This is a genomic window from Psychrobacter sp. ANT_H3, assembly GCF_027919975.1.
In the GTDB taxonomy this organism is placed as follows: Bacteria; Pseudomonadota; Gammaproteobacteria; order Pseudomonadales; family Moraxellaceae; genus Psychrobacter; species Psychrobacter maritimus.
This window is the reverse complement of sequence record NZ_JAQISM010000001.1, coordinates 346,029-576,714: the sequence shown is the minus strand read 5'-3', so window position 1 is coordinate 576,714 and position 230,686 is coordinate 346,029. Positions and strand designations below refer to the sequence as shown.

Sequence of the window (230,686 nt, the reverse complement as noted above, 5' to 3'; positions counted from 1 at the left end):
GTCTTTATAGTGAAGAGGACTTTACCGGTCGTCCAGAATTTACGGAACCTGAAATTTTACGTACCAATCTTGCATCCGTTATTTTACAGATGGCCAATCTGCGCTTAGGTAGTGTTGATGATTTTGCCTTTATCGAGCCACCCGATAGCCGCTTAGTTACTGATGGGCATAAGCTGCTCGATGAATTGGGCGCGATTACCTCTAAAAATGAAGCCTCTTCTGCTAAGCAAACCAACAAGCCCAAAAAAGGTCTCGATCATCTGGTTCTGACACCGACTGGGCAAAAAATGGCACGTATGCCAATCGACCCAAGGCTGGCACGTATGTTGGTTGCTGGTTCTGACTTTGATTGTATCCGTGAAATGCTCATTGTCGTTGCGGCGCTTGCCGTACAAGATCCGCGCGAGCGCCCAGTAAATAAGCGTCAGCAAGCCGATCAAAAGCACGCGGAATTTCGTCAAGATGACTCTGACTTTTTATTCTATTTAAGTCTCTGGAAAGCGCTTTTTGAAAAAGACGAAGACGGCAATAAGCTGTCTGGTAATCAGCGTAAGAATTTTACCAAGAAAAACTATCTGAGCTTCCCGCGTGTCCGTGAATGGAGCCAAACCCATCGCCAGCTGGTACAAATGGTCACTGAGCTAAAGCTGACTGATGTGAAAGATGCAGATAAAGGTAGTGCTAAAAATGCTTCGTTAGAGAGTGTTACGAGTGACCCTACTGCGATTGAAGATGAAGAACTCAAAGCCGTTAAATATGCCAATTTACATCGCGCATTGTTAACAGGTTTGTTATCTACGATTGCGCATAAAACTGAAAATCGCGGTGAGTATCTTGCTGCGCGCCAGCAAAAAGCCAAAATCTTCCCAGCCAGTACGGTGTTTAAACAAGTACCGCCTTGGGTCATGGCTTTTGAAGTGGTTGAAACCTCGCAAGTCTTTATGCGTACTGTTGCCAAAATTGAGCCGGAATGGATTATCTCGGCGGCAGGTGACTTATTAAAATATCACTACTTTGAGCCGCATTGGTCGAAGAAGACGGGGCGTGTCAAAGCCTATGCGCAAATTAGTTTATTTGGTCTGATTATTATCAGTAAGCAGCTGACCAACTATGAGCAAGTCAACTTAGCTGAGTCGCGGGAAATCTTTATCCGTGATGGTTTGGTGACTGGTAGTTTAGGTCGGCAAGCGCCGTTTTTACAGCATAATATGGATAAAATCGCTGATATTGAACGCATTGAAGACAAATTGCGTCGCCGTGATTTATTGGTTGATGAAGAAGCGCTGTATCAGTTTTATGATAAAAAAATCCCCGAACATATTGCCAGCCGCAAAGCGTTTGAGGATTGGCGTGCCGAGGTAGAGAAAAATGATGCGAAGCATTTATTTTTTACCGATGATGACGTGCTTAATAGCCAAGCGCCAACGACAGGCGATTTCCCAGAAGTGTGGAAATTGGGTGATTTAAAATTACCGCTACGCTATGTCTTTGATCCGTCAAGCGATGATGATGGCGTGACCATTCGTGTGCCACTGGTGGCGCTACCGCAGCTCGATGCGATTGAGCTATTGTGGGGCGTGCCCGGTTGGCGCTATGAGCTGGTATTACAATTGCTCAAGTCATTGCCCAAAGACATTCGCCGTCAAATTGTACCGATTCCTGACACGGCCGATAGCTTGTTCGATGAATTGCAGCCCGCTGGTGGTCAAGGACTGCTTAAGCAGCTTTGCCAAGCCCTAAATCGTCGCGGCATTATGTCGGTGACACCAGATAGCTTTAACCCTGCTAGTATTGATCGCTATTTGCAGCCGCAAATCTGCGTGGTTGATGACAAAAATCGCATTATTGAAAAAGGTCGCGACCTACAAACGCTACAAATTCGCCATGCTAGTGAAACCCGCCAAGCGGTGAATGAGCAGCAAGGCACGCACACCGAATTCCCTGAGCATTTTGCCTTTAGCAAAAACCATCATAGTGCAGGCGTGGTGATGAAGCAGTTTGCTGCCTTGGTCGCAGACGCGTCAGGTGAAGCGGTATCGATTCATCAATATACCGATGTCAATGCGGCGTTGCAGGCGCACCGTATCGGGGTTTTAACTTTAATTAAAGGTAAGCTTGGCGCGAAGAAAAAACAGCTGACCAGTCAAATCGATAAGATATTCAAATTGGCCTTTGCGCCACTTGGGGATATGGAGAAGCTAAAAACCATCGTTATCGATGCGGCATTGGATGCAGCGCTTGAAGAGCATTATGTGTTATTTGATCATAGTGCTGATTTACCTGAAAGTGCCGATGATACTGCCGTAGCCCTTGCTGAAGAATTACCTTTCACGCCAGAAGAGTATGAAAAAACCTTGGAAGTAGTGGCGGGCAACTTCCTATTAACCGGTCAAAATGTGATAAAAACGCTTAAAAATGTCTATATCCGTTGGCAGCGTATCCGTCAGAGTTTACTCATGCTTGATAGAGAGATATTTGGCGAGTCTATCGAAGATATCGAAGATCAGCTAGAAGATTTGCAATTGGCTGACTTTGTTTATCGCATGGATTATAGCCATTGGCAGCAGTATCCACGCTATCTGGAGGCGCTGGAGATTCGTATCGAACGCCTTGAGCATAATATTGAATCCGACCTTGAAGGTGTCTATGCTCTTGATGTGCACATGGAGCGGCTAGCAAATCGTGCCAACGATAAAGCCATCAGTGAGTATCGCTGGATGGTTGAGGAATATCGCATTCAGCTCTTCGCGCAACCGATGAAAACCCGCATGGCGGTATCACCGAAGCGTCTAAGCAAGATATGGGATAAGATGAGTTAAGGCTCGATTTGAGCTTTAAAAGTTGTTAATTGACAACCTATGACAATTATCTTGTATAGCTCTTCATTCTAATCGATAATATTTGATTAAAATGAAGAGCTATTATTGTTTTACACCAAATTTTTCTGGGCTTTACACAATAGATTGATGTAATTTTTTTAGCAGGATAAAAAATAATGATTAAATTTAGACTGATAATATTAGGATTTGCATCAACTATATTTATTATTACGGGCTGTGATGAAACACAAGCCAGTAATAATAAAAACGTGAAGGAATTGACGCCAACAAGCGTGCAAAAAGAAGTGCAGTTACGGGGCGACTTCAAAAGAAGCTTTGAGGTTTATGAGTTGGCCTCTAATGACATCACTTACTACGTGTCAGATCCAAAGAAATTATTAATGAAAGATTCGAAGAGTGTCAATCAAAAAGGCTATTACAAATATTTCGAAACTTGCGTCGTTGGCAAAATCAGTTCTATTGGTAAATATGGCCCTCTAGGCAAATATCAAAATCAAATAACTGTCCGTGAAATTTGCGTGTAGTTTTGATAGTGCAAGTTATTGAATGGATGCACCTTCCAATTCTAAGTAACTAACCCTCATTATCAATAAAAAAAGGCCAGATTAGCAATCGCTAACCCAGCCTGTTTATTTAACTAAAGACAGATTACAGTAAGGCTCTAACCTTTGGATATACCATATTGGCAGGAGACAAGATATCATCTAGCGTCTCTTTATCCATCAGTTTTTCTTCTAATACGATGTCATACACACTACCACCAGTCTCTTGGGCTCTTCTTGCGACAAAAGAAGACGCATCATAACCAAGATGCGGATTCAGCGCAGTGACCAGTCCGATATTATTGAATACCTCGACGCTACACGCCTCGTTATTCATCATCAAGCCATCGATACAGCGAGTAGCAAACATCTCACAGATATTGGCCAGCATGCTCATACCGGTAAACAAGTTAAAGGCAATCACTGGCTCAAAAACGTTTAGCTGTAGCTGACCATTTTCTGACGCCATAGCGATAGTATGATCGATACCCATCACATGGAAGCAAGCTTGATTGACCACTTCTGGGATAACCGGGTTTACTTTACCCGGCATGATTGAGCTACCCGGCTGCATTTCAGGCAAGCGATATTGCGCCAAACCTGCACGCGGACCCGAAGACTGCAAACGTAAGTCATGGGCAATCTTAGATAAACGCGCGGCAAACAGACGTAAATTGCCAGACAGTGCAACATAAGCACTGGTGTCTTGCGTGGCTTCAATCAAGTCTTCAGCGATATAATAAGGTCTGCCAGTCAGCTCTGATAAAGTTTTGGCAACTTCTTCAGAATAGCCCGCTGGCGCATTTAAGCCGGTACCAATCGCCGTGCCGCCCATATTAATTTCATGAAATAGGGCACGAGTAGATTCGATGCGCTCCATCTCTTTTTTGATCATGGTTGCAAAGGCATTAAACTCTTGACCTGCCGTCATAGGTACGGCGTCTTGCAAATGGGTACGACCCATTTTTAATTGATCAGCCAGCTCAACGCTTTTTTTCTTCAGGCTTGTGTGCAATATAGCCATCTTATCTAACAGGCGCACGCAATAATCGTCCAAAGCGACATTCATCGCCGTAGGGTAGGCGTCGTTGGTTGATTGTGACAGGTTGACATCGTTATTTGGATGCACATGTTGATAGTCGCCTTTTTCATAACCGAGGATTTCTAGTGCTCGGTTGGCAATCACCTCATTGGCGTTCATATTGGTTGACGTACCTGCGCCGCCTTGGAACATATCTACGATAAACTGGTCGTGATATTTATTATCGATTAAGTCATCGCACGCTGCTGCAATAGCGTCTTTAACCGTGTCATTTAGTACGCCTACTTTGTTATTGGCGATAGCCGCCGCTTTTTTAACGGTAGCGAAAGCACGAATAAAGGTAGAAAACTGATTTAAGCGCACACCACTGACGGTGAAGTTTTCAAAAGCACGTAAAGTTTGGATGCCATAGTAAGCATCAGCAGGGACGTCACGATAGCCGAGTAGATCATGTTCTTGGCGAGTAGCAGTAGTCATTCAATAAAATTCCTTTCAATAAAAAGCCCTGATTAAGACGCAGTGAGACCGTCATTTATTAAAATGACAGTGGTTGCATCACATTGGTAAATCAATTCAATCAACATTCAAGCATAAGCCTTTTACAAGGCGATTAATAATGAATATTTATTGTATTATGCATAATAAAACAAAAAAGTTTATATCATAAACGGTTGATGATAAATGCTTGTGATTAGGCAAATGGGTTGAGCCATATGCTTAACTGCCGTGCAATGCTAACCCAAGCCCTCACCCTTAATTCAGATTACACTCAATCAAGTAGGGCAAGTAGGCTATGTAAGTATGGTAGGGTAAGTGGTTAGCGATGATAATTACTGATATAAGCACGAGTAAAAATATAGGCAGGTATCTACTGTACTATGTTTAGACGATTAAAGCGATAAAGCGATAAAGCGATAAAGCGTTGCACCTTATGCCTTATAAATTCACAAGCAAAGATGAGGCGTTCTGTCTTTTCTCTAATGATTACGCTAAATATTCAGGTTTCAGGTTTATGAATGAGCTTTAGGGTTTTGCTCTTATATTTTCCGTAAGCACGCCCATACCATAAAACAAGAAGGCGATAAGCGTCAAGGCGACGATAAATGGCGTCAACAGCCAAATCACGATATTGATTAATAATGACGATAATAAGCCATTAAAGATAATCGTATGAGGGGCGATAAAGTCCGAAACGACATCGACGGCACGCTTAGCAATCGGAAAGAGTAAAGTGCTGATGGCCAAAATATAGATATATTTTGCAAAGTCAGGATTGCTTGATAAGACAATGAAGTGAAATCCCAAGTAATACATAATACCTAATGCCCAACATTTGAGGGTGTAGCTTAAACGAATCATGTGACTTCCTCCCCAATATACTTGCGATTTTCTACTGCATTAAAAGCACGTCAATAAATGCGGAATAATGAATATATTATATATGTTATATTATGAATACATAAGTAAAGTCAATGGTTTTCTATACTCACTGTTTATTTGACCGCTATTTATATACATATTTTATAAATAGCCTAAGCAATAACATACAAAAGGAATGAGATATGTGGAACGAGCGCTATAATGAAGCAGAGTATATCTTTGGTACCGAACCTAATGATTTTTTAAGAGATACATTTAAGGAAATAGCAGCAGGTGGTAAGGTTTTATGTTTGGCTGAAGGCGAAGGTAGAAATGCGGTATTTTTGGCGGAGAAAGGCTACGAAGTGACCGCTATGGATATGTCTGAAGTAGGTTTGAATAAGGCATTAAAGCTGGCGCAAGATAGAGGCGTGGAGATTAAGACGCAGGTTGCCGATTTAGCCAACTATGAATTTGGCGAAGCAAAGTGGGATGGTATCGTTGCTATCTGGGCACATTTGCCTACAGCCATACGCCAGCACGTTCATGCGCAGATTGTAGCAGCGTTAAAGCCGAATGGGATATTTCTCCTTGAGGCTTATACCAAACAGCAGCTAACCATGAATGCTGTCGGTGGCCCTCCTGCAACGCAAAAAGAGCGCTTTGGCTCATTAGCAGTCTTGCGTGCTGAGCTGGCAGAGCTAGAAGAAATAACGGGTATCGAAAAGCAGCGCATGATTTCAGAAGGTAAGCGCCATCAAGGTTTGAGCGCGGTGGTACAGTTTATTGCCAAAAAAACAGATAGTTAATTATTGAGTTAGTCAATTATCCAACTATCTAATTATTCAGTTATCCAACAACCTTTGGCGGCAGATAAATAGTAAATGTATTTAATGGCTCAATGAGCACGCTATAAGGGTGATTTTGCTCTGAAGTGGTGACAATCCCTAAGTCTGATAATAGCTTGAAATTGGCAGAAATAACAGATGCTGGCTGTACTTCAAGTCTCTTATGCCAAACCCGATAAGTACCAAGCTTGCCATCACGGCGATGATAAAATCCTGCCAGCGGGTGAGTCAAATAAACAAGCGCCGATTCAGTATCGGGGAAACCTGAAAATGAAAAAGACTCCTCTGTATTTTGTGCAAGCGATACCGACGCCGCTGCCCATTCTGATTCAGCGTTTACCGAATACTTTACATACTTGCCAGTTGCGTCATCAAATTGACAATCAAAAGTCATTTTCGCGCTATGCCAAGGCAGACTCCATAAGTATCTGGGCACTACTAAAGTCCAAGAATCTAAAGTCGTGCCCAAAAACCACACACAGCGCTCACCCGTTTCTGTATCGATGATATAGATACGATAGTTGGTCTGTCCCATGGTGAATGCTGGAAAAGGATAAACAGCAGAAGTAAAATCAACATCGATAAAGGGTACCACAGAGATTAAACCTTTTTCTTCACCGTCTACCATTACCGTATCGAGCTTAAACCTAGCAGGAAATATCCCCTCAAACCTATCTGCTGGCACTGCATACGTGATAATAGAAAAATGCTTTAAGCCGCAGACAACGTCGAGGCCTGTCGGCTTAGGTCTATCATGTAAATAATCCTTAAAACGTCGTAGTTCCTGCACGATATTTCCTTATAAATATTAATTTTAGGCGCTAATTTATAAACGTGATTGTCAGTTGTGATAATACAGATAATGACTATATATATGGATATAAATAGTGGGCTGCCGATTCATTCTAATTGTTTAATTACAAGTATTTAATCATAAGTACTTAATTCTAGGCATACAATTCACCGCTCGGACTGATGCCAAATAGCCGTTTATATTCTCGGCTAAACTGGCTCGGGCTTTCATAACCAACTTGCATGGCGATTTGCGATATCTGAGAGTCATTTGCCTGAATCAGACGCCGGGCTTCCATGAGTCGCAAACTCTTTTGATATTGTAACGGGCTTAACTGAGTAATTTCTTTGAAGTGATGATGAAACCCCGAAACACTCATACCGCAGCGACTGGCCAATTCCTCTACAACAACTGCCTCATTTAGATGCGTCTTTATCCAATCGGTAGCTTGGGTGATACGGTGCGTATGGCTGCCATTGACCACCAGTTGGCGTAGTTTATTGCCTTGCTCTGCTATGAGCAGGCGATAGTAAATCTCTTGCTGAATTAATGAGGCAAGAAAGTCGATATCGTCTGGATAATCAAGCAAGTGTATAAGGCGCTCAAATGCCCCCAGTATGGTGCTGTCCAATTGCCACTTTATTCCTAAGTGATTAGCAGGCTTAAATGCTTCGGGCTGTTTGGGCGGTATTTTTGCTAAAACCTCACCAATCATGGCAAGGTTTAATTTCATAGACAGCACAATGACCAGATGCTCTACCGATGCGTGCTTTATATGCATGCTTAAAGGAATATTGACCGGACAAAACATCAGATTGCTCTTATCAAACTTTTGGCAATCTGCACCTAAATAAATCTCACGTGCGCCTTGCAAGACGATACAAATACTCGGTTCTTGGATATAACTGACGGCTTTACTGGGTCTATCTGCACAGTAAAAAAATAAGCCTGAAATGGCAGATTCAATGGTTTGGTTTCTAGGCAAGAGGGAGAGTAGTTGCTCAATAGTTGATTGCTTCATTAGGTTTTCTTATTTTATTTAATTGCTCGATATTATAGATATTTGTAGAATTAGGCAAGACGTTTGGAGCTATGTTGTAACGTATTGTCCTACATACTCCTATAATAGCTTTATTGGAAATGACCAAGCGCTACTGCTGATGCTAGCGCTAAACACAATAAACTATCTAAAACATAGCTGAGGAATCAATCATGAAAATATTTTATAAAACTCGCGCCACTGCAACCGGTGGTCGTTCTGGACATACCGGTCTTGACGATGGCTCATTGGGTTTTGATTTGGTCTCGTTTCAAGAAAAGGACAAAGAGGGCGTCAATCCAGAACAGCTTTTTGCCATGGGTTACGCCGCTTGTTTCGATAGCGCCTTAAACCTGACAGCTCAACAAATGAAACTGCCAATCACTGCATCAAAAACCTCTACCCAAGTTGGTATTGGCATGAAAGCTGATGGCAGTTATAACTTAGATATCGATCTGTATATCGAAGTATCTGGTATCGATGAAGCCCAAGCGCAAACGCTTATCGAAGCCGCTCACCAAGTTTGCCCATACTCTAATGCCACACGTGGCAATGTAGACGCACGCTTGCATGTGACTGTGGTTTAATGGCTTTAATTTAATCATTGCTCTAATAACTATAAATAAATATAAAAATGACATGGCTTTCAATTGCTTGAGTATATAGCGTATTCAAGCAATTTTTTTATTTCACATAAAAGATGGTATGCATAAAAAAGAGCCAGTAGTTTGACTACTGGCTCTCTTGTTTTAAATAGATTGTTTTAAATAGATTTGAATAAGAATACGGATTTTATTCAAATAACTACTATGCCTTTAACTACGATGCATTATTTATAATTATAGTTTGCAGTTAACTTGGTACTCTTGACCGTTGTCTGATTTGATGGTCATGATGCCAAAATCAGCTTTGGTGTGCCAATCATAAGTAGTTTTAGGATTCACATCGTTTACATAACGAGCGCCAGAACCTGATACCGCTTGCTTCATGGTGATTTTTGCGTTGGTCAAACCAACTTTAGGCAAGGTAACGTTTAGGTTAGCAGCTTGACCGTTTGCAGTGTATCCAGCAGTTACTTGACCGTTGTCTTCACAAGTAAATGATTGAACTACTTGCTGAGAATTGGTCGTTGGTGTAGTAGTGGTCGGTGCGCTGGTTGCACAAGCAGCTAGTAATACAGCAAAAGGCGCTACGGCTAATAATTTTTTCATAATATCTCTCAATGTCTATCAAAATTGGTGTGAATTTTATTTGTTACGCTAGGCGGTATAATACAACAAAAAATGTAATTTCGTGTTGTGGTTCGAGCTTAGGAAAGTAACATCGACTAGCGGATTTATAACTGAAATCCATGACTGGTCAAGCTTTGCTTGATATCAGCCTGTTATATCTCTGCTATCAAACCTTTGTTTTTTCTTGCTTTTTATTTAAGACAAATACCAATACTGCACTCAAGATAACCGAGCTTGCGATAATAAACTCTAAGGTGAGCTGCTCGGACAAAAACACCACGCCCATAAGCGCTGCAAGTACAGGGACACAAAGCTGTACCACCGCAGATTGGGTGGTTTTTAGCAGCGGCATGGCCACATACCACATACTATAGCCGATGCCAGAGGCGATAGCACCTGACGCGACCGCCAGCATGACGCCCGTCATGCTTATGGTTGAAAGGTAACTCATACCGATCAGTGCCAATATCGGCACAGCAACTAGGCTTCTTAAAAAATTAAAGCCTGTCGTTCTCAAGGGCGATAAGCAGGTTTTGCCGCGTATGCTATAGATACCCCAAGCGGCACCACTGATTGCCATCATCAGCGCGCCAGATAAGGAAGGCGTCGCCGCGGACGGCAGCATCAAGTAGACAAAGCCTATCAATGCTATCAAAAGCGCTAGCCACTGTATGCGGTTGAGTGGCTCTTTATTATAAATTCCCCAACCAATCATCGTGAGCTGCACGACTGCAAACAAAATAAGCGCGCCCGTGCCTGTATCAAGCGCTTGGTAAGCCACTGAAAAACACAGCGCATAAACCACTAAGCTAATAGCACTGAGCCAATCGCCTTTGTCTGTTAAGACAGCAGGATCAAAGTTGCCCGTCTGTTGTAAAGCCGTCTGTTTTAGAGCAGTTCGCTTTAGGCTGTTTTGTTTTAAACTGGTTCGTTTTAAATAGTGAGCTTGTGCCGTCATGATTAGACCAAGGCAAGCGGCGCCGCTGAGCAAGCGGATAGCGGTAAAATTCCAAGCATCAATCGCACCGTCTGCCAATGCCATTCTACAAAGCAATGAGTTGGCGGCAAAGGCTATTAAGGCGGTTATCGTATATAAGGCAGCTTTCAAAAATAATTCCTACAATCATTAACAGAGTTTTTGCATAAAATAGAGCAGCGTTAAGCAAAGCAGTATGTGTTAAGCACAGAAGTACGTTGAGCAATATTGATGTGGTAATCCTGCCAAAAAATAATAACAAGGAAAAACACATGGATTGGGCAAGTATCTTTATTTATGACACCACATGGGCATTTGCCGCCGAAATACTCATACGCGTCATTGTGATGTTTACGCTTATTATTTTGTTTTTACGTTTTACCGGTAAGCGCGGCGTGCGGCAGCTGTCTATCTTTGAGCTGACAATTATCTTATCGCTTGGCTCTATCGCTGGTGACCCGATGTTCACCGAGGACTTGCCGATTATCCAAGCGGTACTGATTATGAGTACGGTGATTGTGCTTTATCGCTTGTGTACGTGGGCGATGATGAAATTCCAAGCTTTTGAAGACTTGCTAGAAGGGAGAGCGATTTATATTGTCGAGGACAGTATGTTGGTTCTTGATAAGATAAAAAAGGGCGAAATGTCGCACGATGAGTTTTTTGCTGAAATGCGCCAGCAAGGGGTTGAGCATCTAGGGCAAGTGCGTACCGGCTTACTTGAGACAGATGGTGAATTTAGCCTATTGTTATGTTCACCTGAGGATACTTGCTATGGCTTGCCGCTTTTCCCTAAGCAGTATCAGCCTGTCGAGCAGATAGAGCCAGATGTGCATTATGCTTGTATGTATTGCGGCTATGTGGACTTTATCTCAAACCCCAACCAAGTATGCCAACGCTGTGAGAATGACTGTAAAAACTGGGCGAAGGCGTTAAATAATGAAATTGTTAGATAGTTAGCGACACAGCATTTAACCATCTTTGTTAAACAACCTGACTGCGTTAAATAGCCTAAGCATTCTTATTTGCTAAAATCATACTAATGACGTTAATAGTTTTACCACTTGCTGAACCCGTTCTTCTCTATCACCACCGATACGTTGAAAAGCCTTGTTATGCAAGGTTAATTGACTGGCAAAATAAGCGCTGATATCTTCACGTTGATGGGGGCTATCACGCAAATCATCGGCAACCCATGGGATATCAACGTCGGTTAAGAGTATTAAATCATAATGGTGTGCCAATGCCGCTTGGGTAAGCGCCTCAGGGCAATCACCATAATACCAGTTGGAATATACCATCAGCTCAAACAAGCTGGTATCGCAGAATAAGTAGCTACTATCAGACGTTTGCGCGGCTTGCTGAGCAAATTTATTTTCTAATTCAATCTGACCTTGCGCGATAGGCAATAAATCATCCCAAGTACAGGTCAGCTGCTCATTATCCCATTTTGCTTGCAGATAAGTGCGCATATATTCTGGCACCCATGGACAGCCAAAATGCGCGGCCAAATCGCGGCATAACGTGGTTTTGCCGGTACTTTCTGCCCCCAGTATGGCGACATTAATAACGGATTTAGGCGTATGCTGCGTGAGATTGCAGGCGGTAGCGTCGTTGCCATTCATAATATGCCCAGATTGCAATAAGAGTGAACACTACATATTGTAGCGCCGTAAAAGTCAGACCTTTATAAAAGTACAGCGGTACGGAAATAGCATCGGCGATAATCCAAAGTAGCCAGTGCTCAATTTTGCGCCGTGCCATCAGCCACATTGCCATTAAAAACAGCGCCGTGGTCAGCATATCGGTGTAATCAACCCACGTAAATAAATGCAAGCCCAATACCGCGCCATCAAAGCTAAAGTTATTATTGATGACGGGTCTAAAATAATAGACCAAAGCGACAAAAGCAATAGTCGCCGCCGCCAGTGCGCTTAATATGGGCACATCTTTTTTGCTTAAATGTTCAACTTCAATAGCATATTGAGCATCCGTATTTTGCCCGCGCTCATCTTGCGGCTGGCTGGTTGGATTTATATGATCCTGATGCTTTTTAATTTCTATATTGTTTTTATTTTGCGTCCAGTTTATCCAACCATAGATACTCATGACGCTGTAATAGGCATTGATAAACATATCACCGAATAATTGCCATTTCCACAGCAGATAGACAAAGATGGCAGTGCTGACCAGCCCAATAGGAAAAGCCAAAATATTGGTTTTGCTGGCAAGTAAAACGCTGCTTACCCCAAAGATTACCGCAATCAATTCTAAGGCAATAAATAGGGTCGGGTAGTCAGCATATTGCCCGAATAGCCAGTTTAGGAGTTCCGCCATTGCTATTCCAAAGTCAAAAAGTAAAAAGAAAGAGTGGATAATATCAGTTAAGTTGATAAAAATTTAACAAGTCCATGCCAGTTATTGGTAATTAGCCGCAAACAAGCGAATCTATATTGAATAAAATAACGCGATCAAGCCATGCTAATCAACGCTGATTATAGCGCAGCTGTTGGGAAATGAAGCCAATCTTTACTTATTCTCGTCAAGAAGCTGATTATTTGTAACAAAGTATTAGAAAAATTATATTATTCAGGCATAATAAAGGCACTTATTTTAAGTTTACAGTTATTCACCGAAAATTAGACGACTGTTGTTTTCTCCACTTTTATGCTTATTGCAAGCACCATCGTAGTAGACAAGGAAGCGCATCATGACGACTTGTATCACGGGCACTGGCCTGTATATTCCCCCTTATAGCATCAGTAATGAAGAGCTGGTTGATTCATTTAACCAATATGTTGAAAATTATAATGCTAAGCATGCTGATGAGATTGAAGCAGGAACGGTTACTGCGCTTCAGCCTTCATCAGCGGCTTTTATCGAAAAAGTCTCAGGCATCAAATCACGTTATGTGATGGAAAAAGACGGTATCTTAGATCCTGAAATCATGGCACCGGTCATCCCTTACCGCAATTTGGGTGAAGAGCTGTCTATCATGGCAGAAATGGGCACGGCAGCGCTAAAAGATGCGCTAGCTGACGCAGGTTTAGAGGCCAATGATTTAGATGGTATTATTCTTGCCTGCTCAAATTTTCAGCGTACTTATCCTGCGGTTTCTATCGAGATTCAGGATGCCATCGGTATGGTTGGTGGCTTTGCTTATGATATGAACGTGGCTTGTAGTGCGGCGACTTTTGGTCTATCGCAAGCCCATGGCTCAATCGTGTCGGGTCTTGCTAAACGCGTTGCTGTAGTCAACGTTGAGATTACCTCAGCGCATCTAAACTGGCGCAACCGTGATAGCCACTTTATCTTTGGTGATGTGGCAACTGCTTCTATCGTTGAAGAGCTAGACACGCCAAAAGGCTATGAGATTTTAAACGCCAAGCTGTTCACGCAGTTTTCGACCAATATTAAAAACGAATATGGCTTTATGGACCGCTCTGAGTTCTTAGCGGCGCAGACTGAGATGTATCCGGATATCAAAGAGCCTGTCACCGATAAGCTGTTTTTGCAAAATGGTCGTAAAGTATTCCGCGAAGTCTGTCCAAAGGTTTCTGAGATTATCACTGAGCATTTACATGACAATGAGCTGCAAGCAAGCGACATCAAGATGATGTGGTTGCATCAAGCCAATGCCAATATGCTTGATTTAATTTTGCGCACAGTCGTTGGACGTGATGCCGATAAAGCCATTGTGCCAAGTGTTATTGATGAATTTGCCAATACCAGCTCAGCCAGTCCGATGATTGTTTTCCATCGCTATAAAGATGCGCTAGAATCTGGCGACTTGGGCGTGATTTGCTCATTTGGTGCGGGTTACTCAATCGGTTCAGTGTTGGTTCGTAAAGTTTAATATTTCGTTAAAGTTTTCTGATAACCATAATAGCCGCAAAAATAGCTAAGAGCACTCTTAGCTATTTTTTTATGTCCAATTTTTATAGCTTCTTCTGGACTGTTTTTGTGCGCTATATTTACTGATTTCTTATTGGCCGCGGAGCTATGGGCTAATATGAAGCTATGGGCTAATATTTAGGCATAATCTGCGATAAAACAGCCAGTTTGCGAATATTATGGCAAGATTGCTGAGAGGTTTTAAATTAAGCGCAAAAATTTGCTATAATCACTCTCTTATTTTACTCATTTTAAAAAAGTCCTTTTATGAAAGAATCCTTACGCCTGCGTTTAGACCAGATGGTAGACCGTTATGAAGAGGTCACCGCCTTATTATCAGACCCGAGTGTCATCAGCGATAATAATAAGTTCCGTGAATTGTCCGTTGAGCATAGTGACTTGATGGATATCACGACATTATGGCAGAACTATGTGCGTGCAGAAACGGATCAGGCGGATGCAGAGGCGATGTTAGCAGAAGCTTCAGACCCTGAAATGAAAGAGATGATGCAGGACGAGATTGACAGTGCCCGTGACACCATTGTCGAGATGGAAGAAGCGCTTAACGTCATGATGTTGCCAAAAGACCCTAATGATAAAGTGCCTGCTTTCTTGGAAATTCGTGCGGGAACGGGCGGTGATGAAGCGGCGATTTTCTCGGGTGACTTGTTCCGTATGTATCAAAAGTATGCCCAAACGCAAGGCTGGACGGTAGATATTCTGTCGGCTAATGAGGGTGAACATGGCGGCTACAAAGAGATTATTACCCGTGTGTCGGGCAATAGCGTTTATGGTCGTTTAAAGTTTGAGTCAGGCGCTCACCGCGTACAGCGTGTCCCTGAAACCGAAAGCCAAGGTCGTGTCCATACCTCGGCTTGTACGGTTGCGGTTATGCCAGAGGTTGAGATTGATGATACGGTTGATATCAATCCTGCAGACATTAAAATGGATACCTTCCGCTCAAGTGGCGCCGGTGGTCAGCACGTTAATACCACGGACTCTGCGGTACGTTTGACGCACATTCCGACCGGTACCGTGGTAGAGTGTCAACAAGAACGCAGTCAGCATAAAAACCGGGCGCATGCGATGAAAATGCTGGTGTCCAAAATCCAACAAGCAAAAGTACAAGCGCAGGTCGATGTGGCGGATTCAATACGTCGTGACTTGGTCGGTAGCGGCGATCGCTCAGAGCGCATTCGTACTTATAACTTCCCGCAAGGTCGTATGACTGACCATCGAATCAACCTGACCTTATACAAGCTTGATTCGATTATGGAAGGTGACTTGGATGAAATCCTCGATGCGCTGTTACGCGAACACCAAGCAGACTTGATGGCCAGTATTGGCGGCGGTGATTAAAACAGTTAACGGTTAAAAGCTGATTAAGTTAAAAGCCGTAAACCATGCCGATAAGCCAGTTATTTATAATAGTAAAACTAAGGTAACGATTATGATAAATGACTGGTTAGCTTCAAAACAATCTTTTAATGGCATGGTGTTAATTATATTGGCTATGCTTATGGCGTTTTGGTTATCTGCTTGTAGCGTAACGCCCGCAACTTCGACAGCGCCACCAACACCATCGTCTTCTTCTGAGAGCACCGCATCCGCTGAAACAGCTGATCCATTGACTTACCAAGCATGCGTATATCCGCCTAATGAGCTGGTACAAGCTTGTGAGGTAAAAGGTGGAACGTTTTTGCAGCAAGGTAGGCTTGGCTGTTATCAGTGTGTGCTGTCTTATAGCGATGCCGGCAAGGTTTGCCAAGATGGTGCTGACTGCCAAGGACAATGCAAAAACACGGGTGAATTTATAGATTCACATGCCAACAATCAAACAGGGCAATGCGCGAGTGATAGCAGCACGTTTGGCTGTTATCAAATGATTGAAAGGGGCGTGGCACAGCCTGCTATTTGTGTCGATTAGTTTTACCGCTTTTTAGTATGAAAAATCAATAAGTATTATTGAGCTTCCTTATTTATATGTTTTATTTGAACGTCTTATTTTAATTTACTTCGTTTATTCCTTTAATTATCTAATAATTTTGAGAGTATTATGTCAAAGCACAACAATCAAGACCAGAATCAAGAGCAAACTCCAGAAGACGCGAACGAGCTGATTGCTCAACTACAAGCTAAGCTAGATGAAATCACCGCGTCAGGTAAGCAGCCTTATCCTAATACCTTTAAGCGCACAGATTACGCTCAGGATTTGCAAACGGCTTTTGATGGTATCTCAAAGCAAGAAATCGAAGATAAAATTGCCAACGGTGAAAAAACTCAGGTAAACGTTGCCGGTCGCGTGATGCTAAACCGTGGGGCGTTTATTGTTATTCAAGATATGACCGGTCGTATTCAGCTATATGTGGCACGCAAACAGCTAGATCCAGAGACATTGGCGACGATTAAATCGCTAGATTTGGGTGATATCGTTGGCGTATCTGGTTATATCGGTCGTTCTGGAAAAGGCGACTTATATGTCCATATCGAAGAGTTTACTCTGTTGACCAAAGCACTACGCCCGATGCCAAATAAGTTCCATGGCTTAGCGGATGTCGAAGCACGCTACCGCAATCGCCATCTTGATTTGATGACCAATGAGACGACTCGCGACACCTTTGTGATACGTAGTCAGGTTATCAGCGGTATTCGCAAGTTTATGCTAAATGAGCGTTTTATGGAAGTTGAAACGCCTATGATGCATCCTATCCCAGGTGGCGCGGTTGCGCGTCCGTTTGTGACCCATCATAACGCTTTAGATATGCCGTTATACCTGCGTATTGCGCCTGAGCTTTATCTAAAACGCCTGGTGGTTGGTGGTTTTGAGAAAGTGTTTGAGATTAACCGCAGCTTCCGTAATGAAGGTGTGTCAACCCGTCATAATCCTGAATTTACTATGATTGAGTTTTATCAGGCGTATGCTGACTATCATGATTTGATGGATTTGACCGAGCGCTTGTTCAACGAGCTGGCGATGGACATTTTGGGCACCACTGAGCTGACTTATCAAGAGGAAGCGATTAGCCTAAAAGCACCTTTTGAGCGTTTATCAATGTCTGATGCGATTGCTAAGTATGCAGAAAACTTCGATATGGCACGCATTAATGACCGTGACTATCTTGCAGAATATGCTTCAACGACCCTTAAACAACAAGTAAAAGACGTCTTTGGTGTGGGCAAATTGCAGACTATTATCTTTGAAGAAACTGCTGAGCATCAGCTACGTCAGCCGACTTTTATCACAGAATACCCTGCTGAAACGTCGCCACTGGCACGCCGTAACGATGACAATCCTGAGATTACCGATCGCTTTGAGCTATTTATCGGTGGTCGTGAACTGGCCAATGGTTTTAGTGAGCTTAATGATCCGGCCGATCAAGCTGAGCGTTTCCATGGCCAAGTCGCTGAAAAAGATGCTGGCGATGATGAAGCGATGCATTTTGATGAAGAATATATTGAAGCCTTATCTTATGGCTTACCGCCAACAGCAGGCGAGGGTATTGGTATCGATCGCTTGGTGATGCTATTTACGGACTCGGCCAGTATTCGTGATGTGATTTTATTCCCGCATATGCGCCGCAAGCATGAAAGCTAGACTGCTTTACTTGCCATAAATCCACGCTGGGACTAAACTGAACATAAGAAGGCTCTTTCTGCTTTTAACGGAAAGGTCTCAAGTTCTTTATGAGACCTTATGTATAGGGATATTATGGACACTCAGCAAGTACCAGCGTCGATTTGGCAGCAGATGATTCAGCAGAATTTTTTATCTTTGTACGACTTAACCCCAGACAAAATCACTGACCCTGAGTATCTTCAGGGTTATGATTTTGTTTTTGAGTTTTCTAATGCCGTGGTCTACCTTATCGTCAATGATGTGACGATACAGGCTGATAGGCAGGATATCGATAGTACTCAGGTGCGTACGTGGAGAAAAGACGTTGTCAATCAGCTGATTAAGCAACATGCTCAGCTGTATCTTAAAAATGATAAGGCGCTTGCCTATAAAGATGAATCTAAAAACAAATCTAAAAACGAATCGGCATCTGACACAACGGCAGACAAGGCGATTTATTTTATTGGTTTGACCGCACTTTCGGTTCAGCATCAAGACATTGCTGAAAAAAACAGCGCTCAGAGTGCTTATCACAATAGCTATCAAAACAGTTATCGTAATAGTCACCAGAGTAAGCCTGCAGAGGCGGTCTCTTATGCGGTTGGCTATGAGTATGGCAGTCAGTTTTTTGCGGAAGACTGTGTGCTAGATTTGGACGATGAAGAAAGTGTCCTACAAGTATTCAGCTATCAGAACTTCACTGAGATACTCAAACAGTTGGTGACGCCCAGCGATTTGACGGCATTTCTAGACTTTCATCGCGGTAAGCTGACAGGGTTTGAAGCGTTTCAAGATGAGTCAACCTTGCTTGTACAGTTTTTGCAGTCGCCAGATTTTCATCAAAGGGCGATTAAAGTTCAAGAGCAATTAGTCAGCCATGACTTGATAGCGCAGATTGAACCACGATTGCTAAAAGCGGCAGAGCCTGAGCAAGCGGAATTTGCTAAAGCATTGATGGCAGAGATTCAAAAGAACACGCGCATGTGGTATCAGCTTTTTAATAGCTTAGTCAGAGAGCGTTATGACGCCGGTACGCCACTGCCAAAAGAGCAGGTTGATATTTTGGTCGACGAGTCGATGTATACCTATGCTTGTTTGGTAGAAAAAATCTTGGCTCACAGAACGATTGACCAAGATTCACGCTGGAATGGTTATGTGCGCCATGAGCACTCTTATAATGTTTTTGGGCGTCATTATCTGCTGGTGTTTTATGCGCAAGATGATAACAGCTCGTTAAGTGTCGATAAGGTACGTGCTGGCCATCAAGATTTATTATTTGAGCTTAATGCCCAAATGCAGCAACCTGTTATGCAAGATCTGTTTTTGATCGGTGTCGACGTTAGACCTTGTGAAGATAGCGTGAATACTGAGGTTCATCTTGACGCATTTCATCAGCACGGCTCGCTTATCGATGCCAATACTCAACGTTTGTATGAGCAATTGGCTAAGTTACGGGCGCAATCATAACCTATTCTAAAATCCAGTTTTGATGCTTAGCTTTAATATTTAGCTTTGCTATCTGGTTTTAAGGTAAATCGCTGATTTGAAGCTTTATTTATATTATTACTCACATTGGCATTCATTATGACGCAGCAATATCAAGTTTTAGCGCGCAAATATCGCCCCAAAAACTTTCACGAGTTGATTGGGCAATCACACGTCTCACAAGCACTGATAAATGCGATTGATTATAATCGTCTGCATCATGCTTATCTATTTACCGGTACGCGCGGTGTCGGTAAGACCACTATCGCGCGTATTTTGTCTAAATGCTTAAACTGCGATACCGGTATTACCAGCACCCCATGTGGCGTCTGTGATAATTGCGTGGCGATTGATCAAGGGCGTTTTATTGATTTGATCGAGATTGATGCCGCCTCTCGTACCAAAGTTGAAGACACGCGCGAGCTCCTTGATAATGTCCCTTATGCGCCAAGCCAAGGTCGTTATAAAGTGTACCTGATTGATGAGGTGCATATGCTGTCGACACACAGCTTTAATGCACTGCTCAAAACCTTGGAAGAGCCACCTGAGCATGTAAAGTTCCTGTTGGCCACTACTGATCCGCAAAAGCTGCCCATCACGATTATCTCGCGTTGTTTACAGTTTGTGCTGCGTCCTTTATCGCAAAGTTTACTCAGTGAACATCTAGCCAATATTTTAACCCAAGAGCAGGTAGGTTATACACAGCCTGCGCTTTGGCAATTGGCCAGTGCCGCAAAAGGTTCAGTTCGTGATGCGTTATCATTAACCGACCAAGCGATTGCTTTTGGGCAAGGTGCATTAGATGATGTGACGGTTAATGCCATGCTTGGCTTAATTGATGCGGCTGATTTGGTGCGTTTAATCACAGATATTTATAATCATGATAAATCAGCGGTTGCCACTCATATCGAGCAGATGCGTGCGCAAATGGTCGATGCGACCAGTATGTTTGATGGCTTGGCTGAGCTGTTACATCAATTGGCATTGACACAACTGTTACCTGAAGTTGCTCTTAACGTAAACGAGGCACAAGCACAGCAGATTAATCAGCTTGCGCAGCATATGAGTCCTGACGTCTTACAGCTATATTATGAAATCGTAGTGCAAGCACGAGAAGGCGTTAAACTTGCTAGCACACCGATGCAAGCGCTTGAGATGTGTATTTTACGTTTGTTGGCTTTTCGCCCTTTGCCCGTTGATGAGATTTTAGCGAACTTACCTGATAGCACCATACCACCTAGCTCTATACCATCTAATCCTGAATTACCTAGTCCTACCGCTTCGATAGAAACAGTGATTTCTACTACTTCGACAGCTGAATCCAATACAGCATCAATAAATGCCAATACTATTGAGGCATTAAATACTAATGCGCTTTTAAATACTAATGAGCATTTTGCATCAGCACCTTCATTAGTGTCAACATTAGCAGTAATGTCAGAGCCGCTATCAGAATCGCAGCCAGAACAGCAGTTAAAACCAGTAGCGGAATCAATACCGCCGCTACAAGATTATGATGCTGATTATCCGAGCCCAAATCAAAATGAGGTCGAGTCATATAACGCAAGCTATGATAATGCAGAATTTGACCAATATAGTAGTTATGGTCATGATGAAAGGTTAGGTTTATTAGATAGCAACGTTAGCTCTGAACCTGTTGTTGAGCCTGAACCTGTTGTTGAGCCTGAACCTGTTGTTGAGCCTGAACCTGTTGTTGAGCCTGAACCTGTTGTTGAGCCTGAACCTGTTGTTGAGCCTGAACCTGTTGTTGAGCCTGAACCTGTTGTTGAGCCTGAACCTGTTGTTGAGCCTGAACCTGTTGTTGAGCCTGACGCAAATGATTCTCAATTAACTGCGCAAGCTGATGATCCGCGTACCTTGTTACGTTGCGCCCCGCAACCGTTGACGGGCGAGTGGACGCCAGATAAATGGGATTATTGGTTACAATGTGCCCGCGAAGCCGGTAGTTTGGCGCCAGATGAATTGGCGCTGGCGCGTCAAGGTATGATGACTGGCTACTGTAATGATAAAGCTGTCTTTGTCACCGCAGTGGATAGCAAGCATTTACAAGCCACCTTTCAGCAGCTGGCGGCAAAACTGCAAGAACAATTTACGCAAGCAGACATCAGCTTGCAGATAGATGGCAGTATTATGCAAGCCGATGATAAGACGCCTGAGCGTCGTCAACAAAAACGCCTCATACAAGCCCGTGCAGTGGCAGAGTCTAGATTGCTTAATACGCCCGTTATGCAATATTTGACTGAGCGCGGCGAAGGAAAAATGGGCAAAGTTCAGTTATATTAAACAATCAGTGGTTTTATAATGGTTGTTATTTTAATAGTTAGATAATTACTAAACCTATTATAGTGAATAAAATATCAAGGCGAAATTATGTTATCGCCTTGATATTTTTGGTTTTATTAAGTAGTAAATCTGCTTTATTGACCGTCAGAGGTATATTAAAAAACTGTAAGATTTATGATAATCGGCTATAATGGTTAAGTTATATTAAAAACTAAAAAGCAGCTTAGGTGAGAATATGTTAGATAATTTACGTGGTATGGCTGTGTTTGCCAGTGTGGTCGGACACGGCTCTTTTAGTGGTTCAGCTCGTGAACTGGGTATTACAACCAGTGCGGTTAGTCAGCAGATACGTTCTTTAGAAAATGAGCTGGGCGTGGTGCTCCTGCATCGCTCAACTCGTAAGCTTAGCTTAACAGAAGCGGGTGCCAGCTTTTATGAAGCGGCAAAAGACGTGGTTAGCGCTGCTGAGCAAGGACGTATCAAGGTCAATCAATTACGTGATGAGCTGGCTGGTAGCTTGCGTATTGCAACGACGCCTGAGCTGGGTGTACATCATATTTTACCGGCATTATCGACTTGGATGTCTGCGCACGACGACCTTAGCATTACGTATTTCGCCGACAATCATTATATCGACATGATCGATGAGCGCATTGATATTGCGGTACGTATGAGCCCAAATATCAATGATTCAACGTTAAGCAATCATCCGTTATCTGATGTGCGTCAATTGTTGGTCGCCTCACCGCAGTATTTACGTCAACATAAAAAAATCGAAACCCCAAAAGATTTGGTAGATCATCAATTGATTTGTATCGATCTTATGAAAGATGCCAATCATTTAGAGCTGTCCCAAACGGAAACGGGTAAAAAAACCCGCATTAAGATGAATTCACGTATTCATACCAATAACGTCTTTATGGCGATGACCTTGGCAAAAGAAGGTCATGGCTTGATTCGAATCATGGAAATGGACGTCAAAAAAGAGCTTGAAAACGGCAATTTGGTCGAAGTTTTGACCGGCTATCAGCTGCCAAGTTTCGTGTTATATGCCGTCACCTTAAACCGTGATCAGCAGCCTGCAAAAATCACCCGCTGCTTAGAGGTATTAAAAAAGTACTTTCATGCCAATTAAGCTAGGCGTTTAATAACGTTTACTTTAAAGCACTGTTAAATTACTTTTAAAGTTTTAAAAAGCAAAAAGCCTATAGATAAGTTATCTATAGGCTTTTTTAGCTTTAAACTTTGATTAAATCAATCATTTAAAACGAGGGCTTTAATAAATTAACCAAGCGCTCAACCACTTGTGAGCTTTCATCACGGGTCATATTGAGCGGCGGCAATAGACGAATCACATGACCACCTGTGACATTGATGATTAATTTTTGTTCATCACGGGCACGGTCAACCAATTTGCTACAGTCCATCTCTTCTGGGAGCGCGATACCAATCATCATTCCAGCGCCGCGAGTGCTGACGCCATATTGTCCAAGCGCCTCAACCACACCATCACGGATAAACTGTCCTTCGGTGACGGCATTGTCCATGATATCGCCATTGGCAAGCACGTCATAAACGCTATGTACCACGCGACTGGCTAATGGCGTGCCACCATAGGTTGAGCCGTGACTACCGGCACCGAACAAGCCATTGGCGCGACCACGCACCATGCAAGCGCCTACTGGAAAGCCATTACCTAAACCTTTGGCAGTGGTTAATACATCAGGGCGAGCATTGCTATGCTGATAGGCAAAGTATTTACCCGTACGACCGTTACCGGTTTGTACTTCATCGAGCATAAATAACCAATTATGGCTATCGCATACGGCTTGTAATTGTTCAAGGTAAGTAAAGCCATTCGCTGCTGTATTCAAACCACCTTCGCCTTGGATAGGCTCGACAAATACCGCACAGATATCATTATGGTTTTGAGCTGCTTGTTCAATCGCGGCGATATCACCAAAGGGCACACGGATAAAGTCTTCATCCAAAGTATAAAAACCTTCACGTGCTTTAGGGTTGGCAGTTGCTGATAACGACAGCAAGGTACGCCCATGAAAAGAATGTTCCATGACGATGACTTTTGGGCGTTTAAAACCTTGCTGATGGGCATAGAGTCGTGCCAATTTTAATGCCGCTTCGTTGGCTTCAGCGCCACTATTGGCAAAGAATACGCTGTCCATTTGTGCGGCATTACATAGGGCTTCGCCAGCGCGCTCTTGCCAATCAATACCAAATAAATTGCTGGTATGCACCAAGGTTGCTGCTTGCTGCTGAATAGCCTCAGTCACCTTTGGATGACAGTGTCCTAAGCCGCATACTGCGATACCCGTCAAGGCATCTAAGTAAGGCGTCTCATCTTTGGTATAAAGCCAACTGCCTGAACCGCGGGTGAAGCTGATTGGTTGACGATTATAAGTGGGCATCAGGTAAGTAGCAGACATGTAAAATATCCTTGGGATAATAAAAGGTTAAAGGGATTGGTTAGAGCTCATCAGAAAATGGCGTCGATTCGGCAGGTAAGGTGTATTCTTCACTTGCCCAAGCGCCTAAGTCGACAAGCTTGCAGTGATGACTACAAAATGGCTTATATTTATTGTCTTGCCAAGCGGTTTGGTTGCCGCATTCTGGACAAGGATAGGTTTTGGGTAAGGGGTTGGTATTGTGGTCGCTGTTGCTAGAAGTAGATTCAGTCATAATAAAAGTGGGTATATCCTATGGGCTATCAATAAATGCTGTCATTGACAACAGCACTGCTCATCAATAGCGAGTATGAATAAAGGTTGTAAAACCAAAACGTCATCGAACGACACTCGTTAATTGCACTGAGCAATTAATGATTATCGTTAGATGAGCACAGTCGTTATATTACTATTGGGCTTGATTGACTATATAATAGCATGTGGTCGAATAATGACAAATGACAAATACCTTAAGGATAGTAGATGACTCATAATCTTGAGCTTTCACATCAGCAGCCGCGTGCCTTTCAACCACAAAAACTCTCAGCCCCACGTGATTTTATAGTGCCCGATATATTGATCAACGCTGAACTGCCTTTGGTGTTAGAGATTGGCGCAGGGAAGGGCAAGCATGCCCTTAGCTTCGCACTGCAACATCCTGACAAACACTTGATAGCCATCGAGCGTACGCGCAATAAATTCGATGCCTTTGCTAAATTAGCAGCGCAGCAGAAATCAAGCAATCTAAGCGCGATTCATGCTGATGCCATTGCTTGGATTGTCCATGCCATTGCGCCAAACAGTATCGAGCGTATCTTTATATTATATCCCAATCCTGAACAACATAACCCTAACCAGCAGTGGTTAAACATGCCTTTCTTTGAGTTCTTACTTTCTCGTTTGCAGGTAAATGGAGAAGTGATACTGGCGACCAATATAGAAGCATATATGGATAATGCAGAGCAGCAAGCCAATGAGGTCTGGTGCTTACCGAATACGCGTCATAAAGTAGCTAGCGATAGTCAGCGCACACACTTTGAAGTTAAATACTTGGCGCGCGGTGAAACTTGCTGGCAGCTAAACATGCGTAAGCCTGAAGGTTATAAAACCAGATTTGATACATGGCAAGCGAGTAGTGAAGCATAGTAAGATAAATAGCCTAAGCATTTATATGTACGCTACGAAAGAATGATAGGTTAAAAAATAGAAATGCATATCCTTATCAAGATATTTATAAAAAATAGCCTAAGCAAGTAAAAAGAAAATATAAAAAAGACCGCCACAAAAGGGCGGTCCAAAAAATATCACTTTCTCACCTTACAAAAAAGGCTTTACCAGTTTATTAGAATCCGTATGCGCATCTAGCACTGTCAAGAACGTATAAGCACCGATAAATTTTCTACTGATAAACATAAATTCTTTAGGCGGCAGATTAAACTCGAAAGACTGCATTGCTCGCGTCGCATCGTTTGAGAGGCGAGTATGCAATTTACTGTTTGCCCAAATATAACGCTGCTGCTCATCCAAACAATCAAGAGGAATATCCGGATTTAATGCCGGGTCACTAAAAGGTTCGGTGGCCAATAAAAACAATGAGGCAATATCAGAGCGGACTTTATCACTCATGCTATCAAAGAAGTCATAACCGGTCATAGCGCGTTTCATTGCTTGATGGTCATGACGATATCCGGCGCGCAATAACCCGTGCGCAATCGTCAGTAGGTTGTTATCGAATTGGCGAATGGCTCCGAAATCTAACAACACCAGTTTATCGATTTCGTGTTCGTCAGTAGCGACACGAACGAGGTAATTACCAAAGTTTGGATCCGTCTGCATCTCACCCCAAACAAAAATCTCTTGCATCATGATTTCGATGGCCGCTTGCCCGATGGCATTGCGGCGCTCATGCGGCAATAATTGCAGCGCCTCAGAGACAACGGTAATACCTGGCTCATAAGACATGCATAACAAGCGTTTGGTTGAATAAGTACGATTAATTTTGGGAACGATATAACGCGGGTCGTCAAATAAACGCTCATAAAAACGCTCTGTGGTCGCCGCTTCCGCTTCATAGTCAACTTCATGATGTAGCAGGTCGCGTATCTCTTCAAACCAAGCATCGAGTGCACGTGTCTGCGGCACGATATTACTGACTTTTAATAAACGCTTAAATAAAGCCAAGTCAGAATTGATGGCATCCGCCACACCGGGGTATTGGATTTTTAACACCACTTGTTCGCCCGTCGCCAATACGGTTGCACGATGAACTTGGGCGAGGGAAGCGGTACCGATAGGAACAGGGTCGACGTCAAGCTCATTTAATTTGGCGCCCAATAACTGCTGTAATGTCTGCTCGATTTTTGGCCACGCTAAAGTTGCCGTATCATCATTGAGCGTTTGCAAGGCGCGCGTGATTTCGGGTGGCAGTATATGCTCGCCATAAATCGCCAGCATTTGACCAATTTTTACTACCGAGCCTTTTAATTTACCCAGCTCTTCTGCCAGATAATTGGCCTGTTCTTCCATAAAAATTTGATTACGTGCCGTACGGGCTTCTTTGTCCAAAAACATACCAGACACACTATTACCAGCCCAACGACGACCGATATTTAAGGAAGTTTTAGCAATAGACATCCGACGCTCAAACCCTGACGTTTTTAGGCTGTCGATGGATTGTCTGTTATTAGACTGCTTGTTATTAGAAGGTCTAGAAGTATCATTTGCCATAAATATAATCATTCATCTGGTTGCTATTGATTTGCGGGTTCAAAACCGACAATACAAGGGAGATGCGACGTACTGGTACAAAATTGTATCATATAACGGGAGGTAGTTTGAGGCGCGTGAGCTTAGGCTGTCACTTACTTTGTAAGCTAAAACATGACTTTTAATGGGTACAGCGATTAGCGGCTCATCTTACTTATAGATTAAGTCACTAAAAATCTGGCGGCGCTTTACTCTGATGACCTTTATTCTAACACTAAGCGGTCAAAGATAGATTTTTAAAAGCAAGTGCTTCAAAAACAACCTATTGAAAAACGGTCGTTAAAAAATAGATTAAAAAAGTTAAGTAAAAGTGCGGTCAAAAAAATACGACCTAGCGCTACACTAGGTCGAATCATTATAAAAACGCTTTAGGTTTTAAAACGGATTTCTTAAAGCAGAAATTTTAAAACGCATCTTTTAAAGCAGAGCTTTTAAAATTTAACGTTTAAATCAGCTCAGCTGTATCAAACGTTTTCGCGAGCAATCGCATGGTGACCAATATCACGGCGATAATGCGCACCATCAAAACTAATCGCGCCCGTCACTGTCAATGCTGCTTGCTGTGCATCAGAGATAGTGTCAGCCAATGCCGTCACGCACAATACACGCCCGCCGTTGGTCACGACTTCTTTTTCATTGCTAAGCGCATCTTGATTAGAAAAAGCCGTGCCAGCATGGAAGACTTTTACCGATTTTTTATTATCACTATCTAATTCTGGTAAGCCTGTAATCACATCACCTTTTGATGAGGTTTCAGGATAGCCCTTTGAAGCAATGACAATACCTAGAGCAGGGCGCTCATCCCAATTGGCTTCGGTTGGTAATTTACCCTCTAACCCTTGTGCGACTAACTCAACCATCGATGATTGCAAGCGCATTAAAATAGGCTGTGTTTCTGGGTCGCCAAAACGGCAGTTAAACTCAATCACATACGGGTCGCCCGCATCATCAATCATCAGCCCAGCATATAAAAATCCGGTATAAGGATGACCGGCAGCTTTCATCGCATCAACAACAGGCTGGATGACTTGTGCCATCACCTTGTTATGAACGTCTTGAGTAACGACTGGCGCTGGAGAGTAAGCACCCATGCCACCGGTGTTTGGCCCAGTATCGCCTTCAAAAGCACGCTTATGATCTTGGCTGGTTGCCATCGGTAAGATGTTTTCACCATCTACCATGCAAATAAAGCTGGCTTCTTCACCTTGCAAGAATTGCTCAATGACCACGCGGCTACCAGCATCACCAAATTTATTGTCAGCAAGCATATCGTCAATCGCTTCATGCGCTTGCTCGATGGTTTCAGCGACGATAACGCCTTTGCCCGCAGCAAGACCGTCGGCTTTGATAACAATCGGCGCGCCTTGCTCATCGATATAGGCTTTAGCAGCAGTAGCGTCCGTAAACCCTTGATAGGCAGCCGTTGGAATATTATTTTGCGCCATAAACTCTTTAGCAAAAGTTTTTGAGCCTTCTAACTGCGCACAATAAGCGGTTGGACCCCATGCTTTGATACCAGCTGCACGGCAAGCATCGACGATACCCGTTACCAATGGCGCTTCTGGACCAACAATCACCATGTCAATAGCGTTATTTTGGCAAAATTCGATGACCGCACTGTGTTCGTCAGCATCGGCTGCATCTTCTAACAGGACGTTTTGGCATTTAGCTTCAAGGGCAGTGCCAGCATTACCGGGCGCAACATAAATGTTTTGTACGTTGTCGTCTTTTGCACACTGCCATGCTAGTGCATGTTCGCGACCACCTGAGCCAATCACCAAAATATTCATCATACGTCTTGCCCTTAGCATTAAAAGTCATAATATTGAGTGAGTATTGAGCCAGTAAAATACGGTTCAATATAGTGCGGTATTCTAACAAAAAAACGCCGTGATTGTCATGAGTATCCACCTGCCAGCAAGTATTAGACTACATTAGAATGGTATTGTCTCATTATTAAAGGTTATCGACATCTTCGTGATTCATGAAATGATGTTGTACGCTTTAGCTATGGGCTGAGGTGCGTTACACTTTGATAGATTGGCAGTAGTAAAGACTAGAGATAATAAAGACCAGTAAATGACTATTTATGCCATTTAAGTCATGGAATGCCAATAAATGTTAAATAAAATATTAAAAAAGGGGAGATTAACTGTATACCAGATAGCTAAGTGTCATGTTGAACCGGCTAGCTATGTTAAATAAGTCGTCAGTAGAAATAACTCATTCATAGAAGAAACGAGAACAACAAACTTATAACAAAGGACCATGGATATGCCTAACACCCTAAATATCGCAAAAGAGCGGATCAGCCAGATAAGCGATATTGCCACCAGTTATGTGCAACAGGACAAATCATTATTTGACCATTTTATTCATAGCTATTACCAGAGCCTGCACCAAGAAGCCGCCAAAGATATCAGTAATATTGATTTGGCAGGGATGGCGCTACATCACTTCACCCTTCTAAAAGCTTATGATGGCAGTCAGCCGCAGCTCGCTATTTTAAACCCAATAGCCGAAGAGCAACATTTTCATAGCTCTCATACCGTTATCCAAATAGTCGCTTACGATAGACCATTTTTAGTTGATACGCTTTTGATGAGTCTAGAAGCGGAAGGTATAGACGTTCATCGTACTTACAATATTATTGTGAGTGTTGAGCGCGATGAAAATGGCGATATTAGCCATATCGAAAGCGCGCATGAGAGCGACACCTCAAAAATGTCTTTGATTCATTGTGAAATTGCTTATCAAAACAATGATGAATTGGCGGCGCTACAACAAATGCTGCTCGCAAAAATAGATACTCTTGATGTCGTCGTTGATGATTGGCAAAAGATACGTGCCAAGCTGACGGATATAAAGGCGGAGCTGGCCGGTCAAAATTTACCAGAAGTGTTTTATTCGCAGCAAGAGATTCAAGCGTTTTTGGATTGGGTATTAGAAGATCGTTTTATCTTTTTAGGCTATCGCGAATACCGCTTAGAGGGCGGCAGCTTCATTAATATACATGACGCTGTGAATAATAAGAACGATACAAGCTACCATAAAATCAGCCACAAAAATAATGACAATGCCAATTTAGACTTATACGCCATTGGCGATAGTGGTCTTGGGCTGTTGCGCGGTGGTAGTGAAGATACCTTATCAAAGAGCTTTGATGAGCTGCCAAGTAACCTCAAAAAGCTACTAACCGAGCCACGTATATTGATGTTGTCTAAATCAAGCCGCGTGTCACCGGTGCATCGTCCGGTATATATGGATTTTTTAGGTATTCATAAGTTTGATGCTAATGGCACATTGATTGGTGAATATCGCTTTATTGGGCTATTTACCGCCCAAGCCTATCAGCTCAGTGTACAGCAGATTCCACTGCTGCGTGAAAAAGCCAATAAAATTATGGCGATGGCAGATTTACCGCGTGACGGTCACGCTTATCACAAAATGATGCACGTGATTAACTCTCTACCGCGCGATGATCTGTTTCAAGCCAGCGTCGAAGAGTTATATCCGATCGTATCTGGCATTAGCCAATTACAAGACAAGAAAAGCTTACGTTTATTTAGCCGCGTCGACCATTATCAGCGTTTTGTGTCCTGCTTGGTGTATATCCCGCGCGATAAGTTCAATACCGAACTGCGTATTAAAGTACAAAATGTCCTAAAAGACGCTTATGGTGGTATGTCATCTGGCTTTACGACGGAATTTAACGAGTCGGAACACGCCCGCGTTCATGTGCATGTGCGCACAGTCCCTGGTCAAGTAAATGAGGTCGATACGGCGGCGCTACAAGATAAGCTGTCGGCGCTGATGCAGTCATGGAGCGATCATTATCAAAAAATGCTGCTTGATAATGTGGGCGAGCAGCAAGCCAATGCCTTAATGCGCCGCTTTTTAAGCTATATTCCTGCGGCTTATCAAGAACGGTTTGATGCGCGTACAGCAGTTGAAGATACCAAGCGTTTGGCGGGCTTGAGTGATGAGCAGCCCATGATTTGGCATTTATATCAGTCAACGGGCGATGCCAGTAATCAGCTACATCTAAAGCTGTACGGTCGCCAAGACCCTGTCATTCTCTCAAAAGTCTTACCGGTGCTAGAAAACTTCGGCGTATCGGTCATCTCAGCGCAAACCTATGAATTTGATTTGCCGGAGCAGTCGATTTGGATGCAAGAGTATGAGCTGGTATTGGAACATGTCGATACCATCGATATGCAAGTAGTACGCGCGCAGTTTGAAGACAGCCTTAAGCAAATTTGGGCAGGGCGTATCGAGAGTGACTCGTTTAATGAGTTGGTATTGACCACCAGATTAGACACTTATGATGTGGTCGTACTGCGTGCCTTGTCGCGTTATATGATGCAAGCAAAAGCCCCGTTCTCAAGTGCTTATATTCAGCAAACCGTAGTAAAAAACAGCGCTATTAGCGTCGCATTAGGCGAGCTGTTTGATGCACGGATGAATCCTATATACAGCGCTGAGGAACGTGCCAGCAAGACCAGTCAAATTCAAGCGCAAATTACCAGCGCATTGGCCGGTGTCAGTAGCTTAGATGAAGACCGTATCTTCCGTTGGTATTTGGATTTGATTAATGCCATGGTACGTACCAACTTTTATCAAAGAGAAGCGGATGGGCAACGTAAAGACCGTTTGTCGTTTAAATTCTTAGCGGCAGACATTCCAAACTTACCAAAACCCAAGCCGATGTTTGAGATATTTGTCTACTCGCCACGTGTCGAAGCGGTGCATTTGCGCGGTGGCAAAGTCGCTCGTGGTGGCTTGCGTTGGTCAGACCGTATGGAAGATTTCCGTACCGAAGTACTCGGTCTGGTCAAAGCGCAAATGGTCAAAAACGCGGTGATTGTACCGGTTGGCTCGAAAGGTGGTTTTATCGTTAAGACCAAAACCATGGCTGATGGTCGTGAAGCTTTCCAAGCAGAAGGGATTGCCTGTTATCAAGCGTTCCTCCGCGGTATGCTTGACGTTACTGATAATATTGTCGATGGTCAAATTGTCCCGCCAGCCAACACCGTGCGTCATGATGAAGACGACCCATATTTAGTGGTCGCCGCCGATAAAGGTACCGCTACTTTCTCAGATATTGCCAATACTTTATCAAGCGAGTATAACTTCTGGCTTGACGATGCCTTTGCCTCAGGTGGCTCGGTTGGCTATGACCATAAAGCCATGGGTATCACCGCGCGCGGTGGCTGGGAGTCGGTCAAGCGCCACTTCCGTATGCGCGGTATGGATATCCAAAACCGTGATGATTTCACCGTCGTTGGTATCGGCGATATGAGCGGCGACGTATTTGGTAATGGGATGCTAAGATCTACTCATACCAAGCTGGTCGCAGCCTTTAACCACTTGCATATTTTTATCGACCCAAACCCAGATACTGCCGCATCTTATGCCGAACGTGAGCGTTTGTTTGAGATGCCGCGCTCGACATGGGACGACTATGAAAAATCGCTCATCAGTCAAGGTGGCGGCGTCTTTTCACGTCAAGATAAAACCATTGCGATTAGCCCTGAGATGAAAGCACTATTTGATATCAGTGAAGATAGCCTTGCGCCCAATGAGCTAATCAGTGCGCTATTAAAATCGCCTGTTGATTTGATTTGGAATGGTGGTATCGGAACTTATGTAAAAAGTGCTAATGAAAGTCACGCCGATGTTGGTGACCGCGCCAATGACGCCGTGCGTGTCAACGGTGGTGAGCTGCGTACGGCAGTCGTTGGCGAAGGTGGCAACTTAGGCTTTACTCAACAGGGGCGTATCGAATACGCACAAACGGGTGGTCGCATTTATACCGATGCCATCGATAACTCAGGCGGCGTCAATTGCTCGGATCATGAAGTAAATATCAAGATTTTACTGGGTAAAGTGGTCGAGCAAGGCGACATGACGCTCAAGCAGCGTAATGAGTTGTTAGAGTCTATGACCGACACGGTCGCTGAATTGGTGCTACGCCAAAACTACTTACAACCGCAAGCGCTTGAGCTTAGCCATCTGCGCGCCGCGGCAAACTTAAGTGATCATCAACGTTTCATTCAAATGTTAGAAGCCGAGGGTCGTCTTGACCGCGCGATTGAGTATCTACCATCCGATGAAGAGATTGCCAAACGCCAAAAAGCGGGCACAGGCCTCACCAATCCTGAGCTGGCAATCGTCATGGCTTACGGCAAAATGTGGGTATACGATCATTTATTATCATCAGATTTACCTGATGCGCCGTACTTCGTCAATGAGCTGCGTCAATATTTCCCTGATGAGCTGGCATCACGCTTCTTTGATGAGATGAAAGAACATCGTCTGCACCGTGAAATCATCAGTACTTATTTGACCAATAGCATCGTTAACCGTCTGGGTATCGAAGCGTTATTCCGCCTACATGAAGAAACAGGGCAAACGCTTGCCACCATTGCGCGCGGTTATGCGATTTCCCGTGATGTCTTCCATGTGTCAAAAGCATGGGATTTGCTTGAGTCGCTAGATAATCAAGTTGATGCCACCTTGCTGCTTGAGCTTGAGCTGCGTCTGCGTGATGCACTCGAAAATGGCGTGGTATGGTTTATCAATGCCTTTGGTCAAGATTTGCAAGTTGCCGATATGATCAATCGCTTTGAGGACAGTGTCGAGAAATTGACCAAAGCAGGTGGCTTTATCGAGCAGCAATTCTCAGAATACTTGCAAGAAGATACCACAAGCTTAATGGCAGATGATCTCTCTGCTAATGATGCGGCGATGTTTGCGATGTTGCCTTACCATGTCGATGCCCTAGATGCCGCGCTATTGGCTGAGCAATATGAGCGCCCAGTCGATGAGATTGCGACTTTATACTTTGAGGCCTATCACGTCTTGCAGTTAGATTGGATGATGGACAATATCGCCACCTTGCCGCAGCAAGACCACTGGGATCGCCGTGCGCGTCACGCCCTTGTCAACGAAGTCTCACGCAGCTTACGTATGCTGATGGATACCTTGTTGACGCAAGCTGATGCCAAGCAGGCCTTTAATGACTGGAAATCACGTCATGCCAGCCAGCTTGACGCCGTCACGGCAGAGATGCAAAAATTGGATAGCAATGATGAAAGTGCTATCAGCTTATCTACATTATCGGTGTTAATGAGTGAGCTTAGTGGCCTCGTAACTAAATAGTGAGCAAATAAGCACATCGTTTGATTAAAAAAAACCACCGTTATAAGTTAACGGTGGTTTTTTATTTTCTAATGCTCAAATGATAAATAGGCATACTAAAATAGCAGCAATAAAAATGATAAAAGTACTAATCTAACTTTATGAAAGTATTTAAACGCTGCATTTTGCCATTCTTTTCAACCCATACTTCATTCGCATCATCACGATAACTATCAAACTGGGGTTCTAGTATCACACTGCCTTTATCATTAACAATGCCAAATTTGCCCGCTTGTTTATAAGTATAGAGCTGATGATATAGCAGCTTTCTAATCGGCGCATCTGATGCGAGGATTAACTTACCATTGGCATCAATAATTTGGGCGCTAACAATATCCTCTTGAATATCTTCGCTCATGCCAATAGCGCTGCTACTAGCAATTAAGGTGCTACGCAAAAAAAGCAACGGCTTGGCAGAAGCATTAAATGCTTCGATATGTTGATTGGCAGCAAGTGGAATGATGACATCATTGTTTTGGTCAATCAGCGCCGTTTTATTTTTCAGGCTAGCTTGTAAATATAAAGGCTCGCCTGTACAAGCATTTAACGGATTAATCGCATCATATTGCGGTCTTATAGCCCAGTAACCTCTATCATCGAGCAATCCCGTCAGACCATTATTTTTAGCCACTATAAAGAAATTTTGGTCATAATCGGAATCATAGTGCGCGTGCTCGATATGAGCGTCACTCAGATTATAAATCCAGTCCCCATGACGATTGATAATACCTTGTTTGTTGGCGTTGCTGGCATCACCTGATGACTTAAGGCTGACAATAAAGCTGGTGGCGATATCAGGTTCGGTTTGAATCTCATCATACTCAAAAGGCACGATAATCTTGCCAGCGGCATTGATAACGCCGTATTTGCCATGCTGTTTGGCAAGTACATAAGTGTCCATCAATATATAAGCATCGGTAAGATTGTCTAGTAACACCTTGCCATTTAACTCTTGTAATTGCTGCGTGCCATCGGCTTGTTCGACCAACTTGCCAGCAAAAGGCTTATTGTTTTCGATACGCTCAAAATAGCTATTGGGTAAGTAACCGGCACAGCTGATGGTAGCGTGGGCAGGGGTGATAGCACTAACTGCACCAATAGATAAAATAGATACCCATGTTAAGAGCGCTAATTTGTTGGTCATCGCTATTTCCTTATTACCATAATTTTTATTAACTGACTTAACTGCTATCTTAATTTACGAGGCTTTTTCATTGGCAGCATTGGCAACTCGGCGACAGCCTTGACCACTGATTTGGCTAAAGCCGCCCGAGAGTTTTTCGACCTTAATTTGGGTTAGGATACGATCTTTTAACGCCTGTACGTGGGAGATAATGCCAATAAGTTTACCTTCTTGCTGCAAGCTGGTTAAGGTGTCGAGCGCAATATCAAGCGACTCTTCATCAAGCGTACCAAAGCCTTCGTCTAAAAATAGCGAGTCGACGCGGATGTTGTGACTGGCCATTTGTGATAGTCCGAGCGCCAGCGCCAAGCTGATAATAAATCCTTCACCGCCGGAGAGGTTTTTAGTACTGCGAATATCGCCGCCTTGATAGTTGTCGATGACATTAAGCTCAAGGGGATTACTGTCATCATGAATGAGCAAATAGCGGTCACTCATCTTCTGCAATTGCGTATTTGCATGACTAATCATGACCTCAAACGTTAAGCCTTGGGCAAAGGTACGGTATTTCTTGCCATCAGCGGAACCAATGAGCGTATGTAGCTGTTGCCAAACTTGTAGCTTTTGTTTTTGCTCATTGATAGCAATGAGCTGTGCCGCTTGTTGGCCTTTTTGGCTATCATTATCCTTAAGTTTTTGGTCAATCGCACCGATTTTTTGACTTAACTCGTCGATGTCTATTTGTATTTGATGGTGCTGGCCAGCAAGTATTTCTCGGTCTTCATCGGTCATAGGATTGGCAAGTTTTTGCTCTAACGCTTGCTGGGTGCTATCCAACTGTAACTTAGCCTGTTGCAGGGCATTATCAATCGCTAATTTACGTGTCTGTAGTGACTCACGCGCTTCTTTAGGCAGGCGGGCACTCACAAAAGCAGCTTCATCTACGAACTGTGACTCTGCGAGCAAATGAGTAAACATGCATTGCTGCGTATTCAGTGTAGACATCGCCGCCTGTAGCTCTGTGTCTAGCTGTTGTTCTCTAGCCGTTAATTGCTCTAGAGTCTGCTGTACAGTGTCTAGCTGCCTTTGTGCTACTACTTGCTTGGCTTTAGCCTCGTCAACCGCATGGCGTAATTTATTTTCTTCATTGTCTGTATTTTTATCTGCAAAAATCTCTTTTCTATTCTGCTTTAATTGTTCGATAGCCTTGGTTTTATGAGCAACTAAGTTCTCTAACTCTTTGAGCGCTGTTTCATCATTGCTAAGCTGTGCGTGCTTGGTTTCAATCTGCGCGGTCAAACTGCTTAAGCTATTGGTTAGCTGCTGTTGGCGGTTTTTCTGCTCATTAAATTGTCGTTTTAACTGGTTTAAAGCGCTGCGCTGTTGACGCAGTTTTTCAATATGACGGTCATAATCTGCGCTGTCTATTACCGTTTGCTCATCAAAACTATTACCCAATTGCTTAAGTGCATCGTGGATGTCTGCCGCATTGAGCGCTGTAGTTAAATAATCTTTATATTTATCTGCAGGGTATTTATACGTTAGAGATGAAACGGTGGTCATCAGGGGCGCCAACTCCGAGAGATTAGCGGCAATCTTATCTTTTATACCATCAAGCTTCTGCGAGTTAAGCTTGATGTCAGTGGTTAGGTTATTCATGTTATGACTAAGTGCTTGTTGCTGCTTTTCATCGGTTTCGATGGCAGTGCTAAGCTTTGTAGCACTTTCAGTTAGGTGTTCATACTCGACCACTATGGCTTTAAGAGACTGTTTATGTTCAGTGAGGTTGTGTTTGGCGGTGTCTAATAAGGATAAGCAGAGGTCTATATTCGTGATAATCGCATTAATATCATATTTTATCTGAGTAAGAGGATTGATAATTACTGCGATTGCTTCAGAATAATTGTTTTCAGCCTCAAATAATGAGGCTATGTACGACTGAATATCACCGTGTAAGATTTCGGATTGCTGCTGTAGGGGCGCTAGTTGTTGCTCTTGGTTGTTAAGCGTCTCTTTCTTGGTGGCATATTGGATATTGTATGCTGATAAAGCCTGCTCAAGGTTATCAATAACGGTCTCTAGTTCAGCTATTTGCTGCTGAGTTTGTTGCGTCTTAGTCTGTTTTATTTTGGACGACTGATTTTGCTCGGCATCTTTATCAGTATTATTACTGTCTAATAATGGATGATGTTTGCCATAAGGATGCTCATGCGCACCGCAAAGTGGGCAGGGCAAGCCATCTTCTAGCTCTGTTATGTAGTCCTCAAGCTTAGCGACTTTCTGTAGTAAACTCAGATGCTCTTGTTTTTCTTGCCTCTTAAGCTTAGCGTCTTGAATATTTGATTGATGACCAGCAATCAATCCTGCTAAGGTCGTTAGTTCCTCGGTTAGCGTGGGCAGCGAGAGATTGGTTTTTTCGATTTGGCTAGCAAGATCGGATAGCTGCTGTAGCTTAAAGCTGGCTTGTGCAATTTGAGTGTTGATCTGATCCACTTGCTCTTGCTCGCTGCGCATACTAGTTAGCGACTGTTTTTCAATAAGTGCTGCTTGCTGCTGTTGTAAGCTGACCAGTTGCTCGCGTTGCTCAGTTATTAACAACTTATCAGCATCTTGCTGCTTAGAGAGCTTATCGAAATGAACTTGTAGCTGGCTTGATTGGTTGTCATGTGCAAGTTTATCCGCCGCTAAGCTGACATTATCTTCTAGCAGCACCACTAATCGGCGACAGCTGCTATCAAAGGTCGCCATATCTGTATCGAGATCGTTTAGCTCTTCATAATCGCTAAAATATTTTTCTATACCGCTAAGCTGAGCTTTGGTCTCTTGTTCTGTTTGTTTGTGGCTGGCTATTTCTTGACGTAACCGTTGCGTATTATTGACTAAGACGTCTTTACGTTGATTTTCATCTGCCAAAGAATGGGATTGCTGTTTTATTTCAGCATCCAACTCGCGCGTTTTTGCAATGATTGGTAAGGTGGTCTGCAGATTGTCCGTAGCTTGCTTTTCAATGGTATTGATATTATCTAAATGGGTCGTGGCTTGTGCCAGCGCTGCTTGCTGTGTTGGAATCTTATTAAGCAAATCTTGCTGCTCGAAACCCAACCTCTTGACCGACTCTCGGCTATAGCTAAGCTCTCGAAATTGACTATCAATCTCCAAGGCTTTATTAGCAATATCTAGGCGCTGCGCTTCTGGAGTAAAGGCTTGCTGCGCCTGCTGTGCCGCTGCAAAATCATTTTGATAAGTTAATATATTTTGCTGTAGCTGCTGTACATTATCCAGCCACTGCAGCTGCTCGCTCAGGGTTTTGAAAGTTTGCCGCTGCTTGCTTTGCTGTTGATTAAGGGTCTGTAGCTCTGCTACCAGTAACTTTTCATCTTCAAGACTTAATAACGATAAGCTATTAACGCCCGCTTGTAGCTTACCCAGTATTTCTTCCTCAAAGCGTTTCTTTTCATGGACGTTTAACGATATCTTGGCATAGATAGCAGTACCCGTTATTTTCTCTAAAATCGCTGCTCTATCGCCAATATCTGACTTTAAAAACGCGGCAAAACTGCCCTGTGCGAGCATGATGGAGCGGGTAAATTGATTGAAATCCATGCCGATCAGGTCTTGAATATGTGCCTTAGTTTTCTTTATTCCACTTTCCAAAATTTTGTCAGTATCGGCATTAGCGATTTCATGAGTAGCATCTTGCAAGTTTCCATCAGCTTTATTACGTGCGCGGCGTTGTCCCCAACGACAGCGATAACGATTTTTATTAATCTCAATCACTACTTCTGCAAAACAATCAGCGGTTTGACGAGTCATAACCTCATTACTACTCTTACTTATCGACTCAATACGCGGTGTCTGAGCGTATAAAGCCAAGCAAATAGCATCCAAAATAGTAGTCTTGCCAGCGCCCGTCTGTCCAGTAATGGCAAAGATGCCTTCATTTAGAAAAGCGGGGTCATTAAAATCAATGTGCCACTCGTCTTTTAGGGAGTTCAAGTTTTTAAGTCGTAGTTCAATCAGTCGCATGGGCAGGTCTTATTTTTATATAGAGCAGTTATAAAGAGAACAGTGATGAAAAGTGAAGAAGTTGTTGGCTGGCATCCAAAATGCGCTGTTATTATTCGGCCTGAGTATCGGCATGGCGCAGGTTATAAACGATTTGATCATAGGCGTCACGTAAGGATGATTTTTGCTCATCAGGAATATTGTGAGCGGTTAGGCAGCGCTCAAACACTTCTTCCTCATTTAAATCTTGTAGCGTCTCAGAGATCTGCTGTTGGTTAAGTACTTTATTATAGGTGCGCGTGTTTTTAATTTTTAACACCTCACACGGCAAGCCATCTACCATCGCCTGAATATGCTCACGCAACTCGCTGACCACCTCATCACCCGTATAAATAATTTCAAGCCAAACAGATTCTGTTGCCTCAAGAGATTGAATGGTTTCATCGATAGTCTGTTGAATAAGCTCTAAATCACCTGAGATTTGCGCCAATTTTTGGAATTTTGGGATGGGTAGGGAAATAACCTGCATCTGCTGTGATTCGTTATGATGTAATAGGTTAGAGGATGCAATAGAGTTATTTGTGGAATCATTACTCTGTATAGCGTCTATCTGATTGGAAACGGATCCTTCAAAGGCTTTTTGCGTATTCTCTTCGCTTTCTGCTGTGTTATCAAAACCAAATAAATCGTCCATAAAATCCGTCGCCTGACTGGCTACTTTTTTAGCGGCTTTTTCTACCGATTGTTCAATCTTAGTCACTGTATTAGTAAGCTGAAGAATAGTACTCTCAGATAAAGACCTCTCTACTGTACCAAACTGCACCAATAATACTTGTTTTTGCTGGCGAGCCTCACCAAAGCCCATCGCAATAGGCGAGCCTGAATAGCGAATACTCTCACGACCACCGACGCGCTGCGGAACATGCAAATGCCCAAGTGCCACATAGTCAAAGCCTTCATCAAACATATCAGCAGAGATTTTACCGAGTGAGCCGACATAAAGCTCACGCACACCATCATCTTCAGTAGTCGTGCCACCTGCTGCGAATAGATGCCCTGTAGCGATGATAGGAATGTGACGCTGGTGCACTTCGGCTAATTTAGCTTGCTTCGTTTTAGCAATGCTGGCGACTTTATCATAATGGGCACGAATGCCTTTGATGACATTGGCATCTTTACTATCTGCGGACTCGCCAGCGCTACTGCTACGCACGTCACGGTCGCGCAGATAAGGGACTGCGGCGATAATACAATGCGGTGTACCGTCTGCAGCATCTAACACCAAGACTTCATCGTTTAAGTCTTCACAAGCGGTGCCAATGACGTGAACATTTAAGAATTTTAAGACATTGCTTGGGGCGTCCAAAAAAGTAGGGGAGTCATGGTTACCCGCGACGATGACGATATGCTGGCAGCATGATTTTGAAACTTTGCCCAAAAATTCATAATATAGCGCCTGCGCTCTGTTACTCGGCGTCATGGTATCAAAGATATCACCCGCGACGATAAGGACATCGACTTTTTGCGCGCTAATGGTATCTTGTAGCCAACTTAAAAACGCTTCAAATTCATCATAACGCATGCGCCCATAAAGCCTACGCCCCAAATGCCAATCTGAGGTGTGTAAAATGGTTAAGGGTTTGGAGATGGCAGACAATTCGGTAGACTTTGACATAGAGGATATTACAACGCGTAAATAATTAAGAGGATGGCTTAATCAATAAGTGATTTAGAGTTAAATAATCATACCATAAATGATAATTTACCAGTCTCGCTTTTGACTACTGACTCTTTATTAGAGCTTGCCCTACATTAACGACCTGTGAAGATTTTATAATTAACCATATACTCAGGTCGAATTTCCCAAGTAATGCCCTGTACGGCCCAATCCTCTGGTAGATTTTCTATCGAAAAAATCTTAAGCCAAGTGGCTTCCTTACTTTTTCTTAGTAAATTCTCATTATCTTCCTGATTTTCATACTGTTCATAATAATTATACTCTGCATCAGTTTCACAGAAGTGGTGATTGTTTAGTACAGCATGCCAGCCGTCAAAGTCACTGAGTAGTACTTTATGAGAGGGTATTTCTAACTCAATCCTAACCGCTTTGCATCCTCTCTCAACATGCCCGCCAGCTCTTAAGTCGGGCTTCGCTCTTTGTTTACCTTCCCAATATCGCCATAGCCAAATAGGATACTCAACACCTTGCGGGGGTGTCACCTTTTTACTTAACTGCTTTGAAATCCACTGATAAGCCTCTTTACGGTCCTTATCTACTTTATCAGGGTCGGTTCTTAATGGCTGACCACTTAGTAGAATCTCTAATTCTTCAAGGGTTCTAATAGACCAAAACTTCATTTTCAGCGCTCACAATAGTGATAACAGTAATTATTTTTAGGTATGTTAAGGTTTAGTAGGCATGAACTTAGTATCGATAGGTGTAGACATGGTTGAGCTTAATGATGAATAAAAGACAGCGATTATTCTAACAAGAATTGCGGTGGTTTGCTCTTCTACTCTGTTGCAAGCGCATAAAAAAGCCCTGCCAATATATTATCGGTAGGACTTAGCTTTTTAGAAAGTAATAATAAAACCTAACCAATCACCAACTGCTCCAAACCATCATCAGCCGGTGCCAAGTTAGCTACCATAGATAGCGCATGTGCTTGCTGGCTAGTAGGGTTTTTGGTCGCTGCCGCTTTGCCACCGCGTAACCAATTGTCATTGGTATGAGCAGCATTTTGGTTTCTTTGCTCATTGTCTACATGATACCAAGCCAAGTCATCATGCAAGCTTACGACATCACCCATGATGAGCAGAGCCGGTGTTGGCAGTTGTGCTTGTTCTTGCTGAGCGACAATGCTCTCAAGCGTACCTGTTAATACTTGCTGATTGGGCATACTGGCATTGGAGACGATAGCGATTGGGGTATCGCTACTACGCCCAGCATCAATTAAACCTGTCGTCAAACGTGCCAGCGAATGCAAACCCATATAAAACACCACGGTCTCATCAGTATTTAAAAAGCTCTTAAAGTTACTATTGGGCGCGCCAGCCTTTAAAAACCCTGTCACAAAACGCACTGATTGTGAGTGGTCACGGTGCGTGAGTGGAATACCTGCATAACTGGCGGCAGCGTTAGCAGCAGTAATACCAGGTACAACTTGATAAGGGAGGTCATGCGCACGTAAGCTTTCAATCTCTTCACCGCCGCGGCCAAAGATAAAGGGATCGCCACCTTTTAGCCGTACCACACGGCGACCTTCTTTTGCACTATTGACCAACAGCTCGTTGATACCAAGCTGAGCTACCGCATGTTTACCGACAAACACTTTGTCAGCATCGCGGCGGCATAGGTCTAATACTTGCGGAGAAACTAGCGCATCATAGTAGACAATATCGGCTTGCTGCATGAGACGTAGGGCTTTAAAGGTGAGTAGCTCTGGATCACCGGGGCCTGCACCAACGATATAAACTTCGCCCATTGTATTTTTTACGGTTTGGGATTCTGTAGATGTATTATCTGCTGTATTTTTTTCATTGATAGCGGATGCAGTGTTATCTAAATCGGCTTGCAATTGGGCAGCCGCTTCCTTTTCATTACCGGCAAACATCAGCTGACTGACTTTTCCTTCAAAGGCGCGTTCCCAAAACTGGCGACGTCCGGTAAGGGTTGGAATTTTTGTTTTTACCTCACTACGAAACTCACCAGCCAGCTTGGCCAGTTTGCCATAGCCTTGCGGAATTAAAGTTTCAAGACGAGCGCGCAATAGACGTGCCAGCACCGGCGCTTTACCGTTAGATGAAATGCCAATCACAATGGGATTACGGTCAACGATAGCAGGGAAAATAAAGTCGCATAAATGCGGGGTATCAACCACATTTACCGGAATATTAAGCTCGCTAGCATCAGCGTGAACTTGATGATTAAGGGTTTCATCATCCGTCGCAGCGATAATAACGCGCGCACCTGTCATATAAGCTTTATTGTAGTTTTCATAAATCAGTTCGTGCTTGGCTTTGTACTTAGTGTGGCTGAGCAAGGCTTGTATTTCAGTACTAATACTTGGCGCAAGAATCGTGATAGCAGCACCTGCGCGACTGAGCAAGTCAGCTTTACGTAGTGCGACATCACCGCCACCAACGATCAATACTTTGCGGTCTTCTAATTTAAAAAATAGCGGAAAGGTGTTCATAGCATCACCAATGATTCAATCAATATAAAATATGCCACCATTATGAGGTATCACGCGCTACGTCTCATGCAGTGAATTGGCATTAACATATTCGTTTTTGTCATGATAAAGGTGTGTTTTGATGAGATGTGGAATAGGTAGGGAATTAAAATGCAGAATAACGGAATAAAAAACCACAAGCTAACTTTTAAGCTTGTGGCTGTTATTTATATTAGATTTTTGCGTTAGGTATTAACAAGGACGAGATTCAACCTTGTAAAGCAACCTATTCAAACTCACTCAGCATCTTAGTAATGCGCGCATCTTTTTGTTGCCAAATATCCTCTAACCAATCAAACATCATCTTTTTAGTGGTCTCGTCACGGTCATAACCGCCATCCATGATTGCCGCAAATAACTCGTCTGGTATGGTTAAGCGAGTCACATCGACACCCAAGCGGCGAATATTGCCTTTCCATAAATCATCATAATCAGGCGCGCCGTCTGGGTAGACGATAGTGATATCTAAAATAGAATCCAATTCATCGCCTAACGCATTAAGCGCTAACGACAACCCGCCAGCGCGTGGTTTTAACAAATGCTGATAAGGTGAGCCTTGTTTGTCATGTTTTTCTTTAGTAAAGCGCGTTCCTTCCAAATAGTTTAATAGGGCAAAGGGTTTGTCTTTTAATTGACGACAGGCACGCTTAGCCTCAAGGAGATTTTGTTTTTTAAGTTCTGGATTCTTTGCCATCGCTTTGGCAGAAAAACGCTTCATCATCGGAAAGTCTAAGAAGTAAAATGCTTGACCGATAACGGGGATGTAAATCAGATTAAACTTAGTAAAAAATCGCGTTAAAGGCAGCGTATCTTGGCTGATATATTGCACGATACTGGTGTCGACCCACGATTGATGGTTGCTTACCAAAAGATACTGCTTGTCTTCGCTCAAATCGTCGGGCAGATTAATGCGCCAGTCTTTATGGGGTAGCGCGTGGTCAATCACGGCGTTATTACTGTTAATCCAGTATTTGGTAATCGCAATTAATGCATCATCAGCAGCTTTCGCGCCAGTCAATACTTTTGCCGCGCCTAAGCTCCAAATAGGCAGACCAACCATCGCACTATTGGCCGTGAGGACACCAGTACCAGTCAAAAAGGAGGCTGCTTTACCTACAGCTGGCAGCTTATCGTGCAGTTTTTCATAGAATGAATCAATTTTTTTTATAAAGGGCATAACAAATATCCATATTGATGAGCGCGAGTGCCTATAAGGATTGGGCAACTTCGTCCATGATTTGGCTTTAAAAAGTCAGCTTAATGACGTGCAGCCCACTAAGGCAAGCCATAGAATACCTCAATGTTAAACAATAAGACGTTAAAGAAACGTTAATGTTTTAATCAAAACGCTTGTAGAACGCCACTTTCGTATTGATTTTCATGTCAATCACCATAGTTAACACAAAAAAAGCGATGATTTTAATGTCATCGCTTTTTTTATTTAATATTATTGGCTTTGTACTGAATTGCTGATTAATTACTGGCTAAGTAATTATAGCTGCGTGTGCAAACCACACTCACGGCTCTCTTCAACCTTCGTCGGATCAAAGTAATCAAACTCGTTTGGCAGATTATGCTCTTCAAGATACACGTCTAAATCCGCGTCATTTTTCTCAAATAACGGCGCTACTTTTAACACACCATCTTTTGATAGGCTAAGCACATCAAGACCTTGGCGGAATTCCGTTTGATCTTTACGAATGGCATTAAACCAGACATCAGGTTTTAGCTCATCTAGCGCGCGGCGGAATGGCTCAAGTTTTACTTGGTCAGTGAATTCATCATGTTGCGGATTGTCAATGCCTGGGATGCCGTTCATGGTTGCGTCACGATAGGCAGCCGTTTGCTTAGGAATATAGGTGATAACGTTTAAATTTAAGTCACGGATAACTTTATTGGCAAATTGATACGTCGCATCGGTGTTATAACCTGAGTCTACCCATAGTACCGTGATATCAGGGCGCTGTTTAGCGACCAAGTGCAAAATCGCTGATTCATATGGGCGGAAGTTGGTGGTGATGATTGGGTTTTTCGCTTGTGTCAGTGCCCATGCAACGATTTGTTCTGGTGATTTACCTTTTAGTTCTTGGTTGGCTTGATCGATATCTAGATTTGGGTGTAACTGGCTCATGGTGGATTCCTCAATTGTTGTGAATATAAAAACGATTAATAATAAGTTTTATGGTTGATGCTACCTTAAGCACCTGCAAACATTGGTAGTGCGGCGGCATTGCGACCATCGTAGCTACTGGCAAGGGCGGTAAACGCTTGTGAGATATTAAAGTCCGATTGTAAGTCGTGTTCATTGAGCACAAAGCTGTCGACGCCCACGCGTAATAGGTAAGTAATTTGATCACGGCCAAACGCGCCAGCGACACGAATCTCACCTTGATAGCCAATTTGGCGCAAGGTTTGTGCAAAGCTAAAATTGCGTCCATCAGCGAATTTGGGCACATGAATGACGATGAGATCCTGCTTTAACAACAGCTCACTGAGCGCTGCCAAGGCATCTGTATCTGTATCAGCGGTCACCCATAATCCAACACGGCTACTATGCTGTTTGATCAGCTCATATACCTCTTTGACCAAACCCGTTGCTAGTGTCCCTGAACCATCTAATAGGTCAGCCAGTGGTACTAAGACATCAGGTTTTTCCTGTCTTTGCAGCAGCTCAAGTAGCGTGAGCTCTATCGAGGCAATACCATCGGGCAGGGTATCAGTGGTTAACGCATGCCAGCTATCGTTATGGCTAATATCGACGCCCTGACTATCCAAAATATGGTGATTAGCCATAGACCTTCTCCTTAAAGGGATCAATACCGACGCGCTCAACCAATTCGCCAAAGCTTTCAACGTCATTATCGGTGGTGGCACGCAAATCGACATAAACGTCAACGATCTTTTGAATGGTGTCAGCAACCGCTTCGGTAGGGACGGAGCGGCCTAGTATTTTGCCAAGTTTGGCATCGTTACTCGAGTTGCCGCCAAGACTGATTTGATACCAGTTTTCACCTTTTTTATCGACACCGAGAATTCCGATATCACCCGTATGATGGTGCGCACAAGCATTGATACAACCCGACATGTTTAAGCGGATATCGCCAAGATCATATAGGTAGTCCAAATCGCTAAACTGCTTTTCAATTTGCTCAGCGATATTATGGGTGGTGGCGTTGGCAAGCGAGCAATAATCCCAACCTGGGCAGACGATCATATCGGTCAAGGTATTGATATTAGGTCGTGCCAGATGTAGCTCAGAAAGCTGTTGCCATAACTCGTATAACTGATTGGTTTGCACGTCAGCGAAGACTAAATTCTGCTGATACGTACCGCGCAGCTCGCCAAAGCTATACTTGTCAGAAAGGTCAGCAAGCGCATCCATCTGCGATTCGGTAACATCACCGGATGGTACATACTTACCATCGACTAGGCCTGCTTTTAAGGAGATGACAACCGCGCGGTAACCAGCGACTTTATGCGCCACAGTATTTTGGTTATACCAATTGGCAAAGTCTTTATCAGCGCTTAGTTGCTGCTGCAAATCAGACTGTGTTTGTAGGGCATCAAAGGTCACATAATCAGGTTCACTAAAGAAGCTGCTGGCATGCTCAAAGTTGGTATCCGTCAGCGTCAGTGGCCCGTCCTTGGTATGCGCTTCCCATTCGGCATCGACCAATTTGGCAAACGCAGGGCCACCCAAGGTGTCAACCAAAATCTTGATGCGTGATCGGTATTTACTGCCTTTATCACGGCGGCCATGCAGGTTATAAACCCGCAATATGGCATCTAGATAGCTAAGCAGATGCTCGCGTGGCAAAAACTTGTTGATCACTTTACCAAGGACGGGGATACGACCAAGACCACCGCCAACTAGCACTTCAAAGCCAAGCTCGCCATCCTCATTTTTCTTTAAATGCAAACCAACATCGTGGACTTGCGTCGCTGCACGATCATTATCAGTGCCGATAACGGCAATCTTAAATTTACGCGGCAAAAAAGCAAACTCAGGATGAAAGGTCGACCACTGGCGAATGATTTCGCAATAGGAGCGCGGGTCAGCAACCTCATTTTGATGAATACCGGCATACGGGTCGGTGGTGGTATTACGAATACAGTTACCAGAAGTTTGAATAGAATGCATCTGTACCGAGGCCAGCTCCGCCAAGATATCTGGCACCTCTTCAAGTTTTGGCCAGTTCAGCTGCATATTGGTACGGGTGGTGAAATGCCCGTAGCCTTTGTCATATTTACGGGTAATCTCCGCCAACTTACGCAATTGGTAGCTGGCAAGCAGACCGTAAGGAATGGCGATACGCAACATCGGCGCATAACGCTGGATATAGAGGCCGTTTTGCAAACGCAGCGGCAAAAATTGCTCTTCTGGCAGCTCGCCTGCCAAAAACCGTTCGGTTTGGTCGCGAAACTGGGCGACTCGTTCTTCTACCAAGGTTTGGTCAGCGTAATTATATTGATACATGACGTAATCTCAATTTTGTTTGAAACATAAAAGCGGCGACGAAAATGATTGGCGTGTGTAATCGATCTTATTGCCAGTCGCAAGGTAAACAATTCAGAGTCACATCATATAAGCTTGCGTCTATAAACATAAATTCCTTTAAGACATATGTATATCCAAAGTCAGCATAAATTTTCATAACGAAAGTTAGGTAGCCTATGCTTATCAAATTTATCACGACTTATCTCATCACTACTTCATCATTACCTATAAAGGTTCTAAATCAATATGACATCATCTATCGCCAATCAAGAAGACTTTAATCAACAAGCTTCTAATCAACAAGCCTCTAAACTTGTTCCGCCGCACGGTAGCAAGGATCTTAAGCCGTTACTATTAAAAGGTGACGCGCGCAAGCAAGCATTGAAACTTGCCAGCAGCTTGCCGACGATTACCCTGAGCTCACGTGAGCGGGGCGATTTGATTATGCTTGGTATTGGTGGCTTTACGCCGCTAAATGGTTTTATGAATCAGGCAGATTGGCAAGGGGTGGTTGATGACATGCGCCTGCAAAGTGGTGACAATGCTGGCTTGTTTTGGCCAATTCCCATCACGTTATCAGCGCCTAAAGCGACTGCCGATAATCTAAACCAAGGTGATAAAGTCGCATTGGTTGCGAAAGATGGCGAGATTATGGGCATTTTAACGGTAGAAGAGACTTATACCATCGATAAAGCCCATGAGTGTCAGCAAGTCTTTACCACCACAGATTCTGAGCATCCGGGCGTACAGCAAGTATTAAGCCAAGGTGAGGTTAACATCGCAGGTAGTGTCGAAGTATTAAGCGAGGGCGAGTTCCCAACTTTATACCCAGAGATTTATAAAACCCCTGCTGAAACGCGTGAAATACTAGATGCCAAAGGCTGGAAAACGGTTGCCGCTTTCCAAACGCGTAATCCAATGCATCGCTCACACGAATACCTTGCCAAGATTGCCATTGAAATCTGTGATGGGGTATTGATTCATTCATTACTCGGGGCATTAAAGCCAGGTGATATCCCAGCTGAAGTGCGCCAAGAAGCGATTAAAACCTTGATTGATAATTATTTTAGACAAGACACCGTCATTCAAGCCGGTTATCCGCTCGATATGCGTTATGCCGGACCACGCGAGGCGCTACTACATGCGGTATTCCGTCAAAACTACGGCTGTAGCCATCTGATTGTCGGCCGTGACCATGCCGGTGTCGGTGATTATTATGGTGCCTTTGATGCGCAGACTATCTTTGAATATGTCGGTAAAGATGATTTGATTACGCAACCGCTAAAGATTGGCTGGACGTTTTGGTGTAATGCTTGTAATGCCATGGCTTCTGATAAGACCTGCCCGCATGAAGCGTCTGAACATGTCAAAGTATCAGGTACTAAGCTGCGTAAAGCGCTATCAGAAGATGAGGACGTACCAGAGAACTTTAGCCGTCCAGAAGTATTACAGATTTTACGTGATTACTATGCGGGTATCGCAAGAGAGGAGCGTGCTGAGGTGAAGTTAGTCGGTGCATCTGCGGTTTAAGTAATATTTTATCGTCATCAATAAAAGTATTAAAAAAGGTGTCAGATTAAACGTCTGACACCTTTTTTAATATCTAAAGCCAACCATTCAAGCGGTTAATGCAGCTCTAAATCTCCCTCAAGCTTCTGATACTCGCCAACGATTGAGCCACCACCCGAACAAAAATAATTCAGGGCGTATTTATCTTGGCTATCAATAGTCAGCTTATCGTCCTTAAATTGAAAGAACGCTGTACTGTCATTAACCTTGCTTTGGAAAATAACACCGTGCGCATCGTCTTGACCCATTAATGTCGCCTTACCATCAAAATGACAGCTTGGTTTTTTCACATCGCTACGCGCCCGTACCTGAATATTAATCTGGTCGCCGTTGTCTGCGCCATCTGCTCGTACCATCACCCCAACCCAATCAGAACCTTGTGCGCGCTTGTGATAGCCTTCAGAAGCATAGTCTCCAACGACTGCTTGCACCGCTGGCGTGACGGCAGCGTTCGGTTGCTTAGTGGTTTGGTTATTTACGCTGGGCGTCATGTTATTACAGCCGCTTAAGGTAAGTAAAGCTGCAGAGGTGGTTAAAATGATAGCAAAAAATCGTGAGTGGCGGGCATAACGAGGTGGAGACATAATCATTTAAGTACCTTTGATAAGGAAGTTAGTAAAAGGGGTAGAGCTGCCTATTATGAGTGCAACGCCTGATATACAAGAAGCTAAGAGATAATATCGCTTACATAAAGGCTCGTCTAGATAGTAAGCAATACCATAACTTACTCGAAAGTGTCTGCTTATCACTATATCGCAAAAATACTCAGGAAAAATAAACATTTTAGAATAACTAACAAAATTACTTATGCCAAGTTAATAACTCGATAAGCGCATTTGTCACTAAGCGATTGCCTCGCAGGCTGTTAGCATAACGCTCATCATCCATAGAATCGAATCAAAAGGATTATAAACCTTTATAAGGTGGCCAATACTTTAAGAAATGCTTCTATCAACATTATCGAGGGCCGCTATGCAAGCAACGAACCGACGCACTAAAAAAGTATCTAATAAGCTTGAATTGATTAATGCTCAAGCATTTATTGACAATAAAAGCAGGCAATCAAAAGTTGCCGCTGGCCGTTTTAATTTCAGCTTTAAGTTGGGCGGCGTTCTTGCCGTTGCCATGCTAATGACGGGCTGTAATCCTACCGAAGCTACCCAAAGCGGCGCGAGCGATGGCACAAATAGTGGGGCAAGTGATAAGCAAAATATCAGCCTACTTAACGTCTCTTACGATGTCTCACGTGATTTTTATAAAGACTATAACCCGCTATTTACCAGTATCTATCAGGGGCAATATCCTGATAGTAACGTTGATATCCAACAATCGCACGGCGGCGCAAGTAAACAAGCGCTGTCGGTCGCCAATGGTTTACAAGCGGACGTGGTGACTTTAAACCAAGAAAGCGATATGAATATGCTGGTTGAAAAAGGGTTGGTAAAAGCAGATTGGCGCGAAGCGTTTCCTGACAATGCCGTCCCTTATAGCACCACCATGATATTACTGGTACGCAGCGGCAACCCAAAAAATATTAAAGACTGGGCAGATTTGGCGCGTGCGGATATTGACGTGGTAATGCCCAATCCGAAAACCAGCGGCACGGCGCGCTATGCCTTTTTGGGCGCTTATGGTTCAGGATTGCACCAATTTAAAGAATCGGTCACTCAACCACAAAAAACCGATGCTTTCATGAAAAAAGTGCTCGCCAATGTCGTGACTTATGACAATGGTGCGCGCGCTGCGACCACCAGCTTTACACAACGCGGGCTAGGGGATGTGCTTATTACCACTGAAAACGAGGCACATTTGGTCGCCACTCAGCATGCTAAAGGTAAAGTGGATATTGTTTATCCTAGCTACTCCATCACCATTCATAACCCAGTGGCAATCGTCAGCTCGGTGACTGAGAAAAAAGGCTCAACTACTGCGGCAACTGCTTATCTAAAAACACTGTGGGATAAACCGGCGCAAGAGCTGATGGCAAAGATGTATTTGCGTCCGAGCAACAAAGAGGTGCTCGCAGCCCATACAGGCACTTTAAAGGATATTCAAACCTTTGAGCCGGTTGCCGTGTTTGGGGATTGGGACAGTATCATGGAGACGTTCTTTGTCGATGGTGGACGTTTTGATCAACTAGCGCGGGTAAAGTAACGGACAGCGCCTAAGCCATTTATTAGCCGCTTTAACCCTTTTAACGCTTTATAAGGCCGTTTATAAGTGGTTAAAGCGCTAAATGACCATAAATAATAATGAATAAATGTCTTGGCACCAAAGTGTTAATTTATAAAATTTTTAAGGTTATCTATTGCTTATCGTATTTAAGTTATTGATAACCTTGTCTTTATAAATACTATATTCCGTTTTGGCAATAACATACGCATATTCATCATTAAACATAATAAGCTGGCGCTGTTAGCATACTTGCATTCACTAACCAATCCCTTTTGAGGCAGCCATGACATCATATACCACAGGTTATAAATATAAAAACAAAACGCTTAGCGTACTAAGCATCGCCGGTGTGGCGCTTACGTTGGGTATCGCAGGCTGTAGCAATAGCGAAAAGACTGAGCCAGCAACCAATGCAGAAGGCACGCCAGCCACTACCGAAGGGCAAGATATTGAGCTATTAAACGTCTCTTACGATGTGGCGCGCGACTTTTATAAAGACTACAACCCATTATTCGTTGAGCACTATAAAGCGGAAAACCCAAACAGTAATATCTTAATCAAGCAATCACACGGCGGCTCAAGTAAGCAAGCATTATCGGTTGCTAACGGTTTGCAAGCCGATGTGGCGACCATGAACCAAGGCTCTGATATCGAGCTACTTGAGAAAAAAGGCTTGGTTGAGTCAGATTGGGAAAGTAAATTCCCAGACAACGCCGTACCTTTTACCAGCACTATCGTCTTCTTAGTACGTAAAGACAATCCAAAAGGTATCAACGACTGGCAAGACTTGACCAAAGAAGGCGTTGAGATTGTTATGGCCAACCCAAAAGTCACGGGTAATGGTCGCTATGCGTTCTTAGGCGCTTATGGTTATGGTTTACATGCCTTTAATAAAGATGAAACACAAGCCAAGAACTACGTCAAAGACATGCTGAAAAATGTCAAAGTCTATGAGAATGGCGGACGTGCAGCGACGACGACTTTCGTTCAGCGCGGTATCGGTGATGTCTTGGTAACTTTTGAAAACGAAGCCAATCTTGCCGCGACCGATTTTGGTTTGGGTAAGGTGGATATCGTTTATCCTAAATACTCTATCAAGTCTGAAAGCCCCGTCGCTGTCGTGAAGACCGTTACCGATAAAAAAGGCACCACCGATGCGGCAAAAGCCTATCTTGATTACTTATGGAGCGAGCCTGCTCAGCAATTGGCAGCCAATTTATATCTGCGCCCAAGCGTGAAGAGTGTGCTTGATAAGAACAGCGATAAATTGCCACCTATCGATACTTTCCGTCCAAATGATGCCTTTGGCACTTGGGATGAAATCATGAGCACTTACTTTAGCGATGGCGGCGTGTTCGATCAGTTAGCCATTAATGCACCAAAGTAAGCCGCTAGTACGCTGACTGCGTAGCCCATTTATAGAGTTTTTATGAGCTTTTTATTAGATAACGTTTAAGCAGTCAGCTTTAGAGTAACGTCCGAGCACATAAAGGACATGGCTACCCACGCTGTGTCCTTTATCGCTTAAGCAGACCAATAATAAATACATTTGATATCACGTGGTGCTTACGAGCAACAAATAAGCGCCATCAGTTAGGCAATAGGACATCACTATGAGTGCAACAATTTCTCCTGCCAGCAAACCTGTCAATAAAAAAGGTTGGCTGACACGCTTGCGCCAGCGCAATGTGCTACCAGGGTTTGGGCTAAGCATGGGCATCACTGTCTTTAGCTTGTCATTACTGGTGGTGCTGCCGTTTGCCATGATGGCCTATACCACGACACACATGGGTTGGACGGGTTTTTGGGAGACTATTACTCAGCCGCAAGTGACCGCTGCTATCAAACTCAGTTTATGGATGTCGTTTTTGGCGATGCTCACCAACATGGTGTTTGGCACGTTGGTTGCTTGGGTGCTGGTGCGCTACGAGTTTTGGGGTAAATCGTTGATTAATGCGTTGGTTGATTTGCCATTTGCACTACCGACAGCCGTTACGGGTATCTCGCTTGCCACCCTTTATGCGCCTAATGGCTTAATCGGGCAGTGGTTTGCTAAGTTTGATATTCAAGTGGCTTTTACGCCATTAGGTATTTGGCTCGCTTTAGTGGTCGTGAGCTTTCCCTTTATCGTCCGTGCTGTGCAACCTGTGTTGGCAGAATTGTCCGTTGAATTTGAAGAGGCAGCGGCGGTACTGGGTGCCAATCGCTTTACGACCTTTCGTAAGGTGATTTTACCAGAGCTGTTACCGGCTTTACTGATGGGCGCTGGCATGATGTTTGCCCGTGCCACTGGTGAGTATGGCTCGGTAATTTTTATCGCCGGTAATATTCCGATGCAGTCTGAGATTTTGCCACTAATCATTATCAGTAAGCTTGAGCAGTTTGATGTGCAAGGCGCATCAGCCGTCGCACTCTTTATGCTACTGATCTCATTTGTGATTTTATTGACCATTAATATCGTACAGTGGAAGCTGTCGCGCCGCGTAGGAGCCCGCTAATGCAAATCTCTAATAGCTACGACTACCAAAGCAACCCAGCGACCAAAGACACGCCATGGATACGCCGTACCTTTATCACCATCGCGGTTTTATTTATGGTCATCATGTTGGTCGTGCCACTGTTTGCGGTCTTTTATGAAGCTTTTAAAAATGGTTGGCAGTTGTATATTGCCTCACTGGTCGACCCTGAAGCCTTACAAGCGATTAAATTAACCTTGATTACCGCGGCGATTGTGTTGCCGATTAATATGGTGATGGGTATTGCAATTGCGTGGCTGGTGACCCGTTATCAATTTAAAGGTAAGCAGCTGGTGACGACATTGCTTGATTTACCGTTTTCGGTGTCGCCGGTGGTTGCAGGTTTGATGTTTGTGCTGTTGTTCGGGCTGAATTCTACGATTGGTGGCTGGCTTGAAAGCATGGGCTTTCAGGTAATTTATGCCGTACCAGGGATTATTTTAGCGACGTTATTTGTCACTTTTCCGTTTGTCGCCCGTGAGCTAATTCCTCTGATGCAGACGCAAGGTGATAGTGAAGAGCAAGCAGCATTGACGCTAGGTGCTACAGGTTGGCAGACGTTTTGGCATGTGACGCTACCGAATATCAAATGGGCGCTGCTGTATGGTTTGATTTTGACCAATGCACGGGCAATGGGCGAGTTTGGCGCGGTGAGCGTGGTCTCCGGTCATATTCGCGGTGAAACCAACACTATGCCGCTATTGGTTGAGATTGCTTATAACGATTATAACTTTACTGCCGCTTTTGCCTTATCGAGCTTACTTGCTGCCTTGGCGCTGGTGACGCTGCTAATACAACAAGTAATGACCAAGCTGCAAGAGCGCAAATTTGCCAAGTCTGAGCGTTTAGCAACTGTGCCTGAATTACCGGTTAGTGCCAATGCTAGCAATGCATCAAACCCTGAAGATGCAACCCTGGCAGAAAGTAGCGGTCGTCTATAAGCGCTATGCTATAAAGCAGTCGTTAACAAGCCATCTGTCACATGAAGACGTTAAGCCAAAAATATAATAAGAGAACCCATTATGAGCATCGAGATTCGCAACGTTAATAAAAAATTCGGTAATTTTACTGCCTTAGATGATATCAATATCACTGTACCAACAGGCAAGTTGACGACTTTGCTTGGTCCTTCAGGTTGCGGTAAAACCACCTTGCTACGTATCATTGCTGGTCTTGAGTACGCAGACTCAGGGCAAATATTATTTGATGAGCTAGATGTCACCAATACACCGGTGCAAAAGCGCCATATTGGCTTTATGTTTCAGCATTATGCGTTGTTTCGCCACAAAAATATCGCCGATAATGTCGGTTTTGGCTTAACCTTGCTACCAAAAAACGAGCGCCCAAGTAAGGCGGATATCAATAAACGCGTTGCAGAATTGCTAGACTTAGTACAGCTGCCGCAAGTTGCCAATGCTTATCCGCATCAGTTATCAGGCGGTCAGCGTCAGCGTATTGCGCTGGCACGTGCTTTGGCAGTAAAGCCAAAACTACTATTACTTGATGAGCCGTTCGGGGCACTCGATGCCAAGGTACGTAAAGAGCTGCGTACTTGGCTAAAGAATATCCACCACGAGCTGGGTATTACCAGCATCATGGTGACGCATGACCAAGAAGAAGCGCGGGCGGTGTCTGATGAGATTGTGGTGATGAACCATGGTCGCGTCGAGCAAGTAGGCACATCAGAGGAGCTGATTCACCAGCCAGCCAACGCCTTTGTGAGTGATTTCTTAGACTTAGTATAATCTAGATCTAAAGGCGTATTTATATTAGAGGCGTATTTTAAGACAAAGTTTGAAAACAAAAAAAAGACCTATCATTTATAGGTCTTTTTTTATGCGCTGAAGTATTGATTATAGTGGTTTCACTCTAAAACAGATACAGTGTGACGGGGATGAATTTTTCGTAGCCTCTGTGATAGCAGCAAGCAAGGAAAATTTAAATCAGTCGCACCCAACTATTAACATCGATTTTATTTTGAACTAACTATATCAATACCTCTTGCTCTTAGTATCAAGCTAAGCAGGCTTCGGCATATTGATGTCTTTGGTCGATATCTGCTTATAGGTGATTTCCAAAATCTCTTGGCACCATTCTGGTAGATTATCAGACACTTCATACCACATCCATGTCCCATCACGAACACAGCTCAAAATACCCAGCTTTTTCAAATGATTCAAGTGACGCGAGATGGTCGGCTGTGGTTGGTCAAGTATTTCTACCAATTCACCCACACAGCGCGATTCTTTGTTAAATAAGATTTGGAAGATTTTTAAGCGCGTTGGGTCAGACAATACTTTAAATAACTCAAGCGGTTGTATCGTAGAATTATTATTAGACATAGAACAATTCCAATATGGATTTAGTTAATAGGGGGTCAATATAACAGCAGTCATCTGTAAAATCGATTAAAAAATGAGCAAATTTACAGTTCGTCGCCATTTTACTACCTTTGGTACGTTATAGTTACACTCAAGGTTATATGCAGTTACATGGATTAAGTAAGGGTAAGATAACCCTGTAGTAATAACGATCTGACTGAACAATACCTTAAATACTATTGTAAATGGTAATAATTATCGTTATTATAACGAATAACAAGATTGACATTTATGTAGGAGCCAACACATGTACGTATGTATCTGTAACGACGTCAAAGAAAAACAAATTAAAGCCGCGATTGCCTCAGGCATTGATACGTTAGACGGTTTAAAAGATACCCTTGATGTAGCGACTTGCTGTGGCTGCTGCGAACCTATGGTCAATGACTACCTTGATGAACATCACGCCAAACTTGATGCGTTGGCTTATGCCGTTTAAGCACTCCTTGCAGACTTTGCTATTATTGATGATCTGCTATCAATAAAAAGCGTAGCAGGGCAGTACTCAATGACAGCTACTATCTGCACTTATTTATCTTAAACTCTCTAACATTCCTTGTTAATTTTATTAAATAAGTGCATGAAAAACCTCGTTAAAATTCTCAAACACTAAAATTCTCAAACACTAAGGCTCGTTATGCGAGTTAATTACGATTCTCAATTAGAATCTTATTCTTAGTTCATATCGTTACAAGCGCCGTTATTCCCGTATGCTACTATATCTGACTTACTTTGTAAGACATTTCGTTGGTTTTAATCTTTACTGATTAGTTTACTAATAGTACTTTCTATATATGTATTATTATGAATGTAGACGCAAATAAATAAAAATACAGGAGTATAGGTGATGATAGGCAGCCCAAAGGTCATTGATTATTTAAATTTTTTATTAGGTGGTGAGCTTGCAGCTCGTGACCAATATTTCATTCACTCTGAGATGTACGCAGAATGGCATTACGGCAAACTGTATGACCGTATCAGCCATGAGATGCACGATGAAACACTGCATGCCCGAGCGATTATCCGCCGTATTTTGATGTTGAGCGGTACGCCTAAGATGAGCGTCAACGAGATTAATATTGGGTCGACGGTTCCTGAGATGTTGCAGCTCGATCTCAATTTAGAGTATCAGGTACAGCAGCACCTTAAAGACGGCATTGCGCTTTGTGAAGCAGAGCATGACTATGTCACCCGTGAGATGCTCGTTGAGCAGCTCAAAGACACCGAAGAAGATCATGCTCATTGGTTAGAGCAGCAGTTACGCCTGATTGATATGATTGGTCTATCCAACTATTTGCAAAGCCAGATGGCAGAAGTGTCTCCTGATATTGTTTAGTATTTCATTTACTAAGCGCCTTTAACACTTGTTAAAACTATCGGTAATAAAATAATAATGAATATAGGGAGAGAAAAATGAAAGGGGATAAAGAGATCACCCGTGCGCTGAATAAAGTGCTCGGTCAGTCATTGATAGCCATCAATCAGTACTTTTTGCATGCGCGTATCGCACGCCATTGGGGCTTAGAGTCGTTAAATGACTCACTGTATAAGCAGTCGATTGCTGAGATGAAATGGTCAGATGAGCTGATTGCACGTATTTTGCTATTAGATGGTCTGCCAAATTTGCAGGAACTCGGTAAAGTGTTGGTTGGTGAGGATGTACCAGAGATTATCGATTGCAATCTGCGTTTAGAGAAGCAGAAATTCGATATTATCACCGATGCAATCACCTTATGTGAGAGCAAGCGTGACTATGTCTCGCGCCAGCTGCTCGTCAGCTTAAAAGACGGTAACGAAGAGTATCAAGACTGGTTAGAGACGCAACAGGACTTGATTAAAGATATGGGCGTTGAAAACTATATCCAATCGCAAATGGATGACGATAAAGCGCCTTAAAATTATAAAAAGTGCTGATACCTGCCAGCGCATACTAAAAAGTCAATTTAAGACCTCTGTTAGTATACGCTGGCATTTTTATGTCTAACGTTTCTGTATTCAAAGTAGATAAATACCATTCGTTTTTTGATGGTTTCAATACAAATACTTAATACAAGCCGCGACCATCTTGAGGTTTAAGGCGTAAAAAGTATAATCCCGAGAGAATGGTGATGATACCGAGTATCCAATAGGTGGTTTGAAATGCCACCAAAGTATCAAGCTCGAAGCGCTCACGCAGCAGATTTAATAACGCTGCACCAAAGGCAATGCCAAAACTAATCGCCAGTTGTTGATTGACAGCCATTAAACTATTACCACTACTGGTTTGCGTGCCTTCTAAATCACCGATGGTAATGGTATTCATCGCACTAAACTGCATTGAGTTACAAGCACCCATGACTGTCAAGATAGGAATAAACCAAATCCAATTTGCGGCATCGTTAAACTGCGCCAAGACAATGATGAGCACACCGATTAAAAAGGTATTAGCCACCAACACCTTACGGTAGGTAAAACGCTGAATGATTTTACTGACCCAAGGTTTGATACCGATTGCACCAACGGCAATGGGCGCAAGCAGCCAACCGGCTTGCGATGGCGAGTATTCAAACACCACTTGTAGCAATAGTGGCAATAAGAAAGGTACAGCGCTGATACCTAAGCGCGTGAATAAGTTACCAGTAATACCGATGCGAAAGGTACGAATATTAAACAAGCTTAGGGGAAATAGCGGTGCTGCGCGGCGTTTAGCATGCCACACATAAGCGCCTATCAATAGACTTGCGCCTAATCCAAGCATCAGACCGTAAAGCCCTCGACCTGTCTGTGGGCCAAATTCTACCGCAAGCGTAAAACCGCAAGCGGCTGCGGCAAACAAAGCAAAACCTGTCCAATCTAAACGTTTGGTATCTTCAAATAACGCCGGTACCAGTTTTTTACCCATGATAAAACCAAAAACGCCCATCGGGATATTGATTAAAAATATCCAATGCCAACTGGTATATTGCACGATATAACCGCCCAATACCGGTCCGACTAAGGGCGCAATCAACGCTGGTATCACTGCAAAGTTCATCACGGTTAAGAGCTTATTGCGTGGATAGGATTTGACCAGTATCAAACGTGCCACAGGGGTCATCATCGCGCCGCCAATACCTTGTACAATGCGCGAACCAATTAAGAAATCTAATGTCGGTGAAGCGGCGCACAATAGTGAGCCAATACAAAAGATGATAATGGCGTATAAAAATACCCGCCGTGTGCCATATTTATCGGCTAAAAATCCGCTAATAGGAATAAAAATCGCAAGGGTTAACGCGTAGCTGATGACCGCCCATTGCATTTTTAACGGTGATTCACCAAGCGCTTGCGCCATCTGCGGCAGGGAAGTATTTAAGATGGTGGCATCTAAAATTTGCATAAATAACGCCACCGCTAGCACATAGGGCAGGTATTTATCTTGGGTTGGGGTTAGGGTTACCATATTGACATCACCATATCTTACGACCATTGTTGCTAAGCGCAGTTTTTAAAAGAGGGATTTAAGAGTGTATTAAAAGTGCTGATTAGAGCGTCTTTTAACTATTTTTAATTATGTTTATAAAAAGCTATGTCTCTAGAAAACTATATTTCTGAAAAACCAAGGCTCTAAAAAGCCGCTAAGGTGTGGGTAGTATAAAAACAACTACCTTTGAGTTAAAGAGTAGCAAAGTAACGGTATACGCCCAGTCATTAGAAATTTACCCTTAAACGCTTTGGCACTCCTTTTAATGACTCTTAAAAATTAGGTTACAAGACAGGGCTTTAATCAAAGCATCAATCCTCGCTATAGTAGATAGCGGTAAAGAGCAATCAAACAACACATAATAAAGCAATAAAAAAGTAGGTAATCTTATGAGTAATGATAATAATCAAGCAAGTAATGATAAAAACAACAACATTCAAAACAACAATGCTAGCGGATATACTCCGCCTAAAGTTTGGAAAAATGACAGCGAAAATGGCGGTAAGTTCGCCAGTATCAATCGGCCAACGGCTGGCGCGCGCCATGAGCAAAAACTGCCCGTCGGCGATGCGCCTTTACAGCTATATTCATTGAATACACCCAATGGCGTGAAAGTAAATATCCTGTTAGAAGAGCTTGCTGAGCTGAATATTAAGGGTGCTGAGTACGACGCCTATCAAATCGACATCTCTGAAGGTGATCAGTTTAGCTCAGGATTTGTCGCTATCAATCCGAACTCAAAAATCCCTGCGCTGGTAGATTATTCTGCTACTGTAAATAACTCAGAGGCGGGCGAGCCTATTGCACTTTTTGAGTCGGGTGCTATCTTATTATATTTAGCGGAAAAGTTTGGTAAGTTTATCCCGATGCAGCAGGGTAAAGCACGGGCAGACTGTCTGTCTTGGCTGATGTGGCAGATGGGTAGCGCGCCGTTCTTAGGTGGCGGCTTCGGGCATTTTTATGCCTATGCTCCTGAACCGCTAGAGTATCCTATCAATCGCTATACGATGGAGACCAAACGCCAGCTTGATGTCTTGGATACGCATCTCAAAGACCACGAGTATATGTGTGGCAACGCTGAGTCTGACTATAATATTGCCGATATGATTATCTGGGCATGGTATGGTCAGCTGGTACTTGGCAAGCTTTATGATGCCGCTGAGTTCTTACAAGTAGAGGAGTATAAGCACCTAAAGCGTTGGGCGCAAAAAATTGCCGAACGTCCAGCGGTTAAACGCGCAGTAGATTTAGCGCTTAAGCCTATTGTTTAAGCGCATTACTGAGTCTGATTACTGAATCTCATTACCTAAGCATGTATTTTAAGCTGTCTATCTCAACGATTATTGACGATAGCCCGCTCATCATATAGCTCAATAAAAAAGGTTAATAGGCAATTTGCTTATTAACCTTTTGCTTGCTATATTCCGTATAATATATTCTTTACTCCAAATATACTTATCTATATATTGAATCAGCACTATGCTTCCGTCTTTACATAATGGTACATTAGTATAACAGATAGAAACATTGGTACGTTAAGATAGCAGCCAACGCCTTAATGGGCAGGTGTTGATATTTATTCTATTAATGAGTAATGATTATGAAGGATAATAATAAGACGACGCGTATATCATCACCCTTAACGAGTGAGATGACAGTTGATTCTGGTCATGCTAACTATGGTAGTGGTAGTAACAATAGTAGCAGCAATAGCAATGCCAATCAGCAGCGCCATAAAAAATCCAACCTCTTAACAGACAGCACTCATCGCACAATAAATCCTATAAAAACAAAAAAGATACCCTTATTGATGACAAAGAAAATTTTATTACCCTTATTTGCAGCCATTAGCACGGCTTTATTTAGCTCAGCGGCGCAGGCTGGTGCGGCTGTTGATTTTAGCAACCAAGACTGGCAAGTGGCTTGCGATAATACCCGTACTTGCCGGCTGGCAGGTTACCAAGCAGAGAACAATAGCGATTTACCGGTGTCATTATTATTGGTGCGCCGCGCAGGTGCCAATGCCACAGTCGATGGCAAGGTCAAACTTGGCGGCGCAAAAGAAAGCTCAGCAAAGGCATTGATGCAGCTTGGCAACCGCCATCGTATATCCTTGTTTATTAATGATAGAGATTACGGAGAAACCAAGCCATACTCGGTGGCGGCAGGTCATGCAGAGCTGACCTCAGCGCAAGTCAACGCGCTACTTGATGCCTTGACTAAATCAAGCAAGATTGAGCTGGTGATTCGCAATACGCGCTGGCAGCTATCGGATAAAGGTGCCAGTGCTGTCATGCTCAAAGCCGATGAAGCACAGGGCCGAGTAGGGACACCAAGTGCCTTTATCAGTACCGATAGCGTAAGCAAATCTAATAGCAGTGTCTTGGCGCCTAAAGCAGCACCCGCGCTACGCTTGGTCACGCCAAACCCTAAAGCCATCTCTAGCAGTAAGAGAAAGTTTGTCATGCGCTCATCGCAGTTAGCAGAGCTGATGAAAACCACCATGAAGGATGCAGATACGGATTGCCCAAACTTAGCAGATAAGTCACCTTGGCGGGTCAGCCGTCTAAATAGCAAGCAGCTGCTCGTACAGCATGATTGCTGGATGGGTGCTTATAACACTGGCATGGGCGCTTGGGTGCTCAATGACACTAAGCCTTATCAACCAACCTTGGTGACGACCAGTGCAACCGATTATAGCAATGGCAAATTAACTTCGGTGCAAAAAGGCCGCGGGATTGGTGACTGCTTATCTAAAACCGACTGGGTATGGACGGGCAAAGCTTTTGAGAAGAGCCATGAAAGCACCACAGGCATGTGCCGCTTGATAGAGGTAGGCGGTGCTTGGCAATTACCAACCTATGTGACAGAAGTAAAAGTGTCACGTACATAATTAAATTGGATGAAAACAGCAACTTGCTTAAAGGCTTGGTTTAACATCAGTTTTTAAGCATATATTTGCAGCTATAGCCCTTATTTTGCTAATAAACAGAAAAAGAGCTACTACTTGCATTTTTGTTATGCTATACTGCGTCGCCACGTTAGCTTAGACTATCGTGAATTATGAGATTGATAACATCGCCTGCGATTTTGGGTCTAGGATGACCATAAGTAATTGTTGCCGATGATTTTGTGTACTTAAATAACCCTTCATATACATATTGAAAAACACGTTATTTTTGACTCATATCTTATCTACGAACCCATATATGGGCTAGATTGGTTGTTACCAGCCTTTATCTGCTTTGGACAAAGCATGGATAATGCGCTTTTAACGAACAAGGATGAGACACTCGGCACTACCACCAAAATACGTCAGACAGCACGAACGCCTTTATAATATTGACAAGCTTTATAAGCTTGGCTTTTGATTGTTAAGCCTTTCTTAGGGTGAGATAATTATTTTATAAATGCAGCGTGGTGAACGGTTATCAGTGGTATGCATCAAGCTTGCTGAATTTACAGCAGCTTATACTTACCAAGGATTACTATGACTGACATCTTATCTGCTATCGCCGCTGAAAACGGCATCATCGAAAGCACTGATACCCCAAATACCGATACTAATAATCAAGCGGCTACTACTGACGCTGCTGAAGAAAACAAAATCACTTTTGCTGAACTTAATATTGCCAAGCCAATTTTGACCGCGCTTGATCGCAGTGGTTATACCCATCCAACACCTATTCAAGAACAAGCCATTCCTTTTGCTCTAGCGGGTCGCGACTTATTATTGTCAGCGCAAACCGGTAGTGGTAAAACAGCGGCATTTGTTATCCCAGTACTTGACCGTTTAAGCCGTGCCACTAGCTTTGACAAATTAACCAAAGCCCTTATCCTAACGCCAACGCGTGAACTTGCTCAGCAAGTACATGACAGTGTGCGTACGTATTCGAAAGATATGCGCGGTTTGTTCTGTGTGCCATTAGTAGGCGGCGCACCTTACAATGGTCAGATTACTGCTTTGAAAAAAGGCGTGCAAGTAATTGTTGCGACTCCTGGTCGTTTACTTGACCATATCAATGCGGGCCGCGTTGACTTATCAAGCCTAGAAGTTTTGGTACTTGATGAAGCTGACCGTATGCTTGACATGGGTTTTGCTGATGATATCAACGATATCTTGAAAGCCGCTCCTGATAACCGTCAAACCATCATGTGTTCAGCAACGTGGGATGGCCCTGTTGGCAAGATTGCTGCCAGCTTCACCAAAAACCCTGAGCGCGTTTCAATCAAAGTTGAATCAGCACACATCGAAGAAAAAGTGTATTACTGTGACGATTTTGATCATAAAAACCGTTTGCTTGACAAAATTGTTTGCGATAAAGAGATGGAACAAGTCATCATCTTTGCTGCGACCAAACGTAGTACTGAAAAATTAGCCAAATCTCTACAAGAGCAAGGCCATAAAGCCAGCTTCTTACATGGTGACTTGCCACAAAGCAAGCGTAACCGTATCGTTCAAGACTTGCGTAATGGTAAATGTAAAATCTTAGTAGCGACTGACGTTGCTGCTCGTGGTCTTGACGTGCCAGCACTATCGCACGTCATTAACTATGACTTGCCACGTCAAACAGAAGACTACGTGCATCGTATCGGTCGTTGTGGCCGTGCCGGTCGTACGGGTATTGCCATCAGCCTATGTAGCATGGATGATCGTCCACAGCTAAACGCTATCAACCGTTATTTAGATCGCAAAATGGAAGTATCGGTCATCGAAGGTATGGAGCCTAAGAAGACTTATGTACCTAGCGAAAACAAAGGTAATGGTCGTGGCCGTGGTCGCGGACGCTCAAGTGGCGGCGGTAACGGTCAAGGCCGTGGTCGCGCGGGTGGTGGCTATCAAGGCAATCCTGCTAATGCTCGTGGTCGTTCAAGCGACAGTGCATCGACTGGTCAACGCGCTAGCAATGACAGCGGTTATCAAGGTAAGCCACGTGATTCATCTGGTAAACCAAATGAGCGTTCAGGTGGCAAGCCGTATCAAGGCAAGCGCAATGGTGCTCCTAGCCGTGGTGATAGCACTGGCGTTCCACGTGGCGAGCGTGCTGCAACGGGTCGTGGTCGTCCAAGTGGCAGCCAAGGTCGCCCAGCTGGTCGTGCTGACAGCCGTGGTCAAGGTCGCTCAAGCGGCGGCAACCGTAGTAACAACTCGTAATATTGTTATCGTGACTGGTCAATAATAGCATTTGATTAAATGCTATTGGTCTAGCCAGTTAACCTAACATAAAAAGCCAGATACTTGTTATCTGGCTTTTTTGTGCGTCATGGTTTTATAGTAAGGTAGCTCTATGTCAATGATAAAACATCGATAAAAAATCAACAATGCGAGATCGTTGCTTGCGCGTCTTTTTCGCCTTGTCTATACTGACAGGCTTTTATTCATCGTGTGCTGCGGAGCCATCTGATGCCCGACATCTCTTATTTAGCAATTGACAATCTGCCATTAGCATTTGGCATAATCATGGCCATTATTGGCTTAGTGTTTTATACCCAAGGGCTGCCCAGTAAATTTTGGCGACGTTTTTATGCGGTGTTGCCGGGTATTGTACTGTGCTGCTTTATCCCAGCCACGCTAAACAGCCTGGGTGTCTTCGCTGATGGTATCGGCTCACAGATTTATGGCTTTACTGCTACCTATCTGTTGCCAGCCAGTTTGCTGCTGATGACCTTATCGATGGATGTCCCTAAAATTTTAGGCTTAGGCTGGAAAGCCATTGCCATGTTCTTTGCCGCTAGCATTGCCATCGTCATCAGTGGTCCCATAAGCTTAGGTATTGCTAAATGGATATCGCCTGAAATGTTTACCGACGATACCCTGTGGCGCGGATTTTCAGCGGTCGCGGGCAGTTGGATTGGTGGGGCGGCAAACCAAGCGGCGATGAAAGAGCTGTTTGGTGTCAGTGATGATTTATTTGGCATGATGATTTTGGTTGATACCACCAATGCCTCATTATGGTTATTGGCTATCTTGGTCATGGCCAAGCACAGCGCTAAGATAGATAAGTTTTTACGGGCGGATAGCAGTAGTATTGATAAAGTGATTGCCGCAGTTGAAAGCTATGAGCGTGACAATGCGCGTCCAGCCACTTTAAATGATTTGATGGTGATGTTTGGCTTGTGTTTCGCCATGGTTGGGGTGGCGCATTTCGTAGGCGGGCAAATAGCAGGCTTCTTTGCCCCTTACAGTTGGGCAGTACAGTATAGCTTTGCCAGCTCATTCTTTTGGATGGTGGTGATTATCACCTTAATAGGGGTGGTTTTCTCCTTTACCAAAATACGTCGCCTTGACCATGTTGGCGCCTCCAAAATCGGTACGGTATTTATCTTTGTCTTGATTGCCGCTATCGGTATGCAAATCAATCTCGCCGGTATTGTCTCGCAGTGGCGCTTGCTACTCATTGGTTTATTGTGGATGAGCATTCACGTCGTGATTATTTTTGCGGTCGCTCGAATGATCCGTGCGCCGTTTTTCTTTTTAGCAGTTGGCTCCAATGCCAATACTGGCGGCGCATCCTCGGCACCGATTGTCGCCACGGCATTTCACCCATCACTTGCGCCAGTTGGCGTATTCTTGGGTATTTTAGGCTATGCGGTGGGCACTTTTGGCGGTTATATCAGTACGCAGATGATGCGGCTGGTGGTGGGGTAAAATTTAGCTGTATGAGTAATAATAAACAAGGCGCTCAATGATGAGCGCCTTGTTGCATTTTTTATTCTTTATTCTTTATTCTTTATACCATTCATTGGTATCGATAAACGCCTGCAAACTTTGGGTTTTAATGAAGGTCAGCTTCTTATCGTAAGTTTCCACTATGTTTTTATGGCTGTTGATGGCATACAGCCTGCCTTCAGGATCATAAAGATTCGTTCTAACATCATGGTATTTCATATCAAGTACCACTTTACCTGATAAATTCATTAAACCTAAATTATTGGCTTCACCAACGGCCTCGCTGTCAGCGCTTTTATCTTTGACGACTGCTAAATAAGCGGGGTAAATAAGAGATTGTATATAATCATATGCTATTGGTGCTACAACGCTGCCGTTATGAGCAAAAATACCGTGTTTGCCATTTTTTCCTACGATGTATAGCAGTAGAGGGGCTTTGTTCTCACCCCATACAGCCTCATAGTTATTTGATAGCCCTTGTAGTTCTAAAGAATCATAAACGGCCGGTATGATGGTTTTACCCTTGTAGTCAATCACCCCGTATTTATCGTCGTTTGTTTTCACGATTATATTGCTTTCATTGTTTGAGCGCTCAATTGCAGCATATTGTGACAAATCACTAATCAGTACTTTGCCTGACGTATCTATTAATACTTTTTTGCCATTTAATTGGGCAAGGATGCTTTCGTTATAGATACGCTCATACATATCCTCATATATAGGCTGAATAAGTACCTTCTTTTCTTTGACGCTGAATAAGCCGTATTTGCCTTCTTTTTCAATCACACTCATATTGTCTAAGTAATCAAGTTTATTATCCACAAATCGATAGTCAGAAAATGGCATTATGATACTGCCAAATTCATTAGTGAGTTGTTGCTGATTGCCTTTGGCAAAGACAATACCGATATTATCCTCGGTTCCATGTGAGTCGCTAAGTGGGGTAATATCATCATAAATAAGTGCTTTTACTGTCTCATTATTATCTGTCAGTAAGCCATACTTATTGTCTTTTTTTACCTTTATAAACCTATTGAAATAGCTGAGTTCATCGTAAATGATGGGTATCAATACCTTGTTGTTGCTATCAACCAAACCAAACTTATGATTTATTTGAGCAATATATGAGCTATTAGATGGGTTGTATAGGGTTGCTCCAAGCGTATTATCCGCTTCTTCAGCGCTTGTAGCCTCATAAATGACTTCCTCTTCAGTACTGGCGTCCTCCTCATTTTTTAATAATTGACTCTCTATTTCATGCAAAGTGTAAGTACTGTCTTCACTTAGCTCAAGGCCATCATAGAATTCACTGACCTTAAGTTTGCTATCAGCACCCTTGGTAACAATACCTATTTTTTGATTGTGGGCGGCCAAGATAGGAGCGTTATATTGGCTATACTGACTGTATAAATAGTCAAAGCTCACTGGTAGTACGATGGCCCCACTATTATTAATGATGCCGTACTGACCAGATTTTTTATACTCATATAAATGGCTGTTTAGCAGTCTAATACTGGCGTCAGATTTTATTAGCGGTACACCTTTACCGTTTATTAGGCTTTCGGAAATAACGGTCTCTCTATTCAAATGACCAATATTGCCAGCGCCTTTAGGAACGTAGGACTTAACACTGAATATCTGCTTATCTTCATTAAAGTTTTCGATATCTATATTTTTGGTAAAGGGTACGACGACTTTTTGATACTGATCGATTAAACCAACTTTGTCCCCTAATTTTGCCTTCATAAACAGACGTTCATTAGGGCAGGTGTCTAGCAACTCTAACTGGTCATACACAGGGGTAATCAAAGTCTGTTTTTTATCATTGATTAAACCGTATTTACCATCTTTTGAAATCATAAAGTAGGTAACGTTATTGGTTTTATCCGCATACATATAATTAGTCTGCATATCTTTATCGAATACTTTGCTAGCAGGATAGAGCCAATCACCTGCGCCATTGGCTATTGCGGTGGCTTCTTTACTACCAAAATACTTGGTTAGATGATAAAAATTATTGTCTAAAACCTCAATAGCATCATATTTGAAGTCTAAAACCATCTTTCCAGTTGCATCAATAGCGCCAAAGTAGCCATGACGTTTGGCGACAATACGCCCATCTTCATAGGCTTTGATGTCATATAACTTGTCTTGAACGACAGTACCTTTATCATCGATAAGCTGATAATAAGCATTGTTGGCTGTTAATGTTAGCTTATGAGGGTGGGCGTTGTTTAGCTCATCAATTTCAATGGAATACAATTTACCTTGATCACAACTACAAGTGTCGGCGTGAGCGCTTTGTGTCGTTGTTATCGAAACGATGGTAAGTGATGCTAACGCTAACGATATGGCTAAGCTTAATTGACGTACCTTAGTTGCAAGTGATTTGGCGTTCATAGTGGTTATTGGCATATTTAATCAAATTTTGTCGGTAGTAGGAGTTGAAATTTACCCTATATACAGATTCATTGGCAATAGCTTTGTTTGATTAATAGAAGATAAACAAACTTTTTATAGCTACATCTGTACACTGACAGTCAAAAACTCTGCACGCACAGTCAATCTATTTTGCCAAAACCTCGCTATAGTGGAAAAGCTTGATCATTAGGATAGATGATAAGCCAGATAAAGCGCGCGCTGAAGGGTAAGGATAAATGGTCATATAGACCAGCATATTCTCTTATTTCTCTTATATAAATGCGCTTATTCTGACCCAAATTTCTCGACAAGGAGTCTTTCATGAGCAACGCTCACCCCTCTATAGATCCTATTACCTTGTCTGTCGTACGTGGTGCCCTAGAAACGGCGCAGCGTGAGATGACAACCACCTTAGAAAAAACCGCCCGTTCGAGTGTCTTTAACTTAGCCCATGACTACAGTAATGCGCTGTTTGATCATTTGCCTGAGATGATTTTGCAAGGGCAAGATATTCCCATTCATCTAGGGTCACTCATGCCCGCCATGAAAGCCGTCGCCGAATATTATGGTGATGACATTCATGAAGGCGATGTCATTTATCATAACGACCCTGTGATGATGGGCAGCCATATCTTAGATTGCTGTATGTATAAGCCGGTATTTTATAAAGGTGAGTTAGTCTTTTGGACAGTCTGTAAAGGTCATGTCACTGATATCGGTGGCCCTGTACCAGCAGGCTATAACCCTGACGCCAAAGAGATATATGCTGAAGGCTTACGCATTCCGCCTATTAAGATTTGGGAAAAAGGAGTCAGACGTCGTGATGTGATTAACCTCATACACAGTAATATGCGCTCACGCCGTAACCAAGAAGGCGATCTCAATGCTCAGTATGGCGCGTGTGCCGTTGGCGAGCGTAATATGATTGCGCTGCTAGACAAATACGGGGTTGAAACGGTGCGTGGTGCGATTGAAGAGCTAAAAAATATGGCTGACCACCATATGCGCTCATTAATATCCTCTATCCCAGATGGCGATTATCATGGCGAGGCGGTGTTAGAAGACTCAGGTCATGGCTTGGGTGATATGACCATCAGCGCTGATATCGTTATCAAAGACAGCGACGTACATATTAAAATTACCAGTCCGCCGCAAGTCCCTTACTTTATCAACTCTTATGCCGGTAACTCGATGTCAGGGGTATTACTTGGGCTAATGATGTTTGCCCAAGTAGAGCCGCCGTATAACGAAGGCTTATATCGCTGTGTGACCGTTGATTTGGGTGAGCATGGCACCTTATGTAATGCCAAAGAACCGGCACCGCATGTCAACTGTACGACCACGCCGATGGAAACTTTAACTGACGCGGTACGTATGGCATTTGAAGCAGCGGCACCTGAGCGCGTTACCGCCTCTTGGGGACATTCATCAGGGATTAATATTGCTGGTATCGATCCAAAAACTGGTGAGCAATACGTCACCATGATTTTGGCATCTATTATTTCAGGGGCTGGGGCCACCCAGCAGATGGATGGCTGGCACGCTTGTGGGCCATTAAGCTGCTTTGGGGCGTTAAGCTCGGGAGATATCGAACTGTTAGAGTACCAGTATCCTATCTTAATCCATAAATATGGCTTGGCAGAAGACAGTGGCGGTGCAGGCGAGTACCGCGGCGGCTGTGGTACGGTTTGGGAAGTTGAGCCATTAGACCATACTATGACGGTTATTGCCTTTGGCGAAGGTCGTCAGCATCCTACTATGGGCGCCGGCGGCGCGGAACAAATCTCACCTGAGCTGAAAGTTGGGCGTCTAGAGATACTACATAAAGACGGGCAAACGGATTTGTATAGAAAAAACACCGTTACGGAAATCACGCCGGGTGAACGCGCGCGGAATACCAATCCGGGTGGCGGCGGCTACGGCAGCTCATTTGATCGCGATATTCAAGCGGTCATCAAGGATGTACAAGAAAGGATTATCTCAATCTCTGCGGCAAAGATTGAATACGGCGTGGTAATTGACTCAGAAACTCTGACGCTCAATGAAGCTGAGACTGAGTACTTACGCCGCCAGATAACCGCATAAAACACACATTGAACTTTCATGATTGAGTTAAGGATGACTTATGAACAACGATTTTCGTATTGGCGTTGATGCTGGCGGGACTTTTACAGATTTTGTCTTAGCAGAAAAAACCGGTGACATTCATTTGTTTAAAGCACCATCGACCCCAGAGGATGGCACCTTAGCCATTGCCAATGGTCTACAGCAAATTGCCAACAAGTTTAACCGTCCTATCGAGGATATCATTCAAGCCTGCGATTTGTGCATAAATGGTACGACGGTTGCACTGAACGCACTGATTCAAATGACGGGCGTGAAAGTGGGCTTGCTATGTACCAAAGGGCATGAAGACAGTATCGAGATACGCTTAGGGCACAAAGAAGAAGGGCACCGCTATGATGCCAGTTACCCGCCAGCGCCGCAGATTGCCACGCGTGATCGCCGCTTTCCCATCCGTGGGCGTATCTTAGCAGACGGTACCGAACACGAGCCGCTAAATGAGCAAGATATCCTCGATGCGATTAAAGTGTTAAAACAGCAAGACGTGCAAGCGGTTGCCATCTCTTTTGTGTGGTCTATTCGCAATACCCAGCACGAACAGCGGGCCAAAGCGCTCATTGAGCAGCATATGCCGGGGGTGTTTGTCTGCTGCGGCAGTGAAGTATATCCGCAGATTAAAGAATATACACGTACGTCAACGACACTGGTTAATGCGTATTTAAGCCCCGTTATGGCGTCTTATGTGCATAAGATTGATGATTACTTTAAAGCGCTCGGGGCTGAGCAGCCGGTCCGTTACTTTCAATCAAATGGCGGACTTGCTGTCGGTAACATCATGCGAGAAAGAGCGGTTAATGCCATCAATTCAGGACCAGCATCAGCACCGCAAGCAGGACTGTATATTGCCAGCGCTTTTGGTATCGATGATATTATCACCGTCGACATGGGCGGTACGTCTTTTGACATCACTATGGCCAAATCTGGCCGAACCAGCCTAAACCGTGATATTGATTTCTTACGCAATCGTATTGGCGTGCCGATGATACATGTGGAAACGTTGGGCGCAGGCGGCGGCTCTATTGGTCATGTGAATAATTTTGGTATGTTAGAAGTAGGCCCACAAAGTGCTGGCGCGACACCGGGGCCTGCCTCTTATGGTAAAGGTGGTGAGTTGCCAACGGTTACTGATGCCAATTTAGTCTTAGGCTACTTAGAGCCCAATGCCGTGTTAGGTGGCTGTGTTACCTTAGATAAAGACAAAGCTCAGCAAGCGGTACAAAAGTATATCGCCGATCCACTAAAAATTGACTTGGCGCATGCAGCCTTTGGTATCAGTGCCATCGTCAATCAAAATATGGCAAACGGCATTCGCCGTATTACCATCGAAAAAGGCTATGATCCTCGCGACTTTGCATTAATCTGTGCAGGCGGTGCTGCTGGCATGCATATTGTTGATTTGGCAGAAGAAATGGGTATTAGTACTATTTTAATACCAAAGATTGCTTCTTGTCTCTGCGCCTTTGGTCAGATCATCTCTGATATTAAATATAACTATCTCGCGACGCAAATGATGCTTATTGCGCCAGATTCAGAGCTACAGTCACTCAATGCCACCTTACATGAGCTAGAAAGTTTGGGCGTGCAAAAGCTACTAGAAGATGGCTTTGCAGAAGATGATATCATCATCGAGCGCACCATGGAGATGCGCTACGTCGGGCAGGTGCATGAGTGTAATGTACTGATACCCAATGGCAAGCTTGATGCCGATAGCGTGCAAACGATTTTGGAAGCCTTTCATCACCGTCATAAAGAGCTTTATACTTATGATGAGCGTGACAATAAGGTCGAGCTGGTCAATATCGAAGTCGCTGTCATCGGTAAAATCAGTAAGCCCAAGCTACCAGAGCTTGCTAAGCAACAAGGTGATATCAGTCAGGCGCAAGTAGGCAGCCGTGAGATGATCATGGATCAAGAATACGAATGGATTGATACGCCTATTTATAATGGTGAGGAATTTGGGGCAGGGGCGCTGATTGCAGGGCCGGCGCTTATTCAAGAGCCAACCACCACGATTGTGATTAAAAAAGGCTGGCAAGCAGAATTGCATGAGACGGGCACTTATAAGCTAACCAAAGCCGCTTAGCTTGCTGTTTTCATCGTTATCGCTTTATAGTTTTCCCATCAGGCATTAAACCTCGTTTAATGCCTGATGTTTGTTTTAGGTATCATATTTAGACATCAGGGTAATAATACGTTTATGATATAAAAATAACCGCCTAGCATCTAATAAAATGCTTACAAATAGCGCTTAGTGTATAAGCAGCGATTACCGCTCATTTTTTATTCATAGAGTATTCAAGGATGAATGCAAGTCGCGATACAGACAATAGCAATGCCAATAGCACAGTAAACAGCGATAGTCTCATAGACATTGTAGGGGACAATTCTATTTCAAATTCGGCAATATCATCACCACTATTAACCCCATTTGCGCCAATATCTTCAACGCCTGCTATAAGCGCTCCTCAAACGTTAGACGCGTTTGATTGGAAGCGCACCATCAATGACACCTATTTTGATCTCAATGTAAGCTTTCGCCAGCCAAGTCAGTTTTCTGGTTACTTGCAACACGCCAAGCTTTTGGATATCGGCGTGTCTCATTATCATGCCAATACCGTACATTATAAACGCAGCTTAGCGAGCAAACAGTCTAGTGACGGCACTAAGGACAATAGTGGCGACGACAGTATTTTAATCACCTTTCCTGTGACCGGTAGCGTCCGTTTTGCGCAAAAAAATCGCCAATTAACCTCAAGCCCGGGTCAGTTCTTTATTGAATTATCAAACTTACCTTATGAGTTTTATCATCTGCAGCAAGTGTCGTTATATGTGATCAAGGTGCCTTTGGCGCTATTAACCCCGCAAATGGGCACTATAGAGCGGCAGTTTGCCCGCAGTCTGTCTATTGATGAAGGGGCAGGCAGGTTGCTGGTTTTTCAAATCAGACAAATATTAGAGCTGATTCAGCAGCATCGATTGGCGGCTTTAGAGGTTAAAATCCTAGAGCAGCAGCTGCTTAACCTTATTGTATTGACATTAAGCGCCCCGAAAGAGGTGATGATGAGTAGCAGCTCGTCCATACAGTCGGTACATCTAAAGCGCATCGAGCATTACGTCCATCAGCACCTAGAAAACCCCGCTTTAACCCCAGCGATGGTCGCTGCTGCTTGTCATATATCGGTCAGATACTTGCATAAACTGTTTGCTGAGTTGCCCTATAGTTTTTCGGAATGGGTAAAAGAATTGCGCTTAAAGCAGGCCAATCATATTTTAAAAACCAAAAGCTACGTAACCATCGATGAAGTGGCGCATAGAGTCGGTTATGGTGACCAAGGTTACTTTGCACGCATTTATAAGCAGCATTTCGGTTATACGCCGCGAGATACTCCAAGCACAGGATAGTCATTGTTATGTACTCTGTCATGCAGTCGCTGTATGATTTGCCTATTAAGAATAATAACCACAGCGCAAGCATTTGTATTTGGATTGGGGAAAGCTGAGATGATCAACGTTATGAATGATGACGTGGCAAAAGTAGAGATATATGAAAGCGCTGATGGAGAGGCGCAGGTAGACGTTCGCTTCGAGCAAGAGACTGTCTGGCTCACGCAAGCACAAATGACCGAGCTGTTTGGTCGTGACCAGTCAGTGATTTCGCGTCATATTGCCAATGCTATAAACGATGAAGAAATTGCTGAAAAAAGCAATATGCAAAAAATGCATATTACAAATTCTGATCGCCCTGTGACGTTTTATGACTTAGATGTGGTTATCTCAGTAGGTTATCGCATCAAGTCCCCTCAAGGTGTGCAGTTTAGACGCTGGGCAACCCAGCGCCTACGTGAATACTTGGTTCAAGGCTATACACTCAATCAAGAGCGCTTTGATAAAAACTCAAGCGAGCTGCAACAAGCATTAAATTTAATTAGAAAAACCGCGCAAAGTCCTGAGCTGAAAACCGATGAAGGTCGCGGCTTGGTTGAGATTATCAGTCGTTATACACAGACATTCTTATGGTTACAGCGCTATGATGAAGGATTGCTTGATAATCCTGCAGGGGAGGATGGCGGTATCTTACCCAGTCCGACTGAGGCGATGGCAGCGCTGACGGATTTGAAAGCGCAGCTGATAGATAGAGGCGAGGCGACTAAGCTATTTGCCAAGCCTCGTGGTGATGGCTTGGACAGTGTACTGGGTAATTTAGAGCAGACGGTGTTTGGCGAGCCTGCATACCCGACCATCGAGAGTAAAGCGGCGCACTTACTATACTTTATGGTCAAAAACCATCCTTTTACCGATGGCAATAAACGCAGCGGCGCTTTTTTGTTTGTAGATTTTCTGCATCGGAATAATAGACTGCTTAATGATAAAGGTGACATGGTTATTAATAACACGGGGCTTGCCGCATTAACGTTATTGGTCGCTGAGTCTGACCCCAACCAAAAAGAAACCTTGATTAAACTAATTATGAATATGTTGTCGTTAGAATCTTGATAAATAGGCTTATTGTCAGCACCATTTAACCCCTTAAAACACATAACGCCAATAATAAAAAGCACAGTCTAACGACGAAATTAAAGGAAATTCAATATGTTTAGCATGATAAAAGACTGGCGCGAGCAGCGCATATTGGCCAACAGCGAGTTTACCCATGCTGACTGGCTGCAAGCGGCCAAGCGTATTGTGATACTTGAGAGGCTAAACGAGGATGAGCTAACACGCTTGTTTGAGCTGGCGACGTTTTTTTTGGCGGATAAGTCGATTACTGGCGCGCAGGGTTTCGAGATTACCGATGCGGTCAAGCAATCTATCGCCTTGCAAGCTTGTCTTCCTATTTTAAACCTAAGCCTTGAGTGGTACGCTGGCTGGTCGGCCATTATTATTTATCCGGGTTCTTACAAAAGCGAAACCACCACCGTGGATGAATTGGGTATCGTTCATGAGGGCAGTCAGCACCGTAGCGGCGAAGCGTGGCTGCGCGGTCCTGTTATTCTGTCATGGAAGGATGCTAAACACTCAGGCGAGCGCGATGGTCACAACGTTGTCATTCATGAGTTTGTGCATAAACTTGATATGCTAAATGGTCGTGCCAATGGTTTTCCGCCGCTGCAAGCGGATATGGATCCTGCGCGCTGGACTGAGATTATGAGCCGAGACTTTGAGGATTTTCAAAGCCATCATAAATCAGGTCTCGACCGTTATGGCGCGACCAATCCTGCGGAGTTTTTCGCGGTACTCAGTGAGGTATTTTTTGAGACGCCGCAAAAGCTGATTGATGCTTATCCTGATATTTACGACATAATGGTGAAGTTTTTTCGCCAAACGCCGCTATGAATGAAAGGTGTCTTGGTAAAAGCGATTAGAAAAACCATACTTACGAGAATATGAATTTCATGAAAAAATTGCTAATTTTAATTTATGCTTTACTGATAACACATACAGCATATGCTATCAATACTCCCTCACAATATCCTAAAGAGCTGCAAGAGTTAGGAGTATATATAGATTCAACCCTCGATAAAGTCCAAAATATACCTGATAATAATGAAGATTTTTGTTCAACTCAGTCAGCTTTTGCTTTCAATATTATGGAGATGAGACAAAAAGGGGTTGATTATAGCGACATTTATCATTTAATGAATATAAACAACAAAGCAGATTTAACTACAAAAGGCATGGATAAACTAGATAGTTATAAGGGCGTTTTTGAGGAAGCGTATGATTATCCAGTATATGAAAGCAAAGAGAATAAGGGTACTGCTACTACCTTCTATATGACCTATAAAAATCATCAATGCTTACTCAGTTTATAAGTGTTTTTACGGATTTTTCAGTCGCTAATTTCTTAATTATCCGTTTAATAGCTTAAAAAACAGATGAAAAGGGCAGTGTATTGATTTAATAACACTGCCCTTTATTGGTTTTTATGACTGTAAGCACTTGTTTTTACAGGTAAAGTTTGTTTAAACCGTCCATTGTTCATTGACAATAGCAACCAGATAACGTTTGCCTTGATACTCATCAAACACTAAGCGTAGGATACGCCAGTCCATACCAGAGTATTGCTCTGAGCCTTTATGATAAAACTCAACAAACTCTGAATTGGGGTAAATCTCTTTTAAGTTATTGATCATACTGCCGTTATGCTTAAACTCATTAACGCTGATACTGGCATTGTTATATTTCTCACCAGCGACCCACGTATCTAAGTATTCTGGTAGCGGAATCACCAATGTGTCGCCAGAGCCATCTAAATCACCCCAAGTAAAACGGATTTTGGCTTGTTGTAAGTATTGGGCGAATTGTTCACGGCTAAAGACTTTATCGGTCTCAGGGCGCACGTAGGCATACATTGAAAAACGTACGCCGCGCGTCGGATGGATATCATTGGTGATGCGCGCAAAGTCGTCATTCGCTAGGGCACGCTGAATACGTAATGCTTGTTGTCTAAGTGTTTGCTGGCTGGCATCAGAGACGATAGGCGCTGAGGTATTACCGTTTTGCTGACTGGGTATTTTGACATTGGATTCAGCAGAAGATGAGCAGCCAGTCGCAACAAGTATGGAGACAAAGCAGGCAGCAGTCGTTAATTTATAAAAACCTGACTGAAAAATATTAAAACGAGATGACGGCATCATAAGAATATCCTTATCGTAGCTTATTAAAATTATAATAGCGGCATTGGACCTGAGACCTAAATAAGTACTGAATTAAATGAGGTTTTGCTCATCAATAGTACTCATAACTGCTCAAAGTTAATAATGGTGCTGTGTAAACAAGGTTTTTGTCCGATAAACCTTACCAACACAATTGTGCAGTAAAGTAGTAGTTTATATGTGTTTTAATGAATATAATACTAAATATTTGATAGCAGATGGAGGACGCCATGCAGAAGACACTATTTTCTATAATGATGCTATTCCTAGGGTTTTCTGCTATTTCTGCGACCGCCAATCTAACAGAGGCCTTACAGACGGCTTTCGCCATGAAAGTCACGACAATCGCTGATATGTACCAGCAAGATGTGAATAATCAGGGTCAAGATTATCCGGTGGTATTACAACAATATGGCAACCAAGAGCTACAGGCGGCCATGCGGCTTGAGCAAGATTACTTTGCTAGAGAGCAAACCTCATGTCATATTGGTTATGACGTGCTGTGGAGCTCCCAAGATCCTGACTATGGGCAAGAGAAAAAGTTTTCAGTGACCACGCAGGGATTGGTTCAAGTCAGCTTGGCGCAAGGCAATGATGTGTATTATGAATTGTCCTGTGATGATTCTACTTGCCAAGTGGCAGACGTTATCTTAGATGAGGACGGTTCATCTTTACGAGAGCATTTGCAAAGCGCTTGTCGTTAACTGAAATCTGGAACCTAAGATACTGATTATAAATGCTGATAAAAATATTTATGAATAAGCACAAATAGAAATCAATGGAAGTATTCGCAAATCGTAGTGTCTAAGATGCAGTGTCTAAAATATTATCTGCTAGACTCTTAAGACCGTTGGTTTGTTTTCGCATAATGTATATTATGTTAAATAGGCTGTTTTAGCGTTAATGATAGCAAGGGTTTTAGATTATTATTTTATTGCGCTATGAATGCCCGGCTGAAATCTAGATAACTTATTTATCTGGTTTATAAACTTACCCATTCCATCTATCATTTATCATCTCAATCAATCATATTAAAAACCCATATCCAAACTAGGCAAAGAGCAACAACTGCTACCTTCTTAAACGCTCAATGAGCCAGCCTGCTATTGGAAATGACACCATCTGCGTCAACGGCACGAGTATTATGGTCTCAATCAATACCACCACTGGCAGACTTAAACCATGAGTCACAGGCTTTAATAACGTTAATACGATTAAGAGCGTCGGATAAAGTCCGACATATCCTACTAATATGCGTATCAGTCTGTCTTTCAAACTTTTATTCATTGCGTCTACCAACTGATAAATACTGACAAATAAAGTATCTTTAAAATTATGATGTGTGTTTTTGAGGCTTCATCGCACCGCTCATAGCAGTTACCTGCTGCGGTGAAAACAAGGCCGTGATCGACCTTGTTTTATGCACTACTTTTTTGACTATTCTTGATAGCGAGGATAATCACTGTAGCCAATGGCAGTACCACCATACATCGTGGCAGGATCTGCCTCATTGAGTGGCCAATGATTGGCTATGCGTTCAGGTAAATCAGGATTAGCAATAAAAGGACGACCAAAAGCAAATAAATCCCCATAACCTTTAGATAATATATCGACCGACTTCTGCACAGTGTACTTACCGGCATAAATAATACGTCCTGAAAACTCAGCTCTGACCGCTTGATAAAAAGGCTCTGGCAAATCAGGCGCATTATCCCAATCAGCCTCTGCAATGGATAAGTAAGCAATGCCCGCCTGTTCAAGTACTTTAATCGCTTCAATATAGGTATGATGAGGGTCTGCTTCTACTAAGCCTAGATACACACGAGTTTCATCCGTGCTGGCAAATAAAGGCGCAAAACGTACGCCTAAACGATCAGCACCAACCACATCACTGACGGCAGCAACCACTTCTTTTAAAAAACGCAGACGATTGGTCAACGAACCACCATATTGATCATCACGTATATTGCTATGCTCAGAGATAAATTGATTGACCAAATAGCCATTGGCACAGTGTAGCTCTACCCCATCAAAACCTGCTTCTAGTGCGTTGCGCGCGGCTTGTGCATACATAGCGACCAATTCACCCACTTCTTCTGTGCTCAGTGCCCGTGGCTCACTTGGGTCGGCTAAAGCGCCCTCGCCTGGACCTGTCTCAATAAACACTTTGACGTTAGTGGCAGTAATGGCAGATGGAGCGATAGGCTGCGCTTGATTGGGTTGTAAGCTGGTGTGAGACACGCGGCCAACGTGCCAAAGCTGCGCAAAAATAATACTGCCTTTAGCATGTACTGCCTGCGTGACTTTTTTCCAGCCTTCAATTTGCGCTGGTGAATGAATACCCGGCGTCCATGCGTAACCTTGGCCACGCGGCTCAATCTGTGTACCTTCAGTCACCATAAAACCTGCTGAGGCGCGCTGTGCATAATAGCTTGCCATTAAATCATTAGGGATATTGTCAGGTTGCGTGCTACGAGAGCGCGTCAAAGGCGGCATCACGATACGGTTTTTAAGGGTATAAGGTCCAAGTTGTACAGATGAAAATAACGCACTGGTATTTTTCATTTTTGGCACATTTAGCATAGCTTGTTTCATAACACTCTCTTTTAAAGCAAACGGATAGGCGTATTTTTTGAGCCACTGAATCTATTTTTAGGTTTAATGGGCTGCTTAAGTAATGTTGGTTAGCATAGAGTTTTATAGGTACAATTAGAAACAAGCCTTTCTTGTTTAGGGTACAACTATTAATGGTAAGTGTTATGAATGGTATGAATCGGCTAGATATCAAGCAGCTTAGAGTATTGCAGGCACTACTTGATCTAAAAAATCTCTCGCAAGTTGCGCGCAAAATGGGACTGACGCAACAAGCGATTAGTGAGCAGTTGCGTAAGCTACGGGATTTGTTTGATGATCGTTTGTTTATTCGTCAAGGTAATAGCATGGTGGCAACACCAAAAGCACTAGCGATGCGGCAACCGATTGACGAGATATTAAAACAGTTGGAAGTATTGTTAGAGCCAGAAGTGTTTACGCCGCAAACCTACAAAGGCGTCTTTACGATTAGTGCAACCGACTATGCGACGCAGGCATTATTGCCGCAGTTATTTAGTATCACACGCCGTGAAGCGCCTCATTTAAAGCTGATAGTGAGAGATTTTGCCTCAGACAATATCAATCAGCTTATTGCGGCAGGTGAACTTGATTTGCTGATTACTTTTCCAGAGTTTATCCCTGATAATTTATCGTATGTGACGCTATTTGAAGAACAGCATTTATGTGTGACGGGTTATAAAAACACCTTTGCAACAGAGATATTCACACTGGCGCAAGTTGCCGCACACCCGCAGCTGGTGGTATCGCCTTCGCGTGCCAATTTGCGCGGATCGCATGATCAATGGTTTGCAGAAAAAGGGCTTAAACGCCATATTGTGATGTCAGTTCCTAGCTTTTCAGCCGTGCCAGATATCCTACACACCACCGACATGATTGCCTTTTACCCTGCGCGACTATTACCAAATAATAAAGTCAAAGAGATTGAAATCGAAGCATTGCCGCCTACCTTTAAGGTAATCGCAGCATGGCATCCACGTACCAGCGACAGTGGTATACATCGCTGGTTAATTGAGCAATTACGAAATTTATAATAGATAAGATTAGCCAATCTTGAACTTGTCTTATTGAGCATTTAGACCAACGCCCTATCTTATGCAACACTGACAGGCGTTGAAATTAAGACCGTCTCAGATTATTTACCTGCTTTAGTCTCATCCCGATATAAGATGCTCTTAGCTTCTGCTTTAAAATCTTGCGGGTTAATTTCTGGCTGAGTAACAATGTCAGGTTTCTGGCTGGCCTGTTTTTCTGAGTCACGGAATAAGGTATTCTGCGCCTCTTGTCTAAAATCATGCTCACTAAGCGTTGTTTTAACTTTTATAGCATTTATGGCATTCATAATATTGATTTGCTCATTACCATTTTGCCTTTCATTTTGTGTCTCATCTCGTGGTGCAATAAAAGTAGGAGTAGAATTAGGGTCGGTTACTAAGTCTGCATTCATTTGCTTAGCAACTGACGCGCTGTTAACTCCTAGTGGTACCTGAGAATTTTTTGAGAGTAAGTAATTGAAGGCAAATACGGCAAGCAAGAAGACAGCGCAAAAGATAGCCATGACGCTGAGAAACTTGGCATGATTAAGCGAGCTAATCTTTCTAGGTTTCTTTGTAGGTATAGCTGTGTCAGCACAGAATAGAGAGGTTGATTGGTGAGAGGTGACCGTTTCGTTAGAATGAATGATATCTGAGGATTGATGGTTCTCGCTCTGCTTATGTAGCTTATGTACCATAGTCACATCAGCTGCAGTATGCTCTAACGATTTTTGCATGGCTTGCTGCTGCATGTAGCGCTCATAGGGCCGACGCATACGCTTTCGACCCTCGATATTCAAGATAACATCATCACTGTTAAAGCTATTGCTAAGCAGCTTTGTAGCGGTATCAGGATTTATGTCATTACTTGAGGGGCTCATAAGTCAGTACCGTATCCATATATATGATGAGCGGTATATATCCGCGTCTTTATATGATGATACGTAACCTATGACACGATGCAACGGTTTTTGGTATGAGCGCTAGGATTAGCGGATAAACGGTATAGAAGCACAGATTTAATGCCTTTTTAGTATATTAAACCTTCTCAATCGTTGGTCTCACGAAATAACGTACTTTGTGACTCTTCTCTAAAATCCTCGTATGTAATAGCTGGCTCAGATGCCGATTCATTTTCTGAATTATTGGTCGTGGCGGCGGTAGATTGACCATCGGCACCTTGTGTATTCTTGGCAGTGTTTTTATTATCAAGGTCTTTATTGCCAGTGCTTGGTACACTGGTTTGAGCATCTACGGTCGACTGATTGCTAGCATCAGGCGTATTACTTGCTGTAGCTACCTTATTGCCCCTGCTGTCACTATTGCTTTTAGGCGTGCCAGCATTAGTAGGTAGCGCCGGCTCAGTCGATGTGTTGGTAGATAAGAAGCCGGTAAAGATAAGGGTCAATACGACCGCTGCAATCAATAATGAGCCAACTACCATCCCGATGATAAGCGGCTTTTTGCTACTTGCCAGCTTCTTATCATTTGCTGGGATTAATATAGTCGAGCTTTGTGTGGCTATATCGTCGATATCAAGGCTTTTAATATCAATACTTTCATTTTTCTCATAGGTTTCATAGATTTCAGAGCTTTCAGAAATGCGATTTGCATCATCTAAAGGCGCTGCACTAGAAAACGAAGATGTCTCTCTGGCAGTAGTGTTATTAGCCTCATATGCATAGTCGTCATCTGCTTCAGTATTTGATGAGTCATTTATATCAGCTATGGCTACACGACTTTTATCCAAACTCTCGTTTTCATCGGAAAAGTCTAAATTAACACCCGTGCTTGTGGCATTCGTTCCCTGTAGACTGCTCTCTTGTCGCAACTCATCTTGCTGGCTAGCAAATAATTCCAGCTCTGCGGCGCTCAAAGGCTCATATGATGACAGCTTATCGGCGTTTTTTAGCGGTTTTAATGGCGCAAGCCTGCCGTCGTTGACATTCGCTTGTTCGCGATTGGTATTATTATCGCTGCTGTCTACATTTTCGACACGCGTGATAAAGCGCTCATAAATGTTGTCTTTACGAGAGCGTCTTCGCGGCTTAGCATTAGCAATTTTCGCTAAATTAGCCTCTAAATCCGCACTTTGGTTGCTTTTTTTATCGCTCATGAAGTGATACCAGAACAGTTAATGCCACGAAAAATAGAAAATTGCTAGAATGAGAGTAAATACAGCTTGTTTGCACGTTTTGTTAGTATGGCTAATTTACATCAATTGTTTGCTAAATTGTAACACTATCGTTACCACACAATATAGTGGGTCGCCTGCTCTCCTTCAAGTATAATTTTACGCTTGTTCCTCCTATTTATATAAAATAGCCAACATATCCGGTTAAATAAGCGTAATAGACAGATGGGCATCACAATATGGATTTAAAACAGCTCAATGCTTTTATTGCTATCGCGGACTTAAGAAGCTTTAGCGCCGCTGCCACCAAAACAGGGTTGTCACAGCCGACGCTCAGCCGGTTGCTCAAGCAGCTTGAGACCGATATGGGGGTGGAGTTGGTTGACCGTTATCATAGACCGCTACATCTGACAGAAGCGGGTGTCTTCTTTTACGATAAAATCAGCGCCATTCTGACAGAAATTGATACAGTTACTAGCATGACCCAACGTTTATCGGCGCCAAGTACTGCCTTAAATATCGGCTTTGTGCCATCGGTGCTGTACGGCTTATTACCCGAAGTCATCGCTAAGCTCAAGCAGTCCAATCCTGATATTGAGGTCAATCTCAAGGACATCAGCTCTTATCAGCAAATCGAAGCCTTAAAAACCGGTGAGATTGACATAGGTTTTGGACGCTTTGCCCATCAAGACCCATGGATTCAGCAGATATTATTGCGTCATGAGCGTTATATGGTGGCGCTTCCTAAAGCGCATGCGCTCGCTCATATTGATGAGCAACGTCTGATTGATTTGGCAAATAACCGTTTGATTTTATACCATCAAACCCACTTGCCTATATCAACGACCACCCAACCTATTAATACGCCTATTAACCATATCGCTGCTACTGATAAAAGTAGCAGCCGACATAAACAGTCATCTAACGAGCAGCCTTCTCTTGAACCGGTGACCGAACCCTTGCTACATCTGTTTGCCCAATATGGCATCTCGCCATTTATGACCACCACCGTCAGTGATTTACAAGTGGCGCTCGGCTTGGTTGCCGCGGGCGAAGGTATTACCTTGGTACCTGCCAGCTTAAAAACGGTGCGCACCGAGCAAATAGTCTATCGACGCCTGCTGCATGAAAACGCCACCTCTCCTATTTACCTGCATACCCTCAAAGACTTTGTCCATCCTAAAATCCCTGACCTGCTGAGCGCGATTTATCAGGTCTATGAGCGCCGCGGTATCACTTATCGCAAGCAAAGCTTTACCTTACAGCGTTAAAGCGCTCTAAATAGCGCCAAATGGCAGATATCGGCGGCGTATTGTGTTATAAAGAACCGGCAAAAAATACCTGCTCAAAACCCTTGATATTCATAAATTATTATGCTAACTATCGAGAATGAGCATGCAAACTATTAGTAATAATAATTAGAATAATCATTATCCTGTCTAGCAGCATTATGCTAAAGTCGAGACAAGACGAATCGTTTTATATTTAGCTATCTGATAAATCGTTTCTCTCATGATCATTGGCAAGCTGACACAGGTAAGTGATAATTTGCCGTTTTAACCATTTCGAGGTATTCATGACCACACAACCACTCAACAACCCGAGCGCCACGGACGATGGCGCTACCGTGACCGCGCAGCGAGAAGGATTTAGCTGGCGGATTTTTGGACCCGGTATCTTAATGGCGACCGCTGCTATCGGTGGCTCGCATCTGATTTCATCGACACAGGCTGGTGCACTCTATGGCTGGCAGCTGGCGATTATGATTATTCTAGCTAACGTGTTTAAGTACCCGTTTTTTCGCTTCGGTACCGATTACGTTTATGACACCGGCGAGAGTTTAATCGCAGGCTATGCCAAACGCTCAAAAGCCTATCTTTGGATTTATTTTCTCCTCTCTATTCTATCAGCGGTGATTAGTACCGGTGCGGTATCCTTGATTGCGGCGGTGATATTAGGCTTTATGCTACCCGCCTCTCTTGGTCTATCCACCATGAGCTTGGCTTTAATCATCGTTGCGGTCTCATGGTTCTTTTTGATTGCCGGTCATTATAAGCTGCTCGATGGCGTGACTAAGTGGATTATGATTGCCCTGACGTCAGCCACGGTAGCAGCGGTCGTGATTGCCGCGGGCAAGCCAACGGTTATGGCGGTGGATTTTGTTGCCGCCTCTCCTTGGAATCTTGCAACTTTAGGCTTCATTGTGGCACTGATGGGCTGGATGCCAGCGCCGCTTGAGTTTGCTGCTATTACCTCGATGTGGACCTCAGCAAAAAGAAAAGCTGATAACACCACGCATCGCCAAGGCTTATTGGACTTTAACGTTGGCTATGCGGTTTCGGCTATTTTGGCGCTGTTTTTCTTAGCGTTAGGGGTGTTTGTCCAGTATGGTTCAGGTCAAGAGATTGAATTGGTTGGTGGCGCTTATATTAACCAGCTGATTAATATGTATACGGCAACCATTGGTGAATGGTCACGACTACTGGTCGCGTTCGTCGCCTTTATGTGTATGTTTGGTACTACTATTACTTGTGCTGATGGCTATGGCCGCGCCAATGCTGAATGCTGGCGTTTGATTAAAGGTCAAAGCGAGATTAATAAGAAACAAATCGCTTTTTGGACCACTTATGCGATTGGTGGCGGACTGGTGATTATCACCTTCTTTACCGGACAATTAGGCTCAATGCTGAAATTTGCCATGATATCGGCGTTTGTCTCTGCGCCTATCTTTGGTTGGCTCAACTACTCACTGGTACGCAGTCATCAAAAAATATCAGCCGGTATGAATGCCTTATCCATTGCAGGACTGATATTCTTAGCAGGCTTTGCGCTATTGTTCCTAGCCAATCTTGCAGGATTCCTTGGTTAATTCTGGTTAAAAGTACTTAGAAAACCTTTTATCATAAAAGCCCTTTTAGCTTAGCTATCAGGGCTTTTTATTTATAAGTCCTCTCATTTATTATTTATTGCCAAAGGCATAAGTAGATTAAAAAACCAAGCTATTTGTAACTAAATGTAAATAATAGTATGGCGAAGATTTTTTAACTTTAGCAATATGAATAGTAATCTCAGTAAATCTCTAAAAATTGGATATAGCTATTCATAATATGAATGCATTTAACTGTATTAATAATTATATTAAGTATTACTAATGATTTGATATAAAACACCGCTTTGTAATCATGGATAATTGGGTATAATCAGGCACAACAATGACACCTTGCCTCATATTAATAAGATTATCCCTCCACGTAAGGACTACGACATGACTTTATCAGCAGGCGCTCGCTTTCGCAGTGCAATGAAACAAAAAAACGATAACAACAAACCGCTACAGATTGCTGGCGCGATTAACGCCTATACGGCGATGATGGCAACCCAAGTCGGTCATCAAGCGTTATACCTCTCTGGTGCTGGCGTGGCCAATGCCTCATTTGGTCTGCCTGACTTGGGTATGACCAGCCTTGATAACGTTTTAGAAGATGCACGCCGTATTACCGATGCGGTTGATACACCATTATTGGTCGATATCGACACCGGCTTTGGCGGCGCATTTAACATCGCCCAAACCATTAAGAAAATGGAAAAAGCAGGCGTTGCAGCGGTACATATCGAAGACCAAGTCGCGCAAAAACGCTGTGGTCATCGCCCAAATAAAGAAATCGTTAGTATCTCTGAGATGGTTGATCGCCTAAAAGCGGCACTTGATGCCAAAACGGATAAAGACTTTGTGGTTATGGCTCGTACAGACGCACTATCTGTTGAAGGGCTTGATGCAGCGGTTGAGCGCGCGGTCGCTTTCCAAGAAGCTGGTGCTGATATGATTTTTGCAGAAGCATTGACGGATATCGAGATGTACCGTAAGTTTACCGATGTACTCGATATTCCAGTCCTTGCCAATATGACTGAGTTTGGTCAAACCGACCTTTATACTACCGAACAGTTATATGCGGTTGGGGTTGATATGGTACTTTATCCATTATCAGCGTTTCGTGCGATGAATAAAGCGGCATTAAACGTCTATCAGCATCTGCTTGATGATGGCACGCAAGAAAAAGTCGTCGATACCATGCAAACTCGTATGGAGCTTTATGACTTCTTAAACTATCATGAGTTTGAGCAAACGCTCGATAAATTATTTGCCGATAGTAAATAAGTAAAGATAATCAAGAAACATGCAAATAAGCCATCAGTGAACATCTTAGCAATATCATTGGTATTCAGTTTTATTGATGGCTATTTAATAATACCGAAACCCTTATTAACGCTTTCTCAAAAAAGCTATCTATAAAAGGAATTTAAGCATGGCAGCACAGAAAGAACTTTCAGGCGCAGGTCTACGTGGTCAGGTTGCTGGCAAGACTTCATTATCAACGGTTGGTAAATCAGGCTCAGGTCTGACTTATCGTGGTTATGATGTATCAGAGCTGGCTGACAAATGCATCTTTGAAGAAGTGGCCTACTTGCTTCTATACGGCAACTTGCCAACCCAAAGCGAGCTTGATGCTTATCAGACTAAATTGAAAGGTTTACGCGGCTTACCTCAAGCATTAAAAGATGTGCTTGAGCGTATTCCTGCGGACGCCCATCCGATGGATGTATTACGTACCGGTTGCTCGATGCTTGGTAACCTTGAGATGGAAACTGACTTCTCACAAGAGAATGATAAAACAGATCGTATGCTGGCGGTATTCCCATCAATCATCAATTATTGGTATCGCTTTACCCACGACAATGTGCGCATCGAAACCGAAACCGACGACGATACGATTGGCGGTCATTTCTTACATCTGCTTAAAGGTGAAAAACCAAACGAGCTGCATACCAAGGTAATGAATGTATCACTGATTCTTTATGCTGAGCATGAGTTTAACGCATCAACCTTTACTGCGCGTGTGTGTGCCTCCACCCTATCTGATATCCATTCTTGTATCACCGGCGCGATTGGCTCATTACGCGGTCACTTGCATGGCGGCGCCAATGAAGCGGCGATGGATATGATTGAAGGCTTTACCTCTCCTGATCAAGCAGAGTCTGAGATGATGGCAATGCTGGCGCGTAAAGACAAAATCATGGGCTTTGGTCATGCTATTTATAGCGAATCAGACCCACGTAACGTCGTTATTAAAGGTTGGGCTGAGAAGCTAGCAGCCGATGTTGGTGATGAAGTGCTTTATCCTGTTTCAGTTCGCTGTGAAGAAGTCATGTGGCGCGAGAAAAAATTGTTCTGTAACGCTGACTTTTTCCATGCGTCTGCCTATCACTTTATGGGTATTCCAACCAAACTGTTCACGCCAATCTTTGTTTGCTCGCGTCTAACAGGCTGGGCCGCTCATGTGTTTGAGCAACGTGCCAATAACCGTATCATTCGCCCAAGTGCGGAATATACTGGTGAAGAATTACGTCCAGTACCAGAGATGAGTGCGCGTTAATTTTTCGTGATATAGAAGGTTTGTAGGGTGTGCTGTCTTATTAATGCGTAAGGCACATCCTACAATTACTTCTCATGCGCTTAGCCATATTTTTCTAATGAATGCCCGTTTTTTTAGTAAAGCTGATTTTTAGCGCTTAATCATCAACGCTAGATAATGCTTTGCTAAAAGAACCTCTCTTTTTATCAAAATTATCAAAAACTCTTTTACGAGTAGCCCTCATTGCAACCAGCCAACAGCGAAAGGTGACTTATGGACAACGCCCTTGTACAACCGATGAATGAACCCTTTAAAAAGCCATTACCTGGCACAGATTTATATTACTTTGATACCCGTGAAGCCATCGAAAACATCGAAGCTGGCGCGTATGACAAGCTACCGTTCTGCTCAAAAGTATTGTGTGAAAACTTGGTACGCCGCTGCCCACCAGAAGACTTAACCGCAGCGCTTAAGCAACATATCGAAGGCAAGCAAGACCTAGATTTTCCTTGGTATCCTGCTCGCGTCGTTTGTCATGATATCCTAGGTCAGACCGCGTTTGTTGATTTGGCTGGTCTACGTGACGCCATCGCTGAGCAAGGCGGTGACCCATCAAAAGTGAATCCAATAGTCCCAACGCAATTGATTGTTGACCATTCACTAGCCGTTGAGCATGCAGGTTTTGAAGAGAACGCTTTTGAGAAAAACCGCGCTATCGAAGAGCGCCGTAACGATGACCGTTTCCACTTTATCAACTGGTGTCAGTATGCCTTTGATAACGTCAACGTCGTACCGCCCGGTAACGGCATCATGCACCAAATCAACTTAGAAAAAATGTCGCCGGTTGTACAAGTGGTACAAAATAAAGCTGGTGAACAAGTAGCGTTTGCCGATACTTTGGTTGGTACCGATAGCCATACCCCGATGGTTGATGCATTGGGTGTGATTTCAATTGGGGTGGGCGGGCTTGAAGCTGAGAGCGTCATGCTAGGTAATCCGTCTTATATGCGACTGCCAGATTACGTTGGTGTTAAATTAACCGGCAAATTACAAAAAGGCATTACTGGTACCGATTTGGTATTGGCGATGACCGAGTTCTTGCGTGATGCAGGCGTAGTCTCTACTTATATCGAATTCTTCGGTGAAGGTGCACGCCAATTAAGCGTTGGTGACCGTGCGTCTATCTCAAACATGACCCCAGAATATGGCGCAACCGCAGCGATGTTCTATATCGATGAGCAAACCATCGATTATCTACGCCTAACCGGTCGTTCTGAGGCTCAAATTAAACTGGTCGAGCAATATGCTAAGCAGACCGGTCTATGGGCTGACGGCATGGAAAATGCGGTTTATGACCGTGTGCTTGAGTTTGATTTATCAGCTGTTGTCCGTAACATGGCAGGCCCTTCACGTCCGCATGCACGCGTATCAACCACAGATTTGGTTGCGAAAGGGATTGCTCACGGTGAAGGTGATAAATTACCTGAACCAAAAGATGGTCTAATGCCAGATGGCGCGGTGATTATCGCCGCGATTACCAGTTGTACCAATACGTCTAACCCGCGCAATATGGTTGCTGCTGGTCTGGTTGCGCGTAATGCTAATAAGAAAGGCTTATTGCGTAAGCCTTGGGTGAAATCATCTTTAGCACCCGGCTCAAAAACGGTAAAAATGTACCTAGAAGAAGCCGGTCTGATGCCTGAGCTACAAGAAATCGGCTTTGATGTGGTTGGCTTTGCTTGTACCACTTGTAACGGTATGAGTGGCGCGCTTGATCCTAAGATTGAGCAAGAAATCATCGAGCGTGACCTATTTACCACCGCGGTACTATCTGGCAACCGTAACTTTGATGGTCGTATCCACCCGTATGCTAAGCAAGCGTTTTTAGCGTCGCCACCACTGGTTATTGCTTATGCTATCGCCGGTAATATTCGTTTTGATATTGAAAAAGACTCGTTGGGTAAAGACCAAGACGGCAATGACGTGTATCTAAAAGACATCTGGTTTGATGATGACGAAGTTGATGCTATCGTTGCCAAAGCCGTGAAGCCTGAGCAATTTAATGCCGTTTATATTCCGATGTTTGATGAAGCCAAAAAAGACACCGGAAAAGCATTAAGCCCACTCTATGACTGGCGCGAGCAGACCACTTATATCCGCCGTCCGCCGTATTGGGAAGGCAAAATGGCGGCGATGAATAAGCTAAAAGGCATGCGTCCATTGGCGGTATTGGGTGATAACATCACTACCGACCATTTATCACCGTCTAATGCGATTTTGGGTGACTCAGCCGCTGGCGAGTACCTTGATACTATGGGTCTGCCTGCGGAAGATTATAACTCTTATGCGACCCATCGCGGCGACCATTTAACCGCCCAACGTGCAACCTTTGCCAACCCTAAATTGCTAAATGAGATGGTACGCGATGAAAAAGGTGACGTTATCCAAGGCTCATTAGCCCGAGTTGAGCCAGAAGGTCAGGTCATGCGCATGTGGGAAGCAATTGAAACCTATATGAACCGCGAGCAGCCGCTAATCATCATCGCCGGTGACGGCTATGGTCAAGGCTCAAGCCGTGACTGGGCTGCCAAAGGTGTGCGTTTAGCTGGCGTAGAAGTGGTTGTCGCTGAAGATTTTGAGCGTATCCATCGTCAAAACTTGGTCGGTATGGGCGCACTACCTTTGCAGTTTAAAGAAGGTGTCAATCGTAACACCCTAAATATCGATGGCACCGAAGTATTTGATATCGAAGGCGAAGTATCCGCTGGCGGCGAGATGACGCTAGTGATTCATCGTAAAGACGGTACTGTCGATAAAGCGCCCGTTATCTGCCGTTTAGATACCGCTGATGAAGTTAAAATGTATAACGCGGGCGGTATGCTCCAGCGCTTTGCCAAAGAATTTATCGATGGCACGCTAGATATTGCGTAAGTGTCATGAGTGTTAAATAATTAAAGAGCCGATGTTGTATAAATTATACGGCATCGGTTTTTTAATAATTGCCATCCTATTATCAACTGACAACCACGACATCAAAAAGCTTGTAAATTATTCAACAATTATTAGGAAATTCGGCATAATAACGATTTATATTTTCCTATTAAGAGAGGTTGTTATGAGCTGGTTCAAATTGTTTATTGCGTGTGTTGTCCTTTATCTTGGTCAAAGTTACTACCTTTTATCATCAAATAATGTAGAAAATTTTTTGGCTGAGCATAACGCCTTAGCTATGCAAGATCCGGTAGCCGCTTGTGATAACTATAGCGATGATGTCGAAGTATCTATTAATCACGATACCGGTAACGGCGCTTGGGAAGTAGAAGGTGGTAAAAATGAGATATGTGGCTATATAAAACAATCTCAGGCAGCACTTACTGTCCTACAAGCCAATACATCAGGTCACCTCGAAAATCTAACAGTGAAGACAGGTTTCCCATGGTCTAAGGCTCATGTGAGCTATGATGAAATCAACGATGTTCAAATAAATACGCTAGGCTCAATCAGCAGTAAAACGCATGATGCTATTGATATTAAGCGCACGCTCACTGGTCTGAGTATAGCCTCAGTCAATTCTACTGGTGGCGTAAACTCACTCGGTAAACCTTAATCATTACTTTTAACCATGCTTTTGAAAATAATATTAGATAATTAATTAAAGGATTTCCCCTAATGACCCAATCAACTTCACAACATACACCTTTAAAAAACACACCAAAATTTGCCCCACAAGTCTCTGTCCCTGCCACCTATATGCGCGGCGGTACCTCAAAAGGTACTTTCTTTAAATTATCAGACTTACCAGAGCGCTGCCAAATTGCTGGCAAGGCGCGCGATAATTTTCTATTGCGGGTCATCGGTAGCCCTGATCCTTATGGTAAGCAAATTGACGGCTTGGGCAATGGCAGCTCTAGCACTTCTAAGACCGTAATCTTATCTGAGTCTGATAAGACAGACCACGATGTGAACTACTTGTTTGGACAGGTCAATATCGCCAAGCCTATGATTGATTGGACGGGAAATTGCGGTAATTTAACCGCTGCGGTTGGCGCTTGTGCGATTAATATGGGCTTGATTGACGCGGCTAAAGTGAAAGCTAGTGTCAGTAATAATACGAGCAACGGCATTTGCGAAGTGCGTATTTGGCAAGAGAATATTAGTAAAACCATTATCGCTCATGTGCCTGTTTACTTAGACGCACAAGGCAAAGTACAAGTGCAAGAAACCGGCGACTTTGAATTAGATGGTGTCACCTTCCCTGCTGCCGAAGTCAAAATCGAATTTATCGACCCGGTTGATTCCTCTAGTGATATGTTCCCGACCAACAATCTAATCGATGATTTTGATGTGTCTGGCTGTGGTCTAAATACCGATAGCGTCAAAGCAACTTTTATCAGTGCCGGTATCCCAACCATCTTTATGAAAGCAGAAGATTTAGGCTTTACCGGTACGGAACTGCAAGGTGATATCAATAGTGATAGCGAAACCTTAGCTAAGCTTGAGAAAATCCGTGCTAAAGGCGGCGTTGCAATGGGCTTATTTAAAGACGTCTCTGAAGCACAAGCCAGTCAGCATATCCCAAAAATTGCTTGGGTTGCCCCTGCACAAAGTTATAGCGCCTCAAGTGGAAAAGCAGTTGAGGCAGCAGACATTGACTTAGTGGTACGTGCCATGAGCATGGGTCAACTTCATCATGCGATGATGGGTACAGCAGCGGTGGCGATTGCCGCAGCAGCAACCACCCAAGGTACATTGGTCAATGAAGCAGCTGGTGGTAGCGAATTAGGTGAAGTGCGCTTTGGGCATCCATCAGGAACGCTTTTAGTTGGTGGTAAAACCGAACAAGTCGCTGGTCGATGGCAAGCCAAAAAAGTATCCATGAGCCGCTCTGCTCGCCGAATTATGGTTGGTGAAGTTTTTGTGCCAAATGATAGTTTTTAGTTAGCAGATTTTAGGCTACCAATTAAAGCCTTTATAATAGCGGTCTATTTATAAAATGTACTACAATCAATGGTAATGATTTAACTGACATTAAATAGCGCCTTAATATTATGAGTAATTCTCCACGCCGTGTTCCTTTAGATAATAAGCCTCCCACTAAGAAAGCAGAACGGGGGGCTTTGCTGTGGTCAATTCTAAAAAGGCTGGGAGAGTTTGCAAGGCCCTATCGCGGGCTTTTCATTTTAACCTTGATATTAACGGTATTAGGGTCGTTTACCGCGCAGGTTAACGCCTTTGTCTTGCAATATACCATTGACACCTTAACCAATATTGTCGATTTGCCCGACCCATGGGTAGAAGGCATAAGACTACTCACGCTGATTAGTGTGATTTTATTGGTGAAAGAGATACTAAACGTCATCATCACCTTTGGTCAGCGCTACTTTGGTGAGCGTATCCGTATTAACCTATCGCGTGATTTGTCTCAAAAAGTGGTCGACCGTATTTTGTCTTACAAAATGGCGTTTTATACCAGTGATGAGAACGCCAGTGGTAAGCTGCAAACCCGTATTGATTTGGGTGTCAGCAGCCTCACGCAACTGGTGCAAAACTTCTTTATTGACATGCTGCCGCTGTTTGCCAGTGCCATCGTGTCATTAATCATTATGTTTAATGCCAATTTTTGGGTCGGTATGGTCGGTTTGGTTATCGTGCCGATTTACTTTTTTGTCAGTCAGCGCCAAGCCAATCGTTTGCAAGGATTCCGCAAACAAATGCGCCAATACCGTGAGACCAAAAGCGGCTTGGTAATCTCGATTATTGACTCTATCACCGTTATTAAGTCGTTTGTTCGTGAGCCGATTGAGTCCGATAAGCACTGGGAAATCCAAAAGGATATGACCGCCAATCAGCTACGTATTCGCAGTATCGCGTTTATGTATAACGCTGGCAAAACCTTTATCGAGCAAATCGGCGTGGTCGTCATTATTGTTTTGACCTCGTATTTTGTGCTCAATGGGCAGATGACCATTGGCGCGATTATGTTTCATATACTGCTGTTTCAAAACGTCGCCGCCCCCATTCGCGAATTGCACCGTATCTATGACCAAATCAATAATGCACTCACTTATGCTGAAGGCTTCTTTGATATCTTGGACGATGACCAAGCGATTGAGAACGAAGGCAAAGTCAAATGCACCGATTTAAAGGGTCATATTGAGCTAAAAGATGTCAATTTCTCCTATCCGAATGGCAAACAGGCGCTGCATGATGTGAGTTTTAATATTTATCCCAATCGCATTACCGCTTTGGTCGGATTAAGCGGCGCAGGTAAAAGCACCATTATTAATTTATTGGTTAAATTCTATGACCCCAGTAGCGGCACTATTTGTCTTGATGGTCGCAATCTAGAAGACTACAGCACCCATAACTTGCGTGAACAAATCGGCTTGGTGCTACAAAAAAACCATATTTTCTCAGGGACCATCGCCGACAACATTCGTTATGGGGCGATGGATGCCACTGATGAGGAAATTATTGACGCCGCCAAACAAGCCTCTATTCATGAGCAAATCCTTGGCATGCCTGAAGGTTATGAAAGTGAGGCCAAACTGCTTTCTGGTGGTCAGCAGCAGCGTATTGCGCTGGCACGTATGTTTTTAAAAGACCCACCGATTGTATTTTTGGATGAACCAACCGCCAGCCTTGATGCCATCGCCACGCAGCAGATTAAGCACAGCCTAGATTTAATTAAAAAAGACCGTACCGTAATTATCGTCTCGCACAATATCTCGCAAATTATCGATGCCGATGATTTGGTGGTGATTGAAAATGGCCGTGTGATGGAGACTGGCACGCACGACGAGCTTTATGCCAATCACGGTAAATACTATGAGATATTCAATGCCATGTCTGATAGTTTGAATTTAGATAAAATCAGTCAAACCTTAAATAGTTAATGCAGGGCGAAATCGTTATAATGCTCAGTCTTTGATGCATTATTGCTATATTTAGAATATTTAAAATTTATATTGTTACCCTATGAACGCCCTTTAAATCGTTAGAAGCTATTTGACTATGACCTGTGAATTTTCTATAAAAACCTTTGATGAGCTGACCACCGTTGATCTTTACCATATTTTAAAAGCCCGCTCACAAGTATTTGTGGTTGAGCAAAACTGCCCGTATCAAGATATGGACGAGGTAGATTTTGATTGCTTACATCTGGTCGCCCATCAAAATGAAGCCTTGATTGGCTATTGCCGCATTATCCCGCCGCAATTTAATCACAAAAGATCCTCGGTTAACCCTTCAGGTCCCATACCTGCGATTGGCAGAGTTTTGGTGCTAGCAGAGCACCGAGGCAATGGCGTTGCCCGTCAAATAATGCTTGAGGCTATCAAGTACTGCCGTAAAAAGTATGGTAAAAAAACCATCATCATCTCCGCCCAGACTTACTTGCTACACTTCTATGAGTCACTCGGCTTTATTGCTGAAGGTGAGCGCTATCTTGAAGACGGCCTTGAGCATGTCACCATGGCTTTGCCCGTCATTAAAAAAGTAAAAGTAAAAAAAGAAAGCTCAGGAATGGTAAGTAGCATCCTCAGCTTTTTACTCTTGATACTGGCGCTTTTATTCATTGTCGGTTTGGTTTATCTCATGATTTGATGGCCGCGCGTCTTTTTACCTTTACCTTGAATAGATTCATCAAAAATTATTAAACGATAAAACAGTCTTACACGACTTCACTGTTGTTCGATATTGAGTATGTTATTTTTGATGGATGGTTGATTAACAAATGGTTTATTAATAGAAACTCTAACTAATAGACCGTTAAAGCGCATCGCTTAATGTTTAATCGCTCAAATATTTGACTCAAGGAAGGAGTAACGATTATGTCTAACACTCAAAATGCCACCGTAGAGAGCAATATTCGTCCAGAGTACGACGATGAGATTCAAAAAATTGCCGATTACGTGCTTAATTACTCTATCGATAACGACTCGCCTAATAGCGCTGATGCTTGGAATACCGCCCGCTACTGCCTGATGGATACGCTAGGCTGCGGACTACTGGCATTGCGCTTTCCTGAATGTACCAAGCATCTAGGACCCGATTGCGATGATCAGATTACCCCTAATGGCGCGCGTGTTCCCGGTACTTCCCATCGACTCGACCCTATCAAAGCGGCCTTCGATATTGGCTGTATGGTGCGCTGGCTTGATTATAACGATACATGGCTCGCTGCCGAATGGGGTCATCCTTCGGACAACTTAGGCGGGATTTTGGCAGTGGCGGACTATATCAGTCAGCAGAATGTCAGCCAAAATAAAGCACCGCTCACCATGCGCGACGTTTTAGAAGCGATGATTATGGCGCATGAGATTCAAGGCGTGCTTGCTCTAGACAATTCATTTAATCGTGTCGGGCTCGATCATGTCTTCCTAGTAAAACTTGCCTCGACAGCGGTGGTTGCTAAATTATATGACTTGCCACGTGAGCGCATCATGGCAGCCATCTCGCAAGCGATTGTCGATGGTCAAGCATTACGTACCTATCGCCATGCGCCAAATGCTGGTAGCCGTAAGTCTTGGGCGGCAGGTGACGCCACCAGTCGTGCGGTACGCTTGGTCGATATTACCCGTCGCGGCGAGATGGGTATCCCGGGTGCATTAACTGCGCCGCAATGGGGCTTTTATGATGTCTTATTTAGCCATACCAATAAAGACTTGGCACTCAAACCTGAAAACGAGCGCCGCTTTACCTTTCAGCGTGAGTTTGGCAGTTATGTGATGGAAAATATCTTATTTAAGATAAGCTTCCCTGCTGAGTTCCATGCACAAACTGCCTGTGAAGCAGCAGTCATTCTGCATCCGCGTATCGACGATAGGATTGATGAGATCGAAAAAATCGTCCTAACTACCCATGATTCAGCCATTCGAATCATTTCTAAAGAAGGCACGCTTGATAATCCTGCCGATCGTGATCATTGTCTGCAATATATGGTCGCCGTGCCTTTATTAACGGGCGACTTGATGGCAGAAAACTACGAAGACGACTATCATGAACAGCATCATATTTTGATTGATGAGTTGCGTCGTAAGATGGTTGTCGTAGAGGATACCGATTATTCAAAAGATTATCATGACCCAAGCAAACGCTCGATTGCCAATGCCATTCAAATATTCTTTAAAGACGGCAGTAGTACTGATAAAGTCGCTGTGGAATACCCGATTGGCCATAAACGCCGCCGTGCAGAAGGCATCCCTGTATTAGAAGCAAAGTTCCGAGCAAGTTTGGCAACGCGTTTTATTGACAGTCGCTGTGCGGATATTTTTGCACTATGTGATGACCAACAACGCTTAGAGCAAACACCGGTCAATGAGTTTATGGATTTATTTGTCGCTAATTAATTTTAAAGCGCATAAATAATTCAGCGCTTTTTTGTTTTTATGAATCGTGTTTTTACCAATCTTTTACCAAGGTATGGACTCACCTGCCCAATCGACAAAACTGCCAGATTGGGCAGCGCTCATCCTATCAAGCACTTCCAGTAAACGCTCGGCGCTATAGGCTGGCGAGAACAGCTTTTCGTCAGCCACATTGCCTTGAAAAGGTGAAGATAACTGGGTATCAACCGTACCTGGCTGCATGACGACCACGCAGACATCCTTTAGCGACCGACTCCATTCAATGCTCAAATTCTTCATACCCATATTTAGCGCCGCTTTACTCATACGGTAGCTATACCAACCACCCAGATGATTATCACTAATACTGCCAACACGGGCGGATATGGTCGCAAAAATGGCAGGCTTGTCGGCGTCACGTTCAGATTTTGCCAGTAATGGTCTGATATGCTTGGCAATCAGCAAACTTGCTAAAGCGTTAATCTGCATACTCTGCAAAAAGAAGCCCGTCTCCAGTTGTCGTAGTGCTTTTTCTGGCTGATTGTGTGCTGTATGTAATAAGCCGACACAGTTAATCACCCAATCGATATGGGGAGTTTGTTGCTTAATATCAGCAATGGCTTGTTCGATACTACCCTCATCGCTCACATCCATCGATATCCAATACAAATTATCTGCCGCAAAGTCAGGCTGACTTTTGTGATAAGTGGCGTATACCCTTGTATTTCCATCACTTTGTTCATTAGCACTCCGTTGTAGTAGCTTTTTCACAATCGCTTGACCAATACCACCGGTGCCGCCAATAACTAAATAGTTTTTCTGGTTCACAAGGTTTTCCTTATTGCTCTCTGTATTATTAGCTGTTGCTAACCTGCATTCATTTTGGCTCATTTACTTTACATTTACTATGATAAAACGCTAAGAATAATAGAAGTTATCGCCGCGCTATATGAGCTACAATAATCACTAATGGGTAGAATACTCAACATTTTTAAGTAAGCATTGACATAATAAAATCATACTTATACTTTTTAACCAACGCTTTTATAGGGATATCATCGCACTATGCTATCACCCCAAGACCAATTGACTGAGCTGGTACGTACGCTTGAGACGCAGCAGCATGTTTTTGCTACTGACCCGCTACTGATTACCGAAAAACTGCAAGGTGAGGATGGAAAACCTATCCAAAAACTGCATCGCCGCGCCTCGCGTATCGATAGTAACGGCGCGCTGGCACGTGTGCTCGGTAAGATTGACGGTCGCATAAAGGGCATCATGGTGGTTATGAGCGTGGTGTGGTGTATCTCAGGATTTTTGGGATTGTTTACCCTACTTCAGACCAATGTGGTTAATTTCTTTTATGTGCTCGTCTGTCTGCTTGGCTTTCATACCGTTATGCTCTTAGGCTGGCTAATGATGACGTTAATCAACCAAGGCAAGCAGTCTTCGAATTGGTTTGCCAATTTTGTCAGTCCTAGCTATCTCATCCGTGGCAAGGATGATGTGACTAAGGCGGCCGTTGACTTGTACGAGCGTCAATTACAGCACAGCGGTATGCGTTGGTATTTGGGACGCTTTAGCCATCAATTGTGGCTCGCTACATTAACCGGTATGCTGCTGGCGATTGTGTTTTTATTGATTGTGCGTCAGTACAGTTTTAGCTGGGAGTCGACACTTCTATCAGATCAGGCGCTTATCACGTTGACTCAGATACTCGGCTGGCTGCCAAGCATGGTAGGGTTTGGTGTGCCAGACAGTACCGCTATCGTTCAGAGTCGCTTGGTAACCGATGCGATGCCGCTGTCTGTCGCGCGGCAATGGGCGGGGTTATTGGTTGGTAGTCTGCTGATGTACGGTATTGTACCTAGAGCAATCGCTTGGGCGTTTTGCGCGTTGATGTTCCGTCGTAAAAAGATGCGTTTGGATATCAAGCAGCCTTATTATCAAAAGATTTTGAATTTTTGGCAGCGTCATGTGGTTGATGCTGATGATTTTAAGGCAGCACCCGCCCCTATCGCCCCAAAAGCGACGGTCAGTACTGGCAAGAAACTGGTGGCTTTACTCGAATACCCATCAGAGCAGGATAACTGGTGGCTTGAGGGTCTGGATGCCAATATTAATGATAATAGTGAGATAGAGGATTTCGGTATCGTTGATGATCGCGATGATATGGACCGCTTGACAAGCTATCTTGATAGGCACCCAGTGCAGGTGTTATTAGGTATTCATAGTAAAGCCCTGCCTGACCGTGGCACCCTACGTAAACTCGATCGTATCGCAGAGCATGCGACAGATGGTCTCATCGTACAACTGCTTGGTGATACCAGCTTGACTGACAATGGTATTAATATTAATGCTGATATTTCAAATAACGATGTTTCAAGTACGGCAGATTTAAAAAAGCAAACATCGGAGCAGGTGGCGGGAAATCAAGATGTTCGCTATCAACAGTGGCAAACCGCGCTCTCTGCTCGAAAAATTGGTTTAGTGGACACTAAGTAGCGTTATGTCCTTAGCTTTACTCAATAGCTTTTATACAAATGATATGGAATCATAAGATGGATAATAATAAGACCAATGGTCAACCCGTCGGTTTATTTGCTGACAAGGCACTAAAAGACGACCCTAGCAGCAACCTAATGAACCCAGAGGCAACAGCATCTACTCAGGACAATGTTAATACCACCCCCATAGATTATTCTGCTGATGAATCTGAAAATCTGACAGCGCGCTCTGGTAAAAAAACCACGATAGCCAGTGGTGCAGCACTTAAATTAGCAGTCGTTGGTCATACCAATACGGGTAAGACCTCTATCCTGCGCACACTATTACGTGATGTCTATTTTGGTGAGGTCAAGAACGAGGCTGCAACCACGCGTCATGTGGAGCAAGCCAAACTAACAGACAGCCAAACCGGTGAAGATTTGGTCATACTATATGATACTCCGGGTCTAGAGGACGCCTCAGGGCTGATGGATTGGCTAGAAGACAATACGGCCAGCCGCCGTGATGGTATTGAACGTTTGCAGCAATTTTTGGCAGCAGACATTGCCCAAGGTGGGGATGCGTTAATTAGCAATGAGGACTATAGCCAAGAAGCCAAAGTTATCCGTCAGTTGCTGGCAAGTGACATGGCCATTTATGTCGTCGACGCGCGTGAGCCTGTACTTGGTAAGTATAAAGACGAGCTGGCTATTTTATCGTGGGCCGCGATACCTGTCATGCCAGTATTTAACTTTACGGACAGTCAGGATGCCAATATCGATGATTGGCAAACGATGCTCGCCAGACGTAATCTGCATATCTCGACCCGTTTTGACTCAGTGGCGTTTGAATTTGCAGATGAAATGCGCCTATGGCAAAATCTCGCCACCATGCTTACTCACTCGGAGATGCTTGAGCAATTGATGGTACGCCGTACGGAGAACTGGGCGCAACTCTATGATGAGGCCAATATCATCATTGCCGACTTTTTGTTAAATGTTGCATCATTTGTGCGCGAGATTAATGAAGATGATGACCCAATGCCAGTATTGGAACAAATGCAAGAGGCCGTTAGACAAAGTGAACGGGCGATGCAGCACAACCTACTCAATTTATATAAGTTTTATGATAATGCCGTGGCAGCAACACCACTTGAATTACAAGCGTATCAGCAAGACCCTTTTGACCCTGAACTGCTCAAAAGCTATGGTATTCGCACCACATCTGGCGCGGCAGCGGGCGCATTATTAGGCTTGGGTATTGATGCGGCAGCACTAGGCACGACGTTGGGATTGGGTGCCGCGATAGGTGGTATCGCAGGTGGGCTATTGTCTAATACCAGTAGCATCGCTGATAGAATCACTGGGGTAAAACGTTTGTATATCGACCCTGCTACCCTAACCTTGCTCGCCACTCGTGCGATAGATTTACTCACCGCCCTGCGTCATCGTGGTCATGCAGCAACTGATGCCACGCAATTGCTGTATAAAGGTGAGAAATCCAGTATTGAACAGTCGTTAGATGACGAAAGCAACACCGTCACACCATGGCCGACACATAAATTGCCAAGTGAGCTCAAAAAAGCCCGTGGCAAACCGCAGTGGTCGTCGCTAAGTAGCGGTAAGTCTGAACAGGCTCAGTTACTACGCGCAGATATGGCATGGTCGCTGGCTAGCAAATTACAGTCACGTGGGGCTGAATAATACCAGTTGAGTAACAACATTTCTTTATGGGGCATAGTTATATAACTTTTTTTATATAACTATACCTCTAGTAAAGTACTTAATGCACCAGTACCGCGTATATCTGTTTTCTGTAGATAAATTGGATACAGTGGATAATTCGTAAAACTCTTTTCGATATCATGCATTAGCTGCTGCTGGCGCTCGGCACGATGTTGCCAAAACTCATCAGTTTGTGTTGGTGTTATCAGTTGATTGACCACTATCGCTGCTGGCGGCAGTTTACTGTCCTGTAACTGTTCGATAGCGCGTTTGGTCTCTGCCAATGGTAATACATCGGCAGTCATTACCAATACAATCGCGGTTTGGCTACGGTCATGCAGCAATATTCCTGCCTGACGAAACAGCGCTTTGCGTTTTTCTAGTACGGATACTGCTTGCTCCCAGCGGTCAGATTTGTTTGCAGCAAATGGATTTGGCACATCATTATCGATGTCTTTTTGATTGCTCTTTTGATTGTGACTGTCTAAATGGTTCGCGACCGAACGCAATTTAGCTTGCCGCCTTTGCTGTGCCAAGAGCCCATCTGTCCACGCGCCCATCATCTCAGGCAAGACCAATAAGCGCAATGTATGACCTGTCGGCGCGGTATCAAATATGATATGTTCATAATTAGCATCCGCTGCGCTGACTAAATGCTGACACATGGACTCGAGCATGGCGGCTTCTTGTGCACCAGGCGCAGATTTTGATAGGCGTAGGTGCTCACGAATTTTGGGCATCATATCGAGATTGGCATAGGCAGTGATGGTACGCTCAACTTGGGCAAAATGTGCATCGACGATGACGTCAGGGTTTAGCTCGATAGCATCAAGATAAGGCGTTACCGCTGTTTTCTCGTTGCTTAACCGTATATTAAGCACATCACCCAAGCTATGGGCAGGATCGGTTGAGATAATTAAGGTCTTTTTTTGCTGGCTAGCATAATAACTGGCAAGTGCCGCGGCAGTGGTGGTTTTACCCACACCGCCTTTACCACCGACGAATATAATCGGCTGCGTTGCCAGTTGTTCTATTAGTTTGTGCAGAGGACGTAAAGCCATACTGGTGTCTCAATATTGAATCAATTAACAGCAACCAACGTGGTCAAACGGACATCTATCCATACCCATGCGTGTGTGCCATTCGTGGAAATTTTCTAAAAATAATGGCTGCAATTCTAGTGTATAAAAGCTGGCAGGGTTATCAATACCGAGGCTCTCAGCAAACATAAGCAGCATAAAGAAATCTTCCTCATCACGCGCTGCACGTGCCATCGTTTGACGATATGGTGCATTATAAAACTCATTCAGTCCTGCCACAAACCGTTGCCACCACGATTGGTTGTCTTTTAGACGGTCTGGCATGTTTTCTAGGTTATTTGGTGTCTTGTTATCTTCCATGATTTTCTCATACTCTCTTTATTCTTTCTTATCTATCATGCCTATACCATACAAAAAACGCCAGCAATTGCTGCTAGCGTTTTTTTATACCTATGTTTTTTATATCTATCTTAATATCAATTAGGAATCACTTTTAAAGGTTGCTTTTTCCTTTATGTAACGTCCATTCTTTACGCAGTACTGATAAACTCTCAAATGTCACTAAAATCGTGGCTATCAAGATAATAATATCCATAATGATAAGCAGCCAATTACCGTCATTAAAGAATGTTTTTAGCTGAATCAATAACGCAAAAACGGTCATAACCAACAAGAACGATAATGGCGCTAAGGTATACCATACAGGTCTGCCTTTACGTAACAAGATAACAGTCACAATCATCAAGGTTAAAGCAGCCATGAGCTGGTTGGTTGTACCAAATAGCGGCCAAATAATCATACCGCCCGCGCCATCAATGCCACCAGCACCAAATGCTAGTAACAGACAGCTACCAACGGCAAGAAATGTTGCCACCACACTTTTATTTAATACCGGCAGCTTATAAATCTCACCAAATTCTTGGAAGATATAACGTTGTAATCGAACGCCAGTATCCATCGTAGTACCGGCAAACAAGGCTGCCATTACCGTCAGCATCGTCTGTGATAACACCATATCAATGCCAACACCGGCATTTAGTATGGTTGCACCGCCATCAATAAAGGCACCAATCGAGCCGTCGCCAAATTTTTGATAAACGGCTTGCCAGTCGCCAAGGGTTGCAAAGCCTGCGGTTGCCGCAAGTATCGCACCAAGTGCCAGCATGCCCTCGCCCATGGCACCGAAATAACCAACGAAGCGTACATCTTCTTCTTTATCAATTTGCTTGGACGTCGTACCCGTCGCCACCAAACCATGAAAGCCTGAGATTGCACCACAAGCAATGGTCACAAATAATAAGGGCAGCATAGATGGTGTGCCGATTGGCAATGCCGTGTTTATTGCTGGCGCGACAATGTTCGGCGTAGCAATAAAGATGGCAGCGTATAATAAAATCAAACCGACAAATAACTGTAAGCCATTGATGTAATCGCGCGGTTGCAGTAGCATCCAAACAGGCAACAAAGAAGCAATTGCCGCATAAGCAAATAAAATAATAATCCAGATCGCATTATCCGGTAGACCCATAAAGGTCTCAGGTAATACGATAGGGAACATAGGACCGAGATAAATAAGCCCGTATAAAGCGGTGACCCCAATGATGGAGACCCAAACCAGATTCATCTTATAGCGATAAATACACTGACCAATGATAAACGCTACGATTAAAGCGCCCCAAACCGGCAAGACAGAAGATGGGGTTTTTATCATCATATTGGCAATAGCAACGCCAAATACCGCATTGACCATTAATAATAATAAAAAGATAACCACCATCATTAAGCTACGGACACGTGTACCCATGACAGTACCGGCAATAGACCCTATCGATTGACCTCGATTGCGCATACTGGCCCAAATGGCCGACATATCGTGGACACCAGCCATAAAGATAGTGCCTAAAACTACCCAAATGATGGCGGGTACCCAGCCCCAAATAACCGCAATCGCAGGACCAATAATCGGTGCCGCCCCTGCGACCGAGGTGAAATGATGCCCCCATAGTACATATTTATTGGTGGGGATATAATCTACCCCATCTTTCATGGTATGCGCTGGCGTGGGACGACTGTTGTCCAATGCCAAAATTTTGGTGGCGATAAATTTTGAATAAAACAGATAACCGCAAAGCATAGCGGCAACCGCAACCAACAGTACAATAGCACTATTCATCTTATCTCTCCCTAGACAAGTATTAGATAGCCTTATAAGTTCAAGCTTTTTAAAGTAAAATCTTAAAAATATGCTAGATTAGTGGGCGGTGAGCGACTCAGAGTACCCGTTATTAGGCAAATAGAAGCATCTTCCCCATATTATTACTGACCAACAAAGCATGGTATTTTAAGATTAAGGCACTTCATTAATGAGTACCAATTGCCTGAATCCTTTCTTAGTATTCTTTTTAAATAGTAACTGATTTGATGAGGGATGTAACGTTGATAAGACGTTAAAAACAACAAATAAAGGAGTTAGAATGACACACTATTTTGGATTCGTACCTTCAGATAAATTGAAAGAATTAATTATTGAGGCAGAGCAAGTCGTTGAATCAAACGAAAAAGTAGACTATTACCCTTATCGTGACGCCCTGACCCACCAAACGGCGCGTGACCTTACTGATAAATTGTTGGTTGGATTGGTAGATATTATTCCAAACCCTGAGCGCCAAGCCTCTATGCGTAAAATCGTTGGCACCATCGAGCGTGCGACGGATACCCTACTCAATATCTTGTTGGGTAAAGAGAACAATGAAGAAGTGATGCCAAGTTTTCATTTTTTAAGGGATCAAGCGACATTCATTGATAACGAAGGCGTCAAGCGCATCGGTTTTAAATTATCAGATGCAGATGCTAAAACTATTGATGACGGTTTTGCGGCGATTACGCCTGAGCACGTTGATAGAGCGCTGTTTAAAAAAGCACTTGAAACGGTAAACGAAGAGACTTTAACGCATTTTATCAGCCGCTATGCTGACACGTTAAAATTGGGCATGATTAAACGCAAATCTGTGCCAATGGCAAAGGCAGCTATCGATAAAGGCATGTCTATGGCATTAAACAAGCTATTACCTGACTTGCCGGACAGCTCTTTGAACCGTTTGGCCAATTATTATCGTCCTTTTATTGTAAAAAAGCCTGAATAACGAATATTATATTTTTATTAAGACTGTAGTGTTGGGCAAATTTGCTAAAATTTGCTAAAATAGGCGGCACTTTTATCGAAGGCGCAACTCATGACCCAAATCAGTAATCAAGAAATCGAAAAAACCCTGCGCAACTCAGAGTGCCTTATCAGCAGTATTGAAGTAGCCGCTGCTTATGAGCGCCTTGCCGCCCAGCTCAACCTACATTATGCCGGTTTAAACCCAATCGTTATGGTCGTTATGAACGGTGGACTTATCCCAGCCGGTCAATTATTGACGCATCTGACGTTCTACCATCGCATGCATTATATCCATGCGTCACGCTATCGTGATAACGAAGGCACGAATGAGCTTGATTGGAAATTTAAGCCTGATGTGAGCATCAAGGGCGAACACGTCTTATTAATTGACGATATTTTTGACGAAGGTATTACGCTAAAAGCCATCGTTAAAGAATTGGGTAAAGAGAATCCTTTATCTATCGAATCTTGCGTGTTGCTTAATAAAGAGCACGATCGCAAGGTTGCAGACTTTGACGTTGATTTTGTTGGTATCAATGTCGCAGACCGTTATGTTTATGGCTGTGGTATGGATTTCCATGGTTACTTGCGTCATTTGCCTGGTATCTATGCTATTAAAGAAGACAAAATCTAGTCAGTCTTTGGTTGAATGTTTTGAATGTATCGCATAATAAAAAAGCACCCACTGGGTGCTTTTTTATTGCTCTGATTGTAGTCAGGGGCAATTAAAACTGTAATGCCAAACCCGTATGACGCTCAGTGGGTGTCTGGACGGCCTTTTCCAAAGCAGATTTCGTACTATATATGGTTACCTGTTTTTTGGCACGGGTCACAGCGGTATAAATAAGCTCTTTGCTCAGCAATCTTGCATGACTATTATCAAAAGTAATGCCCACATGATCAAACTCAGACCCTTGCGATTTGTGAATGGTCATCGCATAGGCGGTGGCAATCACCTCTTCATTAAGCAGATTGACCGCAATCCCCTGCTTTTTATTTTCAAAAAACACTTCGAGTCGACTACGCTCATTACCAGTTTGCAAACAAAAACCAATATCGCCATTAAACAATCCTAGCTCATAGTTGTTTTGAAGAACCATAACGGGACGACCATGAAACCATGTGTTTTGACCCAGTGGTAGCTTAAGCTCAGTGAGGTGCCATTGAGTAAGGTAATTATTAATATAATGGTCGCCCCACTCGCCATTATGGCCGGCAGTTAACACCCTGAACTGATTAAAGGTTTCCATTAATGAAGCAATGGTATCTTTAACTGATTCTGGCATGGATTTTTCTATCGGATTTATCAGCAACGATCTAATTTTATTTATGTAGGGATGGTAGTTTAGATTGAGGTTTGAGATATCTTTATTTTTGCTTAGGCTATTTTCTATCTTATTATCTAGAGAAGATTCTGTTTGTAAGGTGTTGATGCTATTCACATATTGAAAGCTCAGTGCCTTATCATGCTTTAACAACTGCCAAATAGCATGAGTATCTGTCTCTGCCTTGTTGATTTGATAAGCAAGCTTGCCGATACCCGAGTCTGCTGTAAATCGACGACTCTCTGTTAGCTCTGCATGAATGGGTTGTAATAGTGGAATACGGCACAAGTCAGCCAATACCGCCCCTGCATCTACCGCTGCTAACTGGTTCGCATCTCCTAACAATATGAGCCTTGCGCCAGGCTTTACCGCACTCACAAGATAGTTCGCCAGCTCAACCCCTAGCATCGATGCCTCATCGACGATGATAATATCTTCGCCAAGTGGACTATTGGCATCGTAACGCGGTCTGCCCGTCCGACCGATACCTAACAAGCGATGAATGGTTTTTGCTTCTTGCAACTGTAGCTCAACATCCGCTGCGTCTAACGCCGCCTGCAGAGACTCTTGCATGCGCTGTGCAGCTTTACCAGTTGGTGCTGCTAATGCCAAGCTGGCACTGTCAGTGCTAAATCTAACGCTTCCAGACGCATCTGCCCCACTCTCTGTTGCCTGTTGCAGTGCAATCACTAGTTGAGCAACGGTGTAGGTCTTCCCCGTGCCTGGCCCACCAGTAATAATGCTAAAGGCGTTGTTATTAGCGACATTAATTGCCTTTATCTGATGTTCATGAAGGTTTTCGGGTATTGCTATCTCTAACGGTGTTACCTGCTGCTCTAAAATAGTTTTGATGCGCGCGGCTAAGTTAAACTCAGCTTGCCAAGCTCGGTGTAACCAAAAAGTGATTGCTGCGTTTTGTTTATCAGCCTCTTTGTTATTGATAAGCTGATAAACGATAGGTTGATTATTTCTGCTTAGGCTATTTTTATTCTCATTATTGCTCACGTTATCGTTAAGACCAGCAAACAAAGTGTGCTCATCGATTAACTTAGCAAAAGACGTTAAGTTGCTATTTTTCAATAACTTATAAAGTAAGGCAACGGCATCGAACCTTTTAACCAACATCTCTTTTTCATGATTACTCAGTGCCAGCTGCGCCCATAACTGGTCTTGTTTAGCAAATAAAGTCTCTAGCAATACAAATATTGATGGCTCAGCTGTAATATCGACCTCTGATTGAACCTCTATTTGAGTGTCAATCAAGGCAATAATCGGCGTTGCTAGCATCTCTAACAGCTGCTGTTGCCAAGCATATAGTGTCACCAGCTCGCCATTGATTTGACCGCTCAGCGGTACTTCATGCTCAGTTTCCTCAATGGTGAGTACAGTATGTCCCTCTTCTAAATGCGTGGCCAACATAGTGAATAAAGCCGTAAATAAGCCACTATCTGGTGTTTTATCTATTTTTACACTATCAGTATTATGCTTGGCATCGGTCACGCTATACGCGAAATGCGTTTGCTGACGGCGCAGCAAAATATAATCACTGATGTTGCTGGCCCAGCTTTCTTGTGAACTTATATCCGCCCTGCTCTTATTATTATTCATAGATTATTACTCATGGTATGTGTTTCTCTATATTTATAGGATTAATCGCTATAGTAATTTGTTGCATCAAATTCGTGATTGCATGCATTTTGTATAGCCTGCTAACTGGGCATGCCAAACAACGTATCTAAGGCTTTAATAAAATCAATAGGAATGTCCCAAGTCACCAATCCATAGCGGGCACTGCTTATTGATTTATGCTTTATTGAATTACTGTGCATTAAGTTGCTACCGTCAAGCGTATTAGCCTCTTCTGCTGCCTTAATAGCTAACGAGGCAGCTGGATCATATACGCCCCGTAAAAAGACATACTCCACCGCGCCCAAATACTTATCTTCATTGCCTGCATAGTCATTAATCCGCATCGATAAGAATCGATGCAACGCCACCTGATAAATCGCTGCTTGCAACCAATATCCTGCTTTGGACATTGCTTGCCTGAGAGTTGTTTCGTCATAATTGCTTAGGCTATTTCCTAAAAAATTACTCTTATAATCGACGACGTAATACTTGCCAGCATGCTCATACACCAAATCGATTTCACCACGCAAATAACGATACAAATGCGCTTTGTTTTGCGGAACAAGATTGACGTGTTTATCGGTTTCATTAGGCAGGTACTGTTGAAAGAGTCTATTAATATCTTGTGCTTTAAAACGCTCTGACAGCCCCATATTGAACTCTAATTCAGCGAACCTCTGACTTGCATCAATAGAGCGTAACGGTTGATTGGATGCTAATAGCGGCGTATGTAGCACCTCTTCAATCCAGCCAATTAAAGCCTCATGCTTGGTAGCATCGATCGAGTCAGGATTAAATGAACCCTCATCACTTTGCTCTTGCTTCTTCGCTTGTAATCGACGACTTTGGGTTTCGGCACTACTATACACCAGTGGCAGCTGATAGCTACTGATGGCTCTATCGATAACCTGAGACCACTGGGATTTATTGTTAAAATCAATTTTTTCAAATATCTCATGCAGAAATGTACCAGCATTGGCACCTTTCACAAAAGTAAAACGAATATCATCCTCTAGCTTGAGACTTAACTCATCGACTTGCTCAACAAACTCATTATTATTCAGTGATGGCACAACTGAAACCGAAGTTTCGGTCATATCAATATCTATCGCATCATCAATACGCTCATCCATGATAGCCATTGTCTGCGTTGATTCGTCTAGTTGACGGGCTAAAGCGGTAAAACTGGTCTTAGCCCAACCATAAAAGTAATTAATTTTCATAACTTCTGAAAAATCATCATACTTAATAGGTTCGGTTTTGGGCTTCATAAAATCTGGCGTTCTATTATCCGCTAATGCGCCTGCTTTAGCGGTAGCACAATTACCGTTATAGAACTCATTGACCTTATGCCCTCTAATCATGCCTATGGTACCTTTGAGTCTATCAGGCAATTCAAATTTTGGTTCTGGTGAGTCAAACCAATAGAACACCGGCTTTAATTCAAAACCTGTTTTGTTATGGGGATCTCGCAGCACCACATAAAGCTGCTCACTGGCGCGAGTAAATGCAACATAACCAAGCCGGCGCATCTCATCAAAGCCCTCTTGCGTCTCCATATCGGTATAGTAGCCCTCTGTGGTCGCAGAGCCTTGTACAGGCGAGAATCGGCGCTGATTGCCTGTCGATTGCTGAGCTAGCACTGACTGATTTTGTTGAATAGCGTCTTGTTGAGTATCATCTTGCTGGCTAAGGTTTTGTTGCGCGTTATAGAGATACAATCCATATTCTTCTTTATTACCTGACTTCCTACTGGCATCGCCCATACCCAGCACATAAACAATAGGAAACTCTAACCCTTTTGATTTATGAATAGTCATCAGCTGCACACCAGACTCTGTAGGCAGCGGATACTGCTTGGCCCAATCACTGCTAGGCGCGGTATCTATATTTTGTCTAAACCAGGCTAGTAGCTCGTACTCACCCATGCCGATAGCATACTGTGCCAAGATATCCATCACATGACGCAAATCCATAATATGACGCGCGCCTTCTGGATGCGCGGCTAATGCTTGCCAAACGCCTTGCGGCTGTACAGGGCTTTGATCTAACAAGTAATGCATGGCCGATAATATGCCAAAGTGCTGCCACCGCTGTGTGCCTTCTTTTAAATAGCTAATAAAGTCTTGATAGCTTTTCTTATTATCAATGGCTTTTGTATTAGCGCTATTTAAATCTACAGCCCCTGACTCATGGTCGGTCATCATGGCTTTGATATCTTTTATACTCAGGCCATACAAATGACTGGTCAGCACCCGATTAATCATGTCATGACGATACGGATATAGCATGGCACTCAGCAGCGCTGCCACATCCTCTGCCATGACGGTTTCAAAGATACTGACATCACTGGTGGTCAAGGTCGGCACATTGAGCTTTACTAGCTCGTCTTCCACCCGTTTTAAATCTTTTTTGGCACGTGCCAGCACGCCGATATCGCTAGGCTGAATCGGTTTGCCTTTTAATGTCTGACCACTGCTGAGTAAGGTTGCAATATGACGCGCTGTGATTTCATGCTCATCGTACTCAAGCTCCTTGTCTTTATCATAAGGCAGGTGCAACACACTCACTGGCTGAGCAGAGAGCACGTCACTCACTAAATCGCTATTTAGGTCGCTGGTTAGTATGTCTGGCTCATTACACCAAGACAGCTGATTTTCTTCTTTATATGCTTTGATGTGCTGGTAATAAATCCCTGTACCTAACTGTGCGAGCCTATTCTCATTAGTCACAGGCGCAGGCATACCAAACCAGCAATTTAGAGCATTAATCACACTGGCGTTTGAACGGCGGTTAATATCGAGCGTCCAAAGGCTGCTTTTGTCAAACTGGGCTTTCATATAATTATAGTTGGCGACATCACCACCGCGAAACCCATAAATGGCCTGCTTAGGATCACCCACCAACAACAAAAACTCATGGTTGGCTTTATTGCTAGTAGCCAGCTTGTCATTGGCCGACGGTTTACGCTTCGGCAGATAGATGCTTTCAATCATAATGGCTTGCTCGCCATTGATGTCCTGCGACTCATCAATCAATGCCACTGGATAGTGATGACGAATATAACGCGCCAGCTTCTCTCCTTGCCGACCCGTTAATGCTTGGTTTAAGCGTACCATCTGCAAGCTAAAGGTGGTTTCACCGCGCTCCTCTAAGATAACCGGCAGCCTGTCACGTACCGCAAGTATGATATGACGATTTAGATTAGCCAAGACACTAACTATGTATTCATCAAGCTTTTTACTTTCTTCAATATACCGTTTAAAGTCCCGAACTACCTGCAACTCATTGAATATTAAATTAACTCTTTCACCATCTTTTGGCTTGTAAAACTGTTTGCCTATATCATCAGTTTTCTCAAAAGCTTCAATTAACTTTCCAGTATAAGTTTTTTTGTCTGATATGAACTTATAAGCGGCTGGACCAGACTCTTCTAACACTTGAATGATTTTCGGCCAAGACTCTCTGTTATTCTGCAACTGTCCTTTGGGAACTTCATAATATTCGCCGTCAGGCTTAAAGAAAACATCAAGCTCATCGCTGCGCTCAATGATACTGTGGATAAGCCGCTCATAACCCTCAAAAGAAAAATTACTGCTTACAACTTCATTAATCGGCGCGGAAATAAAATTCAGCGACCGAGTCACATAACTTTTATGATCGCCAACCGCCGTCAGCTTACCTTGCTGATCCATCAATGCATACAATTTAGGCTGCTCATGATACAGCCTACTTTGAAACTGACGCAGCTCATCATGAACAATACTGTCCGTCACTTGCTCAATACTGCTGTCTTCAATAATAGCCATGCCTTGCTGATGACCGGTCTCGCTACTGTATTCCTTCAACCATTTTTGCGCCAAGCTATCGAGGGTACCGACAAACAGCTTATCCAAGGTGGTTAATACCAACGCCGTACGTCGAATGGCTTCTGTCATAGGATAGCTGTAAACATGATCAAGCAAGTAGCCGACCAGATGCAGATTGATAGGGTCTTGCATGATGTCATCTAAGCGCGCATATTTAGCCTGCGCGACCAACCAATCCTCACGATCTTTTTTTGCTTGTGCACACTTTTCAGCAGCGGCTTTTTTGTCATGAACGTTGTTATAAACAATGTCTTGATTTAATTCATCAGCATCTGTTTCAGCGTTTGAATCCGTGCTTGAGTTCTTGCTCGCCTTTTTATCACTATCACTATCAGGTGTCACCTGTAGTATATGCGGATACAAATTCTCTTTATTAGCGGGGTCAGCACTCAGGCTACTCACCCATTGCAGCAGCTGATAAAAATCCACCAAACGATCATGAATGCGCTGACGCATCTCAGCAGCCGCGGCGCGAGTAAAGGTAGTCGCAATGATTTGCTCTGGCGCACGCCGTGCTTCAATCAACAGACGCAGTACAATGCCAGTTAGTGTCCACGTTTTACCAGTACCGGCTGACGCTTCGATAAGATGCCGACCCGTCAATGCAACATCAACCGCTGGTATCACATCCGCCTTATTCTTAGGCTTAATCATGTCGTCATTCGCAACCTCACTGTCAGTCATACCCTGATATGTATCAAATGAGTGAAGCGATTCACTCAGGTACTCATCACATGAGTGTGGCTGGGTAGAAATGTCCATCATGTGAGTGGTGGCGGTAAATTCTGTCATAGGGGCGTACACTTTTTATTATCAATTAAGCCAAGGGCAAAAAACGAACCGTTTTAAACAGTTTTAAGTAACCAGCTAGCCTGCTAACTATCTAGACCAACTAGCGCTGTGAACATTGGCTCATACAGCAGCTGTGCTAACGTCGTTAACGCTGCTGATAGGGCTTTAAACGCGTCTTGATCACGCAGTACATATTGCCAAATGGCATGCTGCGAGCAGGTATCGTATACCGTGTCTACGTGATAGCTAGGTCTTAACCAATCTGAGAAATCTGCGCGTTTTGGCCAATAGCGGGCAACCTCGTCTTCACTCTCTGCCGCTTTTGCGCACTTATCAAGATAACTGAGCGCATATTCTGGCAATAAGGTAATCGGCACTTGACCGACTAGCTTGCCAAACATCGCCCACTTTATTAGCTCAGCTACGGCATCTTCATACAGAATTGGGTTTAGCTTAAAGGCGGTTACTTTTTCATACTTTTTGACTTGTGAGCTTGGCTTATTAAAACGCCAAATACTCACGCCATCATTTAGTGCTACCTGCTCCGCTGTCGTGCGCCTGGCAACTTGCCAATACAGATGCGACAACCAAAACTTGATTAAATGCTTAGGGCTAGCAGAATTGGGCAGTATGTTTAACCACTGCTTGGGAGATTGCTCGGCATAGGACACGCCAGCCTGTAGATTAGCGCGATGGTTATTAGCATCTATTACTACTGATGTTGGTATTGATGTTGGTACTAATATCGGTACTGAGCCTTTTATCTTAATGAATTGGGGTAATAGCTTCAGTAATGGCGCATTATCAGCATGATTTAGCACAGCCGCTAGCTCTATCTGAACGGGATGCTCGGTGGTTGGGGTCAGTAGCTGCAAACCACCTATCTCGCTTGCCTCCAATATCTGAGCATCATCCAAACCATTGTCCAAGCCATTAGCAACTAGCTGCTCTTTAAATTCCTGACATTGCTGCTGCAGTTTTTGTTGTTGATTGGGCAAGGTCGTTTGGCGCGCCACACCTGCTGGCATGATTTTTTGATACATCAATATTGGGCTGTCTTGCTGAGCTGCGCTATCAGAATTGTTATTGGCGGCATCGCTCGCCAGCTCATTAATCAAATACTCTTTAATCTGATAGGTCGTCAGATTGTCTAAAAATAGCGGCTCTTGATGTGCCATCGCTTCCTCACCCTGCACCACATGTACCTTTTGAGTACGCAAAAATGCCTTGGCAGGATGACGCACTTGATAGGCCAATACCCCTTCAACGTCTATCTCTCCAATATTAAATACAGTTTCGGAAAGTGCCTTTTTAGTAAGGTCATTAATCTCACCAGAATCACTGGAGACAGCTGTCGCTTCTAGTGACAGCATCTCAGCCAATGTAGCTAAGGTTTGATTGTCTACTTGTCCTAACTGACCTAGAGATTGACCAAGCAGCTGAGCGATTGATTCGTACTGTGCTTTGGTAGGCAAACCAACCAGTTCTGCATGCTCACTAAATGCTCTGCCCTTTAAGGTATGAAACACCGCTTGCCAAAGCGGCGCAGGCGGAAACTGACGTTTTTGCGCAAGCTTGGTTTTGCGCATGGCTGTATTTAAAAGAGCATCTAACTCATCTGCATTATCAATAAGGCTGTTGTCTTGAATATTATTTTCAGTGTGGATAGCTGCGCTTTCATTCAAATTGAGCTTAGGAGTGTCAGACGCTTGCTCACAAACATCTGCGTCTTCAATATCGGTTTCAAACAAACTCTCATGAAAAGGCAAAGCTGGATGCTCAGTCACCAGCCACTGTTTAATCAATTTAGGTAAATAGCGTTTGAGGCTCTCGGTGGTAGAGTCAACATTCTCAGGTAATGTGTCTAACGCTTCAAGCGAGTTTACCTGCCACTGCACCTCGCCTTGCAAAAACTGCAATAGCTCACTGACTGGGTTGGCTGGCAGGTGCTCGTGGGTGTCCGTCAAACTTTGACCGTTATAAAATATCCAGCAAGCACTGCGCGCACACAGCAATGCATCTAAAAATGCACCATTATCATCATCTTCACTGACTCTATCACCGCGGCGGGAATTGGTAGCTTTCATCAAATCATAGCGATTATCAAGATCACGCCCAGGGAATTCAGAGAGATCCATATTGAGCATCACCACCAAATCAAAAGGTACGTTCCTTAATGCACCAAATCGACCAAAGGTAATCACCCCAGTCGGCTCGGCACTGACCTGCTGACTCTCAAGCTCCGCTTCAATACTGTCCAGCATAAAGCTCAGCTTTAATGGCAACTGCTCAACGCCTGCCAGCCTTTGTTCTACTTCTTTTTTGTTAGCATTACTGACACTATCGCTACTGGCGTACTGTCTATAGTGACGATTGGCCCTCAGGCTTGATTTAAAGCCATTCATAGCGTTATAGATGGCGCGCATCGTACGGGTCTGATCGACATCACCAAAATAGCGGTGAATGACCTGTGTCTCAATCTGATCGAGCCAATCCTCTGCTTTTAGTTTTTGTGTATGATCATCACGGCGAGCGGTCAAGCCCACATAGATACGACAAAGCGCTTCAACAATCATCGCATCGTTTAGGCTCACTTGCGGTAGCGGCAAACTCATCTCTGGCAAGGCAGTGCTTGGCCAATCTTCCTGTGCCAAAGGATATAAGCAGTCGCTCAAACTGGCCTCTGGCATCACCAGACCCAAAGTTAATCTATCTAGCGCTTGAGCAAAGGTAAATCGGTAGTCATAGTCGTTGCTATCTAAGGTTTGTTTAAGATGCCATTCATCAAAGCCGCGGATAAAGCCTGCCTCTACCAGCAAATCACAACCACGGCTCATCTGGTCATGGGTTAAGCCAAAACTTTCATACAGCGGTGGTAGCATTAACCAATCAAGCACCTCTGCCGCTTCAAAACGAGCACTATGGCTGCCTAATAGCTTATAAAAACCAATAATGGCTTCCCATAGCTGACGAATATCCGCATCGACAACACCCGTCACCTTTGCTGGCAGGGTCAAACCGTCTTGACCTTTACCGCTCACAAAAATAGAGCTGATCAGCGCATGGTGACGCTCAACATCGGGCAGCAACACGACAATATCGGATATATGGCGTTTTTTCTCACCAAGTTTTAATGGCTCATTGAGCCAGCGCCCAATCATGATACGCAGTACTTCAAGTTGACGCTGCAAACTATGACACGAATGAATGCTTAGGCTATTATCTTGCACAGACATTCCCCAAAAACGCTCCTTCTCAAAGCGTTTATTTTCCAATACTTCATCGTCATACCATGGTGTACCTTGCTCGTCTTGATCAGAGTCGGTCTCTAATTGTTTACTGACTGCTTGCGAGACTTTTGCTGCGGTTGCTTGCTGGGTAGACTGCTCATCCAGCATCAACACATCATTTTGCAAACGCCTTAATAAACTTGGGCTATCTTGCACATAGTGAGCGCTGTCATCAAAGCCAATACCGAACTCGTCGCGCAAGTCATCATTGTTATCATCGCCCTCAGTAAAAATATCCTGCCACTCGACGAGTGCGTCTTGGTATTGCTCATTACCCGATAAATTAGCAAGCATGGCAAAGGTATCACGCGACTGTTTACCCAAACGCGACAGCAGACTGTGACCATAATCACGTAAAAACACGCTTTCAGGGTTAATAATCTGCTGACGCTGTAGCCACGACTTATCAACAATATCTGCCCAGAACAGCTTAGATGGATTGTAGTGCAGCAGTGTGATATCTATGTATTGTGATAAGCGCTGTAAAAAGTCGAGCTCGGTTTGTGGCAATTGCTGAATGGTAAAAATACGCAGTACTTTGGGCAGTTGAGCACGCTCATTCGCCTTGTTGTCTTTTAAGGCTGACCAAAAGGTATCTTCAAGTGCCACACGGTGCTGATGCACATCGGCAAACAAATGCGACCACAAGAAACGCTGCGCGACCTCTAACTCTACATAGTGCGCCACCAACCACTCAGGCGTGCCACGCGCATACTTATCAAAGCGCAGGGATAGTGCATCCTTATCCGCTATCAGCGCATCCACATTAAGCGGCTTATTATGTGACCACAGGTCTAACCAGTCCTCACGATGGGTTAAATAGCGGTTAAACACCCTCGCCAAATCACTTGCCAGCTGCCAAATACGTGCATCTTGTTGCGCTTTATCCTCTCGTACATTGTCTTGTTGAGCATTATCTTGTCGTGCACTGTCCTGCTGAACTTCCTCTTGCGGCTCATCAATCAAAGACGCTAGCAACGGATGAACGGGGTGTTTTTCATCCCCTATAATTGCCTCTTGGTAATAAGTCAAATAGCCAAATAAGCGCCACTGCATTACCGTTGGTGACAGCACTGCCACCTCAGGCACATTCAACGTTGACGCTTCAGGGTCTTGCTCTAATATATAGGTGTTATGACGGCTCAACACATCCTGCATCAATGTCCACTGATACTGACCCCAAAACGTCGTCGTCACTAAGGTGCTGATACCCGCTTGACTTGCAATAGACTTATCTAGCCAATCACCAAGTACCATTGACGGCACAATGACCACAAACTCTTCAAAAATGGGTTGGTTTTTGGACTTATAAGCCTCCAACAACTGCTCAACCAAAAGCTCGGTACGATGGGACTGAATGATTTTAAACATAAAGAATAGTCTGATTGAATTGATAAGGTGAATAATAAAATGGCGTTAAGAAAAAGTAACATTAAGAAAAATTAACGTGGAGAAGTATGGCTGACTATTATAGCGCCGTCTTTATAGTAGCTTCTCAGTAGACAGCGCACATCGATGGCGGTTAAGAAATGCGACAAGCAGTACTCACCAATCTATGTTTCTAGGTCGTTACTGGACTGTATTTCTGCTAGCATACTGAGCGTAATCTAATAGATAGCCGCATAAAAATAATAGCAACGGTTAACGACGAGCGACTTATTAATAATAAGCCTAGGAAATTGTAAAATAAGCGGATATTAGTGTGCCATTGATGCTGGTTATTTACCAGTCTATTCATCGCGGCAGAAGTACCGCGCGACAGTCAGTGTCGTGCTATTATGGCGCTTAATTTGCTAGAAGACTATTTGTCTGCAAAACAAGATGTTGTTATTTTTATTGATTGTCTTATACCGCTGTTTACCGTTGTTGATACTTAACTATTTAATCTTTTTATATTGACGAGATACTATAATACTATGCCTTTGCGTCCCATTGATGCCATCTTTGTCCATCCTAAACGACGTTTATATGTTGTATACTATCGCGGTGAGCTGTGGGCACTGCCGCGCATGAAAATTGATGATAGGTCATGGCAAAACAGACAGCCCTATACCGATGATAGCAGCTCGCTTTATTTAAGCATTCATCAAGCCATTAGCGACCCCGTGCTCGCCCAAAAACTGCGTACTTTAAACTTGCCAGCGGCGGTGCGCGGCAGTACGTTACCACGCTTTGAGGCATGGTGGGAGACAAATGGTTTTAAATGGCTCAAAGATAAGCTTGCGACAGGTGAATCGCCTTTAGCCGCGCACCAAACGGTAGCGCCCAAAATAGCAGTGGCAAAAGCGATTGACAAGCAGACGGTTTCCCCTTCAAACTACCAAGCTGCGCCGTTAAATAACGCTAGCAGTATCAAGAAAAATAGCAGCATTAAACAAAAAATTAGCGAGCAACAAACAACAGCTCCTGCTGTAGAAGCGACAGATATTTTTGCTGATATGCTGGCTGATTTGGCGGATGAGGTGTTAAATCAGCACGAGTAAATTTGCTACCATTCGTTATTCATTTAAATCACTGATTACTTTAACCAGAAAAAGAGCGGTAACTTATGAGAGACTACAAGCTGCTATTAGCCGGGCTTATTTTACTGCTGCTGATTATTTTTATCGCCATCTTTACTTGGTTATGGACCAGCAATCGTAAAAACATGGATCCTCTGCCTATTATGGCAAATGATAATGATGCATCAACGGCGACAGCGGGTGATGAAAACGCCATTGCCAAAAGCACCTTGCATATACAAGCAGAAGACAGGATACAAGTGCCTTTAGATGCTGTTATCACAACCTTTCAATCACGCTATCCGCATGTGCAGATAGTCACAAACTATGTTAATTCCGCTGCCCTTCTAACGCTATCTGACAGCGAATTTGCCGACAGTCATCGCACTGACGATGAGCGCGCATCTTATGTCGTGAATACCGATATAATTATTGCTAATAGCAAGCTGTCAAAAGAGCGCCTATCTCTATTGCAAGAACAATTAAAGGCGGCTCAAGATAAGCACAATCAAAATAAAGGGAAAAATAATAGCGTTCAAGAGGAAACAGCGGAAGATGGTCTTAATGAAAATAATGAGACTGATACTGAAGTGGCAACTCAAGCTAAAAGTGACAATACCGATACCCGCAGCCTTATCTCATTTAGCTATGCGTTACAAGATACGCAAGCAGTAGATGGCGTTGTATTGACGCAAAACCCTGCTGCTATTAATTTTAGAAACTTTTTGCTTTCAAGTACCGGACAAGACATCTTAAGCCAGCATGATTATAACAATATTGACGGCTATAAGAACGATATGGATGATTTATTCAAACCGAGCTCAGGCGCCAAACAAGCAACAGGCGAGCTGAAAGTAGATGTCGCCGACGCCCTTAGCAATGGCAAGTGAGCATAAAGCCCGCTGCTTAATGATTACTCATTGCTTTTGTAATTGGTTTTTTCTACAATAGCACTCCATTACGCGCTTATAGCTCAACAGGATAGAGCAATTGCCTCCTAAGCGATCGATCGGGGTTCGAGTCCCTGTAAGCGCACCATCGAATACAAAAAACCTTGTAGCGTAAAGCATACAAGGCTTTTTTATGTCTATAAGCTGATGTTACAGCAACTTATAATTTTCTTTTGAGTGCCAATTAGTTTCGTAGTTGATCAAGCATACTCTGGTATTTGTCTTTCTTATCGGAAATTTTACTACGTTCCTCTGCTGCATTAGGCACTGACTCTTTAAAGTTTTCTACCTTCTTATCAAAGGCTTTTAGCTCAGCTTCTACCCCGTCTACAAGCCTATTAAGCATCATAGCAAGGGCTTTTTCAGAAACTTCATGCGTCATGTTAGAAGCTTCAGAGGTAAAATCATCTTTGAGCTTAGACGCCCATTGATATATATGATCTATCGTTGCGCTGTGTTTATCATCTTTATCAGATTTACCAGAAGTCTCTTTTTCATTAGCATCAGATTTGCCGTCTTTATCAGAGATAAACTCATCCTTAAGCTTAGACGCCCATTGGAAGATATTAGCTATCGTCGCACTATACTTGTCATTTTTTTCAGACTTATCATTTTCATTAGATTCGTCATTTTCATTAGTTTCATTAGATTCATCTTTTTCGTTAGATTTATCCTCTTTGCTAGTTTGATCTTCTTTAGCAGATTTACCCTCTTTATCAGATTCAATCTGTTTTTCGGCATTGTAATCTTCAAAATCACCGTCTTCATACATTACTTTATCGCCTTTTAAAACCTCAACACCCGTCACTTCATTATTTGAAGGCGCTTCCGTTGTATTTTCAAGCGACTCTAGAGCATTCTTGATGTTATCGTTATCAGTAGGCTGGTTTAACATGATTTCTAATCCTTGTTATTGAAGTATATTTACATTCAATCATAAGGCAGTACCATCTTATATTGCGTATCTCAATGTAGATTGTTTTGTTCTAAATTGGTTAGAAATGCTGCGGGAACATCGGTTACTAATCCAGTCATTGGCTACTGGTTATTACACAAACGCGATTGCGGCAAGTGACAGAATTTAACCCTATTAATCAATCCAATGTTTTTGCTTAGCATAGGCAAGTTGTGCGGGCGTATCAATATCGTATCTTAGTTTATGATTATCAACGGTACTGATTTGATTGGATGGCAGCGCTCTAATCAAATGCCGCAATCCTTTATCACCTATCAAAGCCGATTGCCAGTTTTTAAGACGCTCGTAATCAATGACAATAGGTAGACCAATAATATCGTGTTCATTGGCAATCTTAGAATGATGGTCATCTAAACGGCTATAACTACTAGCAACGACAGTGTGTTTACCTGCCAACAGCTTGCTCAAATGTGCGCTGTCCAATAAAACTTGATCAATGCCCATGATTAGTACCGAATTGACAGATAAACCATCAAACGTAGCTAAGGCTTGTATGCCAATGGATAAACTTTCGCCTATCCCTTTTTCGGGTGATGAATTCGTTACTATTTTAATCAATGAGTGGAGACTATTTAGCTGATGGGTTAAATCAGCAATCGAATCTAAAATCGCTGACTGGTTTTGAGGAACCACGATCATTATAAGGCTAGGCTGAGTCAGCATAGCAAGGCGGGTCATATAGCAAATTAGCGACTCATTACTCTTATTTAATAACTGCTTTGGTTGACCTAAGCGTCGACTCAGTCCGCTTGCTAAGAGAATAACGGCATGACTATGACTATGACTATGACTATGACTATGACTATGACTAAAATTACGACTATTTGTAATAAGCATCTATCTCCTCTCTTGCCTTAGCGATGTTTATGACTATGATTATGCCGGTGTTTGCACATCAGTTTTGCTATGCTGTTCTTGGCTGCTAGGGCTCATGGTTTGAGAGGATTGATTATGCATTACCGCACTCATTTGCGCCATGATACTCAGTGCCAATGCTTCTGGTCCATCTCCGCCCAATTTATAGCCGATAGGATAATGCAATTTATCAATACCATCCGCTAAAATATGCGGGTTAACGCTTGTCTCACCAATCTCTCTGATTAAGCGTTCAGTACGATAGCGAGGCCCTAATTGCCCAATATAATGATAGTGAGCAGAATGCTTTAGTAGCACGGCAAGTCGAGCGCGGTCTTGGGTCAGACTATGAGACATCACAGCAACGGCGGCGCCAGCACTGAGCTTAAGTAACGAGTCGGTATCATCCAAGGGTAAACATAGCACGCTATCTGCTTGGCTAAAGCGCCGACGCGTCGCATATTGCGGTCGACTGTCTATGACGGTGACATGCCAGTCTTGCAGCTTTGCCATTGTCACTAATGGTATAACATCATTGCCTGCCCCGCAAATCAGTAATCGTATTTGTGGGCAAATCCGCTGCAACAACCACTCCGTTTGACCTGCTTTTAACACTAATTCGGCCCCACTCTCATACTGACGATTAGCTGTAGCTTGTAACTCTAAATCGTCTGACAGCTCAACATATTCAGCATCTTTTTTATGAAACTGATGCTTTGATAATTTTCTAATCGCTTTTAACAACACATTATCTATAACAGTATTCGCGTCGCCTGCCACGTTGTGGTTCAAATATATATCCGTCAGACTGCCTGTTTTTAAATACGTATCTAAATAAATACGGCTACCAACTTGCAGGTCGAGCGCTCCGTTTTCGCTATTATCCGACCTCATAAGAGTGGCAATCGTTACCGGTTGCTGAGTGTGACGAACCTGACGAATTAAATCGAGTAGAGGTATTGCTGTCGCTAAACGCTCAAACAACACATGCACTCGTCCATTACAACCTAAGCCAAAATTAATCTCGCCCTCTAAAAAATCATCTTCAGACATATCCTCATCTTTAACACTAACGTCTTTTACAACAGTCGAATCAGAATCGCTATTTTTATGATATCCAATGTCATCGCCTGTCTGGTAGACCTGCACACTCGCGCCATGACGAGTTAACCAAAAGGCACGTTTGATAATATGCGGCTCAAGGCAGCCACCACTAATCATCCCAACCGACCGCCCATCAGCGCATATCAGCATCATCGCACCCGGCTGCCGATACGCCGAGCCTTCTGTACGCACCACAGTGGCTAATACGGCATCAATGTTTTGTTGTATCGCTTGTGTGGCAAGCTCTAGGATATCAGCGATTTGATTCATAATGCCTCTTATCAACTTAAAATATAGACTTAAAAAAACCTTAGAGAATACGTTAAAAAAACCCGTTATTTAATCGGGTTTTTCAGCGAAACAAAGTAAGACAGTATTTGATAACAATCAATCTGGCAGTTGGTCAATAAGTTTATCTAAGGTAATTGGGAAATCGCGAATACGAATGCCAACGGCGTTATAGATAGCATTGGCAATCGCTGCCGCTGCGCCTGAAATTGCCGTTTCACCAATACCTTTGATGTGCATCGGATTGGTATAACGGTCGTCTTCTTCTAGCAAAATAACTTCTAGTTGCGGTACATCAGCATTGACAGGAATGTGGTATTCAGAAAGGTCATGATTACACAAGCGCCCGTCATGCTTGTCATGGATAACTTCTTCCATCAACGCCGAACCTATCCCAAACACCATACCGCCATAGCACTGTGAAGTGGCGGTTTTGTGATTAAGAATACGCCCAGCGGCGAAAACACCTGTCATGCGCTTGACTCGAATCTCACCCGTCACTCGGTGCACAGCGACTTCCGCAAAGTTAGCGCCGAATGAAGATTGACGATGGGTTTTTTCATTTTTACCCGGTTTAATCTCGCCTTTAGCACTGAGCTTTTGGTCGTCATATTGCGCAACAATATCGGCTAGTGAATAGCTTTTAGAATGACTAAAATCATAGCTACTTTGTTTAGCTTTCTGTGTTTCTGGTAAGAGCTCCAATACAGATACAGGGAGAGACACGCTCGTCTTTTCTGCTAACTTCTCTACAAGCTCGGTGGCGGCATCCTTACCAGATTCAATGATAGTCTCTGTTACTGTCGATTCATGCTGTCCTATTTTGCTAATCTGCCCATCATGCAATTGGATGGTGTCAGAATATAGGCCGACTTTGTCTGCCAACATTTCGCGCAATTGCTGGCAAGCCAGATAGATACTGCTTCCTGAGCTTGCTGCACCCATACTACCGCCAGAACCAACGGCTGGCGGCAGACTGGTATCGCCAAGCTTCATCTCAACATGGTCGACCGGTAGACCCAAAAGGTCAGCAGCAACTTGGGTAAATACGGTATAAGAGCCCGTACCAATATCGGTCATATCCGTCTCAATAATAGCTTTGACGCCAAGCTTTTTTGAGTCATCAACTTGTAGGGTTGCTCGTGCTTGAGAGAGTTTTAACTGATTACCACGAGCAGCGGCGGCCATACCAATACCCATCCACCAATCTCCTTCTAAGCGACTGGCAGGCACGGTATTACGCTTCTCCCAACCAAACTGCTCAGCCCCTTTTTCCATACAGGCAATCAGTTGCCGAGTTGAAAAAGGTATCTCTTTACTGGGGTCTTGCTTAGGCTCATTACGGCGGCGCAGCTCTATCGGATCGATATCTAACTGAATGGCCAACTCGTCCATCGCACATTCAACAGCAATTAATCCGACGGCCTCGCCAGGCGCGCGCATAGAACCTGATAGGACTTTATTAACATCAACCATCTGATAGTCGACCTGACGATTTTCGCCGCGGTATAAATAATGCGTAGACAACGCTGTGGGCTCAAAGAAGCTCTCGCCGGGTAAATTGCTAGTGACGGTATTATGAATAAAGGTATTAATAATACTGTTTTTATCGCAGCCAATGCCGATACGTTGACGCGTATCTGAGCGTCTGATGGTGGTTTCCATGACTTGTGGACGAGTCATCACAATCAATACCGGACGCTTGAGCTCTTTTGCAGAAATTGCTGCGGCAATCGATTCAGGGGCGATACCAAGTTTACTGCCGAAGCCGCCGCCAACATAACGCGCTATCAGTTGTACATTATCTGGATCCAAATTTAAGGCATCTGCCACTTGTTGTTTGCAAGATGACAACATCTGGTTGGAGGTATACATGATTAACTTGTCATCCTCCCAATAAGCCAATGTGGCATGTGGCTCCATGGGCGAATTACTTTGGCTTGGCGTATGATAAATCTGATCAAACGAAACCGCTGACTCTTTAAGTCCTTGCTCCGGATGCCCCTGTTTGTGATTTTTATCAGAGCCTTCCGCTTCATTGACTGAATGGGCGTTTTCTAACGCTGCCTCAAAATCTATGACGGCATCTTCTGTCTCGTCTTTATAAGTCACCTTGAGGGCTTTTGCGCCTTCAGTAGCCGCTTCAAAAGTTTCAGCAATCACGGCAGCTATTGGCTGACCATGATAAAAAATCTCGGCCGCGCCCTGAGTAGGAGCTTTTTTCTTTCCGCCTTGCTGAGCGTTACGCAAAAAATGCTTGGGGTCAGTGACCACTTTAATAATACCAGGAAGCGCTTCTACTGCACGGCTATCAATGTGCTTTACCTTGCCTTTAGCAATGGTCGCACCCACTAAGACGCCGTAAACCTGCCCTTCAATATAAAATTCTGCGCTATAAGGCGCTTGTCCACTGACTTTCAAGGAACCGTCTACACGGTTGATAGGTTTACCAACCAATTGACTGGCAGTTTCATCAAACAGAGAATCAACTGGATGATCCATGGTCATTTTTTTGGTAGGTTCTGATGGCAGTACTGAGTCCAATAATGACATGATTATGCTCCCTTAGCCGTCAATGCGCGCTGAATGACTTGTTTTAACAAGCGCCGCGTCAGCGATATTTTAAAGTCGTTTTGACCACGACCCTTAGCATCTTTTAATAATAAATCTGCCGCTTGCGTAATAACATCAAGGTTGCCGTCTGTATCCGTAAGTAAGGCTTCAACCGCTTCATTACGCCAAGGCTGAGTGCCAATACCACCAAATGCTAAACGTACGGTTTCTAAATTCCCTTGAGCGTTGACGTTGATTACTGCCGCGCAGGACACTAAGGCAAAGGCGTAAGAGGCGCGATCGCGGACTTTATCATAGGTGTGCATCCCTTTAATGGGCGCTGGGAGAACAATATGAGTAATCAGCTCTCCCGTTTCTAAAACGGTTTCAATGTTTGGCGTATCTTTTGGCAAACAATAAAAGTCTTTAATCGGAATCTGGCGCGTGGTGCCATCTGCTTTAAGCGTCTCAATAATGGCATCAAGTAAGCGCGTCGCTACCGCCATATCTGATGGGTGCTGGGCGATACAATCGTCACTCGTCCCTAAGATGGCAAGTGGGCGATTTTCCCCCTTGATAGCGGGACAACCAGAACCAGGATTGCGCTTATTGCATGGACTATCTGGCTGATAAAAATAATAACAACGGGTACGCTGCAATAGATTTCCGCCTGTGGTTGCTTTATTACGCAGTTGCCCTGATGCCCCTGCTAACATTGCCCGCGCTAATACAGGATAGCCTGCAGTGACTAAGGGATGCGCGGCCAAGTCACTATTGGTGACTAAAGCACCGATGCGCAAACCTCCATCAGTAGTAGGTTCGACTGCTGCTAATTCAAGGCGTGTGATATCAACCAATTTTTGAGGCGTCTCAATCTCAATTTTCATTAAATCTAATAAATTGGTGCCACCAGCAATAAATGAAGCGTCTTTAGGAGTAGCAAACATCACGGCTTGTTGCGGTTCAAGAGCACGGATATATTCAAAGCGTTTCATGAACGTTCTCCTTTAGCACTGGCAGCATCGGCATGGGCAGTCGGCTTTACTATGGACTGATTGCCAATTTGTGTTTCGCTTGGCGGTGGTGACCAAATACCGCTAATAGTTAGAGCAGCTGCCTCATTATTGCGTGTATCGTTAATCACTGAAGAAGAATCTGATAGTTGGTTTTCGAGTACCTGTGAGATGGCTTTGATAATATTAGGATAGGCTGAACAGCGACAGATATTGCCACTCATGCGCTCAGCAATTTCTTGTACTAGCAGCCCATTGGGATTTTGCAAATCAGTAGTGACATGACTTGGCCATTGTTGCTTGACCTCTTCTATCAATGCCGTTGCTGAACAAATTTGCCCAGGCGTACAATAGCCACACTGAAAGGCATCGTGGTCTTTAAAAGCTTGTTGCAACTCTGATAGCGATTCAGGTAGTCCAATACCTTCAATGGTGGTAATCTCATCACCATCGTGCATGACCGCCAACGTCAAACAAGAATTGATTCGTCGCCCATTAATAAGCATGGTGCACGCACCGCATTGCCCATGATCGCAGCCTTTTTTGGGTCCGGTGATATGTAAATGGTGGCGACAAACATCAAGTAATGTCGTTCGCGGGTCAAGAGTATCAAACTCATAATCTTGCTTATTAATCGTTAATGTTAAGTTAGACATGCTGGCTTCCCGCTGGCAAAAGATAATAAAATCTTAGAGGGTAAGTCGTCATTAGTCTACAAACGATATGTTATAGCAATGTTATTAATGTACAACGGACGTAGTTTTAGAAAACCCTTTTTTACTGTTAAATTTATCCCAGTCATCCCATAGCTACGAATCTCTTGATTTTATTTTGAGCAGATTTTATTAGATTTATTTCTCTTCAGAGGCGCGTTGTTCTTGAAGTTTTGCTAGTGTCTCAATAAAACTCATAATTTGAGAAGTACTCATGAGATAAGGATTAAATTCATGGCTTGCTGAGAACTTCTGCATATATTCTTTATTTTCATCGCTCGGCGTTAAGTACTTCATTGACCATTTATCCCAGCGCTGTTGTTCAACCTCACGACAATCAACGATCTGAAACGAAAAATGGCGATTGTCCTTGATTAACTTTGCCAACAATTCATTAATAACAGGTCTTGTACCCTCAATACTCTGGAGAAAATAATCCTCATTCATCACCAATACGCCACTAATACCATTGCGCTCATTGTTCCGTCGCGCTTGCTCAAGGATTCGTGCTACTTCGATATTCGCATTATCGGTGTTATAACGACTGATATAGGTTAGGCGCAAGATAATACGCTCGCCATGCTGGGTATTTAGAGTATTTGTTTCTGGAAGATTGGCCAGCTTTGGTTCCATCATTAGTTTCCTTTTAATAAACGATTATTGTCATTTGATTAGTTATGACTACTTAAGACACCATAAGGCTAATACACCATAGGGAACAAGGTTACTGGCTATAATCATAAAACCTGTATAAGAGATGTAGGTCAAACACAGGATTATGTTGTCTGGCATTCATTCTAAGCGCGTAAGCTAATGATTTTCATGTCTTTTAAACCATTTATCATGACGTCTTTTATTAGCCTCATCATAAATGGTGATACGTTACTGGTAGCTATCTTAATCAGCTTTTGGTGATTTGATAAAAAACGATATCACCAGCCCGAAAACCGCTAAGACAATGCCCAAAATAAATGCCGTTTGTACCCCAGCGGTCAATGACGTACTTACTAAAGACGGATCTGACGGATCGGCAACCGTCTTTAAGAAGTTGCTTTGCGAAGTAGACATTATCGTGATGGCAAGCGCGGTTCCAATTGAACCCGATACTTGCAGTAAGGTGTTTATCAACGCGGTTCCATCTGGATATAGGTTTTTTGGTAGCGCATTTAGACCATGGGTTTGCACCGGCATCATGACGAATGTTACGCCAATCATAAGACCTGAATGCAAAAAGATGGCCATAGGAATAGTAGTTTCGGTAGTCACATTCGATAGCTGCCACAGCATGATAATCATAATGATAAAGCCCGGTGTCAGTAGCCATTTTGGACCATACATATCATAGACACGTCCTGCGACTGGAGATAGGATGCCATTCAATGCGCCCCCTGGCATCAGTATAAGACCGGCCGTAAGCGCCGTTAAGCCAAGACCAATTTGTAAATATAAAGGCAGCAGAATCATACTTGATAAAATAATCATGAATGTCGCTGAGACACTTAATAAGGCCAAGGTAAACATGGGATATCTTAAAGTGCGCAAATCTAACATGGGCTTATCGAGTTTAAACTGTCTTGATGAGAATATGATAAGGGACATGAAGCCAATTATCAGGGTGCTAATGACAATTGGACTGCCCCAGCCTTTGTGTCCTGCGACACTAAAGCCGTATACGATGCCACCAAAGCCAATCGTCGATAACAAGATTGAAAGCACATCTATTTTAGGTTTTGTCAGAGTCGTAACGTTCTGCACAAAAAGCAGTCCATATACCAGTGAGAAAAGCAAAAATGGAATAAGCAGCCAAAGAATCCAATTCCAACTCAAGACCTCAATGATTAACCCCGCAGTGGCCGGTCCAATAGCCGGTGCTGACATCATCACCAGCCCAACCAACCCCATAATGGTCCCTCTTTTATGAATAGGGAAAATCACTAATACGGTGTTGAACATAAGCGGAATTAATAAGCCGGTGCCGATTGCTTGAATGACACGGCCTAGAAGCAGTGCACTGAAAGTGGGTGCCATACCGGAAACTATCGCGCCGGCAATGGAAAATAGCAGTGATGCCACAAATAACTGCCGAGTACTAAACCACTGAATGAGTAGTGCGGACACGGGAATAAGTATTCCCATCGTCAATAAGTAACCTGTGGTTATCCATTGCACTGTCGAAGAAATGACATTGAATTCAATCATTAAATTGCCAAGCGCCATATTTAAAGCTGTTTCGCTAAATAATCCGACGAACCCTGCGATTAAAAAGGCGATTAAAATTGGGATTGGTTTGATACCGGTTTGACTTTGTTCCATTGCAAGGCTAGACATTAAAACTCTCTATGATTATTAACAGAATCAATTTTTGATACGCTAAGGGGGTATTTCTCAGTAAATTATTTTATAAATAATGAAGGGATTTGCTCTGCGATTGTTTCCAGTGGTTTGCCGCTTTTTATCGTTAACGCTAGCAGGATGCCGCCTTCCGTCAGTGCATGGAAAACGGTGGCTAAACTGGTGGCTTGCTCCTTGGGATAGCCTGCTTCAACAAACTTCTCTGTATAAAGAGATTGCCAATCCTTAAAAGTCGCTTCACACGCCAATCGGATCGGCTCGCTTGTAGAGTGCTTTTCTCCAGCAATGGTGCCAATCGGAGAACCAATCGGATCACCACCATCACCGAATACTTTCGATAATTCATAGACATAAGCTTGCAAGGCCTCGATTAGATTGCCAGTAGCTAGATTAGGAGCACCATCAAAAACACGCTCAATATCTTCCATCACCAGTTTTTTGGTATTTTCAATCGCGGCAATGGCCAACTGCTCCTTGCCTTCTGGAAAGTAATAATATAGCGAGCCTTTGGGAATCCCGCTCTCTTCAATGATGTCGTTAAGCCCCACGCCGCAATATCCGCGTACCTTAAAAAGACGTGATGCCGTCTCAATGAGAACGTCCTTTGATTTTACTTTTTTGTTCATTTCCAAACCCTTTTTTAAAATTATAACAACTGGTCTATTAGTGAGCGTATGGTAGAGATGAAACCAACCTATGTCAATGTCTTAAAAATATGACAATGGTAAATACCCTCTGTATTCTGTATACAACAAAAAATACAAAAAAAACACCCAACCAAGTTGAGTGTTTTTTATCTTAAACATAGATATTAATTTGGAAGCATTTCTAAAGAAGAAATGACATTGGTCATTTATCATGCTTGGTCACTTTCCATTCTTGGTACTATAAGCGTTCAAAATTAATATAATGTCATTCTAGTATTTTCTCTATACAATCGTTTTATCAGCGTTCAGTAAACGTACCATGAACACGTTAAATATAAAATTTGCGCTTAAGTCTAAAAATTCACAACAATCACAGCAATCACTATTACGCTTCAATAATGAACGTATTAACAGCCCCTAAACCTTTTTAATAGAGAGTATTCAATTCAATGATAGAGCTTCTAAGCGATCCTTCGATATGGCTTGGTTTCTTCACACTGGTTAGTCTTGAGATTATTTTAGGTATTGATAATCTCGTTTTCATTGCCATTCTCGCGAATAAGCTGCCCCCGCACCAACGCAGTAAAGCGCGCAATCTGGGTCTTGGTCTTGCATTAATTATGCGCTTAGGCCTGCTGTTTGTGATGTCATGGCTCATAACTTTGACTGAACCTGTGGTGAGTTATGGCACGTTTGATTTATCGGTCAGAGATTTGATATTGATAGTCGGTGGCTTCTTTTTATTACTCAAAGCCACGCTTGAGCTACATGAGCGCCTAGAAGGTAAGCTTGAGACCAATAATAATAGCAAAGTCTACGCAGGCTTTGCCGCGGTCGTTGCGCAAATCGTTATCCTAGATGCCGTGTTCTCGTTTGATGCGGTCATCACAGCAGTCGGCATGGTCAAGCATTTAGAAGTGATGATGGCCGCGGTTATTGTGGCGATGGCGGTAATGGTTTTGGCCGCCAAAACCTTAACGGAATTTGTCGGTAAGCACCCGACTGTCGTTATCTTATGCCTAAGCTTCTTACTTATGATTGGCTTTAGCTTGATCGTTGAAGGCTTAGGCTTTCACATTCCAAAAGGCTACTTATATGCCGCCATTGGTTTCTCTATTATTATTGAAGCCTTTAATCAATTCATGCAGCGTAACCGTACGAAATATGAGAGCGCCATTCCGCTACGCGACCGAACCGCAGATAATATCTTAAGACTGATGGGCGGCAAAACCGCTAATCACGAGGAAGAGTCGCTCACAGAAGACGATACTTCAGTACAGACCATCCCTTTTGCAGAAGAAGAGCGCTACATGATTAGTGGGGTGCTGGCGCTTGGCGAACGTGATGTTGAAACCATCATGACGCCGCGATCAGAGATATCTTGGGTGAATATCGAAGGCAGTCTAGACGAGATTCGCGAGCAAGTGTTATCCACGCCGCACAGCTTATTACCTATTTGCCAAGGACAGTTAAATAAGGTGCTCGGCGTCGTACGGGCCAAAGATATCTTAGCGGCACTCGACAAACAACCTAACGATATCCATCTGGCTCTAACGCCTTTATTCAGCAAGCAGCAGCCCGTTTTTGTCTCTGACACCATTGATAATTTGCGTCTTATCAATTTACTCAAGAATGCCAAAGGTAACTTGGCCATCGTAGTCGATGAGTATGGGCAAGTGGCAGGACTGGTGACGCCTTTGGATTTATTTGAAGCGATTGCCGGTGAGTTTCCCGACGAAGATGAGACGTTAGTGATTTTTAAACAAGAAGATCACTGGATAGCTGAGGGTACTATTAGCTTGGATCAGTTGCGCCTTGAACTAAATGAGCCAAACCTCTTGGCAGATGCCGAGCAACTGACCATCGGTGGCTATATCAATTTTAAACTCGATGGCATTGCGCAAGTGAATGAACACGTCAGCAGTGAAGGTTATACTTTTACTGTGTTAGAGATGCTGTCCGCAAGAATTCTTTTGGTCAAAATTGAAAAAGAGCTCAGTCAATAAAATTATCAATAATATCAATGATTTATATAGCTAGCGCTAAGCGTGTTAGCTATAACCTTAAAGACTTCCCTTCCGTTTTATAGTCAGTTCAGCATAAAATCGATATGCTAATCGATACACTACTAATTACGTGCGACTGGTATAAGTTTTCCTTGCTTGCTGCTATCACAGAGGTTACGGAAAATTCATCCCAGTCGCACTGTATCTGTTTTAAAGTGAAGCCACTTTATTAGCTCCCACCAAATATATTGCTAGCCTATAGCAATATCCGCACTCTAAAAAACATCTAAATAATGCCTTAAAAACTAAGGCTTTCTGCTCATCTTACGTTTTAACACTGCCCATCTTTATACTTTCTTTATACCCCACCGCGTTATCTTGACAACACTTTTATACCTCTCTCGGCATACTGTTGCTATTAAGAAGTAAGCAATAAAGAAGTAATAAAAGATCAGTCTAACCATCGCTGATCTTCATTATTCATGGTTCATTGTGCATTTTTGGAGAGTGTCATGGAAGTTTTTGCAGGGTTTCTAGCCCTCGGTTTATTCATCTATTTGTTATATGTGCTGATTAAACCGGAGGCATTTTAATGACAATATATGCGCTATCACAGCTGATTATTTATCTAATCATTCTATTTACTTTAGGGTATTTTCTATCAGGTTACCTGCTGCAAAGGATGCAAGCCCCCGTCTCTCGGCTTGAATCTCGTATTTTTACGACGCTGGGTATGATCGGTCAAGATACCAAAGGCAACCCTGCTTTTGGTATGAATTGGAAGCAGTACGCTGGCGCCATTGTGCTATTTAACCTCATTGGATTATTGGGGTTATTTGTGTTGCAGTTGGTGCAAGGACACTTGCCGCTAAACCCTGCCAATATGTCAGGCGTCACGTGGGATTTGGCAATGAATACCGCCATTAGTTTTATCACCAACACCAATTGGCAGGCTTACGGTGGCGAAAGTAGCATGAGCTACCTAACCCAAATGATGGGTATGTCGTTGCAAAACTTCTTATCAGCCGCAACCGGTATCGTGGTGGCTTTTGCCTTAACGCGTGGTCTGGTATTTAAAAAGAGCGCGCATCTGGGTAACGCTTGGATAGATTTATGGCGCTGTAATCTTTATATTTTGTTGCCGATAGCAGCAATTATAGCCGTGCTGTTGATGAGCCAAGGCGTCATACAAACGCTATCCATGTATACCGAGGTGCAGACCTTACAAGGTGAGTCGCAAACGATTGCTTTGGGCCCTGTTGCCTCGCAAGAAGCGATTAAGATGCTCGGCACCAACGGCGGTGGCTTTTTTAATGCCAACTCTGCCCACCCGTTTGAGAATCCCACGCCCTTTTCTAACTTGATCCAAATGTTGGCTATTTTCCTTATCCCAACGTCGCTTTGTTTTTGTCTTGGCAAAATAAGCGGCAACCTAAAGCAAGGTATCGCAATCTTAAGTGCTATGACGGTCTTGTTTATAGCGATGTATTCTTTGACCGTCAGCAGCGAGCTTGCCGGCAACCCTTGGTTAGCGTCACAAGTTCAAGGCCTTACCGATGCGAGTGTGAGCGGCAACATGGAGGGCAAAGAAGTGCGTTTCGGCATTGTTGCCACGTCACTGTTTGCCACGATTACCACTGCCGCTTCGTGCGGAGCGGTCAACGCCATGCATGATTCATTTACGCCCCTCGGTGGACTGAGCACCATGTTGCAAATGCAATTGGGCGAAGTGGTCTTCGGCGGTGTGGGTGCAGGCCTCTACGGTATGCTGCTATTTGCCATCTTAGCGGTATTTATATCGGGGCTGATGATTGGCCGTACTCCCGAATATCTTGGCAAAAAAATCGAACCGTTTGAGATGAAAATGGTGGTCTTGGGCTTATTGGCCGCGCCAACGATGGTGCTAGTAGGCACCGCTATTAGTGTGATGACGACCAGTGGGCAAGCCGGTATCTTCAATCCGGGTGCTCATGGTTTTAGTGAAGTGCTCTATGCCTTTAGCTCGGCGGCCAACAATAATGGCTCTGCCTTTGCAGGCTTGGGTGCCAACTCTGTGTTTTATAACTCCATGCTTGGGCTGGCGATGTTGGTTGGTCGCTTTGGGGTCATTATTCCGGTGCTGGCTTTAGCAGGATCGTTGGCCAAGAAACCCAGATTAGAGGTTAATAGCGGCACCTTGCCAACCACCACGCCATTATTTGTCGGGCTTTTGGTCGGCACAGTGCTGATGATTGGCGCCCTGACCTTTGTCCCTGCTTTAGCGCTCGGACCCATCATAGAGCAGATTTGGATGTTGGGAGGCTAGCCGATTGAGTATAGGCAAGCATTAGACGAGTCGTTATTTAGTTAGTTGGTTAACTTATTACTAATAACGTGGCTCGCTACCCAATAGTGAATCGACACATTTTATGATTACGTGAGGAATACAAAACATGAGCGTTTTATCAGACACTAATACACAGGCTGCAAATTTACAGTCGCAGCAAGACCCCAATCATTCAAACTTACCCGAAAAACCAGCGCAAGGCCTCCTTGACCCTGCTTTGATCAAGCCCGCCCTAAAAGACGCTTTACTTAAGCTTGATCCAAGAGTGCAATGGCGCAATCCGGTGATGTTTGTGGTTTATATCGGCTCGCTACTGACCAGTATCTTAGCCATTACGATGTTGATTCAAGGGCAAGCTGGCATTGTTTTTACCCTATCCATTACCTTTTGGCTGTGGTTTACCCTGTTGTTTGCAAACTTTGCAGAAGCGTTAGCCGAAGGGCGTAGTAAAGCCCAAGCTGCCAGTCTCAAACAGGCACGTCAGGATGTGCAAGCTCGCAGGCTTGCGGGCATTGACAGGCATTCTGTACCTACCATGATTCAGGCAACTGAGCTTAAGCAAGATGATATCGTTCTGGTCAATGCAGGCGAAATCATTCCTGCTGACGGTGAAGTCATAGAAGGTTTAGCCTCAGTTGACGAATCGGCAATCACCGGCGAATCTGCACCGGTGATTCGTGAAAGTGGTGGCGATTTTAATGCGGTGACAGGGGGCACTAAGGTGTTATCTGACTGGTTAATAATACGTATCACCCAAGCTCCTGGACAAGGGTTTTTGGATCGTATGATTGCCTTGGTAGAAGGTGCCAAACGCACTAAAACGCCAAATGAGATAGCGTTGACCATTTTATTGGTGGCGCTAACGCTGATATTTTTGCTGGTATGTGTGACCTTATTGCCTTTTTCACAGTTTGCCGTGCTGTCTTCGGGCAATGGCGAGCCGATATCCATTGTCGTCTTAGTGGCGCTGTTGGTCTGCTTGATACCGACGACGATTGGCGGTCTATTGTCAGCGATTGGCGTGGCGGGCATGAGCCGGATGATGCAGGCCAATGTCATCGCGACCTCTGGGCGCGCGGTAGAAGCGGCAGGCGACGTTGATGTTTTGCTACTCGATAAGACCGGTACGATTACCTACGGCAATCGACAAGCGTCACAATTTATACCCGCACACGGGGTGACAGAAAGTCAGCTTGCGGAAGTGGCGCTGATCAGCTCATTAACCGATGAGACACCAGAAGGTCGCAGTATCGTCAAGCTTGCCCAAAGTCGATTTGATATTGATGAAAATACATGGAAAGCAAAGCCGTTTGACACCATCGAATTTACCGCTCAAACCCGTATGAGTGGCACCGATATCGAGCAGCGCCATATCCGTAAAGGGGCGTTTGATGCCATCGTCAAATGGGTAGAAGCTCAAGGCGGTATCTTACCTACTAATCTACAGCAACAAGTAGAAGAAGTCGCGCGCCGTGGTAGTACGCCGCTACTGGTCGCCGATAGCCAGCAGTTGCTTGGCGTCATCGAGCTTAAAGACGTGGTCAAATCCGGCATAAAAGAGCGCTTTGCCGAGCTGCGCAAGATGGGCATTACCACCGTGATGATTACGGGCGATAACCCTCTGACGGCCGCGGCCATTGCTGCTGAAGCGGGCGTCGATGACTTTATGGCAGAGGCAACCCCTGAGCAAAAGCTTGAGAGAATACGCAGCTATCAGCGTCAAGGTAAGCTAGTCGCCATGACCGGCGATGGCACCAATGATGCACCGGCACTGGCGCAAGCGGATGTGGCTGTCGCTATGAATAGTGGCACTCAAGCAGCTAAAGAAGCGGCCAACATGGTCGACTTGGACTCAAATCCGACCAAGCTGATTGAAGTGGTGCAAACCGGCAAGCAGATGCTGATGACTCGCGGCGCACTGACGACATTTAGCTTAGCAAATGATATCGCCAAGTACTTTGCCATTATTCCAGCCGCCTTTGCCAGCACCTACCCTGCGCTTGGGGTATTGGACATTATGCGACTGGGCAGCCCTCAAAGCGCGATTTTATCGGCTATTATCTTTAACGCATTGATTATTGTGTTTCTCATTCCACTGGCGCTGCGCGGCGTGACTTACAGACCTGATTCTGCCATCAATCTATTGCGGCGCAATTTACTGATATACGGCTTGGGTGGGCTGATTCTTCCCTTTGTCGGTATCAAAGTAATCGACATGCTCATTAATGCCTTGCACTTGCTATAACCAACGATACGGATGACGACTATGCAACCTAATAAATCTACGCAACCTAATAAATCTGTGCAATCTAGTAAGTCTATACAAGCTGCTTCTGTTGACTCTAAATACCAACAGGCTGATGAAAAAAAGGCTGATGAAAACAACTTTTCTAAATTGGACAATTCTGTATTGGAAAATAATGCTGCCCGTATGCCCATGCTCAAGCCCGCGCTATCATTATTTATAGCCTTGGCACTCATTTTAGGTTTATGCTACCCCCTATTGATGACCGGCGTTGCCCAAGTGACCATGGCGGATAAAGCCAATGGCAGCTTGGTAGAACACAATGGCAGCTTAGTGGGCTCTGCGCTTATCGGTCAGCGCTTTGATCAGCCAGAATATCTATGGACGCGCCCCTCAGCAGCAGGAGACGGTTATGATGCCGCGCAATCTTCGGGGAGTAATTTGGGACCTTTAAATCCTGAATTGGTCACTGCTGTCGAGGCACAAGTACAAAGACTAAAAGCCGCTGATCCACAAAACACCGCGCCCATCCCTCTTGATTTGGTCACCATGTCGGGCAGTGGTTTAGACCCGCACATTTCACCAGCGGCAGCCGAATGGCAAGTCAACAGAGTGGCGCGTATACGTGGCATCAGTGTTGAACAAGTCCAAAAAGCCATCGATGAGCATACAGAAGCGCGACAATTCAATCTGTTCGGCGAACCGCGCGTGAATGTATTGGCGGTCAACTTAGCCTTAGATGAGATGGCAGTCGTTAAATGAGTCAACCCATTAATCAGCAGTGAGCATCAGCATGAGTGAGCAGCGCCCCAATCCAGAAGATTTACTGCAGCAGATAAAGCAGCAAGAAAATACGCGCAGCAGAGGTAAACTAAAAATCTTCTTTGGGTCATCGGCAGGCGTTGGCAAGACCTATGACATGCTCTCTGCCGCCCATCGAGATCAAGCGCATGGGCTGGATGTCTTAGTCGGCATCGTAGAAACTCATGGTCGTAGCGAGACCGCAGCATTGTTAGATGGATTGACAATACTGCCGTTACGTCAGGTTGAGTATCGAGAGCAAACCTTGGCAGAGTTTGATATTGATGGGGCTTTAGCGCGGCATCCAGATATTTTATTGGTTGATGAGCTGGCGCATAGCAATATCCCAAGCTCCAGACACCCAAAACGCTGGCATGATGTTGAGGAGTTATTAAAGGCAGGCATCAGCGTCTATACCACGGTGAATGTTCAGCATTTAGAAAGCCTGAATGATGTGGTCAATCAAATCACCGGGGTGGTGGTACAAGAAACCATCCCCGATTGGTTCTTTGATCAGGCTAATGAGGTGGTATTGGTCGACCTGCCAGCCGATGAGCTATTGTCGCGACTGCATGATGGTAAGGTCTATATCCCAAGCCAAGCAAAGCACGCGATAGAAAACTTCTTTCGAAAGGGCAACTTGATTGCCCTACGCGAGCTGGCATTACGCCGAACTGCCGACCTAGTCGATGCCGATATGCGAGATTATCGCAATCAATCGCGCATTTCATCCATCTGGAATACCACCGATCAATTATTAGTAGGTATCAGTACGCGCGCCCATAGCGAGCGTCTTATTCGTCACGCCGCACGACTTGCCAGCAGCTTACACTCGCAGTGGTATGTCATCTATGTCGAGACACCGCGAAATGCCTATGAGCTGTCCAAAAATAAGCAAAGTATTTTAGAAGCATTACGCTTAGCAGATGAGTTGGGCGCCAAAACAGAAATCATCAGCGCCATTAGCGTTGCTGAAGGCTTGGTCAGTTACGCCCATCAATTTAATATTGGACGTATTATTATCGGGCAGAATCACTCTAGGTTTTATTACAATCAATCATTGATCAAGCAAATCTCACAGCAGGATATCAATTTAGACTTGATATTGGTCAATCAAGCTACACAGACAAAAAATCTCAGTAGCAAGCGACAACTGCCTACTTGGGATATGGCCGCCCTAGCCTCTAAAGACAATCGCATCGGTTATCTGATGGCCGTTCTAGGTTGTACGCTCGTCACCGTCAGCCTAGTCGCCCTCACTCGCTGGTTTGATTTAGCCAATGTGGTGATGCTGTATTTGTTGGTCATTGTGTTCATCTCGGTCCGTTTTGGACGTGCCCCTGGTATCTTTGCAGCGCTCTTAAGTGTCATCAGCTTTGATTTGTTTTTTGTAGAGCCTAAGCTTTCTTTTAGCGTGAGCGATGTACAGTACTTAGTCACCTTTGCGGTGATGATTGTCGTCTCATTGATTATTAATAACTTAGCGGTTGGGCTGCGCTTTCAGGCGCAAAATGCCCGTAGACGTGAGCAACAAGCGATCTCTATGAGTCATTTGGCACAAAGCCTCAGTGCGGCGCGCAAAAATGAAGAGATCATCAACCAAGCCATTATTTGGCTGACCAAACATATCGCTAGTAAAGCGCTTATAGCGATGCCCAATGCTGACGGTAAATTGACTGTCGTCTCAGAATCGAGCATCCCATCAGAGTTCAATTGGAATGTGACCCAATGGGTGTTTGATCATAAGGAAAGCGCGGGTCTAGCGACGCATACGCTGGCCGCCAATCCTATGCACTATCGGGCGCTTGCGACTTCAAGTCAGGTACTGGCGGTATTGGCACTGATGCCAACCGACATCGATAACTTTAATCAACCGGAACAACAACGTACCCTAGATGTCGCCATTGCCCAAATTACTTTGGCATTAGAGCGCGTTTATTATGCCAAAGTCGCACAAAATGCCCTTATCAAAGTAGAGTCAGAACGTCTGCGCGGCTCGCTGCTATCCGCCTTGTCTCACGATATTCGCACACCCATTACCGTGCTATCAGGATTGGCCGCTTGTCTTGCCAGCCAAAACCTAGCACCTGCTGAACAAAAGCAGCTGGCTATCGATATCGAACAACAAGCCAACGTCATTCAGCGTTTGGTCATCAATATCTTAGATTATGTGGCGCTACAATCTGGCGGTATGAAACTCAATAAGCAATGGGTAAGCTTAGAAGAGATTATCGGTAGTAATATACGCCAACTCGAACCGTATCTACAAAATCGGCAAGTCAAAATAGACGTAGCCAGTGCAGTCGATTTTATTTATACCGATGAATTAATCTTGGCGCGGATTTTAAATAACCTGCTGACCAATGCGATTAATTACACCTCAGACAATGCAACTATCACCATTCAAGCGACACTCACTAATCAGCACAACACTCAAAACCTACAGAATAGTAAAACCATGCAAAACAATAAAACTTTGCAAAGCTACCAAATAACGGTAACCGACAACGGTCAAGGGCTGCCAGTAGGGATGGAAGCGCACATATTTGAACGTTTTACCCGCGGTGATAGTGAAAGTAATACAACAGGACTAGGATTGGGACTGGCGCTCAGTAGAGACTTGGTTCAGCACTTGGGCGGCACACTTAGCGCGAGCAATATACAACCGCACGGCGCGCAATTTGTTATAGTGCTACCGTGGCAGCCTTTAGAAAATCTAGATATATTTGATGATAAATTTACATCAAATGTGACTCAGATAGATACAAGCATAGATGCAAACATAACTACAAATATAGCTACCAGCTCAGAAAACTCATGAGATAAGTTTTTTCAACATTATTAGAAACTTGGGCACAGTCATTACTTCATTATTTCATTACCTCATTACTGCCTCAAGCTTCCCTTATAAGTAGCAAATACCCTACCATGAAAACCATCTTAATCATTGAAGACGAAGCCCATATCGCCCGCTTTATCAAATCAGCGATGGAGCAAGAAGGCTATCAAGTCTACGCTGCCGATAGCTCGCAACGCGGGTTAATTGACGCCGCCTCTCGCCGTCCAGACTTATTGATATTAGACTTAGGTCTCCCAGATGCGGATGGTTGTGATGTCATCGCAGATATTAGGGCGTGGTCATCGCTGCCTATTTTAGTACTGTCGGCGCGCAGTGATGAGCAAGACAAAATCAAAGCTTTAAATTTGGGCGCCGATGATTATTTGGTAAAACCCTTTAGCATGGGCGAGCTAATTGCTAGGGTCAACGCCCAGATGCGCCGCTGGCAAGCCGGTTATGAGGCACCGGTTGTATTAGCATTAGGCAATGTCAGTATTGATTTGGCACAACGGCAAGTCAAGAAAAACGGTGAAGACATTCATTTAACCCCGATTGAATATCGCTTACTGACCGTACTCATTAAAAACGCCGAAAAGGTCATGACGCATCAGCAACTGCTAAACGAAGTCTGGGGTAAAGGTCACAATCACCAAGAGCATTATGTACGCATATTTATGTCAAATTTACGCCAAAAACTAGAGAACAACCCTTCTAGACCTAGTTATTTCTTCACTGAAATTGGCGTTGGTTATAAGCTGCATATTCCTAAATAGCTATCACTATCAAATATTTACATTATTGAAACTTCCATTAATTAATGATTTATAAATAACAGTTATCCTATAGGGCTAAGTTGTTATGAGCGCTATAGGCATTAAATAATAGGGTTTATATGTTTAGACAAAAACCATTGATGCAGTACTCAAGCCATGGACAGAGTATATTTATCCTGTCCCATTCTATCTAATAATGCGCCAACCTCTGAACTTGGCAAAGAAGCCCTTAAGTCTTTCAGAAAAATTCAAAGCCTCCGATTCTGTTACCTCCTCGACATGATGACGAGCCGCCAGTACCGGCTGTTCTAGCAATTTTTCGTGATGATCAAAAGCGCGATCCAGACTGATACTCATGATAGAGAAGTTGGTCGGCCGTGGTAGACAACGATATACCTGACCTTTATTAATTAAATCAATGACCATATGGGCATCTTTGAATTCAGTCAACATAAGAACCATCAAATCTGGCTGGATGTTTTTTAAGGCATAAACAATGGGGGTAATATTTTCTTTATTGAGCGTCGAATCCGTAATCGTGACGCCAAAGCGTTTTTTTTGTAATAACTTTGCTGCCTGTTCAAGGTTGCTGGCCCAACTCACGGTATAAGCACTCTTAAAGTGACTTTTTATTTGCTGATAGACGCTATCGTCGTCATCTAATACCAATATATTACGATTGCTATCAGTGCCACCACTAACTTTTTGAGTATCATTACCTTGCATAGTGTTTTGGGTGATTTCTTGTGTTTGCTGAGCTATTTCTGTGGCTTTATTGACGATTTGTTTAAGCTCATCATTCTGCCATGGCTTTGTAATATAACGATAAATTTCGCCCTCATTCACAGAGTCAATCACTGCATTCAAATCAGCATAACCGGTCAGCAAAATACGCAGCGTATTTGGTGAGGCCGCTTTGATATCACGTAACACTTCTGTACCTTGCTTATCTGGCATGCGTTGGTCGCTGATGACCACTTGTACCTCATTCTGGCTGACATATTCCATTAGCTCAGTGGCATCGGTAGTAATAAATACGTCATGTGACTGGCGAAAATGCATTTTTAAACTGCGTAAAATGCGTGGCTCATCATCGATAAAAGCGATTTTTGGTTTTTGCATGACACTCTCTTTAAATAAGTGATGGGAAGTCTCTTAACTTTCAAATAAGGCTTGTGAAGGTTTAGGTTCATGAGCGCTAGACTGTATCGGTAACTTAATAGTAAACGTCGTGCCCGCGCCAACGATTGAGCTAACCTCGATGTATCCACCATGTTGCTCGATGATTTGTGCCGTAATGGCCAACCCTAGCCCCGTGCCATCGCCTGCTTTTTTGGTAGTAAAAAACGGCTCAAAGATATGATTTAAAATATGCTCTGCGATACCGACACCATTGTCTATAATGCGTACCACAACATGTTGCTGCGCCTTATCGATAGATGAGCTCACTTGTAATGTCCCTTTATGATCACTCGGTATGGCTTGGGCGGCATTATTAAATAGGTTTAATAGTACTTGGTTGATTTGCGAAGGATTACATTGAATCGGTGGCAGCTCGGCTAGATTGGTTTTGACGTCTAGAGTTTTTAAATTATTGCGCGCCATAATCAATGAGGTATTGATGCAATCATTGATATCGACATCTTTTACTTTGGATTCGTCCAGTCGAGAAAAGTCGCGCAAGCTGACTACCAGCTCGGCAATCTGATCGACGCCGTAAAGTCCATCTTTAATCAAATCGGCCAAATCCTCACTGACCTCATCTTCTTTAATTTCCTCGCAGCATTGTAAGGTTTGCTCTATCAGTTGCTCGACTTGTTCTTGATTAATAGTTGGCGCTTTTAAGGCATGCAATAATTGATCGGTATGCTGTAGCAATTCATCAAAACGCACGAGATTATCACCGACCAGCTCCATATTACTTCGCACGTAGCCCAGCGGTGTGTTGACCTCATGCGCCACGCCCGCCACCATTTGACCTAATGTAGCCATTTTTTCGGAACGCACCAGATGCACTTGTGAGGCTTTTAACTCATCCATGGCTTGCTGCAAGTCTTGCGTACGAGCGGCGACTTGTTTTTCTAGATGGACATTGATTTCAGCAAGTGCGCCTTCATTTTCGACGACGCGGTCGATCAATTGGTTGGTCTGCTCACTGATGATTTGAATTTCGCTGACATTTGAGTGTGGCAGTTTAAGCGCGCTTAATTGTTGATATTTTTTTTGTTCAATCAATGCGCCCATATCAGCCACTGACTGTGCCATGTGCTTTAGCGGCCGCGTAAAGTAGCGACGGAACACCCACGCGGTCAACAACAGGATAGGAATAAAACCCAGTAGCATGGTTTGAATCAGCTGGTTCGACAACGCGTTTGCCACTCTCATCATGTCATTATTGGGCTTGACGATGACCATCTTCCAATAGGTAAATGGCATACGAAACACGAAGGCGGTGGCGGGCTGCTGCAACACAAAATCATTGGGCACAGCGATGGTATCGACCAAATGACTGTCTACCAAATTAAACGTTTGATCGATATTTAACAGCAATAATGCTGAGAGCAATTTGGACTCTTGCTCGCTGATTTTATTCAGATTGGTCGTACTTAGAATACTACGAGCAGCGAGCGTATAGCGGCTTTCATCTTTAGTTACTGCCTCATCTATCAGTGTCTGATTAATGCTATCTAGACTGTCCGCAATAGGGGCAAAGCTAGGGTTGCTCTCAGCTAACTGCCGTGCCGTTACGACCTCGCCCTGACCGCTATCTTTAGTTGCGTGCATAACCATCGACTGATCTGGAAAGGTCAAAAACCGATTGTCCAAGTCCACTAAAAAGACATAACCACCGAGCTTATCTTGCCACTTTTTCATCGCCTCGCCGAGATTATCGAGTAATAGATTAAAACTCACCACTCCATCAAAAGCCTGATTACGACTGTCATACAGAGCCTTGGCGCAAGTCATCATCGGCTGATTACTCACCGGATCGACATAGGCACGACTCCAAACACAGTGATCATGACGCGCGTACATTGCAGGAATGTACCACCAATCACGATAATAGGGATTCGGGGTTTGGCGCGCTTGATTGTAACGCTCTAATGGCTGCATGCTGCCTGACTCATCACGTGACCATACAAACGACTGGCGTTCTCGACCCTCAGCGTACATATTTGGGTCAAACCATACGCCGCCGCCTACAATGCGTTGATCCATTTGTTGCATGAGATTGCCAAAGGTTTCTTTATAAAGGCTGTCTTGTTTTGGTAACCCGCCCGCCATCGTACTGGTGGCTTTGGCCAATCCGTCGACATGGTTGATACTCGCCATAATGCTATTGATGGCTTCATTACCTGTTTCAACCACTGTCTCTGAGGTCATCTCCAGTATGCGCGGCTTGGCTTGGGTTTCGATGACCCAGTACACCAGCAAAATAATGAGTAAAAAAGCCAATGTTAAAATAATCAGTATACGGGTGGAGATACTACCAAACCGATCAATAACCTTCATAAACACACCTGATATCTATGCGCTAACTGTTATCAACAAATCAGTGAATGACTAAAGAGATGAGTGATACGCAACCGCTATTTATAGTGAGCTCAAGAATACGATGCCGTTATGACAATACGATGACAATAATCGTGTTTTACCGTATGGTAGCTATTGCATCGTTATTCGCGGCAGCCATATCTAACGCTCACATGCTATTAGCATCATAAAAACATCATAATAATTTGAACAATCGCTCAAAAAACATTACAATCCATAAATACAATATTTGGCGGTTTTCTTATGCCTATAATTGAGCAATCGCTCAATATACAGCAAATTTTGGACTCAGTATTAACCTTTCTAAGCTTAGAAAAGCCGCCAGTCATTCTCAACCAAAAAAATGATATATAACCACCCGTAATGAAAAAGTAGATTATAGTAAGACTAATGACATCGCTACGTGCTTATAAATAATACTTTTTAGATTCTATCGCTGATACCCTTTGCATTCTTATTTATCCGGACATTTCATGATTAAAAAGATAGTTTTACTATTAGCCGTATTGATGTTAGTGATTGGCTTTTTTTATTTTGACCTAAATCAATTATTGACGCTTGACGGCTTAAAAGGGTCGATGGCGCAATTTAACGACTATAAAGCGCAATCACCGCTATTAGTTATCGGTGGGTTCTTTTTGCTTTATGTCGTCGTCACCGCCCTATCCTTACCGGGAGCTGCTATTTTGACCTTGGCAGCTGGGGCATTATTTGGCTTATGGCAAGGCTTACTGGTCGCCTCGTTTGCCTCCAGTATTGGCGCGACACTCGCCTTTTTAACCTCACGTTATTTACTGCTTGATACGATTAAGCAGCGCTTTCCTGAACGCTTAGCAGCCATTGATGCTGGCGTTGAAAAAGAAGGCGGGTTTTACTTATTTACCCTGCGCTTAGTGCCGATATTTCCGTTCTTTTTAATTAATTTACTCATGGGCGTCACCGCAATTAAAGCGAGGACATTCTACTGGGTAAGCCAAGTTGGTATGCTCGCGGGCACTTTTGTATTCGTTAATGCCGGTACACAACTGGCGCAAATTGACAGTTTGTCAGGGATTTTATCGTTTAATTTGATTGTCTCATTTGCGTTGTTAGGTTTCTTCCCATTAATAGCAAAAGGCATATTAAATATGCTAAAAAAGCGCCGCGTCTATAAAAACTATAACAAACCTAAAAAATTCGACCGTAATATGATTGTGATTGGCGCTGGTGCTGGCGGGCTAGTCACCAGCTATATCGCGGCGACCGTCCGAGCAAAAGTGACATTAATCGAAGCGGGCGAAATGGGTGGCGACTGCTTAAACTATGGCTGTGTACCTAGTAAAGCTTTGATTAAAAGCGCGAAAGTCGCTGAACAAATGCGCCATGCTGAGCGTTATGGTTTAGACAATACGCCACCAGAGTTTTCATTCAAAAATGTCATGAGCCGTATCCATAAAGTCATCGCTGATATTGCGCCAAATGACAGCGTCGAGCGTTATACGGACTTGAGTGTCGAAGTGTTAAAAGGCTACGCTAAATTTATCGACCCATGGACGGTAGAGATTGCGCTAAACGATGGCGGCACGCAAACACTAACCGCACGCTCCATCGTTATCGCGACTGGCGCGCGTCCATTTGTACCAGACCTGCCAGGCTTGGAAGAAACCGGCTATGTGACCAGCGACACCATATGGAATAAGTTTACCGAATTAGAAGAAGCACCGAAAAAACTGGTCGTACTTGGCGGCGGGCCAATCGGCTCTGAGCTGGCGCAAGCCTTTGCACGTTTAGGCTCCAATGTGACCCAGATTGAGAGAGGCGCGCGTCTCATGAAAAAAGAAGACGTGGAAGTCTCTGAATTTGCACAGAAAGTCCTCGTCGAGAGTGGTGTAAATGTCTTAACCTCGCATCAAGCGATTCGCTGTGAAGCCCGCGATGGTAAAAAGTTCATTATCGTTGAACCGCAAGGCGACAGTACCGATAAGCAAGACAGTCAAAACAAGCAAGAAATCGCTATTGAATATGATGAATTGCTTTGTGCCGTTGGACGCAGTGCGCGTTTAGAAGGCTATGGCTTAGAAACATTAGGGATTGAAACTGAACGTACCATCGAGACCGACGACTATTTAGAAACCCTCTACCCCAATATTTACGCTGCTGGTGATGTCGTTGGTCCTTATCAATTTACTCACGTGGCCTCCCATCAGGCATGGTACGCGGCGGTAAATGGTTTGTTTGGACATCTAAAGAAGTTTAAAGTAGATTATCGCGTGATTCCGTGGACGACTTTTATAGACCCAGAAGTCGCACGCGTTGGACTAAATGAGCAAGAAGCTATCGAAAAAGGTATCGACTTTGAGGTTACCCGCTACGACTTTAAAGACTTAGATCGTGCGGTGACGGAAAGCGCCAACGATGGCTTTATCAAAGTCATTACCCCTAAAGGCAAAGATAAAATACTTGGCGTGACTATCGTCGCTGAACATGCTGGAGACATCATGCCGGAGTTTATACTGGCGATGAAACATGGCTTAGGGCTAAATAAAATACTCGGCACCATTCATATGTACCCGACATGGGCGGAGGGCAATAAATACGCGGCTGGTGGATGGAAGCGCAATCATGCGCCTGAAACAGTATTAAACTGGCTTGAGAAATATCATACATGGCGTCGAGGTTAGTTGAATTTTTATCAACTGCGCTGAAAATATATCATCATAACGGAAACTTAAATGTACGTTATTAAATCTTTACCAGCTTTGCCAACGCTAAAAAATCTAAGCCGCTACAGCACCTATGCTATGGCTCTTAGCGTTTGTGCAGTTATTTCTTCAAGCATATCAGCAAGCACTGCCTCACCCACTACCGATGACCTTAATCAAAATTTATCATCTTGGCAGGAGATAGAGGCGCAAGGTAAAAACCAAGACGTTTACTTTTATGCATGGGGCGGTGACCCGCAGATAAATGCTTATCTACAGTGGGCCGCCGAAGAAGTGAATGTCAAATATAATATTAATATGGTTCATGTCAAATTGAGTGACACCAGTGAAGCCGTTAGTCGCGTACTCGCGGAAAAATCTGCCAACAATAATGATGAAGGCAGCGTTGATCTCATCTGGATAAATGGCGCCAACTTTGCCACTATGAGTGAGAATTCATTATTACATAAACAATGGGCGAACAAACTGCCTAACTTTGCCTTAACCGATCCAGAGAATAATCCTGCCGTTAACTTTGATTTTGGTGTACCAACCAATGGTATGGAAGCGCCATGGGGACAAGCCTCACTGACCTTTTATTACGACAGTTTATCAACGAATAAGCCACCAACCACTTTAAATGAGCTGGTCAATTGGACGGCGCAAAACCCCGGGCGTTTTAGCTATCCAAAGCCACCTGACTTTTTAGGAATGAGCTTTTTAAAATACGCTTTAGTCATGCTGCACGAAAAGCAAGATGCTAAAACAGGCGAAAACACAAAAGCACAGCTCAACCTGCCAGCCACTGAGCAAAATACAGAAATGATATTAGCCCCTTTATGGGCGTTTTTAGATGATTTGCATCCCACTCTATGGCGCAAGGGTGAGCAATTTGTGCAAACGGGCGCACACATGCGGCGCTTGGTCGATGATACCGAGCTGAGTTTGGCCTTTACTTTTTCTGCGCCTGAAATTCCTGCGGCCGTGCAGCGGTATGATTTACCCCAGAGCATTCGTAGCTATGCAATGAGTGATGGCAGTTTGAGTAACACGCATTTTGTGGCCATTCCTTATAACGCCAGCCACCAGCAAGCCGCACAGCTGGTCGCCAACTTTTTGATGAGCCCAGAAGCACAAGCAAAAAAGCAAACGCCTGCTGTGTGGGGTGATAAAACCGTACTCGTCCAATCTACGCTTGACCCTGAGCAACAAGCGCTATTCAAGACTAACAAACCCCATCCGAGCGCCCTACCGGTTGACGCGATAAAACGTACCGTAAATGAACCACATCCAAGCTGGGTTGATGCCATTATGCAAGGCTGGCAGGCGCGTTATGGGGTCAGCCCATGAGTAAAGATTCTAATCATAAAACGGCTGATGCAAGCACTAGAACGATAGATCCTTATAAAACAGACCTATTTACGCGCATTGTATCCTTGAGTCCGAAATTTTTACTGCTACTGCTAATATTACCGGTACTCGGTGGTTTGGTCAGCGTGCTGTTACCTGCCTTTAGCTGGGTGCCCGCACTTGAGCAAACGACCGTTAGCCTACAAGGCTTTCACGATCTGTGGCAGACGCCTGGTCTTATCCAAATGGTAGCATTAAGCATTGCGACTGGATTAATCAGCACGCTATTCGCTTTTGTCATGACTTTAATGATATTGGCGGCATTTTTTAATAGCGTTTGGCTGACCCGTATTGAGCGTTTGCTGAGTCCAATCTTGGTCATTCCTCATGCAGCAGCATCCATCGCTGTTGGTTTTTTAATTGCGCCTTCTGGTATGTTTTCACGGCTTATTTCACCGTGGCTAAGCGGTTGGGAATTGGCACCAGGCGGTATATTTCCCCATGACCCCTATGGCATCAGTATCATTTTGGGTTTAACCTTAAAAGAGCTGCCGTTTTTACTACTCATGGCATTAGGCGCTTTGGCACAACCTGAGCTTGGTAAAAAGTTACGCCAGCAATATAAAGTTGCGCTAAATCTTGGTTATTACCCCATCACTGCCTTTTTTAAAGCCGTCCTCCCAATCCTCTATCCTTTTTTACGTTTGCCTGTCTTAGCCGTGCTGGCCTATGCCAGTGCCAGCGTAGAGATGCCATTGATACTCGGTCCAAACACGCCGCCAACGCTCGCGGTTACTATCATGCAATGGTTTAACGATGTTGATTTAAACTTACGTATAAAAGCCTCGGCAGGCGCATTATTACAGCTGGCGTTGACGGGTGGCTTAATCGCCTTGTGGCTCGGCGCTGAGAGAGCGATAAAAGCTTGCTTTAATGGCACATGGATAAATGGCAAGCGCAACTATGCCGATGCACTCTGGCAAAAAATCACCGCCGCGTTGACCACTGTGGTGATTGGCTTTATTTTTCTGGCGCTCATTGGTCTGGTCATGTGGTCAGTGGCTGGTTTTTGGCGCTTTCCAGCCGTATTGCCAGAGCAGTTGGTGTTATTACATTTTCAAAGTGCCTTTACGCAAATGAGCACGCCATTATTTAATACCATTACGATCGGTATCGTGAGTACCGTATTTGCCATTGTGCTGACATTGTTATGTTTGGAAGCCGAACAACTAAGTAAAAAGTCTCTTTCAAAATTTACCAGTTTAATTATCTATTTGCCGCTGTTAGTGCCCAGTATTGCCTTTTTATTTGGTTTGGTGTGGCTACAGCAATTGGTAAATAACCAAACGGCGTTTTTTAATGTGGCATTTACGCATCTGCTTTTTGTGCTGCCTTATGTGTTTTTATCGCTTGCCAGTAGCTACAGGCGTCTAGATCCTCGTTTTGCTCATGTGGCTGCAAGCCTTGGCGCGACGCCAGCAAAAGTATTTTTGCAGGTGAAGTTACCACAATTGTTTGCACCGATTTTGATTGCTATCGCCCTTGGTTTGGCTATTAGCTTTGGTCAATACTTGCCAACGTTGTTGGCAGGCGGCGGACGTATCGCCACCATCACCACCGAAGCTGTGACTCTCGCAAATGGTGCCAGTAGGCGCACCAGTGCGGTGTATGCCATCATCCAAATGGCGTTACCGTTAATTGGCTTTATATTGGCGTGGGTATTGCCCAAATATTTCTTTAAAAGTGGCAGCAACAGCAGGCGTTAAAACTGTTTATTTTGAAGAAAATCATTTTTAATAGTACTGGTTTTGAATAGCACTAATTTTGAAAATACCTAATAATAAAAACGCAAATAAAAGGGCCTTTGATGCAATCCTCTTTACAGATAAAAGACTTACAGTTATATCGACAAGGCACGCTACTCCTCAGCCTAGATGAGCAGATTGCTGGTGGTGAAATATTGACTGTCATGGGCCCATCTGGCAGTGGTAAATCGAGCTTATTGAACTGGCTAACAGGCACCTTACCAAATGGTTTTACCGCTACTGGTGAGGTCTGGTTAAATGATAAAAATGTAAGCCATCTGCCGGCGCACCTGCGCCATATTGGGGTACTGTATCAAGATGCGCTACTGTTTTCGCATTTATCAGTAGCGGGTAATATTGCTTTTGCGATGCCTAAAAGCAATAAGACGGGAGATAGAAAACAGCGTAGTGAAAAAATAGAACAGGCGCTTGCACAAGTTGGTTTAGTAGGCATGGGAAATCGTCATCCCGATAACTTATCAGGCGGGCAACAAGCACGAGTGGCGCTACTGCGCACCTTGCTCAGCGAGCCAAAAGCGATACTGCTCGATGAGCCTTTTAGCAAGCTGGATACTCAGCTAAGAGTAGATACGCGGCAATTGGTATTTGAGCAAATCCGCACTCATAAAATCCCCGCTATCATGGTCACGCACGATCATAGCGATGCTGAGGCCGCAAAGGGTAAAGTTATTCATTTAGAGCTATAGTTTTAGGTCTATAGTCTTAAACACCAAAGCGAAATATAAAAGGCAAGCGCATGCTAGACAAGTTTCTTACGCCCATGATTAAGCCGATGCTAGCCCCTGTGGTAATTGTATTGCACAAACGCGGTATTACGGCTGATCAACTCACGGTGACGGGCTTTTTAATCGGCATGTTGGCCTTACCATTACTTGCGTTTGAGCTTTGGTATGGCGCACTGGCAACGATTGCGCTGAATCGCATTTTTGACGGTCTTGATGGCGCGCTAGCTCGCCATGCACAGCAAAGCTCAAGCGCAGGCGGCTACTTAGATATTACGCTCGACTTTTTATTTTATGCAGCAGTTCCGCTGGGATTTATCTTGGCAAATCCTGCACAGAACGCCATTGCTGGCGCTTTATTACTTGCTACCTTTATCGGCACAGGCTCTAGCTTTTTAGCGTTTGCCATCGCGGCGGAAAAGTTTAAACTGGATAAACCACAGTTTAAATATAAAAGCTTTTATTATTTGAACGGTTTGACGGAAGGCACTGAGACTATTGCGCTGTTTGTTGCCTTTTGCCTTTGGCCGCAGCACTTTGTACTACTCGCAGGCATTTTTGCCATGGCCTGCGCGATTACGATTTTTACCCGTATCCATGGTGGCTATCATACCCTCAAGCAGCTAGAGACTGATGCCATAGTCGGTTCAAAATAAAAGAAAATGGTCACAATATCCTGCTGGTTTAAACCCTCAAGAGGTAAGTAATGACTAACGAAGTATGGTGGCGGCTTGGGTTCTTTTTGAGCATTTTAGTGATTATGATGCTGATTGAATGGCGCATGCCTGCACGTAAAGCGCCGATCAAAAGTAGTAAACGCTGGTTCGCTAACTTTGGCTTGGTGTTTGCGTCATCCGTTATTGCTCGTCTAGCCGTGCCTGTCGGTCTAACGGCTGTGGCACTTTATAATCAGCAGCATAAAATTGGCTTATTCAATATTATCGATTTGCCAAGCATTGTTGTCATCATACTAAGCTTAATATTGCTCGACATCATCATTTACTGGCAGCACCGATTATTCCATCGCGTGCCTATTCTGTGGCGTTTGCATAAAGTCCATCACGCTGATGCACATGTTGATGCCAGTACAGGTCTGAGGTTTCATCCTATTGAAATTATTTTAAGCATTTTAGTGAAGCTTATTGCCGTCAGCTTGTTGGGCGTTCCTGCCATTGCAGTGCTGATTTTTGAGATTGCTCTAAATGGCTTAGCGATGTTTAACCACGCCAATATTCGTTTGCCGCCCGCAATTGAAAAGCCTACGCGCTTAATATTAATGACGCAGATTTTGCACCGTATCCACCACAGCCAACGCGTTAGTGAAACCAACTCAAACTATGGTTTTAGCGTTATTTGGTGGGATTGGATTTTTGGTAGTTATAAAAGTGAAGCAAAAAAACCTGATAACAAGCTAGATATTGGCTTAAAAGATTATCCCTCACCTAAACAGAATGCTTCGCTTTGGGGATTGCTCGTGATGCCGTTTAAAGGCCATTCATTTAAACGCAAATAAAGTTTTGCGTTCATCTACTCATCCTTGAATGTAAATCACACTTACAAATAAATGAGCGTTCATTCAATTATAATTTGAGCGTTTGCTCAAAATGATTTATAGTGGTCGCAGTTGTCGAGCTACTTAATAAAATCCTATCTACTAAATTGAGCGTTCACTCAAATATAGGTGATTTATTTCCTAGTATCTCACTTCATATGATTACTACAACCATTCATTAATTACGATTAGAAGGACTTTTATATGACTGAATTTACCCTACACGACAAAAACACCGCTCCAGCAGAAAGCAAAGACTTGCTTGATGTATCTATCAAAGCGTTTGGTATGGTACCTAATCTACATGCCGTCATGGCTGAAGCGCCTGGCTTGCTTGAAGGCTATCAGCGCCTGCATCAGTTGTTTTTAGACAGCAGTTTCGATGATGAAGAAATCACGGTCGTTTGGCAAACCATCAACGTCGAGCATGAGTGTCACTATTGCGTCCCTGCCCATACAGGCATTGCCAAAAGCATGAAAGTAGATGACGCGATAACCGAAGCCTTGCGTAACGAGACACCATTACCTACTGAAAAACTAGAAGCGTTACGCGATTTTACGCTATCGGTCGTTCGAGATCGTGGTAATGTTAATGATGATGCAGTGCAAGCGTTCTTGGATGCAGGCTTTACTAAACGTCAGATTTTGGAAGTGGTTCTTGCAGCGGCGCAAAAAGTGATGAGCAACTACACCAACCATTTGGCCAACACGCCAATCGACAAGCCTTTCAAAAAGTTTGAATGGCATAAAGTAAGCTAGTAAAAGATTGGTTAAAGGATAGCTAAGCTAAAGATTTAGGTTAGTCTTAGGATTTGGCTTTGGCTTTGGCTCTTTAATAGTAATAGCATTTGCGGCTGTATGGTAATCATCATACAGCCCTTTTATTAGGATAAAGAACTATACCTTGGTATGTTATTGTCTTAGCTTAGCCATCAAGGCGCAGCGCTTCTATAGACAATGCCATATCTTCAGCCAATGCATGTACTGCCTCGCTATCGACATCACGCTGGGCAAAGGCACGTAGCCCCATGACTTCAGCCTGTAAGCGTCGCCCTAGTCTGGTCGCATCCAGCGTACTATCCAGCTCACCAAGTTGCTGCGCGGCACTAAAGCAATCGATAAAGCGCGTCTCCATACCTGCCAGCAGCATTTCAACTTTTTTTAGCGCTGCTTGTTCACGAGCGCCAAGCTCGAGCAAGCTTTTGACCAACATACAGGCCTGACTTGGCAGCTCCTTGTCCCGTATGCCGCCGAGCTGACGCACATAAGCGGCCAATCCAAGCAAAGGCGATTCGTGATGGCTTAATATACGCTCAAGCTCCGTCAGACCCAATCGAGCATAATAATCCAATGCTTCTTGAAACAGTCCATCTTTACTGCCAAATGCAGCATAAATGCTCCCTGGACGCATATCGAGTGCTTCTTCAATATCTTTTAAAGATGTGGCATGAAAGCCTTTTTGCCAAAAAAGCTTTAGCGCTCGCTCTAACGCTTCCTGACGGTTATACAGTGCGGTACGTGACATAATATATTCCCATGTTTAAAAGCCATGACCTCAAATGATGAAATAAGCACGGCTGTACTATTTGAGTAATTACTCAATTTTATCTTGAATGATTACTCAAGTCCAGTTAAAGTAAATTGAACCAATTCTGCAATTTTACCCGTAGTCAGAACCATACACCTTTAGCTATAAAACTGCGGACAGCATCTATCACGATATATAGGAGCCTTTATGCCCTCTAATCCATCGCCCTCAGTCATCGTATTCGACGTTAATGAGACGCTGCTCGATATCGATAGCCTCGCGCCTTTATTTGCTCGACTATTTGGTGACGATAGAATATTAAGGGAATGGTTTGCCCAATTGGTGCTTTATTCGCAAACCATGACATTGTCGAATCTTTACACTCCTTTTGGCGAGCTTGGCGTTGGTGCATTACAGATGACAGCCGATATACATAGCGTTACGCTGACAGATAGCGATATTAATGAATTTAAGCAGCGTATGAATGAGATGCCAGCGCATCCTGATGCTGCACCAGCCTTAACCAAACTACGTGACGCAGGGTTTAGGCTAGTAACCTTGACCAATTCAGCCACTAGCGCGTCGCCTACGCCACTTGAACAGGCAGGATTAAGTGAGTTTTTTGAGCAGTCTTTTAGCGTTGAGACAGTAGAAAAATTCAAGCCTGCACCTGAAACTTATCAGATGGTGGCAAATGTATTATCTGTAGAGATGGCAGACCTCTGCCTCGTTGCCTGTCATCTTTGGGATACGATTGGCGCACAAGCGGCGGGCTGTCAGGGAGCCTTTGTCACGCGACCTTATAACGCCTTACTGCCCGCAGCTAAAGTACCAACGCCGGACTTCATAGCCTCAGACCTTATTATCCTTGCTGAAAAAATTATTGCTAAAAGTCAAACTTCGTAAAAGACTTATGCCAAGCCCATTAATATAAAACGTCAAAGGATAGCACCATGCAATCAGATAATAGCCAAAAACTTCGCGCCGGCACTCCATTTCCTGACATACAGGTACAAATGCTAAATGGTGAGATAAAATCGTTAGGCAAGCCTGAAAATGGTCACGATTGGAAATTGGTAGTGGTTTACCGCGGTAAGCATTGTCCCATTTGTACCAAGTACCTCAATCAGTTAGAGACAATAAAAAGCGCATTTTTTGATACTGGTGTCGATATCATTGCCATATCAGGAGATAGTAAACAGCAGTTAGAGGAGCATTTGGAAAAACTAACTATCAGCTTTCCGATAGCTTATGGTTTGACGATTGAGCAGATGCAGACGCTAGGTCTGTACATCTCTGACCCACGCTCAGAGAAGGAAACCGATCATCCCTTTGCCGAGCCTGGGGTGTTCGTGATTAATGCTAAAGGGGAAATTCAAATCATAGACATCTCGAACGCTCCGTTTGTCAGACCTGAGCTTGAAGCCCTTGCAAACGGCTTGTCTTTTATTCGAGAACACGACTATCCTATTCGTGGCACACATGAGTGATGATATGCGTAAAAATATAGAAAATGCTATGTTTAATTAGCTTGGTAAATCTTATAGCTTGGATTAACGTTTTAACAAAAAGGTTGCTAGCACTATATCCTATCCAGTGTTAGCAACCTTTAGCTTAGAAATTATATTTGGCCATTATTTCAACTTGCTGACCTTCTTTTACTGATGATAAGGTCTTATCACTGCGATCTCTCCATTCAATACCAAAATCCAGATCGGGTAAATAATTATAGATAAGGTTGATGCTTTTCACATTTACAGAGGTATCAGACGCATCATCGACATTAATCTCACCATAACGCAGGTTACTAAAAAGCTTCTCGGTAAATTTGTGTCTATAGCCTACCGTAAAGCCAGTTTGCGATATAAGCTTGCCGTCTTCTGCGTCACAATCTGAAGCGCCGGTCGCCCCAAGGACTTTTCCGACACATACTGTAGAATAAGCTCCCATCCCTTTACCGTTGTATACGCTCGCATGTAATGAGTCATTACCCAGTTTGAGTTTACCCGCCAAAGAAGCACCGACGCCTACATCTGAATCGTTTCCATTTTTAGCCTCACGTGCCGTGATTGCTAAGTTATAGCTCAGATCAGATATGTTATTTTTGTAGCTGACCACCATATCAGGCAGGTTGGCTTCATCATAAACAGGGTCTTGAGCTGTAAAACGAAGCCCCTTATGAGTGTAATGTACAGTCAAATCTGGACGAATATCAGCGCCGCCACCAGAGATGGTGCCCAATCCCGTACCTTTAAAGTCGAGCTGCTCAGTCAAAAGTGGGTAGACCGCTAAGAACTGGCCATTCCATGTCTTACCTACGGTCAAATCATCGAGCTGAACATACGCATGGCGCAGCCGTAAGTCTGAACCACCATTTGCCGCATTACCATAGAAATCCCCTTCAATAAAACCCGTTAGTTTTTTATCCTCTACGTTCTTGGTAGTTTTTAGATTAATCCGAGTTTGCCGTGCATTTCCTTTGAACTCAGACTCGCCTTCATCTGGAGAATAAAAGATACCTTCGGCTTTAACATAACCACCGATACTGAAAGTGGTGTCCCCATTTGTGACAAGCTCTATGGCTTGTGCTTGTACGCATGCCCCAAGGACAGCCAAACCAAAAGACAGTTTTTTGATATAAAGCATGATCTATACATTCCTTGTTTTGTTTTAAAATCCATTTCAATCCTTTTAAATCTCTACTGCTACCGCATTTTTTAGTATTATAAATACCAGCACCATATCCTTATATAAAAAACTTGCCTCCTGATTTAATTAAAACTTTCAAAAGCAGTAATCGCGGCTTTTTTTGTTTCATCGATATTTTTCTTTTGTCCGCTGGCTTTATCAAGATATACCAACACGGACTCAGCCTTAGCAACGATGCTATTTAACACGGTACTATAATAGGTATATTCATGAATCAAACTGGCATTGCCGATTTTCTTCACTCGAACCCCAATCCACAAAGTATCGGGATAAGTCACCGGTTTGAAATATTGACAGGATGATGCTGCCATGACTGAAAAGGTATTTTCATTAAATAAATTTAATTGACTATTATAGTAAATACGAGCGTTTTGGGCATAAGTGTAATAGACCACATTATTAACATGACCAAAGGAATCCATATCGCCCCACTCTACTTGTTGAGAATAGATAACCGCAAAGCCATGCATGGGATGGTGTTTGTCTTTATTAAGCGTCTCTTGTACTTCCGGTAATATAGCTAAAGCCTTCATAGTTTTCTCGTCTCGTCATACCAATAAACATACATGTTATTAATACACACGTTAAAATTATCAGTAAGCTTAAATGATTGTTTTAAAGTCATTGAAAGACCTTTTTAAATTAAATCAGTTTTTCTGCGTACATCATGCGCATTCTTTTTTTATCAAGCTTACCCACACTGGTTTTTGGCATTTCCACTAAAAACTTGATTTCACTTGGCACGCCATACTTTGGTAAATGGCCTTTTTCCACGGCTTGATGGCCCAAGGCTAAAATATCTTCCGCTTTGGTGTCTACATATTCAGGTTTTAAAACCACCAATGCTAAAGGTCGTTCGCCCCATCTTTCATCTGGCACTCCAATCACGGCAACATCAGCGACACTCGGGTGAAAGGATAAAATGGTCTCAACTTCAAGCGAGGATACCCACTCACCACCAGACTTAATCACATCTTTTAGTCGATCCGTAATGCTTAGAGTACCGTCAGAGGAGATAGAGGCGATATCTTGGGTATGCATCCAGCCACCGCGCCATAGCTCATTGCCAGCATCTGAGTTTTTGAAATAGCTTTGAGTAAGCCATGGTGCTCGAATCACAAGTTCCCCTGTCGACTCACCATCCATTGGTAAAACTTTGCCGTTTTCATCCCAGATTTCCATTGAGACGAGCATAATCGGTGAGCCAGACAGACAACGATAATTAAGCTGCTCTTTCATTTCCATCGAGTCAGTTTTATCATCAAATACCGCTCTCGATAACACGGGACAAGATTCTGACATGCCAAATCCAGACATAAACTCAATACCGCTTTCAATGGCCGCTTTAGCCAAACCTTCATTCAGCTTTGAGCCACCGAGTAACAACTTCAGACCATCAAACTTACGTCCTCGTGCGGCCATCTCTTTTAATAGCATCTGTAAAATCGCAGGAACACCATGTGAAAGCGTGACTTTGTGCTGCTCAATTAAATCCACCAACATTGGGGCTAGATAGCGCCCCGGATATACTTGTTTAAGCCCTATCATGGTTGCCCCATACGGCCAGCACCAAGCATGCACATGGAATAATGGCGTCATTGGCATGTACACATCATTGTAGCGAGCGCCTTGACCTTCGGCATTTAGCGCGGATGCTAGCGTACTCGCCAGCGTCTGTAATACGATCTGTCGATGGGTAAAGAAAACCCCTTTTGGGTCACCCGTCGTGCCACTGGTATAAAATGTGGTGGCGATGGTGTTTTCATCGAAATCTGGAAAGTCGAACGCATCGCTGGCCGCCGCTAGCATGGCTTCATACTCACCTTCGACATAATCTGGCATGCTAGCTTGCTCAGTTTTTGTACCGTTTTTTGTATCGTCTTCGCCATACTCAGCATCATCAAAGCCAGCATCATCAAAGCCAGTATCATCGAGCCAAATAATCTTCTCAATAGAAGGCGCTTCATGACGGTAATTTTTCGCCATTGGCTCAAATTCAGCATTTAAGAGCAAGGCTTTGGGTTTGGCGTGGTTGATGGTATACAGCACTTTATCTTCAGCCAAGCGTACATTGACCGTTTGTAAAATCATGCCAGACATCGGCACGGCAAAATACGCTTCAAGGTAACGATGACTGTCCCAGTCCATAACCGCAACCACGTCACCTGCTTGCAAACCCATGTTTTTAAGGACGTTTGCCAAGCGATTAACCCGCTTAAAAAATTCAGCATAGGTATAAGTAACCTTATCGGCATAACTAATGGTTTGATCAGTAGAGGCAATTTTTGCACGGTTTAGCAGCTGTTTGATAATCAAAGGAAAACCATACGCTTCTTGAGCTTGCTGGTAGTCCTCATGTTTGTTAAGTATAGAAGTCATTATTGTCGTCCTTGATAATAAAATAGTATGGCGAGGGCAGTAATAGTAAAGGTAGCTTAAAATACTTAGACTCGTTCTATCACCATGGCAAGCCCTTGCCCAATGCCAATACACAAACTAACCACCGCGTATTTTTCGCCCGTACGCTGTAGCTCACGCGCCGTACTTAACGCAAGTCTTGCGCCTGATGCACCCAGCGGATGTCCGACGGCAATCGCACCGCCATTGGGGTTGACACGCTTGTCATCAAAATCGATGTCTAAACCTTTTAGACAGCCGAGTACCTGCGAGGCAAATGCTTCATTAATCTCAATGATGGACATATCATCAAGGGTTAAATCAGCGCGTTTCAATGCCAGTTTAATGGCTTCAACAGGTCCTACGCCCATAATATTAGGCTCAACACCCATAGCACCAGATGACAGAATCTTGGCAATAGGCTTAAAGCCCAACTTTTCTTCTGCCTGCTTTGAGCCAATAATCAGCGCAGCTGCACCATCATTAATACCTGACGCATTGCCTGCTGTGACGACACCTTCGTTGTTTAAAGGCTTAAGTTTTTGTAACGCTTCAACAGTAGAGCTGGCACGAGGATGCTCATCATCCAATATCGCTTTTTCTGGCAGTTTTTTACCTTGCGATACCATAATTGGCGTTATTTCATCGTCGAAAAACCCAGTTTGTTTGGCTGCTTGGTACTTAGCTTGTGAGGCTGCTGCGAATTTGTCCGCTTCTTCTCGAGTGATACCGTATTTGCGAGCCACATTATCACCCGTTTGCGGCATGCTATCGCTACCAAACTGTTTTTCGATGATAGGATTGGGGAAGCGGCTGCCAATGGTGGTATCAAATACTTTAAATTCACGACTAAAAGGCTGCTCGGTTTTGGCAAATACAAAGGGTGCGCGGGTCATTGACTCAACGCCACCTGCTAAAAATATATCCCCCTCATTACAAGTAATACTACGAGCGGCATCGATAATGGTCGATAGTCCTGAAGCGCATAAGCGATTGACGGTTTGACCGGGTGTTTTGACATCTAACCCTGCTAGCAGCGCAGCATTACGGGCGATATTGCGTGAGTCCTCACCGGCTTGATTGGTATTACCAATCAATACTTCATCAAAGATATCGTTAGGCAGTTGGTGCTTTTCGACCAAAGCTTTCATTACTGTCGCAATCATGTCATCGGGACGTACGGTGGCTAATGCTCCACCATGGCGACCAAAAGGGCTTCTTAACCCGTCATAAATATAGGCATCTAACATAACTGTTCCTTGTTGTGTTTTGAGAGTTTTTCTGAATAAAATATAGGGCTTAGCAACTGTACACTTGGGCGCGCTAAGTCATTAATAAGCCATTAGCTTGAATAATTATTTTGCTGAGTAAACAGTGAAACACCTAGGGTGGCGCGGCGTTGCAGCCATGGGCTAGGACGATAACGTGGATCACCCGTTAACCCATGAATACGCTCTAAGATAAGTAAGATACGCTGGGCACCAAGCTCGTCCCCCCATGAGATAGGACCATACGGATAACCCAATCCAAGCTTGACGGCATTGTCAATATCCTTTGGTGTGGCAATACCTTGCATCGCGATATCACAACCTAAATTAATTACCATGGCAATAACTCGCTGCGCCACAAAACCCGTGCTTTCGGTAATTAGTGTGGCATCGATAGCAACATTTGAACCCTCATCCGAGCTTTTATCGAATTTATTACTTCTACCAAATAGGGCATAAGCTTGCGCTATAAAGTTATCTTGGGTGACGATACTTGGCATCAACGTACGATGCTTGGATAAGTCAGTCAGCATATCGATGGCTACCGCTTGTTTAGGATTAACCTGATAGCGAATAGCCGCATTGGTCGTATCGTCACCATAGATTGCCAGCAATATTAAACTGTCAGGGTTTGGCTTATCATTGTCGTCGATATTGATGCCGTTAGCGTTTAGGTAATCAACCAGTTGTTTTTTATCTTCTACCAAATCCGCCCCAATCCAAACTGAGAGGTTTGAGATATCAGAATCTGTCTTAAAAGGTAATTGTTTAGATGTATCTGCTACAACTTTTTGACCACCTTTATACTTATAAAAACCTTCACCAACTTTACGACCAAGCTTTTTTCCTATTAGCATCTGACGGGTTAAAGGATGCGGACGATAGCGCGGCTCAGAATAATACTGGTTATAAACAGACTCCATAACTGGATGCGATACGTCGATACCGGTGAGATCAAGCAGCTCAAACGGTCCCATTCGAAAGCCAGCCCCTTCACGTAAAATAAGATCTATATCCTCAAAACTAGCGACTCCCTCGCCTAATATTTTTAAGGCTTCCGTGCCATAAGCTCTGCCGCCATGATTGACAATAAACCCGGGGGTGTCTTTTGCCACCACCCCTAAATGCCCCATGCGTTTGGCTAGAGTTGTAAGCGTTTCTACTACTGATTGTTTGGTAGAGATGCCCGGAATCACTTCAACGATTTTCATTAGCGGCACGGGGTTAAAGAAGTGAAATCCTGCTACGCGCTCTGGGTGCTCACAATCGGAGGCAATCGCGGTCACTGCTAGTGATGAGGTATTGGTTGCCAAAATCGTCTCAGCAGGAACAATGCTTTCTAGTTGTTTAAAAAGCTGTTGTTTTATTTCTAAATTTTCGACAATCGCTTCGATTACGACATCTACCTCAGCAATTTTGGCTATATTTTCAATCACGGTCAGATTAGCTAAGGTAGACTGTAGTTGCTCGTCGTTAAATTTACCTTTAGCGGTCAGTTTTTCGAGGGTCGCTTGAAGAGATTGGCGTCCTTGCTCAGCAGCTCCTGCCTTGGCATCAAATAAAAGTACTTGAATGCCCGCTTGCGCTGCGATTTGGGCGATACCCATACCCATAATGCCTGTACCAATAATGGCCAATGTGTTCACGGTCATAATAATCCTTTATATGCTCTCTTTTTGAAAATTGATTTAGCTATGCCTATGTTTGTCTCAACAAGCTACTGTCCTTTGTATTCAGCACTACGTTTTTCCAAAAAGGCTTTCGCCCCTTCTTTTTGATCTTCAGTATCAAACAAAATCTGAAAGGCTTTACGCTCTAGAGCCAATGCGCCTTGTAGCGGCATATCCACCCCGAGGTTGGCAACTTCTTTGATTTGAGTTAAAGCAATCGGTGAATACCCTGCGAGTTGTTCAGCGATTTCAATAGCACGTTTGATAGTAGCTTCATCTTCGACCACTTCAGAAACCAATCCCATTTGATCCGCTGCATCAGCACTTATCATGTCGCCCGTTAATATCAGCTTCATGGCTTTATGTTTGCCAATCACGCGAAACAGCCGCTGCGTGCCCCCTGCTCCTGGCATCAGCCCTATTTTGATTTCTGGTTGTCCAAACTTAGCCGACTTGCCAGCGACGATGATGTCAGCATGCATAGCAAGCTCACAGCCGCCGCCAAGGGCATAACCATTGACCGCTGCAATAATCGGCTTACGGCAATTGGTGATGGCATCCCAATAACGTTCGCTATGACGGAGATACACATCAACCGTTTTTGCGGTTAAAAAGTCATTAATATCAGCGCCCGCGGCGAACACTTTGTCACCACCCGTCAGCACAATAGCTTTAATCTGAGGGTCATCGTTTAATTGGATAAAAATATCTGCCAGTTTCTGACGTAATTCGGTATTTAAAGCATTTCGAACTTTAGGACGATTAAGCCTTATCACGCAAACGCCATTTACTTGCTGCTCAATTAAAATTATTTGCTCTTCCATGATGCCATCCTTTAAATAGTGTCCTTTAATTTAAACAGTGCCTTTAAGCAAAATACGGCAATCCTTAAAACACCTTAAAATTGTGATAATTAATACCGCATAGCGATATCTAGTGCCAATATATACTGTTTATTTCCATTTGTGAAGAGAAAACCCCAGTTAAATTCAGAAATAAACCCTAAGTCAAAGATATTTACTCTTAATAAATACCGCATTGCGGTTTTTTAAACCAAAAGTATTGTAATTTAATAAACTATCCATTATGCTGTTTGTTCGAATTAACCATAAAGTCCCTATTAGCAATATTAGATATTATTTCAACAAGGAAGAACTACATGATTAGAGATAAGGAAGTACTCGACCATATCGTCCAAACTGTTCGTCAGTTTGTAAACAACCAGTTGATACCGAAAGAAGATTGGGTAGCAGAAAACGACCGTCTGCCAGAAGAGATCATCAGCCAGATGCGTGAATTAGGGCTGTTTGGACTGACCATTCCCGAAGAGTACGGCGGGCTTGGCGTTACTATGGAAGAAGAAGTCACACTGGCATTTGAATTGGGACGCACCTCACCCGCTTTTCGCTCATTAATAGGGACAAATAACGGTATCGGCTCATCTGGTCTTGTGATTGATGGCACCGAAGAACAAAAACAAAAATATCTGCCAAGACTTGCCAGTGGTGAAATCATCGGCTCTTTTTGCTTGACCGAACCAGAGTCAGGCTCAGATGCTGCCTCACTCCGAACCACGGCTATTAAAGATGGTGACAACTATGTACTTAATGGCACCAAGCGTTATATAACCAATGCCCCTCAAGCGGGTATATTTACCGTCATGGCACGTACTGACCCCGACAATAAAAGGTCGGGCGGTATTTCAGCATTTATCGTTGAGAGCGATACCCCTGGTATTACGCTTGGCAAAATTGACAAAAAAATGGGGCAAAAAGGCGCTCATACCTGTGATGTGATTTTTGATAACTGCGTCGTTCCTGCTAGTGCTTTGATAGGTGGTGTCGAAGGTGTAGGTTTCAAAACGGCCATGAAAGTCCTTGATAAAGGACGCTTACATATCGCCGCCGCAAGTACCGGAGCAGCTACTCGAATGCTAGACGATGCGCTACGTTATGCGGTGGAGCGTAAGCAATTTGGGCAACCGATTGCCAACTTTCAGCTTATTCAAGCGATGCTTGCTGATTCAAAAGCAGAGATTTATGCGGCCAAATCTATGGTATTAGATGCTTCACGCCTGCGCGATGAAGGTAAAGACGTCGTTACCGAGTCGTCATGTGCCAAGATGTTTGCCACTGAAATGTGCGGCCGCGTCGCTGATAGAGCGGTGCAAATTCATGGCGGTGCTGGTTATATCGCCGACTATGGTATTGAGCGTTTTTATCGTGATGTGCGCTTATATCGTTTATATGAAGGGACTACTCAGATTCAGCAAATCATCATTGCTCGCAATATGATTAAAGAGGTGAGCGAGTAGTTTTCACTTATTTAAATGCTAGTTATTTGATTAGTAACAGGTATTTACATTATTAAAGCGTATTGAGGTATTTGCTGGGATGCAGATACCTGAGTAACGTCACTATACCCATATGCTCATAGTCTTTTACTCTCACAACAATAAGGATATAAATTGTGAAAAGTGCCGCTATAATTTCAAATCCGAGCTTAATTCCTGTGCAAAAACAGCCTTGGAAATTGGCCTTCTTTTTTTGTTTTCTAGTTTTATTATGTGATGGAGCCGATATTGGTATTCTCGCCTTTACACTTTCAAGTATAAAGCTAGAATTTGGGTTGACCAATGTACAAGCGGGTGCTTTAGGCAGTTGGTCCTTATTTGGCATGGCCATCGGTGGGTTTTTCGGTGGTTGGGCCTGTGATCGTTTTGGTCGAGTGCGTGTGATCGTGCTTGCGACAGCGCTCTTCTCCCTTCTGTCTGGCTTTAGTGGTTTTGTGCAAAGCTATGAGCAGTTTGTAGCATTAAGATTCACCGCTTGTTTGGGTCTTGGCAGCTTATACATTGCTACCAATACCTTGATGTCTGAGATGGTACCTACCAAACATCGAACGACGGTACTTGCCGCATTGATGACAGGTTTTACCTTAGGGTCTTTGGTTATCACCAGCATCTCAGCTTGGATTATTCCAAGTTATGGTTGGCGCACACTATACCTGTTAACGTTTTTACCTATTATTCTATCGATAGCTATGTACTTTCTTATACCTGAACCAAATTCTTGGAAAGCGGCACGTGCTCTTAAACTCAGTGGTGCAAAAGATTCGCTACAAAAACCTGAAAATCCTTATAAAGCCATATTTGAAAATCCCAAACATCGCATCATGTTCATCTTATGGTCAATGAGTTCAGGTCTTTTACTATTTGGCTATTTCGGAGTCAGCAACTGGCTACCTTCTTACCTAGAAACTGAATTGGGCATCAAATTTAAAGAGATGGCGCTATATATGGCGGGCACTTATCTGACCATGATGTTTGCTAAAGTCGTGGCAGGTCTAGTGGCGGATAAAATTGGGCGTAAAATAGTCTTTGCATTCGGTACTATGGGTACGGCGCTCTTTATTCCAGTATTGGTATATTTCCATACCCCTGAAAACATCGGTTGGCTCATGTTAACCTTTGGTTTCTTATACGGCATCCCTTATGCTATCAATGCCACCTATTTAACAGAAAGCTTTCCTACTGCTATTCGAGGTACTGCTATTGGCGGTGCATTCAATATCGGACGCTTGGGTTCGGTTATTGCACCCGTCGCCATTGGTTATATGGCCATGCAAAACTCTATCGGCGCAGGTTTGTTGCTGATGGCAGGCGCGTACTTCTTATGTGGTCTTATCCCAACCTTGTTCATTAAAGAACAACAGTACGACCCACAAAAGGCGTAATATTACTCAATATATATACCGCATAGCGAAATAGCTTATAATAACTGTGTTAAGAATTTAATGGCATCTTTAATATAGTATGATTAAAGATGCCGACTACTATTAGCCTAGAATCCTTTTTTTGATTATAAAGTACGGTAAATAGTGCGTTTACTATCATATTTATATTAACTTGATTGAGATTAAAAATAATATATGACAACTAAAAACCTTATGGATGAAGGCACTAACAATACAACGCATATTGAATTGCTAGAGCCCATTGCAGAGATGAGAGATCAAAATGACAGGCAATTTGTCACCGCTTTGGCTCGAGGACTTGAGCTGCTGCGTTGTTTTACCCCGCAGCGTCCTTATCTTGGCAACCAAGACTTAAGCCAATTAACAGGGCTTCCGAAAGGCACAATCACGCGTCTCACTTATACCTTAGTCAAGTTAGGATATTTAAAGCAATCGACGAACAGTAGTAAATATCAACTCTCTGTAGGTGTGTTGGGATTTGGCTATACAATGATGGCGAATATCTCTATCAATAATTTGGTCACGCCGTACATGGAAGAGCTGGCAGATTATGCTAACAGTGCCGTTGCTATGGCAACTCGTGATCGCCTGACGATGGTATATCTCAATGTCGTACAAGGCTCAAGCACCACTACGATGCGGCGCAATGTCGGCTCGTACTTACCTATTCATTTAAGCTCAATGGGAAGAGCATGTTTGGCTAGTATGCCGCAGGCGGAGCAAGAGTTCATCCTTGACGCTATTCGTACTAAGCATAAAGATGATTGGCTAAAAATTAGGCGAGGACTGGACAAAGCCTTTAAGGATTATGATGATTATGGGTACTGTTTTTCGATTAGTGAATGGCAAAAAGACGTCAATGCAGTTGCCACGGCCTTGATGCATCCGACTGAAGGTCTACTGACCTTTAATTGCGGCGCACCAAACTTTGTCCTTAGCCGTGACAAACTAGAGGAAGATATCGCCCCGCGTCTGTTGCATATGAAAAACAGTATTGAAGACAACCTTTATATCAGCTAAGACGGCACTATTGGTTGTTAATTGGCTATGGATTCAGTGATTATGGATTCAATGACTATGGTCGCGTATATTTAATATCCCTATTCAATTTTCAATAAATATATAAGCCACTTTATATCAATTATGCCCTGCTTTCCATGCACCCATAGAGCCGAGATAAATATCAAGATTATCGAACCCTCGGCTTGCTAGCCACCCAGCGGCTACCGTCGCCCGCGCGCCACTGGCACACATCAAAGTATAGTGATGACTTTTATCAAGTTCGTGCCAGCGCTCGTTCAGTTGACCGACATAAATATGCTGTGATCCTTCAATCGCTGTGGCGGCGCGCTCGTCAACGTCGCGGACGTCAAGCAGTGTCCAGCTATCTTCCTCTTTGCCTTTATTATTCATCAAACGTGCTTCAACCTCAGCGGTGTCAATCATAGGGGTTCGTTGCATCTCCTGACCCTGAGCCGCTGCCGGTACTACGCCAATATAACCACCCATAATATTATCAAAGGCGATTCTTACCAGATGCACCATTGCCGTGGCAAGCTGCTCCTCATCTGAGGCAATCAGCACCATACTTTCCCCTTCACGAATGAACCAGCCCGCAAAAGCAGATATCATGCCGACAGGCAAACTCATTGACCGCGGAAAATGACCAGCAGCATACGCCATCGGCTCGCGAATATCGATTAGATGGTCAGCCGTGCAGCTTTGAAGTTGCTTTAGCGACAGATGACGCGGGCGCATGACCGGCGGTGGCGCCTCACCACCTTCCATATTGAGCCGCTCCATTAGCCTAAAATACGGCGGCTGATAATGGTTCTCACTGACTTTAAACTGAATAAAGGCCTCACGATCCGTCATCTGTAAACGTGGGTTATTAGACCTCTTGCAAAAGTAGCAGAGGATTTTACAATAACTAATACATTCACAACTGGCTAAGAACCATGCCAAACATAGATAAGCTACTCGAACAAAATAACGCTGGCTTCAAACGCTACACGGGCATTCATAAAGCGACCTTTTATGAAATGCTTGAGGCCATGCAGCAGCATGAAACCCAAAAGACCAAATCAGGTAGACCAAGCGTGCTTAGTCTTGAGGCGCAAATATTACTGGCCCTTACTTATTGGCGTGAATACCGGACGCTGTACCACATCAGTATGGACTTCGGTATTCATGAGTCTTCTGCTAGCCGTATTATTCGTAAAGTAGAATATGTTCTTATCAATTCAGGCAAGTTTGAATTACCCAAAAAGCTGCCTAGTAGAGTCGATGACGACATCAATTGGTCAGTCGTGATTGTCGATGCAACCGAAACCCCTATTGAGCGTCCAAAAAAAACCAAAGAGACTACTATAGCGGCAAGAAGAAACAACACACCTTAAAAGCGCAAGTGATCGTCCACTGGAAAACAGGCTTAATATTAGATGTTCAAACGTCCAAAGGGTCAATCCACGATTTTAAGCTGTATAAAGATACTTGTCCCGACTGGCTTCCTTGTGACACTAAGCTATTAGGGGATAGTGGCTATCAGGGCATTGCAAAGTTACATGAACAGAGCTTCACCCCCTTTAAAAAGCCACGTGGGGGTCAATTGTTAGAGCTCTGCAAACAAGCCAATCAGTATCTCGCTAAGTTTCGCATTATGGTTGAACACAAAATAGGCTTAATCAAACGGTTCAAAATCGTGGCTCATAAATATCGTAACCGTCGTCAGCGCTACGATCTTAGAATGAAGCTATTCGCCAGTATTGTTAATTTCGAGCTTGGCTTATGACTTTTGCAAGAGGTCTATTCACTCTCTCATGGCCGACAGTAGAAAACTCGCGTTCTGCCATGCTTGAGCCGCACACAGATCCCGCACCATGAGCGGGATATATAATCGCCTGATCCCCAAGCGCCAGTATTTTTTGTAGTGAATCATACAGTAGACCCGCGACTTCCTCGCGCCGTTCAGGATAAAAGTCAGTTCGACCAACATCTCCCACAAATAAAGCATCACCTGTAAAAACACCCACCGCCTTGTCTGGATAAGCAGTATCGAATAGCGCGTAGGCAAGGTGATCATCGGTATGGCCAGGCGTTTCTAGCACTTGAATATTAAGCTGACCAATGATGAAGCAATCACCATCACGTACTGTTTGAGCATAGACTATGGGCTGTTCAGGATTAGGCCCATGCAATACGGTCGCCCCTGTCATGTCTGCTAAAATGGGGGCGCCAGAAACCAAATCTTCATTGCGATGGGTTTCAAATATATGGGTGATTTCAAGACCTGCTGCGCGAGCTTTCTCCACATAAATCGCGCAATCACGACGTGGATCTATCACCGCCGCTTGCCCGCCTGATCCCACTAAATAAGACAGATGAGCAAGACCAGGTGTTTTTATTTTTTCGAGCAGCATAGCTGTCTCCTTGTTTGAGATAGACCAATTTTCAACCGCAGATTACATTTGATTTTGCGCAAACAGATTATTTTAAATAATCAGTTCAAAATAAAGCATTTTTTATTGGTAAACCTCGAATTTGATAAATGATTAGCTGTTTTTAAAGCTAGCACGAATAATTGTCATATATCAATATACAACAACACATATTAACAATTCGCCTTTCATAATTTCTCTTTCGTAGTTGCTCTTTCGTATCTAGAGCCAAGGCTAACGACTTGCGGAAATTTAGAGTTTTTTACGGTATTCTCAGTGAAGACATGTCTATCGAAAATGGCGTCTTTAACGCTTTCTTATATTTTTACAGCATTCTCATTAAACTATCTTAACGCTTTCTTAATAACATCAAGCCTATACTCTTATTTAAGTGCCAACTCCTAACCATCTCCTAGACTAGACTGGCTAAAAGCATCGATTACGCTCGTCATTTATGGATGAATACTTACGGCTAAATACTAAAAGGAAGCTGGCGATGAGCACTATATTAAGGAATAAAAAATTAGAGATTAAAAAAAGCCGCTACTTACCGATGTTCTTAATATTATTAATTATGGTGAACACCATAGGCGGTAGTTATGCGGCCAGTTATATCATTAATCCGAATAACACAAAGGTAAGCTTTGCCATTAAACGTTTTAAAAGTCCTGCTATGACCGGCGGCTTCTATCAGGTCAAAGGACAATTGCAATACGATGCAATTTTAAAAGCAGGTGATATCTCATTAATTATACCTATTAACTCTTTGGATACGGGCAGTAAGATTTTTAGCAAAAGTTTAAAAGGGGTCGATTTTTTCGATATAGAGCGCTTTCCCTCTGCTCACTTTCAATCCACCAGCTGGCACTTTAATAAAAGTAAGGTGACGCGTGTAGATGGCAATTTAACCTTACATGGTGTGACCCATCCTATCAGTCTTACCGCCAATGCATTCGACTGTTATCTAAGCGCTACTGCCAAAAATGAGGTTTGTACTGGGGCGTTTTCCACCACGATAGACCGAACCAAGTGGAATATAAATAAATATTCATGGTTTGGTCTCAGCAAAAATCTTGATTTAGACGTTGAGGTTGAAGCGATGAAACAGTAGCTATTACGGGCAAATAGTTTTATTTTAGTAAGAGCAATCAAGGATGATTGACAGGCATTATTTGCTTAGGGTTATAAGGATATTATGAAGCCACTTTCTATCACGATGTCAGCATTGGCATTCAGCTTGATTCTTAGCGCGACCTACAGCCCTGATTCGAGCGCTGCTATGGCTAAAGATATCGACCCTTCTATAACTGACTTGCCTGCTAGAATTAGCTTGCCTAATGTCAGCCCTAGTAACAGCGATTTAGCCAATCGCGGCGCTTATGTGGCGCGAACTGCCGACTGTATGGCTTGCCACCGCGAGGATTACAGCGGCGGCGTGGCCATCGAGACGCCTATCGGCAATATTTATTCGACCAATATCACGCCGTCCAAGCGCTATGGCATTGGCAACTATACCGAAGCTGACCTTAAGAAAGCACTACGCAAAGGTCGCTCTCCTAACCATCATCTGTATCCCGCTATGCCCTATCCGTCTTATCACGGTATGAGCGATGCTGATATCAGTGCCTTATTTGCTTATTTTCAGACTGTTCCTATCGTCGACAAACCGCCTGAAAAAACAACTCATCTACCTTTCCCTTTAAACATTCGCAGCTTAATGCTGGCTTGGAATCTTATCAATGTGCCCGCTACCGAGAATCGTGATGATCTGACGCCAATTCAGCAGCGCGGCGAGTATCTGGTTAATAACCTAGAGCACTGCGGTACTTGCCATACGCCGCGCAATCTCACTCAAGGTCTTGATAACGCTCGCTATCTCTCTGGTGCGCCACTCGGTAAATGGTTCGCGCCTAACATCACCCCTGATAATGAGACTGGTATTGGGCGTTGGAGTGAGCGCGACATCGTCATCTATTTGCGTACTGGCAAGCTTGATAAACGTGCTTATGCAGGTGGTCCTATGGCGGAAGCGGTTGCTCATAGTACGCGTTATCTTACAGATACAGATTTGAGCGCAATGGCCAATTATCTAAAAGTCGTACCCGCCATTAAGACGGATGATTATTTGATACCCGTCAACGTTGCAAAGCTGCCAAATCCTATCAGCCCTTCTATTACTTATAACTTACTTGAGCAAAAAGACTATCTGGCCGAGGCAAAAGCTAATGCGACCCTTGCTACTAGTAGCGTAAGCAACAGCTCTATTAATAGTAGCGATTCGCCAAAATCTTTATATCTCACTCACTGCGCTAGTTGTCATGGCGTTGACGGTTATGCGCAGCCTGATGCCCGTTATGCATCCATCGTTGGCTTAAGTAGCATTCGCCGTGCTAAGCCTGACGCGCTTATTGGCGTGATTGCTTTTGGCGCAAAAGGTGCCTTTAATACGGCGCCCAAAATGCCCGGTTTTAAGAAAGACTTAAGCCATGCACAGATAGCCAGTATTGCCAATTACGTACGCGTCAATTTCGGCGGTTTGCCTAGTAGCGAAGTCACTGCTGCAGAGGTTAAACGCATAATCAAAGAGAAAAGCTAAACCTATAGAGACCCAAACCTCCCGACTTTCTCATTGCGTTACTACTTATGATAAGCCCGATAAGGATGATTAAATGAAAGACTTGCTGTCCTCCCCGACACGGCGACAACTGCTCGCCATGATAGGTAAAACCGCTGGCGCAACCGCTATGTATCAAGCGATGACTGCATTAGGTTTCGCCTCCGAGTCGAGTTTTAAACAAGAGATAGAGCTGAAAGGCGCACCTGCTGGCGCTAGCATCGTTATCCTTGGTGCAGGATTGGGCGGGCTTACAGCAGCTTACGAGTTACGTAAAGCAGGTTATAAAGTGACGGTACTTGAATACCAAAATCGTGGTGGCGGACGCAGCTGGACGCTAAATAGCGGCGATAAATATACCGAGCTTGGCGGTGAGGAAGTCACTTGCGACTTTAAAAAAGGCAATTACTTCAACGGTGGACCTTGGCGATTACCGGTGCATCACTACGCGGTGTTTCATTATTGCAAAAAGTTTAATGTCGCCCTGCAACCATTTATCCAAACCAATGACCGCGCTTATTTGCACCGTACCAATCATTTTAATGGTGCGCCGCAGCGCTTGGGTGAAGTGCAAAGCGATATTCGCGGCTATGTGTCTGAGTTATTATCCAAAGCCGTCAATAAAGGCCGCTTAGATGATACCGTTACTCAAGAGGATAAAGAAAAACTATTAGAAGGTCTTAAAGGTTGGGGTGTGCTGGATAATAATTATCGTTATGTCAAAAGCGCCGAGACCAGTAAACATCGCGGCTATAGCGTTTATCCCGGTGGCGGGCTCATGCCTGCTGCCAAGCCTTCAACACCGATACCGATGCATAAACTATTAGATTCAGGCATGTGGGCGGATCTCTACACCAATTATACCGTTTACGTGCATCAACCCGCGATGTTCCAGCCTGTTGGCGGTATGGGGAAAATTGGCGATGCTTTCACCCGCGAATGCCGAGATATGATTACGTTTAATGCCAAAGTCACTAAGATCCATCAAGATGAAAGCGGCGTTACCGTTGATTATGTCGATACAGCTAATGCTAAAAGCAGTAATTCTAATAGCAGTAATTCTAATAGCAGTAATTCTGAAGGTAGCACTAAAAGCATTCGCGCTGATTGGTGCATTTGCAATATTCCACTGTCGGTATTGACGCAAATTGATATCAATGTCTCAGAGCCGATGAAGCAAGCGATGGCGGCTGTCCCTTACGATAGCTCCTTTAAAGTCGGGCTTGAGTTTAAACGGCGCTTTTGGGAGGAGGACGAATGGATTTATGGCGGCATCACTTATACTGATCTGCCGATTACCCAAATCTCTTATCCTTCCCAAGATTTATTTACCTCAGGGTCGGGCGTGTTACTTGGCGCTTATGGCTTTGGCGAAGCGTCTTATAAGTTTAACTCCTTAACGCCAAAAGAGCGCATTCATGCCGCGTTAGAGTATGGCAAACGCATTCATCCGCAATATACCAAAGAGTTTCGCTCGGGTACCTCAGTCGCTTGGCATCGTATCCCTTGGTCACTTGGCTGCTATGGGCTTTGGAGTGAGTCAAGCCGCGAGCAATATTACGATACGTTATGTGCCATCGACCACCGAATTGTATTAGCAGGCGAACACTGCTCGCACATTCCTGCTTGGCAAGAAGGCGCCATACTCTCGGGTTTAGATGCCGCCAAACGCTTACATCAAAAAGCCAAAAAACTGGGCTAGTTTAATAAACAACTTTTAAAATCATTGGTTAGCAGACAGTATTTAGTCAGTATAAAATTAAGGTAAGCAGGCATGATAAAAGTAAAATCAAAGCATTTAAACTTATATAAGTCATCTCACTTGCCGGTTATATTAATAATAAGTGGCACGGCTTTTATATCAGGTTGTAGTCAACATACTAAAACCAACGCTCCTACCATTGCTAGCCTGCAAGCAACGGCGATGGTCTTGGATGACAGTTTTGACAATCAGGCCAGCCGTAATAATGGCGCTTGGGGCGCGGTTTATATGCCCAAAGAAGAACTTACTCGCCCGCCCATGAATATCGTTGATGTCAGCTCGATAGCAAAGATGAGTGATGATACAAATTTGCAAAAGTGGCTAACCAAATTTGAAGGCAGCGCACAAGGTAAAACGGGGTTTTTTAGTAATGATGGCAAAAAACTTTACGACGACTCTTGCGCAGGCTGTCATATGTCTAAAGGCGAAGGCGCACAAGGAGCGGGTTACTATCCGCCACTCGCGAACAACAGCAAGATGCAGTCTAAATACTACATTATTAGCGTCGTCATCAATGGCTTGCGCGGTATGCCCGCCTTTCATAGCATGATGAATGATGAGCAAATTGCAGCGGTCACTCAATATGTACACAGTGATTTAAATGGTTTTACAGATAAAGTGACTGCTGCCAATGTCGCGCAGCTGCGTCATGACTTCCCGCCGGGTGCAGACCCTAGTGAATAGTTTTATTATAAAAACAGCTTCATTAAAGGAATATAGCGATGAAAGGGAATATGGCGATGAATAAAAAAAGTGGCGTTTATCACTGTATTGTCTGTGGGCAAAATTATCCTATAAAAGCCCTTACCCCTATAGGCACCATACGACAGGCAATTACAGAAGACATTTTACATGATTTCCCTGAATGCTTACCTACAGATTATATTTGCCAAAATGATTTAAGTAAGTATCGAATGCAGTATGTGCACTCATCGCTAACGTCTGAAAAAGGTGAGGTGACCGTTCTTGAATCTGAATTGATTAAAAGCATGCAACAGCATGAACTCATCACCAAAAATATTGATAAGACTCTAGAGCAAAAATGGACTTTCGGTGAACGATTGGCAGATAAAATTGCAACCTTTGGTGGTAGTTGGTCATTTCTCATCTGTTTTGCTATTTTTCTAGCCATTTGGATCATCGTCAATACTGTGGTGATGGTCGCCCGTCCTGCTGACCCCTACCCGTTTATTCTATTGAATTTAATATTATCCTGTATCGCTGCCATTCAAGCACCTGTCATTATGATGAGCCAAAACAGGCAAGAAACCAAAGACAGATTGCGCTCGGAAAATGACTATCAAATTAACTTAAAAGCTGAGCTTGAAATCCAACACTTGCATGAAAAATTGGATCATCTTTTAATGCATCAATGGGATAGGCTCGCTGAGATACAAGAAATACAACTCGACTTATTATCTGAAATGAGCAAAAAGCAATAGGACAACCTCAATAAAAGCTATAACTCACCAGAAAACTGATAACGATCGCCTGCATGCCACATCTTCACAAAGGTCAATACTTGACCAGCCGAATAAGTCTGACGACACAATACTAACGTCGGTGACTGCGGGGCAATCTGTAGTGCATCAGCAATCTCATCAGGCGCTGCTAAAGCTCGGATAGTATAGCTACCACGCTCAAGCGGACTTTTAGCAATCAGATAATCGCTGGTATTTACCACACTAAAATCTTGCTCAATAAATTCTGGTACTTTTGTCGCATCGACCCAGCGCTCTTCAAACTGTATCGGCTGGCCATCCGCAAAGTGGATGATTTTTACTTCATATAAAATCGCTGCTTCAGCGCTATTAGTATTGTTATCAGTGTCCTTTGAATCATCACCCTTAGAATTAGAAGAAAAGGCTGCTTCATCAATATCAAACTTACCACGCATCTCATCGTCTAACATGCTCGCGGTAATAGCGCGTTTGCTCAACACTTGTGCCTGATAATCGCGATTGGCCGACTTTAAATCTTGAGCAATATTGCGCACTTCTACAAAGGTATGATTAAACTGCTGCTGTGCGACAAATGTCCCCGACCCTTGCCGACGCTCTAATACTCGCTCCTCGCTTAGTTCTTTTAGGGCGCGGTTTACTGTCATTCGCGATACCCCAAACTCTTCTGCCAGCGCCATTTCGGTGGAGATAGCTGCGCCCGCCTGCCATTTTCCAGAATGAATATTATCTAAGATTGCGTTTTTAATCCGCTGATAGGCTGGAACTTTTTTTGTCATATCACGCTTCACCTTTGTCATGCTTATCTTTAACCACCGACTGCAACTATGCAAGTGCTGACATAATATCATGACAATAATCATAATCACCATGAGAGCAGCCAATCGAATAAAGCAGTGTTATAAATAATTTAGCTACTGATAAAAAAACGCTTGCATGAAAAAATTATCTTTGATAATTTGTATATACAAATTAATAATACCACCAAATAATGCTGCCAACAAACGGCAACTAGCAAACTGTATAAACAATCACAAGGATTTGAGCATGACTACCGATAATGGATTGAGCAGAAACGCCACCAGCAACAATAATAAATTCACCCGCCGTGACGAGAGTCGCAATATCGCTGCGCCCACTGGTAGCACATTAAACTGCAAAAGCTGGCTGACCGAAGCCCCTTATCGCATGCTGCAAAATAACCTACACCCTGATGTGGCTGAAAACCCAAAAAGCTTGGTCGTGTATGGCGGTATCGGACGCGCAGCCCGTAACTGGGAAAGCTATGATCAAATCCTCGCGTCACTCAAAGAATTAGAAGACGATGAGACACTATTAGTGCAATCTGGTAAGCCTGTTGGCGTCTTTCAAACTCATGAAAATGCGCCGCGCGTATTGATTGCCAACTCCAACCTTGTCCCGCGCTGGGCAACGTGGGAGCACTTCAATGAGCTCGATCGTAAAGACTTATTTATGTACGGTCAGATGACTGCCGGAAGCTGGATTTATATCGGCACTCAAGGCATCGTCCAAGGCACTTATGAGACCTTTGTTGAAGCAGGTCGCCAACATTATGACGGTAGCTGGGCAGGACGTTGGATTTTGACCGCAGGTCTTGGCGGTATGGGCGGCGCGCAGCCACTAGCCGCGACCTTTGCTGGGGCGACTTCTCTAAACATCGAGTGTCAGCAGTCTAGTATTGATTTCCGTTTGCGTACTGGTTACGTCGATAAGCAAGCCGACAATCTTGACCATGCTTATGAGCTTATTAAACAACATACGGACGCGGGTGAAGCCGTCTCAATCGCGCTACTTGGTAATGCGGCAGACATCTTGCCTGAGATGGTCAAGCGCGCTAACGCAGGCGAGATAAAACCTGACTTAGTCACTGACCAAACCTCCGCTCATGACTTAATCAATGGCTATCTACCAAGTGGCTGGACAGTTGAAGAATGGAAAGCGGCACAAGAAAATCCAGACCAACATGCCGCATTAACCAAAGCTGCCGCCGCGTCTTGTGCCGTACACGTGCAAGCTATGCTAGATCTACAAGAAATGGGGATTCCAACGACTGATTATGGCAATAACATCCGTCAGGTGGCATTTGATGAAGGCATAAAAAATGCCTTCAACTTCCCAGGTTTTGTCCCTGCCTATATTCGTCCGCTGTTTTGCCAAGGTAAAGGGCCATTCCGCTGGGTCGCATTATCAGGCGATCCAGAAGATATCTACAAAACCGATCAAAAAATCAAAGAGTTGTTCCCTGAAAATCAGCATATTCATCGCTGGTTAGACATGGCGAGAGAACGCATTCAGTTTCAAGGTCTGCCAGCGCGTATCTGCTGGTTAGGTCTTGGTGAACGTGATAAAGCAGGCTTAGCCTTTAACGAGATGGTCAAAAGCGGTGAATTAAAAGGTCCTATCGTTATCGGTCGTGACCATTTGGATACTGGCTCTGTTGCCAGCCCGAACCGCGAAACAGAAAGTATGAAAGATGGCTCAGATGCGGTATCTGACTGGGCACTATTAAATGGCATGCTCAATGTCGCAGGCGGCGCCACTTGGGTGTCATTGCATCATGGCGGCGGCGTTGGTATGGGTTATTCGCAGCACTCTGGCATGGTCATCGTCGCAGATGGTACCGATGCCGCTGCTAAGCGCTTGGCGCGAGTACTGGTCAATGATTGCGGCTCAGGAGTGATGCGTCATGCGGATGCAGGTTATGAGCTGGCCATCAAAACAGCAAAAGAATATGGCTTAAATCTACCGATGATTAAATAGAACAAACCACTTTTACACTATAAAAATAAATAATTATATAACTAGGATAACTCGTATGACCACTATCAAAAAACTAACCCTATACCCACGCCAATTAAGCTTTGAGATGTTGCGCGATATTTATGAGCGACCTGTCATATTGACACTACCTGAAAGCGCTTATGAAGCGATAAATGCCTCACATGAAGATGTACAAACGATTATCCGCCGTAATAAGAGCGCTTATGGCATCAATACCGGTTTTGGTCTGTTGGCAAAAACCCGTATCAGTGATGATCAGCTTGAGCTACTCCAGCGTAACCTTATCGTTTCTCACTCGGTGGGTACGGGCGAAGCGCTGCCAGACAATGTAGTTCGGCTAATTATGGTGATGAAAGTTGCCAGTTTAGCGCAAGGCGTTTCTGGCGTTCGCCGCGTCGTGGTCGATAGCCTACTCGGTTTGATTAACAATCAAATTACGCCAAATATTCCGGCTAAAGGCTCAGTTGGTGCCTCTGGTGACTTAGCACCTTTATCGCATATGACGCTGGCCATGATGGGGGAAGGCGATGTCTATGTTGGCGGCAAAAAAGTACCCGCTGCTGATGCGTTAGCGCAGCATGGTCTTGAGCCCATTACCCTAGCGGCCAAAGAAGGGTTGGCATTAATTAACGGTACGCAAGTCTCAACGGCACTGGCATTGCGTGGTTATTTCTTAGCACGAGATTTACTTGAGACAGCCACCATCGTCGGCTCCATGTCTATTGATGCAGCCAAAGGCTCGGATGCCCCATTTGATGCGCGTATTCATGAAGTGCGTGGTCATCATGGTCAAATTGAAATTGCCAAAGCGCATCGTCAGCTGATTAAAGGCAGTGCAATCCGCGCCTCCCATAATGGCGAGCAAGACGATAGAGTACAAGACCCTTATTGCTTGCGTTGCCAGCCACAAGTCATGGGCGCTTGCCTTGATATCATCAATCAAGCAGGCAAGACTTTATTAATTGAATCTAATGCGGTAACCGATAACCCACTTATTTTTAACAACGATGATGGCCCTGTTGCTATCTCAGGTGGTAACTTCCATGCTGAGCCAGTTGCCTTTGCTGCAGACATTTTAGCCTTAGCGATTGCTGAGATTGGCTCTATGTCTGAGCGACGCGTGGCTTTATTGATTGATGCAACCTTGTCAGGCGGCTTACCGCCATTCTTAGTTGACAATGCTGGGGTGAACTCAGGCTTTATGATTGCTCATGTGACGGCAGCGGCTCTGGCATCAGAAAATAAGTCTATCGCCCATCCAGGCAGTGTCGATAGTATTCCAACCTCTGCCAACCAAGAAGACCATGTATCGATGGCAACCTATTGTGCGCGCCGCCTATATGAGATGGCGCAAAATACCGCCACCATTATCGGCATTGAGCTCTTGGCTGCTGGTCAAGGTATCGATTTTCACCGTGGACTAGATACCTCAGAGCCGTTACAGACAGCGCATCAGAAACTACGCGAGCAAGTGACTTTTTATGATAAAGATCGTTACCTAGCCCCTGATATTGAAGCAGCAAAACAACTAGTATTAGATGGCACGCTCACCGAGTATTGGCAGTCACTGCGCAGCGATTGGTATGAATCTAAGTAAAAGGTATCACTCTAAATAAACGCTTTATTGTATTAAAGGAGGTCGGCAATGAGCATGTCAATGACTGGGACTGGCACAACCGTTAGCCACACTGCAGCTGATATGAGTCGGTGGACAGGACGTGCAGAGCCGTTTGAGTCTATGCGCGCCCGCTACTGGTATCAAATAGCACAGCCTTATGCCTTTGATAGCACCAGTCAGCAAAACGGCCAGCGCATTGGGCTGGTCGGTTTCGCTTGTGACCAAGGCGTCAGACGTAATCAAGGACGCGTGGGTGCACGAGCTGCGCCGCCCTTGATTCGTCAGGCATTTGCGGCGCTGCCGGTCATCGCTGAGTTACAACAACGCTTTGATGGTCAATTACCAACCCTGCTGGGTGATGCTGGCGATATCCATTGTCATGATAATGATGATTTTGCCGAGCGTACTCTGGAGCAAGCCCAAGTAAAGTATGCCGAGAAGATAAGTCATATTATTAAGCAAGGCGGACTACCTATTGGTCTTGGTGGTGGTCATGCCATCGCTTACGGCAGCTTTTTAGGATTGTGGCAGGCGCTGTCATCAGAAACCTATAAGTCTACTAATGACGTTAGCAATATCGAAAACCATGTCAAAAGCAATGTTGAAAATGATGCGAGCACAATGCCTACCATCGGGGTGATTAACTTTGATGCGCATCTGGACATTCGTCAATCTGATGTCGCCACGTCTGGTACGCCATTTCGCCAGATTGCCGAGCACCTTGATAAACAGGGTCAGCCATTTCACTATTGCTGTATCGGCGTCAGTCGGTTTTCCAACACTGCCGCGCTCTTCGACCGTGCTGAGCAGTTAGGCGTACACATTATCAGTGACGAAGATTGCACCAATAAAAAATGGAAAAAAATTGATGCTCAAATAGAAAATTTTATTAATGAAGTTGATGTGGTCTATTTAACCATTGATATGGATTGCTTGCCATCGAGCGTCGTTCCTGGTGTCAGTGCGCCAGCGGCCTATGGTATTGAACTCAGCTTCGTTGAGCGCGCGGTCAAACGTATCATGGCATCAGGCAAAGTAAAGATGGCTGATATTGCCGAGATTAACCCAACCTTTGATATTGATGGACGCAGCAGTAAAGTCGCCGCTCGCCTCTTGGCGACTATTATCGAGCAGCATTTACTCATCACAGAAACGCACTAGCTTCAAAATAAGCAGGAGCACATCATGGCTAATACTACAAATCCTACAGACCAAACGCCTATAAACAATTCCACCCTGACATCATTTGACCACATTATTATTAATGCCAATCTCGCCACCTTTTCAGCGCTCTACGGGTTTGATATTTATAGCGACAACCAAGAAAAAACCACCCCTTATGGTCAGTTAGAAAACGCTGCTATCGGTATCAAAGACGGCAAAATTGCATGGGTTGGTACGCATGAGCAAATAAAGCCGCACCTAACCCATTATAAAAGCGATCAAATCAAAGACGTTAATAGCAACTGGGTCACGCCCGGACTCATCGATTGCCATACCCATATCGTTTATGGTGGTAACCGCAGCAACGAGTTCGAAGCGCGATTGCAAGGTGCCAGCTATCAAGATATCGCGGCACAAGGTGGCGGCATTGTCTCAACCGTTAGCGCCACCCGCGCAGCAAATGAGGAAGAATTGTTTGCGCAAAGTGAAAAACGTCTGCTCGCGCTCATTAAAGAAGGCGTAACCAGTATCGAAATCAAATCTGGTTATGGACTGGATTTAGAAACTGAGCGCAAAATGCTAAAAGTCGCCCGCGCTCTCGGTGTTAAACACAACATTCATGTTAGCACCACTTATTTAGCCGCCCATGCGCTACCGCCAGAGTATAAAGACAATGCCGATGACTATATCGAGCAAGTTTGCCAGTGGTTACCAATCTTGCATAGCGAGGGCTTGGTCGATGCGGTCGATGGCTTTTGTGAAAACATCGCTTTTACTGCTGCGCAAATCAAGCGCGTCTTTGAAGTCGCTCGTTCATTAGATTTACCAGTGAAGTTGCATTCTGAGCAGTTATCAAATATAGGCGCCAGTGCTTTGGTAGCAGCATACCAAGGGCTATCAAGCGACCATCTTGAACACTTAGTAGAAGATGATATTAAAAAAATGGCCGCAAGCAACACAGTTGCCGTGCTATTGCCAGGTGCTTTTTATACGCTACGTGATACCAAGTTGCCACCGATTGAAGAATTGCGTAAACACCAAGTTCCGATTGCCGTTTCAACAGATTGCAACCCTGGTACTTCCCCATTAACGTCGCTGTTATTAGCGATGAATATGGGCTGTACCCTATTTTATTTAACCCCTGAAGAAGTATTGGCAGGGACGACCGTTCATGCGGCACAAGCGTTAGGTCTAACCAACAAAGGCAAAATAGAAGTGGGTTACGATGCTGATTTGGCATTATGGGATATCGCGCGCCCTGCTGACCTTGCTTATCAAATGGGGCTAAATCCTATTGCAGGTATTATGGTTCAAGGTCAGTGGCATACCTAAGCAAAGTAATAACTGAACGCATAATATATTCTTAAAACCGTCGTTTAAAAACACAATAACCAATATACTTGCATCCTTATTCTCTATAAACAGAGAAAAGAATATCAAGCATATTGGTTTTTTTGTTGAAGATTAAGAGGATTCTTAAGTGCTACTACTGTTAAGTGCTACTGCTTACGGTATCAAATGACTCAGCCAATATCACATCGCCATCTTCACGCGTAATCATGACCGTCGCTGAGCGCGGGGTACTGCCACCTGTAACGGCGCCCCAGCTGTTGCCCGGATGTTGAATATTAATAAAGAGGGTTTTAAAGTCTGGTGTCATGGTGATACCAGTCACTTCGCAGCCCTCAGGACCGACGAAAAAGCGTTTGATATTGTCATTGCTGGCAGGCATGCCGACTCGGGTTTGCTGCCCTGCTGAGGTGGTCATAAGCGAACCATCACTGACTTTGCCCGGTAGTGCCGCAAGCAACATACAACTGCTGGTATCCGTATAAGCGCCATCATCTGTCTGAATCCATAACACCCCGCGTGGATCGAAATACAGTCCATCTGGCGACGATAAATCGTTATTGTCATTTAGCTGTGATAAGTTCTCCGCTGACAAATCACTTGGCGAAGCAAACAGGTAGATATCCCACTCAAAACTTGTTGCCGCATGATCGCCACCTGCTTCTGCCCAGCGAATGATATGACCATTGTCATTACCGCGCGCTTTGCCGCCAACTTGATAGCTGCGTGGATTCGACGCTGAGAGCGGTTGATCATCACTTACGCCGCGATATTTATTATTGGTCAAGGTCACATATACCTCACCCGTTATCGGGCTGACCGATACCCATTCAGGTCGATCCATCTTGGTCGCGCCGACGACATCAGCAGCGGCACGAGCAAAGACTAACACCTCATCTTGTCCATGAAACGGCAAGACAGTATTAGAGGCATCCAGTCCATTTTGACCATGGACAAGTGCTTTCCACGCCCCGCTGCCATCTTCATTAAAAATAGCAACATATAGCGTGCCATCGTCCAAATATTTATTGCCCGCTTTTAAGCCGCCACCGATATCAGCATTTGACCACATTGACTTGGAGACGAACTTATAAATATATTCGCCACGGGCATCATCGCCCATATAAAAGACCACGGGTTTACCTTGCTCAACAGGCGCATAGGCACAGTTTTCATGAGCAAAACGACCCAATGCCGTGCGTTTTTGCGGTATAGAATGTTGGTCAAAAGGGTCAATCTCGGTGATATAACCAAAGGTATTGAATGCATGACGGTGGTCATCGGCAGCGCTGGCACCGACGGCGGTCATATCCCAACGTGAAAACTCGTCAGGGATTGCAGCATCTTTGGCATCAGGCGTATGCCACAGATATTCCCAACCGGGGAAATCCTCTGTCGCCCCGTAGCGCTCACGACCGTAGTGGTATCCAGCGCTCAATTGATTGGCATCTTGTCCACGGGCAAATACCCCTAAAAAGTTCTCTTCTGTGGTCAGATAAGTGCCCCAAGGTGATAATCCAGCACCGCAGTTATTATTAATGCCGCGAGTTTGAAACCCTGTCGGATCAAACTTGGTCTTAACCAAATCAGAACCCGCAACAGGACCTGTTAATTGGGCAGTCGTACTACTGGTAATGCGGCGATTATATTTCGAATTGGGTACCATCTCATAACCCATACCATCAGCGCGGCGGCGCATCTCAACCACAGCGACCCCATGACAGTTGACCTCGCGGCGCACGTCACTTGCGAGGCGACGATTTTTAAAGATGGGCGCAGCGTTACTATCTTGGATGACATGATAACCAAACGGACTCAGCTCACTACTGTTTACATACTCATGATTCATGACTAGCAGACCATTTTCTGACGCTTTGGCATCATAAGCGCCGCCCTTTTTACCAAAGAACCACATGCCGTCATGGTTGTCACCCATACGCCACTCAAACGACTCAGCGGACTGCTCTCGATTGTCTTTCCAATCATCGATACCAGATATCAACGGCATGCCTAGTGGTAATATCATCTCGGCTTTATAACCTGCTGCCACGCTCATCGTGTCAGCTGTTGAATGTGGTACGGCCGTAAACTTCAAAGTCTCAGGACGTTTTAAGTCACCTTGCGCAGGAATAGCGGCACTGTTATCGTCGCTGGGTTTAACAGGTAAATTGCTATCATCATCGTCGCTACAGCCGACCAAAGGTAGTGCGCCAAAAAACGCCGCCGCCGTCAATCCTGTGCCACCTTTTAGAATACTGCGGCGATTCATACGGCGATTAATAATGGTTTGAAAGTCGATATTATCAGTCGGGTTAGAGTCTTCAACAACTTCGTGCGCAAGCGTTTGCTTGTTATTCAATGAGGTCATGTTCAGTCACCTTGTTAGGCTGGATTTAGTAGGCTGAGTTGGCATAAAAAATATCGCGGCGTTATCGTTGTAACGACCAAAATACGATTTATGTTTGAGTCTACTGAAACTCCATGACAACTTGATGACAAATTTTTAGATAATAATCTTTAAAAAACCATGCTGTTTTTGATATGTTAATCTAAGCATATAAAGCGCTACGTTATTTATATTTACGTCTTAAGAGCAACCTTCGACCAAATAGATAGCATCTGGTAACCCAATATCAATACTTTCGACCTCTCCCTTTAATAAACTTTGCTTGTTTGCCGTCCACTCTGTTGAGTTAATTCTATAATCATTAAGCTTTTGACCGCCCTTGATATGATATTCAATCTGTATGGGCAACTTGTCTTCTTCATTATTCAGCTTGATGTTTTCGGCTTTTAACAACTCTCCGAGTTGTGGCTCTTTTAGCACCTCGAAGTTAACGTTAGCAATCAGGCTATAGCAGTCACCATCAACCGCATACTTATCGACTTCATAAGTCAGCTCGTTATTATGCGCTTTCATCACCTCTGTCACTGCATCGCCAACATGGATGTCTGTATAAAAGGGTATGTTTGGATCCTGAATAGCAATAAGAGCAACTTTGTTATCGATGATTTGATAGAGCACAGAGGCACGTTTACCGTACTCTTTATCCACATAGTTCAGTGCTGGATTACTGACGTAATAGCATTGCTCGTTGTCAGTTTTTTCTTTGGTCAGTCCTAGCTCATTTAGTAATTCAGGGGTAATAATCTGCCCAAAGCTAAGCTCTTGGTAGCCTGATGGATTGACGGTTTTATCATTGGATAACTTTTCTGCTTCGTTATTCTGTGCTTTATCCGCATTAGCAGGACTTATAGGCGCAGGATTTATAGAACTAGAATTGATAGACGCATTATCTTTCTCAGCCGTATTTTTATCTATATTATCCGTTTGCGCCGTGGCATTATCATTATCATTTGAATTTGCAGGCTGCAAGTCACATCCTGCCAGCAGTTGCGCCGTACCGAGCAATACAGTAGTAAATAGTACTGTTTTAATAGTTGCTAAAGATGAGCCTTGGATAAAATCTAACATGGCAACTCTCCTAAATTTGGATTATCCATATTAATAAAGCATAAACAGTCACCTCTACAAAACCGGCGTACCCTGCGTGCTAAAAGCAAAGCCTTTATTGCTAAAATTACCAATCATTACCGCCTCAATGACGGGCTTGACGGTTTCATCTATGCCTTCGACTTCAATGATAAACTTTGCCCCAGAGCCCCCTTTATCCTCTTCTTTTTCGACGATATAATTTAACGTCGCCATGGCTGGCAGCTCAATAGGCTCTTTTAAATACGACTTTACAAGGTCGCCATCGGTACTGTAATAATCTATCTTATTAATATAGAGTGATTTTTTTAAGGTGGTATTGCGCACGCTCAAAGTTGCTGATAGTAAAACCTTACGATTATCCCTATCGGTATAAATATCTGAGTAAATTGGCACATAAAAGGTTTGTTTATAGCCAAACTGGCTGTGATCGACTTTTTTAGACCGCTTCTCAAGCTCTTGAATGGGGTCTTGATGCTTCTCTGAAAACATGACATTTGGGTTTTGTTTCGACTCATCACAGCCGCTGAACAGCATGAGACTGGCAAGACATAGCACGGATATGCAGCACTTATTCATAACGTTATCCCTAGCGATTAGTGTACTTTAACCCCTACACTACGTAAAAAAGTATTGATATGTTTGTTAGCGCCATATACCACTAGCACATCATTTTCTTGTAGCACTTGCTCTGGTGTCGCTAGTCCCTGAATACTGGGTTTGCTTCGCTGACGGCCAAAGCTGTCTTCATAATGCTCATAGCGCATGGTACTCAATAGCTTGATATTAAACTTATTTTCTAGCTGTAATGTCGCTATTTGTTTGCCAATCAAAGGAGCAGGAATAGCAATCTCGACAATACTAAAGTTGTCAGTCAGTTCAAAAGAATCAACGAAATAACGCAATGACAGCCGTTTTGCCCAGCGCATCGCTGATTCTTTTTCAGGATGAAAAATATCGTCAACCCCAATCGCTTGCAGTACTTTTTCATGTAAGGGGTTGATACTACGACTGATTAAGCGCTTGGCTTTTAAAGTTTTAAACAACGCCGTTGCCATAATATTGGCCCCTTCGTTTTCCCCAATCGCCACCACCACTATATCGGTATCCATAATAGGCAAGCCATTGACCGTATATTCGTCGGTGGCATCCATGCAGATAGTATGAGTGATGGCTTCTTTATAAGCTTCAACCTTTTGCATGCTGCTATCAATGGCGATGACTTCATGACCTTGGCTCGTCAACGCCATGCCTAACGAAGAACCAAAACTGCCCAAACCTGCAATGATGTATTTCATAATATTCCTTGTCACTCATGCCACCGTAAAAGCAGCAATTGCGACATGTTTAGTTAATGCCTAATGAGTTATAAACTATTTTTTTAATTAACATTTTTTAATTAACATTAAGTTAATTGATAGTAATCTCTTCAGTCGGATAACGATAGTTACGCTGATATCTGTTTTTAAGTAAGGCAATAAATATCGTCAACATCCCCACCCGCCCAACAAACATAATCACCGAAACGACAAGTTTGTTAAAGGTCGATAGCTCGGTGGTTAAATTTAAGCTCAAACCAACCGTGCTATAGGCAGAAAAGCATTCGAAAATGACTTTAATCAAATCAAGCTCGGGCTGATCGTAGCTGATAAGGGTGACCCCCATGCCAATCACAAATAAAGACAGCCACATAATGGAAAACGCCCGGCGGATAGAGATGTCAGCAATCTCGCGCTGAAACACTTCAACCTTGGTCTGACCACGGGCTAAGCTCAAGGTGTTTAACACTGCAATGGCAAAGGTGCTGGTCTTTATACCGCCGCCGGTAGAATTTGGTGAAGCACCAATCCACATCAAAAAAATCGTCAGCATAATGGTCGGAAACGCAAGCGCATCCATATCGGCAATATTAAAACCTGCGGTACGCGGAGTGGCCGCCGTAAATAGCCCTGTGATTAGCTTAGCGTAAAAACTCTGATGCTCAGCAAGGATGCCGTTATATTCAAATAGCATGACCCCAACCAGACCAATTAACAATAACGCACCGGAGGTAATTAACGTAATACGGCTATTGATACTCAGTAGCCACGGCTGATAGCCGTAACGTGGATCATTTTGGAAAATTGCCCTTTGGGCACGGTGACGCAGAAAGCGCAATAGATTGACGACAATGATAAAACCCATGCCGCCAAATAAGAAAGTGGTACTAATAATAAGCTGTAAAGGATAGTTAAAGCGCAGTGACTCATCGTATAAGCCGGCGCTAAAGGTCGAGAACCCTGCATTACAAAAAGCAGAGATGGCATGGAATATCGCGAAAAACAGCCTTTCTGCAAAGCTCATCCCGGGTAAATCATAGATACTAATATAAATCAAAATCGCAGCCAGTGCCTCAACCCCAAAAGTCACATATAAAATGGACTTAAGGGTGGTGACCATATCGCCCATCCTTCGTGAAACGTTCATTTCACTGATACTAAGCTGCGTCTCATAACTGACGCCGCCCTTAAAAAAGTAACTAAAGTAGGTCACAAAGGTCAGAATACCCAAACCACCAATTTGAATCAGCCCGATGATAATCAGTTGCCCAAACGTCGTAAAACGGGTCGCCGTATCCACCACAATCAGCCCTGTCACACAGACCGCACTGGTGGCCGTAAATAGCGCGTCGACAAAGGATATCGGCTCAGTGGTGGCATTGGGCATCATCAGCAGCAATGCTCCGACCAATACCACGGACAAAAAACTTAAGATAAAAAACTGACCTGGGTTTAAAAAAGCCCGATTAAGGCTGAAATTATTGTCCGATATCTCACGGATAAAGGTGACAAAAACAGCAATCTTAATCGCAATAAAACCATCTACCGGCATCGATAATCCGGAGCGCGCCAGCTCAAAGAAATGCACCGCCAATAGTACAACAATAGCGACACTGGTTAGTAAATCGAAAACCGCGACTTTATTGACCGACAAGCGCGACTTTGAGCGCATATAGCGCCCTACCGTGGCCACAAAACCCAATAAAATAATCGTTAAATAAAAAATATGAAAAATATGCTGTAGCCATGTCGTGAGCGTAAAACCACTATCGACTAAGGCAATTCCAACGCCAATGGCGCCAATAACAATCGTGAACTTATTCAACAGCCGATACGGTAGGGCTGGATGCATAGCCTAATTCCATGAAAGGAGTAACGATAATACTTATACGCCTTTTTTTCGCCATCCACTAAGACTGTTTTTAAAGAATCGTAACCAGTTATGACATCTTTTATGCTTGTCTTTTGTTCAATATCTAACCTCGCAGCCTTTATTGTGAATACAATTATTCTGCACCGATAGGCAATCTATATTTTTTGAATAAAATGATTAGTATTTCAAAATCGATACTAAGCACAGGCGTCATATAGATTTGCTTAGCCTTAAAACAAAAAAGCTTTCAAGCTATATATCTTATAGCTTGAAAGCTTTTTTAGCACTTATTTACAGCACGTGTTTACAGCGACTCTTTATAACAGTTATTAACATCAGACATAACGTAAATTATTGTTAGCTCGACTTATATAGAAACCGCGCTATTTTTTACATATTTAAAATACTGTATCGGGAAAATCTTGTCATAAGCCCAGTTATAAGAGAAGGTATAAGCCAGATAAAATCCAACCAATGACGCATCCATAATAAAGGCTTGCCATAAACTAATGCCAAGATACCATGAGACCATGGGCAGATATAGAAGCAGCAGACCACCCTCAAATAGCAGTACATGAAGCACTCGAATCGCTGGGGTCTTAAATGTGCTGCGTTTAAACTTTACCATGCCTTTATCAAAGACAATATTGAAACCGTAGTTCCATATAGTCGCTATGATAGAACCTACAATGGCAATAACACCGATATCTTTTATGTCAAAATCAAAAAAGAAGCTCATAATGGGAATGGATAGTATTAATGCAATTATTTCAAATCCAACAGCGTGACGTATACGATCTCTATGAGTTCGCATGATTAATCCTTATAGAATATACATTCATAGTACTTAGTTGACTCTATTGTATCTGTTAAACTAATAGATCAAAGTTACTGTCTATAGGAAAAACCGATACATGAACTTTTCTTTAGAGCAACTACAAGCATTTGTGGCAACGGTAGAGACTGGCTCGTTTTCGGCAGCAGGACGGCGGCTTGGCAAAGCACAATCATCGGTTAGTGCGGCGGTGGCAAATTTAGAAATCGACTTGGACAACGTGTTATTTACTCGAAATAGTCGCTATCCTGAATTGACGGAGGAAGGTAAACGGCTGCTAGCTGAAGCGTATTTAATACTGGAGCGCTGCGAGCATTTCTTCGGGGTGGCCAAAAGCTTAAGTGAAGGTGTCGAAAGCCGTTTGGTGCTGGCAGTTGATGATCTCTATCCATCAGAGTGGCTGGCGCGATTGCTCGATGAGTTTGATAACTTGTTTCCTACTGTGGAGTTAGAATTGCTGCTGCCCATCATGGAAGATGTTAGTCGTTTAATTTTAGAAAAGCGCGCGGATCTAGGCATTATGTGGAGCCAAGAGGATTTGCCATCGGCTATTAGTTTTCATACCTTAGGCTGGATTCCGCTTAAGATGGTTTGTGCGCCTGAGCATGAAATAGCAAACCGAGTGGTCAGCTGGGAGGACTTAAAAAGATACCGTCAGCTCATTGTTGCAACGCGCAACGAGAGTAAAGAAAAATCACGCCTACGGGTTGCCGCCGATGTATGGTGGGTTGAGAGTCAGTGGGTGATTATTGAGCTGGTGCAACGTAACCTTGGTTGGGCGTTGGTGCCTGAGCATATTATCGTTGATGCGTTAAAGGATGGCTCTTTGGTATCACCAAAACTGGATTTTGATAAGCACAGTTGGCCCGTTGCGGTTGAGCTGATTTGGCATAAAGAAAAACCGTTAGGTAAGGCTGGCACGTGGTTAAAACAGGCGGTTATTACCTTAGACCAACAGGCATAATAGCCTTTCTTTATAGCTATCAATCAAGGGCTGATACCCTATCAATTATTCATTCGTCAAAACCATAAAAAGCCCTCTTCGCTATTTTTACATAACGTAGAAGGCTTTTTTAGTTTTCTAGGTGACTCTGCCAGTATTAGGCTTTAAGAATAAGATTACTCTATAGATTGATTTTTAAATCAACTGTGCCAAATCAGTTAATTTATCCAATACTATATCTGGCAAGGACTTTTCAAGCTGTGCTTTGGTTTGCGCGCCAGTCAACACGCCTATACATAAGCCACAATTGGCATTTTTCCCTTCTTCAATATCGATGCCACTATCCCCTGCTTTTAACACTTGTTTTGCATTTTCAATACCAAACTTATCCATCGCGAGCGTAATCATGTCTGGCGCAGGGCGACCATTCACCACATCATCAGCTGTAATTAGTGCATCAATCTCACGACCTACTGACCACCCTAAAATGTCTAATATCTTATTGGCAGTCTTTGCGTCATAGCCCGTATTTAACACCACTGTTCTACCACTGGCTTTTAGCTTATTAAACAGCTCCAGCATGCCATCAAAGGTAGCCAAAGTATCTGCTGTATAAGCCTCTCCCAAACTGGTTTTAAAAATCGTAAAGGCTGTATCGGTAAGTGACTTAATATCATCCTCAGCGATGTCCAATTCATTCAGTATATCGCTGATCGCTTGGCGTTTTTCCTTGCCAGCGCCAAACTCTAAGCAGATATCCAAATCAACTTCTTTATCCACTTTATCGTCATCGCTAAGCGCTTGATTGATCGCATCACGTACCATTTTATAGACGAGATTGTCTTCATTGACAGTCGTGCCTGCCATATCGAAAATACATAGTTTGATATGATCGAATGGTTCTTTAATACTATTAATATCTGTACTCATTATTTTGACTCCAATACGAAATGAATTAACTCTTCACCAAATGCAAAGCCTGTCGATGCGCCAGTGCCGCTAGTGACAGAACCGACAACCACGCCTTTTTCTGGTGAGGCTTTAAAAACCACGTTATCACCGCTGGGATAAACCCCTAACCAATGCTGCACGATATCAATCTCGCCAATATCCATCACTTGATGGAACTCGTTAATGATTAAATCATCAAATCGCACATCTCTAAATGGCAGCTCTCTATCGCTATAATCATGGCTATCACCAATGATGAGAGAGCCATCGGCGGATTGCACCACAATCAGATGAACGCCTGCTTTGCGCTCAGCTGACTGAATACTATCCAGCAATGAGATTAACCTTTGGGCTTCAGGTAATTGGGCAAATCCATCATAACGAGCAAAGCTTAAATCCGACATCACCGCAGCATTTAGCTTAAATGCTTTTTTTGGCATGACACGCATCATATTGAGCGTGCAAAGTTTGGCCTTAGCCTGCGCTAAAGTCTCTGGATATAAGCTATGCAAATCTGTACCGGGACAGACCACACAATGCTGTGTATGCAGCGTACCACGACTGGTATGAACGATAGGTAGCTCGATGGAATGCACAGTGGTTTTATTATAAAAATCTACGCCATGCGCTCGACTTAGCCAATTCGCCAGTTTGCCAATGGCGGTTTTTGATTCGACTCTAAGCTCATGAGGACTATATAACACCCCCAAACCGTTTTTAAGATAAGGTGCGTTTTCTGTTATCTCAGCTTGCGTCAGCAATCGACAAGACGCGCCCATCTCTGTTTGTAAAAATGCTTCAGCGACATCCATCGCTTCCGGGCGCTGAATAAGCATATGCAAGCCACTATGCTCGACCTCGATGCCTGCTTTGGGTGCAATGTCTGCCCAGACATTACGCGTATGCATGGCTCGCTGCCAATGCTCGCCACTTTGCTGCCCACTCACGGTGACAAAACCGAAGTTACGTACTGAGGCATCTTTATTTTGTGATTCACGCTCGACCAATGCCACACTCAGCCCTTTTTTAACCGCAGCATAAGCGCTGGCAAGGCCGACAATACCACCACCAACTATCACCACATCGTATTTTTTTTCAGACAATTTGCTTGTTAACTGCACTTTGATGTTCCTTATTCTTAGAATGTAAAATTAGAACTTATATCTCAAATTTAGCCAGCCCTGGTTGCAACGCTTATAGCTTTTGACCGTGGAAAAATGCCCTGTGCTTATCTAATAACTCAGCGGTAAGCGGCTCAGCATAGGTTTTTACATTTTTGATTTGGTTCTCAGATGCAACAGTTTCACCGTCATAGATGATATTTGGATATATTTCTAACAGTTGCGGTCGCGCATTTTTGACGATGATTTCGGCCATTTTCATCGCATTCTGATTGGTTTTATCGCCTTTATCGATGACAGCCACCGACTCACTCAGCGTATAGTTACCTTCGCTAGGATCGATGTAATCAATAGGCAGTCCTTCTGCTTTATTAACGACTGCTTGATGACGCATGCCAAAGCCAATAGGCACTTCACCTGCCATTACTTTCTTCAATGGACCTGAACCTGATAATTCTAGATTTGGTCCGGCGTTTTCACGAATATTATTCATGATGGTTTGCCCCTCGGCATCCATGCCATAGGCAGCAGTGATGTCTTGAACAAATAACCAACCGGTCGATGAGCCATTGGGATCAACCATGGCAAGTTTATTTTTATAGATGGGTTTTGCCAAATCTTTGGCACTGGTTGGTCTAGGCAGGTTTTGCGCGGCCATCTCTTTGGTATTTAAAATAATCGCCCCAGTAAAACTTAAGATGGGTGCATAGTAACTAGGAACCGCTACTTGGGGATTGACCTCAAAGCTGACATCCTTAAACATCGAATGTTTTGCCTGCGCGCTCTCTAGATAAAACGAGCTCATGGTGACCAAATCTGCTTCTATATTCTTACCTTCGGCCAATAAACGCCCGCCAAGCTCACCGGTACCAAAGGATTGAAATATGTATTGCCCTTCATACCCAGCTTTATCTAATACCGCTTGGATGACTTCTACCGCTTCTTCGTCGGCATTGCTATAGATGATGACCTCCTCTGCGCTATTTCCCTCTGAAGAAGCTGAACTACAGCCGGTCAAAATAATTCCGCACGTGAGACCTATCATTAACGTTTTAAATGAAAACATTTTTTATCCTATAGATTTTATTGAGTTTTAATGATTAAAGTTTGATTTGTATAGTCGATAACTATGCTTAAGTCGTCGTTGGCGCAACAATCGTCCTGTCTTGTTCTTTCGGTGTACCGTAGAGTCGTCGGCTATGTATATGACGAATGATGGCAAACAGTATCAAGGCGCAGATATTGGTCAGCAATATCATGAGCGATAAGATAAAAATCTCATCAAAGCGCGCAAAGTGCTGTAACTCTACGATTTTGGTGGTGAGCACCATGGTTTTGGCACCAGAGATAAAGATAACCGCGCTAATCGTTACCATGGCACTGATAAAGTAGAACGAAGCGACTTCAATTAAGGTAAAAAATGAATTGGGAATCACAATGCGCCGCAGGGTCGTAAACCATGAATCGCCTAATAAACTCGCCGTCGTCTCCCAGCCTAAGTTCATTTTAGCCAGTGCGTTTTTACTCATCAGATAAGGGGTGGCGAAGTAGTGAATGATGTTGCTTATCACGATAATAAAAATAGTATTGGCAATTGCTGAGCCTGAAAACATCATAAGATAAGCAATTCCCACGACCATCCCTGGTACCGTATTGGTGACTAAAGCTGAGCTCTGGATACTGAATTTACCGATTTTGAATAAACTAGAGCGCTCGCACAACAGCGCTGAAAAGTAAGTGATTAAGGTGCCAAAGACAGCCGTCAATACCGCTACGATGAGTGAGTTTTTATAGACCCGCATGAGATTGGCAGATTCTAAAACCTTGCTGACGGTTTCCGTGCTGAATTGCATTTGATAAGGCCATGTCTTTATCCACGGAATGATAAATATCACCGCAAAGACCATCAGTAAGCAAAACAAGATAACGCTCGATAATACGGCTAATACTCGGTCTTTGGTTTTAGAAGAAGGCAGATCGATATTTTCAACCGAATCGTAGCGGATATTAAAGCGCGCGACATACCAGAGTATGGCAATACTCAATACCGATGGAATGAGCATAAACAGTGCGACCACCGCCCCTTTTTCAAACGAAGGAGACGCGCCTAATATTTGTGTATAAAGCTCAATAGCGATGACTTTATATTGCCCACCAATGGACGCTGGGATACCAAAATCTGTGAAGGCTAAAAAGAAACACTGAATCATTGCCGCCGCAAAAGTACCAATCAACGGGCGAATGACCGTCATATCGAACTGGCGCAGAGACGAATCGCCCATTAACTCCGAGACGATCACGAACTTTTTATCTAAATATTGAAAGGTATTATTGAGTAATAAAAAGGCGATGGGTAAGGTGTAAATGGTATAGCCAAGCCACATTCCTTGAAAGCCGTATATATTTTCAAACAGCTGAAAGCCGAGTATTTGGGTCAATAACCCTTGCTTACCAAAGGTATAAATAATAGCAAAGCCATAGGTCACCGTTGGCAATAACATGGGCAATAGCGCTGCAACTTTAATGACCTTTTTAAAGCCCTTCGGTAAATTAGTCCAATGCACGGTATAAGCTAAGATGAAAGCCAGCATGGTGGCACTCAGAGCACTTACCGTCGCCACAAGAAAACTATTAAACATCACCTGTTTAAAGCTATCACTACTTGCGATACTTTTATAGTTATCTAAGCCAATGCCATCGCCGACATTTAATGATAACGCCAGCATTTTACCTAAGGGTACAAACAAAAAGGCGATGAATAAAATCGTCACAAATAGCCAAATGGCTTTTGCTTGGGGTGGGTTACTAAGCTTCATAAACGTCCAAAACAATCAAATGGTCAGGTTTTTACTGAATGACAGCTATAGTCAGCCTCTCAGTTGCCGATTCAGTCACTGTAAGCTTCTACAAGATTAGCCTTTCACCGTATCTTTTGACTTTTGCTTATCATGGACAGTGATAACTTTAGAATCAGTATGACGGCGGCTAATATCAGCCTCATACTGTCCATAGTTTTGGGTTTGAGTGTATTTACTTAGCGGATCAGCTTCAGATATACCGTTGGCAAATAAGCTTAAGATATTGCGACGTTTAATATTGAGCTGATTTAGAATGAAGTTGGTGACGAAATCATTGGCAGGGTTGTGTATGATTTCAGCGGGTTCAGCGAATTGCGCCACTTTGCCATCTGATAGCAGTAGGATGCGATCAGATAACGTCATGGCCTCTTCTGGGTCATGAGTGACAATTAAAGTAGTCAGCTGATAGCGCACGGCAATCTCACGAATACGCTCTTTGACGGTTTCCTTAATCACCCCATCTAATGCAGACAAAGGCTCATCCAACAGTAGTATTTTGGGTTTCATGACCAGCGTACGTGCCAGCGCAACACGTTGCTTTTGACCGCCTGATAGCTGATGAATACGCTTATTTAGATGCGCCTTAATATCAAGTAAATCGATCAATTCATCGACTTCTTGTTGTGTACTGACACTAGGATTGTTACGCAAACCGTATTCGATGTTTTGTTTGACATTAAGATTGGGGAATAACGCATAATCTTGAAAGACGATATTAAAGCCTCTTTGTCTCATAGAGACGCGGGTAATGTCTTCGCCGTTATAGGCAATACGGCCGCCGCTAATGTCAGTTAAGCCCAAAATCATATGCAGTAAAGTAGTCTTGCCACAGCCGGATGGCCCTAAGATTGAAACTATCTCACCCGTGTTAATTTTGAGTGAAAGATCCTCGAATATCACCTTATCATCATATCTCTTTGTAACGTGTCTTAGCTCTAACATATCCACTCACCTAATCGCTTATGATTAAAATTTAATTGTTTATCTTGGATAGGTCAGCAGTGTATCTAGCAGATATGACACTTCGATGAAAAAAATGATAAAAAATCGCGTAAAAGGTTTTTGCATTTTTTGTTTTCTTAGTATCAACAACCCATTATTTGACCCCGTCACCTTAACGTCTTCTTAACAAGCTAGTTGTTAATGTAAGGAATATATATTCCCTATAACTCTGTTGAGAAGTCTGTGTATGTTGACACTTCAAGCACTTAGCACCAATGCCACTAAAGCTGATACCAAAAAAAGCGTCATTAGCAGATACTTAAATCGTGAGATTCATCTTAATTATCTGATTATTATCGTTGCGCTATATTTGGTGGCTACTGCCAATATGAGCTTTTTTCAGCAAGTGTTAAGCATTTATCCTTTTAGCAGTAATATTGGCTTTATGATTTCTATCACAGGCTTACTGTTTGGATTGATATGGCTAGTGCTGCAACTATTGTGTTATCGGCCAATCGCAAAGTTAGTGCTGATTGCGATGGTATTAATAGCTGCAATATGTGGTTATTTTACCGATGGCTATGGAACGATATTTGATCATAGTATGCTGGTCAATAGCATGCAGACCGACCAAGCAGAAGCGATGGGCTTGATGGCACCGAGTTTTTTTGTACGCGTTCTTTTATTAGGAGTATTGCCAGCTATTATCATTGCTAACATTCGTATCAAGCGTACGCCTTTACGCCGCGCATTATGGCAACGAGCGCTTACTTTGATACTCTCTATCCTATTAATAGCCATCTGCCTACTACCCTTTGGCGACCAATACGCCACCTTTTTTCGCCAACATAAAGTGGTGCGTAGTTATACCAATCCTATTACCCCTATTTATTCTGTGGTCAAACTTGGCACTGATTACGTCGATGAATTGCGACGTCCTGACACCTTAATCCTGCATGCAACAGATGCCAAACGCACCATGCCCGTCGCTAGCAATAGTACAGCTACGGCAAAACCTAAATTGATGGTCTTTGTCGTTGGTGAAACGGTTCGCGCTGACCATATTGGCTTAAACGGTTATCAGCGCGAGACTATGCCGCTATTGGCTAGCCAGCCAGATATTTATAGCTTTAAGCATGCAACCTCTTGCGGCACCTCTACCGCTTATTCGGTTCCTTGCATGTTCAGCTATGCTAATAGAAAAGATTACGATGCCAGTAGTGCAGACTATAATGAAAACGTGCTTGACACCTTGCATAAACAAGGCGTCAACGTTATTTGGCGCGACAACAACTCTAGCTCTAAAGGCGTCGCCGATAGGGTGACTTTTGAGGACTATAAAACGCCTAAACTTAACCCTGATTGTGATGGCGAATGCCGTGATATTGGCATGCTTAATGGCTTTGATAAACTGGTAAAATCAGAGGCATCACCAGTAAAGCCCGATACAGTAAATTCGAATACAGTGCCAAAAGATACACTTATCGTATTGCATCAAATGGGTAATCACGGTCCTGAGTATTACAAACGCTATCCTAAAACCTTTGAAGTTTTTAAACCCGTTTGTATGACCAATGAGCTGTCTAAATGTGATGGTCAGTCGATTATCAATGGCTATGATAATGCGATTCGTTATACTGATTACTTCTTGAATAACGTTATCAATACGCTAAAAGCTTATGAGCAGGATTATGATGTGGTGATGGTATACATCAGCGATCATGGAGAAAGTTTGGGTGAAAACAATATCTACTTGCATGGCTTGCCGTACAGTATGGCGCCAAATGCTCAAAAGCAAGTGCCGGTGATTGTCTGGTCACCTGCGAGTAATGGCATCGATAGCACTAGCAGCAATAAAAGCAGTCTTGCTAACATGATTAAGCAGCCCGTATCCCATGATTTTATTACCCCCACCTTACTTGGCTTTTTTGGTATCACGACCGATGAGGTAGCTGCCGCACCGACTTTTTTTAAGGCTACCAATTAGACCTTTTTAGGATTTTTTAAGACTTTTAAACCTATTTTCTTAGCGCCCTGTTGGCATTTATGCACGAGACATGTATGTACAAGATACTCGTTATTGAAGACAATCCTGATATTGTCGCCAATATTTACGCTTTTTTTGAGCCCAAGGGCTTTGAGCTGGACAATGCTCATAACGGCATTAGTGGTTTGACGCTCGCCTCGAATAACCGTTATGACGTTATCTTATTGGACGTCATGCTACCGGGTATGGATGGTACCAAACTGTGTAAAAAGCTCAGAGAGGAGCTGCATGATAAAACCCCCGTATTGATGCTGACCGCTCGCGATACTATTTCGGATAAAGTGGCAGGCTTCGATAGTGGCGCGGATGACTATCTGGTCAAACCCTTCTCATTGGTTGAATTGGAATCACGCATAAAAGCCCTGATACGCCGCCATCAAGACAGTCACTTTGAGCACAGTATCACAGTCGGCAAACTGTCTTTAAATACGGAAGTACACACGATTGTTCGTGAGGGCAAACCTATAAAACTGACGCCAACTGGATTTAAGATATTACAAATACTGATGAGCGCGGCGCCGCGAGTGGTCAGCAAAAACGAGTTAGAAGAAAAAGTATGGGGTGAGGATATTCCAAGTAGCGATGCGCTGCGAACCCATGTGCATAGCGTACGCGCACAAGTCGACAAACCGTTTGATAAAACGATGATAGTGACTGTGCCTGGGATTGGTTATCAAATTATTGATCCGGACAAAGAATAAAAGACGATCGTAAGATTGATAATATTAAGCGACTCAACGCTATTCTGATTGCTCTTGCTACTCTTTCATCTCGTTCTACCTACTGCTTGTCATTAAGAAGTAAATACCATGTTAGTAAAGACAATGTTTAGCATCGACTCCATCGCCAATAAATTTCGCATCTCCTACTTTCTGTTTGCCTTGTTGCTTTGCGCCACTTTCGTCAGTATTTTTATGTATGCTGAAATGAAGCTTGAGCAAGAGTTGGTCAAAGCGCGCTTGATTCAACAATTGGCACTCAGTGAGGAGAAGGAAGGTGAGCAGCCGGTTTATATTGCCAATCCCGGTATCAAAATCTATGACTATGATAGTGCACCTGCTAATCTAAAAGCCTTGGCAACTGATACGGTGCAAGAAACGCTGGTCACTGTAGATACCGAAGCAGGCAGTATCAACACCAACTTGCATTTTTTTCTCTATCATAAAAACAATCACAGCTATCTTTTAACCTATTTAGAAGACAGTGAGTTGGTGATGGAAAGCTATCCTGTTTTGGCCATATTTGAGCAATTAGAAGACATATTTGCCAACGCCTTAAAAGTTGCTGTTATTTTAAGCCTGCTCATTGCTGCGATATTCTCTCAGCTGTCCTCAAGGCAAATTACCAAGCCTTTATTAGACTTAAAACAAGCCGTAGAAACCGATCATCAAAACTTAACCCAACTGACTCATCTGCCATCAGAGGTTGGCGTTTTGGCTCGCGCCATTGATGAGAAGAACCAAAAACTTGAGCAGTACTTAAAGCGTGAGCAATTATTTACCGGTGATGTCAGCCACGAATTGCGCACGCCCTTGACCATTATTATGGGCGCATCAGAAGTACTGGCATCACAATTGGCCGACGACAGTCACTTGAGCGAATTTACCAATCGCATTAGCAATACCGCCAAAGAGACCTCTGAGATTATCACCGCTTTGCTATTACTCTCTCGTGCACCTGAAAAACTGGACACACCGCAGACGTCTATCAATAACATTGCTGTTAATGAAGCTGAGCGTTTAAAGTATTTATTACGCTACAAGTCAGTCACGTGCACCGTCGTAGCTGAACAAGAATATTTCACCTACGTACGACCTGAACTGCTAAAAATGGCACTAGGAAACTTGATAAAAAATGCCTTTCAATACACCGATGATGGTGAAGTAAGGATTACGATTGATGCTGAAAAAATCACCGTCACCGATACAGGTCTTGGTATTCCTGAAGCCATGATGCCATTGCTATATGAGAGATTTGAGCGTTTAGAGTTACCGCATAATGATAAGCAGTCGGATAAGATTGAAGGTACAGGTTTAGGGCTAAGTATTGTGCAACGCATCATGACGCATATGGGCTGGAAGCTGACCCACCAAGCCAATACTACAGGCGGCAGCACCTTTAGTATTTATTATCAATAGTTGTCTATAAAGCTTAACGCTTTCTTAATACGCCCTATTTTATACTCAGTGCTCACTGGTTCCATTTACTCTTTTTAAATGGTTCGAAATCTACCATATGCACTGATTTTAACAGACTATTAAGAATCCAATATGAACCAAGTCAACCCCATTCATATCAATAACAATCAAACAAACCCCCATTCTAAAAACTCAGAAATGCCTCATACTTTCATTGTAGCTGATAACTTTGCCAGTCATGCAAAAGGTAAAAAGGGGCTTTCTCGTATCGTTAACGCCGCAGGGTATTCCTTAGATGGATTTAAAGCGGCTTATAAATTTGAAGCAGCGTTTAGACAAGTGCTATGGCTCAATCTAATCTTATTCACTGTCATTATATTTATGCCTTTTGGCACCAGTATCAAAATGATGCTAGTCATCGCCTCGTTTTTATCTTTGATTGTCGAGCTTATTAATACCGGTATTGAAGCCAGTGTCGACCATACGTCAACGGCAAAGCATCCCTTAGCTAAAATAGCCAAAGATGTCGGTTCGGCGGCACAATTTTTGGCGTTACTGCTGTTATTTGTCTTATGGTCAATGGCGTTAATGAGTGTGGTACTTTGAAAGCCTATTCAGCTAATTGGGTCTGGTTAAAGCTACTGTGTTTAACCATTATTGCAGCGCTAACATTTGAGCATAGCGCGTTAGATGTGTGTATTAGCGAGCTCTTCTATGTAAATGGGCATTGGCTTTTAGAAAAAGGCGCTCAGCCTTATGCCTTTATTTTTTATGATGGACCCAAAGCTTTGTTGATTGTATTGGCGATTTATTTACTGATTGTGTTAATCATTAGATATAAACAACCTGTCGATGCAAACCTGTCACTAAACACCGTAAAACCTAATAGATTGATGATTCCCCTATCAGCTCGGGAAATCTGTTATCTACTGACTATTATTATCTTAGTACCCACCAGCATTGCCTTATTAAAAGGTGTCACCCATGTTAGCTGCCCCAATCATTTGACGCTGTTTGGTGGTGAGCTGCCCTATCTTAACCTTTGGCAAAATATGGTTGCGAACACGCCAGCCAAGTGCTTCCCAGCCGCGCATGCAAGTGCAGGGTTTTCTTTATATGGATTAGCATTTTTACCTACTCTGCATAAGTATCGCTATAAAATATTTGCAGCGGTCACTGTTTTAGGCTGGACAATGGGGCTGTACAAGATGCTCTTTGGTGACCATTTTTTCAGTCATACCTTAGTGTCGATGCTATTGTCATTGACGATAGCTTGTGCGCTTGCCAGCATATTTTTTAAAAGGTCTACTACTCATTAATTCCCAGACTAAGATAATTTCTTAAAACGCATTCAATTAACATCAATAAATTCTGGCAACGCAAACTATTACTCCTTATACCCTCCATCAAATACTCCCTTTTATTACTCAAATTTTTATTGCCCTCTAAGCTCAGCTTAAGGTTGGTTTGTTTTAATAGTGCTAACAAAGGCTATTTACAATAAATCTAGCCTCATCGCGATAGACACGTTTATTTTAATAGCGTGTTATCGCCAGCAAATAAACTGACTATTAAGCGGGGTATAATGATGGGCCAAAACAATCATAGTGGTATAACCAACGACGCAAGTGAAGCCTTTTCACAACCGTCAAAAACGAAGCAAGTAAGAGTTTGGGATATCCTTGTCAGAATCACCCATTGGACAGTCGCTATTGGTGTTATTGCAAACCTATTGTTTACAGAGGACGGTAGCGATCTGCACGCATACGTTGGCTATACTGTCGTGGGGTTAGTTGTCATACGTTTATTATGGGGCTTTGTAGGCACACGCTATGCTCGATTTAGCAGTTTCTTTCCTACTCCTTTACGTATCAAGCGCCATTTATCAGCATTAAGCGTCCGTCGTACCGATAAACAGCATCTTGGTCATAATCCATTGGCCGCTATTATGATGCTATCATTATGGGCGGCGATTATAGGGCTTGGAATCACAGGCTATCTGTTGGAATCAGGAATGATGGGTAACGAAGATTTTCTTGAAGAGGTGCATGAATTATTAGCAAATAGCTTGTATCTATTGGTTCCTCTACACGTTATCGCGGCGCTTGTCATGAGTTACTGGCAACGACAGAATCTGATTAAAGCCATGATTACTGGTAATAAGACCATAGTAGATGAACCCTCTAAATCAGAATAAGAAAAATGATGGAGCATAGCATATGGCACGTATATTACTCATAGAAGACGATAGTACTATCGCCGACGGTATTATTCTGGGTTTAAAAAGTCATGGCATGATGGTCGATTGGTTCGATAATGCAAAGCAAGGTGAGCTGGCATTACAAGATAATATGTTTGATGCGGTTCTGTTAGATTTAAGCTTGCCGCAAGGCGACGGTATGACAGTATTAAAAAACTGGCGCGGCAAACAGATAGATACCCCTGTATTGATTATCACTGCTCGCGATGCCATCGCCAATCGCGTGGCTGGACTCAATGCAGGGGCTGATGACTATTTGATTAAACCCTTTGCCTTGGATGAAGTTATCGCTCGTCTGCAAGCACTGATGCGGCGCAGCCAAGGACGTAGCCAACCTGAAATTCGCTACGGTAACGTGACTTATCAGCCTCATAGCCAACAACTCTACCATCAAGGCAATCTTATTGAGCTTACGATTAAAGAGGTGGCAATACTAGAGCAAATGCTGACGCATCCTAAGCAGATTCACAGTCGGGCAAGCTTAGAGGACAAGCTCTATGGATGGCAACAAGATATAGAAAGTAATGCCATTGAAGTACATATTCATCATTTACGCAAAAAGCTTGGCAATGATTTTATTTTAACCAAACGTGGGGTGGGTTATTATTTAAATCCTACCTACAATCATCTATAGTGATTTAAAAGCTTAAACTTAAACTTAAACTTAAACTTAAACTTAAACTTAAACTTAAACTTAAAATCATAAAATCCTCCGTCACCTTTTGCCCTGTGAGCCTATGAAAAGTATCCAACAACGACTACTGACGTCCTTATTGATTGGACTGCCTTTGCTTTGGTTACTCACCTCCAGCTTTATCGCCTGGCGACTGTGGCATGAAATCAATGAGATGAATGACACCCAAATCACGCAAGTCGCCCGTTACTTAATCGGGGTATCTGCTGACGAGGAACATGATGACGACGATGACGACAATGGTAACGATGACCATAAGAAACAGTCACGCGCTGCCAAAATATATCACTTAAAAAGTAAGCAGCTATCCGGTGATCTTGGTGAGGCTGAAGATGATTACATGGGGTTTGCCATCTGGAATAAAGACGGTCGGCTGCTCATGGCGGACGAAAATGGGCAGTCATTTAAATTTCTCCCCGATCAACATGGCTTTTTAGAAGACCATCATCATGCCTATCAGCGCTTAAACCCTTTTAACCATCAATGGCGCTTGTTTTATATTCACGATGAACATTCTGATAAGCACGAAAGCCGCGTGATTGCGGTTGGTCAAAACCTTGATTCTCGCCAGAAAATGATTGTTGAGACTATGTCGGTGCAGCTACTGCCTATGCTGGTTGGATTACTGGCGTTCATGGGTCTCGTCGTTCTACTCATTCGCCGTGGCTTTAAACCTTTAACAGAGGTCAGCGCCGAGCTTGAACAACGTCAGCCACAAGATGACAGCCCCATCACAGCAGATGTCCCTAAAGAGATTCAGCCTTTGGTCAGCGCCTTAAACATGTTATTTGTAAAAGTAGCTGACACTTTAGCGCGTGAGCAACGCTTTACGGCTGATGCGTCACATGAGCTACGAAGTCCGCTTGCCGCCTTAAAATTACAAGCGGATTTATTACAACAGCAATTATTGCAACTGTCAGAGATAGAAGACGATAGCCAACTGTTCTATCACACTCAAAAAATCAGTGAGGGTATTGAGCGCGCCAATCACTTGGTTGAGCAACTTTTGACGTTAGCAAAAATAGAGCCACAGCAGCACCTGCCTGCTGAACAATTAGAAAAACCTGATTGGCTGGCTTTAACCGACGAAGTACTTAGCGAGGTTAATCGGCTAGCACGGGAAAAGCATATCCAACTCAAACGCACGGTGCTGTGTGACCATCCTGCCGATATTTTACCTATTCTAGTAAACCCCACCTTATTCAAATTATTAATTCGCAACCTCTTAGAGAATGCCATTCATTATTGCCCAGAAGGTGCTTTGGTGGAATTACAGCTAGATATAAATGCTATCCGAGTGCTCGATAATGGCAATGGCGTCGCGCCTGAGCAGTTAGCACGGCTCAGCGAACGCTTTTATCGACCAGCCGGTCAAAGCCAAATGGGCAGCGGCTTAGGTCTATCTATTGCTAATCGGATTGTCGAGCTACATAACCTGAACTTAGCATTTGCCAACCGCCCTTCTCCAGAAACCGGCTTTATGGTCACTATCAGTAAATAAAGCCGCCTTGTCTTAAGTTTGAGTTAATCTTCACCGCGTATGCTACTTGTATTCCCTCATGATTTCATACGGAGTACAACTTATGAGCCTGCCACTATTAAAACCCTTGTTATTGACTATCGGTGCCTCTTCACTGGTCTTCTTTGGCGGTGTTATCGCATTAACGACAGCATCATCAGATTCTACTGATGTCTTATCAGCGGCAAATATTACCAATCAGCTGACTGCTGCTGTTAAACAGAACACTGCTATTGAGCCGCTATCGGCTGCGATGCTTACAAGCGACCAAGCAATCGCCTTAGCCAAACAAAACCTTCCTAATTCAACCCTACAAGCGACTCCAGAGCTGGTTAACTACAACGGTGCCGTCGCCTATGAGGTGCGCTTAGATACCAACACCACTTATATTGATGCCAATCTCGGCTCTATCTTGAACCCTGTTAACACCAGTGCTGCCTTTGTTAATGACGACTATTCTGATTATGACGATGACGAAGATAAATACGAAGACCACGACAATGATGATGCGAAACACCATAAGAAAAAGCATAAGGATAAATACGATAAAGAAAGCGAGCGTCTGATTGCTACGAGCTATAAGCATGATAACGATGAGGATGACTATGATGATTAATTCTAAAGTACCTGCTACTAAAGCCACTCATAAAAACCTGAAAAAAGCCGATCCTATTGCGACGTTTAAAAATAGCATTCTCATCGTCTCGGTCGTTGGCACCATGGCAGGTTGGCTCATATTACTTGATCAAGAAGCCGATAGTTTACCTGCCAGCACCGCTATTCCTGTCAGCACTAGCATCTCAAACCCTAACGTCATAGTGGCTCAAACCCCAAGTGGCGTTGATATCACGCAATTAAGACAAGTGAATGAAGTAGAACGCCCAGCGGTTGAAGCGATAGCGGTTGTCGCTCGTACCCGCTCTTCTCGATAAATAAAAAATGATGGGCTTAAAATGATGACCAATCGTGCAACTAAGGACTTCTTATGCAAGCAAACACCAACAGCAGCACGCCACAACTAGCGACCTTTATGTTGCCGGCGATGGGTTGTCACGTCCAAATCAGTCTAAATATTACGCAATTAAGCTTGCAGCAAACGCAAGGCAACACAGACCAAGAGATAGTCCAAAAAATTGACCAAAAAGTCGCTTTGGTTAAAGCTTATGTAGAAGAAAAACTGCTGCAGTGGGAGCATATATTCAGTCGTTTTGATAACACCAGCGAGCTGATGAGACTCAATAGTCATACCAATCAATGGACAGATATCAGCCCAGAATTGTTTGCTGTTTTAGAAAGCGCCATTGCTTTTGTGCCAAAAACCCAAGGCTTAGTCACCCCAACATTACTAAACACCCTGTGGGATATTGGCTATAAACACTCATTTGAGACCTTAGCAAAACAACCGACGCCGTCTGTGCAAACTGCTCAGCCGACTTTGCAAGATACTTCTGATGCTTCTAAAAACGACGCTGCCAATCAATCCATAAAAAATATCAAGCTTCGCACGTCAGCTCATGGACAACACAAAGTATGTCTCCCGACTGGCACAGCTCTCGATTTAAATGGTTATGTCAAAGGATGGTGCGCGATGCAATTGGCCGAATACATCAGTCAACGCTCTGACTGGCAATTGCCTTGTTTAATTGATATGGGAGGCGACATAGCGATTGGTGTGCCAAATGAGCAAAAATTTGCCAAACCTATTACATGGGCCATTGCTATCGCCAAACCCTATATTGCTGATAGCCAGCAGGTTCAAGATGAAGAAGATATCGCCATTATTCATATCAGTGCGGGCGCTGTTGCAACCTCAGGTCAAGACTATCGCCGTTGGTGGCATAAAGGCCATTGGCAACATCACTTGATACACCCTTATTATGCTTGTCCTGCAAAAAGTGACGTTTTAAGTGCCACCATACTTGCTGATGATACGCTGACCGCAGAGGTATATGCCAAATACTGTGTCATCCTAGGCGCGAAAAAAGCGCTGCAATGGCTGTCCGAACAGCATATTGCCGCCGTATTAGTCGATACTGATTATAAGGTCACGGCTTCACCCGTCATTCATCCAAACTTAATTGCCATTTAATCCATAAAACATATTTAAGTCGTTACTATTTAAGGTTTTACTATCTTAAGTTGTTACCTTGATTGGAGAATAGCCATGCATACTGACTCTCACCCTGATTCTAGCAATCCCTTGATAGTTAAATTAACTAAGAAAGTCTTTCAGGCGCTATGGACAGTATTTATTTTAAGTGCTGGCATAGTCGGCGGCGTTTATGCCTTTTCGTTGTGGGGAGAAAGCCTATCGCAAATCCTTATGACCACAGACAAGCACTTTTGGTATCTGTCGCGCGCAAGTGGTGTGATTGCCTATGCTTTATTTTGGTTGGCAGTTGTTTTTGGTTTGTTGCTCAGTACGCGCCTATGTCGGTATTTTAATGCGGCAAAAGTATTTGCATTACATCAATATTTAAGCTTGCTCGCCGTAGGTTTTGCTACTTTTCATGCGGTTATTCTATTGGCTGATAACTATATGAATCTGAATATTTGGCAGGTATTATTACCGCTTGGGTTTCAGACTGACCGTATCGGTGTCGCATTAGGACAATTGGGATTTTGGTTTCTATTCATCAGCGCGTTTAGCTTCTACCTTAAAAAATACATGGGTCAATCAGCATGGCGATGGTTGCATTTTTTAACCTTTTTAGCTTATATGGGCATTAGCATCCATGTGTTTATGGTGGGCTCTGATAGCCGACTGCTAGCGCTATTATTGTTTTATGCCGGTAGTCAGACAGTGGTCTTTGTACTGATTGCCTATCGTTTATATGCGTTAAGGCAAGTTAGCTAATCTCTGAGCAATTTACAGGGTAAACTGTAATACTATATCCTTGGTTTATTATTTTTGCTTAGTTATTTTTGAGGTTATTTATGTCCCTTTCTATTCATGATGAAGTGCATTTAAGCAACCGTAGCCAGTGGCTCAGAGCAGCCGTTCTCGGTGCAAATGATGGATTGATTTCTACCGCCAGTTTATTGGTTGGTATTGCTGCGGCAAACGCCAATAGCCAGACTTTACTACTGACGGGGCTTGCGTCATTGACTGCGGGTGCTTTATCAATGGCGGCGGGTGAGTATATTTCCGTGTCATCACAGGCAGATACTGAAAAAGCGGACTTGGCAAAAGAGCATCATGAGTTAACACATAACTCTGAGCGCGAGCTTCTTGAGCTGACAAGAATTTATGAGCAGCGTGGACTTGAGCAAGACTTAGCCCATCAAGTTGCCGTGGCTTTGACTGAGCACGATGCCCTAGAAGCCCATGCGCGTGATGAGATTGGTTTGACTGACATAAGTACCGCCAAGCCACTTCAAGCCTCTATTGCCTCTGCCCTATCATTCATAGTAGGCGCCATCGTTCCTGTTATGGGTATTCTGCTATTGCCAGCAGAGACATTAGTATGGTCGTTGGCCTCGTTGACTGTCGTAGGCTTAATTTTACTTGGTGTGGTATCTGCACGCTTGGGCGGTGCCCCTATCATTCCTGCTACTGCTCGGGTAGTAATATGGGGTGTACTAGCTATGCTGGCAACTTCGTTTATCGGCGGGTTGTTTGGTGTCGCGGTTTAACTTCTGTCTTCTTTACTATAACCTCTCTTATACAAGCAAAGAGAGGTTCCCTAGTGAGGACTTGAAGGCTCGGCTGTGTAGAGCTGACATCAATGGTCTTAATTATTTAGGCGGTCACAGTGTACTCGGTAGTGTACTTATCGAGATGAAATGCACCCAAGCTAAATCTCTACGCCAAGCTTGGATTGATAATAGTTTAAAAAACTTTCTCCATGGTATAGGCTCTTCCATATTTATAATGGACTAAAAATCAATCATAAAAGGATCTTAAGAAGTGACAGATTTTATTAGGGAGGTGGCGATTGGAATGTTTTTGTCTTGGCATATAAAGGACCACCCGTTTTGGACGAGTTTTTTAAAAGGATACTATGTTGGATTTGTCGTATTTATATTATTAACCTTAGTACGCATATTTAAAGACGAGGCTATCTTAGAGACGCTTAAACGAGATATCGTGATATTTCTTATATTAGGCACTATCGTTTCATCAGTACTAATAGTTTTTACTTTCATTAACAAGTATTGGCATCCAACTCAAAGGTGAATATACCCCAAGCCTAATGTAACCACCTAGTAAGAGCTAAAAATGTAGTGGCATAACAAACCCCTACAGTGCACAAGAAGTATGTATTGGTGAGGCTAATCGTTAAGCTTCATAAGTCCTAAATTCCTGTCGATTGAGCTAATTTACATTAAATCGTGATCGGTGCGCTATACAGGCATCGATCTGGCAGATATAACTTCAACGTATATAGGCTGAGCATATAATTCAAGGCTATTGATATCATGCACTACTTCACCGTTCCTACTCTTGTGAAAAGTAAAAGTTGCAAACCTCCTAACCTCATCATCTTGAAAACCTATTGTTATATTAACTCTCTCTAAAGGAAAGTCTATAAGCCATTTTTTCTTGAATTTGTTAGAAAATATGATGGACTGGATGAACGGGTCTTGGTCTGTAAAATCTTCTATATGAAACCTATTAGTAGAAACTTCATAACCCGAAAAATCAGTAAATTGTCTTTCAATCTTATGTTTTTCAATTGAACAGCGAGCATAGCTTGAAGGGAATATTTTTTCTAGAAAAACGCAGTCACCTATCGGTAAAAACCCTTCTTTTAAGATAAGGTCTAACTCCTTATCTAATTTGCCTTCTCGTATTTCACTTTCATTAATATCTAAAAACTCTTTCATCAGTAGATTGGTGTAAATCATAGCTTTGTCCTAAATGTCATATTAATCCAGTGCTGGCTTTAATTTTCTCTATTTCAGATAAAGATAATTGAGTCATAGCTATGATACATAACTCTTTACTATTATTAAAACCTACTACTAATCTATCATTTATAATATACGACTCCACTTTGCAATAACTAATTGAAAATCTTACAGATATATAGTTATTTCCTAAATCGAGATAAAGATCTGAATCAAGAGTATCTATAAAATAGCTATCTAAGCACTTATTTGATTTTGTAATATCAAAAATTACAATACCTTTAGTCAGTGCATAGTCAGGAATTTTAAAAGAACTATTAAGTCTCTTAATATTTTCTCTTTTAATCACTGTCAAGGTACAACTGCTCATTACACCCTCTTCCGCATTAACTCCAATTTCGAGCAATGACCTTTTTCCATCACCGTATCTAAAATATGATTTTTGAAAGTTTGGCTTGCCGATATTTATATCAAAGGGAATATAGTCATCAAATTCGATGGAAACTATTTTATTATCATTGCTAATACTTTTGAACTTTAACAATTTATTCTCCTATTTATATAGAGCATACCCCAACTGAACCATTTATTTCACCCTTCACACCTATTAACAGACCACTTAAAACAGACTGGTATAATGGAACCACTTATATCACGACAATAAGTAGAGACTTGTGCCATTTGTATCTCCCTCCCAATCCTTTAAATTTATAGATAATAGACCTCTTACAAAAGCCCCATTCTATTGATTTCTAATAACAGAGTTTCAAAGACTGGCGACGACTTATGCAGGAGATCTAATAAAATATATGATTTAAATATGACACATCAATAATTAACGCAAATCATCAACGACCGCCAGCATTGCAACCAACGAGGCTTCACCTAGCTTAATTGAACGCTCTGGTGACCAGCCTGTATCTGCATCAGGTACATTATCATTATCTTTAAACGGCATCTCTAAGGTATTGGCCAGACAATCAAACCGTTCCGCTACCCAGTGGGTGGCGATGGTCATATTCGCGGTGCCCGGCGCATCGATGTCATAGCCAAACTCAGACTGAAAATCAGCACTGGCGAGCTTTAATACGTCTGAAAACTTATCACGTAAACGCGCAAGACGGTCGTTATAACTTGGTGTGCCTTGCGAGCCGGCTAAGAACACATAAGGCAGCGCTTCATCACCGTGCACATCATAAAATAAGTCCACACCCGTTGCTTCCATCTTATTAATGACATGGAACACCTCAGGGCTTTTCTCTAAGCTTGGATTCAACCATTCACGGTTTAAATTCGTTCCGACAGCATTAGTACGTAGATGTCCGCGCACACTGCCATCAGGGTTCATATTTGGCACAATATAGACGTTCGCCTTTTCTAATAACAGCTTAGCAGTGGCGTTATCACTATCTAGTAAGCTATATAACAATCCTTCAACCAGCCACTCAGCCATCGTCTCACCCGGATGCTGGCGCGCCGTAATCCAAATATTGCGTTTGCTCTTATCACTACTGCTATCACCATCAGCAATTTTCACCAAGGTTAAGTCGCGCTTATCAAGCGTTTCGCCTAAATGCTCTACACTCACTAATGGGTGCATTTGTACGGCTGCCAATAAGTCTTGATGACGCTCATAACTGTAAGGAGCAAAATACGCAATTTGAATGGTGTCGCACTCAAGCTCTGCCACTATGGTTAATTTGCCGTCTTTATAAGAGGTTGGCAGACGGAACCAGTACTCCCGATCATAGGAAGCAACCGCTTGGTAATTCTCCCAGCCCTCAAGGTATGACGCCGCCCCTGCATTGACAATATTGAGCACATATTGCTCGCCAATCTCACCTGATAGACGAAAGTTAAACCACTGGAAAAACTCTTCACCAACGTCTGGACGAATCGCTAATTGGATATCTTTTTTATCTTCTAGACTAATAACGTCAATATTACCTGCGTCAAAATTTGCAGTGATATGCATAATCTTTCCTTAATGGTTTTTTGTAAATTTAAAGACTTATGTTAAAAAAACTTATACTAAACTCAATAGGTTGTCCATCATAGTGTAACGGAGTTTATGGCACACTCGTGATCAAGTTTGGTTGCTTATTATAGCGCTTGTTCCTTTATTATTAGCTTGATTCTTGGTTTGATTCTTGGATTGCTTATAACTAGAAACTAAGAGAACACTGCAAACCCGCACATTCTCGAACATCAAACACATATTAGCTTGTAGTAGACAGTCTATTTCAATAATTCGTGCGCCTTAGAGCAAAATCTGCTGCTCTATTACCAAAGATAAATAAAGGAATATATGTGACTTCAGGAAGAAGCGCCAGCGTGCATAGCGCACCTATATACATCTCACCCAAGCACTTTGCCGATTACTTATCGCCTCAGCAAGGCTATTGCCTATTTTTGGATATAGATGGCACGCTTGCAGATTTTACCTTGAATCCAAAAGACAGCTTCATTCCTACTACCACCCTAACACTTTTAGAAAAAATACAAAGTCATGGCGTCAACATCGCAATTGTCACCGGACGCAGTCTAGCTGAAGCAAGGCAAATGCTGTCTCCTATAAAGCTGCCGATTGCCGCAACGCATGGATTAGAAATGGCATTTGATGGTATCAGCGCCAGCCTTACACAAATTGACCTCACCGAACTGACCGCCATTAAGCAGGCTATTCGTCAATCTTGTACGCCTTACGATGATTTGTCGATAGAAGATAAACCTTATTCTATTGCCCTACATTATCGGCAAAATCCTGTGTTAGCCGATGTGGCTTATAGCATTATGTCAACGGCGTCAAAAAATCATGCTGATTGGTTATTAAAACAGGGCAAATACGTGTGGGAGATAGCGCCCAAAGAGGCCGATAAAGGCACTGCAATTTTAACCTTATTAAAACAAATGCAGACCAATGATACTCTTTGCCCTATTTTTATCGGTGATGATATAACCGATGAAGCAGGGTTTATTGCCGTACAAAGCAGCAAGCGATTCATAGAAAAAAGCCATTTAATCAAAGGCATGGGTATCAGGGTAGGTAACGAGTACCAGCAGCCAACGTGCGCCCATTATTATGTCAATAACATTCATGAAGTAACAGTTTTACTTGAGCGCTTTTTAACTTTTTGTCAAAAACGCAGCACGCTATTGTCTAACCTAACTAATTCCAATGTTCAGATAGTCAGCAAACATTCGAGGCAACTGATATGAGCCGTTTAATCGTCTTATCTAACCGAGTAAAGATGCCCGATAATAATCCTATGGCAGGCGGGCTGGCAGTAGCGCTGCAAGATATATTAACGGGCAGTTCAGTCATCTGGATGGGTTGGAATGGTGACATTATTGATAGCTCTGATGCCGGTGAAATCAATAGCTTTAGCAATTATAAACAAGCTGCTTTAGCAAGTTCTTGTATGCAAGGAACGCATACCGAAACTACTTATATGACCACCGCCCTCACCACCCGACAATATCAGCATTTTTACTGCGGATTTGCCAATAACGTGCTGTGGCCAATGCTGCATGAGCAACCTAAGTTAATTAGCCAAGCACCAGAGGACTATGCCGGCTATCAAGATGTAAATCGCCTGTTTGCTCAACAATTAAAGAGCATTATTCAGCCTGACGATGTGATTTGGGTGCATGATTATCATTTTTTAAGTGTGGCTTATCATTGTAAGAAACTTGGAATAAAAAATCGTATTGGCTTTTTTTTACATATTCCGTTTGCGCCATTAGCCTTTTGGCGACAGCTTGCTCAAAGCTGTGAGCTGATTAAACAGCTTGCGCATTATGATGTGCTTGGCACCCAAACTCAGCAAGATAAAGCCCATTGTCTTGCGGTTTTGCAACATTATTTAAAAGATAGCGTTTTAGAAGACAACGTTTTAGAAGATAGTCTGGCAAAAAACAGTCTTTTAGATTTTTTACCCATCAACGTTTTATATTCCAAACAGTCTGTTACTAGAGCGCATACTGCATCTGGTACGCAATTGAAACTTCATTTAGAGTTAAAACCCCAGCATGCTTTAACAATTAATGCCTATCCTATCGGCGTCAATGTCACAAAGATTCAGCAGCAGGTTAGCCATGTATTCCCGCCTTTATCCTTATCATCTACACAGTACACTCAACGGAACGATACCGTAAAGCCCATTTCACAGCGTATTATTGCGGTTGATAGGATTGATTATTCCAAAGGTTTATTAGAGCGTTTTTCGGGCTATCGCGACTTTTTACAGCAATATCCAGCCTATCAAAATCGGCTGCAATTATTACAAATCGCCTGCCCTAGCCGTTTAGATTTACCGACTTATCAGCGACTTTATAAGGAAGTTAAACAAGCGGTTTATAACGTTAATCAACAATTTTCGCCTAATACAGATTCTTGGCAAGCAATTAATTATAGCGAAGAAGTATTAAGCCATGAGACCGTGATGACGGCATTTTGCCAAAGTGATCTCGGTTGGGTAAATTCGCTGCAAGACGGTATGAATCTGGTCGCCAAAGAATATATTGCTGCCCAAAATCCTGATAATCCTGGGGTGTTGATGCTATCACGTTATGCCGGAGCCGCCGAGCAAATGCAAGCAGCGGTCATTATCGATCCGTATCAGCCAAAAAGTATCATAGAGGGTTTGAATACTGCCTTAACGATGCCACTAGGAGAGCGAAAATCCCGCTATCAGATGTTATTGCAAGGATTGCAGCAAGATAACTTACATGCTTGGCAGCAAAGCTTTTTAGACGACCTATATTTAGATAACTTATATGATAATAAAAAACATCAAACAGACAGCGATTCCTCAGAAGCCGTCCAAATGTCTGGCTCATAAAAATAACTAGGAGACCCTTATGCTCGCGCTCGAGGCAAAAAACCCTTTACTGTCAGACATAAAATCTGCCATAGAAAATATCATATTTACTGGCAATCAAGCCAATGGCAGTATGGTTAGCACAAACATTATTTCTATAACCGATAAGCTGCGCCATGAGATATTAAAAATCTTAGTGAGCTATAGCGATAAAATTCCTCATCCTGCCAGCGGCACTGAAGGCAATAAAGAAAACAAATCCCGAACCAATTCACGTACTTTGATTCGTTGGCAAATTTTGGCTTATGTGGCCAGTATAGATTTAACGATTGCAAAATGGTTTGAATCGCATTTAGATGCCCTAAGCATTTTACATGAACTGGGCTATGAGCAAGCAACACAAGGATTATGGGCAATTTGGGCAGCAGAGGGTCATCCTCTGAGCTATCAGCAAGACAAAGTCCACGGCAGCAAAGCTTGGTGTTCGGGGGCAAATATCGTTGACCATTGTCTAATGACCTATCGCGATAAGGATGGTCAGGCGCAATTGCTTATGGTGGATATGCAGCAAGATGGCATTAAGATTGATAATAGTGCATGGCAAGCAGTCGGCATGCAGGCTACTGATACGGCAACCATACATTTCGATGAGGTAGTAGCCAGTAACGTTGGCGCGGCAAATGCGTATCTAGAACGCGTGGGATTTTGGCATGGTGCGGCTGGCGTCGCTGCTTGCTGGTATGGCGCGGCGACTTGTCTCGCCAGTTATTTAATCAGCGCTTATCAGCAAAAGCCAAACGATTATAAAGCCATGTATTTGGGACGAATTGGCACGGCACTGGCTGTCACTGAGCAATACTTTCATCATATTGCTGAGTTAATAGATAATGAACCAACACAAAGTCATGAGCTTGCCATCCGCCAATTAAGGTCAAACGTTGAGCAAGTAGCGCGCGAGGTTATAGAGGTCGTCGGGCAAGCATTGGGCGCCGCGCCCTTTTGTAATAACCCTCATTTCGCCAGATTATCAGCCGATTTGAGCGTATTTATTCGCCAAAGTCATGGCGCTTTTGATTTACAGAAAATCGGTGAGCTGTCTAGTATGTTATCCAGTGAATCCGCTAGCACACTGACTAACGACGACACCAGTGACTTTATAAATAGGCAGGAAAATATATGGCAACTGTAATTCCTAGTAAGCCAGCACCTATAAAAAATAACCATCCGATTGTTGGCGACCGCGTTATTGAAGGTGATGGCACCAGTTGCGACGCTTGGCAAAATTGGTCAGGACTGCAAAGCATGCTGCGCTTAAATGTAGCGACAACCTTTCCAGCGCATCAGCGGGTTTGTATTTTCGCGCCGCATCCTGATGATGAGGTTTTGGGCTGCGGTGGGTTGCTACAACATTTAGCCAATAATGGTAATCCAATCCTACTGGTCCATGTAACCAATGGCACGCAAAGCCATCCTGACTCGCAGATTTATCCTCCAAAAGCGCTTGATATTATCCGTCCACAAGAAAGTATCGCAGCGTTAGAGGCGTTGGATATATCTCATCAAGTCAAGGTTATTTCTATGCATCTAACCGATGGTGATGTATTTGCTGAGCAGGCACAGTTTCACCAAAAATTAGCAGCCATTATTCAGCCTGATGATATTTTGGTAACGCCGTTTGTACACGACGGGCATCCTGACCACGAGGCGACAGGGCAAGTGGTCGCTGCATTTGCTAAGCAGCACCGTTTAGCCTGTTATCAAGTGTTAATTTGGGCGTGGCATTGGGCAAAGCCTGCTGACAGCCGTATTCCTTGGAGCTGTGCTTTCAAAGTAGATTTAACGCCCGAGCAATTGCAGCGCAAAATCCAAGCCATTCATTGCTTTACCAGCCAAATTACCGTTGATGAAAGTACAGGCAATCCGCCCATTTTATCGGCTCAAACCATTGCCAGAATTAGCCAACCATGGGAGGTTTATTTATATGAGCCAACACTATAAATCAACGCCACCAATGGATTTTGGAAAACCCTCAATGGCTTGTAAAAATGAGACGACTGACAGCTCCCATACTGATACGCAAATGCAAGCTGTCAACTATGCAGAAACCTATTTTGATGCCTTATATAGTGGCAATAGCGACCCTTGGCAGTATCAGACACGCTGGTACGAAAAGCGTAAACGCGATATGTGTCTAGCTGTGTTGCCACAAGCACAATATGAAAACGCCATTGAATTAGGCTGTGGAAACGGCGTATTTAGTGAGTTACTTGCCAGCCGTTGTCAGGCCTTATTAAGTATGGACGGTAATAAACAGGCGGTGCAGCTTGCTAAGCAACATTTGGCAGAGTCCGCGCATGTAAATGTCATACAAGGAGTCATTCCTGACGAATTACCGACTGCTCAGCCAATCTTTGATTTAATTATTATTAGTGAAATTTTATATTATTTATCGCCCAATGATATTGAGACAGTTATTACTTGGATTAAACAAAACCTTGCTGTGGGTGGCACATTGCTATGCTGTCATTGGCGTTATGCCATTGAAGGCTTTGTGATGACGGGTGAAACCGTACATCAACGTTTATGCCAAGCGTTTAATAAAGGAAGTAATGAGCTAGAACCTAAGCAGGGACAGCACATCGATACTAAAAATTCAACCTTTACCCATCAAAGTAAAATTATCGATAGCGATTTCTTATTAGACGTTTGGCAATACTCTCCCGAATCAGTCGCCATGCAAGAGAACTTGGCATAAGAGGATATGACACTCAGCAAAACAAGGCGGATATATGGATGATATGAAAATTGGCATTGTCATTCCTGCTCATAACGAAGCGATGACTATTACTAAGTGCTTAGCATCGGTGCAAACTGCCATTGAGCAGCTGCCCTCTACCATTACCGCGACTGTGCTTGTCGTGCTTGACAGCTGTCGCGATGATACGCTTGAATTGGTTAAAAGTGTTCAATTAGAAAGTGCTCAAGCTAAAAATACTAAAATCGAAAATGCTGACGTGAATTATCTATGCTGTGATTACCAATGCGTGGGACAAGTACGGGATTTAGGCATTCGTCATGCTATCGCAGCTGGCGCGACATGGCTTGCCTGTACAGACGCTGATTCAGTCGTCACCCCAGATTGGCTGATACAGCAAATCACCCATATCAAAGACCAGCCTACCGATATGATATGCGGCGTAGTAAGTGTTGATAGCTGGGCACATTTGACGCCGCAAACGCGCAAAGATTATATGGCTCATTATCAAGATAAGATGGGACATCGTCATATTCATGGGGCAAATTTAAGTTTTAGCGCTGAGTCTTATCTTGCCGTTGGCGGTTTTGCGCCATTAGGGTGTCATGAAGATGTCGATTTGGTAAAAAGGTTTGAGAGTACAGGCTATGCCATCACCTGGAGCAATCGCGTTCGAGTTATTACTAGCAGCCGTTTGCAAGCTCGAGCAACAGAAGGTTTTGCCGCGTTTTTAGCCAATTTAGAAACTAATCATTGACAGTCATGTTTAAAAATCCTGCTAACGGCTACGAGTTTAGCAGTTAGCCTATAGGAGCAGAGCGAATATGAGTGGCGGGGAAAACGGCGCTAAATGTCGAGCCTTTACCTTCTGACGATTCAATTTGTAAGGTCGTATCATATTGATATAACACATGCTTCACAATCGCCAGCCCTAGCCCTGTGCCGCCTGTCGCACGACTGCGCCCGCTATCCACTCGGTAAAAACGCTCGGTCAATCTTGCAACATGCTCCGGCGCAATCCCAATACCATCATCACTGACGGCAAACCGACAGCCTTCTGCGGTCCTCGCCCAACTGATGACGATATTACCTGCTTTTGGCGTGTATTTAATCGCATTAATCACCAAATTGGATAACGCACTGTTCAAATACATCTCCGAGCCATAAAGACCATCATAGGTATCTATCTGTAAATGCAGCGTATGGCCATATTCTTGGTTATAAGCCTGCGCGTCATCATAGACATGGGTGAGCAGCTTGGTCATATCAATATAATGCAGCTCATGTGTCTCTTCGATTTCAATCCGAGACAGCAGCAGCAAGTCATTGACCACTCTATTCATGCGCGCAGTCTGCTGCGTCATTAACTCAAACCCGCGTCGCCATTGCCGCGGCATATCTTCCTGATCTGAGAAATTCTCCAGATAGCCCATCAGTACAGTCAATGGCGTTCGTAACTCATGCGAGACATTTGCCACAAAGTCGCGGCGCATTTGCTCTAAGTGTTGTAAGCGGGTCACATCATAAATAATCAGCAGCTTTTCATCGCCAAAAGGCGTGAGCTCACATTTAAGATAACGGTTAGGGTCTTGCCATGACTTCATATGTACACCATCATTGGGTGTCACCATACTCTGATAGTATTGCCGAAACTCAGGGACATTAATAAAGTCAAAAATACTTTTGCCATGATCCGCTGTCTGCAACAATAATAAATCTTCGGCAGCCTGATTCCACCACTCCAAACCATCATCGTCATTTAGCAAGATAACCGCATCTCGCAGTGCGCGTAAGGCACTTCTGATTTTTTTCAGCTGGTCGGTGGAGTATTGCTCGATGTCCTGTTGCTCAATGTCCCTTGGCGTTATCATGTTTTTCTCTCTTCTTTATTATCAGTATGATGCTTAGCACTTATTCTTAGAACTGACTATTCTTAGCACTGACTATTCTTAGCACTGACTATTCTCAGTACTTATGCTTCTTAGTTCTTATTATTCTAAATATTTATGACTCTGAGCACTGAATGTTCTTATCACTGTTTCCTTGCCTTATAAACTACCTTGTAAGCTGCCTTGTAAATAATGGGCTATTTTTCAAAATCGATAGCGTTATTCAACCAGACTCGAAAACCGATAACCGGTACCGCGAACCGTTTGAATCAAGGCACTACAATCATAAGGCTGTAGTAATTTTCGTAAACGCCGGATGTGTACATCAATCGTGCGATCTTCGATATAGACATTGCCGCCCCAGACCTGATCTAACAGCTGGGTGCGCGTATAAGCACGCTCGGGGTGACTCATAAAAAACGCCAGCAAGCGATATTCTGTCGGCCCGATATCAATGACTGTATTATCCGCGGTGATACGCTGACTTTTGGGATCGAGACTAAGCTTGCCTATTTCGATTGGCTTATCGCTACTAAGCGCACGACTACGGCGTAATACCGCTTTGATTCTGGAGATTAATTCACGCGTTGAAAAGGGTTTGGTCATATAGTCATCAGCGCCCGCATCAAGCCCATGAACCTTGCTATCCTCTTCACTTTTGGCGGTCAGCATAATCACCGGTATCTCAGCCAGCATCTCATCGCTTTTAAGCATGCGGCAAAAATCAATACCACTTTTATCACCCGGCAACATCCAATCTAGCAAAATCAACGCCGGTCTATGATCCACCACTTGCTGATGCGCCTCTGCGACGTCAGCCGCTTGTAAACTCTCAAAGCCCGCCATCTCTAGCGTCATTACCACCATCTCACGAATTGCAGGTTCATCTTCGACAATCAAAATCTGCTCATTGCGCATACCATCGCCTCATTATTGAAAGACAAAAAATTGGAAAACAAAAATACTAAGCCCTTATCAACGCCTGCCCATTAAACGGCTTAATTATGACAGTTTGATGACACAGTGACTCGCTACGTTAAATGCTGTGCCTTAAACACTGCACCTCACCTCAAACACTGTACTTTCAGCCCTATACTTTAAACGCTGTGCTTTGAACGCTTAGCCTTAAACCCTTACGCCCCAAAAAAACCAACGGCTCATCATAACGAATTTTGCGCTAGATAGCAGCTGCAATCCCCTTAAACGACTGCTTTATTAGGCTGGGTTTTTAATTGACCGACTTTTTTCATAAAAATGTCTTATTTCATCAAACTGTCATATTTGCTCGGCACAATGTGCTCATTGACCACCGAGCGTCTTTGCAGCAAAACCTTGCTAACCAAACATCGTTAGCAATACATTACTAAAAACCTGGGCAGCGACATTGTTATTCATAAATGCCCCATACTTAAATCTGATTACTTTTTAGGAGAAATAATGCGTTATTCATTAATGGCTTTAGCAGTCGCGAGTACCTTTACCTTAGCTGCTTGTAATCAAACCCCCAATAGTAATGAAAGCAATGAGCCGGCTACTTCGGCGCAATCAACCACCGCCTCTACCGACAGCGCAAACGTTCAGTCGACAGACAATGTATCGATGAATGTGTCGATGAATATCACCGGCGCAGGCGCCTCTTTCCCGCAGCCTATCTATGCTAAATGGTCAGATGCCTACAATAAAGCAACAGGCGGTCAAGTGAACTATCAGTCGATTGGTTCATCGGGTGGTATCAAACAAATCGTCGCAAAAACCGTTGATTTCGGCGCCTCTGATGCGCCAATGACGCCAGCTGAATTAAACGAAGCCGGTCTGATTCAATTCCCAACTGTTATCGGCGGCGTGGTACCTATCGTCAATATCGATGGCGTTGCACCTGGTCAATTAAAGCTCGATGGAAAAATGCTCGCTGACATCTATCTTGGCAAAATCAGCAACTGGAATGACCCTGCCATCGCAGCCATGAACCCTGATTTAACCCTTCCTGACGCTGCCATTACCACAGTATTCCGCTCAGATGGTTCGGGCACAACCTTTAACTTTACTGATTATTTAGCCAAAGTGTCAAACGACTGGAAAGACAGTGTTGGCGTCGATAAAACCGTGAAATGGCCAACCTCAGCAACCGGTGCGGGCGGTAAAGGTAACGAAGGCGTTTCAAGCTATGTGACGCGTATGAAAAACTCTATCGGCTACGTTGAATATGCCTATGCTAAGCAAAATGGCATGTCACACGTTGCCCTAAAAAATGCCGCCGGCAACGTCGTGCAACCGTCTGCGCAAACATTCGCCGCCGCTGGTGACATCGATTGGTCAAAGCAAGAAGGCTTTTATAAAGTCATCACCAACTCTGAGACCGACCAAGCATGGCCTATCGCTGCTGCGACCTTTATCTTAGTCCACAAACAGCCGCAAGATGCTAAGCAAGTGGCAGGCGTCCTTAACTTCTTTGATTGGGCTTATGCTCAGGGCGATGATGATGCGATGAGCCTCGATTACGTGCCTTTTTCAGATACGGCCGTAGCTTTATTTAAAGCAAAATGGAACGAGGTGGTCGACAGCGAAGGTAAGCCTGTCTATACCTCAGCACAGTAGCTCGAGGCTTATTAATTCAAAGCTTATTAATTCAAAGCTTATTAATTCGAGGCTTATTAATTCGAAAAGAAGCAAGTCGAGAATCAGCTAACTAATGCCATCAAGCAAATACTGAAAAGCGTGTTTGCTTGGTGACGTCTTAGCCGTAATGAGCTTAATGGCTGGTCGTTAGATGACACAGTTTATTACGGTAAGACGCTAAAGCTAAAACCCCTAAGGTTTTTTACAATCAAGCTTTCACACTAGCAAGCGTTAACACCATTCATCATTAACATAATGAAAAGTTAGAGCGATAAACAACAGAGGCTTTTATGGCAGACCTAAAATCCCAACTGGCAAAACAAAAACGCTTTGACGCGGTTTTTGTTAATGCCACCAAAGCATTTGCAATTTTGGTGCTCTTGTCGCTTGGCGGCATCATGCTGTCATTGATTGTCGGCGCATGGCCAAGTATCACTGAGTTTGGCTTGGGATTTTATACCAGCAATAACTGGGATACGGTGAACGATCAATACGGTGCACTTGCCCCCATTTACGGAACAGTGGTCACCTCGCTCATCGCTATCTGTATCGCCGTACCAGTCAGCTTTGGGATTGCTATCTTTTTAACGGAACTTTGTCCCAATTTTTTGAAAAAGCCATTGGGTATTGCTATCGAGCTGCTGGCAGGCATTCCTTCTATCATCTACGGCATGTGGGGCTTGTTTGTCTTTGCGCCGTTTTTTGGTGATCAAATTCAGCCTTGGTTTATTGAAAATATTGGCCCCCTACCTATTATTGGCAAGGTTTTTACCGGTGCGCCGATGGGACTGGGTATGTTTACCGCCTCATTAATACTGGCAATTATGATTATTCCCTTTATCGCCGCCACCATGCGCGATGTTTTCTCTGTGGTGCCAGACCTGCTAAAAGAATCGGCATACGGCATGGGCGCCACCACCTGGGAGGTCATGTTCAAAATTATCTTACCTTATACCAAAGCAGGTGTGGTTGGTGGCGTGATTTTGGGACTTGGTCGAGCGCTTGGCGAGACGATGGCTGTTACCTTTTTGATTGGTAATGCTTTCAATATCAGCCCAAGCCTATTTACCTCTGGGGTGACTATTACCTCAGCGCTGGCCAACGAGTTTGCCGAAGCGTCAAGTGAGCTGCACTTAGCGTCATTATTACATTTAGGGTTAATCCTATTTGTCATTACCTTTATCGTTCTATCAATATCTAAACTCATGCTCATGCGTATTGACCAAAAAGCAGGTAATTAAACACCCTATTTTAAAAGCTAACAAAGCAAATCAAAACAAGCCTAAACAAACTAAAACACGTCATTTGCAGCCATTATTTGACCTAAGAAGGACAAACACTTCATGACTTTAGCACCAGTCACTACGCAGCCAAGCCAGCCTTCTGTACGCTTTGAAGACCGCTACAACAAGCGTCTTTATAACAAGCGCCGTTTTATCAATAGATTGGGACTTGGGTTTGCCTTATCAGCGATTATATTTGGTTTGTTTTGGCTCATTTGGATTTTGATTACGCTGTTTGTTGAAGGCTTTCAAGGTCTCATCGAGATGCCTGTCTTTATGGCAGATACCCCGCCACCGATGGGCGAAGGCGGTCTACGCAATGCCATTGTTGGCTCAGTGATGTTGGCTTTTTCGGGCTTGGCGATTGGTGCCCCAATCGGCATGATGGCTGGCATTTATTTAGCGGAATTTTCACATGGCAGTATGCTGGGTAAAGTCACCCGATTTTTAAACGATATTTTATTGTCGGCCCCATCTATCGTGATTGGTCTGTTTATTTATGCCTTGATGGTCAAAGGACAGAGCTTTTCGGGTTGGGCCGGTGCATTGGCATTGGCGCTGATTGTGATTCCTATTGTCGTGCGTACGACGGAGAACATGCTAAACCTAGTGCCTAATACTTTGCGCGAAGCTGCTTATGCACTCGGCACACCAAAATGGAAGCTGGTCAGTACCGTGACACTGAAAGCTGCCAAAGCCGGTCTGACTACCGGTGTGCTGCTTGCTTTTGCGCGTATTACCGGTGAGACCGCGCCCTTGCTATTCACTGCGCTAAACAACCAGTACTTTAGTACCGATATGAGCCAACCGATGGCCAACTTACCCAATACGATTTATCAGTTTGCCATGAGTCCTTATGACAACTGGCATGCACTGGCTTGGGCGGCGGCGCTGCTCATTACTGCGACAGTATTATTCTTAAATATCGCCGCCCGCTTTATCGGTGGCAAAGACTATAGCAGATAATTTAAGGCTAACAAACGCACAGTTAAGAGCAAAAAAACACCCCCATTTAACAAAACTTTAAAACAGATGGATACCATTATGACTGATGTATTAGAGAGAAAAGCGACTAAGCCGATGACAGATACTAGCAGCAAACGCCGTTTACTAGATGACGCTATGTTTAACCATGGTCAGCATAAACAGCCAGATATCGCCCATCTTATCAAGCAAACCATGGCAGACATGCCTGATAACATGCCACCTGCCAAGATTACCATTCGCGATTTGGACTTTTATTATGGTGATTTTCAAGCGTTAAAAAACATCAATATCGATATCCCAGAAAAAAAGGTCACCGCTTTTATTGGTCCCTCAGGCTGCGGTAAATCAACGCTGCTACGTACCTTTAACCGTATGTATGACTTGTATCCGAGTATGCATGCTGAAGGTCAAATTACCCTTGATGGCCAAAATATTTTGGCCAAAGATATGGATGTTAACTTGCTGCGTGCGCGTGTCGGTATGGTTTTTCAAAAGCCCACACCCTTCCCGATGTCTATTTATGACAACGTCGCATTTGGCGTCCGTCTCTATGAAAAGCTCAGCAAAGCAGAGCTGGATGAGCGTGTCGAGTGGGCACTCAAAAAAGCAGCATTATGGCTGGAAGTCAAAGACAAACTTAAAGCGTCAGGATTGTCATTATCGGGCGGTCAACAGCAGCGACTTTGTATCGCCCGCGGAGTAGCAACAAAGCCTGAAGTCTTGCTATTAGATGAGCCAACGTCAGCGCTCGACCCCATCTCTACTGGCGCGATTGAAGATTTGATTACCGATTTAAAAAACGACTATACCATTGCTATCGTCACCCACAATATGCAGCAGGCCGCGCGCGTCTCCGACTACACCGCTTATATGTATTTGGGAGACATGGTAGAAATGGGTGAAACAGATCAAATATTCACCAACCCAGCACAAAAAGCGACTGAAGATTATATTACCGGTCGTTATGGCTAAGTCGCTGTTCGCTTAAAGCAATCATTTCTAGCAGTCATTTATCACGCTACTCATTTTGGCAATATTTTTATGAGCAACACCAATACGATTAAGGAAGCAAGCATGGCGATAACGGCAAAGCATTTATCAAAGAGTTTTGATAATGACTTACATGACGTGATTGAGCTGTTTATGCAAATGGGTCACATGGCAGCAGAGCAAGTCATGGTTGCGACACGCGCCCTGATAGCCGCAGATGAGGCGACCGCAAAAAAAGTGATTGAAGACGACCATTTGATCAATCAGCTAGAGATTAAAATCGATGAGCAAATTATTTTGTTAGTCGCTAAGCGCCAGCCAGCCGCCAATGATTTGCGCTTAGTGATGGCGCTGAGCAAAGGCATTGTCGACTTTGAACGTGTCGGTGACGAAGCAGAAAAAATCGCCCGTATGGCCTGCCAATTGATTGAAGATGGCGCGTCACCAAGAGGTTATTCAGAGGTTCAGCATTTATCCAATCAGGTACGCTTGATGCTGCTCGATGCCATTGACGCCTTCTCAAATATGAATCCGCAGCAGGCATTTTCAGTATTGCAAAGCGATACCGCGGTCAATGAAGAGTACCAATCGGCCACGCGTGCCTTGATGACCTATATTATGGAAGACAGCCGCCATGTGTCCAAAGTGATTAATATACTATGGGTATTGCGCGCCCTAGAACGGGTGGGCGATCATGCTCGCAACATTGCTGAGCTGGTTATTTTTTGCACCAGCGGTAAAGATGTGCGGCATACGGACTTTATGCAAGTCGAACAAATCGTCCAGCAAACCACTGATGCTGGCATGAGTAATCAGAGTAAATAGCTTGCTGACGCCATTTGGATGACTGTCAATTGAATGGAGGGCTTATTCATGTCTTTATTTGCTTTGGCTGAAAGGCAATTAACTTAAGTATGCACACGCTTTAAGCAATTACCTGCCACGCAACAACAAACGCTGCTAAGCTTTTTAAACAGCATTTAATGGTCATTATGACAATTATAAATCACTTATTGTAAATAGCCGTTTTTAGCTATGATATTCGGCGGCAACTCGGTTTCGCCCAAAGCTTCTAGCAAATTAATCTCAATAGTACGTGATAAGGCCGTCAGCGGTAATTGGTTGGCAGCCAAACCAAAAGGCTCTTCCAACTCTTCACTTAGCGCATCCAAACCAAAAAAGGTATAAGCAATGACCCCGCAAATCAAGGGCGTCACCCAGCCTAAAGAAGAAACCAAACCAAAAGGCAGCATAAAGCAATATAGATACGTCGTGCGATGCACCAGTAGCGTATAAGCAAACGGCAATGGTGTGCTATGAATACGCTCACAAGCGGACAAAACCACCGTCATCGAATTTAGGCGCTCATCCATATTTTGTATCATATGCTCTGACGTCAAGCGCCGCCGCCGACAATAGCCAAGCTCCTTACCTAGCAGACGCAGTAGATAATCTGGCAAATTTTGTGCTTGCTTCATGCTGGTATGATGTATAGGTTCTACAAAACGCTCGACATCTTGCCAAGGCGAGCTGTCACGCAATCGATGACGTAAGGCATGGGTAAAAGCGATGCTTAAATACACCAATCGCCGCTGGCTATCTCGCCCCTCCTTATTTTCTTGCCCATTCTTACTTTCATCATCTATATAAGACAGCACTTGACGGGTAAAGCTGCGCGTATCATAGACCAATTGCCCCCATAGCCCACGAGCTTCCCACCAGCGCTGATAACTGGCATTATTCCGAAAACCTAGAAACAACGATAAGGCAATCCCAAGCAAGGTAAACGGTGCGACGCTATAAGAAGAAAAAGAACTGGGAAACCCATGCTGAATATTGGTGATAAAGGCACTGATCAGACTAATGAGCAAAATCTGCGGATAGACCTTTGGCAGGATGGAGCCACGCAAGGTAAAAAGCAGTTTGATGGCGCTGGGCTTTTGCTTGACGATCATTTTAACGTCCTAACGAATGGTACTTATAGAAAATAACTGTGATTTTTTGCAGGACGAAATGATAACAGACTAAGGAGGTATGAACAGTAAAAACACCTATTAATCCTGTTTTAATTGGCTAGTAGTTCTTATCGCCCATTCATTCAATAAATTTCTGCAAAATCATCGGTTGTTATAATGATGTAAGGATAGCAGGCGCAGGGATACACAGCAGATGTTATCGCTTAAAAATTCGATTATAGTAGATAGGTCTATCACTTATTAATAAATTGCAGTTAAATAAATCGAGGGAATATACCATGAAAAAATTAGGATTACTTGTCGCTGTATCGGTAGGCTTAAGCGCTTGTGCGGGTGGTATGAACGGTGGCACCACACCGGGCAATTCAAATAACATTGTCACTCAATATCCCGTTGAAGCAGCCATGCTCAATATTTATACTAAAGCTCGCAGTCAAAGCCTAGTGGCGACCGTCGGCAATCAAACGGCCTCTGCGGATATCAAAGTTACGCCCAAAGGCAGTATGGTCTTTAATAATAAACAAGTACAAGGCGCTGAAGTAAACACCATCAACAAAGTAAACAATCAAGTCACTGATCAATCGGTCGCTATTAATTACTTTACCCTCAATCCCTTGGTATTCCATGGTTTCACTGACAGCTCAGGTAAGTATTCGCTGTCGAATCAGACCACAACCATTCCCAAAATGGCAACGGTTGGCTCATCAAGCAAATTGATTACTGAAGACGTTTACGCCGATAGAAGTATGCGCAAAAAAATAGGTACTTATAACCAAGATTGGTCTTTGACCAGAGACAGCAATAATACCGCGTGGTTTTGTATAGAAACCTCAGGCAATCTGCTGCTCAATAACGATCCTAATGGCAGCTCGTCAGAATGCTATAAAATCAATGCGCGCGGCGATATCTTAGACAGTAAAGTAACCATCAGCCAGCCATCTACTAATGGCGCTAAAACAATTACCTTTACCAGTCGATAGTTATCATATTATCTGTAAAGGGCTATAGTTTTACTAAAACTGAAATAAAAAGAGCTGCAAACAATTTGCAGCTCTTTTTTTTGGACAATTTACTCTCATCTTACTCTCATCAAAAACCTGAACATTCAAAACTTGTTCGTCAAAAGCTTGAGTTATCGAAGTATTTACTGCACGCCATCTGCTGGGGTTTGATCCAAATTTGCATTACTCTCGTTGACGGTTACAGTGTCATCGGCTTTCTGCTCACCATCATTACCCGACATTCCATCTGCGGTCATACCGGTTTCGACAACTTCAGTGCCTTCT

The 230,686-nt window shown here is 43.6% G+C and carries 183 protein-coding genes and 1 tRNA gene (2 of these 184 only partly in view); 108 read left to right on the top strand and 76 right to left on the bottom strand.

Annotated features, from left to right (window positions below):
- Both hrpA and PG901_RS02240 read left to right on the top strand, forming a co-directional pair.
- Positions 1-2,819, top strand: the 3' portion of a protein-coding gene (gene hrpA, locus PG901_RS02245; protein ID WP_271133339.1) for an ATP-dependent RNA helicase HrpA. It extends 1,486 nt beyond the left edge of the window; the window shows 2,819 of its 4,305 coding nt (coding positions 1,487-4,305); its start codon lies beyond the left edge, outside the window; its stop codon occupies positions 2,817-2,819.
- A gap of 176 nt (positions 2,820-2,995) precedes the next feature.
- The gene (locus PG901_RS02240; protein ID WP_271133338.1) at positions 2,996-3,364 is read left to right on the top strand and encodes a hypothetical protein; all 369 of its coding nucleotides are present in this window, start codon (positions 2,996-2,998) and stop codon (positions 3,362-3,364) included.
- Positions 3,365-3,488: 124 nt separating this feature from the next.
- Here the strand turns inward: PG901_RS02240 and PG901_RS02235 are convergent, their stop codons facing one another.
- Together PG901_RS02235 and PG901_RS02230 are read right to left on the bottom strand one after the other, a co-directional pair.
- Complete coding sequence (locus PG901_RS02235) at positions 3,489-4,901, bottom strand: aspartate ammonia-lyase (RefSeq protein ID WP_271133337.1); 1,413 nt, start codon at positions 4,899-4,901, stop codon at positions 3,489-3,491.
- Between the two features lie 546 nt (positions 4,902-5,447).
- Complete coding sequence (locus PG901_RS02230) at positions 5,448-5,783, bottom strand: hypothetical protein (protein ID WP_201564997.1); 336 nt, start codon at positions 5,781-5,783, stop codon at positions 5,448-5,450.
- A gap of 203 nt (positions 5,784-5,986) precedes the next feature.
- Here PG901_RS02230 and PG901_RS02225 point away from each other — a divergent pair, with 203 nt between their 5' ends.
- Positions 5,987-6,592 carry a class I SAM-dependent methyltransferase gene (locus PG901_RS02225; protein ID WP_271133336.1) on the top strand — a complete coding sequence of 202 codons (606 nt, stop codon included), beginning with the start codon at positions 5,987-5,989 and terminating at the stop codon, positions 6,590-6,592.
- 40 nt (positions 6,593-6,632) lie between these two features.
- Here the strand turns inward: PG901_RS02225 and PG901_RS02220 are convergent, their stop codons facing one another.
- Both PG901_RS02220 and PG901_RS02215 read right to left on the bottom strand, forming a co-directional pair.
- Entirely contained in the window at positions 6,633-7,421 is a 789-nt protein-coding gene (locus PG901_RS02220) for a DUF2071 domain-containing protein (RefSeq protein WP_271133335.1), read from the bottom strand.
- 157 nt (positions 7,422-7,578) lie between these two features.
- Complete coding sequence (locus tag PG901_RS02215) at positions 7,579-8,445, bottom strand: AraC family transcriptional regulator (RefSeq protein WP_271133334.1); 867 nt, start codon at positions 8,443-8,445, stop codon at positions 7,579-7,581.
- A 191-nt stretch (positions 8,446-8,636) separates the two neighbouring features.
- On the opposite strand from PG901_RS02215, the gene PG901_RS02210 reads away from it, so the two are divergent.
- Complete coding sequence (locus PG901_RS02210; RefSeq protein ID WP_201625953.1) at positions 8,637-9,050, top strand: organic hydroperoxide resistance protein; 414 nt, start codon at positions 8,637-8,639, stop codon at positions 9,048-9,050.
- Positions 9,051-9,302: 252 nt separating this feature from the next.
- Here the strand turns inward: PG901_RS02210 and PG901_RS02205 are convergent, their stop codons facing one another.
- The gene (locus tag PG901_RS02205; protein WP_271133333.1) at positions 9,303-9,674 is read right to left on the bottom strand and encodes an MliC family protein; all 372 of its coding nucleotides are present in this window, start codon (positions 9,672-9,674) and stop codon (positions 9,303-9,305) included.
- Positions 9,675-9,861: 187 nt separating this feature from the next.
- Positions 9,862-10,803, bottom strand: a complete 942-nt coding sequence (locus PG901_RS02200; RefSeq protein WP_271133332.1) for a DMT family transporter — start codon at positions 10,801-10,803, stop codon at positions 9,862-9,864.
- Positions 10,804-10,943: 140 nt separating this feature from the next.
- Between PG901_RS02200 and PG901_RS02195 the strand changes: the two genes are divergently transcribed.
- Positions 10,944-11,627, top strand: coding sequence for a DUF421 domain-containing protein (locus PG901_RS02195; protein WP_201625956.1), 684 nt, complete (start codon positions 10,944-10,946; stop codon positions 11,625-11,627).
- 78 nt (positions 11,628-11,705) lie between these two features.
- Here the strand turns inward: PG901_RS02195 and PG901_RS02190 are convergent, their stop codons facing one another.
- Both PG901_RS02190 and pnuC read right to left on the bottom strand, forming a co-directional pair.
- Positions 11,706-12,296, bottom strand: a complete 591-nt coding sequence (locus PG901_RS02190; RefSeq protein ID WP_271133331.1) for an ATP-binding protein — start codon at positions 12,294-12,296, stop codon at positions 11,706-11,708.
- Positions 12,247-13,008 (bottom strand): nicotinamide riboside transporter PnuC, encoded by a 762-nt coding sequence (gene pnuC, locus PG901_RS02185; protein ID WP_271133330.1) that lies wholly within the window; start codon positions 13,006-13,008, stop codon positions 12,247-12,249. Before pnuC ends, PG901_RS02190 begins: the two co-directional genes overlap by 50 nt.
- A gap of 373 nt (positions 13,009-13,381) precedes the next feature.
- On the opposite strand from pnuC, the gene PG901_RS02180 reads away from it, so the two are divergent.
- From PG901_RS02180 to PG901_RS02150, 7 genes are all read left to right on the top strand, one after another.
- Positions 13,382-14,527 carry a beta-ketoacyl-ACP synthase III gene (locus PG901_RS02180; RefSeq protein ID WP_201565005.1) on the top strand — a complete coding sequence of 382 codons (1,146 nt, stop codon included), beginning with the start codon at positions 13,382-13,384 and terminating at the stop codon, positions 14,525-14,527.
- A gap of 305 nt (positions 14,528-14,832) precedes the next feature.
- Positions 14,833-15,924: a peptide chain release factor 1 gene (prfA, locus tag PG901_RS02175; protein ID WP_201565006.1), complete on the top strand. Its 1,092-nt coding sequence runs from the start codon at positions 14,833-14,835 to the stop codon at positions 15,922-15,924.
- Positions 15,925-16,015: 91 nt separating this feature from the next.
- Entirely contained in the window at positions 16,016-16,492 is a 477-nt protein-coding gene (locus PG901_RS02170; RefSeq protein ID WP_271133329.1) for a hypothetical protein, read from the top strand.
- A gap of 129 nt (positions 16,493-16,621) precedes the next feature.
- The gene (gene lysS, locus PG901_RS02165; RefSeq protein WP_271133328.1) at positions 16,622-18,160 is read left to right on the top strand and encodes a lysine--tRNA ligase; all 1,539 of its coding nucleotides are present in this window, start codon (positions 16,622-16,624) and stop codon (positions 18,158-18,160) included.
- Positions 18,161-18,274: 114 nt separating this feature from the next.
- Positions 18,275-19,648, top strand: a complete 1,374-nt coding sequence (locus PG901_RS02160) for a hypothetical protein (RefSeq protein WP_271133327.1) — start codon at positions 18,275-18,277, stop codon at positions 19,646-19,648.
- Positions 19,649-19,765: 117 nt separating this feature from the next.
- A complete protein-coding gene (dnaX, locus tag PG901_RS02155; RefSeq protein WP_271133326.1) occupies positions 19,766-21,970 on the top strand; it encodes a DNA polymerase III subunit gamma/tau in 2,205 nt (734 codons plus the stop codon).
- Between the two features lie 235 nt (positions 21,971-22,205).
- Positions 22,206-23,105, top strand: a complete 900-nt coding sequence (locus PG901_RS02150) for a LysR family transcriptional regulator (RefSeq protein ID WP_201565011.1) — start codon at positions 22,206-22,208, stop codon at positions 23,103-23,105.
- 127 nt (positions 23,106-23,232) lie between these two features.
- On the opposite strand, the gene PG901_RS02145 is transcribed toward PG901_RS02150, so the two are convergent.
- Both PG901_RS02145 and PG901_RS02140 read right to left on the bottom strand, forming a co-directional pair.
- Positions 23,233-24,414, bottom strand: coding sequence for an aspartate aminotransferase family protein (locus PG901_RS02145; RefSeq protein WP_271133325.1), 1,182 nt, complete (start codon positions 24,412-24,414; stop codon positions 23,233-23,235).
- 40 nt (positions 24,415-24,454) lie between these two features.
- Positions 24,455-24,667: a DNA gyrase inhibitor YacG gene (locus tag PG901_RS02140; protein ID WP_271133324.1), complete on the bottom strand. Its 213-nt coding sequence runs from the start codon at positions 24,665-24,667 to the stop codon at positions 24,455-24,457.
- A 248-nt stretch (positions 24,668-24,915) separates the two neighbouring features.
- On the opposite strand from PG901_RS02140, the gene PG901_RS02135 reads away from it, so the two are divergent.
- Positions 24,916-25,578, top strand: a complete 663-nt coding sequence (locus PG901_RS02135) for a DUF938 domain-containing protein (RefSeq protein ID WP_271133323.1) — start codon at positions 24,916-24,918, stop codon at positions 25,576-25,578.
- A gap of 171 nt (positions 25,579-25,749) precedes the next feature.
- Here the strand turns inward: PG901_RS02135 and PG901_RS02130 are convergent, their stop codons facing one another.
- Positions 25,750-27,159, bottom strand: a complete 1,410-nt coding sequence (locus tag PG901_RS02130) for an ABC1 kinase family protein (RefSeq protein WP_271133322.1) — start codon at positions 27,157-27,159, stop codon at positions 25,750-25,752.
- Positions 27,160-27,662: 503 nt separating this feature from the next.
- Positions 27,663-28,988 carry a phosphoribosylamine--glycine ligase gene (gene purD / locus PG901_RS02125; RefSeq protein WP_271133382.1) on the bottom strand — a complete coding sequence of 442 codons (1,326 nt, stop codon included), beginning with the start codon at positions 28,986-28,988 and terminating at the stop codon, positions 27,663-27,665.
- A 484-nt stretch (positions 28,989-29,472) separates the two neighbouring features.
- Between purD and PG901_RS02120 the strand changes: the two genes are divergently transcribed.
- Positions 29,473-34,362 carry an NAD-glutamate dehydrogenase gene (locus tag PG901_RS02120; RefSeq protein ID WP_271133321.1) on the top strand — a complete coding sequence of 1,630 codons (4,890 nt, stop codon included), beginning with the start codon at positions 29,473-29,475 and terminating at the stop codon, positions 34,360-34,362.
- 127 nt (positions 34,363-34,489) lie between these two features.
- On the opposite strand, the gene PG901_RS02115 is transcribed toward PG901_RS02120, so the two are convergent.
- The 9 genes from PG901_RS02115 to PG901_RS02075 all read right to left on the bottom strand — a co-directional run bounded on the left by PG901_RS02115 (position 34,490) and on the right by PG901_RS02075 (position 48,241).
- Positions 34,490-35,545, bottom strand: coding sequence for a WG repeat-containing protein (locus PG901_RS02115; protein ID WP_271133320.1), 1,056 nt, complete (start codon positions 35,543-35,545; stop codon positions 34,490-34,492).
- 54 nt (positions 35,546-35,599) lie between these two features.
- Positions 35,600-39,550, bottom strand: coding sequence for an AAA family ATPase (locus PG901_RS02110; protein WP_271133319.1), 3,951 nt, complete (start codon positions 39,548-39,550; stop codon positions 35,600-35,602).
- A gap of 91 nt (positions 39,551-39,641) precedes the next feature.
- Positions 39,642-41,204, bottom strand: a complete 1,563-nt coding sequence (locus PG901_RS02105; RefSeq protein WP_271133318.1) for an exonuclease SbcCD subunit D C-terminal domain-containing protein — start codon at positions 41,202-41,204, stop codon at positions 39,642-39,644.
- Between the two features lie 137 nt (positions 41,205-41,341).
- Positions 41,342-41,887 carry a DUF3841 domain-containing protein gene (locus tag PG901_RS02100; protein ID WP_271133317.1) on the bottom strand — a complete coding sequence of 182 codons (546 nt, stop codon included), beginning with the start codon at positions 41,885-41,887 and terminating at the stop codon, positions 41,342-41,344.
- Positions 41,888-42,123: 236 nt separating this feature from the next.
- On the bottom strand, positions 42,124-43,725 hold the full coding sequence (gene cysG, locus PG901_RS02095; protein WP_271133316.1) for a siroheme synthase CysG: 1,602 nt from the start codon (positions 43,723-43,725) through the stop codon (positions 42,124-42,126).
- 265 nt (positions 43,726-43,990) lie between these two features.
- Positions 43,991-44,941 carry an acetyltransferase gene (locus tag PG901_RS02090; RefSeq protein WP_201565907.1) on the bottom strand — a complete coding sequence of 317 codons (951 nt, stop codon included), beginning with the start codon at positions 44,939-44,941 and terminating at the stop codon, positions 43,991-43,993.
- 315 nt (positions 44,942-45,256) lie between these two features.
- Positions 45,257-45,895: a phosphoadenosine phosphosulfate reductase domain-containing protein gene (locus tag PG901_RS02085; RefSeq protein WP_271133315.1), complete on the bottom strand. Its 639-nt coding sequence runs from the start codon at positions 45,893-45,895 to the stop codon at positions 45,257-45,259.
- A 65-nt stretch (positions 45,896-45,960) separates the two neighbouring features.
- A complete protein-coding gene (locus tag PG901_RS02080) occupies positions 45,961-46,557 on the bottom strand; it encodes a DUF934 domain-containing protein (RefSeq protein ID WP_271133314.1) in 597 nt (198 codons plus the stop codon).
- Positions 46,550-48,241 (bottom strand): nitrite/sulfite reductase, encoded by a 1,692-nt coding sequence (locus tag PG901_RS02075; protein WP_271133313.1) that lies wholly within the window; start codon positions 48,239-48,241, stop codon positions 46,550-46,552. Before PG901_RS02075 ends, PG901_RS02080 begins: the two co-directional genes overlap by 8 nt.
- 267 nt (positions 48,242-48,508) lie before the next feature.
- On the opposite strand from PG901_RS02075, the gene sat reads away from it, so the two are divergent.
- A complete protein-coding gene (sat, locus tag PG901_RS02070; protein ID WP_271133312.1) occupies positions 48,509-49,792 on the top strand; it encodes a sulfate adenylyltransferase in 1,284 nt (427 codons plus the stop codon).
- A gap of 95 nt (positions 49,793-49,887) precedes the next feature.
- Here the strand turns inward: sat and PG901_RS02065 are convergent, their stop codons facing one another.
- The gene (locus tag PG901_RS02065) at positions 49,888-50,421 is read right to left on the bottom strand and encodes a hypothetical protein (RefSeq protein WP_271133311.1); all 534 of its coding nucleotides are present in this window, start codon (positions 50,419-50,421) and stop codon (positions 49,888-49,890) included.
- 382 nt (positions 50,422-50,803) lie between these two features.
- Here PG901_RS02065 and PG901_RS02060 point away from each other — a divergent pair, with 382 nt between their 5' ends.
- The 5 genes from PG901_RS02060 to PG901_RS02040 all read left to right on the top strand — a co-directional run bounded on the left by PG901_RS02060 (position 50,804) and on the right by PG901_RS02040 (position 56,267).
- On the top strand, positions 50,804-51,985 hold the full coding sequence (locus tag PG901_RS02060; RefSeq protein WP_271133310.1) for a sulfate ABC transporter substrate-binding protein: 1,182 nt from the start codon (positions 50,804-50,806) through the stop codon (positions 51,983-51,985).
- Between the two features lie 304 nt (positions 51,986-52,289).
- A complete protein-coding gene (locus PG901_RS02055; RefSeq protein ID WP_201628375.1) occupies positions 52,290-53,393 on the top strand; it encodes a sulfate ABC transporter substrate-binding protein in 1,104 nt (367 codons plus the stop codon).
- Positions 53,394-53,619: 226 nt separating this feature from the next.
- Positions 53,620-54,504 (top strand): sulfate ABC transporter permease subunit CysT, encoded by an 885-nt coding sequence (gene cysT / locus PG901_RS02050; RefSeq protein ID WP_271133309.1) that lies wholly within the window; start codon positions 53,620-53,622, stop codon positions 54,502-54,504.
- Complete coding sequence (cysW, locus tag PG901_RS02045) at positions 54,504-55,463, top strand: sulfate ABC transporter permease subunit CysW (RefSeq protein ID WP_271133308.1); 960 nt, start codon at positions 54,504-54,506, stop codon at positions 55,461-55,463. The genes cysT and cysW overlap by 1 nt, the downstream gene beginning before the upstream one ends.
- Before the next feature lie 81 nt (positions 55,464-55,544).
- Positions 55,545-56,267 carry a sulfate/molybdate ABC transporter ATP-binding protein gene (locus PG901_RS02040; RefSeq protein ID WP_183618246.1) on the top strand — a complete coding sequence of 241 codons (723 nt, stop codon included), beginning with the start codon at positions 55,545-55,547 and terminating at the stop codon, positions 56,265-56,267.
- A 273-nt stretch (positions 56,268-56,540) separates the two neighbouring features.
- Here the strand turns inward: PG901_RS02040 and PG901_RS02035 are convergent, their stop codons facing one another.
- The gene (locus PG901_RS02035) at positions 56,541-56,864 is read right to left on the bottom strand and encodes an ArsR/SmtB family transcription factor (protein WP_201565897.1); all 324 of its coding nucleotides are present in this window, start codon (positions 56,862-56,864) and stop codon (positions 56,541-56,543) included.
- A 286-nt stretch (positions 56,865-57,150) separates the two neighbouring features.
- Here PG901_RS02035 and PG901_RS02030 point away from each other — a divergent pair, with 286 nt between their 5' ends.
- From PG901_RS02030 to bfr (PG901_RS02020), 3 genes are all read left to right on the top strand, one after another.
- On the top strand, positions 57,151-57,342 hold the full coding sequence (locus tag PG901_RS02030; RefSeq protein ID WP_149489495.1) for a (2Fe-2S)-binding protein: 192 nt from the start codon (positions 57,151-57,153) through the stop codon (positions 57,340-57,342).
- A 408-nt stretch (positions 57,343-57,750) separates the two neighbouring features.
- Entirely contained in the window at positions 57,751-58,239 is a 489-nt protein-coding gene (gene bfr / locus PG901_RS02025) for a bacterioferritin (protein WP_201565893.1), read from the top strand.
- Positions 58,240-58,316: 77 nt separating this feature from the next.
- A complete protein-coding gene (bfr, locus tag PG901_RS02020) occupies positions 58,317-58,799 on the top strand; it encodes a bacterioferritin (protein ID WP_201565891.1) in 483 nt (160 codons plus the stop codon).
- Positions 58,800-58,947: 148 nt separating this feature from the next.
- Here the strand turns inward: bfr (PG901_RS02020) and PG901_RS02015 are convergent, their stop codons facing one another.
- A complete protein-coding gene (locus tag PG901_RS02015; protein WP_271133307.1) occupies positions 58,948-60,324 on the bottom strand; it encodes a DHA2 family efflux MFS transporter permease subunit in 1,377 nt (458 codons plus the stop codon).
- A 410-nt stretch (positions 60,325-60,734) separates the two neighbouring features.
- Here PG901_RS02015 and yghU point away from each other — a divergent pair, with 410 nt between their 5' ends.
- The 4 genes from yghU (at position 60,735) to PG901_RS01995 (ending at position 66,994) form a co-directional block, all read left to right on the top strand.
- Positions 60,735-61,616, top strand: coding sequence for a glutathione-dependent disulfide-bond oxidoreductase (gene yghU / locus PG901_RS02010; protein ID WP_271133306.1), 882 nt, complete (start codon positions 60,735-60,737; stop codon positions 61,614-61,616).
- Between the two features lie 329 nt (positions 61,617-61,945).
- Entirely contained in the window at positions 61,946-63,238 is a 1,293-nt protein-coding gene (locus tag PG901_RS02005; protein WP_271133305.1) for a DUF1176 domain-containing protein, read from the top strand.
- Positions 63,239-63,835: 597 nt separating this feature from the next.
- Complete coding sequence (locus PG901_RS02000) at positions 63,836-65,500, top strand: DEAD/DEAH box helicase (RefSeq protein ID WP_271133304.1); 1,665 nt, start codon at positions 63,836-63,838, stop codon at positions 65,498-65,500.
- A 249-nt stretch (positions 65,501-65,749) separates the two neighbouring features.
- The gene (locus PG901_RS01995) at positions 65,750-66,994 is read left to right on the top strand and encodes a DUF819 family protein (RefSeq protein WP_271133303.1); all 1,245 of its coding nucleotides are present in this window, start codon (positions 65,750-65,752) and stop codon (positions 66,992-66,994) included.
- Between the two features lie 75 nt (positions 66,995-67,069).
- Here the strand turns inward: PG901_RS01995 and PG901_RS01990 are convergent, their stop codons facing one another.
- A complete protein-coding gene (locus tag PG901_RS01990; protein WP_271133302.1) occupies positions 67,070-69,430 on the bottom strand; it encodes a WG repeat-containing protein in 2,361 nt (786 codons plus the stop codon).
- 327 nt (positions 69,431-69,757) lie between these two features.
- Here PG901_RS01990 and capB point away from each other — a divergent pair, with 327 nt between their 5' ends.
- The 6 genes from capB to PG901_RS01960 all read left to right on the top strand — a co-directional run bounded on the left by capB (position 69,758) and on the right by PG901_RS01960 (position 77,373).
- Entirely contained in the window at positions 69,758-71,521 is a 1,764-nt protein-coding gene (gene capB / locus PG901_RS01985) for a caprolactamase subunit beta (protein WP_271133301.1), read from the top strand.
- A gap of 40 nt (positions 71,522-71,561) precedes the next feature.
- Positions 71,562-73,643 carry a caprolactamase subunit alpha gene (gene capA, locus PG901_RS01980; RefSeq protein WP_271133300.1) on the top strand — a complete coding sequence of 694 codons (2,082 nt, stop codon included), beginning with the start codon at positions 71,562-71,564 and terminating at the stop codon, positions 73,641-73,643.
- A gap of 218 nt (positions 73,644-73,861) precedes the next feature.
- Entirely contained in the window at positions 73,862-74,962 is a 1,101-nt protein-coding gene (locus PG901_RS01975) for a helix-turn-helix transcriptional regulator (RefSeq protein ID WP_271133299.1), read from the top strand.
- A gap of 99 nt (positions 74,963-75,061) precedes the next feature.
- A complete protein-coding gene (gene rhuM, locus PG901_RS01970; RefSeq protein ID WP_271133298.1) occupies positions 75,062-76,054 on the top strand; it encodes a RhuM family protein in 993 nt (330 codons plus the stop codon).
- Positions 76,055-76,150: 96 nt separating this feature from the next.
- Positions 76,151-76,894, top strand: a complete 744-nt coding sequence (locus PG901_RS01965; protein ID WP_271133297.1) for a zinc-dependent peptidase — start codon at positions 76,151-76,153, stop codon at positions 76,892-76,894.
- Positions 76,895-76,953: 59 nt separating this feature from the next.
- Positions 76,954-77,373: a hypothetical protein gene (locus PG901_RS01960; protein WP_271133296.1), complete on the top strand. Its 420-nt coding sequence runs from the start codon at positions 76,954-76,956 to the stop codon at positions 77,371-77,373.
- 150 nt (positions 77,374-77,523) lie between these two features.
- Here PG901_RS01960 and PG901_RS01955 read toward each other — a convergent pair whose 3' ends face one another.
- Entirely contained in the window at positions 77,524-78,198 is a 675-nt protein-coding gene (locus PG901_RS01955; protein WP_271133295.1) for a hypothetical protein, read from the bottom strand.
- A gap of 248 nt (positions 78,199-78,446) precedes the next feature.
- Here PG901_RS01955 and PG901_RS01950 point away from each other — a divergent pair, with 248 nt between their 5' ends.
- On the top strand, positions 78,447-78,920 hold the full coding sequence (locus PG901_RS01950) for a hypothetical protein (RefSeq protein WP_271133294.1): 474 nt from the start codon (positions 78,447-78,449) through the stop codon (positions 78,918-78,920).
- A 367-nt stretch (positions 78,921-79,287) separates the two neighbouring features.
- Here PG901_RS01950 and PG901_RS01945 read toward each other — a convergent pair whose 3' ends face one another.
- Positions 79,288-79,503 carry a hypothetical protein gene (locus tag PG901_RS01945; protein ID WP_271133293.1) on the bottom strand — a complete coding sequence of 72 codons (216 nt, stop codon included), beginning with the start codon at positions 79,501-79,503 and terminating at the stop codon, positions 79,288-79,290.
- A gap of 150 nt (positions 79,504-79,653) precedes the next feature.
- Positions 79,654-80,781: an alkene reductase gene (locus PG901_RS01940; protein ID WP_271133381.1), complete on the bottom strand. Its 1,128-nt coding sequence runs from the start codon at positions 80,779-80,781 to the stop codon at positions 79,654-79,656.
- A gap of 194 nt (positions 80,782-80,975) precedes the next feature.
- Here PG901_RS01940 and PG901_RS01935 point away from each other — a divergent pair, with 194 nt between their 5' ends.
- Positions 80,976-81,860, top strand: coding sequence for a LysR family transcriptional regulator (locus PG901_RS01935; protein ID WP_193031186.1), 885 nt, complete (start codon positions 80,976-80,978; stop codon positions 81,858-81,860).
- A gap of 101 nt (positions 81,861-81,961) precedes the next feature.
- Here the strand turns inward: PG901_RS01935 and PG901_RS01930 are convergent, their stop codons facing one another.
- Complete coding sequence (locus PG901_RS01930) at positions 81,962-82,741, bottom strand: hypothetical protein (RefSeq protein WP_271133292.1); 780 nt, start codon at positions 82,739-82,741, stop codon at positions 81,962-81,964.
- Between the two features lie 167 nt (positions 82,742-82,908).
- Positions 82,909-83,976: a hypothetical protein gene (locus PG901_RS01925; RefSeq protein WP_271133291.1), complete on the bottom strand. Its 1,068-nt coding sequence runs from the start codon at positions 83,974-83,976 to the stop codon at positions 82,909-82,911.
- Between the two features lie 257 nt (positions 83,977-84,233).
- Between PG901_RS01925 and PG901_RS01920 the strand changes: the two genes are divergently transcribed.
- The 10 genes from PG901_RS01920 (at position 84,234) to PG901_RS01875 (ending at position 98,755) form a co-directional block, all read left to right on the top strand.
- A complete protein-coding gene (locus PG901_RS01920) occupies positions 84,234-85,265 on the top strand; it encodes a LysR family transcriptional regulator (RefSeq protein WP_271133290.1) in 1,032 nt (343 codons plus the stop codon).
- A 305-nt stretch (positions 85,266-85,570) separates the two neighbouring features.
- Entirely contained in the window at positions 85,571-86,863 is a 1,293-nt protein-coding gene (locus PG901_RS01915) for an NRAMP family divalent metal transporter (RefSeq protein WP_271133289.1), read from the top strand.
- Between the two features lie 396 nt (positions 86,864-87,259).
- Positions 87,260-88,150: a methylisocitrate lyase gene (gene prpB, locus PG901_RS01910; RefSeq protein WP_271133288.1), complete on the top strand. Its 891-nt coding sequence runs from the start codon at positions 87,260-87,262 to the stop codon at positions 88,148-88,150.
- A gap of 148 nt (positions 88,151-88,298) precedes the next feature.
- The gene (gene prpC / locus PG901_RS01905) at positions 88,299-89,426 is read left to right on the top strand and encodes a bifunctional 2-methylcitrate synthase/citrate synthase (RefSeq protein ID WP_193031173.1); all 1,128 of its coding nucleotides are present in this window, start codon (positions 88,299-88,301) and stop codon (positions 89,424-89,426) included.
- A 276-nt stretch (positions 89,427-89,702) separates the two neighbouring features.
- Positions 89,703-92,336 carry a Fe/S-dependent 2-methylisocitrate dehydratase AcnD gene (gene acnD, locus PG901_RS01900; protein WP_271133380.1) on the top strand — a complete coding sequence of 878 codons (2,634 nt, stop codon included), beginning with the start codon at positions 89,703-89,705 and terminating at the stop codon, positions 92,334-92,336.
- Positions 92,337-92,520: 184 nt separating this feature from the next.
- Positions 92,521-93,012 (top strand): hypothetical protein, encoded by a 492-nt coding sequence (locus PG901_RS01895; protein WP_271133287.1) that lies wholly within the window; start codon positions 92,521-92,523, stop codon positions 93,010-93,012.
- A 62-nt stretch (positions 93,013-93,074) separates the two neighbouring features.
- On the top strand, positions 93,075-94,343 hold the full coding sequence (gene prpF, locus PG901_RS01890; RefSeq protein ID WP_271133286.1) for a 2-methylaconitate cis-trans isomerase PrpF: 1,269 nt from the start codon (positions 93,075-93,077) through the stop codon (positions 94,341-94,343).
- 110 nt (positions 94,344-94,453) lie between these two features.
- Positions 94,454-96,301, top strand: a complete 1,848-nt coding sequence (locus tag PG901_RS01885) for an ABC transporter ATP-binding protein (protein WP_271133285.1) — start codon at positions 94,454-94,456, stop codon at positions 96,299-96,301.
- 118 nt (positions 96,302-96,419) lie between these two features.
- The gene (locus tag PG901_RS01880) at positions 96,420-97,010 is read left to right on the top strand and encodes a GNAT family N-acetyltransferase (protein ID WP_201625976.1); all 591 of its coding nucleotides are present in this window, start codon (positions 96,420-96,422) and stop codon (positions 97,008-97,010) included.
- Positions 97,011-97,237: 227 nt separating this feature from the next.
- Entirely contained in the window at positions 97,238-98,755 is a 1,518-nt protein-coding gene (locus PG901_RS01875; RefSeq protein ID WP_271133284.1) for a bifunctional 2-methylcitrate dehydratase/aconitate hydratase, read from the top strand.
- Positions 98,756-98,818: 63 nt separating this feature from the next.
- Here the strand turns inward: PG901_RS01875 and PG901_RS01870 are convergent, their stop codons facing one another.
- Complete coding sequence (locus PG901_RS01870; RefSeq protein ID WP_271133283.1) at positions 98,819-99,580, bottom strand: SDR family oxidoreductase; 762 nt, start codon at positions 99,578-99,580, stop codon at positions 98,819-98,821.
- 237 nt (positions 99,581-99,817) lie between these two features.
- Between PG901_RS01870 and PG901_RS01865 the strand changes: the two genes are divergently transcribed.
- Both PG901_RS01865 and PG901_RS01860 read left to right on the top strand, forming a co-directional pair.
- On the top strand, positions 99,818-101,257 hold the full coding sequence (locus PG901_RS01865; protein ID WP_271133282.1) for a DUF2868 domain-containing protein: 1,440 nt from the start codon (positions 99,818-99,820) through the stop codon (positions 101,255-101,257).
- A 56-nt stretch (positions 101,258-101,313) separates the two neighbouring features.
- Entirely contained in the window at positions 101,314-102,942 is a 1,629-nt protein-coding gene (locus tag PG901_RS01860; RefSeq protein ID WP_271133281.1) for a DUF3482 domain-containing protein, read from the top strand.
- Positions 102,943-103,001: 59 nt separating this feature from the next.
- Here PG901_RS01860 and PG901_RS01855 read toward each other — a convergent pair whose 3' ends face one another.
- The 3 genes from PG901_RS01855 to PG901_RS01845 all read right to left on the bottom strand — a co-directional run bounded on the left by PG901_RS01855 (position 103,002) and on the right by PG901_RS01845 (position 106,176).
- Positions 103,002-104,024: an ArsA family ATPase gene (locus tag PG901_RS01855; protein ID WP_271133280.1), complete on the bottom strand. Its 1,023-nt coding sequence runs from the start codon at positions 104,022-104,024 to the stop codon at positions 103,002-103,004.
- 24 nt (positions 104,025-104,048) lie between these two features.
- Entirely contained in the window at positions 104,049-104,363 is a 315-nt protein-coding gene (locus tag PG901_RS01850; RefSeq protein ID WP_227670885.1) for a cory-CC-star protein, read from the bottom strand.
- Positions 104,364-104,496: 133 nt separating this feature from the next.
- Positions 104,497-106,176 (bottom strand): carbon starvation CstA family protein, encoded by a 1,680-nt coding sequence (locus PG901_RS01845; RefSeq protein ID WP_271133279.1) that lies wholly within the window; start codon positions 106,174-106,176, stop codon positions 104,497-104,499.
- 301 nt (positions 106,177-106,477) lie between these two features.
- Here PG901_RS01845 and PG901_RS01840 point away from each other — a divergent pair, with 301 nt between their 5' ends.
- Together PG901_RS01840 and PG901_RS01835 are read left to right on the top strand one after the other, a co-directional pair.
- Positions 106,478-107,146, top strand: a complete 669-nt coding sequence (locus PG901_RS01840; RefSeq protein WP_271133278.1) for a hypothetical protein — start codon at positions 106,478-106,480, stop codon at positions 107,144-107,146.
- A 90-nt stretch (positions 107,147-107,236) separates the two neighbouring features.
- Positions 107,237-107,800, top strand: coding sequence for a hypoxanthine-guanine phosphoribosyltransferase (locus PG901_RS01835; protein WP_201564134.1), 564 nt, complete (start codon positions 107,237-107,239; stop codon positions 107,798-107,800).
- 91 nt (positions 107,801-107,891) lie between these two features.
- Here PG901_RS01835 and recD read toward each other — a convergent pair whose 3' ends face one another.
- The 3 genes from recD to PG901_RS01820 form a co-directional block, all read right to left on the bottom strand.
- A complete protein-coding gene (gene recD / locus PG901_RS01830; RefSeq protein WP_271133277.1) occupies positions 107,892-110,099 on the bottom strand; it encodes an exodeoxyribonuclease V subunit alpha in 2,208 nt (735 codons plus the stop codon).
- Between the two features lie 101 nt (positions 110,100-110,200).
- Entirely contained in the window at positions 110,201-114,781 is a 4,581-nt protein-coding gene (locus tag PG901_RS01825) for a UvrD-helicase domain-containing protein (RefSeq protein WP_271133276.1), read from the bottom strand.
- 83 nt (positions 114,782-114,864) lie between these two features.
- The gene (locus PG901_RS01820; RefSeq protein ID WP_271133275.1) at positions 114,865-119,442 is read right to left on the bottom strand and encodes an exodeoxyribonuclease V subunit gamma; all 4,578 of its coding nucleotides are present in this window, start codon (positions 119,440-119,442) and stop codon (positions 114,865-114,867) included.
- Between the two features lie 545 nt (positions 119,443-119,987).
- On the opposite strand from PG901_RS01820, the gene PG901_RS01815 reads away from it, so the two are divergent.
- The 3 genes from PG901_RS01815 to PG901_RS01805 all read left to right on the top strand — a co-directional run bounded on the left by PG901_RS01815 (position 119,988) and on the right by PG901_RS01805 (position 121,610).
- Entirely contained in the window at positions 119,988-120,554 is a 567-nt protein-coding gene (locus PG901_RS01815; RefSeq protein ID WP_271133274.1) for a hypothetical protein, read from the top strand.
- Positions 120,555-120,619: 65 nt separating this feature from the next.
- Entirely contained in the window at positions 120,620-121,462 is an 843-nt protein-coding gene (locus tag PG901_RS01810; protein WP_271133273.1) for a hypothetical protein, read from the top strand.
- A gap of 72 nt (positions 121,463-121,534) precedes the next feature.
- Positions 121,535-121,610 (top strand) — tRNA-Arg (locus PG901_RS01805).
- Positions 121,611-121,706: 96 nt separating this feature from the next.
- On the opposite strand, the gene PG901_RS01800 is transcribed toward PG901_RS01805, so the two are convergent.
- The 9 genes from PG901_RS01800 to PG901_RS01760 form a co-directional block, all read right to left on the bottom strand.
- The gene (locus PG901_RS01800) at positions 121,707-122,417 is read right to left on the bottom strand and encodes a hypothetical protein (RefSeq protein WP_271133272.1); all 711 of its coding nucleotides are present in this window, start codon (positions 122,415-122,417) and stop codon (positions 121,707-121,709) included.
- Between the two features lie 195 nt (positions 122,418-122,612).
- The gene (locus PG901_RS01795; RefSeq protein WP_271133271.1) at positions 122,613-123,335 is read right to left on the bottom strand and encodes a nucleotidyltransferase family protein; all 723 of its coding nucleotides are present in this window, start codon (positions 123,333-123,335) and stop codon (positions 122,613-122,615) included.
- A 39-nt stretch (positions 123,336-123,374) separates the two neighbouring features.
- Positions 123,375-124,727, bottom strand: a complete 1,353-nt coding sequence (locus PG901_RS01790) for an XdhC family protein (RefSeq protein ID WP_271133270.1) — start codon at positions 124,725-124,727, stop codon at positions 123,375-123,377.
- 117 nt (positions 124,728-124,844) lie between these two features.
- The gene (locus tag PG901_RS01785; protein WP_271133269.1) at positions 124,845-127,298 is read right to left on the bottom strand and encodes a xanthine dehydrogenase family protein molybdopterin-binding subunit; all 2,454 of its coding nucleotides are present in this window, start codon (positions 127,296-127,298) and stop codon (positions 124,845-124,847) included.
- Between the two features lie 2 nt (positions 127,299-127,300).
- Complete coding sequence (locus tag PG901_RS01780) at positions 127,301-128,293, bottom strand: FAD binding domain-containing protein (protein WP_201625578.1); 993 nt, start codon at positions 128,291-128,293, stop codon at positions 127,301-127,303.
- Complete coding sequence (locus PG901_RS01775; RefSeq protein WP_201618514.1) at positions 128,290-128,967, bottom strand: 2Fe-2S iron-sulfur cluster-binding protein; 678 nt, start codon at positions 128,965-128,967, stop codon at positions 128,290-128,292. Before PG901_RS01775 ends, PG901_RS01780 begins: the two co-directional genes overlap by 4 nt.
- Positions 128,968-129,162: 195 nt before the next feature.
- Positions 129,163-129,660: a BLUF domain-containing protein gene (locus PG901_RS01770; protein WP_271133268.1), complete on the bottom strand. Its 498-nt coding sequence runs from the start codon at positions 129,658-129,660 to the stop codon at positions 129,163-129,165.
- Positions 129,661-129,921: 261 nt separating this feature from the next.
- Positions 129,922-131,352, bottom strand: coding sequence for an MDR family MFS transporter (locus PG901_RS01765; protein WP_271133267.1), 1,431 nt, complete (start codon positions 131,350-131,352; stop codon positions 129,922-129,924).
- A gap of 65 nt (positions 131,353-131,417) precedes the next feature.
- Positions 131,418-132,002: a TetR/AcrR family transcriptional regulator gene (locus tag PG901_RS01760; protein WP_271133266.1), complete on the bottom strand. Its 585-nt coding sequence runs from the start codon at positions 132,000-132,002 to the stop codon at positions 131,418-131,420.
- A 470-nt stretch (positions 132,003-132,472) separates the two neighbouring features.
- Here PG901_RS01760 and PG901_RS01755 point away from each other — a divergent pair, with 470 nt between their 5' ends.
- The 7 genes from PG901_RS01755 (at position 132,473) to PG901_RS01730 (ending at position 143,013) form a co-directional block, all read left to right on the top strand.
- On the top strand, positions 132,473-134,029 hold the full coding sequence (locus PG901_RS01755; protein WP_271133265.1) for a TerC family protein: 1,557 nt from the start codon (positions 132,473-132,475) through the stop codon (positions 134,027-134,029).
- Between the two features lie 482 nt (positions 134,030-134,511).
- Positions 134,512-134,622: a K(+)-transporting ATPase subunit F gene (gene kdpF, locus PG901_RS13675; protein WP_084212332.1), complete on the top strand. Its 111-nt coding sequence runs from the start codon at positions 134,512-134,514 to the stop codon at positions 134,620-134,622.
- Positions 134,622-136,334, top strand: coding sequence for a potassium-transporting ATPase subunit KdpA (gene kdpA / locus PG901_RS01750; RefSeq protein WP_271133264.1), 1,713 nt, complete (start codon positions 134,622-134,624; stop codon positions 136,332-136,334). The genes kdpF and kdpA overlap by 1 nt, the downstream gene beginning before the upstream one ends.
- A gap of 127 nt (positions 136,335-136,461) precedes the next feature.
- Complete coding sequence (kdpB, locus tag PG901_RS01745) at positions 136,462-138,600, top strand: potassium-transporting ATPase subunit KdpB (protein WP_271133263.1); 2,139 nt, start codon at positions 136,462-136,464, stop codon at positions 138,598-138,600.
- Between the two features lie 21 nt (positions 138,601-138,621).
- Entirely contained in the window at positions 138,622-139,362 is a 741-nt protein-coding gene (kdpC, locus tag PG901_RS01740) for a potassium-transporting ATPase subunit KdpC (RefSeq protein WP_271133262.1), read from the top strand.
- A gap of 31 nt (positions 139,363-139,393) precedes the next feature.
- Positions 139,394-142,222 (top strand): DUF4118 domain-containing protein, encoded by a 2,829-nt coding sequence (locus tag PG901_RS01735; RefSeq protein WP_271133261.1) that lies wholly within the window; start codon positions 139,394-139,396, stop codon positions 142,220-142,222.
- Between the two features lie 107 nt (positions 142,223-142,329).
- Positions 142,330-143,013, top strand: a complete 684-nt coding sequence (locus tag PG901_RS01730; protein WP_271133260.1) for a response regulator — start codon at positions 142,330-142,332, stop codon at positions 143,011-143,013.
- A gap of 186 nt (positions 143,014-143,199) precedes the next feature.
- Here PG901_RS01730 and PG901_RS01725 read toward each other — a convergent pair whose 3' ends face one another.
- On the bottom strand, positions 143,200-144,135 hold the full coding sequence (locus tag PG901_RS01725; RefSeq protein ID WP_271133259.1) for a response regulator: 936 nt from the start codon (positions 144,133-144,135) through the stop codon (positions 143,200-143,202).
- Positions 144,136-144,168: 33 nt separating this feature from the next.
- Positions 144,169-146,526, bottom strand: coding sequence for an ATP-binding protein (locus PG901_RS01720; protein ID WP_271133258.1), 2,358 nt, complete (start codon positions 146,524-146,526; stop codon positions 144,169-144,171).
- Between the two features lie 515 nt (positions 146,527-147,041).
- On the opposite strand from PG901_RS01720, the gene PG901_RS01715 reads away from it, so the two are divergent.
- From PG901_RS01715 to PG901_RS01685, 7 genes are all read left to right on the top strand, one after another.
- Positions 147,042-149,228, top strand: coding sequence for an FAD-dependent oxidoreductase (locus tag PG901_RS01715; RefSeq protein ID WP_271133257.1), 2,187 nt, complete (start codon positions 147,042-147,044; stop codon positions 149,226-149,228).
- A gap of 51 nt (positions 149,229-149,279) precedes the next feature.
- Entirely contained in the window at positions 149,280-150,599 is a 1,320-nt protein-coding gene (locus PG901_RS01710; RefSeq protein ID WP_271133256.1) for an ABC transporter substrate-binding protein, read from the top strand.
- Positions 150,596-152,365, top strand: coding sequence for an ABC transporter permease (locus tag PG901_RS01705; protein ID WP_271133255.1), 1,770 nt, complete (start codon positions 150,596-150,598; stop codon positions 152,363-152,365). The genes PG901_RS01710 and PG901_RS01705 overlap by 4 nt, the downstream gene beginning before the upstream one ends.
- A 101-nt stretch (positions 152,366-152,466) precedes the next feature.
- A complete protein-coding gene (locus PG901_RS01700) occupies positions 152,467-153,111 on the top strand; it encodes an ATP-binding cassette domain-containing protein (RefSeq protein ID WP_271133254.1) in 645 nt (214 codons plus the stop codon).
- Positions 153,112-153,161: 50 nt separating this feature from the next.
- The gene (locus tag PG901_RS01695) at positions 153,162-153,803 is read left to right on the top strand and encodes a CDP-alcohol phosphatidyltransferase family protein (RefSeq protein WP_271133253.1); all 642 of its coding nucleotides are present in this window, start codon (positions 153,162-153,164) and stop codon (positions 153,801-153,803) included.
- Between the two features lie 50 nt (positions 153,804-153,853).
- Positions 153,854-154,660 carry a sterol desaturase family protein gene (locus PG901_RS01690; protein WP_271133252.1) on the top strand — a complete coding sequence of 269 codons (807 nt, stop codon included), beginning with the start codon at positions 153,854-153,856 and terminating at the stop codon, positions 154,658-154,660.
- Positions 154,661-154,903: 243 nt separating this feature from the next.
- Positions 154,904-155,458, top strand: a complete 555-nt coding sequence (locus PG901_RS01685) for a carboxymuconolactone decarboxylase family protein (protein ID WP_271133251.1) — start codon at positions 154,904-154,906, stop codon at positions 155,456-155,458.
- Positions 155,459-155,624: 166 nt separating this feature from the next.
- On the opposite strand, the gene PG901_RS01680 is transcribed toward PG901_RS01685, so the two are convergent.
- Positions 155,625-156,224 carry a TetR/AcrR family transcriptional regulator gene (locus PG901_RS01680; RefSeq protein ID WP_271133250.1) on the bottom strand — a complete coding sequence of 200 codons (600 nt, stop codon included), beginning with the start codon at positions 156,222-156,224 and terminating at the stop codon, positions 155,625-155,627.
- Between the two features lie 210 nt (positions 156,225-156,434).
- Between PG901_RS01680 and PG901_RS01675 the strand changes: the two genes are divergently transcribed.
- Together PG901_RS01675 and PG901_RS01670 are read left to right on the top strand one after the other, a co-directional pair.
- A complete protein-coding gene (locus tag PG901_RS01675; RefSeq protein WP_271133249.1) occupies positions 156,435-157,133 on the top strand; it encodes a haloacid dehalogenase type II in 699 nt (232 codons plus the stop codon).
- A 47-nt stretch (positions 157,134-157,180) separates the two neighbouring features.
- Positions 157,181-157,717 carry a peroxiredoxin-like family protein gene (locus tag PG901_RS01670; RefSeq protein WP_271133248.1) on the top strand — a complete coding sequence of 179 codons (537 nt, stop codon included), beginning with the start codon at positions 157,181-157,183 and terminating at the stop codon, positions 157,715-157,717.
- A 124-nt stretch (positions 157,718-157,841) separates the two neighbouring features.
- Here PG901_RS01670 and PG901_RS01665 read toward each other — a convergent pair whose 3' ends face one another.
- The 6 genes from PG901_RS01665 to PG901_RS01640 all read right to left on the bottom strand — a co-directional run bounded on the left by PG901_RS01665 (position 157,842) and on the right by PG901_RS01640 (position 165,095).
- Positions 157,842-158,873, bottom strand: coding sequence for a hypothetical protein (locus PG901_RS01665; RefSeq protein ID WP_271133247.1), 1,032 nt, complete (start codon positions 158,871-158,873; stop codon positions 157,842-157,844).
- Positions 158,874-158,998: 125 nt separating this feature from the next.
- Positions 158,999-159,469, bottom strand: a complete 471-nt coding sequence (locus tag PG901_RS01660) for an acyl-CoA thioesterase (RefSeq protein WP_271133246.1) — start codon at positions 159,467-159,469, stop codon at positions 158,999-159,001.
- A gap of 109 nt (positions 159,470-159,578) precedes the next feature.
- Positions 159,579-161,315, bottom strand: coding sequence for a fatty acid--CoA ligase (locus PG901_RS01655; RefSeq protein WP_271133245.1), 1,737 nt, complete (start codon positions 161,313-161,315; stop codon positions 159,579-159,581).
- 65 nt (positions 161,316-161,380) lie between these two features.
- Complete coding sequence (locus PG901_RS01650) at positions 161,381-162,583, bottom strand: 3-oxoadipyl-CoA thiolase (RefSeq protein ID WP_271133244.1); 1,203 nt, start codon at positions 162,581-162,583, stop codon at positions 161,381-161,383.
- Between the two features lie 92 nt (positions 162,584-162,675).
- On the bottom strand, positions 162,676-164,253 hold the full coding sequence (locus PG901_RS01645) for a 3-hydroxyacyl-CoA dehydrogenase (protein WP_271133243.1): 1,578 nt from the start codon (positions 164,251-164,253) through the stop codon (positions 162,676-162,678).
- A gap of 65 nt (positions 164,254-164,318) precedes the next feature.
- Positions 164,319-165,095 carry an enoyl-CoA hydratase gene (locus tag PG901_RS01640; protein WP_201625586.1) on the bottom strand — a complete coding sequence of 259 codons (777 nt, stop codon included), beginning with the start codon at positions 165,093-165,095 and terminating at the stop codon, positions 164,319-164,321.
- A 335-nt stretch (positions 165,096-165,430) separates the two neighbouring features.
- Here PG901_RS01640 and PG901_RS01635 point away from each other — a divergent pair, with 335 nt between their 5' ends.
- The 3 genes from PG901_RS01635 to PG901_RS01625 all read left to right on the top strand — a co-directional run bounded on the left by PG901_RS01635 (position 165,431) and on the right by PG901_RS01625 (position 169,047).
- Entirely contained in the window at positions 165,431-166,585 is a 1,155-nt protein-coding gene (locus PG901_RS01635; protein WP_271133242.1) for an acyl-CoA dehydrogenase family protein, read from the top strand.
- Positions 166,586-166,740: 155 nt separating this feature from the next.
- Entirely contained in the window at positions 166,741-168,006 is a 1,266-nt protein-coding gene (locus PG901_RS01630; RefSeq protein WP_201625587.1) for an MFS transporter, read from the top strand.
- 195 nt (positions 168,007-168,201) lie between these two features.
- On the top strand, positions 168,202-169,047 hold the full coding sequence (locus PG901_RS01625) for an IclR family transcriptional regulator (protein WP_201625588.1): 846 nt from the start codon (positions 168,202-168,204) through the stop codon (positions 169,045-169,047).
- A gap of 117 nt (positions 169,048-169,164) precedes the next feature.
- Here the strand turns inward: PG901_RS01625 and PG901_RS01620 are convergent, their stop codons facing one another.
- Entirely contained in the window at positions 169,165-169,902 is a 738-nt protein-coding gene (locus PG901_RS01620; RefSeq protein WP_271133241.1) for a rhodanese-like domain-containing protein, read from the bottom strand.
- Between the two features lie 83 nt (positions 169,903-169,985).
- Between PG901_RS01620 and PG901_RS01615 the strand changes: the two genes are divergently transcribed.
- Positions 169,986-170,426, top strand: a complete 441-nt coding sequence (locus tag PG901_RS01615; protein ID WP_201629483.1) for a transposase family protein — start codon at positions 169,986-169,988, stop codon at positions 170,424-170,426.
- A gap of 8 nt (positions 170,427-170,434) precedes the next feature.
- The gene (locus tag PG901_RS13670) at positions 170,435-170,818 is read left to right on the top strand and encodes a transposase family protein (RefSeq protein WP_413786834.1); all 384 of its coding nucleotides are present in this window, start codon (positions 170,435-170,437) and stop codon (positions 170,816-170,818) included.
- Here the strand turns inward: PG901_RS13670 and PG901_RS01610 are convergent.
- Positions 170,796-171,446, bottom strand: a complete 651-nt coding sequence (locus tag PG901_RS01610; protein WP_271133240.1) for an MBL fold metallo-hydrolase — start codon at positions 171,444-171,446, stop codon at positions 170,796-170,798. The genes PG901_RS13670 and PG901_RS01610 overlap by 23 nt on opposite strands.
- A gap of 514 nt (positions 171,447-171,960) precedes the next feature.
- On the opposite strand from PG901_RS01610, the gene PG901_RS01605 reads away from it, so the two are divergent.
- From PG901_RS01605 to PG901_RS01585, 5 genes are all read left to right on the top strand, one after another.
- On the top strand, positions 171,961-172,575 hold the full coding sequence (locus tag PG901_RS01605) for a YceI family protein (RefSeq protein ID WP_271133239.1): 615 nt from the start codon (positions 171,961-171,963) through the stop codon (positions 172,573-172,575).
- An 84-nt stretch (positions 172,576-172,659) separates the two neighbouring features.
- On the top strand, positions 172,660-174,060 hold the full coding sequence (locus PG901_RS01600) for a cytochrome c (protein WP_271133238.1): 1,401 nt from the start codon (positions 172,660-172,662) through the stop codon (positions 174,058-174,060).
- A gap of 73 nt (positions 174,061-174,133) precedes the next feature.
- Positions 174,134-175,780, top strand: coding sequence for a flavin monoamine oxidase family protein (locus tag PG901_RS01595; RefSeq protein WP_271133237.1), 1,647 nt, complete (start codon positions 174,134-174,136; stop codon positions 175,778-175,780).
- 72 nt (positions 175,781-175,852) lie between these two features.
- Positions 175,853-176,524: a c-type cytochrome gene (locus PG901_RS01590; RefSeq protein ID WP_271133236.1), complete on the top strand. Its 672-nt coding sequence runs from the start codon at positions 175,853-175,855 to the stop codon at positions 176,522-176,524.
- 56 nt (positions 176,525-176,580) lie between these two features.
- Positions 176,581-177,282: a DUF1003 domain-containing protein gene (locus PG901_RS01585; RefSeq protein WP_271133379.1), complete on the top strand. Its 702-nt coding sequence runs from the start codon at positions 176,581-176,583 to the stop codon at positions 177,280-177,282.
- A gap of 17 nt (positions 177,283-177,299) precedes the next feature.
- Here PG901_RS01585 and PG901_RS01580 read toward each other — a convergent pair whose 3' ends face one another.
- Positions 177,300-178,079, bottom strand: a complete 780-nt coding sequence (locus PG901_RS01580) for a UTRA domain-containing protein (RefSeq protein ID WP_271133235.1) — start codon at positions 178,077-178,079, stop codon at positions 177,300-177,302.
- A 268-nt stretch (positions 178,080-178,347) separates the two neighbouring features.
- Between PG901_RS01580 and hutU the strand changes: the two genes are divergently transcribed.
- The 4 genes from hutU to hutI are packed head-to-tail and all read left to right on the top strand — an operon-like array spanning position 178,348 to position 184,216.
- Entirely contained in the window at positions 178,348-180,081 is a 1,734-nt protein-coding gene (gene hutU, locus PG901_RS01575) for a urocanate hydratase (protein WP_271133234.1), read from the top strand.
- Between the two features lie 55 nt (positions 180,082-180,136).
- On the top strand, positions 180,137-181,699 hold the full coding sequence (hutH, locus tag PG901_RS01570; protein ID WP_271133233.1) for a histidine ammonia-lyase: 1,563 nt from the start codon (positions 180,137-180,139) through the stop codon (positions 181,697-181,699).
- Between the two features lie 48 nt (positions 181,700-181,747).
- Entirely contained in the window at positions 181,748-182,881 is a 1,134-nt protein-coding gene (locus PG901_RS01565; protein WP_442966835.1) for a formimidoylglutamase, read from the top strand.
- Positions 182,882-182,905: 24 nt separating this feature from the next.
- Entirely contained in the window at positions 182,906-184,216 is a 1,311-nt protein-coding gene (gene hutI / locus PG901_RS01560; protein ID WP_271133232.1) for an imidazolonepropionase, read from the top strand.
- A gap of 160 nt (positions 184,217-184,376) precedes the next feature.
- On the opposite strand, the gene PG901_RS01555 is transcribed toward hutI, so the two are convergent.
- The 6 genes from PG901_RS01555 to PG901_RS01530 all read right to left on the bottom strand — a co-directional run bounded on the left by PG901_RS01555 (position 184,377) and on the right by PG901_RS01530 (position 191,733).
- On the bottom strand, positions 184,377-186,602 hold the full coding sequence (locus PG901_RS01555) for a PhoX family protein (protein ID WP_271133231.1): 2,226 nt from the start codon (positions 186,600-186,602) through the stop codon (positions 184,377-184,379).
- Between the two features lie 219 nt (positions 186,603-186,821).
- Positions 186,822-187,709 (bottom strand): hypothetical protein, encoded by an 888-nt coding sequence (locus tag PG901_RS01550; protein ID WP_271133230.1) that lies wholly within the window; start codon positions 187,707-187,709, stop codon positions 186,822-186,824.
- A gap of 54 nt (positions 187,710-187,763) precedes the next feature.
- The gene (locus tag PG901_RS01545) at positions 187,764-188,306 is read right to left on the bottom strand and encodes a DUF3124 domain-containing protein (RefSeq protein ID WP_271133229.1); all 543 of its coding nucleotides are present in this window, start codon (positions 188,304-188,306) and stop codon (positions 187,764-187,766) included.
- 17 nt (positions 188,307-188,323) lie between these two features.
- Positions 188,324-189,025, bottom strand: coding sequence for a potassium channel family protein (locus PG901_RS01540; RefSeq protein WP_201626046.1), 702 nt, complete (start codon positions 189,023-189,025; stop codon positions 188,324-188,326).
- A 112-nt stretch (positions 189,026-189,137) separates the two neighbouring features.
- The gene (locus tag PG901_RS01535; RefSeq protein WP_271133228.1) at positions 189,138-190,898 is read right to left on the bottom strand and encodes a TrkH family potassium uptake protein; all 1,761 of its coding nucleotides are present in this window, start codon (positions 190,896-190,898) and stop codon (positions 189,138-189,140) included.
- 388 nt (positions 190,899-191,286) lie between these two features.
- Complete coding sequence (locus PG901_RS01530; RefSeq protein WP_201564027.1) at positions 191,287-191,733, bottom strand: PACE efflux transporter; 447 nt, start codon at positions 191,731-191,733, stop codon at positions 191,287-191,289.
- Between the two features lie 100 nt (positions 191,734-191,833).
- Here PG901_RS01530 and PG901_RS01525 point away from each other — a divergent pair, with 100 nt between their 5' ends.
- Positions 191,834-192,718 (top strand): LysR family transcriptional regulator, encoded by an 885-nt coding sequence (locus PG901_RS01525; protein WP_068035765.1) that lies wholly within the window; start codon positions 191,834-191,836, stop codon positions 192,716-192,718.
- 174 nt (positions 192,719-192,892) lie between these two features.
- Here PG901_RS01525 and PG901_RS01520 read toward each other — a convergent pair whose 3' ends face one another.
- The 5 genes from PG901_RS01520 to PG901_RS01500 all read right to left on the bottom strand — a co-directional run bounded on the left by PG901_RS01520 (position 192,893) and on the right by PG901_RS01500 (position 198,569).
- The gene (locus tag PG901_RS01520) at positions 192,893-193,627 is read right to left on the bottom strand and encodes an HAD family hydrolase (RefSeq protein WP_271133227.1); all 735 of its coding nucleotides are present in this window, start codon (positions 193,625-193,627) and stop codon (positions 192,893-192,895) included.
- Positions 193,627-194,769: a TIGR03364 family FAD-dependent oxidoreductase gene (locus PG901_RS01515; protein WP_271133226.1), complete on the bottom strand. Its 1,143-nt coding sequence runs from the start codon at positions 194,767-194,769 to the stop codon at positions 193,627-193,629. The genes PG901_RS01520 and PG901_RS01515 overlap by 1 nt, the downstream gene beginning before the upstream one ends.
- A 73-nt stretch (positions 194,770-194,842) precedes the next feature.
- Positions 194,843-195,835: an ABC transporter substrate-binding protein gene (locus PG901_RS01510; protein WP_271133225.1), complete on the bottom strand. Its 993-nt coding sequence runs from the start codon at positions 195,833-195,835 to the stop codon at positions 194,843-194,845.
- Positions 195,836-195,902: 67 nt separating this feature from the next.
- Positions 195,903-197,585: an ABC transporter permease subunit gene (locus tag PG901_RS01505; RefSeq protein ID WP_271133224.1), complete on the bottom strand. Its 1,683-nt coding sequence runs from the start codon at positions 197,583-197,585 to the stop codon at positions 195,903-195,905.
- A 96-nt stretch (positions 197,586-197,681) separates the two neighbouring features.
- Positions 197,682-198,569, bottom strand: a complete 888-nt coding sequence (locus PG901_RS01500; RefSeq protein ID WP_271133223.1) for an ABC transporter ATP-binding protein — start codon at positions 198,567-198,569, stop codon at positions 197,682-197,684.
- Between the two features lie 247 nt (positions 198,570-198,816).
- Here PG901_RS01500 and PG901_RS01495 point away from each other — a divergent pair, with 247 nt between their 5' ends.
- The 13 genes from PG901_RS01495 to PG901_RS01435 all read left to right on the top strand — a co-directional run bounded on the left by PG901_RS01495 (position 198,817) and on the right by PG901_RS01435 (position 210,863).
- Positions 198,817-200,556 carry a phosphoethanolamine transferase gene (locus PG901_RS01495; protein ID WP_271133222.1) on the top strand — a complete coding sequence of 580 codons (1,740 nt, stop codon included), beginning with the start codon at positions 198,817-198,819 and terminating at the stop codon, positions 200,554-200,556.
- Between the two features lie 74 nt (positions 200,557-200,630).
- A complete protein-coding gene (locus PG901_RS01490; RefSeq protein ID WP_271133221.1) occupies positions 200,631-201,317 on the top strand; it encodes a response regulator transcription factor in 687 nt (228 codons plus the stop codon).
- 123 nt (positions 201,318-201,440) lie between these two features.
- Entirely contained in the window at positions 201,441-202,754 is a 1,314-nt protein-coding gene (locus PG901_RS01485) for a sensor histidine kinase (protein ID WP_271133377.1), read from the top strand.
- A gap of 198 nt (positions 202,755-202,952) precedes the next feature.
- Positions 202,953-203,360 (top strand): diacylglycerol kinase, encoded by a 408-nt coding sequence (locus PG901_RS01480; protein ID WP_201565625.1) that lies wholly within the window; start codon positions 202,953-202,955, stop codon positions 203,358-203,360.
- Positions 203,357-204,073, top strand: a complete 717-nt coding sequence (locus PG901_RS01475; protein WP_271133220.1) for a PAP2 family lipid A phosphatase — start codon at positions 203,357-203,359, stop codon at positions 204,071-204,073. Before PG901_RS01480 ends, PG901_RS01475 begins: the two co-directional genes overlap by 4 nt.
- Positions 204,074-204,339: 266 nt before the next feature.
- Complete coding sequence (locus tag PG901_RS01470; protein WP_271133219.1) at positions 204,340-204,951, top strand: cytochrome b/b6 domain-containing protein; 612 nt, start codon at positions 204,340-204,342, stop codon at positions 204,949-204,951.
- A 22-nt stretch (positions 204,952-204,973) separates the two neighbouring features.
- The gene (locus PG901_RS01465) at positions 204,974-205,648 is read left to right on the top strand and encodes a response regulator (protein WP_201565587.1); all 675 of its coding nucleotides are present in this window, start codon (positions 204,974-204,976) and stop codon (positions 205,646-205,648) included.
- A gap of 103 nt (positions 205,649-205,751) precedes the next feature.
- A complete protein-coding gene (locus PG901_RS01460) occupies positions 205,752-207,209 on the top strand; it encodes an ATP-binding protein (RefSeq protein ID WP_271133218.1) in 1,458 nt (485 codons plus the stop codon).
- Positions 207,210-207,291: 82 nt separating this feature from the next.
- Entirely contained in the window at positions 207,292-207,843 is a 552-nt protein-coding gene (locus PG901_RS01455) for a PepSY domain-containing protein (protein WP_271133217.1), read from the top strand.
- Positions 207,833-208,159 (top strand): hypothetical protein, encoded by a 327-nt coding sequence (locus PG901_RS01450; protein WP_227673624.1) that lies wholly within the window; start codon positions 207,833-207,835, stop codon positions 208,157-208,159. The genes PG901_RS01455 and PG901_RS01450 overlap by 11 nt, the downstream gene beginning before the upstream one ends.
- Before the next feature lie 53 nt (positions 208,160-208,212).
- A complete protein-coding gene (locus PG901_RS01445) occupies positions 208,213-209,316 on the top strand; it encodes an FAD:protein FMN transferase (RefSeq protein WP_271133216.1) in 1,104 nt (367 codons plus the stop codon).
- Positions 209,317-209,391: 75 nt separating this feature from the next.
- Positions 209,392-210,084, top strand: coding sequence for a ferric reductase-like protein (locus PG901_RS01440; RefSeq protein WP_201626075.1), 693 nt, complete (start codon positions 209,392-209,394; stop codon positions 210,082-210,084).
- A gap of 80 nt (positions 210,085-210,164) precedes the next feature.
- Entirely contained in the window at positions 210,165-210,863 is a 699-nt protein-coding gene (locus tag PG901_RS01435) for a VIT1/CCC1 transporter family protein (protein WP_201565597.1), read from the top strand.
- Between the two features lie 711 nt (positions 210,864-211,574).
- Here PG901_RS01435 and PG901_RS01430 read toward each other — a convergent pair.
- The 3 genes from PG901_RS01430 to PG901_RS01420 form a co-directional block, all read right to left on the bottom strand.
- Positions 211,575-212,078 carry a hypothetical protein gene (locus PG901_RS01430; protein WP_271133215.1) on the bottom strand — a complete coding sequence of 168 codons (504 nt, stop codon included), beginning with the start codon at positions 212,076-212,078 and terminating at the stop codon, positions 211,575-211,577.
- Between the two features lie 16 nt (positions 212,079-212,094).
- Positions 212,095-212,625, bottom strand: a complete 531-nt coding sequence (locus PG901_RS01425) for a hypothetical protein (RefSeq protein ID WP_271133214.1) — start codon at positions 212,623-212,625, stop codon at positions 212,095-212,097.
- A 291-nt stretch (positions 212,626-212,916) separates the two neighbouring features.
- Positions 212,917-214,056, bottom strand: a complete 1,140-nt coding sequence (locus tag PG901_RS01420; protein ID WP_271133213.1) for a M14 family metallopeptidase — start codon at positions 214,054-214,056, stop codon at positions 212,917-212,919.
- Between the two features lie 335 nt (positions 214,057-214,391).
- Between PG901_RS01420 and otsB the strand changes: the two genes are divergently transcribed.
- From otsB to PG901_RS01390, 6 genes are all read left to right on the top strand, one after another.
- Positions 214,392-215,300 carry a trehalose-phosphatase gene (gene otsB, locus PG901_RS01415; protein ID WP_271133212.1) on the top strand — a complete coding sequence of 303 codons (909 nt, stop codon included), beginning with the start codon at positions 214,392-214,394 and terminating at the stop codon, positions 215,298-215,300.
- A complete protein-coding gene (locus PG901_RS01410; protein ID WP_271133211.1) occupies positions 215,297-216,925 on the top strand; it encodes an alpha,alpha-trehalose-phosphate synthase (UDP-forming) in 1,629 nt (542 codons plus the stop codon). The genes otsB and PG901_RS01410 overlap by 4 nt, the downstream gene beginning before the upstream one ends.
- Before the next feature lie 19 nt (positions 216,926-216,944).
- Positions 216,945-218,093, top strand: coding sequence for an acyl-CoA dehydrogenase family protein (locus PG901_RS01405; protein ID WP_271133210.1), 1,149 nt, complete (start codon positions 216,945-216,947; stop codon positions 218,091-218,093).
- The gene (locus PG901_RS01400) at positions 218,081-218,902 is read left to right on the top strand and encodes a PIG-L deacetylase family protein (RefSeq protein WP_271133209.1); all 822 of its coding nucleotides are present in this window, start codon (positions 218,081-218,083) and stop codon (positions 218,900-218,902) included. The genes PG901_RS01405 and PG901_RS01400 overlap by 13 nt, the downstream gene beginning before the upstream one ends.
- Positions 218,903-218,984: 82 nt before the next feature.
- Complete coding sequence (locus PG901_RS01395; RefSeq protein WP_271133376.1) at positions 218,985-219,659, top strand: class I SAM-dependent DNA methyltransferase; 675 nt, start codon at positions 218,985-218,987, stop codon at positions 219,657-219,659.
- A gap of 43 nt (positions 219,660-219,702) precedes the next feature.
- Positions 219,703-220,416 carry a glycosyltransferase gene (locus tag PG901_RS01390; RefSeq protein ID WP_271133375.1) on the top strand — a complete coding sequence of 238 codons (714 nt, stop codon included), beginning with the start codon at positions 219,703-219,705 and terminating at the stop codon, positions 220,414-220,416.
- Between the two features lie 43 nt (positions 220,417-220,459).
- Here PG901_RS01390 and phoR read toward each other — a convergent pair whose 3' ends face one another.
- Together phoR and phoB are read right to left on the bottom strand one after the other, a co-directional pair.
- Positions 220,460-221,530, bottom strand: a complete 1,071-nt coding sequence (phoR, locus tag PG901_RS01385; RefSeq protein WP_271133208.1) for a phosphate regulon sensor histidine kinase PhoR — start codon at positions 221,528-221,530, stop codon at positions 220,460-220,462.
- Positions 221,531-221,767: 237 nt separating this feature from the next.
- Complete coding sequence (gene phoB, locus PG901_RS01380; protein WP_271133207.1) at positions 221,768-222,466, bottom strand: phosphate regulon transcriptional regulator PhoB; 699 nt, start codon at positions 222,464-222,466, stop codon at positions 221,768-221,770.
- A gap of 519 nt (positions 222,467-222,985) precedes the next feature.
- On the opposite strand from phoB, the gene pstS reads away from it, so the two are divergent.
- The 5 genes from pstS (at position 222,986) to phoU (ending at position 228,249) form a co-directional block, all read left to right on the top strand.
- Entirely contained in the window at positions 222,986-224,143 is a 1,158-nt protein-coding gene (gene pstS / locus PG901_RS01375; protein ID WP_271133206.1) for a phosphate ABC transporter substrate-binding protein PstS, read from the top strand.
- 311 nt (positions 224,144-224,454) lie between these two features.
- Entirely contained in the window at positions 224,455-225,405 is a 951-nt protein-coding gene (pstC, locus tag PG901_RS01370) for a phosphate ABC transporter permease subunit PstC (RefSeq protein ID WP_271133205.1), read from the top strand.
- A 102-nt stretch (positions 225,406-225,507) separates the two neighbouring features.
- Positions 225,508-226,413, top strand: a complete 906-nt coding sequence (gene pstA, locus PG901_RS01365) for a phosphate ABC transporter permease PstA (RefSeq protein ID WP_271133204.1) — start codon at positions 225,508-225,510, stop codon at positions 226,411-226,413.
- Between the two features lie 66 nt (positions 226,414-226,479).
- The gene (pstB, locus tag PG901_RS01360) at positions 226,480-227,406 is read left to right on the top strand and encodes a phosphate ABC transporter ATP-binding protein PstB (protein ID WP_372828848.1); all 927 of its coding nucleotides are present in this window, start codon (positions 226,480-226,482) and stop codon (positions 227,404-227,406) included.
- Positions 227,407-227,508: 102 nt separating this feature from the next.
- Positions 227,509-228,249: a phosphate signaling complex protein PhoU gene (gene phoU / locus PG901_RS01355; protein ID WP_271133374.1), complete on the top strand. Its 741-nt coding sequence runs from the start codon at positions 227,509-227,511 to the stop codon at positions 228,247-228,249.
- Positions 228,250-228,434: 185 nt separating this feature from the next.
- Here the strand turns inward: phoU and PG901_RS01350 are convergent, their stop codons facing one another.
- Positions 228,435-229,379, bottom strand: coding sequence for a bestrophin family protein (locus PG901_RS01350; RefSeq protein ID WP_271133203.1), 945 nt, complete (start codon positions 229,377-229,379; stop codon positions 228,435-228,437).
- A gap of 299 nt (positions 229,380-229,678) precedes the next feature.
- Here PG901_RS01350 and PG901_RS01345 point away from each other — a divergent pair, with 299 nt between their 5' ends.
- Positions 229,679-230,380, top strand: a complete 702-nt coding sequence (locus PG901_RS01345) for a hypothetical protein (RefSeq protein ID WP_271133202.1) — start codon at positions 229,679-229,681, stop codon at positions 230,378-230,380.
- A gap of 164 nt (positions 230,381-230,544) precedes the next feature.
- On the opposite strand, the gene PG901_RS01340 is transcribed toward PG901_RS01345, so the two are convergent.
- Positions 230,545-230,686, bottom strand: the end of a protein-coding gene (locus PG901_RS01340; RefSeq protein WP_201565620.1) for a hypothetical protein. The gene runs 167 nt beyond the window's last position; 142 of the gene's 309 nt are visible here — the last part of the coding sequence; its start codon lies off the right edge, out of view; it ends in the stop codon at positions 230,545-230,547.

Bases quoted from the DNA above. Each gene is read 5' to 3' on its own strand.
- PG901_RS02240 (WP_271133338.1), top strand. From the start codon at position 2,996: ATGATTAAATTTAGACTGATAATATTAGGATTTGCATCAACTATATTT.
- PG901_RS02235 (WP_271133337.1), bottom strand. From the start codon at position 4,901: ATGACTACTGCTACTCGCCAAGAACATGATCTACTCGGCTATCGTGAC.
- PG901_RS02230 (WP_201564997.1), bottom strand. From the start codon at position 5,783: ATGATTCGTTTAAGCTACACCCTCAAATGTTGGGCATTAGGTATTATG.
- PG901_RS02225 (WP_271133336.1), top strand. From the start codon at position 5,987: ATGTGGAACGAGCGCTATAATGAAGCAGAGTATATCTTTGGTACCGAA.
- PG901_RS02215 (WP_271133334.1), bottom strand. From the start codon at position 8,445: ATGAAGCAATCAACTATTGAGCAACTACTCTCCCTCTTGCCTAGAAAC.
- PG901_RS02210 (WP_201625953.1), top strand. From the start codon at position 8,637: ATGAAAATATTTTATAAAACTCGCGCCACTGCAACCGGTGGTCGTTCT.
- PG901_RS02205 (WP_271133333.1), bottom strand. From the start codon at position 9,674: ATGAAAAAATTATTAGCCGTAGCGCCTTTTGCTGTATTACTAGCTGCT.
- PG901_RS02195 (WP_201625956.1), top strand. From the start codon at position 10,944: ATGGATTGGGCAAGTATCTTTATTTATGACACCACATGGGCATTTGCC.
- PG901_RS02190 (WP_271133331.1), bottom strand. From the start codon at position 12,296: ATGAATGGCAACGACGCTACCGCCTGCAATCTCACGCAGCATACGCCT.
- pnuC (WP_271133330.1), bottom strand. From the start codon at position 13,008: ATGGCGGAACTCCTAAACTGGCTATTCGGGCAATATGCTGACTACCCG.
- PG901_RS02180 (WP_201565005.1), top strand. From the start codon at position 13,382: ATGACGACTTGTATCACGGGCACTGGCCTGTATATTCCCCCTTATAGC.
- prfA (WP_201565006.1), top strand. From the start codon at position 14,833: ATGAAAGAATCCTTACGCCTGCGTTTAGACCAGATGGTAGACCGTTAT.
- PG901_RS02170 (WP_271133329.1), top strand. From the start codon at position 16,016: ATGATAAATGACTGGTTAGCTTCAAAACAATCTTTTAATGGCATGGTG.
- lysS (WP_271133328.1), top strand. From the start codon at position 16,622: ATGTCAAAGCACAACAATCAAGACCAGAATCAAGAGCAAACTCCAGAA.
- PG901_RS02160 (WP_271133327.1), top strand. From the start codon at position 18,275: ATGGACACTCAGCAAGTACCAGCGTCGATTTGGCAGCAGATGATTCAG.
- dnaX (WP_271133326.1), top strand. From the start codon at position 19,766: ATGACGCAGCAATATCAAGTTTTAGCGCGCAAATATCGCCCCAAAAAC.
- PG901_RS02150 (WP_201565011.1), top strand. From the start codon at position 22,206: ATGTTAGATAATTTACGTGGTATGGCTGTGTTTGCCAGTGTGGTCGGA.
- PG901_RS02145 (WP_271133325.1), bottom strand. From the start codon at position 24,414: ATGTCTGCTACTTACCTGATGCCCACTTATAATCGTCAACCAATCAGC.
- PG901_RS02140 (WP_271133324.1), bottom strand. From the start codon at position 24,667: ATGACTGAATCTACTTCTAGCAACAGCGACCACAATACCAACCCCTTA.
- PG901_RS02135 (WP_271133323.1), top strand. From the start codon at position 24,916: ATGACTCATAATCTTGAGCTTTCACATCAGCAGCCGCGTGCCTTTCAA.
- PG901_RS02130 (WP_271133322.1), bottom strand. From the start codon at position 27,159: ATGGCAAATGATACTTCTAGACCTTCTAATAACAAGCAGTCTAATAAC.
- purD (WP_271133382.1), bottom strand. From the start codon at position 28,988: ATGAATATTTTGGTGATTGGCTCAGGTGGTCGCGAACATGCACTAGCA.
- PG901_RS02120 (WP_271133321.1), top strand. From the start codon at position 29,473: ATGCCTAACACCCTAAATATCGCAAAAGAGCGGATCAGCCAGATAAGC.
- PG901_RS02115 (WP_271133320.1), bottom strand. From the start codon at position 35,545: ATGACCAACAAATTAGCGCTCTTAACATGGGTATCTATTTTATCTATT.
- PG901_RS02110 (WP_271133319.1), bottom strand. From the start codon at position 39,550: ATGCGACTGATTGAACTACGACTTAAAAACTTGAACTCCCTAAAAGAC.
- PG901_RS02105 (WP_271133318.1), bottom strand. From the start codon at position 41,204: ATGTCAAAGTCTACCGAATTGTCTGCCATCTCCAAACCCTTAACCATT.
- PG901_RS02100 (WP_271133317.1), bottom strand. From the start codon at position 41,887: ATGAAGTTTTGGTCTATTAGAACCCTTGAAGAATTAGAGATTCTACTA.
- cysG (WP_271133316.1), bottom strand. From the start codon at position 43,725: ATGAACACCTTTCCGCTATTTTTTAAATTAGAAGACCGCAAAGTATTG.
- PG901_RS02090 (WP_201565907.1), bottom strand. From the start codon at position 44,941: ATGCCCTTTATAAAAAAAATTGATTCATTCTATGAAAAACTGCACGAT.
- PG901_RS02085 (WP_271133315.1), bottom strand. From the start codon at position 45,895: ATGAGCCAGTTACACCCAAATCTAGATATCGATCAAGCCAACCAAGAA.
- PG901_RS02080 (WP_271133314.1), bottom strand. From the start codon at position 46,557: ATGGCTAATCACCATATTTTGGATAGTCAGGGCGTCGATATTAGCCAT.
- PG901_RS02075 (WP_271133313.1), bottom strand. From the start codon at position 48,241: ATGTATCAATATAATTACGCTGACCAAACCTTGGTAGAAGAACGAGTC.
- sat (WP_271133312.1), top strand. From the start codon at position 48,509: ATGACATCATCTATCGCCAATCAAGAAGACTTTAATCAACAAGCTTCT.
- PG901_RS02065 (WP_271133311.1), bottom strand. From the start codon at position 50,421: ATGATTATGTCTCCACCTCGTTATGCCCGCCACTCACGATTTTTTGCT.
- PG901_RS02060 (WP_271133310.1), top strand. From the start codon at position 50,804: ATGCAAGCAACGAACCGACGCACTAAAAAAGTATCTAATAAGCTTGAA.
- PG901_RS02055 (WP_201628375.1), top strand. From the start codon at position 52,290: ATGACATCATATACCACAGGTTATAAATATAAAAACAAAACGCTTAGC.
- cysT (WP_271133309.1), top strand. From the start codon at position 53,620: ATGAGTGCAACAATTTCTCCTGCCAGCAAACCTGTCAATAAAAAAGGT.
- cysW (WP_271133308.1), top strand. From the start codon at position 54,504: ATGCAAATCTCTAATAGCTACGACTACCAAAGCAACCCAGCGACCAAA.
- PG901_RS02040 (WP_183618246.1), top strand. From the start codon at position 55,545: ATGAGCATCGAGATTCGCAACGTTAATAAAAAATTCGGTAATTTTACT.
- PG901_RS02035 (WP_201565897.1), bottom strand. From the start codon at position 56,864: ATGTCTAATAATAATTCTACGATACAACCGCTTGAGTTATTTAAAGTA.
- PG901_RS02030 (WP_149489495.1), top strand. From the start codon at position 57,151: ATGTACGTATGTATCTGTAACGACGTCAAAGAAAAACAAATTAAAGCC.
- bfr (WP_201565893.1), top strand. From the start codon at position 57,751: ATGATAGGCAGCCCAAAGGTCATTGATTATTTAAATTTTTTATTAGGT.
- bfr (WP_201565891.1), top strand. From the start codon at position 58,317: ATGAAAGGGGATAAAGAGATCACCCGTGCGCTGAATAAAGTGCTCGGT.
- PG901_RS02015 (WP_271133307.1), bottom strand. From the start codon at position 60,324: ATGGTAACCCTAACCCCAACCCAAGATAAATACCTGCCCTATGTGCTA.
- yghU (WP_271133306.1), top strand. From the start codon at position 60,735: ATGAGTAATGATAATAATCAAGCAAGTAATGATAAAAACAACAACATT.
- PG901_RS02005 (WP_271133305.1), top strand. From the start codon at position 61,946: ATGAAGGATAATAATAAGACGACGCGTATATCATCACCCTTAACGAGT.
- PG901_RS02000 (WP_271133304.1), top strand. From the start codon at position 63,836: ATGACTGACATCTTATCTGCTATCGCCGCTGAAAACGGCATCATCGAA.
- PG901_RS01995 (WP_271133303.1), top strand. From the start codon at position 65,750: ATGCCCGACATCTCTTATTTAGCAATTGACAATCTGCCATTAGCATTT.
- PG901_RS01990 (WP_271133302.1), bottom strand. From the start codon at position 69,430: ATGCCAATAACCACTATGAACGCCAAATCACTTGCAACTAAGGTACGT.
- capB (WP_271133301.1), top strand. From the start codon at position 69,758: ATGAGCAACGCTCACCCCTCTATAGATCCTATTACCTTGTCTGTCGTA.
- capA (WP_271133300.1), top strand. From the start codon at position 71,562: ATGAACAACGATTTTCGTATTGGCGTTGATGCTGGCGGGACTTTTACA.
- PG901_RS01975 (WP_271133299.1), top strand. From the start codon at position 73,862: ATGAATGCAAGTCGCGATACAGACAATAGCAATGCCAATAGCACAGTA.
- rhuM (WP_271133298.1), top strand. From the start codon at position 75,062: ATGATCAACGTTATGAATGATGACGTGGCAAAAGTAGAGATATATGAA.
- PG901_RS01965 (WP_271133297.1), top strand. From the start codon at position 76,151: ATGTTTAGCATGATAAAAGACTGGCGCGAGCAGCGCATATTGGCCAAC.
- PG901_RS01960 (WP_271133296.1), top strand. From the start codon at position 76,954: ATGAAAAAATTGCTAATTTTAATTTATGCTTTACTGATAACACATACA.
- PG901_RS01955 (WP_271133295.1), bottom strand. From the start codon at position 78,198: ATGATGCCGTCATCTCGTTTTAATATTTTTCAGTCAGGTTTTTATAAA.
- PG901_RS01950 (WP_271133294.1), top strand. From the start codon at position 78,447: ATGCAGAAGACACTATTTTCTATAATGATGCTATTCCTAGGGTTTTCT.
- PG901_RS01945 (WP_271133293.1), bottom strand. From the start codon at position 79,503: ATGAATAAAAGTTTGAAAGACAGACTGATACGCATATTAGTAGGATAT.
- PG901_RS01940 (WP_271133381.1), bottom strand. From the start codon at position 80,781: ATGAAAAATACCAGTGCGTTATTTTCATCTGTACAACTTGGACCTTAT.
- PG901_RS01935 (WP_193031186.1), top strand. From the start codon at position 80,976: ATGAATGGTATGAATCGGCTAGATATCAAGCAGCTTAGAGTATTGCAG.
- PG901_RS01930 (WP_271133292.1), bottom strand. From the start codon at position 82,741: ATGAGCCCCTCAAGTAATGACATAAATCCTGATACCGCTACAAAGCTG.
- PG901_RS01925 (WP_271133291.1), bottom strand. From the start codon at position 83,976: ATGAGCGATAAAAAAAGCAACCAAAGTGCGGATTTAGAGGCTAATTTA.
- PG901_RS01920 (WP_271133290.1), top strand. From the start codon at position 84,234: ATGGATTTAAAACAGCTCAATGCTTTTATTGCTATCGCGGACTTAAGA.
- PG901_RS01915 (WP_271133289.1), top strand. From the start codon at position 85,571: ATGACCACACAACCACTCAACAACCCGAGCGCCACGGACGATGGCGCT.
- prpB (WP_271133288.1), top strand. From the start codon at position 87,260: ATGACTTTATCAGCAGGCGCTCGCTTTCGCAGTGCAATGAAACAAAAA.
- prpC (WP_193031173.1), top strand. From the start codon at position 88,299: ATGGCAGCACAGAAAGAACTTTCAGGCGCAGGTCTACGTGGTCAGGTT.
- acnD (WP_271133380.1), top strand. From the start codon at position 89,703: ATGAATGAACCCTTTAAAAAGCCATTACCTGGCACAGATTTATATTAC.
- PG901_RS01895 (WP_271133287.1), top strand. From the start codon at position 92,521: ATGAGCTGGTTCAAATTGTTTATTGCGTGTGTTGTCCTTTATCTTGGT.
- prpF (WP_271133286.1), top strand. From the start codon at position 93,075: ATGACCCAATCAACTTCACAACATACACCTTTAAAAAACACACCAAAA.
- PG901_RS01885 (WP_271133285.1), top strand. From the start codon at position 94,454: ATGAGTAATTCTCCACGCCGTGTTCCTTTAGATAATAAGCCTCCCACT.
- PG901_RS01880 (WP_201625976.1), top strand. From the start codon at position 96,420: ATGACCTGTGAATTTTCTATAAAAACCTTTGATGAGCTGACCACCGTT.
- PG901_RS01875 (WP_271133284.1), top strand. From the start codon at position 97,238: ATGTCTAACACTCAAAATGCCACCGTAGAGAGCAATATTCGTCCAGAG.
- PG901_RS01865 (WP_271133282.1), top strand. From the start codon at position 99,818: ATGCTATCACCCCAAGACCAATTGACTGAGCTGGTACGTACGCTTGAG.
- PG901_RS01860 (WP_271133281.1), top strand. From the start codon at position 101,314: ATGGATAATAATAAGACCAATGGTCAACCCGTCGGTTTATTTGCTGAC.
- PG901_RS01855 (WP_271133280.1), bottom strand. From the start codon at position 104,024: ATGGCTTTACGTCCTCTGCACAAACTAATAGAACAACTGGCAACGCAG.
- PG901_RS01850 (WP_227670885.1), bottom strand. From the start codon at position 104,363: ATGGAAGATAACAAGACACCAAATAACCTAGAAAACATGCCAGACCGT.
- PG901_RS01845 (WP_271133279.1), bottom strand. From the start codon at position 106,176: ATGAATAGTGCTATTGTACTGTTGGTTGCGGTTGCCGCTATGCTTTGC.
- PG901_RS01840 (WP_271133278.1), top strand. From the start codon at position 106,478: ATGACACACTATTTTGGATTCGTACCTTCAGATAAATTGAAAGAATTA.
- PG901_RS01835 (WP_201564134.1), top strand. From the start codon at position 107,237: ATGACCCAAATCAGTAATCAAGAAATCGAAAAAACCCTGCGCAACTCA.
- recD (WP_271133277.1), bottom strand. From the start codon at position 110,099: ATGAATAATAATAAGAGCAGGGCGGATATAAGTTCACAAGAAAGCTGG.
- PG901_RS01825 (WP_271133276.1), bottom strand. From the start codon at position 114,781: ATGACAGAATTTACCGCCACCACTCACATGATGGACATTTCTACCCAG.
- PG901_RS01820 (WP_271133275.1), bottom strand. From the start codon at position 119,442: ATGTTTAAAATCATTCAGTCCCATCGTACCGAGCTTTTGGTTGAGCAG.
- PG901_RS01815 (WP_271133274.1), top strand. From the start codon at position 119,988: ATGCCTTTGCGTCCCATTGATGCCATCTTTGTCCATCCTAAACGACGT.
- PG901_RS01810 (WP_271133273.1), top strand. From the start codon at position 120,620: ATGAGAGACTACAAGCTGCTATTAGCCGGGCTTATTTTACTGCTGCTG.
- PG901_RS01800 (WP_271133272.1), bottom strand. From the start codon at position 122,417: ATGTTAAACCAGCCTACTGATAACGATAACATCAAGAATGCTCTAGAG.
- PG901_RS01795 (WP_271133271.1), bottom strand. From the start codon at position 123,335: ATGCTTATTACAAATAGTCGTAATTTTAGTCATAGTCATAGTCATAGT.
- PG901_RS01790 (WP_271133270.1), bottom strand. From the start codon at position 124,727: ATGAATCAAATCGCTGATATCCTAGAGCTTGCCACACAAGCGATACAA.
- PG901_RS01785 (WP_271133269.1), bottom strand. From the start codon at position 127,298: ATGTCATTATTGGACTCAGTACTGCCATCAGAACCTACCAAAAAAATG.
- PG901_RS01780 (WP_201625578.1), bottom strand. From the start codon at position 128,293: ATGAAACGCTTTGAATATATCCGTGCTCTTGAACCGCAACAAGCCGTG.
- PG901_RS01775 (WP_201618514.1), bottom strand. From the start codon at position 128,967: ATGTCTAACTTAACATTAACGATTAATAAGCAAGATTATGAGTTTGAT.
- PG901_RS01770 (WP_271133268.1), bottom strand. From the start codon at position 129,660: ATGATGGAACCAAAGCTGGCCAATCTTCCAGAAACAAATACTCTAAAT.
- PG901_RS01765 (WP_271133267.1), bottom strand. From the start codon at position 131,352: ATGTCTAGCCTTGCAATGGAACAAAGTCAAACCGGTATCAAACCAATC.
- PG901_RS01760 (WP_271133266.1), bottom strand. From the start codon at position 132,002: ATGAACAAAAAAGTAAAATCAAAGGACGTTCTCATTGAGACGGCATCA.
- PG901_RS01755 (WP_271133265.1), top strand. From the start codon at position 132,473: ATGATAGAGCTTCTAAGCGATCCTTCGATATGGCTTGGTTTCTTCACA.
- kdpF (WP_084212332.1), top strand. From the start codon at position 134,512: ATGGTTCATTGTGCATTTTTGGAGAGTGTCATGGAAGTTTTTGCAGGG.
- kdpA (WP_271133264.1), top strand. From the start codon at position 134,622: ATGACAATATATGCGCTATCACAGCTGATTATTTATCTAATCATTCTA.
- kdpB (WP_271133263.1), top strand. From the start codon at position 136,462: ATGAGCGTTTTATCAGACACTAATACACAGGCTGCAAATTTACAGTCG.
- kdpC (WP_271133262.1), top strand. From the start codon at position 138,622: ATGCAACCTAATAAATCTACGCAACCTAATAAATCTGTGCAATCTAGT.
- PG901_RS01735 (WP_271133261.1), top strand. From the start codon at position 139,394: ATGAGTGAGCAGCGCCCCAATCCAGAAGATTTACTGCAGCAGATAAAG.
- PG901_RS01730 (WP_271133260.1), top strand. From the start codon at position 142,330: ATGAAAACCATCTTAATCATTGAAGACGAAGCCCATATCGCCCGCTTT.
- PG901_RS01725 (WP_271133259.1), bottom strand. From the start codon at position 144,135: ATGCAAAAACCAAAAATCGCTTTTATCGATGATGAGCCACGCATTTTA.
- PG901_RS01720 (WP_271133258.1), bottom strand. From the start codon at position 146,526: ATGAAGGTTATTGATCGGTTTGGTAGTATCTCCACCCGTATACTGATT.
- PG901_RS01715 (WP_271133257.1), top strand. From the start codon at position 147,042: ATGATTAAAAAGATAGTTTTACTATTAGCCGTATTGATGTTAGTGATT.
- PG901_RS01710 (WP_271133256.1), top strand. From the start codon at position 149,280: ATGTACGTTATTAAATCTTTACCAGCTTTGCCAACGCTAAAAAATCTA.
- PG901_RS01705 (WP_271133255.1), top strand. From the start codon at position 150,596: ATGAGTAAAGATTCTAATCATAAAACGGCTGATGCAAGCACTAGAACG.
- PG901_RS01700 (WP_271133254.1), top strand. From the start codon at position 152,467: ATGCAATCCTCTTTACAGATAAAAGACTTACAGTTATATCGACAAGGC.
- PG901_RS01695 (WP_271133253.1), top strand. From the start codon at position 153,162: ATGCTAGACAAGTTTCTTACGCCCATGATTAAGCCGATGCTAGCCCCT.
- PG901_RS01690 (WP_271133252.1), top strand. From the start codon at position 153,854: ATGACTAACGAAGTATGGTGGCGGCTTGGGTTCTTTTTGAGCATTTTA.
- PG901_RS01685 (WP_271133251.1), top strand. From the start codon at position 154,904: ATGACTGAATTTACCCTACACGACAAAAACACCGCTCCAGCAGAAAGC.
- PG901_RS01680 (WP_271133250.1), bottom strand. From the start codon at position 156,224: ATGTCACGTACCGCACTGTATAACCGTCAGGAAGCGTTAGAGCGAGCG.
- PG901_RS01675 (WP_271133249.1), top strand. From the start codon at position 156,435: ATGCCCTCTAATCCATCGCCCTCAGTCATCGTATTCGACGTTAATGAG.
- PG901_RS01670 (WP_271133248.1), top strand. From the start codon at position 157,181: ATGCAATCAGATAATAGCCAAAAACTTCGCGCCGGCACTCCATTTCCT.
- PG901_RS01665 (WP_271133247.1), bottom strand. From the start codon at position 158,873: ATGCTTTATATCAAAAAACTGTCTTTTGGTTTGGCTGTCCTTGGGGCA.
- PG901_RS01660 (WP_271133246.1), bottom strand. From the start codon at position 159,469: ATGAAGGCTTTAGCTATATTACCGGAAGTACAAGAGACGCTTAATAAA.
- PG901_RS01655 (WP_271133245.1), bottom strand. From the start codon at position 161,315: ATGACTTCTATACTTAACAAACATGAGGACTACCAGCAAGCTCAAGAA.
- PG901_RS01650 (WP_271133244.1), bottom strand. From the start codon at position 162,583: ATGTTAGATGCCTATATTTATGACGGGTTAAGAAGCCCTTTTGGTCGC.
- PG901_RS01645 (WP_271133243.1), bottom strand. From the start codon at position 164,253: ATGACCGTGAACACATTGGCCATTATTGGTACAGGCATTATGGGTATG.
- PG901_RS01640 (WP_201625586.1), bottom strand. From the start codon at position 165,095: ATGGAAGAGCAAATAATTTTAATTGAGCAGCAAGTAAATGGCGTTTGC.
- PG901_RS01635 (WP_271133242.1), top strand. From the start codon at position 165,431: ATGATTAGAGATAAGGAAGTACTCGACCATATCGTCCAAACTGTTCGT.
- PG901_RS01625 (WP_201625588.1), top strand. From the start codon at position 168,202: ATGACAACTAAAAACCTTATGGATGAAGGCACTAACAATACAACGCAT.
- PG901_RS01620 (WP_271133241.1), bottom strand. From the start codon at position 169,902: ATGACGGATCGTGAGGCCTTTATTCAGTTTAAAGTCAGTGAGAACCAT.
- PG901_RS01615 (WP_201629483.1), top strand. From the start codon at position 169,986: ATGCCAAACATAGATAAGCTACTCGAACAAAATAACGCTGGCTTCAAA.
- PG901_RS01610 (WP_271133240.1), bottom strand. From the start codon at position 171,446: ATGCTGCTCGAAAAAATAAAAACACCTGGTCTTGCTCATCTGTCTTAT.
- PG901_RS01605 (WP_271133239.1), top strand. From the start codon at position 171,961: ATGAGCACTATATTAAGGAATAAAAAATTAGAGATTAAAAAAAGCCGC.
- PG901_RS01600 (WP_271133238.1), top strand. From the start codon at position 172,660: ATGAAGCCACTTTCTATCACGATGTCAGCATTGGCATTCAGCTTGATT.
- PG901_RS01595 (WP_271133237.1), top strand. From the start codon at position 174,134: ATGAAAGACTTGCTGTCCTCCCCGACACGGCGACAACTGCTCGCCATG.
- PG901_RS01590 (WP_271133236.1), top strand. From the start codon at position 175,853: ATGATAAAAGTAAAATCAAAGCATTTAAACTTATATAAGTCATCTCAC.
- PG901_RS01585 (WP_271133379.1), top strand. From the start codon at position 176,581: ATGAATAAAAAAAGTGGCGTTTATCACTGTATTGTCTGTGGGCAAAAT.
- PG901_RS01580 (WP_271133235.1), bottom strand. From the start codon at position 178,079: ATGACAAAAAAAGTTCCAGCCTATCAGCGGATTAAAAACGCAATCTTA.
- hutU (WP_271133234.1), top strand. From the start codon at position 178,348: ATGACTACCGATAATGGATTGAGCAGAAACGCCACCAGCAACAATAAT.
- hutH (WP_271133233.1), top strand. From the start codon at position 180,137: ATGACCACTATCAAAAAACTAACCCTATACCCACGCCAATTAAGCTTT.
- PG901_RS01565 (WP_442966835.1), top strand. From the start codon at position 181,748: ATGAGCATGTCAATGACTGGGACTGGCACAACCGTTAGCCACACTGCA.
- hutI (WP_271133232.1), top strand. From the start codon at position 182,906: ATGGCTAATACTACAAATCCTACAGACCAAACGCCTATAAACAATTCC.
- PG901_RS01555 (WP_271133231.1), bottom strand. From the start codon at position 186,602: ATGACCTCATTGAATAACAAGCAAACGCTTGCGCACGAAGTTGTTGAA.
- PG901_RS01550 (WP_271133230.1), bottom strand. From the start codon at position 187,709: ATGTTAGATTTTATCCAAGGCTCATCTTTAGCAACTATTAAAACAGTA.
- PG901_RS01545 (WP_271133229.1), bottom strand. From the start codon at position 188,306: ATGAATAAGTGCTGCATATCCGTGCTATGTCTTGCCAGTCTCATGCTG.
- PG901_RS01540 (WP_201626046.1), bottom strand. From the start codon at position 189,025: ATGAAATACATCATTGCAGGTTTGGGCAGTTTTGGTTCTTCGTTAGGC.
- PG901_RS01535 (WP_271133228.1), bottom strand. From the start codon at position 190,898: ATGCATCCAGCCCTACCGTATCGGCTGTTGAATAAGTTCACGATTGTT.
- PG901_RS01530 (WP_201564027.1), bottom strand. From the start codon at position 191,733: ATGCGAACTCATAGAGATCGTATACGTCACGCTGTTGGATTTGAAATA.
- PG901_RS01525 (WP_068035765.1), top strand. From the start codon at position 191,834: ATGAACTTTTCTTTAGAGCAACTACAAGCATTTGTGGCAACGGTAGAG.
- PG901_RS01520 (WP_271133227.1), bottom strand. From the start codon at position 193,627: ATGAGTACAGATATTAATAGTATTAAAGAACCATTCGATCATATCAAA.
- PG901_RS01510 (WP_271133225.1), bottom strand. From the start codon at position 195,835: ATGTTTTCATTTAAAACGTTAATGATAGGTCTCACGTGCGGAATTATT.
- PG901_RS01505 (WP_271133224.1), bottom strand. From the start codon at position 197,585: ATGAAGCTTAGTAACCCACCCCAAGCAAAAGCCATTTGGCTATTTGTG.
- PG901_RS01500 (WP_271133223.1), bottom strand. From the start codon at position 198,569: ATGTTAGAGCTAAGACACGTTACAAAGAGATATGATGATAAGGTGATA.
- PG901_RS01495 (WP_271133222.1), top strand. From the start codon at position 198,817: ATGTTGACACTTCAAGCACTTAGCACCAATGCCACTAAAGCTGATACC.
- PG901_RS01490 (WP_271133221.1), top strand. From the start codon at position 200,631: ATGTACAAGATACTCGTTATTGAAGACAATCCTGATATTGTCGCCAAT.
- PG901_RS01485 (WP_271133377.1), top strand. From the start codon at position 201,441: ATGTTTAGCATCGACTCCATCGCCAATAAATTTCGCATCTCCTACTTT.
- PG901_RS01480 (WP_201565625.1), top strand. From the start codon at position 202,953: ATGCCTCATACTTTCATTGTAGCTGATAACTTTGCCAGTCATGCAAAA.
- PG901_RS01470 (WP_271133219.1), top strand. From the start codon at position 204,340: ATGATGGGCCAAAACAATCATAGTGGTATAACCAACGACGCAAGTGAA.
- PG901_RS01465 (WP_201565587.1), top strand. From the start codon at position 204,974: ATGGCACGTATATTACTCATAGAAGACGATAGTACTATCGCCGACGGT.
- PG901_RS01460 (WP_271133218.1), top strand. From the start codon at position 205,752: ATGAAAAGTATCCAACAACGACTACTGACGTCCTTATTGATTGGACTG.
- PG901_RS01455 (WP_271133217.1), top strand. From the start codon at position 207,292: ATGAGCCTGCCACTATTAAAACCCTTGTTATTGACTATCGGTGCCTCT.
- PG901_RS01450 (WP_227673624.1), top strand. From the start codon at position 207,833: ATGATGATTAATTCTAAAGTACCTGCTACTAAAGCCACTCATAAAAAC.
- PG901_RS01445 (WP_271133216.1), top strand. From the start codon at position 208,213: ATGCAAGCAAACACCAACAGCAGCACGCCACAACTAGCGACCTTTATG.
- PG901_RS01440 (WP_201626075.1), top strand. From the start codon at position 209,392: ATGCATACTGACTCTCACCCTGATTCTAGCAATCCCTTGATAGTTAAA.
- PG901_RS01435 (WP_201565597.1), top strand. From the start codon at position 210,165: ATGTCCCTTTCTATTCATGATGAAGTGCATTTAAGCAACCGTAGCCAG.
- PG901_RS01430 (WP_271133215.1), bottom strand. From the start codon at position 212,078: ATGATTTACACCAATCTACTGATGAAAGAGTTTTTAGATATTAATGAA.
- PG901_RS01420 (WP_271133213.1), bottom strand. From the start codon at position 214,056: ATGCATATCACTGCAAATTTTGACGCAGGTAATATTGACGTTATTAGT.
- PG901_RS01410 (WP_271133211.1), top strand. From the start codon at position 215,297: ATGAGCCGTTTAATCGTCTTATCTAACCGAGTAAAGATGCCCGATAAT.
- PG901_RS01405 (WP_271133210.1), top strand. From the start codon at position 216,945: ATGCTCGCGCTCGAGGCAAAAAACCCTTTACTGTCAGACATAAAATCT.
- PG901_RS01400 (WP_271133209.1), top strand. From the start codon at position 218,081: ATGGCAACTGTAATTCCTAGTAAGCCAGCACCTATAAAAAATAACCAT.
- PG901_RS01395 (WP_271133376.1), top strand. From the start codon at position 218,985: ATGCAAGCTGTCAACTATGCAGAAACCTATTTTGATGCCTTATATAGT.
- PG901_RS01390 (WP_271133375.1), top strand. From the start codon at position 219,703: ATGAAAATTGGCATTGTCATTCCTGCTCATAACGAAGCGATGACTATT.
- phoR (WP_271133208.1), bottom strand. From the start codon at position 221,530: ATGATAACGCCAAGGGACATTGAGCAACAGGACATCGAGCAATACTCC.
- phoB (WP_271133207.1), bottom strand. From the start codon at position 222,466: ATGCGCAATGAGCAGATTTTGATTGTCGAAGATGAACCTGCAATTCGT.
- pstS (WP_271133206.1), top strand. From the start codon at position 222,986: ATGCGTTATTCATTAATGGCTTTAGCAGTCGCGAGTACCTTTACCTTA.
- pstC (WP_271133205.1), top strand. From the start codon at position 224,455: ATGGCAGACCTAAAATCCCAACTGGCAAAACAAAAACGCTTTGACGCG.
- pstA (WP_271133204.1), top strand. From the start codon at position 225,508: ATGACTTTAGCACCAGTCACTACGCAGCCAAGCCAGCCTTCTGTACGC.
- pstB (WP_372828848.1), top strand. From the start codon at position 226,480: ATGGATACCATTATGACTGATGTATTAGAGAGAAAAGCGACTAAGCCG.
- phoU (WP_271133374.1), top strand. From the start codon at position 227,509: ATGGCGATAACGGCAAAGCATTTATCAAAGAGTTTTGATAATGACTTA.
- PG901_RS01350 (WP_271133203.1), bottom strand. From the start codon at position 229,379: ATGATCGTCAAGCAAAAGCCCAGCGCCATCAAACTGCTTTTTACCTTG.
- PG901_RS01345 (WP_271133202.1), top strand. From the start codon at position 229,679: ATGAAAAAATTAGGATTACTTGTCGCTGTATCGGTAGGCTTAAGCGCT.